Genomic DNA, 230,686 nt, shown 5'->3' with positions numbered 1-230,686 from the left:
TTAAACCAAACCCAATGTGTTTCCCTTCTAAAGACATAATAATCCTCCTTATAATAAAGCACTTAATAAATAAAATAGTGATGATGCCACCACAGGGGTTCTTAGTCCGCTTGCAAAAGATCAGCTAACACATTTGCTAAGATTCTACCTGCTGTTTTCGGGGCAACGATTCCAGGTAAACCTGGTGCTAGCAAAGCTTTCATTCCCCTTTTCTCTGCATATCTAAAATCCGTTCCACCGGGTTTTGATGCTAAGTCAATAATGAGAGCATGAAGCGGCATTTCTGCTAATACTTTTGCTGTAATAATGAGATCTGGAACAGTGTTAATACATATATCAATTGTCGATACTTCATCGATTAACTTATCTGTATGAAATGGCTTTAAACCCATCTCTGTAATTCTCGCTAATTGATGAGACTCATTGGCCCCTACCGATACATCTGCTCCTAATGCATCAAATGTCCTAGCTACAGACATACCAACGCGACCTAGACCTAAAACAGCTATTTTAGCACTATGAATGGTAATATCCGTATGTTGAATGGCCATCATAATAGCCCCTTCAGCAGTTGGAATCGAATTATAAATTGCGATATCATCTCTACCCATCAACTGCACTAACTTTCGCTTTGCTTTTTTTACACAATCATTTAGGGTTTCGTTGGTTATTCCAGAATAGATCGTACAATGTTCTGGTGTTTGACGAACTATATCATGGGTTAATATGATTTTCTCATTTGAGAAGATTGTTTCTATTTCACCATCAGCGTTCATTCCGCTAACGGGGAGTAAGATCGCATCGACTGAACTCCATTTGACTTCATCCATGGCTTGTTTTGAAGCACCAATATAGCCATCATCTAATTGTTCAAAGCCTACTAATGATAGCTTTGCATCAAGTGTTGATAATTTCCTGATAATTTCAAGCTGTCTTGCGTCACCCCCGATGACGACTATCGCTTTTCCTGTTAACATCAGCGTCCCTACCCCTTTCCTAAAGTAGCTTTCGCCCCCAAACGTAGCCGTGGTTGCTTTGGAGGGAGTAACAATATCTGTTTCGATTCACGATAGCATATGTAAAAACCTATTAATAAGTGAATGAACCTCGGCCTCTTTTTGTAATTATTGAACGTAAACTAAACAAAAAAAACACATTGCCCAAGCAATGTGTTCTTCAGTCGTAGTAACCCATATCGATAATGATCATATCCTGACCGATTTTTTTTACCTGATTCCAATGTACGGTTACTTCCTTTTCTTTTTTCCCAAAACCAAACCACTTCATTGTAGGAATAATAAAAGCTTCTATTTCACCGGTTTCTTCATTAATTAATAGATCTGTTTGACCTAAAATCCCCATTCGTTCCCCTTTTTGATAATCAATGATTTCTTTATTGCTAATTTCACTTAAACGCATGTTCTCCCTCCGCTCTATTGTGATTATACGAGTAGTATATGACTGAGGAAGCCCAAAAAGACCAGCCTTGTAGTGGCTGATCTTTGTCCGGTTAAGATTTAAGTGAAGATGGTACTTCGCCAGTTGAGCTAATTAATGAAATAGCTGGATCGGTTGAGAGAATAGTATCTGCAAGACGATTAACATCTTCTAGGCTCACTTTATTAATTTCATTTATAATATCATCAAGTGTACGATGACGTTTTAACATCAATTCATTCTTACCATTTCTACTCATTCTTGAGTTTGTGCTTTCTAAACTTAACATCAAGCTACCTTTTAATTGCTCTTTGCCGTTATGCAGTTCCTTCTCACTCATCCCTTGCTCTCTAAGAGTAGTCGTTGTTTGATTTAAGGCCACAACTAGTTCATCTAATTGCTCTAGTGCAGTTCCTGCATACACGGTTAACATCCCACTATCTTGATAAGAGGAATGGTAGGAGAATACTGAGTAGCAAAGCCCTCTCTTTTCTCTTATTTCTTGGAAAAGACGACTACTCATGCTTCCACCAAGTAAATTATTTAACAAGATAAGAGAGTAAACATCTTCATGACCAATTGGAAGTCCTGGGTATGCTAAGCAAAGATGAGCTTGCTCTGCCTCTTTTTTTCTTGTAATCAGTTCAGAATGGAAGATAGGCGTAGATGCCTTATATTCAAAAGATGTTGGTTTGACAGCCGAAAAAATTTCTTTAATCGAATCCACTAATTCCTCTGTAATATTACCAGCGACAGAAATAACTACATGATCGCCTGTGTAATAACGATCCATATAAGAACGCAAAGCTTCTTCATCAAAAGTTTTCAACGTATCTTGCGTTCCTAGTATAGGATAACCTAGTGAATGATCACTATAGGCTGCCTTACTAAGTAGATCGTGCACGATATCATCTGGTGTATCATCTACCATTTTAATTTCTTCTAAAACGACATTTCTCTCTTTTATAAGTTCTCCCGCTTCAAACTTCGAGTTAAAAAACATGTCTGATAATACATCAACCGCAATCGGTGCGTGTTCATCTAGTACCTTTGCATAGTAACAAGTGTACTCTTTTGAAGTGAACGCATTTACTTGGCCACCAATTTTATCAAATTCTTCTGCAATGTCAGCTGCACTACGAGTATTTGTTCCTTTAAAGAACATATGCTCCAAGAAGTGTGAAATCCCATTTTCATGTTTATCTTCAAAACGGGAACCTGTGCCAATCCATACCCCAATTGAGACGGATCTTACGGTAGGAATCGTTTCTGCCATTATTCGCACACCATTATCTAGTTCAATCTTCTGTATCAATCTATATCCCCCTATATTCAGTCATCCAGGGTTACACCATTATGATGAACTCTTGATTCAGACATTAATTCTGATACCGTTCCGAGTTCTAGTCCTTTAGCTTTTATACCTTTAATCATGTCCTCAAGGCCGATAGCTGTTGGTTCTGTTGGATGCATCAATACCATTGCACCCGGATGAACTTTGCTTAAAACACGATTCACCATTTCCTCTGGTTGTGGACGTTTCCAGTCAACGGTATCTACAGACCATAAGATTGTCATCATTCCATGTACGGAAGCTTGATCTATAACTGTTTGTGAATAACTTCCACTAGGAGGGGCAAACCATTTTGGTGTAACATCTAGCGTTGCAAGTATGACATCATTCGTTTTTTTGAGTTCTTCATTCATTCTTTCCAAAGTTAATGATTTCATATCAGGGTGAGAATAAGCATGGTTCCCTATTTCATGACCTTGTTCTAAAATCATCGTTGCCATTGTTGGATTACTTTTCACCCATGAACCATCTAAAAAAAAGGTAGACTTTACTCCGTGTTCTTTCATTACTTTTAACATATCAGGAATATATTCATTTCCCCAAGCCACATTAACGAGTAAACTGACCATTGGCTTTTTTTCATTGCCTTTATAGATCGGCGATGGTGGCAAATCCTCTAAGTGAATAGTAGGTTTTATTTCCTCAAATACCAATCGTTGTTCCTCAAATGAGCCCAACTTCTTCATCTTATCATAGGAAGCATTCACGTCAACCATTAACCCATTGTAGCCCGGTACTGCCTTCCAGACTGGATCAATTCTAGCATCAATGGCTGCTTGTTCATAGCCTTCTTTTTTTGCGAGAATCTCTTCATGTAATGGATCTTGTTCCTTCATGACCATTTGAGACTCTTGTTTCAATTCATTTATGTATTGCAATGAGAACGGATTTTGTACAGCTCCAAATGAGATCACCAATAAACAGCAGCATACAAATAAAACGGATGCATGTTTCTTCATCCTCATCAATCCTCCTTCCTTCTAATGGCATCCTATGCAAAAGAAGGACGAGGTAGAACAGAGTTAGTCAACTCCTGCTCATATAAGAAGTAAACATAGTAAAAAAAAGAGACAAGAAATTCCTTGTCTCCTTCTTGTTATTTACCAGCTTGTTCTTGTTTTTCTTTTTCTTCTTTAAGAAGAACTTTACGAGATAAATTCACTCGACCTTGGTTATCAACTTCAGTTACACGAACTAATAGTTCATCACCAAGTTTAACAACATCCTCAACTTTGTTGATTCGTTCTTCAGCTAATTGAGAAATATGAACAAGACCGTCCTTACCTTTAAACAATTCAACAAACGCACCAAACTTCTCGATTCTCTTCACTTTACCAAGATACGTTTGGCCTACTTCTACTTCACGAACAATATCTTCAATGATCTTACGAGCTTGTTCGTTCATTTTGCTATCTACTGAAGAGATGTAAACTGTACCATCTTGTTCGATGTCAATTTTAACTCCAGTCTCTTCGATAATCTTGTTAATCATTTTACCACTTGGTCCAATAACATCGCGGATCTTATCCGGGTTAACATGCATTGTCATGATCTTAGGTGCATACTGAGATAACTCTGTGCGTGATTTAGCAATTGCAGATAACATATTATCTAAAATCACCATACGTCCTCGTTTAGCTTGCTCAAGAGCTTGCTCAAGTACATCACGATTAATACCAGAGATCTTAATATCCATTTGAAGAGCGGTTACGCCTTCTTTTGTACCCGCTACTTTAAAGTCCATATCACCTAATGCATCTTCCATGCCTTGAATATCTGTTAAAACGGTAAGATGTTCTTCGTGTTTTACAAGTCCCATCGCAATACCAGCTACCGGAGCTTTAATTGGTACCCCAGCATCCATCATCGCAAGTGTACTTGCACAAATACTAGCTTGAGAAGTTGAACCATTTGATTCAAGTACCTCAGATACAAGACGGATCGTGTATGGGAAGTCATTTTCATTTGGAATAATTGGCTCAAGCGCACGTTCACCTAAAGCACCATGTCCAATTTCACGACGACCTGGACCACGAATTGGGCCTGTTTCACCGACACTAAATTGAGGGAAGTTATAGTGATGCATGAAACGTTTTGATTCTTCAATACCTAGGCCATCAAGGATTTGAACATCTCCTAGAGCACCTAACGTACAAATACTAAGAGCTTGAGTTTGTCCACGTGTGAATAATCCAGAACCGTGCGTACGCGGTAACATATCGACTTGTGATGCTAGTGGACGAATTTCATCTACTCCACGACCATCAGGACGTACTTTTTCCACAGTAATTAATCTGCGAACTTCTTCTTTTACTACTTTTTGAAGAACTTCTTTAACGTCTCCGACTAAATCAGCATCTTCTTCTTCGAAACGTTCAAGGATTGGCTTCATGACTGCATCAATTGCTTCTTGACGCTCATGCTTTTCTTGAACTTGAACAGCTTTTTTCAAATCAGATTCAGCTAATTGACGAACTTTAGCTTCAAGGTCTGCATCAACCTGCTTTAGTTTAATTTCTTTCTTTTCTTTACCTACTGCCTTAGCGATCTCCTCTTGGAACTCTACTAAGCGTTTGATTTCATCATGACCGTACATGATCGCCTCAAGCATCGTTTCCTCAGGTACTTCATCCGCACCTGCTTCAACCATGTTGATTGCATCTTTTGTACCTGCAACAACTAAGTTAATATCACTATTATCTAGTTGTTCAGTTGTAGGGTTAATAATCAAATCGCCATTATTACGCCCTACCGTTACACCTGCAATGGGACCATCAAAAGGAATATCTGAGATCGAAAGTGCAATAGATGAACCGATCATTGCTGCCATTTCAGATGAACAGTCTTGATCAACACTCATCACGATGCTAATGACTTGAACTTCATTACGGAATCCATCGGGGAATAGTGGGCGGATTGGTCTATCAATGAGACGGCTCGCTAAGATTGCCTTTTCACTCGGACGACCTTCACGCTTAATAAAACCACCTGGGATCTTACCAGCTGCGTATAAACGCTCTTCGTAGTTAACTGTAAGTGGGAAGAAGCTTAAATTCTTAGGTTCTTTTGATGCTGTAACCGTAGATAATACAGCTGTATCGCCATATCGAACGAGTACTGCTCCGTTTGCTTGCTTTGCAAATTGACCTGTTTCTACCGTAAGTTCGCGGCCAGCCCAATCCATCGAAAAAACTTGTCTTTCTTGTTCCATATGCGTACTCCTCTCGTACACTAAAATTATTCAATCTTTTCTTATTATTACCGATTTATGTGAAAAATAAAATAGTCAATCAAGATCCTCTTTTTTAGCGCCTCTGTTTATGTATAATAGCTTAAACATGAGATGTAGGGAGAGATTTCCATCGCTTTTAGATGAAGAAAAAAGCGGGAAATCTCCCGCTTTCATCATGCTTATCGACGTAAGCCAAGCTTGTCAACAAGGTTACGGTAACGAGTAACATCGTTATTACGTAAGTACGTTAACAAGTTACGACGTTGACCTACCATTTTTAGAAGACCACGACGTGAATGGTGATCTTTCTTGTGAGTACGTAAGTGCCCGTTTAATGTGTTGATTTGCTCAGTAAGGATAGCTACTTGAACCTCTGGAGAACCAGTGTCAGTATCATGAGTTTTGAACTCAGCAATTAGCTCGTTCTTGCGCTCTTGTGTTAATGCCATCCTGTTCACCTCCCTTTAAATTATCTCCTATTCCCTAGCAAGCGTCGGTGAATCGTCCTGCCAAGAAACGGATGTGTACTTGAAGTACAACCATTACTATACAACGTTAAGACACATAATGCAAGAAACTTAGATGCTTTTTTCACCAAAATATTCAATTGCTTCTTCTTTGTCTTTTTGAATTTGTGTGATCAGTTCATCCACCTGATTAAACTTCTTCTCGGCACGAATTCTTCTCAGAAAAGAAACAGCAACATTACTGCCATAGATTGATTCATCGAAATCAAAAATATTTACTTCAATGGAAGGAGCGGTGGCACCTGAATGGAAAGTAGGCTTATACCCCACATTGCAAACGCCATTATACTCCTTGCCATTAACGAAAAAGCTTACGGCATATACGCCTGTTTTAGGGATTTTAACGTGATCCGTCGGTTCGACATTTGCTGTTGGAAAGCCGATCGTTCGTCCTCGTTTGTCACCGTCAATTACAGTACCATAAATCTGATAAGGTTCTCCTAAATAAGAAGAGATCTCATCTACTTTTCCTTCATCCAATAGCTCTCTTATTTTCGTAGAGCTGATTTTCACATCGTCTTGTTCTACTTTTTTCACCGTTGTTTGATCAAATTTATTTCTCGAATGGAAGGTAAGTGTTTCCATCGTCCCTTTTCCAAGCGAACCATATGTAAAATCAAATCCAGCTACCACATGTTTCACATCAAGAGCAATCATGTAGTCATCTACAAATTGCTGTGGTGTTAACGAAGCAAATTCCTTGGTAAATGTAATGACATATAATGTATCCACTCCTAATGCTTCTATCTTCTTTTCTTTCAAAGGGAGTGGGGTTAAATAGCGCATAGGCTCTGTTTGCTTTCGCAATACTTCTTTAGGGTGTGGATGAAATGTCATAACCGCTACTTCTAATCCACGCTTACCTGCTTCTATACAAGCTGTTTTTATTACCTTTTGATGGCCGATATGAACCCCATCAAAATAACCAAGCGCAAGTACAGTCGGGCGTTTTTTCAGTGTATTCGCTTCAATTGGGTGATGCAAATAAATCGTATCCATCAAGATTCCCCTTTTTCTGCTTAACTTATATGGGCTAACTCGTAGTCCAGATCATTTTTTCTGGTTTAATAAGACCAGGTTTTGTCGGGTGCTTTTGATAAATCGCTAAGCATTCCCCTTGTTCATTATAAACGGTAAAGCGCAATTCATCTAATCCTTTTTCTTCAGGTAAGACCGAACCATATTTTATGAGTTGCTCGACCGTGTGGTCAACGATTAGTTTCGGTAGGTGCTGAACCGCTTCATCCAGAGGCCGCAACTTATCCACTCTTGCATCAATTGACTCTAACGCCTCTAATTCTTCTAACGTCGTACACATTTCAGTTGTGTAAGGGCCTGACGCTGTTCGTTTCAAGGCAGACATATGAGCTGGAAAACCTAACGTTTTACCCAGGTCAACGGCAAGCGTGCGAACGTATGTCCCTTTGCTACATATAACTTTAAATGGAAAAGAAAAGGTCTTCATACCCTCGTTATATGTTACATCACCGATTAAATCAAGTTCAAAGATGGTCACTTGTCTTTTAGGTCGTTCTACCGTTTGATTTTTCCGGGCATACTCATATAACTTTTTGCCATTTACTTTAACAGCCGAATACATAGGTGGAACTTGCGTGATTTCCCCTTTAAAAGAAGACAATAACGCGAGGATTTCGTCTTTAGACCACGGATTGTTTACTTCCATACGCTCGACAATCTCTCCGCTTTTATCTTCGGTGGTAGTTGAATACCCTATCGTCGCTTCGCCAATATATGTTTTTGTGTAATCAGACATATATTGAGCAACTTTTGTGGCACGTCCAATACAGATCGGTAACACACCCACGACATCTGGATCTAATGTACCAGTATGACCTACCTTTTTCGTTTGGAATAAACGCCGGATCTTTATCACACAATCATGTGATGTCATACCAGCTGGCTTTAAGAGTGGCAAAATACCTTCAAGCTGTTTCATACAGACACCTCTAATTCATTCAGCATTTCCTTTATACGTGCTGAAAAAGGATAGAAAGCAAGTGCTCCCTATCCTCTTACAAGCATTATTCATAAACGCTGAACACTATTTATTTAAATCTTTTAATAATGTTTCAATACGATTACCATACTCAATCGATTCATCAAATTCAAAGGTTAATTCAGGTGTTTTACGTAAACGAATTCGTTTACCAATCTCTGAACGGATAAAACCTTTCGCTTTTGAAAGTCCACTTAGAGTAGCTTCCTTTTGTTCATCACTGCCAAGAACAGTAATAAACACAGTTGCTTGCTGCAGATCACCCGTTACATCTACACCAGTAATCGTGACAAAGCTAATACGAGGATCTTTCAATTCTCGCATAATAATATCACTTAACTCTTTTTTCATTTGTTCGCCAACACGATTTGCTCGAACGTTACTCATAGTTGTTCACCTCTGTTTATACGATTATAACCACTCATATGTTGTGACCGTCCGTTCAGCTTCTGACTCTGTATCAATAAACTTGATCGCACGCTCGAGTTCCCTCTCACAGATGACTCTCTCGTTTGATACAGTGACAATCGTAAGCTCGGCGCGTTGCCACACATCTTGAAAGTTTGTTTCTGCTACTGCTAGATTAAAACGTTGCTTCAGCCTTGTTACTAGGCTTTTTAGAACAGAACGCTTCTCTTTAAGTGAATGGGCATCATAAATTAGAAGCTCACAACGGACCGAACCGATGATCATTTACGTTCAATTTCCTCCATCACATACGCTTCAATAACATCGCCTTCTTTGATGTCATTAAACTTTTCAAGAGTAATACCACATTCATAACCTGCAGCAACTTCTTTTGCATCATCTTTGAAACGTTTCAATGCGTTAATAGCACCTTCATAAATAACAATACCATCACGGATTAAACGAACAGTAGAGTCTCTTGAGACTTTCCCTTCCGTTACATAAGCACCGGCAATTGTACCAACTTTAGATACTTTAAACGTCGTACGGATCTCAACTTGACCAATCACTTTTTCTTCAAATTCAGGATCAAGCATCCCTTTCATAGCCGATTCAATCTCATCAATCGCGTTATAAATAACACGATGTAAGCGAATATCTACTTTTTCAACTTCAGCAGTACGTTTTGCTCCATTATCAGGACGAACGTTAAATCCAATAACAATAGCATTTGAAGCTGAAGCAAGAATGATATCCGATTCTGTGATCGCCCCTACTCCGGTATGGATGATGTTAACTTTTACGCCTGCAACATCGATTTTCTCAAGAGAGCCTCTCATTGCTTCAACTGCACCTTGAACATCAGCTTTAATGATGATGTTGATATCTTTTACTTCCCCTTGCTGAATTTGATTAAATAAATCATCAAGACTTACTCTAGAACTATCAGCACGGTTCTCTTCACGTTGGCGACTCGTACGAGCTTCACCGATATGACGAGCTGTTTTCTCATCTGCGAATACTTGGAACTGATCCCCAGCTTGAGGCACTTCATTTAGACCAGTAATCTCTACTGGAGCTGAAGGACCTACTTCTTTCACACGACGACCAAGATCATTGACCATTGCACGAACACGACCGAATGCGTGCCCTACAACAATTGGATCACCAATTTTCAATGTCCCATTCTGTACTAGTAGTGTCGCTACAGCACCGCGTCCTTTATCAAGCTCAGCTTCTACAACTGTACCACGAGCCATACGATCAGGATTTGCTTTTAATTCAGCTACTTCAGAAACAAGAAGAATCATTTCTAATAATTCATCAATACCCTGGCCATTTAATGCTGAAACATTAACAAAGATTGTGTCTCCACCCCAAGCTTCAGGGACAAGTTCGTACTCGGTTAACTCTTGCATAACACGGTCTGGGTTAGCAGCTTCTTTATCCATTTTATTCACTGCCACAATGATTGGTACTCCAGCAGCTTTTGCATGGCTAATCGCTTCTTTTGTTTGAGGCATAACACCGTCATCTGCTGCCACAACTAGGATTGTAATATCCGTCACTTGAGCTCCACGTGCACGCATCGTTGTAAAGGCTGCGTGACCAGGTGTATCAAGGAACGTAATAGGTTTTCCATTCGTTTCGATTTGATATGCACCAATATGTTGTGTAATTCCGCCAGCTTCTCCAGCTGTCACTTTCGTATTACGGATTGAATCAAGCAATGTTGTTTTACCATGGTCAACGTGACCCATAATTGTAACAACAGGAGGACGTTCTCTTAAGTCTTCCTCTTTTTCTTCCTCTACATAACTATCAAGGTCGATTTTATCAACAACAATTTCTTCTTCTACTTCCACACCATAATCAGTTGCAATAAGCTCAATAGTATCTTTATCAAGTTCTTGGTTAATAGTAGCCATTACACCAAGAGCCATAAGCTTTTTGATCAGTTCAGAAGGTTCTTTATGAAGCTTTTTCGCTAGTTCAGCAACTGTTAATGATTCAATAAATGTAATTTTCTCTGGAAGCGGCTTTGGCTTAGGCGGCTCTTGACGAGGTTTTTCATTACGTTTATTTTGTTGCTTCCCACGATTTTGTTGGAAATTCGGCTTATTGCCTTTTCTCTTGTTATTGTTATTGTTGTTGTTATTATTCATATGATTAGTAGCCTTCCCTTGTTGCTTTTGAGCCGTATTATTCGGCTTGTCTTTTTTCACTTCATTTTGCTTAGGAGCTGGTTTTCCTTCTAACTTAGCAATAACCGAATCATCAATGTAAGACATATGGTTCGATACCGATACATCCATTGTTTTTAATTTCTCAATGACATCTTTACTCGGAACGTTTTTCTCTTTTGCGTATTCATATATTCTCATTTTGCTCATATACGTACCTCCACATTTATTGGTCCAATAATGAGGTCATCTTCTTTGCGAACCCAGGATCTTTTATCCCAACTACCACTCGTTCTGCCTTACCAATTGCAGCTCCAAGTGTAGCTCGATCGCTGACAATTCGAACAGGAACGGAATAATAGCCACATTTGTCCAATATCTTTTTCTTTGTCTGTTCTGCTGCATCATTCGATAAAAGTACCAACCGTACAGATTGATGACGAACATCTTTAATGACGAGCTCTTCCCCAGTGACCAATTGTCTAGCACGTGCAGCAAGACCAAGTAAAGAGACCCATTTAGGTTGTTGGTAGCTCATTTACTTTTGCCCCCGCTGACGTTGTGCTTCTAATTGATCATATTGCTCTTCGGTAAGTTTCACTTGCAAATGTCTTGATAGACTATCTTTCTTTTTCGCTTCTTTAAAGCATTCTTCACTATTGCTAATGTAAGCACCGCGTCCGTTCTTTTTACCTGTAAGATCTAATACAACTTCTCCTTCAGGTGTGCGGACAATTCGCACTAATTCGTGCTTTGGCTTCATTTCTTGAGTAATGATGCACTTTCTGAGAGGAACTTTACGCTGTTTCATGGCCCCGTCTCCTTCTTACTCTTCGTTATGATCTTCTACATCAGGTACAAACGTTTCTTCTAGAGGAGCAAGGTCCTCATCATTTAAAAGACCTAATTCCTTCGCTTCTGACTCACTTTTAATATCAATTTTCCACCCTGTTAACTTCGCTGCTAAACGTGCATTTTGACCACGTTTACCGATTGCTAACGATAACTGGTAATCAGGCACAATAACTTGTGTCATTTTGTCTTCTTCGTTTACATTTACTTTCACAACTTTTGATGGACTAAGAGCATTTGCCACATACTCCACAGGATCTTCTGACCAGCGAACAATATCAATTTTTTCACCTTTTAGCTCATCAACAATCGTTTGAACGCGTTGGCCACGAGGTCCTACACAAGAACCAACAGGGTCCACCTCAGGATTTTCAGCGTGTACAGCAATCTTAGAACGATCACCAGCTTCACGTGATACTGATTTAATTTCTACTGTTCCATCATAAATCTCTGGAACTTCTAATTCAAAAAGGCGCTTAAGCAGGCCTGGGTGAGTACGTGAAATTAAAATTTGAGGACCTTTCGTTGTTTTCTCAACTTTCGTAATAAACGCTTTAATGCGATCGTTATGCTTATATGTTTCGTTTGGCATTTGCTCGTTAAGCGGTAATAGTGCCTCTACTTTACCTAAATCAACGTAGATAAAGCGGTGATCTTGACGTTGCACAATCCCCGTCATAATATCCTCTTCACGATCAATGAAGTCTGAGTAGATAATTCCACGTTCTGCTTCACGTACTCGCTGAGTTACGACTTGTTTAGCCGTTTGAGCGGCGATACGGCCGAAATCTTTAGGTGTTACTTCAATTTCAACAATATCATCCACTTCATAGTTCGGGTTGATTCCTTTTGCTTCTTCTAGAGAAATTTCAAGGCGAGCATCAAATACCTCTTCTACAATCGTCTTGCGTGCAAATACGCGAATGCTTCCATTATCGCGATTCACATCAACTCGTACATTTTGCGCTTGGCTAAAATTACGCTTGTACCCTGAGATTAAAGCGGCCTCGATTGCCTCAATAATCACATCTTTACTAATACCTTTTTCTTTCTCTAGTGTCGTTAACGCATCCATAAATTCACTATTCATGAACGTAACATCCCCCTTTCAACTTCCACAAAAAAATATGCTCATATTCAATTAAAAAATAATCGCTAAACGTGCACTTGCTACTTTATCGTACGGAATCTCATAAGATTTCTTACGTGTTTTGATTTTGACTTCAATCGTAATCGTTTCGCCATCAAACTCTTGAAGCATTCCTTCAAATGCTTTCTCACCATCAACTGGCTCATACGTTGTCACGAAAACATTCTTGCCAATGGCCTTTTCGATATCGCGAGCTTTCTTTAACGGTCTTTCAGCCCCAGGTGAGGAGACTTCAAGGAAGTAAGCTTGAGGAATCGGATCCACTTCATCAAGTTTCTCACTCAATTGTTCACTTACTTTCCCGCAATCTTCAAGGTCTACACCTGTATCTGAATCGATAAAGACTCTTAAAAACCAATTAGGCCCTTCCTTTTTAAATTCAACATCAACTAGCTCTAAGTTTAGCCCGTCCAATAGAGGTGTCGCTAACTCAGCTATGATGTCAGTTACTTTCGTACTCATCAATACCCTCCTTGATCTCTTTCCATCTATAAAAAGACGTATTATGCCATCCATACCCTTACATTAAATAGGTCTAAACGAAAACGAAAGAGTGGGTTTCCCCACTCTTTTTAGGTTCCGTATTCTAAGTATTACCATAACAAGGATATCATACTCTCTTGCTATTTGCAACTTGCCACCGCCCTTAAGAAGGCGTCAGAGCACGCTTTACCGGCTTTCACTAAAATAGTGAGAGCTGATTTGAATCAGGCATACCCTCTAGACATCCATGTTCATCTAGATGCTCTAACACGGTTTTTGTCAGGCGAGCTTTCTGCTGCAAATCTTCCTTCGAGAGGAATTCTACATCTTTTCTCGCTTTCACAATATTCAACGCAGCATTTGTTCCGACCCCTGTCATCGCATTAAATGGTGGTAATAAACTCATTCCATCGACGATAAACTCGGTAGCACTTGATTCATAAAGATCCACTTTCTTAAAGGAGAAGCCACGTTCACACATTTCAAGGGCTAACTCAAGGACCGTTAGTACAGCCTTCTCTTTTGGTGCGGCATCTAATCCTTTTGCATTAATCTCCTCGATTTTCGCTTTAATCGCTGTTGAACCTTTGATCATCGTATCAAGATCAAAATCATCTGCTCGAACGGTAAAATAAGAAGCGTAATAAAGGATTGGATGATGGACCTTGAAGTAAGCAATGCGTACAGCCATTAACACATATGCAGCGGCGTGAGCTTTTGGGAACATGTATTTAATCTTCGTACACGAGCCAATATACCAATCAGGTACATCATGTTTTTTCATTTCTTCAACCCATTCTGGCTGAAGCCCTTTTCCTTTACGTACAAACTCCATGATCTTAAAGGCAAGTGATGGTTCTAAGCCCTTATAAATCAAATAAACCATAATATCATCACGACAACCAATAACATCTTTTAACTCGCATGTGCCGTTATAAATTAATTCGTTAGCATTATTCAGCCAAACATCTGTACCATGTGAAAGTCCAGAGATCTGTACTAATTCAGAGAAGGTACTTGGTTTTGTTTCTTCAAGCATTTGACGTACGAAGCGTGTCCCAAATTCAGGGATGCCTAATGTCCCTGTTTTACACATGATTTGATCTTCGGTCACACCAAGTACATCAGGTCCACTAAAGATCTTCATTACTTCAGTATCATCGGTTGGAATCGTCTTAGGGTCGATCCCTGATAAATCTTGAAGCATTCGAATAACGGTTGGATCATCATGACCTAAGATATCTAATTTCAATAAGTTATCATGAATCGAATGGAAGTCAAAGTGTGTCGTTTTCCATTCAGCCGTCTTATCATCAGCAGGAAACTGGATCGGTGTAAAATCATAAATGTCCATGTAATCTGGTACAACGATGATCCCACCGGGGTGCTGTCCGCTTGTTCGTTTTACTCCTGTACAACCTGATACTAAACGATCAATTTCTGCGCCGCGCATATGCAAGTCATGATCTCCTTGATAACCTTTGACGTACCCATATGCCGTCTTTTCAGCTACTGTACCAATTGTCCCTGCACGATACACATATTCCTCACCAAATAACTCTTTCGTGTAATGGTGAGCACGCGGTTGATATTCACCAGAGAAGTTTAAGTCAATATCAGGTACTTTATCTCCTTTAAAGCCAAGGAACGTTTCAAATGGTATATCTTGTCCATCCTTCACGTACGCTGTACCGCATTCAGGACAGTCTTTATCGGGAAGGTCAAAGCCAGATCCTACTGAACCATCGTTGAAAAAATAGGAGTGCTGACAATTTGGACACACATAGTGTGGTGGAAGTGGATTCACTTCTGTAATTTCCGTCATTGTGGCGACGAATGAAGAACCTACTGAACCCCGCGATCCAACTAAGTAGCCATCAATTAGTGATTTTTTAACGAGTTTTTGAGAGATCAAATAAATAACCGCAAAACCATGCCCAATAATACTTTTCAATTCTTTTTCTATCCGAGCTTCAACAATCTCCGGTAGCTCCTCACCATAAATACTTCTAGCCATTGAATAACTCATTTCACGGATTTCATCATCTGCGCCTTCAATTTTAGGAGTATATAATTGATCTGGAATCGGATGCAGTTCTTCAATTAAATCAGCTACTTTATGGGTATTATCAACCACAACTGCTTTTGCACGCTCATCACCTAAGAAACGAAACGCATCCATCATTTCATCAGTCGTTTTAAAATGAACAGGCGGAAGTGTTTGCTTGTTAAGTGGATTCGCACCACCTTGAGAAGCAATTAAGATTTTACGGTAGATTGCATCTTCCTTTGTTAAATAATGCGCATTTCCAGTTGCTACGACCGGCTTATCTAGCTTCTCACCTAATTCAACAATGTTCGTGATAATTTCTATTAATGATTCATCATTTTTAACTAACTCTTTTTCAATTAAGTGCATATAATTATCTAGTGGTTGGATCTCTAAATAGTCATAGAACTTTGCAATTTCCTCCACTTCTTCTGGAGATTTTTGCATCATCCCTTCAAATACTTCACCTTTGTCACAAGCCGTTCCGATCAAAATTCCTTTACGATGCTTTTGCAATTGTGATCGTGGAATACGTGGCGTGCGGAAGAAATAATCAACATGAGACATGGATACGAGCTTATAGAGATTTTTCAAGCCTTCTTGAGTTTGAGCTAAAAGAATACAATGCGATGGTCGCTGTCTCGTAAAGTTTCCTTGGCCCATATGATCATTTAATTGATCGTGATGCGTGACTTCACGTTCATTCGCATCCCTTACCATTTTCCACAGTAGATAACCCGTAGCCTCCGCATCATAAATCGCTCTATGATGACTGACTAACTCGATGTCAAACTTTTTACAAAGTGTATTTAAACGATGGTTTTTGAGCTCAGGATATAAAAAGCGCCCTAATTCTAATGTATCAATTACAGGATTAGTCGCATCACCCAACCCTATCTTTTGGTAACCCACGTTTAAGAAACCCATATCGAAGCTTGCATTGTGTGCGACAAGAGTGGCATCCCCAACAAATGCGTGGAAATCTTTTAATACATCTCCGATTTCCGGTTGGCCTTTTACCATGTCATCTGTGATGCCGGTAAGCTCAATGATGGTATTGGTTAGCGGTTCATGTGGATCAGCAAATGATTCAAATCGGTCGATAATTTCTCCATTTTTAATCTTAACAGCTGCAAGTTCAATAATCGTATTGTAAACAGCTGAAAGACCTGTTGTCTCCACATCAAACACGACATACTCTTCATTCATTAATTCACGATTAGCTTCGTTATAAGCGATAGGCACACCGTCATCAACAAGATTTGCTTCTACACCATATAAGATCTTAATGCCGTGTTTTTTTCCTGCCCCATATGCTTCAGGAAAGGATTGAACGACGCCGTGATCGGTAATCGCAATTGCCGGGTGACCCCACTTAGCTGCTTGTTCAACATATTTACCGGCAGAGGTCATCCCGTCCATTTGACTCATCGAAGTATGCAAATGAAGCTCAATTCGCTTTTCTTCTTCGTTTGCATGATCAGCTCGTTCTGCTGGCTTTATTTGATTAAAATCATTCGCAATCATCACTAAGTCGCGCACAAATGTATCATTTTGAACGCCACCTCTCACTTTCATCCACATTCCTTTTTTAACAGCTTGTAAAATCGGAACATCTTCTTTATCACGTGAGAAAATTTTAACCATAATTGAATCGGTATAATCTGTGATTTTGAACGTTAACAGTGTTCTCCCACTTCTAAGTTCTCTTGTTTCCGCATCAAACACGTAACCTTGAACCGTAATACGGCGCTCTTCATCAACAATTCCTTCAAGTGGAACCGGATCATCTTTAATTGGATACCCGAGAACAACATCACGGCCTTCAAGCTCATCACTCTTCTGTTCCATCTTCTTTTTCTCTAAAATAGCTTCAACAACTTTAGAGTGATCTTCTTGCTCTCTTTGCTCCACAAATTTCTGGAATTCTTGTTTAGACTCTTTAATCATCGGTTCACATGGAATTGTAGGAAGACTTAAAGAAACGAGACTCTCTCTAAGAGGTTCATGTAATTTACGCTTCAACGCAACTGCTTCTGTTTCATTACGGACATCGATCTCTAATCTCTTCCCATCAAACCTAGGAATTTGATTGGACAATAAGGAGCGAAGCCCATCTGACACTGAATGAAGTCGGGTAACGATTAAAGGCCAATAGCCTTGCCAGTCCTCTTTACTCGGTGTACATGAATCATAATAAAAGGTGAACCCTACTGTTGCGATATGAGCAAATGTTTCTTTCAGTTTTTGATCAAACAGTTCAAAAAGATGAGCAGGTACTAGAACTGGTAATTCAATATGAAAATGCCATGTCCGTTTCTCTTTAATGATCGTTAGTTTGCGAATTTTACCGTCTTTAAAGGGGCCATTTATCACTTCATCCGGAAATTGAAGTTGCGAAAGGAGTAGTTGAAATCGCTCTTTTCTTAGTTGTTCGTCTTGGGACATCTTTTTTCTCCCTCCTTCTAAAACAATATATAGTCACATAAAAGAGAAGGTACCTCTAATTGAGATACCTATCATTAAACCTATTAATTTGAAAGTTTCTCTTGCTCCGTGCGAATGGTATCAATAAGGTCAGCCACAGCTACTTCAATAACCTCACCCGTTTTACGGATTTTCACTTCAACCATACCTTCAGCTGCACGTTTTCCTACAGATACTCGAATTGGCAAGCCGATTAAATCAGAATCTTTAAACTTCACACCAGCACGTTCAGGACGATCATCATATAACACATCAAATCCTGCTTGCTTTAATTGAGTATAAAGCTCTTCAGATAGCTCACTTTGTTCTGCATTTTTACTATTTAACGTTAATAGGTGCAAATCATATGGAGCAACGGAAACAGGCCATACAATTCCATTTTCATCATGATGCTGCTCAATAATTGCCGCCACTGTACGAGATACTCCCACTCCATAACATCCCATGATCAGTGGTTGAGTCTTACCATTTTCATCTAAGATAGTCGCATTCATTGCCTCTGAATAGACAGTTCCTAATTTGAAAACTTGTCCAACTTCAATGCCTTGAGCAAAACGAATCGTACCTTTACCGTCCGGAGAGGCATCTCCTTCTTGGATGAAGCGCAAGTCAGCATATTGGTCAACCTTGAAGTCACGATCAACATTGACACCTGTGAAATGTTGATCTGCTTCATTAGCACCACTTATTCCATTTATGATCGCCGAAACAGCATGATCAGCAATAACTTTTAAGCCTTCTACACCAACTGGTCCAATGTTCCCAACTGGAGCAGATAACACTTCCTCAACTTCATGTGCTTCAGCGAAACGGATGGAGGTAACTGATAGTTCATGCTTTAACTTAATATCATTTAACTCGTGGTCACCTCTAAGTAAAACAAGGGTCCAATCTTCATCAATCTTTACAAGTAATGTTTTGATAATTTGATCTTTTGCCACGTTAAGAGCATTCGAAACTTCTTCAATTGTTTTAGCAGAACCAGTGTCAACTTTAGTACATTCGACTAGTTCTACATTTTGTTTCTCGTATTGAACGTTAACAGCAGCCATTTCAATATTCGCTGCATAATCAGACTCATCAGAGTATGCAATCGTGTCTTCGCCGACATCAGCAAGTGCCATAAACTCATGCGTATCCTTCCCGCCAATCGCACCTGAGTCAGCAATAACCGGACGGAACGTTAAACCAACACGTGTGAAGATACGTGAGTAAGCATCATACATTTCCTTATATGCTTCATCTAAGCTCTCTGGAGTTGCATGAAAGGAATAGGCATCCTTCATGATAAATTCACGGCCGCGTAATAAACCAAATCTCGGACGGCGCTCATCACGGAATTTTGTTTGAATCTGATAAAGGTTTACAGGCAGCTTTTTATATGAATTAATGCTATCACGAAGAATACTTGTAATGACTTCCTCATGAGTCGGCCCAAGAGCAAAGTCCCTTTGATGACGATCTTTAAGACGCATCAATTCTCCACCCATTTTATCCCATCTGCCAGTCTCTTGCCATAATTCAGCTGGGTGCATAGTTGGCATAGTTAATTCTTGAGCTCCTGCTTCATCCATTTCTTCACGTACAATTGATTCCACTTTATGAAGAACTCGTTTTGCTAGTGGTAAATAGGAATACACTCCTGCAGCAATTTGGCGAATCATTCCTGCACGAAGCATTAGTTGGTGACTAACGATATCAGCATCTGCTGGTACATCACGTAATGTTGGTACTAATAGTGAACGTTGTCTCATTTTCAAAACCCTTTCTTCTATCAACTATGCAATTTACCAATAAAACCGTCTACATAAACAAACGGTTAATATCATTCCATGTTACGAAAATAACTAGTAAGAACAACAGAGCAAAACCTACTAAATGAACCATTCCCTCTTTTTGAGGATCAATTGGCTTCCCTCGAAGTCCTTCAAGTCCGATAAAGACAAGACGTCCTCCGTCCATCGCTGGAATCGGTAAAAGATTAATAATTCCTAAGTTTACGCTTAAAGCCGCAGCCCATTGCATTAAGACGAAAATTCCTAAAGCTGCAGCTTCTCCTGTATAATTATAAATCCCAACAGGACCTGCTACATAATCAAGTGAGAACTGGCCTGTAATTAAAAGACCAAGCACTTCAAAAATCATTGTCATAAATAAATACGTTTGTGTTACACCAAAGGCTAGCGAACCTAGCACCGAAAATTCTCGGGGCTGTGTCACTCCAATAAACCCTTCTGCATCGCCCATTTGACCAACTCGCTCAGCAGGTGTAACAGCAATTGACTCAGGCGCACCGTTACGCACAACCGAGAAGGTGATCTCTTCATTCGGGTTTTGTTGAATAATGGAAGTCATTTCTTCCCACGTATCAACTGGGGTATTCTCAATGCTAGTGACTTGGTCACCTTCTAGTAATCCTGCATTTTCGGCTGCCCCATTTTCCATAATTTCGCCAATCTCAGCACGATCGACGGGAATCCCTTGCATAAGCGCTAAAGCGGCTAATAAAACAAAGGCAAGTACAAAATTCATCATCGGACCGGCAAAAATAGCTAGAGCACGTTGACCGACTGTCTTTGAACCAAATTGACGATTCCAAGGTGCGATTTGAGTTGGTAATTCGTCTTTAACCATCACAGCTTTATCGTTTACTTTATAGCGCATCAATTCTTCATCATCATAAGCTTGAATATACAATTCATGTTCTAAGTCAATTTTCTCAACTTGTACGACTTTCGCTTCTGGATGCTTAGACTTATTGTTAATAATAATTTGAGTTACTTCTTGCTTTTGATTGAAAACTAAACCGATTTCATAACCTGGCTTTATTTCAACCATCTCTGGGTCTTCACCAGCCATACGAACAAATCCACCTAAAGGTAACATTCGGATCGTATATACTGTTTCATTTCGTTTAAATGAAAATAATTTAGGACCAAAACCTATCGCAAACTCGCGACATAAAATGCCTGCTCGCTTTGCAAAATATAAATGCCCCCACTCATGAATAAAAACAAGTAGGCCAAACACAATTATAAACGAGACCAATGTATTCAAATGACTAACCTCCACTTTTTTTATTAACGTAACGAGTGGATAAACATTCTCGTCTCACGATCTACTTCTTTAATGTCTTCAAGCGTTGGTTGGTTAATTTTATCATGACGCTCTAATGCTTGTTCAATAAAATGTTCTATTTCTAAAAACGATATTTTCCCATCTAAAAATGCGGCAACAGCCTCTTCATTTGCCGCATTTAATACCGTCGGCAACGTACCACCCATTCGTCCAGCTTCATAGGCAAACGCCATACACCGGTATCTCTCAAAATCAAGTTTAGAGAAATTCAATGAGCCTATTTCCCAGAGGTTTAATCGCTCACTATTTGTAGCAGGCAAACGATTGGGATACGTTAATGCATACTGAATAGGTACCTTCATATCCGGAGTCCCTAATTGAGCAATCACACTGCGATCGACAAATTCTACCATCGAATGGATAATACTTTCTTTGTGAAGAACGACATCGATATCATCATAAGGAACATTAAATAGCCAATGCGCTTCAATCACTTCGAGTCCTTTGTTCATCATCGTGGCTGAATCAATCGTAATCTTGGCTCCCATCGACCAATTTGGATGATTGAGTGCTTCATCAACTGTTACATCACGAAGCTCATCTCTTGTACGATCTCTAAAACTCCCACCAGATGCAGTTAAAATCAAACGATCTACCTCAGCCAGGCTCTCTCCATTCAATGCTTGAAAGATAGCTGAATGTTCGCTATCTACCGGTAAGAGAGAGACATTATGTTTCTTTGCAGCTTCAGTGACAATATGTCCAGCAGTTACTAAAGTCTCTTTGTTTGCAATCGCAATGGTTTTACCTGCTTCAATCGCTTGAAGGGTTGGAGCAAGTCCTACACTCCCAATCACAGCATTTACTAAAACTTCAGCACCTGTATGAGCTGCAACTTCAATTAATCCCTCTTCACCAGAAACAACTTTTACTCCTACTGGGACTTCGTTACGAAGTTTTATCGCATCCTCTTCTTCTGTAACAGATACAAGAGAAGGTTTGAAAGCGTGAATTTGCTTAAGAGCCAGTTCAATGTTTCGTCCCACTGACATAGCTTCTAGAACAAATTGATCAGAATGGTGTTCAATTACATCTAGTGTTTGTGTTCCAATCGAGCCAGTTGCGCCTAATAAACTAATCTTTTTCAACATACTCACCTACTATCTAAAATATCACCATTCTTTTTATTATGTATGTGGATAGGCTCTCTCTATATGAGTTGTAGCAAATGCAAGATTGGCATCACATAAATCAAGCTATCAAAACGATCCAAAATCCCCCCATGACCAGGAAGAACATTTCCAGAGTCCTTAACGGCATAATGTCTCTTTAATGCTGATTCAACTAAATCTCCTAGTTGGCCGAAAGTAGATGCTATCAACATAATGAATAGTGCTGTTATATAATTTGGGAAAATAGGAACGATCATATAAAAGATGGAACCAACAATCAGTGCAGCAACGATTCCACCGATAGAGCCTTCAATCGTTTTTTTCGGACTAATATCAGGCCATAGTTTGTGCTTCCCAAATGCTCTCCCCGCAAAATAGGCGCCAGAATCGGTTGTCCAAATTAAAAATAAAACAAAAAAGACTAAATACATTCCTACGTCTGCAATATCACGAGTTACAATCAAAAAGTGAAAACCAAACCCTACATAAACTGATGATAAGATGACAAAGCCAACCTCGTCAAATGTAAACGAGTTTTTCGTTAAAACTGTAAACATAAGTAATACAAGTATGACAAAAATAAACGTCTCAACCTTTGTATATGTGATGGGAATAACTTGGTCAAACCAAGAGGTAGGCACTAGCAAAAGCCACATGGACCCTAGACTTACTATTCCCATAAGAGATAAAGGTGCAATTTTTTTCATTTTTAAAAGTTCAATCATTGCCACAGAGGCGACGATAGAAATGAAGATCGAAAAAAACCAACCTCCGAGAATGACCATGCTAATAAATACAATCGCACCGATCACGCCCGTAATTATTCTTTGCTTCATTTAAATATGCCTCCTTTAAACTCCTCCAAAACGCCTTGCTCTTTTTTGATAAACAGTAATGGCTTCCACAAAGTGCTCTTCATTAAAATCAGGCCATAACACATCGGTAAACCAAAATTCACTATAAGCTAATTGCCAAAGCATAAAATTACTCAATCTAATTTCACCACTTGTCCGAATCAACAAGTCAGGATCCTTCAGCTCAGCTGTCATTAAATGCGACCCAATAACATCCGCATCTATTTCATCCGAAGACATTTCACCTTTTTCAACTTGCTTGGCAATTTCTTTCATTGCTTCTACCATCTCAAAACGACTACCATAATTCAATGCAAAATTTAAAACCAATCCTGTATTATCCTTCGTTTCATGAACAGCTTTTGTGACAGCATTCAAGGTATGTTCAGGAAGATGGTCAAGACTTCCCATTAAACGCACCTTCACATTTTCTTCCATTAACTTAGGTAGCTCCATACCTAAAAAACGCTCTGGTAGTTTCATTAAGTAATCAACTTCCGTTTTAGGTCGCTTCCAGTTCTCTGTTGAAAATGCGTATAATGTTAAGACTTCTACACCTAGTTCATTTGCTTTACTGACAATCTTATTAACCACTTTCATACCTTCATGATGACCAGCGATTCGAGGTAAGCCTTTCTGCTTAGCCCATCGTCCATTCCCATCCATAATAATTGCTACATGTGCTGGAACTGTATTCGGGTCAAGGTCGATTATAGATTCTGTTTTTGTTGGTGTAAGATTAGACTTCCATTTTGAAAATTTCTCCAGCATTTTAATGCCCTCCATCTAAGTTGAAGCAGGTTAGGCTCTTATCAGCATATCCTAATGTAAGCTAGCTCATAACAGTACTAATAAGAACGTGTAAAAAACCCCCTATAAAATAAGAGGGTCTCATACATCTTACATTTTACCTTGAAACTGCTTAGACTTCCATGATTTCTTTTTCTTTCTTCTCAGCCACAGCGTCAATGTCTGCAATATTCTTATCCGTTAACTTTTGTACTTCATCTGTATAACGGCGTAATTCATCTTCAGTCATTTCTCCGTCTTTTTGCAATTTCTTTAAATCGTCATTAGCATCACGACGAACGTTACGAACAGCTACTTTCGCTTCTTCGCCTGATTTTTTAACTAATTTCGTAAGATCGCGACGACGCTCTTCTGTTAGAGGTGGAATCGCAATACGAATAACTGACCCATCATTAGATGGTGTTAATCCTAAATCTGCTTTTTGAATCGCACGTTCAATATCATTCATTGACGTCTTATCAAAAGGTTGGATCATTAAGAGACGTGCTTCTGGAACTGTGATCGTTGCTAATTGATTTAAAGGTGTTTCTGCACCATAATACTCAACAGTGATACGATCTAAGATAGCAGGGTTGGCACGACCGGCACGTAGCTTAGCTAACTCACGGTTTAATGATTCGATGGCTTTTTTCATACGCTCTGTTGCATCTTGAATAATTTCTGTTGACATTAAGAGTTCCCCCTAACAATCGTTCCAATATTTTCACCAAGAACAGCTTTTTTAATATTTCCTTCTTCCATAATCGAGAAAACAACTAGTGGAATATCGTTATCCATGCATAAAGATGACGCTGTTGTGTCCATGACTGCTAAACCTTCTTTTAGGACATCCATAAACGAAAGGGTTGAATATTTCTTTGCATTTTCATCTACTGATGGATCTGCACTGTATACACCGTCTACTTTATTTTTCGCCATAAGAATGACTTCTGCCTCAATCTCAGCAGCTCGAAGAGCAGCTGTTGTGTCGGTTGAGAAGTAAGGGTTACCTGTTCCTGCAGCAAAGATGACTACACGCTTCTTTTCTAGATGACGAATCGCTTTACGGCGAATATATGGTTCAGCAACTTGTCTCATCTCAATTGAAGTTTGAACACGCGTTTCTACTCCAATGTCCTCTAAGCTATCTTGAAGGGCTAAAGAATTCATGACTGTTGCAAGCATACCCATGTAATCAGCTGTAGCACGATCCATTCCTTTTGCACTTCCAGCCATTCCACGCCAAATGTTTCCGCCACCTACAACAACGGCTACTTCAACATCTAACTCGATGATTTCTTTTACTTGTTTAGCGACCGATTGAATGACTACAGGATCAATCCCATACCCTAATTCCCCAGCTAATGCTTCTCCACTAAGCTTTAATACCACTCGGTTAAATTTTTGCATGACAACCTCCATCAACACAAGACGTGTAGACTTTTCTTTTCAATCTAGTGATCCTCTAAGTAGGGTAACACGCAAATGATGTTACCTTGAAAAAAGGGACACATTGTGCCCCTCTTCAGCTTGATTACTTTTTAACTTGAGACATAACTTCTTCTGCGAAGTTATCTTCACGCTTCTCCATGCCTTCTCCAACTTCATAACGGATGAATGACTTAACAGAAGCACCTTTGTTTTTAACGTATTTTCCAACTTTTTGATCGCCATCTTTAACGAAAGGTTGGTCAAGTAGACATACTTGCTCGAAATATTTGCTTAGGCGGCCTTCAACCATTTTTTCAACGATATTTTCTGGCTTACCTTCGTTTAATGCTTGTTGCTTTAATACTTCGCGCTCACGCTCAACTTCTTCTTGTGCAACTTCATCACGAGATACGTAAGTTGGGTTGATTGCAGCTACGTGCATAGCGATATCTTTTGCAAGCTCAGCATCTGTAGAGTTTTCTACTACTGAAAGAACACCAATACGTCCTCCCATGTGTAGGTACTCACCAAATACGTCAGCATCTGTTTTTTCAACTAGCTCAAAGCGACGTAGAGAAATTTTCTCTCCGATTTTAGCGATAGATGAGTTGATGAATTCATGAACCGTTTCACCTTCACCTTTGAATGGTTGACCCATAGCTTCTTCAACTGAAGCTGGAGTTTGCGTTAATACGTGTTCAGCTAAATCTTGAACAAGCTTTTGGAAGTTTTCGTTTTTCGCAACGAAATCTGTTTCAGAGTTTACTTCAACGATTACAGCTTTGTTACCTTGTGCTTTAACAACAGTAAGACCTTCTGCTGCTACACGGTCTGCTTTCTTTGCAGCTTTAGCAATACCCTTCTCGCGAAGAAGATCAATAGCTTTTTCCATATCTCCCTCTACTTCTGTTAAAGCTTTCTTACAATCCATCATACCTGCGCCTGTTTTTTCACGTAATTCTTTAACCATGCTAGCTGTTACTGCCATGTTAAAACGCCTCCTTAAGTTGTCAGTATGTCACACATGCCAACAGAACAAACGTATATAGCTTGTCCTTATGTATGTCATGTTCATATTTCGTAAAAAAAAGTGGCAAAGGGTCATCCCCTTCACCACCCTTTTTGATCAAATGAAATTAAGCAGTAGTTGTTTCTTCAGCAACTACTTCTTCTTCCTCACCTGAAGTAGCTTCGATCACTGCATCCGCCATTTTACCAGTAAGAAGTTTTACTGCACGAATAGCATCATCATTACCAGGGATTACGTAGTCAATTTCATCTGGATCACAGTTCGTATCTACAATTGCAACGATCGGAATGTTCAACTTGTGAGCTTCCGCGATTGCAATGCGCTCTTTGCGTGGGTCGATAACGAATAGTGCATCTGGAACTCCTTGCATGTCTTTAATACCGCCTAAGAACTTCTCAAGACGATCCATTTCTTTCTTAAGAAGAATGACTTCTTTCTTAGGAAGAACATCGAACGTACCGTCTTCTTGCATCTTCTCTAGATTCTTAAGACGAGTAATACGTTTTTGGATTGTTTCAAAGTTAGTAAGAGTACCACCTAACCAACGTTGGTTGATGAAGTACATGCCACAACGCTCAGCTTCTTCTTTCACTGAATCTTGAGCTTGTTTTTTTGTACCAACGAAAAGGATTTTTCCTCCGTCAGCTGCTAAGTCACGTACAAAGTTGTACGCTTGCTCAACTTTTTTCACTGTCTTTTGAAGATCAATGATATAAATTCCGTTACGTTCTGTGAAGATGTAGCGATCCATTTTTGGGTTCCAACGACGAGTCTGGTGACCGAAGTGTACCCCAGCTTCTAATAATTGTTTCATGGAGATAACTGCCACATCAAACACCTCCTTCAATTTGGTTTTTTTGTCCTCCGCTCTCATCATGTTCAAACGAGACTGACGAATAGTCAGCACCCACGTTCAAATTAGAGGCGTGTGTAATTAACACCGTGGATTAATATACCACATCACACATACTGTTGCAAGTTATTCAGGTCGTTTAACGATAAAATTTTAAAATTAATTCCACTTCTCCCTTTCCTATGTTTAACTGCTTCGCTATTTGCTCTTCATTCATCCCTCTTTTGGCCAACATTAGCACATTTGCAGTATCAGATTGCTCAAAAATCGTAGCAGGGTCTTCTTCATTTATATCAGGGGGGCTATAATCGTTATATTTCTGTTCTTCTTGTTCTTCTTGTTCTTCTTGTTCTTCTTGTTCTTCTTGTTCATCCTGTTCTGTTAACTGAAAGGGTCTAGTAGATAGAGATGGTTCTGCTTGCCTATTTTGAGGAGCTTCAGCCCGAACACTCTTTGTTTTTTGTTCAGATGTATGTGGCTCTTTTTTTAATTGCTTGATTTCTTTTAATAGACGCTCGTTCTCTTCTTTCATCTCAACCGTATAAGCAAACAGCATATCTTCAATTTCCTGTTTTACTTTTTCACCACGTTCACGGTCAAATGAATCGGTGACACTTACTTTCTTTGCTAGAGTCAGCATCAAAAGGATTGTTACACCATGTAAAATGAAGCTAAAAATTAATAAATAGATCGTCATTGCTCTATATGTCCTCTCCACCTCACCCAGAAAAGTCAATAAATTGTCCTTTGTATGGATGAGACTCCCTTTGCTCTGTTCCATCGTCCTCTTTATCACGTTCTTTTTTTCTTTGATTATGATGATTGCTTGGATTCTTTTTTTGATCTTGAAGTGTAGACTTTTCACTTTCATTCGTTTTTACAACTTGTCTACGTTTTTGTCTAATGTCTTGATCAAGCTGCTGACCGATGATATCCTGTGAGACTTGGCCTCGCTGCTGCATTTGCTCCTGTAGCTTACCAGACTTTTGAGATTGAGGAAACGAACCTTGAACTTCAATTGGTCTAATACTCATCCAACTCAACTCCTTAGAGGCTTGAAATGGTGATCTCACTATCTATTAAGGTAACTTTTGCATATTGATGCTTACTAACAAGCTTTCGTCGGTATTTGCCAAAGTGAATAAACACATTGGGATAGAAAGAATCTTTGGCACTTATTGATCCCCCCTCAAGCGGACCGCCTAGCTTTTCCAAGGATTCGAGAATGTCATTGGATTCATCCAATAGCTCCTTAGCCGTTCTATAAGAATGTTGAATTCGCAACACCATGATCTTCTCTTTTCCAACTAATGATTGTTTCTTCTGTTTTTCTATGTAAACTTTTAATAACTTTCCTAATTTCGTTAAATCATCTTGTGCTTTTCGTTTAGTTGACTCTGCATCTTTTTGCTTTTTAAGAAGTTGTTCATTAGCACCAACATATAGAGACGTTTTTGTTTGCATATCATTACCAATTGTTCTAGCATGAACCCCTTCACCTGCAGATAAAACCCCTCCTACAATATTCCCTTTGCCCCGTGTGCAAATGATCGTTTTCTCCGCTGTACATGTACTATGTAAGATCGCCTGTGCCACTTCGATCGTCCCACCAACTTCTACATTTCCTTCGTTGATAAAGGTTGTTTGGAGATCCCCCTTGGCTTTTAGAAAACTTTTATGCTGGCCCACAATGCCTGCACCTACAAATATAGAGCCACCCGCTGTAAGATAAGCTCCTTCAACTGTGCCTCTAACTCGAATGTCCCCATCCGCTTCGACGATAAACCCAGTAGGAACATTACCATTTATGACGACATTCCCAACAAATGAAATATTCCCTGTCTTCATACTCAGGTCACCTTTAACTTCATAGATCGGATGAACATGAATACGTTTATTCTCTATACTTACCTGACCGTCAATAAGAGAGTAAATCGATTGTTCATCTTCACTCACCCTCGTATTTTTCCCTGCTCTTAACGTGAAGTCTTTCCCAGGTTTTGCAGGGATCTCCTCACCGAGAACGTTTTTTCCATTTTGTCCAGAAGTAGCAGCAATCTTTTGCCCTACTTTATCTCCCTCTCGTACCGATTCAATGTCTAGAACATCCTTTAAATTCACTTTCATTTTCCCATCATCTGCTACTTTTTCCTTCTCAAATAAAACAGGCAGTAAGTAAGCTGCTGCTCCTTGCTTTTTGGGAAGACCTTGAGCAATTAAAAGTGGCGAATCAAGATAGACTCCATTTGAAAGAGAGTGAAGGGTTTCTTCAATCATTCCAAAAACGATTCCATGCTCATGAACCCACTCTTTTACTTGACCTATATCAATCGTTTCATCCTGATTTGTTTTTGCATGTTGAACCACTGTAGCTTCCATCTTATTACTTGAAATGGTTATCTGGTAATATTGATTAAGATCGATCACAACATCAACCCTTTTTCACAATTTTATAGGGGTATCTTTTTAAGTTGATCTCTAGCATACCATTGCCTATAAAACCGTTATTTGATAAGCTGCTTCATTCTAAATAGTGCTTTGGAATGGATTTGCGAAATACGAGATGTTGATAAATTAAGTACATGCCCTATTTCAGTTAACGTTAACTCATCGAAATAAAACAAGCTAATAACAAGTTGTTCTTTCTCTGTTAATTTCGATATCACTTTCCCTAGTTCCTCTTTTGTAACCTCGCTAAGAAGATGCTCTTCAGGTGTTTTTGACTGTTTGTCGATAATGGTAGCAGCAAATGACTCATTGCGATCTGAATCACTAGAGCGATCATCAATTGAAAGCAAATTGGATAGAAAATGTTCATTTGTTATTTGGTAAACTTCCTGTTCAGACATGTCTAGTTCACGCCCTACTTCTTCCGCTGTTACATTACGACCGTACTCTTGTTCTAGGCGTTGAATACAAGCTTCTACTCTTTTAATCTTCTCTCGCATCGAACGAGGCAGCCAATCCTCTTTACGTAACCCATCAATAATAGCTCCGCGAACTCGAAAAGACGCATAAGTATCAAATTTCAAATCTCTATCAGCATTGAATTTCTCTAGAGCATCGTATAAGCCGAGCATACCATGGCTGATTAAGTCATCTTTTGAAACATTCTTTGGGAGTCCTACTGAAATTCGTTGTACATGATAGTTCACAATCGGCATGTATAAACGAATTAATTCATCACAAGCATGAGGATCGCGACTTTTTAACCACTTATCCCAAATTTTCTGATTTTCATTTGTTGTTACACTTGCCATACTTGTCCCTCCTATCATTTTCTTTAAATCACAGCAGTTCCCTGATTAACCGTTCGTATATGTAACATTTTTGTTAATGGATCAAACTCAATTGTTCGACCACTTTTCCCACCCACATCTTCTGCAAGAATGGGAATCTTTGATTGTTTAAGGGCCAATTTCACTGCCTCTACGTTCCTTGGACCAATTCTCATCACGTCACTGCCACTTTGAAAGGTAAACATTTGTGCACCACCAGCAATTTTAGCTTTTAACGAAAAAGCACGTCCACCTTGGCCGAGTAGCTGCTTGATCAATTCTTTAATCGCGGAATCAGCATATTTAGCAATATTTAATGTTGCTTGCTTCGATTGACTTGAATCTGGCAGCATAACGTGAGCCATTCCAGATACATTGGTCAACTCATCATAAATGACTACACCAACACATGAACCAAGCCCAGATGTCCTTATTGTATCGGGAGGGGTGGCTACCTTTAAATCGGCCATGCCAACTTTAATCACTTCACTCATTCACGTCCACCCCTAATGATTTAAAGATAACTTGAAACGAATCGGGATCAGGCAACAAAAAGAAATGCCCAGCAGTCTGCTCCTGTGTTTGACCAACTTCTGAAATATGTGTATCAATAACCAAGGCATGATCTCCTGCAGCAGAAAGAGAAACGAGTCCATAATTCAAAATAGCACCTACCATATCTATACTTAAGCCAGGTACAGTTGGTTGAAGATTAAGGTTGGTGAAATCTGCTAACGAAGAAAGATAGGACCCAGCGAGGATATTCCCAACTTCCTGTAGAGCTGAAAGACCAATTTGATCAAAAGGAGGTTTGCGCAATTGAAAATCATCATTGCCTGTTAAAGATTGAATCAACTTTTCTGCTTGCTGTACTTCAGATAGATAAAACATGCTTCCTGGGGCATCGCCTTCAATTCGTAAAAAGATGGCTACAACCTCTGTATCTGCGCCCCCAATCTGCTCAGGCAACTCTTGCAATGAAACAACCCTGACATTTGGCACGTTCATATCAATTTTACGTTTTAACAATGTCGATAATGAAGTAGCCGCATGACCAGCCCCTATATTACCTATTTCTTTTAATATATCTAAATGAAATGAGTTTAATTGATTTAAGTCCTTCAAAAGAATCTCCCCTTTCACCCTCTACACCTGACGCATGATATGATCACTTATCTGATCAAGGTCTATGACCTCATCAATCAATTTTGCTTCAATCGCTGCTTTTGGCATTCCAAAAACGATGGAGGTATTCATTGATTCAGCTATTGCAAAACAATTACCACTCTCTTTTAGTGATTTCAAGCCTACTTTTCCATCTGACCCCATCCCGGTCATGATCACGGCAATTTTCTTCAGGTCAACATAGGTTGCTAAAGATTCAAAAAGAACATCTACAGAAGGCCTGTGTCCTCTTCTTGCCTCTTCTTGATTCAACTGAATGGAATAAGATTGACCCACTTTTTTTATAATCATATGAAAACCACCAGGTGCTATATAAGCGACACCACTGCGTAGAAGATCACCATCTGCAGCTTCTTTCACTTCGATATCGGCTAAGGTATTTAAGCGATTCGCTAAGGATTGAGTGAAACCTTTAGGCATATGTTGAACAATCACAATAGGGGCGTCTATGTCTTTTGGTAGACGTGTCACTACTTCTTTTAACGCTTTAGGTCCTCCTGTTGAAGTTCCGATGGCAATGATTTTCTTTTGTCTGTTATTACTTTCCTTTCTCTCCTCACGTACGATCTTCCGAGGACGATGCGTGGTTTTTATTTCTTGATTAATATTTGCTTTATAAGCGAGCTTCACTTTTTTCACGATCTCTTTTTCAATGATGTGAAGATCAAGTGAAATAGCCCCCGATGTCTTAGCTACAAAATCAACCGCTCCGTACTCCATTGCAAGAAGCGTTTGTTCTGCTCCTTCTTTTGTTAGACTACTAATCATAACCACAGGAACTGGTGCTTCCTTCATCAATTCCTTTAATGTATCTAACCCATCCATAATAGGCATCTCAACATCTAACGTAATCACATCTGGCTTTAATGTTTGACGCTTTATAAGAGCTTCTTGGCCATTTCTAGCGGTACCCACTACTTGCATATTCACATCTTTATCGATCATGTCACTGATGACTTTCCGCATGAAAGCAGAATCGTCAACAACTAGAACATTGATTAACTGTGCCATATGATCTTCACCCCTACTATTCATATGGAGTTCACTTCCTACCTTTTCACCAATCGACTTCTTATTGATCTTATAAAACTACTAAATGATATAGTTGGTTGATTACTCGACTCACCAAGATAATGATTAACAAGTGACTTCATCGCCACAGACACCTCTGAGCGGGGGGCAAATAAGACGAAAGGGGTTTGCGCTTTTACTGCCCGACTCACGGTACGATCATCAGGCAAGGAACCAAGTAATTGAATCTCTTTGTCCAAAAATTGTTTCGTAACCCTCATAAAATTAGTAGCTGTTTGGTCGCCTTCTCGTGTCGTTTCTGCTCGATTGACGATCATAGATAGTTGCTTGTCCTCATCTTCTAAATGAATGTATTTCACCATTGCATAGGCATCTGTTATTGCAGTCGGCTCTGGTGTGGTTATTACTAATATCTCGTGGGCAGCGAGAATAAATTTAATGGTTTCTTTTGTAGCCCCTGCACCCATATCCAAAAAGACATAGTCAAATTCATGTTCCAACGCACCTAATTGTGTAAAAAAACGCTCCATTTGCTCAGAATCTAGCTCTACAAATTCAGATAAGCCAGAACCACCTGCTAAATAAGAAATCTCTTTAGGCCCTTTTTCGACGATATCCCAAATCGTTAATTGGTTTTTTAACATATCGATAATATGATGGCTAGCGGTAACACCCATTAAGATATCAAGGTTTCCCATCCCCATATCCATATCGATAATCGCCACTTTTTCACCTGTATCTCTAAGCGTTAGAGCAAAATTTAGGCAAACATTTGATTTCCCTACTCCACCTTTACCACTTACAACTGCAATGACCTTTGCTGATCCTTGATGATGTGGGTTCACAATCCGTCGCAAACTTTCTGCTTGGTCATTCATCATGATCACCTGTAAATAAAGGTTCAACAAGTTGGTGAATCGTCGCTTCTGACATATCATCAGGTACGTTTTGGCCGTTTGTGATGTAGGCTACTCCTAATCCATATTCAAGCGGAACATTTATAAAGGCCCCGTATGAGGATGTCTCATCGCGTTTTGTGAAGATAACTTGTTTAATCGGAATCAGGCTAAATTGAGAAATGATCTTTTTCATATCTTCATATTTAGAGGTAAGAGCTAAAACGAGTATCGTTTCCGCCTCTTCATTAAAATCCATTACTTTCGATAATTCTTCTACATATAATTTATTTCTAAAATTACGTCCTGCAGAATCAACTAAAATCACATCATAGTGTTGATACTGTTCTTTCGCTTTCTTAAAATCTTCAACGGAGTATGCGACTTCAATCGGGATATTTAATATTTTTGCATACGTTTTTAATTGATCCACAGCCGCTATACGATACGTATCTGTCGTAATGAGCACCACTTTTTTCTGTTGCTTTAGGACGCACTCTGCTGCTATTTTCGCAATGGTTGTGGTCTTCCCAACACCGGTTGGACCAACAATATTGATGACTTTCTTCTCAAACGTCAATCCTTTAACAGGAACAGTGGAAAGCTCACTAAGTAAAAACTCAGAAGCTTCAGCTTCAAGGTTTACTGAGGTCCTATTTTCATCCACTTTGTTGTACCAGTCTTTCAGAAGATTTTTTAAAAGTTCAAGACGAATGGACTCGCTCACTCCATGAGCTTTCAGTCGATCTTCTATCTTTTGAAAAGGGGCTGGATATTGTTGTTCTACTTGATTAGACGTTGAATGGATCCCTTTGACAAGTCGTTTTAGCTCTTCTACTTCTTTCATTAAACGTTGATCTGCTCCATGCGTTTGAGTGATCGAAGGATTTCTATTTCCAACTGGCTTTATTTGAGGCTTTTCCTTTGTTAGCGGTTTGGAGTCAGGTACAGGATCAACAGCCGCTACAACCTCAATTTTCTTTGTGGTAAAAAAGCCAAGAAACCCTCCCGATTCCACTTCTTTAGAACTCAAAATAACAGCTTCATCCCCAAGTTCCACGCGAATTTGTTTCATTGCTTCATGCATTGTGTTTGCTGTATATTTTTTTACTTTCATTCTACATTCACCACTCCAACACTTTGTACTTCAACATTTGCCTCTAGCTCGTTGTACGAAAGAACAGGAACATGAGGAAGGTAACGTTCAAGTAGCTGGCGTACATACATTCTTACTGCAGGTGAACAAAGGATAACTGGCACTTGCCCCATTTGCGATAGTCGATCTGTTTCTCCTGCCGCTGACTCTAATACGCGCTGAGATTCATTCGGGTCCATCGAAAGGAAGTTTCCATGTTCTGTTTGTTGAACGCCATCTGCAATCTTCTTTTCCACACTGCCACTTATTGTAATGACATAAAGTGGTTCCCCTGGTGATGTAAACTGCTTCGAAATTTGACGTGACAAGGATTGTCTAACGTATTCCGTTACTAGGTCCATATCTTTTGTCATTTGCCCATAATCAGCTAATGTTTCAAAAATGATCGGCAAGTTTCGAATCGAGATGTTCTCTTTTAATAAATTTGTCAACACCTTCTGCACTTCTCCAGTTGAAAGAGTATTGGGGGTGACTTCTTCAACGAGCGCAGGGTATGTTTCTTGTAAATGCTCAACCAATTGTTTGGTTTCTTGTCGTCCCAGTAATTCATGAGCATGTCGTTTGATTACTTCAGTTAAATGAGTCGACACAACCGATGGAGGGTCAACGACAGTGTAGCCTGAAAGCTCTGCTTGCTCTTTCATTTCTTCGCCAATCCAAAGGGCAGGAAGGCCAAAAGCAGGCTCAACTGTTTCCACTCCAATAATAGACTCATCTTCGACTCCTGGACTCATCGCCATGTAATGATCTAGTAAAAGGTCACCCTTCGCTACTTCATTACCCTTAATTTTTATTGTATATTCGTTTGGTTGTAGTTGAATATTATCACGAATACGAATGACCGGAACGATCATACCAAGCTCTAGAGCCATCTGCCGTCGAATCATTACGACTCGATCAAGTAAATCTCCTCCCTGGTTTGCATCTGCTAATGGAATTAACCCGTAGCCAAATTCAAATTCAATCGGATCAATTTGCAAGAGGGAAACGACACTTTCAGGTGATTTCATATCATCTTTTTCTTCTACAACTTCTTCAGTTTCGTCTCGTTCTAATGTCTGTTTTTCAACCCTCTTCAGCTGAAAAGCTCCAAATGCTAGCAGTGCTGCTACAGAGAATGTTACAAACTTATCAATCGGTGTGGCGACTCCTAATAAGAAAATCGTCGCCGCCGCTACATAGAGCATATTAGGGAAGGCTAATAATTGTTTATTTAGATCTTGACTTAAATTGCCATCTGAGGCAGCTCTCGTAACAATAATTCCTGTTGCGGTTGAGATTAATAGGGCAGGGATTTGACTGACCAAACCATCTCCTACTGTAAGAAGTGTATAGGTAGTAGCAGCAGTACCTAGATCCATTCCCATTTGCATCATCCCGATAACGAGGCCAAAGATCATATTAATAATAACGATAACAATACCTGCGATCGCATCCCCTTTAACGAACTTACTCGCACCGTCCATTGCACCATAGAAATCCGCTTCTTTTTCAATTCGTTCACGACGGCCTTTCGCTTCAGCATCAGAAATCATGCCGGCATTCAAATCGGCATCAATACTCATTTGTTTACCAGGCATCGCATCCAGGGTAAATCTCGCTCCTACCTCTGACACACGTTCTGCCCCTTTGGTAATGACGACAAATTGAATAATGATTAAGATTAAAAAGACGACAAAACCAACGAGCGCATTTCCTCCTACTACGTAATTCCCAAAAGTGTCAATGACATTACCAGCCTCAGCATTTCCGAGAATTGATCTAGTCGTCGACACATTTAACCCTAACCGAAACAGCGTTACAAGTAATAACAACGTCGGAAAGATAGAAAATTGCAGAGCATCATTCGTACTCATTGCCACTAGAATGATAATGAGCGCAAGAGAGATATTAATTACAATTAAAAAGTCCAGTATTCCTGGTGGTAATGGAATTATGAGCATAATGACGATTAAAATAACGCCCAGTAATACCGATAAGTCTCTTGCTTTCACAGAACTTCTCTCCTAACCTTTTCACAAAAAATTATGTCACTTGTTTATTTTTCAATCGGTAGACATACGCAAGCACTTCAGCTACTGCTTTAAACATATCCTCAGGTACTTGATCGCCTATTTCTGCTTGACTATATAGTGCACGAGCTAACGGTTTATTCTCTACCATGACAACATCGTGGTCACTTGCTAATTTTTTGATTTTTTGTGCGACGTAGTCAACACCTTTGGCGACAATAATGGGGGCATCTGATTTTGACTCATCATATTTTAAAACGATTGCATAGTGTGTTGGGTTTGTAATGACAACATCCGCATTTGGCACTTCCTGCATCATGCGCTGCATCGCCATTTCCATTTGTTTTTGCTTACGTTTTGATTTGATTTTGGGGTCACCTTCCATATTTTTATGCTCATCTTTTACGTCTTTTTTAGACATTTTGATTTGCTTTTCCTGATCATAACGTTGATATAAATAATCAGGAATCGATAAAAATAATAACAGAACAGCGACTGAGACACCCATTAATGCTGTAAGTTGTGCGATCACATAAAAACCATCTGCAACAGACTTCTGTGAGAGCATGAATACATCTTCTAAATTAAACCAAAGAATCAAAAAAACAACGATACCAGCAAATGCGATCTTCAATAGTGATTTAAGCAACTCTACAATTGCTCTCACTGAAAAGATTCGTTTAAATCCTTTAATAGGATCAATTTTACTCAATTTCATCTGTAATGGATCCGTGGTGAAAAGTGGACCTACTTGAACATAACTTGCAAAAACACCTGCAACCATAGCGACAAGCATGATCGGAAGAAGCACAACTGCAGCTTCCATAATAATTTCATAAAACATCAACTCGAAGCTTCTAGGTGTAACATTCATTAAGAGATACGTTTGGAAAACATGTTTAAGTAAATCTAGCAAGGTTGAACCTACAATGGCCCCGCCAAAAAACCATAAAAACAAGAATACGAGCAGTAAGATGACAGCTGTGTTCACATCATTACTCTTTGCTACTTGACCTTTTTTTCTTGAATCCTGTCTTTTTTTAGGCGTTGCTTTTTCTGTTTTTTCATCTGCAAAAAACTGCAACTTCACTTGAAGAAAGGCCATTATGCTCCTCCTAGTAGTTGTAGCAAGGTTCGCATTGCTAAAATCATTTGATCAAATAAACGTTGAACGACCATAATGAAAACCGACATATAAATGATTAACAAAGGTAGTGCAACTAAAATTTTTAACGGCATTCCGACAACAAAAACATTCATTTGCGGTACAGCTCGTGACACCATCCCAAGTGCAACATCAACTAAAAATAGAGAACCGACAATCGGAAAGGCCATTTGAAAAGCGATGATAAACATCGCATTAAACGTCGTTGCGATATAATGGACGATGTTTTCTTGTCCAAACGGTAAAAAAACTTGATCCATTGGCACGAACTGATAGCTATAAAAGATTCCATCAAGTAGCAAATGATGTCCGTTTACTGCAAGTAAAAATAGTAAGGCAAATGTATATAAATACCCACCCATTAAAGGTGATTGAGCTCCTGTTTGAGGATCAACAACGTTAGCGATCATAAACCCCATATTAAAATCAATAAAGCCCCCTGCTACTTGCACAGCATATAATAAAATCATCGCGATTAAACCCACACTCAAACCTACTAGTAATTCTTTAATGACGAGAAAAAAGAAAGTCGTATCAATTAACACCTCAGGAGTCTCTAGGGTGAATATCATGATCCAACTTAGCATAAGAGCTAGTCCGATCTTATGTGTCGTTGGAATCGAGCGGTGCCCATAAATCGGTAATACGGAAAAAAAAGCGAGCACACGTACAAATATTAATAAAAAAGCAGGTAGTAGATTCACAAACTCAATCATTACCCAATGTACCGGTGTAAATTACTAAAGATTTGGTAGGCGAAATTTGTTACCTGCGAGAGCATCCATGGACCAAAAATAACGAGAGAAGCTAATACTCCAACTATTTTTGGTATAAACGCTAACGTTTGTTCTTGGATTTGAGTGGTAGCTTGAAAAATACTAACAAGCAAGCCAAGACCTAAGGCAACTAATAGAAGTGGGCCAGCTACAAGTAACACAGTCCAAATCCCATTTTCAGCCATACTGATGACAAATTCAGAACTCATACGCACACATCCCTAACTGAAGCTAAGCAGTAATGATTGGACAATTAAATACCAACCATCTACAAGCACAAACAACAAAATTTTAAATGGTAGGGCGATCATAACCGGTGGTAACATCATCATCCCCATAGACATTAAGACACTTGCTACAATCATATCAATTACAAGAAAAGGTACGAAAATTAAAAAGCCAATTTGAAAGGCTGTTTTCAATTCACTAATAGCAAAAGCAGGTATTAGTGCTGTTAGAGGAATGTCATCAAGTGACTGAGGCCTCTCCATTCCTGCATACCCCATAAAAAGAGCCAAATCTTTCTCTCTCGTATGCTTAGCCATAAATTCCTTCATCGGAATAGCCGCTTGTTCTAACGCTTCTTCTTGTGTCAATTCACCGTCTAAAAATGGCGTTAGAGCTTGTTCGTTCACTTCTGCAAATATCGGCGCCATGATAAAAAAAGTGAGGAACAAAGCCAGACCAATTAACACTTGGTTCGGAGGCATCGATTGAGTCGCTAAGCCTTGTCTTACGAATGAGAGAACAATCACAATCCGTGTAAAGCTGGTCATTAAGATTAGAATACTTGGTGCCAATGATAAAACTGTTAACACCAGTAATAATTGAATCGTTGTTGCAACATTAGCAGGCTCATTTGACAAGAAATCAACATCTAATCCAGGGATTTGAGTAACGGCAGGCATTATTAATTGGTCAACCATCATTTATCTCTCTCCCTAACTTCATCTTGGATTTGTTTTTGTGATGTTGAAACCTCTTTTAGCTGTTTCCCTAGCAACGCTTTGAATGCTTCTTCATTCTCATTCGCTTTAGAAGAAGATTTTTCATTTCGGTTGAGTAATCCATTCATTTTCCCGAGAAGGCTTGATAATGGTTGGTCGATTTGCTCAAATTGTTTTTCTTGAAGCTCAATAAAGCGTTCGATCTCACGTGGATCATCAAGTTCCTTTAACAGTTGAATAGAATCGCCTACTCCAACGACTAGAAGACGATCTCCTACTTTAACTAACTGTACTGAACGGTTGGCCCCGAGCGGCACACCGCCCATATTTTGCATTAATTTTGTCGATTGGTATGACTGTGAACGCTTATTGACAAAACGTAGGAGCATATAAATAAGAAATACGACAAAAGCAAGAGCTGACATCATTTGAATAAACATAAGAAACGGATTTTGATCGGTCATTGGAACGGCAAGTTCTTCTTCAGTATTCGGTGACTCTACTAAATCGGTCGTTTCTTCTTCCAGAACCGTTTGTTCATTTTCTGGACTCTGTTCGCCTTCTTCAATCGCCTCACTTACGGTGCGATTTTCTCCTTCACCCTCAGCACTGATTTGATTACTCCAACCAAAAACAAAGAAAAAGCTTAACATAAGAGCCGCCACTACAGGCTTGCACATATATGGTGACACCCCACTAACTTTACTTAACACTTTAGCCAAGCGTTTTCTTAATCGCTTCAAGAACACGATCAGCTTGAAATGGTTTGACAATAAAATCTTTAGCTCCTGCTTGGATCGCATCAATCACCATTGCTTGTTGCCCCATCGCAGAACACATAATCACTTTTGCGTTTGGATCGATTTTTTTTATTTCTTTTAGAGAAGTAATACCATCCATTTCTGGCATCGTAATATCCATTGTTACAAGATCAGGTGAGAGCTCTTCGTACTTTTCAACAGCTTGAGCTCCGTCGTTAGCTTCTCCTACTACATCAAATCCATTTTTTGATAAAATATCTTTAATCATCATGCGCATAAACGCTGCATCATCTACTATTAATACTTTGTGTCCCATTTGGGTCCCTCTTCTCTCCAATTTATTTCAGATTACGAATTCGATCTTCTTGACTAACAATATCCGTTACACGGACACCGAAGTTCTCCTCAATTACAACCACTTCACCTTTGGCAATGAGCTTTTGGTTTACAAGGATATCGACCGGTTCACCAGCAAGCTTATCTAGCTCAATAATGGACCCTTGACCTAATTCAAGAATTTCTTTAATCGATCTTTTCGTTCGACCTAACTCGACTGTTACTTGCAAAGGAATGTCTAGCAACATATTTAAATTATTTGATTCATGATTTGATAAAGGTGCTGGTTCAAAGTTTGAGAATGCAGCTGGCTGAACATCACTCTGACGTCCATTAACACTATGCACACCTGAACCTATATGTTGCTGCTCCCTTGAATGTGAACTTGCTTGAGTGGGCTCAGGGTAACTTGATTGAGTCATACGTTCTTCTTGTGGTGACTCCATATGTCTTGTTTCTGCTTGTGTTGACGGTGCTTGTGGCATTTCTATTTCTGGAAAGCTTTCATCTACTGATAGCTCTTCATCCATTGGGTTCATTAAGTCATTCACTAGCCCTTTTGCAAAAGTAACCGTAACAAGTTGCATAATGTTTGAGTCGATCAGTTCTCCGACTTTTAAGCGGAATGAGATTTTCACTAAAATTTTATCGCCTGGAACATTTGATGTGCCTACATTATGTTTTAAATCCATCAGGTCAATTCCTGGTGGTGAAATATCTACACGTTTGTTGAAAACCGTTGACATGGACGTAGAAGCAGAACCCATCATTTGATTCATTGCTTCTTGAACAGCACTGACATGCATATCCGAGAGTTCGCTTGCTGGATTGATTCCATCACCACCAAGCATCAGATCAGCAATAATGGCTGCATCGCCCGTTTTGATGACTAGCAAATTCATCCCTTCAAAGCCCTCAGTATATTCAACATGAACCGCTACATGAGGTTGTGGAAACTCTGACTCTAGTTTTTCACTTTCGATTAAAGAGAGTGTAGGCGTTGTAATTTCAACCTTTTGATTTAATAAAGTAGATAGCGCGGTAGCTGCACTCCCAAATGAAATGTTCCCGATCTCTCCTAGGGCATCCTGTTCGATATCTGTTAAGTAATCTCCAATAATCAAATTAGAGGATGACGAAGCTTGTTGTTCCTTTGTTTCGTCTACTTGATCATCTTCATTACCAATGCCTTTAAGTAGTTCATTTATTTCGTCTTGGGAAAGCATGTCATCATTCATCATCATCTGCCTCCTCAATTACATCCGTTACTTGAACGGCCATTTTATTTTTCATCTTTCCTGGTTGAGCGTGGAACTTCTTTTCTCCTCCGACCGTTACAAGGAGTGGTTCGTTTATTAATTGATTTAGTTCAATGACATCACCAACACCTAAGTTTAAGAACTCATGGATTGTTATTTCAGAACGCCCAAGTTCAGATTGAAGCAGCAGTGGTGCTTTTTTGATCTTCGCTTCAATCGCTTCTTTTTCACCCGGTTGATGCTGTTTTTTCTTTTCTTGCATCCAGTAATGAACGGAAAGCTTAGGTAATACATCTTCTAAGACCACATGCGGTAGACAAATATTAATCATCCCTGATGTTTCCGCTATTGTGGTCGATAGTGAAATCACAACAACCGTTTCATTAGGGGAAACCATTTGCAGAAATTGCGGATTAACTTCAATTTCTTCCATCACGGGATCCATTTCGACCACAGTGCTCCATGCTTCTTGAAAACTATCTAATGTGCGTTGAAACAGCTGAGACATGATACGTGTCTCAATCTCTGTTAAATTTTCAACCTTATTAATGCTTACACCTTTTCCTCCAAGCAATCGATCGAGCATGGCATACGCAATATTAGGGTTTACTTCCATTAAAAGACGACCTTCTAATGGATACGGTTCAAACACATTTAAAATCGTCATCTTTGGTATCGAACGAATAAATTCCTCATAAGGAAGTTGATCAACCGATGCTACTGAAATTTGAACAAACGTCCGAAGCTGAGCTGAGAAGTAGGTCGTTAACAATCGTGCAAAATTTTCATGTATACGAGATAAACTACGAACTTGATCCTTTGAGAAGCGTAGTGCTCGCTTGAAATCGTACACTTTTATTTTCTTTTCAGTTTCTTCTTTCTTGAGTTCATCAGCATCCATTTCTCCAGTAGAAAGTGCCGATAACAGAGCATCTATCTCACCTTGTGATAAAATGTCAGCCAAGAGCCTCACCTCTCAATCTATCTACACAACGTTATAAACAACCATCAACTATTGAATAACCCAACTAGTTGTATAAACCTGAACAACAGATCCATCTTGCAATAGTTGATTAATTTGATCGCGTATTTCTATTTCTAATTCCTCAATCCCAACTGAACCCGAGAGCTCAGGAGATTTTTTACCTGATAAAGTGCGTAAAATAATATTTTCGACTTGAAAATCTCGCTTTTCGATTTCTTTTAATACTTCTTTACTATCAACATGAATATGAAATTGCGTACGGACGAAATCATTTGATAGGAGATTGGTTGTAATTTCATCAGTCACATAAGATTGGGCAATAATCTCATCAATCGTTGGCTCAACACTCGCTTCAGGCTGCTTCGTAAAATGATTGAATAGAACAAGAGTAATGACTCCGACTAATGTTAGTGCAATAAGAATGATAAGCATGATGTTTACGAGCTTATTTTTAAACAAATCAAGAGCCCTCCAAATCTGTGTGAGATGCCATAAGACCAATTTCTTTGTAACACTGATTAATACGTTTAAACACGTCTTCAAGCTCATCTTGAACGACGATTTTCTTTCCATTAACTAGTGTAATCGTCGTATCCGGAAAAGCTCCTACCTGCTCAATCAATAAGGCATTAAGCATGAATGGTTGCCCATTTAAGCGAATTAATTTAATCATAAGAATATGGATGGGCTATATGGTTAACCATAGCCCAAACCTCCTCTACTTATAAGATGATAGAAATAAATCTAGTTTTCATTTGAAAGGTTCCTATTAACGCTTCAAATTAACAAGTTCTTGTAATATTTCATCTGACGTTGTGATAATACGAGTATTCGCCTGGAACCCTCGCTGGGCTACGATCATTTCAGTAAATTCCTCTGATAAATCAACGTTAGACATTTCAAGCGTACCAGCAACAAGGGTTCCTGTACCACCATTACCTGGCGATTCAGCTGCAGGGATTCCAGAGTTAGTTGATTGTAAGTATAAGTTTTCTCCTGCTTTTGTTAAGCCTTCTGGATTGGCGAAGTTAGATAGTTGAATCGTTCCAGCCGTTTCTAAGTCTCCAGTTGCATTAATGAAACTTACGATCCCATCTGCCCCTACACTAAAGCTCTGAGCTGCAGGCGGAATATTGATATTACCAGCTGCACCTTGTAAGTACAAACCATCTGAATTGACAATATCGCCCTCTTGATCCAAATAAAAATTCCCTGCCCGTGTGTAATAGTTGATTGGTCCATCTGCTACCGTAAAGAAGCCATCACCTGAAATCCCTAAGTCTAGGGCGCGGTTCGTATTTTGTAAGCTTCCTTGGGTGTGAATGGTATCGACACTCGCAAGTTGTGAACCTAATCCTATTTGTCTTGCATTGACACCCCCACGGTCAGCACCTGGGCCTGTAGCACCAGCAATTTGTTGGCTCACCATATCTTTAAATGTTGCACGACCCTTTTTAAAGCCGAATGTGTTTACGTTTGAAATGTTGTTCCCGATCACATCTAACTTTGTTTGAAAGTTTCTCATTCCTGAAATTCCTGAGTACATTGAACGTAACATGTATGTCACTCCTTTTAGTGTATGCTGCTTCTATCATTCGGCAGCGACAGCCTCCCAGTAGGGTCCAGCCTTTTAGTCCATCAAAATCGTTCCGTTAATATTTGTGAATATCTGAGCCTTTGCTTCATTACGATCCAATACGGTTATAACCGTATTGTTTTTAGCACTTACGACGAGTGTCGCGTTATCTGTTATGACTAAAGAATCCGTGATCCCTTTTTGTTTTGCTTCTGCTACTTTTTCTGAAATCGCCTTCCACTTTGTCGAATCAATTTCAATTCCTCTTTTATCCATTCTCTCTGTGGCATGTTTACTTACTTTTAAAGAGTTTGGTAGATGTAATTGATTATTCAATACCGTTTGGAAAGATGTTTCAGTTGCTTGCCTTTTTGGTATTTCTTTATTGGGAAAAGGTTTCGGAAGGGAATGGATAGGTTGAATTTGAAACCCTCTATTCATTTACACACACCCTTTACTTACTAGTTTCACTTTCCTCTTCACTTGGTTTATTCGTACCGTTCGTTTGAACGCCACTTACTTGAGTAAGCTGTTCATGGTGAATCCAACGATTATTGTCTAGTAAAATTCGGATCGTCCCGTCAAATTCTACTTTGACTGATTGAACTTTATTATCGCTGTATTGAAGCTCTGTTCGATAATCATCCACATCGACTTCCTGAACCCATTTCACTTCTTTTCCAATTAATTCACTAAATTGAACAAGGCTTTGACTTGTTTGAGTATCGACAAATTTTTGAATCGTCGTGTTCATATTCGTCATTTGCTCAAGGGATGAGAATTGGGCCATTTGTGCAATAAATTCACGATCATCCATAGGATTAGATGGATCTTGGTTTTGAAGTTGAGTGATTAATAGTTTCAGGAAATCATCTTTACCAAGTCCACTTTGACCAGTTGTAGACGTTGGTTTCGGCTTATTTTGAAGAAAGTAACTTTCGTTAATCGTAGTCATACTCATCACCTACACTTTTTCGTTAATCGTTAATTCTTCCAAAAATACTTGAAAAGAATCGTTCTCATCTTCTGATTCGGTTTCATTTTTTTCTCGGTCGTCTCTTGTTTGATCTTTATTGGATTGTTGATCGTCCTTGACACTTGTTTGGTGCTGATTAACAACTTCAACCCTTTCAACATTTAATTGTTGATTGATAAATGCTTGACGGAGATGTTGCAGCTGAGACTCCACGAGTTCTTTTGCAGTTGCTGAACTTGTTAATAGTCTTGCCACTAACACTCCTTCAATTTGCGTTAACTGGATATCAAGCCTTCCTAAATGGGCAGGGAAGAGCTTCACAGAAAAATGATTCATTCCCGCTTCATTGGCTTTAAATACTCCTCGTTGCATTAATTGTTGAAATTGCTTTAACAGTTGTTCTTGTTGCACTTCTCTTGGGAGCTGTTCTCCAATATGAATGACTGCTTGCTGAGTTCTTGTCATCATTTGCCCTGCATCAAGCCCAAATTGTGGCAACATCAACCCTTGATTTGGTTGCTTGTTTACTCCTGACCGTATGAAAGAAGAGGTGGTGTCCTCTTTTTCATTCATTAGCTTTTGTAGAGCATTTATAAATAATGGTTCGTTAGTTGAATCTTGTTTTACAGGCAGATTCATACCACGCAAAGTCCCTTTGGAAATTTGCGTCATTTCCTCTACTAATCGTTGTAATTGCCCAACGATCCTTTCAATCTTTAGATCCATTCTATCCATTTGCTGATCAATTCTAAGCATTGGGAAAAGTTGAACCAATACGTTGTTTACTTCTTTTGAAAGGATGGGAGATGATCGTAGAACTGCTTCATTCTCGATTATTTGACTAATGATGAGACCAGCCACAATTAATTGTTCATCCGACCAACCTGGCATATCCTCAATCAGCGTTTCATTAATATGAACCGCCATTTCTAAAGATTCATTAAGGTTCAACCATTCAGCAAGTTCTTCTTGCCAACTCTCTGGCAGAAACGAAAGTAATGTCTGTATCGTTTCATCCCGTAGCAATTCATCTTGATCGATTTCAATGTCTTGCTCTACTAGTGACTGAAGCCAATTCATTACATCGAATGACGGGGTTTCAGGTTCGGTCATCAGCATCGCATCTGGTGCAAACTGACTTCCTAATAGTTGTGCGAACTGCCCTGAGTCCGGTAGCCCTGCTCCGACCTTCATTGATGAATGGGATGCCGCGGTTGATGGAGGGGTAAGCATAGCCATTACTGTGTTCACTTCTTAACCTCCTTTCACTCTTATTGATTCGTCAAACGACTCATCAATTCTGCTGCCCTCGAAGCTTCCATTTTCGCTAAGATTGCAGCTCTTGAATCAGTCGATAGTTGTGAGAGATGAAGAAGAGCTTCTTCGGTTTGTAACTCAGATAAGATAGCTGCTGCATTTTTAGCTGACATAGCCTCATATGTTTTGGCTATCTCTGTTAGCTCCTTGGTAGCTCTATTAGACATTTCTTGCTCAACAAGCAGCTTTTGCTCTAACTCTAATTTCTCTGTCTCAAGCTCTCTTACTCGTTCATTACGTTCAGCCAACTGTTGCTCTAGCGAGGAAATTTCATTTTGCTGCTCTTCACTCGCTTCAATCTGGTTTGTAACCAACTCTACTTCTAATTCTTCTTCTTGTTCTTTAAATAAACTAGATACATAAGGTATAGATGAGCTTACTTGTTTGGCCTGTCCCCATACATCAAACCCAATGATATTTAGGATGACACTAAAAAAAATGATCCCAAAAATGACTGGTATAAAGATGACAAGAACAAACATTTGAAATGCACTTGTCGTTTTTTCTTTTTTGCTCATGTTCTTTCACCTAATTTCAACGCTTTTGAAAAAGTTGAATGGCAATGTCATCCATTTGTTCGTTTTCAAGACGAGTTTGCTCTTGTTTGTACTGTTCAAATTTAACTTGCTTTAATTTTTCATATTTTTTGAATTCGATTGAATGCTTCACCATATCTTGTTGCTTTATAGTCATCCGTTCTCTTGCTCGCTGTGTCGTTCGTTGCTGTTCATGAATCGCTTGCTGCATACGAAGTAATTGGGATTGGCTTGATTGAAGCTCATAAATCGAAATGCCTTTCGCTACTTTTTGCCTACCTGCTTCTTCAAGATTTTCCTTCTTTTTCAGTAAGTCATAAAGCTCTGTAGCGACACGTTCAAATTGATCCATTGCTTCTGTGTATTGATTTTGGCTTGTTTGACGTTCCTGTTCCTTTAGATTCATCACTTTTTGTAGGGTAAAATCAAAAGACATCTATACACACCTCACCCGAATTGTTTCATTAACAAATTTGTAGATTCATCGATTGTCATCATTTCATTTGTCGCTTGAGTAAGAAAGGAGATAATCATAGGGTAAGCTGCTATTGCTTCATCAATTTCTTTAGAAGATCCTCGCTTATAAGCACCAATGTTTATTAAGTCTTCTGCTTCTTCATATGTAACTAATAACTTCCTTACTCGATCAGCTGCTTGTCTATGTTTATCATCAGCTAAATCAGGCATAAGCCGACTTACACTTTTCAATACATTAATAGCAGGGAATTGTCCTTTATTAGCGAGACGGCGATCAAGCACTAAGTGACCATCAAGTATCCCTCGCACCGCATCAGCAATTGGTTCATTCATATCGTCCCCATCAACTAACACGGTATAAAAAGCCGTTACACTTCCTTTAGCATCCGTACCAGAGCGTTCTAAGAGCTTTGGTAACATCGCAAATACAGATGGTGTATACCCTTTTGTAGTAGGAGGTTCTCCAATAGCCAGCCCTACCTCCCGCTGCGCCATCGCAAAACGAGTCACCGAATCCATCATTAAATTGACATCAAATCCTTGATTCCTAAAATACTCCGCGATGGCTGTAGCAGTCATCGCACCTTTAATTCTCATTAAAGCTGGTTGATCAGAGGTTGCTACTACTAAAATGGTGCGCTTTAAGCCCTCTTCTCCTAAATCTCTTTCAATAAAATCTTTCACTTCACGTCCACGCTCACCAATTAAGGCTATGACATTTATATCTGCAGAGGAATGTTTCGCAAGCATTGCAAGTAAGGTACTCTTCCCTACCCCACTCCCTGCGAAAATACCAACACGCTGACCTTTTCCGACTGTAAACAAACTATCGATTGCTCTGACTCCTAGATTCATCTTCTCTTCAATACGAGGTCTTTTTAATGGATTAGGAGGTTGGTTGTCCGTTGGAAAGGAGGTCAACCCTCGTGGTAAGGCGCTCTCATCTAAGAGTTGACCGCAACCATCCACTACTTTTCCTATCAAACCGGTTCCTACTTTAATCTGAAGAGGCTTCCCGGTTGCTTCCACTAAACTTCCAGGAGAAATTTCAGCTACACCATTTAGGGGCATTAACAAAACATGCTCATCTCTAAAGCCAACAACCTCTGCCCGTACTTTTGTTTTTTGGTTCTTCCCAACGAGGATATAACAAAGATCACCAATTGATGCAATCGGACCAACCGATTCAATCATCAAGCCAACAACACGGACTACTTTTCCATACCATTTATAAGGAGAAATAGTGTGGACTGATTTAATCAGTGACTTGGCTTTCATGTCCTACCTCCTCAATTCTTAAGAGCAGTTGTTGTTTTAGTTCATTAAGCTGATGGTCAATTGTTGCATCGATTCGTCCAAATTTCGTTTCAATTATACAGCCATTTTCCGAAAGCCCGTGATCTGCATAAATGTACAGCTCTTCTGTATGAGTAACTAAACTCTTTAACTCTTCTTTTTGCTGTCTAGTTCTCTCATACCAGGAAGGATGAACGTAAATTTTCACTTCTTCATGCTCTTGAACTTGTTTGATCACTTGTTGAACTAATCGATTCCATGTAGTCGCTTCTTCCTTTAATTGGGTGCCGATCATTCGATGGCATAATTCTACAGCTAACTCAACGATGACTGGTTCAGCTCGCTCAATGATTTTGTAGTATTCATCTTTCGCACTCATAATCACACTATTTGCTTCTTCAATAACGGAAGCGTACTCTTTGAATCCATCACTTTTACCATTTACTAAACCTTCTTGGTATCCTTGCTCTTGCATTTCTTGATAAGCTAGTTGTTGCTGATTATGCGCCTCTACTTGATCGAGCTCTAGTTGATCATACATCTTCTTAATTGCGGCTTTCGCTTCACTTATAAGTTGGTTTGCTTGTTCTTCACTTTCTTTTAGACGTTGAGCGATCGCTTCTTCTGTATCCGATTGATTCATTGGGATAACTTGCTGTTCTTCCCCACGAACTTCATTTCCTATTAAAGGTTGAAACGTTTCATGTTGAAACAACTTTTTAATCGTGATTTTTTTAGCTTCTTTATCAGAAGAAGGGAAATGACTTGATTTGATGACTCTAGACAATGACATCATCTCCTCCGCCACGTGCAATGACGATCTCCCCTGCTTCCTCTAGGCGCCTTATGACAGCCACGATTCTCGTTTGAGCTTCTTCCACATCACGTAATCGAACAGGCCCCATAAATTCCATCTCATCTTTAAATGCTTCAGCCATTCGTTGAGACATATTTCCAAATACAATCTCTTTGACCTCATCACTCGCCACTTTAAGAGATAATTGCAGGTCTTCATTTTCAACATCGCGGATGACTCTTTGAATCGAACGATTATCTAATGTCACGATATCCTCAAATACAAACATTCTCTTTTTAATCTCTTCTGCTAATTCAGGGTCTTGAATCTCAAGGGCGTCTAGGATCGTTCGCTCCGTTGAGCGATCTACGCTGTTTAAGACATCTACCACTGCCTCAATTCCGCCTGCTTCGGTGTAATCTTGTGTCATAGTAGATGATAGCTTTTGCTCTAAGATCGATTCTACTTCATTTATTATCTCAGGCGAGGTACTATCCATTAAAGCAATTCTTTTTGCTACATCAGCTTGCACTTCTTGTGGTAGCTCTGAGAGGATTTGTCCTGCCTGAACAGAATCTAAATAACTTAAAATTAAGGCAATCGTCTGAGGATGTTCATTTTGAATAAAATTTAAAATTTGAGATGGATCTGATTTTCTAGCAAAATCAAATGGACGTACTTGCAAGGTAGAAGTCAAACGATTAATGATATCCATCGCATTTGCTTCTCCAAGTGCTTTTTCTAAAATACTTTTCGCATATCCAATTCCACCCTGAGCAATATAATCTTGAGCTAAAACTAATGAATGAAATTGCTCTAATATATCTTCTTTCATTTCGCTATCCACTTTACGAACATTCGCAATTTCAAGCGTTAATTGTTCAATTTCCTCCTCAGACAAATGCTTATACACTTGTGCAGATACATCTGGCCCAAGTGAGATCAGGAGGATTGCTGCTTTTTGCTTACCTGTTAACCCTTTTTTAGTTGACTGTGCCAAAAGTCTTCCCTCCTAATCCTCAGATAACCATGTACGAAGAAGTTTTGAAAATTCATCTGGTTTTTCTTTTGCCATTTTCTCTAATTGTTTGCGTTTTGTTGCCTTCTCGCTCATATCCTCATTAGGAAGGTCTGGTACGACGGCCGCTGTTTGTTCGATCACGTACTCTTCTTCCTCTGCTTCACGTTTTCGCTTCTTAGCTAATAAAACGAGTAATAATAGAATGATAACGACTAAAATTCCTGCAGCAACGTACATCCATACAGGTATGATCGTTTGTGTTTGCTCACCGATTTCGGCTTTTCCTTCAAATGGTTGGGACGAGACAAAAATCTTTTCATTAATTCCTGCTTCTGTTAGCTCATCCGCATATATACCTGAAATACTCGTACGTACAACCGTTCCTAGAATTTGTTGGATATCATCTAATTTCTCTTGTGGTAAGACGTCCATTCCTTCTGGAGGTTCTACCATTACCTGAATTCCTAAGTCTCTGATTTTATATGGGCTTTCTACGATGTCTCGATTAATTCGATTTACTTCGTTGTTAATTCGATCTTCTGTTCGTTCATATTCTGAATCACCTTGACCGACAGCACCAGGGAAGTTAGGAATGCCTTCGCCAGTACCTTCTACCCCGCCTGGAGGTGTGCCTTCACCGGTGTACGTTTCGGTGATTCGTTCAATACTAACTGCAATACCTTCAATGTTTTCAGTATCAACAGGCTCTACCAATGTTTCTTGTCGATTTTCTTGAGTGAAATCAATATCAGTCGTAACTGACACTAACACCTTATCTTGACCAACGACGGTACCTAGCATTCTTTGTAAATTTCTTGTTAGATCTCTCTCAATTTCACGTTGGATCGACCTTTGCTGTTCAAATGCTGATAGCGTCGTTGTTTGATTCCCATCATTATCGTAAAAATAATCCTCAAACATTTGGTTCATTATGACGATATTTTCAATAGGAAGGTTTGGAACACTTTTTGATACTAAGTGATAAAGTGCCTTCACTTGGTTTTGATCTAGTTGGTATCCAGGCGCTAAATCAACAATAACAGAGGCAGTTGCAGCCTCTTGAGTTGTATTTAGCCACACACTTTCCTCTGGTAAGGTAATCATGACATTAGCATGATTTACACCATTGATATTACGGATCAAATCCGCTAGTTCGGTTTGCATCAAACCTCTTTCCATAACAGAAAATTCATTATCCGTCATGCCAAAGCCCATTTGATCTTGGAAGAAACTATAATCAATACTTCCACTTCTAGGTATACCTTCTGCTGCTAAGTCTACTTTAAGACTATCTACTTGAGCTTCAGGAACTAAAATAGTCGTTCCGTTGTCTGAAATTTCAGCAGGAATCCCTCTAGCATCTAACGTTTCTTTAATTTGCCCAGTTTCTTGTAGGGTTAAATTACTGTAAAGAGGGACGTTATTCGTTCTATTCCCTAAAAATAAGATAAAAACAAGTAATAGAGCAGCGGCGACTAGCGAGATTAAGATGATATTCTTCTGCTTGCTCGTACGACCACTCCAATATTCTGTTACTTTCTGCTTATAAAGTACAAATTTCTCGTTCATGCGCCCTCCTACAACCTACAAAGCCAATTACTTCATGCACAATTATGTTCTTAAAACAATTAGACTTGCATTCTCATAATTTCTTGATAAGATTCAATCACTTTATTTCGAACTTCCACCGTAGCTTGTAATGCTACAGACGCTTTTTGCCCCGTAATCATTACATCATGTAAATTAGTAATTTCCCCTCGCGCTAATTGCTCTGTTTTTAAAGCAGAAACGTTTTGAAGTTCATTTACATTATGAACAGCTTCTGTTAAAGCTTTTTTAAATGTTGCTCCAGCTTGTGCAGGGGTATGGTTCATTTGACTGACTAGCCCTAGTTGATTTTGTAGCATAAAAGGAGATGACACCCTGTTAATATCCATCTAATATCCCCACCTATCTTCCTATTTCAAGTGCTTTCATCAGCATATTCTTCGTAGCGTTTAAAGTCGTGACATTTGCCTCATACGATCTTGTCGCAGTCGTCAAGTCAACCATTTCACGTAAAGGGTCTACATTTGGTAATTCCACATATCCTTCTACGTTTGCATCTGGATGACTAGGATCGTAGACAAGCTTGAAAGGATTTTGATCCTCTACAATTGCTGATGCCTTCACGCCAGATCCAATCTCTCCTTTTTGCCCCATAGCTGTATGTAAATAGGAAGAGAAAGGTGTTTTCTGATTTGGTTCAACAACGACCATTTTTCTTCTATAAGGTACCCACTCTCCATTGACTTGCTGGGCACGAGTTGTTTCAGCATTTGCCATATTAGATGAAATCACGTCCATTCGGAGACGTTGCGTTGTTAATGCAGAGGAACTCGTATTAAAACCACCAAAAATCGTCAAAATTAGTTACCTCCTCTAATAACCGTTTGTAAACTTTGAAATCTTCCATTCATCCGATCAATTAATGCATTGTAATAAATTTGATTTTTTGCTAATTCGGCCATTTCTAAGTCAATATCGACATTGTTCCCATTATGGTTATATGTAGTGTTTTGATTCACTTGTACAGCAGGTCCTGGTCTATTAGAACTAAAGTCGACGTGTTTACTATTTGTTTTCGTTGCCTGTAACTGATTTCCAATAACTTCATTTAATGTATGTTTAAAACTAACCGTTTTAGCTTGGTAATTAGGTGTTCCAGCATTTGCTACATTTTGAGAAATCGCATGCTGACGCATTTTGGAACCATCCAAACCTCTTTCTAAAACGTTAAAGGTTGAGTTAGAAAATAAATTCAATCTCGTCCCACCTTTCGACATAATTCCTTGTATTTCAATTAAATTCTTTCTATACAAACAATTTTATACATATTTTCACACAAAACTCACTACGAAAATTGTAATCAATATGTCCCAAAAAGTCTAATGAAGATTGTGAGGATTTTAGATTAGATAATAAAGAACTACCATTTTTAACATACTTTAGTCACAAATACACCGGAGTATATCTTATTATAAATTCATTAATAATTTTTTCAACCTAATTATTTTACAATATTTTACCATATAAATGAGAGTTTCCTCTTATAGGTACATATACTCACAAAAAAAAGACCACTTAAAAGTGGTCTTTTTTAGACTATACATTAATTTATTACTTTGTTTTGATCTTCTCAAGTTCCATTAAGAATTTATCGTTTAAGACTTTGATATACGTACCTTTCATACCAAGAGAACGAGACTCGATTACCCCTGCACTTTCTAATTTACGAAGTGCATTTACAATGACTGAACGAGTAATTCCTACACGGTCGGCAATTTTACTAGCTACAAGTAATCCTTCTTTGCCATCAAGTTCTTGGAAGATATGCTCAACTGCTTCTAATTCACTGTATGATAGTGAACTAATCGCCATTTGAACAACCGCTTTACTACGTGCCTCTTCTTCAATTTCTTGTGTTTTTTCATGTAGGATTTCCATTCCTACTACAGTTGCACCGTATTCAGCTAAAATCAGATCATCATCGCTAAATGAATCATTTAAACGAGCAAGTACTAATGTACCTAAGCGTTGGCCTCCACCTAATATCGGCACAATCGTCGTTAATCCATGTTGGAACAAATCTTTGTTCTCTACAGGAAATGCTGTGTACTCACTATTAATATCTAAGTTTGGAGACGTATCTTCTACTTTCGATAAACCACCTGTATACTCTTCAGGGAACTGGCGATCTTCTAACATTTTTTTCATACGCTCATTTTCAATCTCTTGTTTAATAGCAAATCCTAGTAGCTTACCTCGACGGCTTACTACGAATATATTTGCACTGATTGCATCACGTAATGTTTCAGCCATATCCTTAAAGTTTACGTGTTGTCCTCCAGATTTTTGTAACATTTCATTGATTTTTCTTGTTCTTGATAATAAATTCATATCAAATCTCCTCCTAGGAATCCTATAAAATATACTGGCTTAAGTCGCGATTTTTCGCAATTGTTGCTAATTTTTCTTCAACGTATTCAGGTGTAATCACTATTTCTTCTAGCGTAATATCCGCTGCTTCATATGATAGATCTTCTAACAGTTTCTCAAGCATGGTATGAAGTCTTCTTGCACCAATGTTTTCAGTATCTTGATTGACCTCGGTAGCAATTGTCGCAATCTTACGAACAGCATCGTCAGTAAATGTAACTTTTATACCTTCTGTTTGTAAAAGAGCTGAATATTGTTTTAATAACGCATTATCAGGCTCTACTAAGATCCTCACAAAATCATCTACTGTTAAGTTCTTAAGCTCTACACGAATCGGAAAACGTCCTTGTAATTCTGGGATTAAATCAGATGGCTTTGCAATATGAAAGGCACCTGCACCTATGAAAAGGATATGGTCTGTTTTAACCGCTCCATATTTTGTTACAATGGTTGAGCCTTCCACAATCGGTAAAATATCTCTTTGAACGCCTTCTCTTGAAACATCAGCAGATTGTCCTGAAGATTTACCTGCTACTTTATCAATCTCATCAATAAAGATAATACCTAATTGTTCAGCACGCTCTACTGCAAGTTGTGTCACCTCATCCATGTCGATGAGCTTTTGAGCTTCTTCTTCAGCTAGAGTACCTCTTGCATCACTTACAGCCATTTTACGCTTCTTACGCTTTTTAGGGATCATACCTCCAAGCATATCTTGCATGTTCATGCCCATTTGTTCCATACCCGCACCTTGAAACATATCCATGAAATTTTGAGTTTGTTCTTCCACTTCAATGGTGACCATACGATCTTCTAATTCACCTAAAGCAAGTTGATGAGCAACTCTTCTTCTTTGTTCCTTGATACCCTCTTCTTCAGTAGTTGAATCATCTGTAGGCTGCTGACTTCCAGGCTGATTTCCAAAAATCATTTCGAAAGGATTCTTATAGGATGAGCTTTGTTTCTTTTTAGAAGGAGCTAACAATTCCACTAAACGTTCATTCGCTTGTTCAAGTGCTTGTTCCCTTACACCTTCCATTTTCTCTTCCTTGACGATCCGTACACTCGATTCAACCAAATCACGTACCATCGATTCAACATCACGTCCAACATATCCAACTTCTGTAAACTTTGTCGCTTCAACTTTTATAAAAGGGGCACCTACAAGCTTAGCAAGACGACGAGCGATTTCCGTCTTACCGACGCCAGTTGGTCCAATCATTAGGATGTTTTTAGGTGTTACTTCATCTTTTAACTTGTCTTCAAGTAAGCTACGGCGATACCGATTCCGAAGAGCGATCGCAACTGATTTTTTCGCTCCCTCTTGACCAACAATATATTGATTTAGGCGTCCAACGATCTCTTTTGGTGTTAGGTTGGCTTTATTTTTCAACGCAATCACTCTCCATTTATCGTTTCTATCAAGTCTTTAGAGAAGTTCTTCGACGACTAGATTTAAATTTGTATACACACAAATTTCACCAGCTGTTTCTAGAGCTGCTGTTGCAATCTCTTTGGCAGACAAGGTAGGCGCATGCTTTTTCAATGCACGTCCGGCAGATAAGGCGTAATTCCCACCAGAACCAATCGCTAAAATGCCATCATCTGGTTCAATCACTTCACCAGTACCTGAAACTAAAAGAACATGATCGCGATTCATCACGATAAGCATGGCTTCTAAGCGTCGTAATACTTTATCACTCCGCCACTCTTTAGCAAGCTCTACTGCCGCTCGTTGTAAATTGCCGTTGTACTCCTCTAGCTTACTTTCAAACTTTTCAAAGAGAGTAAATGCATCTGCAACTGACCCAGCAAACCCTGCTAAAACTTTCCCTTGATAAATTCTACGTACTTTCTTAGCTGTATGTTTCATTACTACCGCATTTCCAAACGTAACTTGCCCATCTCCTGCCATCGCACATTGACCATTATGTTGTACAGCAAATATCGTTGTTGCATGAAAAGTTGTATTCGCATCCATTAATAGACCTCCTCATCACGATTGTTAAGCACGGGGGTGATGATTTTTATATACATCACGCAATCTCTCTTTCGTTACATGCGTGTAAATTTGTGTCGTTGATAGATTTTCATGTCCAAGTAATTCCTGAACTACACGTAGATCAGCACCATTATTTAAAAGATGTGTCGCAAATGAATGTCTTAGATCATGCGGACGTACATGTTGATGAAGAGAAGCTTCTTTCACTCGTTTCGATAAAATGGTGCGTATACTTCTCTCCGATAAAGGACCTCCACGATAATTCAGAAAAAGCCGTTTAGTCTCACCATTCCCCTTTTTCAGTATATTTACTCGCGCATCATCAATATATTCTTTTAATGCATCTACAGCAAACGAACCGATAGGAATATAACGTTCTTTTCTTCCCTTACCTGTTACAAACACGGTGCCAATATGAAAATCGATGTCTTCTACTTCTAGATGACTACATTCACTAACACGCATTCCTGTGGCATAAAGGAGTTCTAGTAGGGCACGGTCCCGTTTATCTAGAGGCTTCTCACCTTGAAACGCATCAAATAATTGAAGCATTTCTTCTTCATACAGAAAAGTAGGTAACCTTCCCGCTTTTTTAGGAAGATACGTCTCTGCAAACACATTAGTCGTTAAGATTTCTTCTCTCATTAGATAGTGAAAAAGACTACGCATGGACGAAATTTTTCTAGAAACCGAATTCCTCGCATACGCTAACTCATGTAAATAAGTTAAATATGAGCGCACAAAAAGATATGTCACCTCAGTCAATGAAAAGCATTCGTGCTTCTTCATGAAATGACAGAAATCATCTATATCACGTTGATAACTTTTAACGGTATGTACAGAATAATTTTTCTCAACCTGTAAAAAACGAATAAATTCTTTGATCCATTGTTCATCTTTTGACTGATTCACCTGAATCACCTCACAGAGCTACTAAATTCTAACACGATTTAGTAGCTCCCGCAATAATATTTACATTTTTTTCACAAAATTCTGAATTGACCCTAAAGCTCGTGAAGCTAGTTGTTCATAACGTTCCTTTTTGTTTTTGATTCGCACTTCTAATGGTGGTAGTAAACCAAAGTTCGCATTCATCGGTTGGAAGTTTTTTGGATTCGCAGTCGTAATGTAATTAGCCATGCTACCGAGAATCGTTTCCTCTGGGAAAGTGATTAACTCTTCATTTTTCACAAGCTTGGCTGCATTAATTCCTGCAATTAAACCAGCTGCTGCAGATTCAACATATCCTTCAACCCCCGTGATTTGACCAGCAAAAAAGAGATCATCGCGGTCTTTATACTGATAGGTTGGCTTAAGTAAGTTTGGAGAATTGATGAATGTGTTACGATGCATAACACCATAACGAACAATTTCTGCATTCTCTAAACCAGGGATTAACTTTAATACTTCCTTTTGAGGGCCCCACTTTAAATGAGTTTGGAAACCAACAATGTTATAGAGAGTACCGGATTGATTATCTTGACGAAGTTGGACAACTGCATATGGACGCTTGCCAGTTTCAGGATGTTCTAGTCCTACTGGCTTCATCGGTCCAAACAACATCGTCTTCTTTCCACGCTTAGCCATTACTTCAATTGGCATACACCCTTCAAAGAAAACTTCCTTTTCAAATTCTTTTAAAGGTACTGTTTCAGCAGTAATTAACGCCTCGTAAAAACGATCAAATTCCTCTTCAGTCATTGGGCAATTTAAGTAAGCCGCTTCACCTTTATCATAACGAGATTTCAAGTAAACTTTGTCACGATCAATTGAATCCGTTTCAATGATTGGTGCTGCTGCATCATAGAAATATAAATATTCCTCACCAGTTAAAGATTGAAGTTCTTTTGATAATCCTTCAGAAGTTAATGGACCTGTCGCAATAATCGTTGGGCCTTCTGGAATTTCCGAAATTTCTTCATTGAAAACAGTCACATTAGGGTGGTTTTTCACTCGATCTGTTACATGTTGAGCAAACTCATGGCGGTCTACGGCAAGCGCGCCTCCTGCAGGCACGGATGAATCATCGGCAGAACCAATAATAACCGAATCAAGCTTTCTCATTTCCTCTTTAAGCACACCAACTGCATTTGTTAATCCATTTGAACGAAGCGAATTACTACAAACGAGTTCTGCAAATTTATCTGTATGATGAGCAGGTGTTTGTCTAACCGGTCTCATCTCATATAAATGAACCTTTATATCACGTTTTGCTAGTTGCCATGCAGCTTCGCTTCCGGCTAATCCAGCACCAATAACATTTACATGCTGTTGTTCCATACTAAACGCCTCCACTCAATTAAAATCATTCAAAAAGGTCTGAACGGTGACTATGGCAAGAACAAGATCATCATACGGAGATCATCTTGTTGTTTTCTTGCACATTAGCGGTTCAGACCCTTGGTTTTCTCTCGTTCAATCATTATACACACTAGATTGTCTCAACTAACCATCTTTTCAGTGGTGATCGATCACCACTTATTCGCTTGAATCCTAATACATCATAATACTTTTTTCGTCAAGATTCAACAATTTAATCTGTTAATTTGTTTCTTCTTTGTAATCACAAGAAGAACATTGTACATTGACACCCTTTTTCGTCTTCTTCTCAACAAGCATACTTGAGCATTTTGGACAAGGACGTGCAATGGGTTTATCCCATGAAATAAACTCGCATTCAGGATAGCGATCACATCCGAAGAACGTACGGCGCTTCTTGCTTTTACGTTCGACGATGTTTCCTTCATTACAAGTCGGACATTTAACACCAATATCTTTTACAATTGCTTTTGTATTTCGGCATTCTGGGAAGTTTGAGCAGGCCATGAACTTTCCATAACGCCCCATTTTATAGACCATTTCATGTCCACATTTTTCACAATCTTCTCCAGCTGGTTCGTCTTTTATTTCGACTTCTTTCATTTCTTCTTCTGCTACTTTGAGACGTTTTTCAAATCCTTGATAGAAATCATCAATGATATGTACCCATTGATGGTTTCCTTCTTCAATTGAGTCTAAATCCGTTTCCATTTTCGCTGTAAATTCTACATCTAAGATCTCAGGGAAGAATTCTACAATTAGCTCTAACACAATCTCACCAAGTTCTGTTGGAACAAAGCGCTTTTCTTCTAGAGCAACATATCCACGTTTTTGGATCGTATCAAGTGTAGGTGCATAAGTAGATGGTCTTCCTATTCCAAGCTCTTCCATCGTTTTTACGAGCCTTGCCTCTGTGTATCTTGGAGGTGGTTGCGTAAAATGTTGATTCGGATCGATGTTTTCCTTTTTTACCGTTTGTCCTTCTTCAAGGTTTGGAAGGAGGCGATCTTCTTCTTTTTTTCCATCATCATTACCTTCAATATATACCTTCATAAAACCAGGGAACTTCACTTTAGAACCAGTTGCTCTAAACACTACCCCTGCGTTCTCTAAGTCTACTGACATCGTGTCCATTATGGCTGGGGCCATTTCACTTGCGACAAGACGTTCCCAAATCAAACGATAGAGTCGAAGTTGGTCACGAGATAGGTAACTCTTTAAGCTTTTAGGGTCTTTAAATACAGCAGTTGGGCGGATCGCTTCATGCGCATCTTGTGATTTTTTATCTTTTTTTACGGTACGTTGCCCGACTCTAATATAATCTTTACCAAATTGCTCTTCAATATATTTTCTTGTTTCTGTTTGGGCGGTTTCTGAAATGCGAGTTGAGTCTGTACGCATGTAGGTGATTAAACCGACTGTACCTTCTTTACCCAAATCGATTCCTTCATACAATTGTTGAGCAATCATCATCGTTTTCTTAGCTCTAAAGTTAAGTTTTCTAGCAGCCTCTTGTTGAAGAGAAGAAGTCGTAAAAGGTGTTACCGGATTTCGTTTACGTTCTTTCTTCTTAACTGAATTAACATCAAAAGATCTCCCTTTTAACTTCGCTAAAATGGCTTTTACTTCTTCTTCTGACTTCAATTCCTGTTTTTTTCCATCAACGCCATAAAACTTCGCATCAAACTGTTCATCTCCAAGCGAGAACTGTCCTTGGATCGTCCAATATTCTTCTGGAACAAATGCTTGAATTTCTTTTTCACGTTCAATAATCATCTTTACAGCGACAGATTGAACTCGTCCTGCGCTTAAGCCCTTTTTTACTTTTTTCCATAATAGAGGGCTAATGTTATAACCTACTAAACGATCAAGGATTCGTCTTGCTTGTTGGGCATCTACTAAATCCATATTGATTTTACGAGGTGTTTTAAAAGCATCTTTTATTGCTTGCTTTGTAATTTCATTAAATACAACCCGACAGTCTGACGTCTCATCGATATTCAGGCTATGCGCTAAGTGCCACGCAATGGCCTCTCCTTCACGATCGGGGTCAGCTGCGAGATAAATTCGTTTCACTTTTTTTGCAGCGGTCTTTAATTCTTTTAACACGGGACCTTTCCCGCGGATTGTAATATACTTTGGTTGAAAATCTTCCTCAACATCTACTCCCATTTGACTTTTTGGTAAGTCTCTGACATGTCCCATTGAAGCCTTTACAATGTATTTTTTGCCTAAATATTTACCAATGGTCTTTGCTTTGGCGGGAGATTCAACGATTACTAAATAATCGGCCATAACAAGCAGCTCCCTCTCTCGAAGTTAATTTAAAATCTTCCCTATTATTAAACAGACTTTTACCATTTGTCAAACAAGAGTTTTAAAAGACGGTGGCGATTTAAGCTTAAAATGACAAAAAACGCCCCTATTATATAGAAGAAACTCGGAAAAATAATGACGATTTTATGTCCATTCCTCAAGTATATCTTGAGCTGATATAGTTAGTTTTGCTCCTTGTTGAATTAACAAATTCGTGCCTTTAGACCATTCACAATCAAAAGGACCTGGTACAGCAAAAATATCACGGTTTTGGTCTAGAGCTTGATCTGCAGTAATGAGTGAACCGCTTCTTGTCTTTGCTTCAATGACCAGAACCCCTCTTGCCAAGCCACTAATAATACGATTTCTAGCTGGAAACGTCCATTTTTTTGGAGGGTGATGAGGAGGATATTCACTCAATACAAGCTGATGGCGACACATGTAGGAGTAGAGACCTTTATTAGAGGAAGGATAGGGAAAATCAAACCCAGAACCGAGAACGGCGATCGTTTGTCCTTTGTTTGAAATAGCTTGCTGGTGGGCACAAGCATCTATACCTACTGCTAGACCACTTATGATCGTGAATTGAGCTCTTACAAGCTCCTCAACCATACAAGCAACTGCTCTAACCCCTCTATTAGTAGGTGTTCTAGTGCCAACAATTGCGAGTTGCTTCGAACTCTTTAGTAATTCTAGATTGCCACGATAATAAATCACCCAAGGCGGATCATAAAGCTCTAACAGTTGTTTTGGATAGGACTCATCGAACTTCGTCATCACCATTACTTTATTAGATTGAAGCTGTTTCTCATATTCAACCGGATCACTATCATCTAAGTAGAATCGTAGTTTCTCAGCTTTCTCTTTTTTTATAGTTATTTGCTTCATTAGATGATTAGAAGAGGTTTCATAGATTTTCAGAAGTGTAGGGTCTTCTTGTTGAATATCACGTAATTGCTTCCAAGATAAATAGGTACTGCTATGAAGATGAATCAATCGTTGGCGGAATGTACTCAATGAATTTACACATCCTCTATATGGAGTTTTTGAACGAGGGATAATTAGAAGATAAGAAGAATGGGTATAAAAAAAGGCTCCCCAAAGAAGAGGAGCCTTCTGTCATTATTTTGCTACTTCGTGAGTTGTACACTTCTCAAGTAGGTCATTTTCTTTAAGAGCTTTAATTAATGTTTCACCCATAACAGATGGAGTTTCAGCAACACTTACTCCGCAGCTTTCAAGAGTTTTGATTTTTTCTGCAGCTGTTCCTTTACCACCTGAGATGATGGCGCCAGCATGTCCCATACGCTTTCCTGGAGGCGCAGTTTGTCCACCAATGAAGCCTACAACAGGCTTTTTCATGTTAGCTTTAATCCACTCAGCAGCTTCTTCTTCAGCTGTTCCGCCGATCTCACCAATCATGATTACTGCATATGTTTCAGGATCTTCATTGAATAATTCTAAAACATCGATGAAGTTTGTTCCATTAACAGGGTCTCCACCAATACCTACAGCAGAAGATTGACCAATACCAGCTGTTGAAAGCTGATGAACGGCTTCATATGTTAATGTACCAGAACGAGAAACGACTCCAACGTGACCTTTGTTGTGAATGTAACCAGGCATGATACCAATTTTACACTCTTCAGGCGTAATCACACCTGGGCAGTTAGGTCCGATTAAACGAGTTTTCTTACCTTCCATGTAACGTCTAACACTTACCATATCCATTACAGGAATGCCCTCAGTAATACAAATTGCTAGATCTAATTCAGCGTCTACCGCTTCCATGATCGCATCTGCAGCGAAAGCTGGTGGTACATAAATGACGGATGCATTAGCTCCTGTTGCTTTTACAGCATCTTCAACTGTATCAAATACAGGTACGCCCTCAACTTCTGTTCCGCCTTTACCAGGTGTTACACCACCAACGATTTGTGTACCGTATTCAATCGCTTGCTTAGTGTGGAATAGGCCAGTAGCGCCTGTAATCCCTTGTACGATTACTTTTGTATCTTTGTTAATAAGGATACTCATTCTTTTTGTCCCGCCTTTCTTTTTGAACAAACATTTTGTAGAACTTTATTGTAGAACATATTAGCCATATATTCCGTTTTGAATTTATTTTACTAAAGAAACGATTTTTTGTGCACCATCAGCCATAGAGTCCGCAGCTGTGATGTTCAGGCCAGATTCGTTAAGAATCTTCTTACCTAGGTCTACGTTTGTACCTTCAAGACGTACAACTAGTGGAATTTCAAGCCCTACTTCTTTAGTAGCTGCTACAACACCTTCTGCAATGATGTCACATTTCATGATACCACCAAAGATGTTAACGAAAATTCCTTTAACATTTTCATCTGATAAGATGATTTTGAATGCTTCAGTAACTTTCTCAGCAGTCGCACCACCACCAACATCAAGGAAGTTAGCTGGATCACCACTGTAATGCTTAATGATGTCCATTGTTGCCATAGCAAGTCCTGCACCATTAACCATACAACCGATGTTACCATCTAACGAGATGTAGCTTAGGTCATATTTAGAAGCTTCGATTTCTTTCTCATCTTCTTCTTCAAGATCACGGTAAGCAAGTACGTCTTTTTGACGATATAGAGCATTTGAATCAAAGTTTAACTTTGCATCAAGCGCCATTACTTTCCCGTCTCCTGTAGTAACAAGTGGATTGATCTCAGCAATCGAGCAATCCTTCTCAGAGAATGCTTTATATAGTCCCATCATGAACTTAACAGTTTGTCCGACAAGTTCTTTAGGAATATTAATGTTGAACGCAATACGGCGCGCTTGGAAGCCTTGAAGGCCAACAGCTGGGTCAATTACTTCTTTGAAGATTTTCTCAGGAGTTTCTTCTGCAACTTCCTCGATTTCAGTTCCGCCTTCTTCTGAAGCCATTAATACTACGCGATTTGTAGCACGATCAAGTACTAGACCTACATAGTATTCGTTTTTTATATCGCATCCTTCTTCGACAAGTAAGCGCTTAACTTCTTTACCTTCAGGACCTGTTTGGTGAGTAATAAGTGTCTTACCTAAAATCTCATCCGCATATGTACGAACTTCATCCATGTTCTTTGCAACTTTAACACCGCCAGCTTTACCACGGCCTCCTGCATGGATTTGAGCTTTAACAACACAAACGTCTGTGCCTAATTCTTTTGCAGCCTCAACTGCTTCTTCTACTGAGAATGCGACTTTCCCATTAGGGACCGCAACTCCGTATTGACGAAGGAGTTCTTTTCCTTGATACTCATGAATATTCATTCTCTCTCCAGCCTCCTATCAATTGCATGTAATTTACACGTCGTTCTTATTTTTCATGGATGAACGACAAATTCCTCTTTCATTTTAGCATTTTTTAAAATATTTTGGGAGTAAAAAGTGAAACCTCTTTCAAATTTCTTTTTATTCTCACTATATCGTCTCTTCATTTTAATAGGAAAAAATCGTCAAAACTCAACGGTAGCATACGCTTTCGCTTTATTCATTTACTATTTCCGCGAGTAAAAACAATTTATAAAAAAGCTAGCAATTCGAGATCGAATTGCTAGCTTTCGGTATCATTCCTCAGATTTAGCTTGTTTATTTGCATTTTTCAGCATCGACTTTGTCATATCTTTCGCTTTCGCGTCTTGCTCTTGAATCGAATGATGAACACCAAACTCTTGCGCGTACTCCTCTTTAAACTCATTCATAAATGAATCAACTTCAGGTACTGCTAATTTATTTTGTTTCATATGAGCTAACCTCCCACAAGATTTTCACCTTTTAAATAAGGTGTGTGGGATGTAGTATGCCCGATTAACAGACGATCTATCAGGTTTGATTTTTGTCTAAGCGATAAAGGAAAGCAAATACTTCGGCAACAACTTCATATAATTCTGGTGGGATCGATTGATGAATGTTAAGCTGCCCCAACAACTCTACAAGTGATGCATCTTCTTGAATAGGTATATTGTGACTCGTCGCTTTTTCAATTAATTCCTCCGCTATAAATCCCTTTCCTTTGGCAATGATTTCTGGCGAATGCTGTTTATTTGAATCATATCGAAGGGCTACTGCTTGTTTTTTTGCTTCATGATTCATATGCGAATATCAACTCCCCGGTAGTCCACTCGCTTATTATATACCTGTTCATTGGACGGTTTATGGCTAGGTTGCTCATAATCGGTGATTTTTTTCCATCCAAAAGCATTAAGCTTATAATCCTTTTGCTCAAGCGTTGCTTTCAAGCTCGGCAATAGTAACGAAATTAAACTCGTTGGCTTATCATACTCATTAAAAACATTTATAGAAATGACTCGATTTTGTATTTGCATATCTACAATCATTTCATTCAGATTCTCAAGCTCTAAATAAAAAAGAATACGGCAATGATTTGGGTCAAGTTGTCCATTTGATTGACGTCTACCTTCCCATTGCACCGTTAAATCCGTCTGAAAACTACCTAGTGCAAGGGGCAGTTGTAACAACACTTGATGGAGGGGGCCTTGTTGTTCTACTGCCATTAGCTGACTTCCTGTGATTCTCTGGACAGCTTCTCCAACTTTTTCTTTTAAGCCTTCAGGTAGCTCATTTTGCAGTTGCATCAAGATCCCCTTAAGCCGGTCGGTATGTATGAAGTCTGAACGATTGGGATTTTGTAGATGCTTGAACATCTCACTCTCATGGTCATATCCTAATAGTGATATGATTTGCTGCAACGAAGACAAAGGAGAGCGCATTCCTTCTATTTGCTTAGGCTGTACTGTTTGATTTAGCGTTGTTTGTAGTTGAATTCGTTCATCATTGGTTAGTTGTTGTGAAGAAATCTTTAAAAGTACACCCTCTAGATCAGCTGCTTTAAGCGATGGTTGAACTAATTGCAGCAATTGATTCAATTGGATACTGCCATCTTTTCCTGCAGGAATGGCTAAAGCGTTCATCATTCTCTCAAGGGCTACTTGAGGCTCCAATTGAGTGAGGGAATGGATAGTAGCTTGTGGGAGAAGCTGCTTAACTACTGGTTGGTTTTCTGGTGCAGTAGCCGCTTGATGGACCCTAGCTAAAAACGATTGCACGTCTTCATTCGGATTCATCACGCCCATTTTAACAAGCAAAGATGTAGCAGCTTGTCTCTCCCCTTCTGTTGAAGAAGATGGAATGAGTTGACTTAAAAGATGTTGAACCGGCGAACGTGATTCTTGCCATTGACTTTGATTAAAAAATGATTTAAGAGCAGATTGAAGTTGTTGAACGGTAGGCTCTAGCCGCTGTGCAGATTGCTCTGTTGCATGCATTAATTGCTGCAATTGTTGATGGAGCATCGGTTCCTTTTGGAAGGATAGAAGGGCATTTGCTGTATCTTTTGTTAAGGGTAATTTCTTTTGTATCATAGTCTGTACAACTTCAATCGCCTCTCGGTCGTATCGATTAAGAGAGGTTAATAGTTGGGCGGCATCCTTTAATACAGCTTTTGGCAGCGTCATTTGATTAGTTGATAAATGTAGCAAAAGGGCTTCCATCGCTTTTGATTGAGGTAGACCTAACTCTCGTATCATTTGTTGATTGACACCTGTACTCAACTCAGTCGATTGTTTCCCTGAGTTTTCAATGACTTTTAACCGAGGAACCCCACTCCCCTCTTGAACTTCAAACCAATATCGCCCACCAACCGTTAAAGACGCTTCAAGTCTTGCCGTCAGATGCATTCCATTAATGGAAAGTGAAGCCAAATGATTGGGGAAAAGCTTTGTAATTTTCCCTTGAAAAATATGCCCTGGTAAAAATGTGAGTGGTGAACGCGATGTCTGACTCAATTGGTTCGTTATTAGCTGACTGGTCGCCTTTATGTTCATCCCCTCACCCTCCCTGCTTTTTATTTTATACAGTCTGCTACTGGCTTAAATGATTTACGGTGTTCCTTCGTTATCCCTAATCGCTTCATCGCATCTAGATGTACAGGCGTTCCGTACCCTACATGGCGATCAAAGCCGTAGCCTGGGAATTCCCCTTCTAATGCTTCCATATAACGATCTCTAGCAACTTTAGCAAGTACTGAGCTAGCTGCAATCGTTAAACTCTTCTGATCTCCCTTTATTAAGGAAACTTGCGGGAGCTGATTTTCTAGTTTCATTGCATCAAGAAGTAAATAATCTGGTTTAATGTCCAATTGATCAATCGCTCGTTGCATCGCAAGCTTTGTAGCTTCGTATATATTCACCTTATCGATCTCATCAGCTGGAACAAACATAATTTCATGAGCAATCGCTTGGCTCTTAATTTCCTCAAAAAAGTACTCACGCTTTTCTTTAGATAATTTTTTTGAATCTGTTAATCCAGGTAGGTTAACAGATTGCGGTAAAATGACTGCCGCTGAAACTACTGGCCCTGCAAGTGGTCCTCTACCTACTTCATCAAGACCTGCTATATGTGTGTAGCCTTTTCCCCAACCCTCGCGCTCATATGTAAGCATTTCTTCGTGCATCATTGTAAGCTTTTCTTGCATCTCTTGTTGTTTACGGAATTTCAACAGAAGACGTTCTACCCCTTTACGGTCATCCTCTTGCAATTCAGTTAACCATTCTTCATTCACGTCTGTTTGACTAAATAGTTTTGTTTCAATTTCTTTTATAGCTAAACGTTTCATTCAAGTTGCTCCTATCCTTTGTTATATCGACTTCATTTCCATTCATTTTAACTTTTTTACGATTGAAATAGGGGAATAGTCACAAGAAAAGCCGCAGAAGACTTGTTCAAGTCTCCACGGCTTATTAAGCGTTAGGTGGTCGTTCGAGTGTGATCTGTCCAAGTGTACCTGAACGTAATTCTCTTAAAATGATTTCTGCGGCCTTATCATAATCAATATAACCGCCTGGAAGAAGGCATCCTCGCTTCTTGCCAATCGCATCAAATAGAGCAAGTCCATCCTCTGGTACCTCTTCAAGCTTATATCTCTCACTCACACGCTCTGGGTAATGCTCCTTTAAATAATTCAATACAAATAAGGCGATGTCTTGAAAATCTAGTAGCTCATCTTTTATAGCACCAGTCGCAGCAAGACGGTAGCCAATAATTTGGTCTTCAAATTTTGGCCACAAGATCCCTGGGGTGTCTAAAAGTTCAAGCTCATCATTTCCAACTTTAATCCATTGTTGTTTTTTCGTGACACCAGGACGATCGCCCACTTTAGCAATTTTCTTTGAAGCTAATCGATTGATTAATGTTGATTTACCGACGTTCGGTATACCAAGAATCATCCCTCGAATCGCCCTTGGCTTCATCCCTTTGGCTTTCCACTTTTCAAAGAGAGAAACAGCTAACTTACGAGCTGCACCAGAAATCTTCTCTGTCCCTTTTCCCGTTTGGGCATTAATTGCAAGAACAGTCGCTCCGTTCGCTTCAAAATACTTCGCCCACTCTTTCGTTGCATTAGGATCAGCTAAATCAGCCTTATTTAATAATACAAGCCGAGGCTTTTGTCCAACAATCTCATCCATCATTGGATTTCTTGATGAAAGTGGAAGTCTTGCATCCACTAATTCGATCACGACATCAATCAATTTTAGTTTTTCCGTTACTTCTCTTCTTGCCTTGGCCATATGACCAGGAAACCATTGTATTGCCACTGCCATCACCTACTCTACAAATCCTATATTTTCAAATGGCCAGAACACGAGATTTGCCTTGCCAATTACTTCGTCTTTATGAATCGCACCTATATCTCGTGAATCTAGACTGTTATGTCTATTATCCCCTAACACAAATAAATGATCATCTGGAACAATTTGTCCTCCTATTGCTTCGGACAGTTCAAAATTCCTTGTTACAAACTCTCCACCATACGCTTCTTTTAATTCATCAAGATACGGCTCTTCTACAACTTCACCATTTACAAGCAATTCATCATCACGATATTCGATATGATCACCTGGGAGCCCAATGATTCGTTTAATATAGTCTTTCCCACCTGGAGCGTGAAAAACAATAATATCAAATCGCTTCGGTTCTGAGATGACATAACCAATTTTATTGACAATCATTCGATCGCTATGTTCTAGTGTAGGCATCATTGATTGACCATCAACCACTATGGGAGCAAATAAAAAATAACGGATTGTAAATGCTACAACGATTGCTATAACGACAGCTTTCATCCACTCAAATGAATTCGACTTACTGCTTTCCATCTTTCTGCCCCCAATATATGTATCATTTCTCTATTTTAGCATAGGATTGAATACGGTGAATACTTTTTAAATTTAAAAGAAGGAGCTTAGCGAACTAAGCTCCTTCTCACATTTCTTATCGGATTTCTTTAATACGAGCCGCTTTACCACGTAATGCACGTAGATAGTAAAGTTTCGCACGACGTACTTTACCGCGACGCTTCACGTCAATCTTAGCGATTTTCGGTGAATGTAATGGGAATGTACGCTCAACACCTACACCATAAGACACTTTACGAACAGTGAAAGTTTCACTAACTCCAGTACCGCGACGCTTGATCACGACACCTTCGAATTTTTGAATACGCTCACGAGTACCCTCAACAACTTTAACGTCGATAACTAAAGTGTCACCAGGACGGAAAGCAGGAAGATCTGTACGTAATTGCTCATTTGTAATTTCACGAATAATGTTGTTCATCGTATAATTCCACTCCTTCCATACAGATGCTCTTATCAGAATTTCCTGCAGCGGAACATCGTAGTAACTGGCCTAAGCCACAAAGAATATAATACCATAAAGGATAGTAAGACACAAGTATAAATGCATAGAATCATACATTTTTTTAACCTACATTACTACTCTTTTTTTAATTTAGCTAACCAAGCCTCTTCTTCTCTTGTCAGTTCACGTAATTCTAGCAAATCAGGCCTTCGCTGAAGGGTTCTTCTTAGCGATTCTTTTTTACGCCAAGCATCAATATTAGCATGGTGACCAGATAGTAGAACGTCTGGTACAAGCATTCCTCTAAAATCAGCAGGCCTTGTATATTGTGGATGCTCTAATAAGCCTGTTGAAAACGAATCCGTAACAGCTGATTCCGCATTTCCTAACACATTAGGCAATAGACGCGTTACACTATCAGCAATAACCATTGCTCCAAGCTCCCCACCTGTCAATACGTAATCACCTAGCGAAACCTCATCTGTAACTAGATGTTCTCGCACACGCTCATCATACCCTTCATAATGACCACATAATAGAATAAGGTGCTCCTCACGAGCAAGCTCTTCTGCTTTTGTTTGCGTATACCTCTCCCCTTGAGGACAAAGCATAATGACGCGCGGCTGCTTTGAGTTACTTTTCTCCACACGTGCAAGAACCGCATCAAAAATCGGTTGTGGGCTCAGAACCATACCCGCCCCGCCACCATAAGGGTAGTCATCGACCTTTTTATGTTTATTCGTTGCGTACTGACGAAAATCTATCGCTTGAAATTCAACATGTCCTTCTTCAGCGGCTTTTTTTAAGATTGATGAACCAAAGACCCCTTCAAACATTTCAGGGAAAAGCGTTAAAACATCGATCTTCATTCCACTAAGCCTTCCATCAACTGTATGTAGATCGTACGAGCCTCTATATCAATTTCTTTTACAACGTCTTTAATATATGGAATTAATATATCTTTTCCACCAGATGAACGGCGAATGACCCACACATCATTTGCACCAGTCTCAATAATTTCTTTCACTTTACCTAATTCTTCATCCTGATCTGTGTAAACGGTACATCCGATAATCTCGTGGTAGTAGAATTCATTTTCTTCTAATTCACTTAATTGATCTTTTGTCACTAATAAAGTACTTCCTTTAAATGGTTCAACTTCATTAATGGAATGGTAGCCCTCAAAGGTCAATAGATCAAAGTTTTTATGAACTCTATGACTTGCTACTACAACAGGTGTGTTCTTTTTTGTATCGGGGTGCTCAATCCATAGTTCCGTACCTTTGGCATAGCGCTCTTCAGCAAAATCAGTTGTAGAGATTACACGGATTTCCCCACGCACGCCATGAGTATTAACAATCTTTCCGACTTTTAATAATTCCGTCATTTTTCATTCCTACTTTCTCGAATATCTTGAATGATTCCGTCTTTAAGTATAATCTCAATCGGTCGATTGACATCGACCCATTTATCTCCTACCGTCAATTCAACAATAGTCTCTACCGTTTCCCCATCCACTTCAATTCCCTCTGTAAGAAGGCCAAGTTGCTCGAGTTTAAAGGTAAGGGTATGAATCTGATCTTGCTTTTGCTTACATTCTTTCTTATATCGTTCACGAATCGTCTGTTCGTTATGTTTTAGTTTGGAATCTTTTAATGTTTTTTGCATATGGAAGGTCAATTGTGCTAATTCACGTTTTGATTGGTGTAAGTCGGATTCTAACTGCTCTCTTATTTCTAGACGCTTGGATTTAGTTAAGATGTGCTTCACTTGAGCGTTGCGTAGTAATTTTAGCATGAATTCCTGCTCCCTTACTTGAAGAGTTCATCCTTCACCTACCTAAAAAGTGATAGATAAACAAAAAAGGAGAGGTTGCCCTCACCCTTTTTGTTTCATGATGTTTAATCGACGATGTCTAATCTTACTCGCTTTTGCATTGGCACAGCCGCTGCGTAGACAAGCGAGCGCATTGCTTTTGCTGTCCGACCTTGCTTACCGATAACTTTCCCAACATCACTAGGATGAACGGATAGTTTCAAGCAAATCGTATCTCCATCTTGCTGCTCTGTTACACGAACTTCTTCGGGCTCATCAACAAGTGCTTTTGCAATGTGTTCAACTAAAGACTTCATCACATTCTCCTTTTTCTAGAAGAATTATTTTTGATTCTTAGCGTTGTGAAGCTTTTCCATTAACCCAGCTTTAGAGAATAGGTTACGAACTGTGTCAGAAGGTTTAGCACCTTTTAACATCCAGTCAACAGCCTTATCTTCTTTAAGATCAACTTTAGCTGGTTGAGTTAATGGGTTGTACGTTCCAATCTCTTCGATGAAACGACCATCACGCGGTGCGCGAGAATCTGCTACTACTACACGATAAAATGGGCTTTTCTTTGAACCCATACGTTTTAAACGAATTTTTACTGCCATTCGTTAGACACCTCCAAAAATAGTTAACACAATGGTATATAATATCATCAATTTTCTTAGATTTCAAGGGAATTTCCTTTACAGTCTAAAAAAAACGATTTCCTCTTTAGAACGGAAGCTTTAAGCCTCCAAGGCCTTTGCCTTTTTTCTTACCTTTACCTGATGTCATGTTCGTCATTTGCTTCATCATTTTCTTCATATCTTCAAACTGTTTCAGCAAACGATTGACATCTTGAATGGTCGTGCCACTGCCTTTTGCAATACGACGGCGACGACTTGCATTCATAAGACTTGGATCTTTCTTTTCTGCCTTCGTCATAGAGCGAACAATCGCTTCAACTCTGACAAGTTGTTTATCATCAACTTTAAGATCCTTTAGTCCTTTAGCTTTGTTCATACCCGGCATCATGTTGAGAATTTCATCAAGTGGACCCATGCTTTTCACTTGATCAAGCTGTTCAAGGAAGTCATCGAACGTAAAGTCCATTGTTCGCATTTTCTTCTCAAGCTCACGCGCTTTCTCTTCATCAACATTTGACTGAGCCTTTTCAATAAGGGTTAACATATCACCCATTCCAAGGATTCTTCCAGCCATACGATCAGGATAGAACGGTTCAAGCTGATCAATCTTCTCACCCATACCCGCAAATTTAATCGGGGTATTGGTAACAGCTTTAACTGATATAGCTGCACCACCACGTGTGTCACCATCTAACTTCGTTAACACAACACCGGTTACATCTAATTGCTCATTAAAGCTCTCAGCCACATTTACAGCATCTTGACCCGTCATAGCATCAACAACAAGTAAAATCTCATCAGGTTTTGCCATTTCTTTTACATCTCTAAGCTCACCCATCAATTCTTCATCAATATGAAGACGTCCGGCTGTATCAATCAACACATAATCATGATGATCTTCTTTTGCCTTAGCGATTGCTTGTTTGGCAATTTCAACGGGACTTACTTGGTCACCGAGTGAAAAAACAGGCATGTTCAATTGCTTTCCTAATGTTTCTAGTTGTTGAATGGCGGCTGGTCTATATATATCGGCTGCTACAAGCATCGGCTTTCGATTGTGCTTTTTGCGCAAGTGATTGGCAAGCTTTGCAGTAGTTGTTGTTTTACCAGCACCTTGCAAACCGACCATCATCACGACAGTTGGTGGCTTATTGGCAACAGCAATTTTGCTTTGCTCTCCACCCATTAAAGCTGTTAATTCTTCGTTAACTACTTTAATGACCTGTTGACCTGGGGTAAGACTTTTCATTACTTCTTGACCAAGTGCTTTTTCTTTCACACTGGCGATAAATTGCTTAACAACTTTAAAGTTAACATCCGCTTCTAAGAGGGCCAAACGAACTTCACGCATCATTTCTTTAACGTCTTGTTCACTTACCTTTCCTTTTCCGCGAATCTTTGTTAATGTATCTTGCAGTCGTTCAGCTAAACTTTCAAATGCCATGTTGTCGCCTCCTAGTCCAATTTCTCAAGAGATTGAATGTGGTCTATGATCTCTTCAGGAGTTGCGTCGCTTTGGATTCCTGCTCTCAAGTTGTTTAATATCTCTTGACGTTGTTCAAACTTCACGAGTAAAGACAACTTTACTTCATACTCCTCTAGCATCGCTTCCGTGCGCTTAATATTATCATAAACAGCTTGGCGACTAACTTCAAACTCTTCGGCAATTTCACCTAAAGAAAAATCATCAAGGTAATACAATGACATGTATTTTCGTTGTTTAGGTGTCAATAGTGACTGATAAAAGTCGAATAGATAATTCATTCGAAGTGTTTTGTCTAGCACACCGTTCAACTCCTTGTTAAGTGATTTCCCTTTACAAGATAACATCTTACAGGATAGGCATTTACGTGTCAAGTTTTTTTCTTAACAAAGTTAAATCACTATCCATTCACACATTGAAGCGAGTAACATTACTCATCATTTATGATTCAATCTGATCTTCTTGTTCTTCAAGAATATCCTTAAACAGACCATAGACAAATTGATCTGCTTGGAAAGGTTGAAGGTCATCTACTTTCTCTCCAAGACCAACAAACTTCACCGGTATATCTAGCTCGTGACGGATCGCAAGTACGATTCCCCCTTTTGCTGTGCCATCAAGCTTTGTTAAGACAATCCCTGAAACATCTGTGCTTTTTCCAAACGTTTTAGCTTGGCTCATTGCATTTTGACCCGTTGTAGCGTCTAGCACGAGTAGGACTTCATGAGGAGCTGAGGGTACTTCTCTCTCGATTACACGCTTCACTTTCTCAAGTTCGTTCATAAGATTCACTTTATTTTGTAAGCGGCCTGCAGTATCGCAAATTAATACGTCAACCTGTCTTGACTTAGCGGCTTTGAGGGCATCGTACATAACAGCAGCAGGATCCGAACCTTCTTGCTGCTTAATCACATCAACCCCAACACGTTCGCCCCATACTTCAAGCTGTTGAATGGCCCCAGCACGGAATGTGTCTCCTGCAGCTAGCATAACGGACTTACCATCTTGTTTTAAGTGATTGGCTAATTTTCCGATTGTCGTCGTTTTCCCTACCCCGTTCACACCTACTACTAAAATAACCGTTAAGCCATCTACTTGAATATTAAGCGTCGCATCATCCTCTTCTTTTTGAAGAAGTTCTGCTAATTTCTCAGAGATAACAGGTTGAATATCCTTTGTATCTTTGATGTTACGGAGTCTAACCTCATCTTTCAAGTCATCAATAAGCGTCATAACTGTGTTTACGCCAACATCTGCTCCAATTAATATATCTTCAAGTTCTTCGAAAAATTCCTCATCCACTTTGCGGTAACGATAGACAAGTTCATTCATTTTTGTCGCAAATGAATCACGTGTTTTCTCAAGACCTGTTTTAAACTTATCAGTTACATCTGTTGTTTGGGTCGTTAACTTTTCTTTTAGTTTCTTAAAAAAGCTCATAGCCTACCTCCTAGGTTTCCATTAATTGTTTCGTTTCTTCTAGTCTTACTGAAACAAGTCTAGATACTCCAGATTCTTGCATTGTAACACCATATAACACATCGGCTTCTTCCATTGTACCTTTTCGATGAGTAATCACAATAAATTGGGTGGAGTCACTAAAATCTTTTAAATAGTTGGCAAAGCGACTCACATTTGCTTCATCAAGCGCCGCTTCCACTTCATCTAACACACAGAACGGCACAGGACGAACTTTAAGGATCGCAAATAACAAAGCAATCGCCGTTAAAGCACGTTCCCCTCCCGAGAGAAGACCTAAGTGTTGTAACTTCTTCCCAGGTGGTCGGACCATGATTTCGACTCCAGTCTGCAGGAGGTCATCTGCATGCGTCAACACAAGATCCGCTTCTCCGCCTCCAAATAACTCTTTAAAGACACCTTTAAACTCTTTTTGAATCATAAGATAAGTCTCTTCGAAACGCTTAGTCATCTCAACGTCCATTTCAGTAATGACTTCATGTAACGTTGCTTTAGCTTCTGTAAGATCAGATTGTTGCTCCATCAAAAAGTCATAGCGCTCTCGAACACGCTCATATTCATCAATGGCACCAATGTTCACCGACCCAAGCTCTTCAATCGCTAGTTTAATCAACTTGACTTTCGTACGCGCTTGTTTGGATTCGATTGTTAAGGTAAAGGATGCACGAGCTGCTTCAAACGATAGTTCATATTCATTTCTCAAGTGGTTCAATCGACTATCTAATTCTACATCTAAGCGGTTTACTCGCACTTCAAGTTGACGACATTCATCAGCAATTAATCGATGTTCACCTTGCTGCATTTTAATGGTCGATTCAAGTTCGATATAAGCATCGTCTATTTCCACCCGCTCTTTTTTCAAATGAGTCAGCTTAGACGCGATGATTTCTTTGCGCTGTTTGTTGTGATCAATTCGACTTGATATTGTATCTTCTCCATCCGTACGGTCAGTCGCTTCAATCAGTAGAAGGTTCAATTGATCTTCTAAATCAACGATTTCAATATCTAGCTCTTTAAACCGATGTTCCACTTGTTCAGTTTGAACTTTTTGGGCAAGATAACGTTCATTTACGGCTGCATACTCAATTTTCGCTTGATTTAACTCGATTGCAATCGTCTCTTTTGAAAGCTGCTGTTCTTTTTGCCTTTGTTCAAGCTCTTTCACTTGATTTTCGAGCTCCACAACTTTCTTTTTCATTAACGCTTCATTATCAGAGAGTTCACGAAGGCGTTCATCCATCTTCTCAACCTCAGAAGTGAAACTAGATTGTTCACGGTCATAGCGGTTAAATCGATCTTCCATGCTATTTGCTTCAAGCTCAAGTTCTCTTAAGAAGCTCTTCGCATTTTGATAAGCCAACCTCGCCTCTTCCCCGGATGCCCGAAACTGCTCCATCTCTTCTTCTACGTTTGTCAACTCAACCTTCGTATTCTTCACTTCTTTTTCAAGAGAATAGGCTGTTTCTTTCAGCTTAGTAAGATTCTCGGTTAACTCTTCTAGCTCTCGCTTACGACCTAAGAGCGGCGTTTGCTTCTGCTTTATGCTCCCTCCGGTCATCGAACCACCAGGGTTGACGACATCCCCTTCAAGTGTAACGACACGGTATCTGTGATTAGCTAAACGTGCTAAAGCGTTAGCTCCTTCAAGATCGCGTGCGATAATCACTTGTCCAAGGAGTTGGGAGAAGAGTCGCTCATATTGTGAATCATAGGAAAGAAGATCTGAGGCCACACCTATAAAGCTTGATTGTTGTGATAAGGAGTGAAGCAAATGATCAGGTATTTGCCTTTCCTTCATAACAGGCAAAGGCATAAATGTTGCTCGCCCTAATCGGTTCTGCTTCAAAAAGGCAATGGCTCCTCTTGCATGTTGCTCACTTTGAACGACAATATGTTGAGAAGCTGCACCAAGCGCGATTTCTAAAGCCGTTTCATATTGCTTTGGCACCACCGTTAATTCTGCAACAGCACCGACGATTCCTTCAAGCTTATGATCTCTAGCTTTCAAGATTTCCTTTACACCATGAAAGAATCCGGAGAAATCTGCTTGCATTTCTTCTAGCACTTCTGCCCGAGATTGCATTTTTTGTAAAAGCTGATAGGCTTCATATAATTTTGCTTCTCTTTTTTGATAGCGTGCTTTTAGTTGTTCTAATTTCGTTTGAGAATTACGAAATTGTCCTACATTTTTCTCAAGCTCTGCTTCTTTCTCTAAAAAGATTTTGTGAGCTTCTTCTTGCTTTTTAGCCATTTGTTCTCTACTTGTTAGTAGATCTTCATTTTCTTCGACTAGTCTTGTTTGCTTAACCGATTGTTGACGCTTTTGTTCTAGTAGGTAATTGCGTTCATTTCGAATGGATGCTTGTTCATTTAATACTTCAATGTAATCGGACTTTAGACGGTCAAGCTCTTCTTCAACATTGACTTCAGTCAGTTTTAACTTTTTTTCATTCGTTTTAATTTGTTCGTTTAAAGCCTGAACGCCTGCTTTAGCTTGCTTTACTTTCACTTGCTTTTCTTGCAATTCTAATTCAAGTGTTTCTTTTTGCCCGCGAGCTCGTTGAATCGACTTTTCTAATTGCTCTTTATTTTGAGAAGCATTTTTCTTACGTTCTTTTAATACTTCTCTTTTTCCTTCATTCTTCTCAAGCTCTTCACTAACCTCAAGTAATTCTCCTTGAGCTTTGTTCAATTCTTCGTCTAATTGCTTTGAACGTGTGCGTAACGTCTGCAACTCATTTTCCATTTCAATGAGTTTATGATGTCTTTTTTCATGTTCTTTATGAAGACCTTGTAATTTGTCTTTTTCTTCATTCCATTCTTGGTTAAGCTCTTCAATTTCATGAACCATTAATGCAATTTCAACTTCTTTTAGTTCTTCTTTTTTCTCTAAGTAATCCCTTGCAATGGAGGCTTGAATTTGAAGAGGCTCTACTTGAGCTTTTAACTCATGCAAAATATCTTCTACCCGAATTAAATTCTCCTGTGTCTCGTTCAACCTTTTTTCAGCTTTAACTTTTCGCGTCTTATATTTAAGTACCCCTGCAGCCTCTTCAAAGATCACACGACGATCTTCTGCCTTACTACTTAAAATTTCCTCTACTTTTCCTTGACCGATAATGGAATAGGCTTCACGACCAAGTCCGGAATCTAAAAATAGATCGATGATGTCTTTTAGTCTGCATGATTGTTTATTAATTAAGTACTCACTCTCACCTGAACGGTACACTCGTCTTGTCACACTTACTTCACTATAATCAATCGAAAGATGCTGGTCTTCATTGTCTAGAATTAGCGATACTTCTGCATAATTAAGACGCTTACGTGAATCACTTCCGGCAAATATGATGTCCTCCATTTTTGACCCACGTAACGATTTTGCAGATTGTTCACCTAAGACCCATCGAACCGCATCTGAAATGTTACTTTTCCCACTCCCATTTGGGCCAACAACAGCTGTAACCCCTGGGACAAATTCAATATTCATCTGTTCTGCAAATGATTTAAATCCTACGACCTCTAGTCGTTTGAGGAACATAATCCTTCCCCCTAACCTAGTTTAACAACTTTCCTATTTTAACATAATAGCTACACGAATACATCCGTCGTTTCTTCTACAGCCTTAACCCTGCAGACAAACGATCAAACGTGGTGGGACAAATGTTCAGTCATGTGATACGATATAAATTGACTACTATTTCAGATGAGGTGTATGCATGGACTTATCAACGACTAGCCGTGATAATATTGAATTTATGATTGAAGAAATTAAGCGTAAATTACAAATAGTAAACGCAGGGGCCCTGAATGCAAAAAGTTTTGATACAGATCAATACGAAGACTTGCGAGATATTTATGAAATGATCATCAAAAAAGATTCCTTCTCTGTAAGTGAACTTGATGCGATTGTTTCAGAACTTGGTAAAATGAGAAAGCGATAAAATACAAAAAAACGTACCAACCCACTTAGGAGTTGGTACGTTTTTTGTTTACACATCAGACTTCTTACTTAATTTAACCAATGCTTGTTGCGCGGCATGTTGCTCCGCTTCTTTTTTAGACCGACCAGAGCCCACACCTAATGTCTGTTCATTCAGCTGGACTTCTGAAACGAATTCACGATTATGAGCAGGACCTATTTCTTGAACAATCACATATTGGATTTGACCAAGATTATCCCGTTGAATAAATTCTTGCAATTGACTTTTAAAATCCATCATATGAGAAAAAGCACCATCGTTAATTTTAGGATACATCGTTTGACTCAAAAATTTATAAACAGCTTCAATTCCTTGATCTAGATAAAGAGCTCCAATAAATGATTCAAATACGTCCGCTAGAAGTGCAGGTCGTGCACGACCACCTGTCATCTCTTCACCCTTGCCTAGCAAGACCAATTTGCCAAAATCAAGGTCTTCTGCAAAGCGAGCGAGTGATGGTTCACAAACGATTGAAGCACGGAGTTTCGTCATTTCTCCTTCACTCATGGAACTAAACTTTTTATACAGAAATTGGGAAACAGCCAGTTCAAGAACTGCGTCTCCTAAAAATTCAAGTCGCTCGTTATCCTGAAACGAGTAGATACGGTGCTCATTCACATAGGATGAATGAGTAAATGCTTGGATTAATAACTTACGGTTTTCAAAAGTCAAATCAATTGTTTCGAGTAATTCATCAAATTGTTTTTTTTGTTCTTCGGTCAATGTGAGGCGACGATTATGGCGCCTACGGTCATAATAATTTGATCTCGGTTTACGATGGTTCTTAGAAGATTGCGGCATGTTGACCTCCAACACTTTGAAAATTTGCTATTTATACAGGACTCCCCCTGCTTTTGTAAAGCAAGAGGCTGGGACAAAAGTATTTTAACTTATGGAAAATCGAACATTACTGATGCGGTCTATGTAGACCGCTCCTGAAATATACTTCGCTTTCCGCGGGAAGCTGGTGAGCCTCCTCGTGCTACGCACTGTTGGGTCTCACCTCTGCTTTTCATCCCGCAGGAGGTCTACGTATATTTCATCCGCTCATTTAGAGCTTCGTTCGTATCCTGAGTTAAACCTCTTAAATATGTCCCAGCCCCTCCTCACCACTTACTGACGGCTGTTTATGTAATCAACGACATCAGCAACAGTCGAAATTTTCTCTGCTTCTTCATCAGAAATTTCTAGATCAAACTCATCTTCAAGCTCCATTACAAGCTCAACAACATCTAATGAATCTGCCCCTAAATCATCTTTGAAAGAAGCTGCAGGTTTTACGTCTGCTTCCTCCACACCTAAACGATCAACAACGATCGCGGTTACACGTGATAATGTATCTGCCATGTACGTTCACCCCCTCTCAAGTAGTTGTTAAAAGCTAGATGAATTTTAACGGTAACATGTGGATATGTCAATACCGAAAAATCGTTCTCCCTTTACTGCATGACCATTCCACCATCGACATTTAATGTTTGACCAGTCATATACGCGGCATCGTCAGTCGCTAAGAAACGAACAACTGATGCAATATGTTCTGGTTTACCTAGTGAACCAAGTGGGATTTGTCCCAGCATCTGAGCTTTCATTTCATCCGTTAATTCATCTGTCATATCTGTTGTGATAAAGCCCGGAGCGACTGCGTTTACTAAAATGTTACGGTTAGCAAGCTCACGTGCCATCGTTTTCGTCAAACCAATGACACCCGCTTTAGCAGCAACGTAATTTGCTTGGCCTGCATTCCCAAGAATCCCTACAACAGATGCCACATTGATAATACGACCATAACGTTGCTTCATCATCTGACGCGTTACAGCTTTAGAACAATTAAATACACCTTTAAGGTTCGTATTAATGACTGCATCCCAGTCTTCTTCCTTCATTCTCATCAATAAGTTATCACGTGTGATTCCAGCGTTATTCACTAAAATATCAACACGACCAAAAGCCTCAACCGTCTCTTTGATCATAGCTTGTACACTTTCTGAATTGGCAACATCTGCTTGAATTGCTAGAGCATCTACCCCAAGTTCCTTACAAGAGGCCACAACTCCCTCTGCACGTTCGACACTACCTGCATAATTGACAACAACATGAGCGCCGTTACGAGCAAGCTCAAGCGCGATAGCCTTTCCAATTCCTCTTGAAGCACCGGTTACAACGGCAACTTTTCCTTGTAGCATCATTCTGTCACTCCTTCTAGTTTTTCAATCACCTTATGCAAGCTTTCACGATCATTTACCGCAAATGCTTGTGAGCGGCGATTTACTTTTTTCACTAGTCCAGTAAGCACATTTCCTGAACCAACTTCGATAAATGTATCGACACCTTGATCTAATAATGTACGAATTGTCTCTTCCCATCTCACTGGAGAATAGACTTGTTCTACTAATTTAGCTTTAATCTCATCGGCATTGGTTTGTTCTTTTGCCGCCACATTGGAAATGACTGGAATAGATGCATCTGAGATCGTAAGCTCATCAAGGATCGCAGCTAATTTATCCGCAGCTGGTTTCATTAAAGAGGAATGAAACGGTCCACTTACTTGAAGAGGAATAACACGTTTAGCTCCCTTTTCTTTAGCAAGCTCACTAGCAAGTGATACCCCCTCACTTGAACCTGAGATAACAATTTGCCCCGGACAATTCAAGTTTGCAAGTTCTGCAACATGTCCTTGTGATTGAACCTCCTTGCACACTTCCTCTAATGCTTCTACGGTCATGCCAAGTACCGCAGCCATTGCTCCTTCTCCAAATGGGACAGCTTCTTCCATGAACAACCCACGATTACGAACTGCATAAACTGCATCCTCAAAAGAAAGAGCGCGAGCAGCAACCAGTGCGCTATATTCGCCTAAACTATGTCCTGCGACATAATCAGGTGAGATGTTTGCTTCTTTTAATAACTCTAAAACGGCGACACTCATCGTAACAAGAGCTGGTTGAGTATGCTCAGTACGACGAAGTTTCTCTTCAGGGCCATTAGCCATGATTTCTGATAGTGAATACCCTAATCTCTTATCTGCACGTGTAAAAATCTCTTTACATGCAGCCTCTGTTTCTACTAAGTCTACTCCCATTCCTACCGCTTGTGAACCTTGACCTGGAAATAAAAAAGCAATTTTTCCCATTAGCTTCCTCCTGCTTCTACTTATTACGAGTGAACGTCTACTCTGATTTTAACTTTGACACTTCTCTTTCAATAATCACTGTTACTCGATGCTCGACCATTTCACGCGCTTGTCTAATCGCATGAAAGATAGCGACTTCATCAGATGAACCATGCGCTTTAATAACGGGCGCTTTTAAGCCATATAGGCCTGCACCACCATATTCAGAATAACTTAATTGGCTCTTAATATCTTTAAAGCTTGATTTAAGCATACCAGCTGCAAGTTTATTCTTAACAGATTTCGTTAATTCTTGTTTCAACAAAGAAAATAAAGTTCCTGCTGTTCCTTCAATCGTTTTTAAGACAAGATTCCCAGCAAACCCGTCACATACGACAACATCTGCTACACCGTTCATTAAATCACGAGCTTCAACATTACCTATAAAATTAAAACCGGCCGATTCGAGCATCGGAAAAGCTTCTTTCGTCAACTCATTTCCTTTTCCGGCCTCAGTGCCGACATTTAATAATCCAATTCGAGGCTTTGTAACCTTTTGAACTTTTTCCATATATGTATTACCTATAATTGCATACTGAAGCAATTGTTCAGGCTTGGCATCCATATTCGCTCCGACATCAAGTAACAAAAAGCCATTTCCATCAAGAGTAGGTAGCATTGGTGATAGGGCAGGACGATCGATACCTTTAATACGACCGACATGTAAAAGTCCAGCTGTCATTAACGCTCCAGTATTTCCAGCAGAAATACTTGCATCTGCACGACTTTCTCTTACTTCACGCACCGCCAAAACCATCGATGCCTCTTTTTTTCGTCTAACAGCTGTAGTAGGTTGGTCCGTGTCTTCAATCTTTTCAGTTGTATGTAAAACGGTAATGTTCGTATCGTTTTTAAGATAAGGAACAATTTTAGCTTCATCCCCTACGAGAGTTATCTCTACATCTGAGAAAGCTTTAACTGCTTGCTGCGCTGCCAATACTTGTGCTTTAGGGGCATTGTCTCCACCCATGGCATCAATCGCAATTTTCATTCTGCATTCTCCTTTTTACTTCGTTACTGGAACATCATTATTGCGATACATCACAAATTCACCCGAGAAGACGAGCTCTTGTTCAACAAAACTGTCGACCTCCACATGTGTGCGATCCAGTTCATTTGCAATGACTCGAGCTTTGGCTATCACTCTTTCTTCTGCTTTTACTTGTCTTGTAAACCGTATGGTTGCACTTTGGGTTAATGCTAATGGATCGTCAATAATGGCAACAGCAAGCGAATTCGCTTGTGCAAATAAATGATGGCCTCTTGCAATGCCTGAACGAGTAAAGACATGTTCTGATTGGATATCTAATATAGAGATCGCTCGCTCATCTAGTTGTAAGTCAACAATCTCCCCTATCACTTCATCAGGTTGTAATGCCCTCACATCATCTAGTTGCTGCTTAGCAACATCTTTAATTCTTTCTCGAAGTTCAGGGATTGCAAGTTCCATCCGATCAAGCCTAATCGTTTGGATACTTACAGAGAAACGCTTGGCAAGCTCTTCATCGGTCATAAAAGGATTACTCGCTAGCGTTTCTTGTAAAATTGATTGGCGTTCTTTTTTACGTCGTTTCATAAAAAGCACTACCACCCTTTACCTAGCTGCAACCACCACTTTTGATTCTACTTTCAAAAAAGAGAACGATGTGACGTTCGCAACCTCATTGGTTACTAATCTGATCATTTATATGACTAGGTACTAAGAGTAGTATATAATTGACGCTTTGCAATTTCAATAGTTAATCAAGCTTTTGACCATCAAAGACGCCCGATTGGTCTAAATATTTTCGGAAGTAGTAGAAGGAAGGCTCGTCCCAAAAGTTAGGTTGATTAACGATTTGGGCTGCATCTCCTCTCGCCACTTCAAGTGCTCGGTAATCATGAACGACATCTGCTACTTTAAAATCAGGGAGTCCACTTTGTTTGGCGCCAAAGAAATCACCAGGTCCACGGAGTTCGAGATCTCTTTCAGATAAGACGAAACCATCATTTGTTTCCGTCATAATTCTCATCCGCTCTTTCCCAACTTCTGATTTAGGGTCAGCCAACAAAATACAGTAGGATTGGGCCTCCCCACGCCCAACTCGACCTCTTAATTGGTGAAGTTGAGCAAGTCCAAACCTCTCGGCATCATAGATGACCATGACAGTCGCATTTGGAACATTTACACCGACCTCAACGACTGTTGTTGAAACCAATACTTGCGATTGATTTTGACTGAACGCTTCCATCACTTCATCTTTTTCACTTGAATGAAGCCTACCATGCATCAGCCCAACGGCAAACTTGCCTTGAAAATGCTGTTGCAGAATCATGTGTACATCAATTGCATTTTGTACATCAAGCTTTTCAGATTCCTCAATTAATGGGCAGATCACATAAGCTTGTCTTCCTGCTTTTAATTCTTTTTCAATAAAAGTGAGCACCCTTTCCAACATATCATGCTTTGCCCAGTAGGTCTCAATCACTTTTCGACCAGCTGGCATCTCATCAATGATAGATACATCCATATCACCAAATACAGAGATGGCTAACGTTCTAGGGATAGGAGTCGCTGTCATAAATAAAACATCCGGATGCTCTCCTTTATCACGGAGAACTCTACGCTGCTCTACCCCAAATCGGTGCTGTTCATCTGTGATCACTAACCCTAAATCGTTAAAAATGACATCATCTTGTATTAAAGCATGCGTACCTACAACAATATGGAGCTCACCAGCTTGCAGTCTTTCTAATCTTTCTCTTCTCTTCTTTCCTTTAACGGAACCAGAGAGCAACTCAACTTGAATATCGAATGGTTCAAGCAACGGTTTAAGGGAAGAGACATGTTGTTCGGCTAATATTTCTGTTGGAACCATAAGAGCTGCTTGTTTGCCTGCATTCACCACGCCATACATTGAAACGGCTGCTACTACTGTTTTCCCAGAACCAACATCCCCCTGAAGGAGACGATTCATTCGATAATCAGATTCAATGTCCTTTAAAATATCACCGATTACACGCTCTTGTGCACCTGTAAGTGGGAATGGCAACCTCTTTACAAATTGCGACACTTTGACACGATCAAGCTTTAATGCCTCTCCAACCGTTTGCTCACGATTTATTTTTCGATAGGCTTGCATTTTAAGTTGAAAGAATAAAAACTCCTCATACACCATTCTTCTTCTTGCATGCTTTGTCGCCTCGTCTTTAGATGGATAATGAAGGCGATAGATAGCCTCTTTTTTTGAAGGTAGCTTGTACTTTTCTAAAAATGATGGCGGAAGCGGTTCAGGAATGTCATCGGCAAATTGTTGCATCGCCTGGTAAATATATTTCTTCAATGATTTTGACGTTAATTTCCCAGAAACAGAATAGATCGGCACAACTGTTTGCTCTTTTTCTACTCGTCCAGGATGACATTCACTTCCGGCTATCGTCATCCGATGTTGATCCCACTTCCCAGTCACCGTCACCTCTTGACCTATTTGAAAATATTTCTTTAAAAAGGCACGATTAAAGAAAGTTACCGTAATCAAAATTTGATTGACAAGAAGTCGAACTGACAGGCGATTTTTCTTTTTCCCATAATAGCGTATAGATGGTTCACTTTGAACGATTCCAACGATGGTCACTCTTTCATCATGCGCAACATCTTGAAGATCCTTTAATTGATAATCTTCATAACGGAAAGGAAAATGCTCAATTAAGTCTCCAACCGTAAAAATGCGCATCCCTTCCATTTGTTTGGCTGTTTCATCACCAATTCCCTTCACTTCAGTCACTGGCAAATTCATTGCTTGGTTCATTTTTTATCAAGCGACACACCAAATATTTTTGCTTCTAACTCACGTCCTGTAGGTGTCGCCGCTAAACCTCCTTGTGCTGTTTCGCGTAGAGCCTCTGGCATTGTTTGGCCAATTTTATACATGGCATCAATCACTTCGTCACAAGGAATACGACTTGTAATACCTGCTAAGGCCATGTCTGCTGCAACAATCGCATTAGATGCCCCCATTGCATTACGCTTCACACAGGGCACTTCTACTAATCCTGCTACAGGATCACATACAAGACCGAGCATATTTTTCAGCGCAATCGCCATAGCTTCTGCTGATTGACTCGGTGTGCCTCCCGCAAGTTCCACTAAAGCTGCTGCAGCCATTCCTGTTGCAGAACCAACTTCCGCTTGGCACCCACCCGCCGCTCCTGAAATCGATGCATTATTAGCAACAACAAACCCAAAAGCACCTGCTACAAATAAATAACCAATCATCTCATCTTCTGTAGGGTTCAACTTATTTTTCAAACCAAATAACACACCAGGTACCACTCCAGCTGCACCGGCTGTCGGTGTAGCACAGATCGTACCCATCGCAGCATTGACTTCATTAGTAGCCACCGCTTTACTTACTGCATCAAGAAGGACATCACTCGAGAGGTAGTTTCCCTTTTTAATGTAGTCTTGTAACTTAACAGCATCTCCACCTGTTAATCCAGAAACCGATCGAACATTTTCAGAGATTCCTCTTTCCACAGCTGCTTCCATCACCTTAAGATTTTCTTTCATTTGATTGATGACCACTTCTTTTGACTTGCCACTCACTTCAACCTCTTGTCTAACCATCACTTCGGATAATGGAATCCCTTGCGATTCTGCTAACTCGACAAGCTCCGCTACATTACGAAACATCTTAATTCCTCCTTATATAGACACCTTAATCGTGAATTTTCGTTACTTTTTCGATATTCGGTAATGCTTCAAGCTCCTTTAGAATAGGGTCCTCAACATTTTGATCTACTTCAATCACCATGAGAGCTTCTTTCCCTTTTTCTTTTCTGGAGACTTCCATATGGCCAATATTAATTTCGTGCTTAGCTAAAACGTTCGAGACGCCAGCAATCACCCCGTAACGATCATTATGTACAACTAATATAGCAGGATGATTCCCTGATAACCTAAGTTCAAACCCGTTTAACTCGATGATTTCAATTTTACCCCCACCAATAGATATACCCACTAACTCGATTTTACTATCTTCTTTTGTTAGGACAACCTTTGCAGTGTTTGGGTGATCTGTTAGTGCTTCTTCTTCATGAAAGTGAATATCGATGCCTGTTTCCTTCGCTATTGTAAGCGCATTCGTAATCCGAGAGTCGAATGTATCAAAATCTAGAATTCCACCAACAATGGCCACATCCGTACCGTGTCCTCGATAGGTTTTAGCAAATGATCCATAAAAATAAATATCTGCACGGTCTGGCACTTCTGCAAATAACGTTCTCGCAACTCTTCCAATTCTCGCTGCACCAGCGGTGTGCGAACTAGAAGGTCCAATCATAATTGGCCCGATGATATCAAAAACAGTACGATACTTCATAGCTATTCCTCCTAAAGTCATCTTTTTTCATCAGTAGCACTCGACATGTTCTACTCGTTAAAAAGAAAAATATCCCTACCTAGCTATGGAGTAGGTAGGAATATCCTTATATGTTATTCGGCTTTGGTGACGGATAGGGCAACCGTCCCTGGACCGACATGCGCCCCAATAACTGCACCAATATCGGTGATCACTTCTGATGCTACATTGAATTCTTCACTCATTCGCGTCAGAATTTCTTTGGCAAGATCTTCATTCACGGCATGAGACACACCGATATGAACAAGGTATTGTCCGTATTGATCCTTTAGAGTTTCAATAATACGACTTAATGCTTTCTTTTGACCACGGACCTTTTCAAAAGGGTAGACTTCCCCTTCTTTCGTTAAACTAAGGATTGGCTTAATTTTAAGAAGAGAGCCAAGCATCGCTGAGGCCTTTCCAATGCGCCCGTTTTTCTGTAAAAATTCAAGGGTATCCACTAAGAAATACACAGTGGTATCATTTAATAATGATTCAAGACGAGCAAGACATTCTGCAGTTGACTTACCTTCTTGAGCCATTTTAGCAATTTCCACAACAATAATTCCAATCGCGTACGATGCACGCTTAGAATCAATCACATGTAATTGTTCTGCTTGATCAAATGACTGTTTTGCAATCATTGCTGCCTGATAGGTTCCACTCATTTTTGAGGATAAGTGGATGGAAATAATCGTTGTATCTTCCTCTGTTAAGATCTCACGATACAACTCTTCAAATTGATAAGGCGTCGGCTGTGAAGTTGAAGGGATACGATCTTCCTTTGTGATTTTTTCATAGAATTCTTTCGATGTTAAAGTCACACCATCCTGGTATACCTCATCTTCTGCAAAGATTACATTTAATGGGATAACCGTTATGTTTAATTCTTCGACTAATTCAGCTGGTATATCAGCGGTACTATCAGTTACGACTACTACTTTCGCCATATTATCCACTCCCTGCATGTCACACGTTATTCAACTGAGAAAATATACGAATAAAGTGGTTGATTCCCTAAATGGATATCCACTTCAACTTCAGGGTACTCACTTTCAATATACGCAACAAGCTCATCCGTCTGTTCGTTTGTTGCATCTTCACCTTGGAGGATGGTAATAATTTCACTATCCTCTTCAATCAAGGTTTGAAGTAGCTCTTTTGTAACCTCGACCATTTCGGAACCTGAGCTAACGATCTTTTTCTCAGCAATTCCCATGAAATCATCTTTTTTAATGTCAATTCCATCGATATTTGTATCACGAACTGCATATGTGACTTGTCCTGTTTTAACCAGTGACATGGCGTCTTTCATACCTTCAGCATTATCTTCTAGAGCTTGTGCTGGGTTAAATGATAGAAGAGCTGCCAGACCTTGTGGAACTGTCTTTGAAGGGACAACAACTGCATCCGCATCAACAACTTGCGCTGCTTGCTCTGCTGCCATAATGATATTCCCATTATTAGGTAGGATAATAACCTTTTCAGCATTTACTTCTTCAATCGCCTTTACGATATCCTCTGTACTTGGATTCATCGTTTGGCCACCTTGAATAACAGCACTTGCACCTAATCCTTTAAATAATTGAGCTATCCCATCACCCATAGAAACCGTTACAATCCCGTATTCACTTTTTTCTTTAGGTTTAGTAGCAGTAGCTTGTTCAGATCCATAAACAGCTTTCGTTTCATCTAATAGATGTGTGTGCTGTTCACGCATATTTTCAATCTTAATATTAATTAAGTTCCCGAAGCGTTGTGCTTTGGTTAGGATCGTCCCTGGTTCTTCAGCATGAATATGCACTTTTAGTAAATCTTCATCCGAAACAACTAAAAGGGAATCTCCGTGCTCACTTAATTCATGACGGAACGCTGTTTCATCAAATGGGTTATCAGACAACTTCTCGTCTTCAAATCGAACCATTACTTCTGTACAATATCCAAATTCGATATCTTCAGTAGACATGAGACTTTGTGCATTATGGTGCTCAATCTTCACAAGGTCCTCCATTAACGGTTCTTCTGGAAGAGAATCAGATAGCTCCTCTCCTTTTAAGACTGCTAGGAAGCCTTCATAAATATACACTAAGCCTTGTCCACCTGAATCAACCACCCCTACTTCTTTTAAAACAGGAAGTAGGTCTGGTGTTCTCTTTAAGGATTGTTTTGCCTCTTTTAGTACTTCATCCATTAACGCTATAACGTCTTTTTCATGTTTAGCCACTTTAACAGCATGTTTGGCAGCATCTTTTGCTACGGTTAAAATCGTACCCTCAACAGGCTTCATAACCGCTTTATAAGCTGTTTCCACACCATGTTCAAATGCTTTTGCTAAATCAAGTGCGTTAATCGATTCTTTTCCTTCTACGTCCTTTGAAAAGCCACGGAACAACTGAGACAATATCACCCCTGAGTTCCCACGTGCTCCCATAAGGAGACCTTTTGCAAAAGAGGCAGCGACCTTACCTGCATCATCACTAACTTGAGTTTTAACTTCCTTTACACCAGAGGTAATCGATAAATTCATATTCGTTCCCGTATCACCATCTGGAACTGGGAATACATTTAGTGAATCAACCACTTTAACATGCTTTGATAAATTAGCTGCCCCTTCGACAAACATGTGGGCAAGTTTTTTTCCTTCAATCAAATTTACTGACACAACAAGCTCCTCCTAACTACACCTTACGGATTCGTAACGCGGACGCCTTGAACAAAAATATTCACGGAGTCAACATCTAACCCTAACATTTGTTCTAGCTGATACTTTACTTTTGTTTGGACATTATAAGCAACTTCAGAGATCTTCGTACCATAGCTTACAATGATGTACATATCAATGTGGATGTCTTCATCAATCTCACGAATGACCACTCCACGACGAAAATTTTCTTTTCCTAACAAATCTGTTATTCCATCTTTAATTTGTTTTTGTGATGCCATTCCTACAATCCCGTAACAATCAACAGCTGCTCCACCAGCAATCGTTGCTACTACATCTTTAGAAACATCTACAACACCTAGTTGGGTTTTCATTTCAATTGACATGAATGATTCCTCCTTCTCGAATTCAAGACTTCGGCCATTATCGTCATTTTACTATACTCAAAGGGTTTTTTAAAGTTGTTTTAAAATCTGGGGCTCACTTGGGGTGTCAAGCAAGAATACTTGATAAACTTTCGTTGTAACTATTGCATTCATATAGGGGCTGTGCTACTATAGTCAAGTATGATTTCTGTGGTCATCGCTATTGTTATAAGGAGGTGCAGGTCATGGCTCGTAAATGTGCAATTACTGGAAAACAAGCAAAAAGCGGCAACAAGCGTTCACACGCATTGAATAAAACAAAACGCCGTTGGGGTGTAAACGTACAAAAGGTTCGTATTTTAGTAGATGGTAAGCCAAAGCGTGTATACGTTTCTACTCGCGCACTTAAATCTGGTAAAGTTGAACGCGTATAATTTACTTATTTGATAACAAAAGAGCACCGTAGCTACGGTGCTTTTTTGTCTTTACCCCTTTTTGAATGAGTTCAGCATGGCCCTTACAAATCCACCTAAAAATTTGGGCAGTTTGATCGTGTAGAATTTCATAGCTCCTCCTCCTCAACGTGAAAACCCATGAGATAATGATAAAGAAACTTAGCCAACGACCTATCGGGCGTGTAGCAAAGTTGCCTTCACCCTTCCATTACAAGACTTGCAGGATAATAGAGAAAGGATAAAAACAATACTCTTTTCTACTAGTATATTCACAAGCAACGAACTATTCCTATTTTTTCTTGGATGAAATAAGATAAGTCCAGTCCACCTTTCTAAAACCTTGTCTTTCTACCCTTATAATATGCACTTATTTACTAGATATGTCTGTTTGTCAGCTTACTCTAACTAACTAGCCACAATGCACAATATACTTATATGCTTCCTTCTGGATAATTGTTCGTACAATACTTGTCAAAACAAATAAAAACGTTAGTCGGTTGACTAACGTTCCTCTATATTATAAGCCTCGGATTTCGGCAATGGCTTTCGCACGATCTTCTTTGTTGTAAATCGCCGAACCAGCAACTAACACATTTGCTCCAGCATCAATACAAAGCTCGGCTGTTTCTGGGTTAACGCCACCATCTACTTCAATTTCAATATCAAACCCATGCTGCTTCACATAAGAAGATGCCTCCTCTATCTTAGGAAGCACAGAGTGAATAAAGGATTGACCGCCAAATCCTGGATTTACCGTCATAAATAAAATCATATCTAAGTCCTGTACAATCGGTTTGATCGCATCAAACGGAGTATGAGGATTAAGGACAACACCCGCTTTAACACCTTGCTCTTTAATTAAATGAATCGTACGGTGCAAGTGTGGACACGCTTCTACATGAACCGTAATAATATCAGCCCCAGCTTTAGCAAACGCTGGTATATATTGATCAGGATTTTCAATCATTAAGTGAACATCTAATGGCAAAGTTGTTATAGGGCGAATAGCATCTACTACTAGAGGGCCAATCGTAATATTAGGAACAAAATGTCCATCCATTACATCAACATGTATATAATCAGCTCCCCCTTCTTCTACTTCTTTAATATCCGCTCCAAGTGTAGCAAAATTAGCTGAAAGAATAGACGGTGCAATTTTAATCATTCGTTAATACCTCCGCTTTTGATTTTTAATTTCATCTAAGAATTGTAGGTAATTCTGATAGCGATGCTTATAAATTTCACCTTGCGTGAGAGCTTCTCTAATCGCACATTTTGGTTCTGAAGTATGTGTGCAACCTCTAAATTTACAATTTGAATGACGACTAGACATTTCAGGGAAATACAGCGATAAATCTTCTACTTCCATATCGACAAAGTCTAGCGAGCTAAAGCCAGGTGTATCCGCAATGAGTCCATTCCCAATCGGTATTAGTTCAACATGTCGAGTCGTATGCTTTCCTCGACCTAAATGGCTTGAGATTTGGTTTGTTTCAATCGCAAGTTCTGGTTTTAATACATTTAATAATGAAGACTTCCCAACTCCAGATTGTCCTGCAACCACCGTTATGTGTTTTGCAGTATAAGAAAGAATCTCATTCACTTTCGCTTCATCATCAACGGTTGTGAGTAAAACCGTATACCCAATTGCTTCATATTGCTTTTGATACACTTTCATTGATGCTAACTCATCATCGGTTAATAAGTCGGACTTTGAAATTACAATGATTGGTTCAATCTCATTCGCTTCGATATGAACAAGGAATTTATCAAGTAAGAACGTACTAAATTCAGGTTCTTTCGCTGAAAATACAAGTAGCGCTTGATCGACATTAGCAATCGGAGGACGGATCAACTCATTCTTTCTTTCAAGTACATCAAGAATGTATCCGTCTGTGCGATTTTCCGCTTCAAACTCCACCTTGTCTCCTACAAGCGGCTTAATTTTCCTTTTCCTGAAATTGCCCCGCCCTCTACATTGAAACAGTCCATCTTCATTTTGTACATAATAAAAACCACTTAAAGCTTTTACAATCATTCCAAAAGCCATGCAAAACCTCCTTAGATGTGCAGAGCAAAAGGGCTTAGCTTACTACTAAGCCCCCTCTATTAATCAATTGTATATTGTTTTGAACTATGAGCTTGATTTCCATTCACATAAACATCAAACGAACCTGGGTATTGTTCACTTACTTCAAGTGGGATTGAATACGTTTTTGGCTCTGAGATGGACTCTTCAATAAAGACTTGATCACTTCCCTCAGTAGTAGCATCTCGATAAACGATTCGAATGTCGTAACTGTTCCCAGCTTCTTGATCCTCAGCTGAAACATCAACAGGCTGATTCACTTCATATTGCTTTGTTACAGGCGAATCGTCTTGCGGCTCTGAATCTGGTTCTTCCGGTGTTGGTTCAGGCTCTGTGTCTGGTTCAGGCTCTGGTTCTGGTTCTGGTTCAGTTGGTTCCTCTTCTCTAGGTCCACTAGATATAATAATTTGGACGTCATCACCAGGTTGTACCATTGTAAACGGTCCCGGTGATTGACGAATAACTAGACCTTCAGCCACCGTGTCAGAATGTTCATTTTGGAAACGGCCATTTAATTCTACTTCATTTAGATATTCTCTGGCAGCTTCTTCACGCTCGCCCTCTAAATTTCGAAGTCTAATCTCAGATTGAACGGAGTATGTAAGGTACACCGTCGTCTCACCCGCTACCACACTTTCACCTGCATTAGGACGTTGCTCAGTGACGATTCCTGGAGATTGAGTCGAGTCAACTCGTTCTATCCGCTCGACTGTTAACCCTTGTTCATCAAGCAAACGTTCAGCACGGTCAATTGGCAAACCCGTTACATCATCAAGCTCAAAACTTTCTTCCCCTTCACTCACATATAAAATAACCCTAGATTGTTCTTTCACTTTTGAACCAGGTCGCTGGCTTTGACGTGCGACATGACCAGGCTCTATGCCCTCAGCTTCTATATCTTCTCGCTCAACAACTAAATTTAAACTGAGTAATTCTTCTTCTGCTTCTTCGTAAACCATCTCTACTACGTCAGGTACTTCCACTTCAGCTACATAAAAAAGATTTGGGAAGAGCACCAAAGCTGCAACAGAAGAACCTAAAAGTAAGAACAAGACGATTAAACCAATGATCCACCACTTCTTCTTTTTCTTCTTAGAGGGAGTCTCCTCTTTTATCGCTTCACCTTGAGATGAAACAGACTCTCCATTTGTAGGGACAATTGGAGCTGGTGGGATTGTTCGCTCTTCAGATCTTACTTCAATTGTTTTATCAACATCATCTTCATTCACTTGATCATCCTTGATAATAGGAATCGCCTTTGTCATATCCTCTTCAACATCATTAGCATAAAATACAGGCTCATTTATACGAGCAGGATCGAGCACCGTTTCGACGTCTTCTTCCATTTCATGAATAGAAGGATAACGCTTTTGAGGATCCTTTATTGTAGCCTTCCGAATAACATTCTCAATACTTTGAGGTAAGTCTGGAACAAGCGCCTTAGCAGATGGCACTTCATTTTGTAAATGTTTAATAGCAATGGAGACTGCAGTATCACCTTTAAACGGTAAAGTGCCTGTAACCATTTCAAACAGCACAATCCCTAACGAATAAATATCAGAGCGATACGTGATATGTCCCCCGCGAGCTTGCTCTGGTGATAAATAGTGAACAGAGCCCATGACGGAATTCGTGTGGGTGATCGTTGCGGAAGAAATAGCTCTAGCAATTCCGAAATCAGTCACCTTGGCTACACCATCACGACTGACTAAAATGTTGTGTGGTTTAATATCACGATGAATGATTTGATTGGCATGGGCGTGAGCAATCGCTGCCATCATTTGCTTTAATAGATCAAGTACTTGATCAACCTGAAGGGTACTTTGTTGTTGGATTAACTCTTTTAATGTTAAACCTTCAACATATTCCATCACAATATAGTAAGTATTTCCTTCTTCACCCACGTCAAAAATATTAACTACGTTTGGATGGTTAAGACTTGTAGCAGCTTGAGCTTCTCTACGAAAACGTTTAATAAATTGTTCATCTTCTGAAAATTGTGGTTGGAGAACTTTGACTGCAACATGGCGATCTAAAATGACATCTAATGCTTTATAAACATTTGCCATTCCTCCGCCACCGATCGTTTCAAGAATCTGATAACGACCCGCAATTCGATTACCTATCATTTCCCTCACCTAGCCTTATCCGCATCAACAGCATTAGGATATTCAACTATCGCAATTGAAATGTTATCTTCTCCGCCACGTTCGTTCGCCTTAGTAATAAACGTTTCTGCTCTTGTCTCAATTGGTTCATCCGCCTGTAGAATAGCTTCCATCTCATCTGTTTCCATTTTATTTGATAGACCATCAGAACAAAGCATGATGATCTGCTGCTCTTCTACTTGAAGAGTTTGCACGTCCACTTTGATAGCTCGTTCGGTGCCTAAAGCTCTAAGCAAAACATTTTTACGCGGATGATGTTCTGCTTCCTCTTCAGTAATTTGTCCAGTGTTCACTAATTCCTGTACCAAGGAATGATCGGAGGTTTTTAATTTAAATCCAAATTCATTTCCGATGTACACTCTGCTATCACCCACATGAGCAAGTGACACAAATTCCTCCGTACATAGAGCAGCTACAATCGTTGTACCCATCCCTTGACACTCTTTATGATTCATCGCGTGATCATAGAGGTATTCATTTAATCTTGTACATTGTTCTGTTAACCATTTTTCTGCTTCTTTAGCTGTCATAACAGCTTGTACCTTCGCCCATTCTTTTTCAAGAAATGAAACAGACATACTGCTTGCAACATCACCAGCTAAATGACCACCCATACCATCAGCTACGATTGCTAGGATTCCATATTCATTTGAAAAAACGCCTCCACTATCTTCATTGTGGGTACGAACTTTCCCTACATTTGTCTGGAACGTATAGTGCATCTTCTCCATCACCTCATCTCCCTTTAAAGCCTAACACGATTTGCCCAGTACTTTCATACGCTTAAAGTACTGATACATCTAGCGAAACACATACCCTTTTGTTTCGCTAGATGTAAGAAAAATCCTTTATAAGCAATGTAAATTACTGTTTGACCATACTAGAAATAAAGAACCCATCCGTTTTAAAGTCTTGAGGAAGAATGGTTACCATACCCTCTTTAAATCGTTTTGACTGTTGAACTTGAAGTGGTAATCTTTCTTTTAGCTGACCATCCATTTTAAACGTTGGCTGGTTGCTTAAAAATAAATCTACAGTCTGTTCATTCTCATCTTTATCCACAGTACACGTACTGTATACTAATGTACCACCTTTTTTTAATAGAGGGGCTATAGCATCCAAAATAGCTAGTTGAACTTTTTGAATCGCAGCTATATCTTCTTCTTTCTTTGCCCATTTAATATCCGGCTTACGTTTAATCACTCCAAAGCCTGAGCAAGGAGCGTCCACAAGAATACGATCAAAGCTTTCAGATTCATACTCTTCTTGAAGTTTTCTTGCATCTTGTGCAGTTGCTTCAATAATAGAGAGTCCAAGACGATTTGCTTGTCCCCGAATTAATTTCACCTTATGTTCATGTAAATCAAATGCGTAGATCGTACCTTCATTATTCATTTGTTCTGCTAGGTGAGTCGTCTTACCACCAGGAGCGGCACAAACATCCGCCACTCGTTCACCAGGTACTGAACCAAGAGCTCGTCCTACTAACATAGAACTTTCATCCTGAGCCGTAACATAGCCTTCCTTAAATACGTTTGTTTCAAAAAGCTGACCACTGACAATGATTATGGCATCTTCAGAAAGATCTCCTTCTTTTGCCTCAACCTCTTCTTTTTGGAGCATCGAGATCACTTGGGCTCTAGTTGCTCTTGTTTGATTTACTCGAACGGTTACAGCAGGGGAGACTAGGTTTTCTTCACACATTAAGCGAGTATCCTCTTCACCAAATTGGTCAACCCAACGTTTCACAAGCCATTCCGGATGACTCGTTTCAAGAGCAATACGTTTGACTGGATCCTTCAGATCCTTAATATCAGGTACACCTTCTCTTTGAATGCTTCGTAGCACACCATTTACCATCCCACTGATCCCTTGATGACCACGTTTTTTTGCAATGGTCACCGCTTCATGCACAATGGCACGATCTGGAATACGGTCAAGGTACACTAGTTGATAAACCGAAATTCGTAGCAACACTTTCACCCAGGCATCTAATTTATGCAACCCTTTTTTTACAAAAGGATGCAAAAAGTAATCGAGTGTATCACGACGTTGAATGGTGCCGTATACGAGCTCAGTTAATAGGCCGATATCACGACGATCTAATTTTGATTGCTTGATCGTTTGATTGAGCAAAAGGTTACTATACGCTTGATTTTTTTCAATTTGCATTAAGACATCTACTGCCACTTCACGGACATTTTTACTCATGTTCTTCTCCAAGTTTCATACCTACTTCTAAATGACTACCAGCACCACGTAAAAACTGTTCTGCCGTCATTCGTTTTTTTCCAGATGGTTGTAAATCGGTAATCGTTAAAGCCGTTTGATTTCCAGTTGAAACGACGAATGCATCACTTTCAAATGCTAGAATGGTACCCGGCTCATTTCGAGTCGAAACTGCTACTTTATTAGCCCACCAGATTTTTAAAGGTTTATTATCAAGAGTTGTAAAAGCAACAGGCCACGGATGCAAGCCACGAACTTGGTTGTACAGTTCTTCACCGCTCTTGGACCAGTCCATTTTTTCCATCTCACGACTAATATTTTTAGCAAATGTTACACCCGACTCATCTTGTACAACTGGTGTTAACTTTCCTTCGATTAACGGAGGGATCGTTTCACTTAATAGCTTAGCACCAGCTACACTTAATTTATCATGCACGGAGCCTACATGATCGTCTTCTAAAATAGGAACCTTCACTTGTGTCAAAATATCTCCCGCATCTAACTTTTCTACCATATACATAATCGTAATACCGGTTTCAGACTCCCCATCAATAATAGACTGATGAATAGGAGCTCCTCCTCGATACTTAGGAAGTAAGGAGGCATGAACATTAATACAACCATGTTTTGGCTTTTCTAAAATATCATTCGGTAGAATTTGACCATATGCAGCTGTGACGACTAAGTCTGGTTGATAGCTAAGGACACGCTCTACTTCTTCTTTGTTTCGAATGCGCTCTGGTTGTAAAACTGGAATTCCATGGCTTTCTGCCTCTACTTTTATAGGAGGAGGTGTCATGATGCGCTTTCTTCCAACAGGGCGATCAGGTTGGGTCACACATGCCACTACTTCATATCCTTCTGTTACTAATTGACGTAAAACCGGTACGGAAAAGTCCGGTGTTCCCATAAATACAATTTTCATTTACTGCTCCTGCCTTTCTCTGATCCGTTCATCTGTATCTCAATGTTTGATTACATAAATAAATAAGGCTGCAAATCGATCGAGATTTGCAATTGGCCTTGATTCATTTCTTTTAAATAATGTTGCTGAATTTCCCGCAACGTGCTAACGAGCTTAGGTTCATTTTTGTATTTTATCATGCATTGATAGCGATATCTATCTTTAATACGAGCAATAGGAGAGGCAACTGGACCTAATATAACCGTATCCTCAGCCAGCTCTCTTTTAAGAAATTGAGTGATTTTTTCAGTCACCCCAATGACTTTGGTTATTTCAGGATGGGAAACATTTAGTAACGTTAAATAATAGTAAGGAGGATAGCCCCCTTGCTTGCGCTGGCGCATCTCCATCTCAAAATAGGCTTCATAATCATGTGATTTTACTAATTCAATGCTGTAATGCTCGGGTGAATACGTTTGGATAATCACCTCACCAAGCAACTCATGACGCCCTGCTCTTCCACTAACTTGTTCCATGAGTTGAAACGTTCTCTCACTCGATCTAAAGTCAGGGATATGTAACATTGAATCTGCTGCTAATACACCTACTAGAGTGATTTTTGGGAAGTCCAATCCTTTAGCAATCATCTGAGTTCCAAGAAGGATGTCTGCTTGGCCATTTCCAAAAGAAGTGAGAAGCTTCTCATGTGCTCCTTTTTTTCGCGTTGTATCTACATCCATTCTGATCACTCTTGCCTCAGGTAGAACACGAGCTAACTCTTCTTCGACTTTTTGTGTACCCGTTCCAAAAAACCTAATATGCTCGCTACCACATGATTCACACGTCTGTGGCATCGCTTCTTCATGACCGCAATAATGACATTTTAATTGGTTATGACTTCTGTGGTAGGTTAAGGAAATATCACAGTGTTCACATGTAGCAACATACCCACAGTCACGGCACATCACGAAAGTTGAATACCCTCTTCGATTTAAAAATAGAACAGTCTGTTCGCCTCGCTCTAATCTCTCTTGCATACCCTCTAGTAAAACCGTAGAGAACATTGACCTATTTCCTAAGCGCAACTCTTCTCGCATATCGATGACATTCACACTAGGCATCGGACGATTATTGACACGCTCTGATAAAGGTAAGAGTGTGTACACACCTTTTTTGGCCCGTGCAAATGACTCTAACGCAGGTGTTGCACTTCCTAATATGACCGGACACTTATGATAACGTCCTCTATACATCGCAACATCTCGCGCATGATAACGAGGGTTTTCTTCTTGCTTATAGCTTGCTTCATGCTCTTCATCAATAATGATGAGACCGAGGTTTGTAAAAGGAGCAAAGATAGCCGATCTAGCTCCAACAACTACCTTTACTTCACCCCTATGAATCTTACGCCATTCATCATATTTTTCTCCCATTGATAAACCTGAATGAAGAACAGCTACCTTCGATCCAAAACGTCCCTTAAATCGATCCACCATCTGAGGGGTAAGGGCTATTTCTGGAACCAGAACAATTGCTTCTCCACCATTATCCAACGTTTTGGCTATGGACTGTAAGTAAATTTCCGTTTTCCCACTCCCTGTGACCCCATGAACTAAAAAGGCTTCATGCTTGTTGTCCTCAAGCGTTTGGAGAATAGGTGCAATCACCATTGCTTGCTTATCCGTTAATGGCAGTGGCTTTGTTTGCTTAAAATCTTTCCCCCCAGTCGGGTCACGATACACTTCTTGTTCGCCTTCAATAACTAAGCCGCTTTTAAATAATGGCGTTAGGGTAGCACGTGTTGTATTAAGCTTGCTTAATAGCTCCATTGTTTTGACTGGTTCCGATTGATCAAATAAAGAACGGAGGACATCTTGTTGTTTTTTTGCACGTGGTGATACATGTGCAAGGATTTCGTCAAGGGTCTGATCTGTAGGAACAAGCGAAAGTACTCTTTCTGTTTTTTTATTGCCCTTATCTTTTACTATATAGTGAAGATCTAGCTCTTCATGTTGAATTAATTTTTGAACAGACCTCACAAGGCTTGGATGCTCTTTGGTCAAAACGTCCCAACTTATACGATCCGATTTTCCAAAAAGGGCTTGAAGAGCCATGCCAAGTTTTCCACGATCTCCAGATATGACAACCTCTTTTTTTACTTTTGCACGAAGCGCAGCCGGTAACATTACGTGATAAGCAGACACTTTAAAACTAAGGGTTTCATCCGTTAGCCAATCTCCAAGATTGAGTAACTCTGGTGTTAAAACAGGTATCACATCTAGTATATCTATAACCTTCTTTAACTTTTGATGAGTTGAGGTCTCTGTCAGTTCAATCACAAAACCCTGTATCGTTCTTGGACCAAACGGAACAACGACCCGCATTCCTGGTTTGACCACATCTTCCCAATCTGTAGGTACCCGATAATCGAAGAGACGATCCGTTTGTTGTGAAGGTACATCAACAACCACTTTTGCAATCATTAAGGGGTATTCCTTTCTGTATAAGAAACAATTTCATCGATAATGCGTGAAGCGACTTCATCTTTTGATTGCTGATCATAACGCTTTGTCAGCCCATCTTTAGAGAGAATGGTTACAATATTCGTATCTCCCTTAAAGCCTGCACCTGGAGTTGTAATATTGTTGGCAACAATGAGGTCTAAATTCTTCTTTTCAAGTTTTTGCATTGCATAATCTTCTACATGTTCTGATTCAGCTGCAAATCCGACAAGAATTTGAGATGCCTTTCTCTCTCCAAGAGTATGTAAAATATCTTTTGTACGCTCCATTTCCACACCCCACTGGCCTGGCTGTTTTTTACGCTTCTGATCAAATGTTTCTTTAGGTCTGTAGTCAGCCACAGCTGCTGATTTAATCACGATATCAGCATTAGGATAGACCGACATCACAGCGTTAAACATTTCTTCAGCCGTTGTGACATGAACAACATCTACTCCGGTTGGTTCAGGTAGTTGTGTAGGTCCTGAAATTAACGTAACTGCAGCACCCGCTTGCTTAGCAGCACGAGCTACAGCGTATCCCATCTTCCCAGTCGAATGATTTGTAAAATACCGGACCGGATCAATTTTCTCTTGGGTCGGTCCAGCTGTAATGACGACCTTTTTTCCTTTTAATGGTTGCTTTGAACCAGTTACATCTTCTAAAAGAGCATGCTCAATAACCTCAAATAAAGATTCAGGCTCCGCCATTCGCCCTTTACCCGTCCATCCGCAGGCCAGATACCCAGACTCACCTTCTACAAACGAATAGCCATAGTCCTTAAGGGTTGCTATGTTTTTTTGTACAGCTGGGTGTTGATACATATTCACATTCATCGCCGGTGCAAGGTAAATATCTGCTTTCGTCGCTAGTAGTGTAGTCGTAACCATATCGTCTGCAATTCCGTTAGCTAATTTCCCAATCACATTTGCCGTAGCTGGGGCAACCATGACTAAATCAGCCCAATCTGCCAGATCAATGTGTGCAATTTTTGTTGGGTCTGGTTCGTGAAATGTCCAATCATACACAGGGTTTCTTGACAGGGCTTGAAAGGTTAATGGCGTGACAAATTCTTTTGCAGATTCAGACATCATCACCTTTACTTCAACACCTACTTGGACTAATTTGCTTGTTAATGTGCAAGCTTTATAAGCTGCAATCCCACCTGATACAGCTAATAGTACTTTTTTTCCTTTTAGCATCGTAACTCCTCACCCTTCACATTTGTCGATTATATTTTTCCAAGCGTCCGTTTCGTACTTTTAATCATTCATCTTGTATGTATCATACCTGCTTGTCTTAACGTAAACAAAGAGCCTGCCCCCTAAAAACAAAAATTGATCCTTCTTACAGAAATTCTGTGAGATCAACCTTTGGTTTGTTGAGAGTCAGACTCTTTCCCCTGATTTATAAACTAGTCTTTTTCAATTGGGTTGACACGCTCAAAGCGTAAGTGCTCTTCTAAAATCTCTTCTAGAGCCATCCCAACAGGCTTGTATGCTTTTGGACGCGTTACAAGTGGTCCACGCTTCGCATCGTCACGAATTTCTCTTGCACGTTTTGCCGAAACGGTAACAAGCGTGTATTTTGAATCTAACTTATCCATTAATGAATCAATCGATGGGTATAACATTAGTCTACCTCCACTAACTCTTTGTATTTTTCAATTAATCGTTCTCTTTTGCAATGTTCTGCGACAACGATGGATTTAATTCGCTCAACAGCAAGCTCAACCTGATCATTCTCAACAACATAATCATATTTTTTCATCATGTCGATTTCTTCTCTCGCTACCGTCATGCGCTTATTAATGACGTCTTCTGTTTCCGTACCACGCCCTACAATTCGCGCTCTAAGTTCAGCAAGACTTGGCGGCATAAGGAAGATAAATACACCCTCAGGGAACTTCTCACGAACTTTCAGCGCACCTTGCACTTCAATCTCTAAAATTATATCTTGTCCATTATCAAGTGTTTCTCTCACATAGTCAATAGGTGTACCATAGTAATTGCCTACATACTCTGCCCACTCTAGCAGTTGATCATGTTTAATCATCTCTTCAAAATCATCGCGAGTTTTGAAGAAGTAGTTAATGCCGTCTACTTCACCTGCGCGAGGCTGTCTCGTTGTAGCAGAAACAGAATATTGAATATCTGTATCTTCTTTACGTAATGCTCCACAGACAGTCCCTTTCCCCACACCTGCTGGACCTGATAATACAATTAATAAACCTTTTTCTTTCTTCATGGAAACCTCCTACACCACATAGATTGCACACTTTGTGGCTGCAACTTTCAATTAAAATGTACCTGATTAAAAATAAGGCATTCACAACATGTGTTATGCCTCTTCCGAACCTTCTTCCTTACTTGTCAATCGTTGAGCAACAGTCTCAGGCTGAACCGCGCTTAAGATGACATGGTCACTATCTGCAATAATTACGGCTCTTGTGCGGCGTCCGTAAGTTGCATCAATTAGCATATTACGATCGCGGGCATCTTGAATAATTCGCTTGATTGGTGCTGATTCTGGACTAACAATGGAAATAATTCGATTAGCTGATACGATATTTCCAAATCCAATGTTAATGAGTTTAATATTCATGCATGTTCCCCCATCTGTTAGGAGAGCCGACTACCACTCTCATCATTTTTATCCAAACTAACCTAACTATATACGAAAAGGCGTTCGATTTCTACGCTCTATTCAACATTTTGTACTTGTTCTTTAATCTTTTCTATGTAACTTTTCAATGAAACCACAAGTTGTCTTATTGTAGCATCATTTATTTTAGACCCAATTGTGTTCACTTCACGGTTCATCTCCTGAACAAGAAAATCCAACTTTCTCCCAATTGGGTAATCTTCCTGGTCGCAAATGTCGGTAAAATGAGCAATGTGAGATTGTAGGCGTACAAGCTCTTCATTAATATCTGCTTTTTCAGCATAAATGCATGCCTCTGTTATGATTCGGTCCATAATCGACTCATTCAAGTCCGCTAAGCTTTGAGCGATTCTATCTTGCATTTTTTGTTGAAGCAGACGGTTTAATTCAGGAGCTTTTGTTTCAATCTCTAAGATGATTTTTTTCATCTGATTCAATTGATTGAACAAATCAAGTTTTAATTGTTTTCCTTCCCTGCTTTTCATCTCTATTAATGAATCCACACAAGCTTCCACGGCTGACACGATCATTTTCTTTGCTTCTTCAAGATCCTCACGTTCTACTTCAACTCTTTTCACAAGTTGATCTTGCAAGATAAGTGTATTGATGTCCAATACCCCATCAATTTCTTGAGACGTGGACTTAAGTTCTTCAGCAATTCTCGTATACTCACTTAATAGGTCATAATCAATCACTAATCTCTGTTTAACTAGTTCACCTTTTTCTATATGAATGAAAAGGTCGATTTTACCCCGCTTAACCTTACTATGTAAACATGATTGTATGTCTTCTTCAAGAGAAAGAAACATTTGTGGTATGCGAGGGTTGCATTCAAAAAAGCGATGATTAACCGCTTTTGCTTCTACATTTATTGAAAAATGATTTTGTTTAAAGTTGCAACGTCCGTAGCCCGTCATACTTCGCATAATATCACATCCATGGCTCTATTCTAACGGACTTTATTCGTGGCAACAAGTAGAATCTCTTTAGATCACTGATTTTCATGTTGTTTAGAAAAATGAAACGAGTTCACGAATACGTGAACTCGTCTGCCTAATGAATCATTTCTTTTTAATCAATTGAAAGCCACCTAACGCGACTGTTGGAATAGAGGCCATCCCAAGGACTAATAGCCACTCTCTAATATCTAAGGCGACCGTATGGAAAACTGGCTGTAATGGTGGATAATACACAACCGCAATCATTAGTAAGATCGAGATCAATACCGCACCTACTAAGTATCGATTTTCAAATGGATTTCGGTGGTAAACAGAATATTCACTTCGGCAATCGAATACATGAATGAGTTGAGCCATAACTAACGTAACAAAGGCTACTGTTTGCGCCCTGATCAATTCAGCTGGGTGAGCTTGAAGTGTGAGCCAAAAGGCTGCTAAAGTAACAATCCCTATCATAAATCCACGGCTAATAATCTTCCAAGTCAGTCCCCTTGCAAACACACCTTCCTTTGGATTTCTCGGAGCCCTCTTCATCACATCCCCTTCTGCTTGGTCCATTCCAAGAGCCATAGCTGGAAGACCATCTGTCACCAAATTAATCCATAAGATTTGGATGGCAACAAGAGGTAAAGGCATACCTAGAATCATCGCAAATAACATTACGAGAATTTCTCCAACATTTGAAGCCATCATATAGCGAATGAACTTACGAATGTTTTCGTATATGTTTCGACCTTCTTTAATCGCCGATTTTATCGTAGCGAAGTTGTCATCACTTAAGATGAGCGAGGAGGCTTCTTTCGCTACATCCGTCCCGGTAATCCCCATCGCAATCCCGATATTTGCTGCTTTTATAGCCGGGGCATCATTAACCCCATCCCCTGTCATAGCCACAATGTGGCCTCTTGCTTGAAGAGCTTTGACTATTTTTAACTTATCTTCAGGTGATACACGTGCATAGACATCCACATCATCTACACAACCTTCTAGGTCTGCAACACTCATTTGCTTAAGGGTTTTTCCTTCAAGTACTTGACCGCCCTCTCGTAAAATCCCTAGTTGCCCTGCTATAGCCGAGGCTGTTAGACGATGATCTCCTGTAATCATAATGGTCTTAATTCCTGCCTGCCTACATTCTAGAATCGAATCTTTCACTTCAGGTCTTGGGGGGTCAATCATCCCTTCTAACCCTAAAAAGGTTAATTGTCTCTCTGCTTCGAATGACTGCTGGCATATTTCATTCGTTTTAAGAGGTCGATAGGCAACCGCAATGGTTCTTAAAGCTTGACTAGATAAGGTAGCAATCACTTTCTCCACTTCATCTTTTCGTTGTGATGTCAATGCCTCAGTCTGATTGTTATAGGCAATGGTAGTACATTGAGATAATATGACATCTGGTGCTCCTTTTGTGATGATAAAAGAACGGCCTTGTTTATCCCTTACAATAACGCTCATCATTTTTCTAGCTGAGTCGAATGGAAATTCAAGTAACCTAGTATATTGTTCTTTTAGACCAATTGTGCTGTAGCCTGCTTTCATTGCTGCAACGACTAAAGCTCCTTCAGTCGGATCACCATCTAAAACAAACTCTCTTCTTTCTTTTCGGAGCATCCCTTGTTTAATCGAACGCTCCATTAGCGTTGCATTGTTACATAAGGCTCCGTAACTTAACAATTGCTGCAAAGCTCGTTCACGTGCTGGACTTATCTCTACTCCATTTAGATGGAACGACCCACTTGGCTCATACCCAAGACCACTCACACTCCATGATTTCCCACCAGACCAAAGTTTCGTTACAGTCATTTTATTTTGGGTAAGGGTGCCTGTTTTATCTGAACAAATGACAGATGCACAACCTAATGTTTCAACAGCTGGTAACTTGCGTACAATCGCTTTTCGTTTGATCATTCTTTGAACACCTAGAGCTAATGCTACAGTCACAATAGCAGGAAGCCCTTCTGGAATCGCAGCTACAGCAAGAGAGACTCCTGATAAGAACATTGTATATACATCATGTCCTTGCCACACGCCAATCACAACAACCAGTGCTGTTAATAATAACGCGACCGCTATTAAAATTTTTCCTAACTGTTCAAGTTTATGCTGAAGAGGTGTCACCAATGTTTCGGTTGATTGGAGCAGATGAGCAATTTTCCCCATCTCAGTTTTCATCCCTGTGCTTACCACAACCCCAATCGCATTCCCTTGTGTGACCATCGTGCCCATAAATGCCATGTTCTCTTGATCTCCTAAAGTTGCATCCTTCGTATCAAGAGGAGATGCATGCTTTTGGACGGGAACCGATTCTCCAGTAAGGGATGATTCCTCTACACGCAATCCATTTGCTGAAGTTAAACGAATGTCTGCTCCGATTCGATCCCCGCTACTCAGTTTAACAACGTCACCTGGTACGACATGAGTAGAAAGAACTTTTTGCCATACACCATTTCTGTTTACCATCATTTGTGGAGAAGAAAGTTCTTTTAGGGCATCAAGTGACTTTTCAGCTTTACGCTCCTGAACAAAACCTAAAATTCCGTTTAGTAAAATAATAAACATAATGGTCACTGCATCGATGTACTCGCCTAAAAGTCCAGAAATAAGTGTTGCTGCTAGTAACACAAGAACCATAAAGTCTTTGAACTGGTTTAAAAACACAAAAAAAGCAGGTGTTTTTTTGCCATCATCGAGCTTATTTGCCCCATAAACGCGCAACCTCTTTTGTACTTCTTTTTCAGATAAGCCTGTCTCAATCTTTGTCTGAACTGACCTTTCGACTTCTTCTGTATTCATCTTTAACCACTGCATGCCGCCACCCCACAATTTGTCCTCTCATCTCCCTACTAAGAAAAACAACAATTCCTAATAGGTATTTATACAAGCCATCTTATTCAGTGAAGAGGAAAAACATGCTATACTAACGAAAGCAAATTGAACAACCCTACCTTAATCACTCAAAAAGAGGGAACATTGTTCTTAGAAGAGGTGAACGTACATGTCATTTGACGGCATCATGACTCGTGCCATTACACACGAGCTTTCTCATACCCTACACTCAGGTCGAATTTCAAAAATATATCAACCATTTAAAACAGAACTAGTCTTTACTATCCGGTCAAATGGAAAAAACCACCAATTACTCTTATCAGCTAATGCAAATTTTGCAAGAATTCATCTAACGAATGAAAAACACCCAAATCCTACTCAACCTCCAATGTTTTGTATGCTTCTTCGCAAACATCTCGAAGGAGGCATTATTGAGTCTATTGAACAAGTTGATATGGAGCGTATTATCGAGATTACGATTCGTAACAAGGATGAATTAGGAGATATTCAGACAAAAAAACTAATTGTTGAAATCATGGGACGTCATAGCAATATGATGATCGTTGATGCGAAAACTATGGTCATTTTAGATAGCATTAAACATGTTAGTATTGCTCAAAGTAGTTACAGAACGGTTCTACCAGGACAGTCATATAAAAGACCTCCCGAGCAAGAAAAGCAAAATCCGATCGAAGCAGATGAAGCAGGCATCTTACGTGAAATTGATTTTAATCAAGGTAAGTTAGATCGTCAGCTTGTAAACCGCTTTAGTGGACTCTCTCCGCTGATAGCAAAAGAAGTCATTCACCGATCAGGCATGTCTAATCGACAATCACTCCCAGATGCGTTTTTAAGTATTCTCTCGGATGTACGTAATCAGCAATATTACCCTCAAATGATTGAAGCAGATGGGCGAGAGTATTTTAGTGTCGTGAACTTGACTCATTTAAAAGGTGAAGTACGTAGCTTCCCTACCGTAAGTGAGATGCTTGATCGATTCTTTTACGGAAAAGCAGAGCGCGATCGAGTTAAACAACAAGCGTTTGATTTAGAGAAACTGCTCCGAAATGAGTATCAAAAGAGCAAAAAGAAAATCATTAAGCTTGAACGCACACTAACGGATGCTGATAAGGCGAAAGAGTATCAAAAAAAAGGGGAGCTTCTAACAGCTAACCTTCATCTTGTAAAACGTGGAGATCCAAAAGTAGAGGTGATCGATTATTACGATGAATCACAACCAACCCTTGAAATCTCCCTTGATCCTTTAAAGTCTCCATCAGATAATGCTCAAGCCTACTTTAAAAAATACAATAAAGCTAAGAAATCAGTAGCTGTTGTACGTGAACAAATTGAACGCACAAAAGAAGATATTCATTATTTAGACCAAGTCATTCAACAAACAGAAAGTGCTTCACCTAGGGATATTGAAGAGATTCGTGAAGAGTTGATCGAAGAAGGATACTTACGTCGCAGGCAAAAGCAATCCAAAAAGAAGCGCAAGGATGAGAAACCTCAGCTTGAGATCTATACTTCATCAACTGGATTATCCTTTTATGTAGGGAAAAACAATAAACAAAATGATTACTTAACGAATCGATTTGCTAGACAAGATGAAATTTGGCTTCACACAAAAGATATACCAGGCTCTCATGTGGTGATTCGCAGTACCGAGCCAGATGAAACAACCATTATCGAAGCAGCCACCGTTGCAGCATTTTTCAGTAAGGCCCGTCAATCAAGTTCTGTTCCTGTTGATTACACGAAAATCCGCCATGTCAAAAAACCTAATGGCTCAAAACCTGGTTTTGTCACCTATGATCAGCAAACAACCGTGTTTGTCACACCAGATGAAGATACGATTTTACGTTTAAGATCTAAAGAAACAACCTAAAGAAAAGCGGGGAATCATATGATTCCTCCGCTTTTTATTCTTGCTAGCAATCTATTATTCGTTTGTTATATGTGAATCCTCATACTAATTTGCATTTAACTTCGTTCAAAAGACATTCTAGGCAAGTGAGCCTTTTTACGCTATGATAAATAAGAAAAACAAGTTGGAGGAGGTTCTAATGAAGCATTTATTTAAAATCTCCTTATTCATGATTGTTGCACTACTCACCGTCTCAATTTATGGTGTTGATTCTCATCATTCTTCATATCTAGGTATGCCCAATGATAGTTTATTTGAATACGAGAAAGAGCCTCTTTTTCAAAGTGATACAAAGCTTAGCTTTCATTCTTTTCAGGCGAGCATTCTCTTAATCTATGGTCTTATTCACGTACTTTTATATTTTCGTCAACAACCTGTATGGTATATGATGAAAAGGTTTCTTTTTCTTAAAACCCGTTATTTCAGGTCTAATTATCTCATTTCTTCTTTCAACTATTGTCACTATTACGTTGACTAAAAGGAGGAATGAACATGATGTGGATTCGTTTTTTATTAGTTGGTCTACTATCGTTCTCTGCACTTGGAATTTTTACATTTCAAGGTGTAGAGGCTATTAATGCTTTTATTGAGCTAGCTAAAAAAGATTAAAATTAAAAAGCTCCCTTCTCTTTATAAAAGACGAGGGAGCTTTTTATCGTTATTTTGCTGCTAATGTAATCATCGCCAGGCCATTTAATACAGACTGATGCCTAACTTTTTTAGCTCCTAATTTCAGGAGTAAGTCTGTTAAAGTCTCTTCAGAATAGCGGTGGCGCCTGGTTGAAATATTAGACCATTTAACCAAAGTCTCTTTTTCAAACCCTGTTATATTATGTAGGTCTGCATATGCTGATGCTCGTTCCATATTCATTGTTTCACTTGGATTCAACATCACAATATGCCCTGTATCCTTTGTCACACGAAGCATTTCCTTGATTCCTTTTTCCGGTTCAGGTAATAAAAACATCACACAAGTAGATAAGACACAATCAAATTCCCCGTTTTGAAATGGTAACTCATATGCATCCCCTACTTTGAAAAGGGTTTTATTTGTTGCTTCCATACCTTCAAATAAATCTTTTGCAGCTGAGATCATTTCAGGTGATAAATCGACTCCTACTAAACGATTAGCTTCATTCAATCCCCTAGTTAACAACCTACCTGTGCCACATCCTACATCTAAAACGTCCTTTTCGAACCAAGATGTACTCATCTCTTTTAATTGATCGTGAACTTGACTTAACCACTGCGTACGTGCCATGCCATCAAAAAAAGAAACGAGTGAATCAAATTCTGCACCATCCATCTTCCTCATCATACTCCACCTTTTTTTAATCAGTCGTTTTGGGTTAACCAACTAGTCGAAGAAGGATCATTGCTCCATGCAACTAGCTTCTTTAACTCTTCTTCACTGATTGTACCACGGCCTTTAGCTACTTCAAGTAAAGTTGAATAAGATGTTAAAACAGATGCCTCTATATCGATTTCTTTAAAATGGTCTTCTGCTTTCTTTAATTCATAGGTGAATATAGCAGCAACCCCGATTACATCCGCACCTGCTTCTTTTAATGCTTCGGCTGCTTTAATAGCACTTCCACCTGTGGAAATCAAATCTTCTATAATGACCACTTTTTGTCCCGGAACTATTTTCCCTTCAATTTGGTTTTGTTTTCCGTGACCTTTTGCGCTTCCTCTTACATACACCATTGGCAGGTCTAATAATTCACTTACCCAAGCTGCATGAGGAATCCCTGCTGTAGCCGTTCCAGCAATGACTTCAACATCCGGGTACTTCTTATTAATTAATACTTCAAATTCACCTGCAATTAAACGACGAACGTTCGGATAGGATAATGTCATGCGGTTATCACAATAAATTGGTGATTTAATACCTGAACTCCATGTAAAAGGGTCATTTGGTGAAAGTGTAACGGCCTCAATATCTAGTAAGGATGCTGCGATTTGTTTATTCATTTTCCTTCCTCCCAATCCTTTTTCATTTGTTGATACATCTTGTAGGGATCACTTGCCCCAGTAATACTCCGTCCAACAACAATCCCCCAACTACCAAGCTCTCTGGCTTGTTTCGGTGTTACGACTCTCTTTTGATCTTCTACCGCATCACTCGTCTGACGAATGCCGGGAGTAACGGTTAAAAATTCAGGACCACAAACCTCATTAATAATAGGGACTTCAAGAGCAGAACTTACTACACCATCAAGCCCGCTTCTTTTTGCTAAGGAAGCATATTGGGTAACAACATGAGTTAAGTTTTTTTCAATTAATAGCTCTTCAGTCATCATTTGCTGATCTGTACTCGTCAATTGAGTCACTGCCAGCAACTTAGGACGTGACCCACCTGCTGGCGTACCTTTCTCAAGTCCTTCACGTGCCGATTCCATCATCTTCTGACCACCTGCAGCATGAACATTAACTAGATCGACTTCTAAACGACTTAGGACCGTCATGGCCTTCCCTACAGTATTAGGGATATCATGAAGCTTCAAATCAAGAAAGATTTGATGGCCATCTTGTTTTATTTGCTCAATAATTCTCGGACCTTCTTGATAATAAAGCTCCATTCCCACTTTCACGAATATTGAATCCTTTTTGAACGGCTCTAGTAATCTTTCTCTCGCCTCTTTTTGATGGACATCTAGAGCAATGATTAACGGACGCTGCATGGTTCTCTCCAACTCCCTCCAATAAGCTCTCTCACATCATTAATACCAAGTTCATCTAGTTTAGCTGGTAACTCTTCAATTAACCTTGGGCAGATATAAGGGTCTACAAAGTTGGCAGTCCCAATGGCTACTGCGCTAGCTCCGGCTAACATCATTTCAATAACATCTTCAACGGTTTGCACCCCACCCATTCCAATGATGGGGATGGAAACAACTTGGCTCACTTGATGAATCATTCGGATAGCTACAGGCTTTATCGCAGGACCGGATAACCCCCCTGCTCCGTTTGCTAAGATTGGTTTGCGCGTTTTTAAGTCAATTCGCATTCCGAGCAATGTGTTAATCATCGATAAACCATCAGCACCAGCAGCCTCGACTGCCTTTGCCATTGCGACAATATCAGAAACATTTGGTGAGAGTTTTACATATACAGGCTTTGTTGAAACCTGTTTCACAGCAGCTGTTAATTCAGCTGCCACTTCAGGAATGGTACCAAAGGCAATTCCTCCTTGCTTAACGTTAGGACAAGAGATATTTAACTCAAGAGCAGCTACATATGGACTACGAGAAAGCTTTTTGGCAACTTCGATGTAATCCTCCATTTTGGCCCCAGCTACGTTTGCAATAATAGGAACATCAAATTGACCTAGTCTAGGTAATTCTTGCTCAAGCACTCCGCTTAAGCCAGGATTTTGTAAGCCGATCGCATTTAACATGCCAGCTGTCGTTTCAGCGACACGAGGAGTTGGATTACCAAATCGTGCTTCTGAAGTAGTCGCCTTTATCATAATCGCTCCGAGTCGGTCTAAATCATAAAATTCAGCGTATTCTTTTCCAAAACCAAAGCAACCTGAAGCTGGCATAATAGGATTTTTCAATGAAAGACCTGGTAATTCAATGGATAATCGACTCATATGACAACCTCCCCTACCTTAAATACCGGACCATCAGTGCATACTTTACGGTAGCTTGTGCCCTCTGGGTCATCAGATGTGTGACAAACGCAAGCAAAACAAGCTCCGATTCCACAACCCATTCGTTCTTCAAGTGATAAATAGGCTCGTTGACCTTTGTACTTCTCATTTAAGACACGTAACATAGGAGAAGGACCACAGCTGTATAGGAGATCACACTCTAGCTTATAGGACTCGATTGCATTAGTAACAAACCCTTTTGTCCCATAAGTTCCATCAACAGTCGTCACATATGTTGGTCCAAGCTTTGAAAATTCTTCTTCGTAAAATACATCTTTTTTAGACTGGAAGCCAAGTACATGAATCACATTTACTCCACGTTCAACAAGCTGCTTTGATAAATAATATAATGGCGGAACTCCGATACCACCTCCGACAAGGAGAGCGGTTTCTCCTTGTCGGGCTTCCTCGACCGGAAATCCCACTCCAAGCGGACCAAGCACGTCGATTTCCTCTCCTGCTACCTTTTTAGAAAGACGAGTCGTGCCTTGACCTTCTACTCGGTAAATCATCTTGAATGTTTTTGAATTCAGGTTCACATCACCGATACTAAGTGGTCTTCTTAACAGAATGTCATCAAAATTCCCTACTTTTATATGCACAAACTGACCAGGGTTTGTCATTTGCAAGACTTGCTCTCCTTCACAGGTTAGTTCATAGATGCGATCCGCTACTAACTGTTGACTTGTGATTTTGAAGATTGCTTGTTTCTGCATTCATTACTCCCCCTTTAGGTGCTTCCATTTGTGGCATACTCTCTGATGTGAATGTGATTGATTCTAATACACTTAACAATGCATCCGCTGTATCGATTGACGTTAAGCAAACAACGCCATTCTCAACAGACTCACGACGAATTCTAAACCCATCACGTGCAGGTTGCTTTCCTCTAGTTAATGTATTGATAACAAACTGAGCTTGTCCTTGTCTGATCACATCAAGTAAGTGAGGCTTTTCTTCACCAATTTTATTCACAGTTGTTACAGGGATCCCGAGCTCTTTAATTTCCGCTGCAGTTCCAGCTGTAGCAAGAATGTCATAACCGATGCGGTGAAAACGCTCGACTAAACTTAAAGCTTCATCTTTATCCTTATCCGCAATTGTAAACAAAACCGAACCATGCGTCGGGATTTTCATACCAGATGCAATTAATCCTTTGTATAGAGCTTTCTCAAGCGTAACATCACGTCCCATTACTTCCCCTGTTGATTTCATTTCAGGTCCTAATGTAATGTCTACACGACGCAATTTAGCAAAGGAGAAGACCGGAACTTTAACCGATACAACCGTTGACTCTGGGTGATAGCCTGTTGCATAACCTAGTTCTGGAAGAGTTTTTCCTAACATTACTTTCGTTGCTAAGTTAGCCATCGATACTCCGGTAATTTTACTCAGAAATGGAACGGTACGACTTGAGCGCGGGTTAACTTCAAGTACATACACCTCATCTTTATGCCATACATATTGAATGTTTAGTAGACCAACAATCTTCAATCCTCTTGCAATCGCAATCGTACGATCAATGATCTTTTCCTTTAAATGCTCTGGTACGGTTTGAGGAGGATACACTGCAATCGAGTCACCTGAATGAACTCCTGCTCTCTCAATATGTTCCATCATTCCTGGAATGTAGACATTTTCGCCATCAGAAATGGCATCTACTTCAAGCTCTTTTCCTGTTAAATAGCGATCAATCAAGACTGGGTGCTTCGGATTAATTTTGACTGCATGCGTCATATAATGTAATAACTCTTCTTCCTTATATACGATCTCCATAGCCCGTCCCCCTAGAACATAAGAAGGTCTAACTAATACTGGGTAGCCAATAGAGTTCGCTATCTTTACTGCTTCATCCACTGATGTCGCAGTTTTCCCTAAAGGTTGTGGAATATCTAATGCAAGAAGTGTTTGTTCAAATTTATCACGATCTTCTGCTCGGTCCATATCTTCAAGAGACGTTCCAATGATCTTCACTCCACGAGCTGATAATTCATCTGCTAGATTGATTGCTGTCTGACCACCAAATTGTACAATCACACCTTCTGGTTGTTCGTGATTGACAACATGCATAACATCCTCTACCGTTAGCGGTTCAAAGTATAATTTATCCGATGTGCTAAAATCAGTTGAAACCGTTTCAGGGTTATTGTTCATGATGATTGCCTCATAGCCTGACTCTTTAATCGCCCAAACAGTATGAACAGTTGCATAATCAAACTCAATTCCTTGCCCAATTCGAATTGGACCAGAACCTAGCACTAATATGCTCTTTTTAGCTGTTCGTACTGACTCCATTTCCTCTTCATACGTTCCATAATAATACGGCGTAGCTGATTCAAATTCTGCAGCACATGTGTCTACCATTTTATAGACTGGTATGATGCTTTCATTCATACGAGTTTCATAGATTTCTCTTTCAGTTGTCTCCCATAGCTTTGCTATTTGAGAATCAGAAAAACCTCTCTCTTTTGCTTCAGTTAATACTTCTAGGTTGTTAGTATGTTCACTAAGGTTACGCTCGATTGCGACGATGCGGTTAAGCTTTTGAAGGAAGAATCGGTCAATATCAGTTAACTCATGCAACTCGTCAATCCCAACGCCTCTTCTTAACAGCTCTGTTAAAGCAAAAATTCGTTGGTCATCTGGTTTCGTAATTTTCACCTTTAATGCATCTGTATCTAATTCATTCACATCTCCATCATTTAAATGATCATATCCAGCTTCTAGAGAGCGAACAGCTTTAAGTAATGATTCTTCTAGATTACGACCAATCGCCATTACCTCTCCTGTTGCTTTCATTTGAGTGCCTAGCTTTCGATTAGCTGCTTCAAATTTATCAAAAGGCCAACGAGGAATTTTTGACACTACATAATCTAGGGCAGGTTCAAAGCTAGCATAGGTTGTTTTGGTGACTGGATTTTGGATCTCATCTAGAGCATAACCAACAGCAATTTTGGCAGCCATCTTCGCAATTGGGTAGCCTGTTGCTTTTGACGCTAATGCTGATGAACGGCTGACACGAGGATTCACCTCGATAATATAGTATTGGTCACTATCTGCATCAAGGGCAAACTGGACATTACATCCACCTTCAATTCCTAAGGCACGAATGATTTTCAATGATGAATTACGTAGCATTTGATAATCACGATCCGTTAATGTTTGACTAGGTGCAACAACGATCGAGTCGCCTGTATGAACACCTACCGGATCAAAGTTTTCCATATTACACACGACAATTGCTTGGTCGGACTTATCACGCATGACTTCATATTCAACTTCTTTGAACCCAGCAATGCTTTTTTCAATCAAGCATTGTGTAACGGGACTGTACTTTAAACCACTCGTTACAATTTCTTCTAATTCTTCGTCATTGTGGACAATTCCGCCCCCAGTTCCACCTAATGTATAAGCTGGACGAACGATCACTGGATAACCTATCTCATCAACAAAATGTTGGGCTTCTTTAAGCGTATGAACAATCTCACTATCAGGAACAGGCTCATTCAACTCCCTCATTAATGCGCGGAATTGCTCACGATCCTCAGCCTGTTTGATCGCTTTTAATTTGGTTCCGAGTAATTCGATGTTGTACGTGTCTAGAATGCCAGATTCATCAAGCTCCATCGCCATATTCAAACCTGTTTGACCCCCAAGTGTTGCAACAATTCCGCAAGGACGTTCTTGGCGAATAATTCGACTGACAAACTCAAGTGTAATTGGTTCAATATACACGCGATCTGCCATTGTCGTATCCGTCATTATCGTTGCTGGATTTGAATTAATGAGAATGACCTCATACCCTTCTTCTTTAAGAGCCTGACATGCTTGCGTTCCTGCATAATCAAATTCTGCAGCTTGACCGATGACAATTGGGCCTGACCCAATCACTAGAATTTTATTGATATCCGTACGTTTACCCATATTACTCTCTCCTCCCGGCATTTCCCTTAGTTATCTTTCGTTTACGTTGTTATACAGGTTGTTTTTCTGTTGCGACCATCTGCAAAAATGCATCAAATAAGTAACTGGCATCTTGTGGTCCTGGTGATGCCTCTGGATGATATTGCACGCTAAATGCAGGATAGTCTAAATGCTTTAACCCCTCCACTGTTCCGTCGTTGACTGCCTCATGTGTCATCACAAGTCTAGTGTTTGGTAAGCTATCTTTATCTACTGTAAATCCGTGGTTTTGAGCTGTAATATCAATCTTACCTGTCGCAATTTCTCTAACCGGATGGTTGGACCCACGGTGACCAAAACGCAACTTACTCGTCGTAGCTCCTGATGCTAAGGCTAATAATTGATGCCCTAAACAAATTCCGAAAATTGGCACCTTACCAAGTAAATCTTGTATCATCTGAATGGCTTGGGGAACATCTTCTGGATTTCCAGGGCCATTACTTAACAGAATTCCATCTGGTCTAAGTCTGAGGATTTCTTCTGCACTTGTATCATATGGAACAACGACAACATCACATTGTCTCTCAATTAAAGATTGCAAAATACCATGTTTCATCCCGAAATCGACTAGGACAATTCGTTCACCTTTTCCAGGTGCATGGTAAGCATCTCTCACTGAAACAGTTTCAACTTGATCATGTTGCCATCCACTATTTTTCAGCTCAGCTGCCATTTCAATCGGGTCTACTTCCATCGAACAAATGCGACCTCTTAATGTACCATGCTCACGTATGAGTCTTGTTAACTTTCTCGTATCAATGCCATGCAGTCCCGGTATTCCTCTTGCTTCTAAGAATGTATGAAGTGATTCTTCATTTTTCCAATGACTCGGTTCAAGTTCGATTTCTTTGACAATTAGTCCATGAATGGCGGGTGTAATCGATTCAAAGTCGTCTCGATTCATTCCGTAATTTCCGATTAAAGGATACGTAAGGGTAACAATTTGACCACAATAAGATGGATCGGATAAAATTTCTTGATAGCCCGTCATTCCTGTGTTAAATACGACTTCCCCTTTAAGTTCGGTGTCTGCCCCAAAGCCTTTTCCTACAAATACAGTTCCATCTTCTAAGATTAACTGTCTTTTCATTGTCCAACACGCTCCTTTTCCCACACAAGTTTTCCACCTACAAATGTCATGACCGGCCATCCAGTTGTTTCCCAACCTTTAAATGGTGTATTTTTACCTTTTGATGCAAAGGCTGTAGGATCAATCGATTCAACTAGATTTAAATCAATCACACATAAATCGGCTTCGTTTCCTTCTTTTAATTCACCTGTTTTAAGGTTGAATGTAGTTGCTGGCTTTACTGTTAACCAATCAATAAGTTGCTTAAGCGTGATGATGTTTTTTTGCACGAGATGGGTGTGCAGCAATGTAAAGGCAGTCTCTAGGCCGACAATCCCAAAAGGAGCAAGCTCGATCCCTTGTGCTTTTTCTTCAGCTGTATGTGGTGCATGATCGGTTGCAATAAAATCAATCGTACCATCAAGTAACCCTTCGATTAAAGCTTCTTGATCTTCTTTACTACGGAGAGGAGGATTCATTTTAAAGTTTGCATCGAGCCCTTCTATATCCTCTTCACATAAGAGCAAGTGATGTGGGGTAACTTCTGCTGTAACCCTAATGCCTGCACGCTTTGCATCACGAACGACACGTACGGATTCCTTCGTGCTTATATGGCAGACATGATAATGAACACCAGCTGCCTCAGCGAGCAATACGTCTCTGGCGATATGTACAGATTCACATACTGAAGGAATTCCATTCAATCCTTTTTCTTTTGAAAAGCGCCCTTCATGTACCGATCCATTTTGAATCAATGTATTTTCTTCACAATGGGCAACAATCGCCATGTCTAATGCTGCTGCTTTTCTCATCGCTTCTAGCATCATCGCAGCCGACTGAATTCCTACTCCATCATCAGTGAAAGCAAATGCTCCTGCTGCTTTTAATTCTTCAAAATTAGTTAATTCACGTCCGAGTAATCGAGTAGTAATTGCTGCATAAGGAAGAACGTTCACATGAGCTGTTTCTTCGATTCTTTCTTGCATCCAATTAAGCTGTTCCTTCGTATCAGGTGTCGGTCGTGTATTTGGCATAGCCGCTATTGTTGTAAATCCACCTCTTGCTGCAGCTTTTGTTCCTGTTTCAATCGTTTCTTTTTTCTCTCCACCCGGCTCACGTAGATGAACATGCACATCCACAAATCCTGGTGTAATTAATTTATCTGTCACATCTATTTCAATGTTGCTAGGGTTTTCAGATCGTTCATTGATCTGCTTTCCATTTTCAAATGAAATGTCCTTTTTTACTAACTCACCTTTATCTGATAGGATGTAGCCATTTTTTAATGTTGTAATCATGAATGATTCCCCCAATTATAGATTTTGTAGTGCGCGCTTTAAGATTGCCATGCGGATAAAGACTCCGTTTTCCATTTGTTTAAAAATCCGTGATCGTCTGCATTCAACTAATTCACTCGCGATTTCTACCCCTCGGTTCACGGGTGCAGGATGCATGATGATGGAATGCCTCTGCATGTTAGCTTCTCTTGCAATCGTCAAACCATGTTGCAAGTGATACAACTCGCCGGATGACATCGGACCACCCTCATGTCGTTCATTTTGTATTCTAAGTAGCATGATGACATCAGCACGCTCGACTGCGGTGTCCATTGAAACGTAAGGATACATATCAGAAAACCCTTCCATCCATTCCATCGGCCCAGAGATCAGCACCTTCGCACCTAAGCGAGTTAAGATTTCGGCATTTGATCGTGCTACTCGACTATGTCTGAGGTCGCCACAAATGACGACTCGAACACCTTTAAACGTTCCAAACTCTTGTTTGATTGTTAACAAATCAAGTAGAGATTGGCTCGGATGCTGGCCACATCCATCACCTGCATTGATGATAGGAATGGTTAATCGATCTTCTAATTCCTCATAATATTTACTTTTCGGATGACGGATCACTAGTGCTTTGGCACCGATTGATTCAAGTGTTTTTGCTGTATCATACAAGGTCTCACCTTTTTGGACACTAGATGTTTCACCATCAAAAGCAAGCACCTCTAACCCAAGTTTTCGTTCAGCTACTTCAAAACTCATCTTTGTACGAGTACTCGGTTCAAAAAACAAGTTAGCTACAAATGTTTGGTCAGCTGGCCTCCAGCTCGTTCCTTTTGAGAAAGCTTCTGCTTCATGCAAGATCCAATCAATTTCATTAAGTGATAGTTCCGACATTGTATGAAGCCCTTTACTTACCAATTTTTCGATACTCATCTGCATCCCCCTACGCCTCCTTGGTATAATAAGCCTTTTTTCAGAGAGAAAAACCCTGAGATGAGACATCTCAGGGTATAGGGAATTAGAGGAGACACCATACCATACTTGATATCTCTCCATTACACTATTCCTTTGAAGTCTCTCTGTACTTCTTTAAAGGGTCTATTTATTAAGCTACTTGTTCTTCTTTCTCTTCATCAGAGAATAAGTTCTTTTTGCTATAGCTTTCTTCTTTATTTGGGAGGACTTGGTGAAGAACAATCCCAATGATTGTTGCTAATGCCATTCCCGCAAGCTGAATGTCTTCTGATACTTGAATGAATGCTCCACCAATCCCGATCACTAAGATGACGGAAGATATGATTAAGTTTCGCTTACTGCCAAGGTTAATATTGTTATCGATTAACATTCTAAGACCAGATGATGCAATAACCCCGAACAAGAGGATTGATACACCACCCATGACTGCTGTTGGAATCGTGGAGATTAGTGCAGAAATTTTTCCGATGAAAGCAAATCCAATTGCTAGTGTTGCTGCACCACCGATAACGAATACACTAAATACTCGCGTGATTGCTAGCACCCCAATATTTTCACCGTAAGTTGTATTTGGCGGTCCTCCAATGAATGAAGCGATCATTGTTGCAACCCCATCCCCTAATATCGAACGGTGTAAACCTGGTTTTTTAATAAAATTCTTTCCGACCACTTTACTTAGTACCATTTGATCACCGATATGCTCAGCAATCGTTACTACTGCTATTGGCATCATGATTGCTGCTATTGCCCAAGACCATTGCGGTGTGTAGTTAATAAAGGGTACAAGAAGTTCAGGTGCCGCAATCCAAGCTGCTTCTCTTACTGGTGTGAAATCGACTAGACCTTGTGTGAAGGCGAACAAATAACCGCCGATGATTCCAAACATAATCGGGACAAGTCCGAAAAACCCTTTTAAAAACATCGATACGATAATGGTAATTCCTAATGTGACTAATGCTACAGTGAAATGCGTTGTACTATATACTTGCTCTTCCATCCCTGGAATGTACATCGCCATATCGATCGCAACTCCAGCAAGACCAAGACCGATGACGATAATAACAGGTCCTACAACGATTGGCGGAAGTAATTTCATAATCCAATTTACACCACTTGTTTTAATTAAAAGGGCAACTGCTCCATAGACAAGTCCGGCTAAGAAGCTACCAAGCATCGCTCCTTCAGGCCCTCCAAGAGAGGTTGCTGCTAGAATAGGAGCAATGAAGGCAAAGGATGAACCGAGATAAGCGGGCACTTGGCCTTTTGTAATGAGTAAATATGCAAGCGTCCCTAACCCACTTGAAAGGAGCGCAACTGATGGAGATAACCCCACCAAGAATGGTACAAGGATCGTCGCTCCGAACATTGCACATAAATGCTGTAAACTTAGTACGAACCATTTATCAAATCGTGGGATTTCTTTAATGCCAACTTCTGCTGTTTGTTTATTCATCATAATTCCTCCTTAGTTCTCTAAACAAAAAACCTCTTTGCGTATGACAAAGAGGTTTCACCTAACTGGTCTGATAAAAAGATCAGACTACTAGTAAGGAGCGACCCTCTTGTCAGCCTCGCAGGACTGGGTTAAAGAGGTATACATATGAGGTTTTTTGGATTCAATCTGTTCTTTCATTTGTTTCAATTCTTTGTTCAATCGTGACTTCATCAGTTGCATCCACTTCACTGAGCTTCGCAACGATTTTTTCACTTTTTGAGGTTGGAACATTTTTACCAACATAATCCGGTCGTATCGGCAATTCACGATGGCCTCGATCAATTAATACAGCTAATTGTATCTGTTCAGGTCGCCCTAGATCAATTAATGCATCTAGTGCCGCTCTTACCGTTCTGCCTGTATAAAGAACATCGTCCACCAAGATAACTTTACGATTCGTAATATCAATGGGAATATCGGTTCCTTGTAAGATTGGTTCGTCAGTGGAAGATTTGTGAGATAAATCATCTCGGTAAAGCGTAATGTCTACTTCGCCTACCTCCACCTTGACGCCTTCAATTTGCTCAATTCTCTCAGCAAGTCTTTCGGCTAAGTAGATGCCTCGTGTTTTGATTCCAACTAATACACAACGATCGACACCTTTATTTCGTTCAATAATTTCATGTGCAATTCGTGTAGTTGCACGGCGTACAGCTTGTTCGTCCAATATCACTCGACTCATCATTTCACCTTCTTGCTGTTCAATTATTACCCGTGTAAATATAGAAAACCTCTAACCAATTCGGCTAGAGGTAAACGTATAATGCACGCTTTAGCATAAGTGGATACACTGATCCTAAAGCACTTCCGTTTCCTTCTAAGCCTCACGGGACTTAAGTTAAAGGACTATTTGATTGACTTTATTATCGCAGACCATACGAGCTATGTCAATTACTTCTTTCGTAAGTAATGAAGTAATTCTTCCATATCTTCTGGTAATGGTGCTTCAAACTCAAGTTCCTCACCTGTTTTAGGATGAGTGAACCCTAACATTGCTGCATGCAATGCTTGACCTTCAATATCTAATGTTTTCTTTTTCGGACCATACTTTGGATCTCCAGCTAGAGGATAACCGATGTATTTCATATGTACACGAATTTGATGTGTACGACCAGTCTCTAATTCACATTGCACATACGTAAAATCTTTAAAGCATTCAAGGACTGTGAAATGAGTCACTGCATCGCGACTATTCTCTTCTGTAACCGTCATACTTTGACGATCTTTTTTATCGCGACCAATCGGAGCCTCAATTGTCCCATGTTGATGAGGAATAATGCCGTGCACAATGGCTTTATAGCGACGTTTTGTGGTTTTTGCTTTTAATTGATTGACCAATGATTCATGTGCATGATCATTTTTTGCGACCATAATAAGGCCTGAAGTATCTTTATCAATTCGATGAACAATACCAGGTCTAACAACACCATTAATTCCAGATAAGTCTTTACAATGATGTAAAAGAGCATTTACAAGGGTGCCTGTATAATGACCTGGAGCTGGGTGAACCACCATACCGCGAGGCTTGTTGATCACGATCACATCAGCATCTTCAAATACAACATCTAGTGGAATATCCTCTGCCACTACATCTAGTTCTTCTGGTTCAGGAATCGTTAAAGTAATCACATCATTCACTTGCACTTTATAGTTTGATTTACTTGATTTATCGTTTACGAGTACTTGGCCATCTTTAATCCATTGTTGAACTTGAGATCTTGACCACTCATCGTCTTGACTTGTTAAAAATTTATCAATACGATCATTTTTCACTTCTTCACTAACTGTCCACTGCATTTGTTCCATTAAGCTGTCTCCTTCTGTTTTCGCTCATCTTGAATCATTTTAATAAATAGTAACCCTACACCTACACAAAGTGCAGCATCTGCTACATTAAAAATCGCGAAATTATAACCGAAAATAAATGTATCTACAAAGTCAACAACTTCCCCGCGAAATATACGGTCGATAAAGTTACCGATGGCCCCACCTAAAATCAACGCCAAAGAGCTGCCAAAAAGCCAATCATGCTTAGCTTCTTTCTCCATGTAGTAAATAATACCAATAATGACTACCGTCGTAATAATATAAAAGAACCACATCTGTCCTTGGAGAATACCAAACGCTGCTCCTTGGTTACGATGAGACGTGATATAAAATACATTCTCAATCACTGGAATGCGTTCTCCAATTTCCATTGAAGTATCAACGATCCATTTTGTTAGTTGGTCAATTAAAATCACTATGAGGGCAATGATATAGTAAAACAATCTCGTTCCTCCGCTCTTGTTCACTTGTTTCCATACTTATGCATTGTAGCACAAAAAAAGGGGGATGTCCCCCCTACAATTCGTCCATATAGTGATCATAATGCACGTTACGCTGAAACTGGACCTGATCAGTACCTGTATAACCTTCTATTCCCGTTGATAAAAAACCTTCTAACTCTTCAACATACCCGATGAGCTCCTCCCCCTCATCTAAGGAGGCATCCTCATATACCATCGAGTTCTCGTTAAAACGTGCAACCGATTGGTATGCATCTTCTGCGTCAAATTCCGTTTCACTATCGTCATTATCATAATTGTAGCGGCCAAATGAATCAAGAACCTCTTCTTCAACCGGTCGATCATCGGCAATATGGCTTCTAGCTTCGGCAACAATCATTCTTGCCGTAGGGTTAGCGCTTAAACGCTCAGTAGGGATGGTTTGGCCTGTCTTTTCACAAATGCCATATGTTCCACTGTTTATTTTATTTAATGCCAGATTGACATCTGCCAATTCCTTTTCAATATGAGCATAAATGGCTGTATCTTTTTCCCGTTCGTATAAATCAGTCGCTGTATCAGCAGGGTGGTTATCATAATTCGATAATTCTCCTGTAGAAGCTGACAAGGCATGCTTGGTTTCTTCATGGGCATCCGAGTTTATTCTAGCTTCTAATTTTGCTTTCATGTCCTCTAATTGTCTCTTTTGTTTGCTCCATTTATTCATCAGTTTTCTCCCCCTTTTTGAGCTACAAAGTTCCATTTGAGCTCCTTATTAGCTTAACCAAGTAAGCACCAAAGAACGAATACAGCTTATGGGAAATTTGATAAACAAAAAAGAAAATCACCACTAGTTAAAGTGGTGATCTCCTCAAAATTAAGACTGGTAATATGTTTCAACCGTATCTGCACAAGATGTACAAAGTCCTGGATGAGTATGATTTGAACCAACCGTTGTTGAAACAACCCAACAACGTTCACATGTTTCACCTTCAGCTTTTTCTACAATAATCCGAAGATCATCAAAGTTCATTGCTTCCTCAGGCGCTTCACTTACTTCACCTTTCACTGATACAGCTGAAACGATAAATAACTTCTCAAGATTAGGTGTCGTCTCTAAAAGTTGTTTAACATCTCCCGTTGCATACAATGTAATAGCTGCGGTTAATGATTTACCAATTTTTTTGTCATTACGTGCTTGTTCTAATGCCTTTAAGACATCATCACGAACAGACATAAAATGTTGCCATTTCGCTTTTAAATTCTCAACATCACCAAATGATTCAACTTCTGGCATATCTGTTAATTGAACGCTTGTTTCTTTCACTGCAGGAATCTGCTCCCATACTTCGTCGGCCGTATGAGAAAGAATTGGTGACACAAGCTTTGTTAGAGCGAGTACACATTCATACATAACGGTTTGAATCGCACGGCGATCTGCATGGTCTGCATGTTCGATATACAATGTATCTTTAGCAAGATCCATATAGAATGAACTTAATTCAATTGTGCAGAAGTTATGAATCGTATGATACACATTTGAGAACTGATAGTTATCATAAGCTTCTTTCACTTTCTCAATCACTTCATTTAATTTTACAAGCATAAATAAATGAACATCGCCAAGATCTTCTTTATTTACACGATTAACAGCTGGATCAAAATCATGCAAGTTTCCTAATAAGAAACGGAATGTGTTCCGAATTTTACGGTATGATTCAGAAACTTGTTTTAAAATCTTATCAGACACACGTACATCTGATTGGTAATCAACTGACGCAACCCAAAGTCGAAGAATATCTGCACCTAATTGCTTCATTACATCGTTTGGCACGACTACATTCCCTACAGATTTACTCATCTTACGGCCTTGACCATCTAAAGCAAAACCGTGACTTAACACCCCTTTATAAGGAGCTTTACCTGTTACAGCGACACTTGTTGATAACGAAGAGTTGAACCAACCACGATATTGATCCGATCCTTCAAGATACAGATCAGCTGGACGTGCTAAATCAGATCGTTCTTCTAATACTGCCTGGTGCGAGGAACCTGAGTCAAACCACACATCCATAATATCCATCTCACGAGTGAATTCTCCATTAGGGCTATGTTCAGATGTAAATCCTTCAGGCAATAAGTCTTTTGTATCCCACTCGAACCAAATGTTTGAACCATGTTCACGGAACAATGCAGATACATAATTAATTGTTTCATCTGTAATAATTGGATCTCCATTTTCCTCATAAAATACAGGAATCGGCACACCCCATGCACGTTGTCTAGAAATACACCAATCGCCACGATCACGAACCATATTGTACAGACGTGTTTCTCCCCAAGTAGGAATCCACTCTACATCTTTGATTGCTTGTAATAATTCATTTCTGAAATTAGCAATAGAAGCAAACCACTGAGCAGTCGCACGATAAATAACTGGTTTTTTCGTTCTCCAATCATGCGCATAAGAATGTGTAATGAAAGTTAATTTCATCAAAGCTCCGACTTCATCCAGTTTTTCTGTGATCGGTTTATTCGCTTGATCATAAAACATTCCTTCAAATCCAGGCGCTTCCTCAGTCATGTTTCCTTTATCATCAACTGGGCAAAGAACATCTAGACCATACTTCTGTCCTACAATATAATCTTCTTCCCCATGTCCTGGAGCAGTATGGACACATCCTGTACCTGCATCTAATGTAACATGATCGCCGCACATGACGAGCGAGTCACGTCCATAAATAGGGTGCTCTGCAACCACATGTTCAAGTTGTGCTCCTTTAACGGTTTTTAGAACCTCAACTTGCTCCCACTCAAATTCAGCTTGAAGGGTTTCAAGCAGGCCAGCAGCAACCACGTACTTATGACCATTTGCTGCAACTACATTGTAATCAAGCTCAGGATGCACAGCAATCCCAAGGTTTGCTGGAATTGTCCATGGAGTTGTTGTCCAAATAATGATCTTCTCATCGCCTGCAAGAACATTTTTACCATCTTTCACACCAAAAGCTACATAAATAGAAGGTGAACGTTTATCATGGTATTCAATTTCAGCTTCCGCTAAAGCTGATTCAGAAGAAGGCGACCAGTAAACTGGCTTCTTCCCTTTGTAAATATAGCCTTTTTTCGCCATATCACCAAACACTTTAATTTGTTGTGCTTCATATTCTTTATCTAATGTTACATAAGGATTCCACCAATCACCACGAACACCAAGACGCATGAATTGTTCACGCTGGCGGCTAACTTGCTCACGTGCATATTTCTCACATAACTCGCGGAATGCTGCTACACTCATCTCTTTACGCTTGATTTTCCCATTCTTTGTAAGAGCAGTTTCAATCGGCAAACCATGTGTATCCCAGCCAGGAACATAAGGGGCATGAAAACCATTCATCGATTTATAGCGGACAATAAAGTCTTTAAGAACCTTATTTAGTGCATGCCCCATATGGATATCGCCATTAGCGTATGGCGGCCCATCATGTAATACAAATAGAGGACGGCCTTCTGTTCGTTTTTGAACCTCTGCATAAATATCTTGATCGCTCCATTTTTCTTGACGCTTCGGTTCATTGTTTGGTAAATTTCCGCGCATTGGAAATTCTGTTTTTGGCATCAATAATGTTTCTTTATAATCCATCATTCTTCCTCCTTCATTCTTTCTTACCAGAATGTCATCATTTAAGTAAGTGTATAGCATAAACAAAAAAATCCCCTCATCCCTAAGTAGGGACGAGAAGATTAACCCGTGGTACCACCCTAATGAAAAGAAAATCAGTGATTCTCTTTCCACTTCAGCACTCGTAACGTGAGTGAGTCGTTGCAGCCTACTAGATAGTCGTTCGGTGCAAAACTAAAGGGTGATGTTCAGCAGTGGACTCGTGTTCAGGCTCACACCATCCCTGAATCGCTTAACTAAGAACCAGTACCTACTATCCCTTATCATGGTCATATGCTATATAAGTAATCCTTATTATATGCTAGTTCTAACAGAACGTGCAAGGTAGTCTTTCATTTATGATTGGTTTTGTTCCAATTCATCCTCTTCACGTTCGACAAACTCATCCCAATCATCTGTATTTAACATTTCTAATTGGGCTTCAATTAGCATTTTGAAACGCATTTTATAGACAGAAGCTTGCTTTTTAAGTTCTTCCATTTCAATCATAATCTTACGTGATTTAGAAAGGGCATCATTTATAATGCGATCTGCATTTTTTTCTGCTTCCTTGACGATAAGCTGTGCTTCTTTTTGAGCGTTTCTTCTCACTTCTTCAGCCGTTTCCTGCGCAATAAGAATTGATTTGTTTAACGTTTCTTCAATGTTTTTAAAATGCTCCAATTTCTCATCTAGATCTGTAACACGTTCAAATAGTTCCTTTTTTTCACGCAAAATTGCTTCATAATCTTTTATGACTTGATCAAGGAATTCATTAACCTCATCCTCGTCATAGCCACGAAAGCCACGTGTAAATTCTTTGTTGTGAATATCTAATGGTGTTAAAGGCACAACTGCCACCCCCGATTTTAAACTTAGCTAATTTCGATCGATGTGATCATTGTCTCTCAGCTAGATCATTTCTCTTTTATTTCGACAAATAAAGAGGAAAACCTTTTAATTCCTTTAGGGAAATATTAGTAAATATCGTTCATTCTGAACTTTTCCCTTTACATTAACCGGCCATAACGCAGCCTGATTTTGTCTTTTTTTGTTCGACCTTCAAGCGAAACTATTTTACTTCGTCCGTGTCCACGGACTGATATGTAATCTCCGTCATTTACCAGGAAAGACACTTGATCGGTTACCCGCCAATTTACTTTCACTAGGCCTCTTTCAATGTATGGCTTCACTTTAGCACGAGATAGATGATATATTTCTGAGATAATGACATCAAGGCGAAGTGATGAGACTGTAGCAGTCTCATCTGTCCAATGATCAAGAGACTTCTTTAGATTACTAAAAGAGATAGGCTTTAATTGAACACTCGCCTTCCCTATCTTCATTACATTCAGTTCAACAAAGTCAGCAATTTCACTAGCTACTACTATTTGTACAAAATCATCCCCAACAACAATATCACCGAACTTTTCCCTTTTTAACCCTACATTCATTAGAGAACCTAATACATCAGAATGAGTAAGCGTAATGAATTTTGCCGGGTATTCAATTGAAAATAAGGTAAGTTCAAATTTAGAAGGTGCGATTTCTAAGTATGGCGGGCATAAGTAGGCACGCTTTCTTTCTGATGTAGGAGAACCACCAAAGAACTGATAGGCTACATCCTCATCATGTCCAATCACTATTTTTAAAATATCTTGCTCTCTTGGATCAAGAAAATCTGTTCGGCGTTCTTGATGCATCAAACCGACTTCTTCTTTCCATGACAACACTTGTTCAACAAAAGGTTTCTCTTCATCCCTAAAATGTTGAAAGATCGACATGTAAAAACTCCTTAACTAAAGATAGCAAGTACGCCTGTACTCGCTAAACGCAGTACAATTATTGCTACAATTGGCGACAAATCAATCATCCCAAGTGGTGGAATGAATTTTCTAAAAGGTTCTAAATATGGCTCTACAATGCTACCTAAAAATTGTCCAAACGAGGATTCACGTGCATTCGGGAACCACGATAAGAGAATGTAACCAATAATTAAAAATGAGTATATATACATTGCGTTATATAGCAATGCACCTATTGTTTGCACGAATCTTTCACCACCTTTACTTATACCTTAACGATCAAACTGTTCTTGCATCATTTCTGTAATCGTTCCTGAAACATCTACGTTATCTGGTGTACACAAAAAGATATTTTGACCAAGTTTTTGAATGTCTCCTCCAATAGCATACACTGTTCCACTCAAAAAATCGACTACTCGCTTTGCTTGATCATGAGAAACTCGCTGCAAATTAATGATGACCGCTTTACGGTTTTTTAAATGATCAGCAATCTCTTGAGCTTCATCATATGTACGAGGCTCAACTAAGATTACTTTTGCACCTTTTTGAACACTTTGCAAACTTACAACATTGGCTTGATTTGCTTGTTTGTCATTCCCTTTTTTTGATCGATGTGTTGGTTCGATTTCCTCATCCACACCCTCATGAACAACCTCTTCATATTCTTGCACGTCATCTTCTAATTCAAAAAAACGTTTAAACTTTTTTTTCATCCCCATCAACCGCCCCTCCTTTTTTTACTTCTCATTGCCCACTAATGCTGTACCAATTCGAACGAACGTAGCGCCTTCTTCAATCGCAATATGATAATCATTAGACATGCCCATCGACAACTCGGTACAAGGTGCATGTTTATATCCTTTTTCAGCAATACTCAACTGAAGTTGCTTTAACTTTTTAAATATCGGTCTCGTTTGTTCATTGTCTTCTACAAATGGAGCCATTGTCATTAACCCGATTACGTTTATAGAGGGATAGTTCGATAACTCTTCGATAAATGGCAATACCTCTTGTGGATGAAGTCCAGATTTTGATTCTTCTCCAGATACATTAACTTGAACAAAGCAATCTAATGTTTGTTTACCTTCTAATCGCTTGTCCACTTCTTTTGCAAGGGATAGACGATCAAGTGAATGTAAATACGTGATATGATCGATCACTTTCTTCACTTTTTTAGACTGTAGTGACCCTATAAAGTGCCAGGAAACGACATCACCAAGAGATTCTCGTTTTTCTTCTATTCCTTCTACTCGATTTTCACCGAGGTGATTAACGCCAGCATCAATTGCCTCTTGTGCTCGCTCTGTACTCACATATTTGGTTACAGCTACTATATGAACGGATTGAGAGTCTCGTCCTACACGCTCACATATGGAGGCAATTTCTGCTTGTATTTGATCAAAATTATCTTTAACTGTCACACTTATCCACCTTACCTTCTTCAGCTGTAAATCGAACTACATCAATCCGATAAAACTCATCATCCGCCCGGTTTTACCACCATCTGCACGGTACGAATACATTCTAGGATCATTGGCTGTGCAAATTGAAGAAATGAGTAGTTGTTCTCGTTTTAAACCTGCTGAAATGAGTAACTCCGCATTTAACAATCGTAAGTCGAGTTGATAGCGACCACGCTCATTTTCTGTGTAGATCTTCTTTTCTACAGCTTCTGGAAAAACCTTTAAGACGGACTCAATTGGAAGGTCATCAACTTCGTATGCATTTCCACTAATACAAGGAGCAATGGCAACTTGTATGTCCTCCAATGGAACTCCTTCACGGTCTTGCCATAAAGAAATCATTTTCGGGCCAATTAATTGTACTGTTCCCTTCCACCCGGCATGGGCTACACCAATAATTCCTTGGTTCTTTGCATAAAAGATGAGAGGCACACAATCAGCATACAAGCTCGTAAGTAAAATTCCACTTTCTTTTGTATAGAGGCCATCTGTAGCACTTATCGCATCTTGTAAGGAACGAGATCCTAACCCTTGATGCTCTTTTGTCACCTTTTTAATGGTTGCTTTGTGTACTTGTTCTGAGCCCACCCATTGATTTAATGGGAAAGAAAGAGCTTCCGCTATAAGCTCACGATTTTTTTGGACATCTTCATCAAGGTCATTTACATGAAAACCCACATTAAGTGAATCAAAAGGCGGCTGACTTACTCCGCCCTCTCTTGTTGTAAATCCGGCAACAAGGCTAGAGTTTTCTTTTTGCCAACAATCAATTGCTAAAAAAGTAGATTTTTGTTGGATAAATGGTTCTCCCATTATGGTCCTCCTCTATACTTGTTGCTAACAACATAGTTTGATTCTAGTTTACCATAATTCACCGCTTACAAGAAACGACTTTATTCTTTTTCATCGCCTTCTCGTTGTCGTTTGTTGACTATAATTTGGCATAGGTGGTCTAAGACTCTCCGGCACCTCCACCAAAATAACATCTGAACCAATTCGAATAATGTTTTTCCACGGAATAATTACTTCTTGTTCTTCTTTTCCAAATAAACCCATCATCTTCCCCGTTCCATTAATTACCATGGATTCTATTGCTCCTGTTGTTAAATTAATATCTAAGTCTGTTAAGTGACCTAACCTCTTGCCATTCTCCATGTTCACAATATCTTTAGCTTGCAAGTCTGATATTTTCATCATCATTTTTCACCTCTTTATCTCGTTTGCGTGCTATTACCCATTATATGTCTTGACTTCATTTATTTATGAACACGTATTTACAATAAAAAAAGATCCCAACGCAATTATGCGTCGGAACCTTTTTTCTCTAGCTTTGAGCATGTTTATTCATTTGCTGGATAGCAGCCTTTTCTAACCGAGAAACTTGTGCTTGTGAGATGCCAATTTCATCAGCTACTTCCATTTGTGTTTTCCCTTGGAAGAACCTCATATTTAATATCATTTTCTCTCGATCATTTAATCTGATCATTGCTTCTTTTAAAGCGATTTCTTCAACCCAGTTGACATCTTTATTACGCTCATCACTAATCTGATCCATAACAAAGATCGGATCTCCCCCATCATTATAAATAGGTTCAAACAGAGACACTGGATCTTGAATAGCATCAAGAGCAAAAACAACATCTTCCTTTGGCACATCTAATACTTTTGCAATTTCTTGTACAGTTGGTTCATTTTCTCTCTTCTTTTCAGCCATTAATTGATCTCGGACTTGCAAAGCTTTATAAGCAATATCTCGCAAGGACCTTGAAACTCTAATTGGGTTATTATCCCTCAAGTAACGTCTTATTTCTCCGATGATCATGGGTACAGCGTAAGTTGAAAATTTAACATTCTGACCTAAATCAAAGTTATCAATTGATTTCATTAAACCAATACATCCAACTTGAAATAAGTCATCGACGTATTCCCCGCGATTGTTGAAACGTTGAATGACGCTTAATACTAAACGCAAATTCCCATTTACTAACACTTCTCTTGCACTGTCATCACCACTTTGTAACTGAGTAAAAAGTTCGCGCATTTCGGTGTTTTTTAATACTGGAAGCTTTGATGTATCTACACCACAGATTTCAACTTTATTTCGTGTCAATTCTTTCCCTCCTAACGCGGGAGATGATGTCAAGTAAAGTATCTCCTTTGAAGGGAAAAATATGCACAAGCTAAAATCAGTCTTTTTTGACTATATTGTTCAGTCCTTGATACGTAACGAACGCTCCTTTAAAAATATTTTTTTAAACCATTTTATTAAATTCTTTTTGCAATCGTTTAATTATTCTCTTTTCTAATCTAGAAATATAGGATTGGGAGATCCCTAGCATATCAGCAACATCTTTTTGCGTTTTTTCTTCCTCACCTGCAAGTCCAAAACGCAACTCCATGATTTGCTTCTCTCGTTCATTCAATGTGTGAAGAGCTTTCACTAGTAATTTCCGATCGACTTTTTCTTCAATTCCTCTTGTAATAATATCTTCCTCTGTGCCTAATACATCGGAGAGCAATAATTCATTCCCATCCCAATCAATATTTAAAGGTTCATCAAACGAAACTTCTGAACGCGTTTTATTATTACGTCGCAAATACATGAGAATCTCATTTTCAATACAGCGAGAAGCATATGTGGCAAGCTTTATTTTCTTTTCAGGGTTAAACGTATTGACTGCTTTAATTAACCCGATTGTCCCGATACTAATTAAATCTTCTATATTGATGCCTGTATTTTCAAACTTCCTTGCTATATAAACGACTAGGCGTAAGTTTCTCTCGATTAACATCGAACGTACAGCCTTATCCCCAGATGGGAGCTTCTTAAGCAAGACGGCTTCCTCTTCTTTAGATAAAGGAGGAGGTAGAGCTTCACTTCCCCCAATATAATAAATTTCATCAGCCTTCATTCCAAGCTTGTGCATAATGCGATACCATATAAGTCTTAGTTTTAATTTCAACATTTACAATCTCCTCCTTTTAGATGTGGTTAGTTAGCAATGGGGGTACCTGGCGGACGTAATACTAGTATAGGGTGTATGATACTCCGATAAGAATCGTCAGGAGATAAGGCACGATCTTGAAGGCCTATTAAAACATGCTTTGTTTCATACACTTGTCCATCATGTTCCACCATCACGGACTCTGGCTTGATCGCTGTCAGAAAAGGTGTAGATTGTCCAATTACTTTGTAAGGAATGATTTTTGTGCGCTTAAGCCATTCATCTTGAATATCACTTTCGTTATCCCCGTAAACGTCTAAAGTGAGGATCTTAGAGATGGTCTCTTCTCCAAAAAACTCATATAAAGTAGAAGCTTCAATAATCATGACTGGGGCACGCGAAATCGGGTCATGAAGTTTATTACCACTATCAATAAGTCCACTCACTTTGATGATTTGACCATTTAAATAGATCGTGACTGTTGCTAGCTGATGATAATCAATTTTTTTGATTTCCATTGTCTCAATGCGATGTTTAGAAAAGAACCAAACAAGCGGGAAACCAATGACAACGAAAACCCAACTGATCCCACTTCCAAAACCAGCTGCAGCAGGAGAAGAAACAGCTTCGAGAAAATCAACTTCTGTTTTCCAGAAATAGTGGAGGGCAAACAGTCCACCACCAGTCATAAACGTCACAAAATAAAACATAAGCAGACTTTGAAAAAAATAACTCCATCTTTTAAAACCGAATGCGATTAATACAATAAAAATAGAATAGATTGCTTTCATCCAAGGTTGATAGAACCATCCACCGAGGGGAGTAAACATTAAAAAGACAATCATTGAAGCAAATAGAGCGCTAAGAATAAAGCGTAACTGAGTAAACCTTCTTTTTAAGGCAATAGCCGTCAGTGTGATTAACAAATAATCTATACACAGATTCAAAAACCATATTACGTCCAGATAAAGAGTCATCGCATCCCTTCTTACCAAGGTTTTGAAATAAGTATATAGTAAAGTCTATTAATTAGTCTGTCAGTTCATGACGAGAAAACCTATGTAATTTTAAGAGATTTTCACAGAAAATGTCTATTAAAAAGAGAAGGGGTTTTTTAAAAGTCGAATAATAAAAGCCTCAGCACAAATTGTGCTGAGGCTCTACATTATTATCTTGAACGATTACGACGATTACGTAAGAAGGTTGGGATATCAAGTGTATCCTCTTGTGGTTGTTGCGTTGGTTGGCTGAACCTAGATTCTTTCTGTGGCTCTTCTTGTTGTGGCTTGCTTTGCTGTTGTTGCTGTTGTTTCATTTGGTTTTGTGGAGTTTGACGCTGAGGTTTGTTTTCAGTGTCATCAAATCCAGTAGCAATAACAGTTACCACAATCTCATCTTTTAGATTCTCATTGATTACAGAACCAAAGATCATATTAACTTCAGCATCAGAAGCTGCAGAAACAATCTCAGCTGCCTCGTGAACTTCATAAAGGCTTAAGTTCGATCCGCCAGTAATATTCATTAATACGCCTTGTGCTCCATCTACAGAAGTTTCTAGCAATGGACTTGAAATGGCTTTTTTTGCAGCCTCTGAAGCACGGTTTTCACCTGTTGCAATACCAATACCCATTAAGGCTGATCCTTTATCAGTCATGATAGTCTTCACATCAGCAAAGTCTAAGTTAATTAAACCAGGTACTGCGATTAAATCGGAAATACCTTGTACACCTTGACGTAATACATTGTCCGCCTCACGAAATGCTTCAAGCATTGGTGTGTTTTTATCGACGATCTCAAGTAGACGGTCGTTTGGAATGACAATTAGTGTATCTACTTTTTCTTTTAATGCCCCAATTCCAGTAGCAGCTTGATTTTGACGCTTACGTCCTTCAAATGTAAAAGGACGAGTGACAACACCCACTGTTAATGCGCCAATTTCTTTTGCTACTTCTGCAATAACTGGCGCAGCACCTGTACCAGTTCCTCCACCCATTCCAGCAGTGATGAAGACCATGTCTGCTCCTTGAAGCACTTCTTCTAATTGTTCACGACTTTCTTCAGCAGCCTTTTTCCCGATTTCAGGATTAGCACCTGCTCCAAGTCCTCGTGTTAACTTTCCACCAAGCTGAAGTTTCGTTTCCGCTTTTGATAAATGTAGTGCTTGAGCATCTGTGTTTACAGCAATAAACTCTACACCTTGTAGTCCATTTTCAATCATTCGGTTAACGGCGTTACTACCTCCGCCACCTACTCCGATGACTTTTATTTGTGCTAATTGATCCATATCCATTTCAAATTCCAACATTTAAGGTCCCCCTAATCAGACTCGTTCACTATTATTCAAAGAACACTTTAAACCAATTCTTCACTTTTGATTTTGTCTTTGGTTTATCTTCTGTTCTTGTTTGTTCTTTTTCAGCTTTCTTACTGCGCTTATCTTGTTGCGGTTGCTCAGGTGCCTGATAATCAGCTACAGAAGCTGCAATTTCTTTCCCTTGAATCTTTACATTTTTGTACGCAAATTGGATAAGTCCAACACTTGTCGTGTATTGTGGTTCACGTACACCGATATAATCCGGTATTGCCACTCGGACATTGCCTTGCAGTAATTCCTTGGCCAATTCGAGCACACCAGGGATCATAACTGTTCCACCTGTTAACACATATCCACTTGGGAAATCGCGAAAGCCTAGTCGCATAATTTCTTTGTAAATTAATTCAAAGACTTCTTCCATACGTGGTTCGATAACATGTGCCAGATCATATTGGCTAAATTCATCCTTCTCTCCACTTCCGATCGCTGAGACGCTAAAGCGCTCTTCATTAGAAGCTTCATCAATAAAAGAGTGACCATATTTCACTTTAATACGCTCTGCTTCTTCAGTAGAGACCCTAAGACCAATGGCAATATCATTCGTAATATGGTCTCCACCAATTGGTAAAACCGACGTTGATTGAAGTGTACCTTGCTCAAATACAGATACAGTCGTTGAACCTCCACCAATATCAATTAAGCAAACCCCAAGATTTTTCTCATCTTTAGAAATAGCAACTGAACCAGATGCAAGTGGTTGAAGACAAATATCAGCGATTTGTAATCCAGCGCGCTCTACACATCGTAATAAGTTATGTAAGATGGTTTTTGATCCTGTAATAATGGTTCCTTCCATTTCAAGCCTAACACCAATCATGCCTCGTGGGTCATTGATTTCATCTAGGCCATCCACAACAAATTGTCTAGGGATCACATCAATAATCTCACGCTCTGGTGGGATAGAGACGACTTGGGCCGCATCAATTACTCGAGCAATATCTTCATCACCAATTTCTCTATCAGGGCTTGAAACAGCTACCACACCGTGACAAGGTTGAAGTTGAACATGGTTCCCATTGACCCCAACTACAACTTGTTTAATCGAGAGTCCAACCATCCTCTCCGCTTGTTCAACTGCTCTCTTAATCGAACGAACAGTTTCATCAATATCGACAATGGCTCCTTTTCTAATACCTTCAGACGGAGAATTACCTACTCCAATAATATTAATCGTACCGTTGGCCACTTCTCCTATGATTACTCGGACATTGGATGTACCGATGTCAAGACTTACATAGATTTCATTGTTGTTCAATCTGTGGCACCTCCTTATAAACTAATACCGTTTCAATGTTTCATAACTTACTACTTTAAAGTAACCGTTCGCGAAAAGTTGAATATAAAGAAGTATTCAACATCAAGCGCTGTTTTCCTTTTAAAAACGCTCATTTTCTTTTTTTTTCAGTCATTTTGAACTTCTTTTGATTATGAAGCTTGTCCTTCGCTTCTTTTAGCTTGCCACTTTGATAATAACATACGGCGAATGACAGCGATATTATTAAAAAGACGAACACCAAAAGCAAAGATTGCTGCTAAGTATAAGTCTACACCAAGATGAACCCCTAGAAAAGCCAAACCTGCAGCAAGTAAAATATTAAAGAAAAAGCCAGTGACAAATACATTTGAGTCAAAGGTCTCCTGCAGGTGCGCACGAATCCCGCCAAATAAAGTATCTAGTGCAGCCAAAACGGCAATAGATAAGTAACTTGAATACTCAGCAGGTACTCTAAATTCGGTCATTATACCTAATATAATTCCAAGAAGTAACCCTATTATTGGAAGCCACATAGATCGTTACCCCTCCTTCACTTCTTCCATATACCTTACACGAGGTGTTTGGTCGTATCCAGGTAAGATCAAGTCATCTACTTGCTCTACCGTTAAAAGAAAGCCATCAATCTCAAAATACTCTACAGACTCTGATACAACCATACGATTGTGCAACCGCTCTGGATCATCAGTTAACACTTTAACCTCAAGAGGAAGGGGAGGTAGCCTGCGATAATTTAGATGCGTAATGCCATTTACATCTCGAAATGCTGAGGTAGAAATTAATCTTTCATCAGCTACAGCAATACTGTCCGCTCCATTCACATTTAACTCATTAATTAAATAACGAAATCGTTCTGGTGTAGGGGTACGTCTCATATGGTTTGGCGAGAGTTCATCGTAAAAAGGTTCAATCGTCATGACCACTCCCGCACCTCTGACTTCGGTAAGTCCTGCCTCAGTGCGGAGGTCAGCAATTTGTTGATCTAGGACAACATCTATATTTTCATGATCCTCATCAAGTGTATGACCATACTGCGCAAGTAAGTCTTGCGCTTTTTTGATCTCAGAAGCTAGTTGTTGCTCCCTCTCTCTTTCTTGCTCAACCTCATTACGTAACTCTCTAATATCCCGAGTATCCCTAACCACAGGCTCCTGGGTTGTTTTAAATTGAATAGCTAGCATAAATCCAATCACAAAGGCAACAAAAGTAAATATCCACTTTCGATTCATTCTTTTGTCACCCACCCTCTGTTAAATAAGGGTCAAGTTCTATTAACCCTTGTTGCTGAATGCGCACACTTATACCATCATTTAATAACTGGTCTTTAACACCACCAATTAATGAAATGGCTTGTTCAAATTTTTCACCATCACCGATGGCCGTTACGACAAAAGGTGCATAGGATGTATGGCCATCAATAATAATTACAGGCCCTGCACATTGAATATAGGACTGGTGAGATAGGCGATGACCATTAATAGCAATGGCTTCAGCGCCTGCCACAAATAATTCATGCACGACTTTTTGAACATGGATTTCGTGGACAATATAGTCATTAGGGTTCGAACCTTCTGGCACATAAGAAGCATCTTCTAAAGAAACCTCTAAACCAGGTCCTTTTACCGGTACATTTCCTACCACTTTACGTAGACGGTCCAAATCCTCTAGTAAATTCGTTGTACGCAATTCTTGTTCAGCACTTTCTGAAGCTAATTGCTCTTCTAATAACCGAACCTCACTTTGGTACTCTCGTAATTCATCTTGCAATACTTGGTTTCTTTGTTGAATCGTTAATATTTGGTTACGAAGCTCATCCTCATGCCTCCACTGCCTTTCATAACCAGGTGTTAATTCAGCCTGTCTCTCATTTGTTATCTCATAGCTCAGTGCTAGAATAAAGCCAGTTACGAGCAGAACGAAGGATAAGATTGCATGTTTACCCTTCACCTTCAACTTCAATATCTTCTTCCTCCTCAAGATCAAAATCCTCAAAGTATGGGCTCATTTTCATATGAAGAATTCCTCTACGGATCGGATCAAGTTCACGGACAATGGATGGGTAAGGTCTCATTCGTTCTGAAAAATCTTTAATAGTAGAATGAACTTCCAATCCATCATTCATATGTATGATCACTTCGTCTGACTCCGTTTCAGTAGGAGCATAAAAGATTTCTGACATCCGCTCAATTAATTGCTCAGGAGTGCTCATTAACTCTCTTGAAAACTCTGTTAATGCTTCTCCTTGCTCCCAATCAATTAGTATAGGTGCATCCGATGGGAATTGATGTCTTGGTAATTCACTTAGAAATGTCCCGCTTTCTAATAGTGGATAATATTTACCATCAACATATAAATAACCAATTCTAGAATGCTCTTTAATAGTTAGAACCACTGTTGTTGGGAACTTTCTACTTAGCGATACATCCGCAACCTCCGAAAGTAGGAGAAGTTGATTACGAATGGCTTCTTCTTCAAGATTCCACATGCTTGTCCCCGTAGATAATTGAGAAGCTTCAATAACTTGTTCATCTTCTACTAAAAAATTACCCTCTACTTCGATAGATCGTATATGACTTAAAGGAGACTGAAAATAAACCATTAGCAACAATAACAAAAAGAAAAGTGATAAAAAAAACAGCAACCGACGATTTGCTCTTCTCTTACGTTGTTCTTTTAAAGTAGGTATCCGCTCATTTATCGTAACCACTTTTTCATTGCTCATCGCTGATCCCCCGATTATCGTCTCCGATACGATAGTATAATAATCCTCTTCTCCCCCTGAGTTTTTCAGAAGAAAAAGAGGAAGTAATGATTACATTTGTTTAATTATACCATAGTCATCAGAGAGATTCACTGCTGTTTAAGGGGTTTTCAGCTTTCTTCCAATCATTTCTACTTCTGTTTCCATATCAATGCCTTTTAACTTTTTAATCGTCTCTTTCGCATGCTTGATTAAATTAAGCACATCTTCTGCTTTCGCATCCTCAATGTTGACGATGAAATTAGCATGCATCTCAGATATTTGAGCACCACCGATCTGGTAACCCTTTAAGCCTGCTTCTTCAATAAGGGCTCCAGCATGGTTAGGCAGCGGGTTGCGAAACACACTCCCACATGTTGGATGACTCCATGGTTGTGTTTCACGACGATAGTCTTTATTTTTTTGCATATGTTTAACGATGTCTTCCTTTTCACCTTTTTGCAATTTGAATACTGCCTCTACACATATGCCTTCTTCACGTTGTAGTCGTGAGGTACGATAAGCAAATTCCATATCATCAGCGTCGATCCATTCTAGACGACCGTCTGGATACAAGACGCGCGTCTTCTTTAGAATCTTTGAGATATCTGCGCCATGTGCCCCTGCATTCATAAAGACCGCCCCACCGACTGAACCAGGAATTCCACCTGCGAATTCCAGTCCAGATAATCCTTGACGACTAATTACGGTAACTAACTTAATCAGTGGATAGCCGCCTCCAACCGTAATCTCATCATCATTAATTTCTAAATGGTCCAGACCACGACCTAATTTAATGACTACCCCTTCAATTCCCTCATCAGATACAAGGAGATTTGACCCGCGACCAATCGCTCTAAAAGGTACTTGTTCCTCATTTATAATAGCCATAGCTTTTATTAAGCCTTCTACACTACCTGGCTCAATTAAAACATCAGCTGGCCCGCCAATCTTCCAAGTAGTATGTTGACTTAGAGGTTCCCCAATTTTCACCGTACCGACCTCTGCATCTTTTAACTTCTGAATCACCTGTTCCATACCTACATCCCTCTCTTATCCATTCCAACAATCATTATTTATTTATTTCATCTTATGTGATGACCTAATTAGCGTGAAACATCCTTTAGCAATTGATATACATCACTTGCCGCAGTAGGTACACCCAATTTCAATGCTGCATCATGCATCTTTTCCCACGATTCTTTTTCACTAAACACAGAATCGATATCTTTTATTAATTGCTCCCCATTCATTTCACTTTCAAGTCGAACGATAGCAGCTCCGCCTTCTTCAAGTGAACGAGCATTTTTCTCTTGATGATTATTCGTTACATAAGGGCTTGGTATTAAAATACTTGGTAAGCCAAGAGCCGTTATTTCTGCTAATGTTGTTGCACCAGCACGTGCAACAACTAAGTCAACAGCACCTAATACATCAGGCATATTATGGATAAATGGTTTGACGATGACATTACTTGGGTTCCCTACTTCTTCTACTTTCTTTGAAACAGCCTCATAATGCACTGATCCGGTCACATAAATGACTTGATACGCACGATTTGCCACTTGATCAAGCACACTTAAGAAAGCGTCATTAATAGGTTTAGCTCCTCGACTCCCACCTACTATTAAAACCGTTTTCTTTGTTGAATCTAAACCAAGAGATGCCGCCCCAGCTTTTGCATCCACATTCATTACTTCAGTGGCACGCGGATTACCTGTAAAGACAACTTTACCTTTCGGAAAATAAGGAGCAGCAGCATCAAAACAAATAGCTACCTTGTTGACATATTTGCTTAGAAATTTATTTGTCAAACCTGGTACACTATTTTGTTCATGAATAACAGCAGGAATACCCATTTTTGCTGCAGCATAAACAACGGGCCCACATACATACCCGCCTGTTCCAACCACTACATCAGGTTTGAAATCCTTTAGCATCTTTTTGCTTTCTCTCGTACCTTTTAAAAAGCGTAGAACGGTTTTTACATTCTCCACAGAAATTTTCCGTCTGAAACCAGTAATATGTATCGTTTTAAACGGAATACCCTCTCTTGTTACTAGTTCATTTTCTAAGCCTTTTTTTGTACCGATGTATAAAATCTCTGCATCCGGATTTTGTTTTTTTATTTCTTTAATTAAGGACAAGGCTGGATAAATATGACCACCTGTTCCCCCACCGCTCACTACTACTCTCATAATGTACCTCCAACAATTGTTTCATATTGTTCATTTTATCACGAACAATGCTTGGATTATACCGCAATTCTGTGTGATTTTTTGTAGGAATCGCCTCAGACATAAGGTTTTCACAAAAAAATGGACCCTTCTTACAAGAAGAGTCACATCCTAGCATGCCTGCTAATATTTAATAACACCCCGATCGCTACAAGCATTAAAGTCAAAGAGGAGCCACCATAACTTAAGAATGGTAAAGTAATACCAGTTACCGGCATTAAACCTGTGACAACCCCAATATTAATCATGACTTGAATCGCGATCATTCCCATAATACCGACTGCTAAAAAGCTACCAAATAAATCCGGCGCTCCTAATGCAATTTTAATTCCTCTCCAAAGCATAATCCCGAATAGGAAAATAACAAATAGTCCTCCAATAAACCCTAATTCTTCTGCTAATATAGCAAAGATAAAGTCTGTTTGGGGTTCTGGTAAATAGAAATATTTTTGCCGACTTTCACCTAACCCCATGCCCATTAACCCACCAGGTCCTATTGCATAGAGTGATTGAATAATTTGAAATCCACTACCCAGAGGATCAGACCATGGATCCAGAAAAGAAGTGATCCTTTTGATTCGGTAAGGTGCTGAGGCAATCAATCCAACAAATCCTACTAACCCAATCATAGCCAAGCCAATAAAGTGACTAATTTTAGCTCCTGCAACAAAAATCATCGCTACACATGTCCCAACCATGACTGCTCCCGTGCCTAAGTCTGGCTGTAACATAATCATTCCAAACGCAAGCATCACAAGTGATAAGGAGGGGACAAGCCCTTTTTTAAAGGAGACAATTTTCTTTTGATTTTCCGATAAGTACTTTGCAAGAAAAGCAATCATCGCCATTTTCATAAACTCGGAAGGTTGAATGGAAAAAGCTCCGACTCCAAGCCAACTTCTCGCCCCACCTCGTACTAGACCAACACCAGGTATCAAAACAATGATCAATAGGATAAAACAGATGATCAACAATAGCTTAGCCCATGTTCTCCATGTCCAATAATCCACATTCATAATAAATAACATCGCTACAACACCGATACTAGCAAAAAAGAGTTGCCGTTTTGCAAAGAAAAAGGAGTCATCGAACCTATATGAGGCCCATGCTTCTGAGGCACTGTAAACCATTATCAAGCCTATGGCAAGTAGTGCTATGGTTGCTAATAACAAAACATAATCTGGTGCATGTCTTTGGTTTTGCAATAGGGACACCTCATTCAAAACAATTTTCCTTACGATATTCTCTCTTTACACCCTATGCACGAACAAAGAAAAACATGTCCTTATCAATAGACATGCCTAAAAAAAGCTACTATTCCAAAGCTGGAATAGTAGCTATCGTTTAGAGTTGAAGCGCCCTTACAGCAGTGACAAATTCATTCCCGCGCTCTTCAAATGTTTTATATTGATCCCAACTTGCACAGGCAGGTGATAATAAAACAACATCACCCTCATTTGAAAGTTGATAAGCTAGCTCAACCGCATCTTCAACACGATTTGCAAATTGAACTTCCCTAACATTTGATTGTTTAGCAGTCGCGGCTAACTTTTCTTTTGTTTCACCGAAGGCTACTAAAGCTTTCACATTAGATAGAGAAGAGGCTAATTCATCGAATTCATTCCCGCGATCTAGTCCACCAGCTAAAAGAATAACAGGTTGATCGAAAGCTTCAAGTGCTTTTTTTGCAGCAAGAATATTGGTTGCTTTCGAGTCATTGTAGAATAAACGATCTTTAATTTTTGTTACAAATTGCAAGCGATGTTCCACTCCGCTAAAGGTATGTAGGACTTCTTTAATCTGCTGTTTTGAAGCTCCCATAGACATAGCTGCACCAACAGCCGCAAGAATATTTTCCACATTATGAGCTCCAGGCAGGACAACATCCGCTAATTCTACAATTTCTTCCTTACCGAAATAAATCTTGTTATCTTTTACATACACACCTTCAAGTAATACTTGTTTCGTTGAAAAAGGAATCGTTTTAGCTTTAGTCGTTGAAGCAACCTTTGAAACAAGCTCATCATCAGCATTGTAAATAAATTGATCTTGCTCTGTTTGATTAGCTGTTATTTTGGCTTTCGCGCGAATGTATTCCTCTTTTGTACCATGATAATCTAAATGAGCGTCAAAAAGGTTTAACAATACACTTACTTTAGGGTGAAACGCTTCTGTACCTAGTAATTGAAAGCTAGAAGCTTCAAGTACCATCACATCTTCATTTGTCGCTTCTTTAACGACTTCACAAGAGACTGTTCCAATATTCCCAGCAATAAGGGGCGTTTTCGGGCTATTTTTAAGCATTTCAAATACTAACGTAGTAGTTGTTGTCTTCCCATTCGAGCCAGTAATAGCGATGATCTCCGCTTCACTTAAATGCGAAGTTAACTCAACCTCTGTTACAACTGAAATAGAACGAGCCATAGCCTCTTTAACTAGGTCATTGTGATATGGGATACCTGGGTTTTTTACGACAAGTTCTACTCCATCATCTAAAAGAGAGAGCGGATGATCCCCACACACCACTTTTAATCCTTTTGCTTCAAGCGCTCTTGCTTGTGCATTTTCTTCATACGGCAAGGCATCATTTACTACTACATTCGCACCAAGCTCGTGAAGCAGTAGTGCAGCAGCCTCACCACTTTTAGCTAAACCTAAAACGAGTATATTTTTACCTCTATACAATTCTTTATTTATCATTTACATCCACACCTCTAAGTAGATTCCAAGCACAGCTAAGATCATACCGACCATCCAAAACGTTACAACAACACGCCATTCAGACCAACCGGATAGTTCATAGTGATGGTGAAGAGGACTCATTTTAAACACACGCTTGCCTCTTGTTTTAAATGAAATAACCTGAATAATAACGGACAGGGTTTCAATAACAAATACCCCTCCAATTAATACAAGTAGTAACTCTTGTTTTGTCATAATGGCAATTGCCGCAATGGCTCCACCTAGAGCGAGCGATCCGGTATCTCCCATAAACACTTTAGCAGGGTGTGCATTAAAAACAAGGAAACCCAAAACAGCCCCAACAATCGCTGCACTAAATATCGCTACATCGATCAGATCTGCATACCAAGCAAGAATAGCAAAAGCACCAAATGCAATAGCTCCTGTTCCAGCTAACAAACCATCCAAACCATCCGTTAGATTAACTGCATTTGACGCCCCAACTAGCATAACAATTACGAGCGGTAAATATAGCCACCCTATATCGAGTGAAATGGTCGTTGCTGGAATTGTAATTACTGTGGAGATGCCTAATTGTAATAATCCCCAGTAAAACAGTCCTGCAATAATTAATTGACCGACAAGTTTCTGTTTAGAGGTTAATCCAAGGTTTCGCTTTTTAACAACCTTAATATAATCATCTAAAAAGCCAACCAGACCAAACCCTACAGTTACTAGTAATAAAAGTAAAATTTCTAAGCTAAACGATAAATATTGCAAGGAAATAAATATAGTTGTTGCTATAATCGATAAAACAATGACAATCCCGCCCATTGTTGGCGTCCCACTCTTTTTCTGATGAGATTCGGGACCTTCATCTCTAATACTTTGACCAAATTTCAATTTTCTTAAAAAAGGAATAAATAATGGTGATAAAATGACAGCAACTCCAAATGAGACAAGTAATGCAATCAGTAATACTCTTTCTAACATTGCTAATCATTCCCCCTTTCTTTGGTGTCTTGGTAAATCGTTATAACTTCCTCAAGTTTCATTCCTCTTGAAGCTTTAAATAAAACAACCGTTTCATTATCCACTAGTTCTTTTAAGTGATTAGCGGCTTCTTGCTTCGTCTCGATATGAGTTACTTTCTGAAAAGATTCATGTTTTCGCTCAAGAATAGCTTCATAGATCCACTTTGCTCGATCACCGAGTGTCATAATGTGGGTAATAGGTTCAGTAATCACATTAGCTACAGATTTATGGAGGGCTTCTTCATTGCTCCCAAGCTCAAACATATCACCTAGGACGAGAACACGTTTTTGGTAATTGGGAATCATTTTTATAGCCTCAATTGCAGCTATCATCGATGTCGGACTTGCATTATAGGCATCATTGACAATTAATTCTCCATGATTACCAGTAAGGCGTTCTAATCGCATAGAAGTAAGGGAAAGACTTGCTAAGCCTTTTTTAATTTGTTCTACCGATAGGCCAAAATTTTTAGCAACAGCTATACAATATGCTGCATTTTTGACATTATGTTTGCCTAACATTGATAAAGAATAGCTTTCGTTTCCAATTGCAAATTCATAGCCAGTTTCAGTGGCAGTGACATGATCAATTAAAAGATCGGCTTCCTTAAACCCTACTTTAACGATACAAGGGTCATTCCATGTTCGAAGTAAAGGCTCATCACTATCCACAAAAAGAGAACCTTTTGCTAAGAGGCCTTCTTTAATTTCCATCTTTGCTTTAGCAATTCCCGCTCTACTACCTAATTGCTCCATATGAGATTCACCTATGTTTGTGACAAGTGCCATATCAGGCTCGGCAATCATGCTAAGTCTTTCAATTTCTCCAAATCCGCTCATACCCATTTCTAAAATTAAATACTCACATGTACTTGGCATTCCTAAGATAGTTAATGGCAGCCCGATATGATTATTGAAATTTCCTTGTGTTTTATACGTTTCGCCTTTTACAGAAAGAATCGAAGCAAGGATATCTTTCGTCGTTGTTTTTCCGTTACTACCTGTAATTCCAATAACTTTAGGGTTAACTTTCTTCCGATAAGCACTAGCCATTTCTTGTAGAGCATAAAGAGTATCCTTAACCATAAACAATTGAAATTCACTCGGTAGCTCTTTCGGGAGAGGTTGTCCCTCTTCCCATAAAGCAGCGACGGCTCCATTTTGAATGGCCGTCAACACATAATCATGACCGTTAAATCGTTCCCCAATTAAAGGTACAAATAAAGCACCAGCTGTAATCGTTCTTGTATCAGTGGAGACGGCAGTAAAGCTCATTTCTTCTGTTACTAATCGTGTTTTTAATGTAATTGGTTTTAATAAGGATGATGTGAGCATTGTTACACCCTTTCTTCAATGGCTTGTTTCGCTACTTCTCGATCATCAAAATGGATCGTTTTAGATCCGATGATTTGATACGTTTCGTGCCCCTTACCAGCAATTACCAAAATGTCATTTTTCTGCGCTTGATTGACAGCTTGGTAGATAGCATCCTTTCGATCAAGACAAACAGAGAAATTCCGAGCTGCCAAACCTGTTACCATATCATCTAAAATTTGCTTCGGATCTTCTGAACGTGGATTATCTGATGTGAAAATGGCATGGTCTGCATACTTTGTGGCAATTTCCGCCATCACAGGGCGTTTAGTACGATCACGATCTCCCCCACATCCTACCACGACTGAAATATTCCCTTTGGCAAACTCTTTAACTGTGGTTAATACATTTTCTAAGCTATCAGAAGTGTGAGCATAATCTACAATTACTGTGTAATCTTGGCCTGCATCAACCGGTTCAAAGCGTCCAGCTACACCTTGTACACTTTCCAAACTTTCTTTAACTGTTTCAAGTGGAATACCAGATACAAGTGCGGCACTTGCTGCTGCTAATGCATTGTACACACTAAACATTCCGATTAACTTCATGTTAATTTCAATTTCCTCTTGAAAAGCAGATAACATAAATGTCGTCCCCTTAGAAGAAATTTGGATATCCTTCGCCATGACATCTGCATGATTCTTTATTCCATATGTAATTGCATCAACAGTTGTCATATTTAACAATTCATTTGTTGCTTGATCATCACAATTGAAGATTGCCACTTTATCATTACTATAACGATTACCTAATTGAGCAAACAACAGCCCTTTGGCATACATGTAAGCTTCCATTGTTTCATGATAGTTTAAATGATCAGGGGTTAAATTAGTAAATACCGCGACGTTAAAGTCACAACCTCTTACTCGACCAAGATGCAGCGCATGAGAAGACACTTCCATTAATGCCGTATCAACCCCTGCATCAACCATTTCTTTGAAACGCTTTTGTAAGGTGATCGATTCTGGCGTTGTGTTTTGAGTATTTAATTGTTGGTCGCCAATCTTCGTATACATCGTACCAATCAGACCAGTTTTCTTTTTGGCATCTCTCATCATTTGTTCAAGTATATGAGTCACAGTCGTTTTACCATTTGTTCCTGTTACACCAATGAGGTGAAGACTAGATGTAGGATCTTGGTAAAAAAGATTCGCCATACGAGCCATTGCTCGCTTTATATCACGCACAATAATTGTCGGTACATCTAATTGAGGTAGCACTCTCTCAGCCACTACTGCAACAGCTCCACTTTTAACCGCTTGGTGGGCATAATCATGACCATCTACTGTGTATCCTGGAATGCAGAAAAATAACGTCCCTTCTTGAACCTCTCTAGAATCCATTTCAATCTGAAGAATGTCTGGATTTCCTTCATTTTTGATTTCATACGTTCTTAATACATCTGTTAGTTGTTGAAGTTTCATTTTAAAACCCTCTCATTCATGTAACCATTTTCTATCATCGTTGCTCATATTCTCACTTTTTAATCAACCAAAGTACTAGTATACCGTGTTTATTTTCACTTTCAAGTCTTAAAAGAAGCCTCTTTTTCACTATTTATGAATAGAGGCTTCTCATTTGCTTCCTAAGGCACATAAACTCTATTTTAGTCGTAACCTATTTATTTGTCACCCATATAAAGACGGATTGTTGATCCCGTTGTTACTTTCACACCTGCAGAAGGTGATTGGGCAAGAACGTGCTCACCTTCCCCCGTTGCATCTACCTTCAATTCGTAATAAGCTTCATGAATTTCACGCTTCGTCCTGCCCACTAGATCGGGCACTTCAATCAAAGGTTCATCATTCCAGGCTAATTCCTTCTCTATTTGATCTTCTCTTGCTTCTACTCCCATAGCTCGTAAACTATCTCCAATAATATTTCCAACAATTGGAGCAGCAACAATCCCACCAAATTGCATGGTGTCTTTTGGATTATCTACTGCAACATAAACCACTATTTGCGGATCATCAGCTGGAGCAAAACCAATAAACGAGACTATATGATTATTTTCAAGGTATCTTCCATCTTTAGCTTTTTGAGCTGTTCCAGTTTTTCCACCAACTCGGTAACCATCTACAAATGCGCCTTTACCAGTACCTTGGGCAACTACACTTTCGAGTGCATGGCGAACTTTTTCAGATGTTTCTTTAGAAATCACTTGTCTTTTCATAATGGGTGTTTGGCTATCTACTACTTCATTTGTCAAAGGATCTACCCATTCTTTAGCTAAATAAGGTTGGTATAAATACCCTCCATTAATGGCAGCCGATACAGCCGTTACTTGTTGAAGAGGGGTAACTGCGACACCTTGACCAAAAGCAGTAGTTGCAAGCTCAAGAGGACCAACATTATCCCGGTTAAATAAGATCCCTTTTGCTTCACCTTGTAAATCAATACCCGTCTTTTGACCAAAGCCAAAATCATCGATATAGTTGAATAAGCGATCCTTCCCTAAACGTTCACCAAGAACGACAAATCCCGGGTTACAAGAGTTTTGTACCACTTCTAGAAATGTCTGGGACCCATGTCCTCCCTTTTTCCAACAACGTAATCTGTGTCCGGACACTTCAATAAATCCTGGATCATGAAATGTATCTTTCTCAAGGTCCACTTCTCCTTCTTCCAGAGCAGCAGCAAGCGTGATGATCTTGAAAGTTGATCCTGGCTCATATTGCATCCACACTGGCTTGTTTTGATTATAAATTTCAGGAGGAACCTCTCTGAAATTTTCAGGATCATAATGTGGACGGCTACTCATACCAAGTATTTCACCAGTATTTGGATTCATTGCAATAGCAATTGCTCCATCTGGATTGTATGTAGCTTCTGCAATATCTAAGTGGTTTTCCATGATGGTTTGCACCTTGCTATCTATCGTTAACCGAAGATCAAACCCGTTATTCGGAGCCGTGTATTCATCGGCTAGATTAGGCATTCTGTTTCCTTTTGCAGTCGAGAAGAAAGAAACATGTCCTTTTTCCCCTTTTAACTCTTCATCATAATATTGCTCAAGACCCGTTAATCCTTGATTATCAATTCCTGCAAATCCTAACACATGGGATAAATAACTCCCAAAGGGATAATGACGTTTACTATCTTCTGCAATATAGACGCCGGGGAGTCTTAATGCTCTTACTTCACTAGCTTTTTCTTTGTTCACTTTTCTCCCTTCAGGATTTAAGCGAACAATCGATTCTGATTTTGTTACAAGTTGATAAGCTTTTTGGACATCCATTTCTAAAACTGAAGCTAATTTTTCTGCCGTATCAGAAGGATCTTTCACTTGTCTAGGCACAACTAAAATAGAAGGGGCACTAACATTCGTTGCAAGAACCACATCATTGCGGTCTTTAATTTCACCACGTTTTGCTTCAAAAGGCACATCACGACTCCATGAATCTTCTGCTCGGTCTGTTAACCAATCTCCTAAGGCAAACTGAACATACCCTAGCCTTAAGGCAATCACACAAAAAACAGCCAGTCCTAAAAACAAAACCAAAACAAGCCGTTTTCTCACAGTAACATTAGAAACTCGCACCATATATACCTCCCGCCTCCAATTAGATCAAGTACGTCAATCAAGTGACGTAGGCTTGTTCTAACGTATGCTAGGTGAGAGATGATTAGAACATTGGTGCGAGCTCCGTTATTTATACTATTTATTGTTAAGGCTTATTCTCCAACTTGAACTTCTTCTTCCTCTTCACCCTCTAGTTCCTCATCTGTTTCTTCAAGGGCTTCTTCACCTTCTTCAACATCATCCATTTCATGTATTTCCTCTAAATTAGCTAATTCAAACACAATATTTTCACCAATTGAAATTTCCTTACCAGGTTCTATACTCTGACTGATAACAAATCCACTTCCAAAAATATTAGGTGTAATATCTGTTACTCTAGCTAGCTTCAATACATCTCTATTTGACCAACCCGTCACATCCGGCATTTCAAAGGTCTCACCTTCTGTGAATAAGAAGACTTTCTCCCCTTCCATAAGAGCTTGATCACCCTCTGGAGCTTGCTTTGTAATTTTAGAGCCATTCCCTAATACATACACTTCCAAGCCTTCGGATTCTAACTCTTCCTTAACATCATTTGTCTTTTCACCCTTAAATTCTCTTGTCACATAGCCATCCTCAGCTTCTTCAGTAATTTCTTCAAGAGTTGGCGTAATATTTAAGTATTGCAAACTTTGTTTCATAATTGTATTGAATATTTTTGCAGAAGGCTCTGAACCTGATTCAAATGATTGTAAGTTAGGACGCTCGACTGCTACATATACAACTAACTTAGGATCATCCTTTGGAGCCATACCTATGAACGAGAATATATTTTCGCCATGACCACGAATGTATCCCGGAGCATTTGGATTTGGGATTTGAGCCGTCCCCGTTTTTCCAGCTACATCAAACCCTTCAATATAATACGGTTTCCCTGTACCAACCGACGAGGTTACCACTTCTCCCATAATATCAAGCATCTGCTTTGAAGTGTCACTAGAGATTGGATTCCCTACTACTTCTGGTTCTTTTTGCTCGACTGTTTCATTCGTTTCTGAATCAACGATACGATCAATCACATACGGTTTCATCATTTCTCCATCATTAGCGATGGCTGTTGCCGCTTGAATCTGTTGAATTGGAGTAACCGCTGTACCTTGCCCAAATGCGGTTGCTGCAGCATCATATTGGTATTGATTTGCTATTAGACTTGTTGCTTCATTCGGTAGATCAATCCCAGTCGGCTGATCAAAGCCAAAACGATTGAGGTATTCATAAAGCTTTTCAGGACCTAATTGATCAAGGGCAATTTTGGTGAAGGCAACGTTTGAGGACCTTAACATTCCCTCGTTAAAAGAAATGGTCCCCCATCCCCGACCACCATTGTGATCACTTACCGTGTTTGGCCCTACATTCAATTGACCAGACATAAATGTATCTTCTCCGTTATAAACGCCCTCTTCTATCGCAGCTGCCATCGTGAAAATCTTCATCGTCGAGCCTGGCTCGTAATGATTCGATACAGCATAGTTCATATAATTAGAAATGTCTTGGTAACGGTTCGGGTTAAAACTCGGTCGATTACTCATCGCTAAGATTTCACCTGTTTTTGGATCTGCCACAATCGCGATCATTTTCTCAGGTTCATACTGCTCATCTACTTGAGTCATGACTTGCTCTAGTGCTGTTTGGATATTTGAATCTAACGTTAAATACACATCATGCCCGTTTTTAGGTGCGGTTACATGTCTTGTTGCGTTTGGAAGTGGCACCCCTCGGCGGTCACTTTGATATTGTACTAACCCATCTTCAGCTCTTAAATACTCATCTAAGCTTCTTTCTAAACCCATTCTAGCTGTTTCCATATTACTTTCTGTGTAACCAATCACATGTGAGGCATACGTTTGCTTCGGATAATAACGCCTTGGCTCTTCGCTAAACATAATTCCTTCCAAGTCTAGTGCTTTTATTTCTTCCATCTCAGCGTGTGTGAGATTTCTTGCTCCGGCACCTAACTCTACTTGGAACCGATCTTCGGTTGAGAGGATTCGTTCTAAATCCGCTTGTTCCATAGAAATATGTGGAGCCAACTTATTTGCAGTTTCTTTAGGGTCAACCACATGATTAGGGTAATCAGCACTTAAAATGGCAAACACATTATAAGAATTTAATTCTTCTGCAAGCGCGCTACCTCGCCGATCAAAAATTGTTCCTCGCTTGCCTTCAATCACTTGTTCTTTTGACCAGCGTTCTTCTCCCATTGTTGCAAGCTCTTGTCCTTTCACTTCTTTTGTCACTTGAATGTAAGTAAATCGTCCCATCAAGATCGCAAAAAGGACGAGAAAGCTCGCTAAGATGACGACGGCACGGACATTCGTTGCAGCACGTTTAATCTCCACGTTTCTCACTTCCTCTTAAATAAAAATAGACTTATAGATTGTACATCTAGGTACAGTTGTGAAAAAAAACTAGTTCAAAGAATGAACTAGTTTTGAACGACTTTCACTTTATTATCATCTAATGACATTCCAAGTTCACCAGTAGCAATATCTAGAATTCGATCAGGTGCACTCAGTTCTACAACTTGAAGGGAGAGCCCTTCATTTACTTGCGATTGTTGTGAAATTGTTCCTTGAAGCTGATGTACATCCTTATTTAAGGTATAAATCGATGCATAATTATGTAGCATTAGTCCAATCATCGCAAATGCAACAACCGTCATAGTAAGACCGATAATCTTTTCCCCTAAGGTAATTCTTGATCTATGACGCCTAACAACCTTTTTTGTTTTCACTTCCGTTTGTTGTTGGTGTTGAATTTGACGGGCAACCATACTCATTTTAAAAACCTCCTTATTATTGTTTTTCAGCAATTCGTAATTTAGCTGAACGGGCTCGGTTATTCGCAGTTAATTCTACATCTCCGGCTATAATGGGTTTTCTCGTAATCAATTTTAAATCAGGTTCGTACCCTTCAGGTATGACTGGTAAGCCCGGAGGCAGGTCAGGCCCTTTACTTTTTTCTCTAAATATTTCTTTACATAGACGATCTTCTAATGAATGAAAGGTAATCACACAAATTCGACCGTTTTGGTTCGTAATGGTGATGGCATCTTCTAACGCTTCCTCAAAAGCACCAAGTTCGTCATTAACGGCGATACGTATCGCTTGGAAGGTTCTCTTTGCGGGGTGTCCACCAGTTCTTCTTGCCGGAGCTGGAATCGCATCTTTAATGATTTCTACCAGCTCACTTGTTGTATCGATCGATTTCTTTTCCCTTGCCGCTTCAATTTTTCTAGCAATTTGCTTTGCAAATTTCTCTTCCCCATACCTAGAAATAATAGAAACGAGTCGATTAAATTCCCATTCATTTACCACTTGATGAGCTGTCAAGGATGCTGTTTGGTCCATTCTCATATCAAGAGCCGCATCTTGATGATAACTAAAGCCTCTTTCCGCTTCATCTAGCTGAGGGGAGCTTACACCTAGGTCAAACAATACACCATCTACTTTAGAGATGCCGTGTTTAGCAAGCTCTTCTCGCAGAAAACGAAAATTACTTCGAATTAAGGTGAACTTCCCTTCGTATTTAGATAAGACCTCTTTTGCATGAGCGAGAGCTGTATCATCTTGATCAAATGCATATAAATGACCCTCGTCACTTAATTGTTCTAGTATGAGTGACGAATGCCCAGCTCCTCCTAGAGTGCAGTCCACATAGATGCCATTTGGCTTAATCGCCAAACCTTTTACGGACTCTTCTTTTAATACCGTGATGTGGGTGAACATGTTATCACCATCTCTTTCCTATCCATATCGTGATGTAGTGTCTATAGATCAAAGTCAATTAAATTCTCAGCAATTTCACCAAATGAGTCTTCTGATTCCTCAAAGTACTCTTCCCACTTCGCCTTACTCCATACTTCTACTCGATTAGAAACCCCAATGATCACACACTCTTTTTCGAGTTCTGCATACTCGCGTAACGTTTGTGCAATATTTACTCTTCCCTGCTTGTCTAGTTCACATTCAGCAGCTCCAGAAAAGAAAAAACGAGTAAAAGCTCTAGCATCTTTTTTTGTAAAAGGGAGGGTTTTTAATTGTTCTTCAAGTCGTTTCCATTCATCTAGTGGGTACACAAATAGACACCGATCTAGTCCACGGGTTACAACAAAGGACGTACCTAGTGACTCTCGAAATTTTGCAGGCACAATCATTCTTCCTTTTTCATCGACGTTGTGGCGATACTCCCCCATGAACATCGTGCATCCATCTCCCCCCACTTACTACCCTTAAGTTACCACAACCCTCCACTTTGTACCACTATAAATTAAATTTCCTATAAACAAAAAAAATCCTGCCTATAGACAGGATTTTTCGTTCTCATTCTTTCGACGGTGTCTTCGAACAGTTTTTTACAACAAAATGAGTTTATGATGGGTGTTTAGTGACATTTTTTGTTCCATGATTCGGTCAATAGCATCACAACCTGCTAGGTTTAGTAAAACTATGGGATGAATCACGCGTTCTTGCGGTCGATTTAAGGGGGTTAACCAATTTTCTGCTTCGTCAAATTTTGATAGCGCCAATTGGTGTTTTCCTTCAATAGAATGAACCATTTTTTTCTTCATAAAATTTAGTTGCTCTAAAATGATCTCTTCATTCTTCTTTGATAACCGATAAAGTGTCTCATCGATCTTCTTGGAAAGTTGCTGTACAGAGAGATGAGCCTCTTTGAATGAAGTCGTAACATCTGCTACAACTTCATCAATAGGATGGTTTTCTACTTCCTTTAGCCATTTCTTCTTTAAGTCCCTCACCTCACCTGATAACAATTGATCATACGTATAATGATTTTCTTCAACCCACTTTTGCATGGAACGAGGAACAAACGTCATTTGCAGCCTTGGTGTTAAAGGGGGCATCGATGTATGAAATGCATGAAATACCGGCTTTAATGTTCCCCAATAAGCAAGTTCACCTGGTCCTGCAACAAATGAAAGGACTGGTAAGATAAATTCCTGCATCAATGGCCTTGTCACTACATTATTACTAAAACGTTCTGGATACTCTGAGACGAGATCTACTAGCTCCCGTTTCGTAAAACGTATCTCACTATTTTTTATATAAAAAGCACCATCTTTGTAGTCAAGCCTCTTTCGTTCATCGTTATATGTGTAGAATAAGTGTGCGTTTTCCTGATCAGTTGAAATGGGTTCGCCATATCCTAACTCACTAAAGGTCTGTTCACCTTTTTGCTGAGCTGATTGAAGATCCTCCACTCGATTCACCAACATCATAAAATAATCGGTTTCAATCGCTCTCAAACCGGGGTGATCAGAATCAAGTAAAATAAGCCCTTCTTCTTTAAAAAGCCAATTCATTACAAGTGAGAAGAAATTTACAAAAGTGCTCGATCGTTTAGCAAAATTCTTGATTGTCGCAATAAGATGTTCCGTGTGATTCGTTTCTGGTAAAGTCTTAAATACTTGATTGAGCCATGTATGTAACTTGTCTTTAGGTAAGGGAGTAGAAGATAAGGATTGATACGTATCAGTCATATCAATTCCTATCTTTTTCCACGTCTCATCCTTTTGGGTATATACAAACCTCACTTCTTCAAGGTCATGGTCCTCCCCCGCAATCCAAAAAACAGGAACGACGGGTACTTGAAGTTCACTTTCTTGTGATTTAGCAAGGAAGATGACACTCATTGCCTTATATACGGTATACAAGGGTCCTGTAAGTAAGCCAGCTTGCTGTCCTCCTACTACGACGACAGAGGTAGGATCTTTTAGCTTCTCAATATTTGACTCAACCGGATTTTTATATGGAAGATCCTTGTGGGTGATTTGTAGATGCTCTACTAACGCTTCTCGTGGAAACGATCGCTTCCGAAGCTCTTGTTTTCGTTTTTTAAATCGTTCTTTATCAGTTGCAGAGTAATCAAAACAGGCATGTAAATGAGGATGCCCATCTAAATAATCAGATAGAAATCTTGACTTCGCTGCAATGTCCATTTCCTTGACTTCCATTGAAAAGACATCCCTTCCTCTATGTAATCAACCTTAATAATAGCAAAGTCCGGCTCATCCACCAAATCATACGTCTTCTTACTTAGAGGCTGACGAATAATCTCGTGACAATACCATACCCACTTAGAATAAGATAGAGAAAGAAAAACATTAGAAAATTAAAACGCCAGATCCCTCTGAATAATTTTCGAACGTGAATATCTTTTGCCACCTTCCAATGAAGGATTGTAAACAGAAGCGCAACTAAGAAGAAAAGTGTTAACAAGAGCCAAAAGAAAGATTTTGACCAAATCTCTAGAATGATGTAATAGACAGCTGCAACGAAAAATAACACAGACACATCCGACGCCAAACGAATCGCTTTCGATTTTTTTTTCGTTATTTTGACGGTAACAATGTAAACAACATACCAACCAAGCAATGGCAATGTCACCACTGTCGCAACAATCCAAGCTAAAGCTGTACTCATGCTCCCCCTCCTCTCGTCTGAAATTCACGTCCTTTAATAGCATGATGTATAAATGAAATCGTTGGGTGAGGAATAGTTTCAATTAATGCTTTTTCTATTAAATAGCCGCTTATACTCTCAACCTCAGTCCTAACGCCCGTCTTTAAGTCTATACACATAGAAGAGTAGTTCTGAGCTGTTTTTTCACAAACTTCAGTTACTAACTTCCACATCTTTTCTTTGTCATTGCGACGTAATATAGTCATAGCTTCATTAAAGACAGCACCCATCAAATGATTGTAATAACGATTATGTATAAGGTCACCATTTTGAACTTGAAGTAAGGAGGTAAGAGGATTAATACAAACATTTACAATTAATTTTTCTTCCAACATTTTCATCCAGTTATCTTCTTTTACTATTGGAAAAAATAAGGGGTCATTAAGCTTTGTGAAGAAATCTAAATCGTATGTTCGATCGTTTACGGAGGCCCATCTGATTCTTCCTACACCAGTATGCTTCACTACAGTACTCGTTTCCTTCATTGCACCATGCTCAACTACACCTACAGCTACTTTGATTGAAGGGGGTATTGAATCCATTACAGACACATGACTCATTCCATTAGACAAAAAAAGAATGGAATTAAAATTCATCCCCTTTGCTCCAACCCTTTGCAAAATTCCTTCTATTTGATAAGACTTCACCGTTATAACCAAGCAGTCTATTGATTCCTGATGACATTCATCAAAAGAAATTGCTTTAATATTGAACTGGTCTTTAAATAGATCTCGTTTAAATACAATCCCTTTTTTATTGATTTCTTTGGCCTGCTCTCGAGTTCTGGAAATTAAAGTTACATCCTGACCTGCTCTATGCAAATAATAGGAAAGGAGTAGTCCAATTGCACCCGCTCCAATGATATGTACACTCATTAAAATCTCCTCTTTCACATTTCTTCTCAAATTGTACCATATTGCCCCATAATGCAGACAAGCTTTTATTTTTCAGAATACTTTTTCTTTTTAATTAAAGGGCAGAATTTTTAGTTTTTATAACGCTTACATTACATTTTGTAGTAAAATAAAAGAAGAACATCAATGAAGCTTTTCATAAGGAGGAAATGTATTATGACAAACTTTGAGGTTAAGCGCTTACTTGTTAATTATAAAACACTCGAGGAATTTAAAAACTTTCGGGAATTCGGAGCAGCTGAGTTGTCCATGAAAGGTGACTTAGAAGCAAATATTATCGAGAATGATAGCGAATCCCCTTTCTATGGTATTTATTTCGGAAAGAAACTAGTAGCTAGAATGAGCCTATACAGAATTGAAGGGAAATTCGATCGTTACTTCGAGCCTCAGCAAGATTATCTTGAATTATGGAAACTTGAAGTATTAGAGCCATACCGTGGAAAAGGATATGGATCTGCACTTGTTGATTTCGCTAAAAGTTTCAGACTTCCAATTAAGACTAATGCACGACAAGGTTCTAGTGACTTCTGGGAAAGAATGGGGTTTGAATCATCTACGTACCAGCCTAGTCGAGATCGTGGTGAAAGTCCATTTGTATGGTATCCACTTGGGGTTCAAGAGCAAGCAAGCCCTTCTCCTGGATTACCAACAATCGAAACGCCACAACAAATGTAAGCAAAAAAAGAAGCGATCATCTGATCGCTTCTTTTATTTTGTAGATTGAGCAACACTTTTAGTCGAATGATCGTAAACAGAGAATTGACGCGCCCGGTCCATGATACCAATTAACGCCTTATAATCTTCAGCAATAATCTTCTTTTCATTCTCTAGTTTTTCTACTCTTTTTACTAACATCTCATTCTCTTCTTCTAACCGTTTAATTTGGTTCGTATACTCTTGACTCTTATCTACCTTCGGATAGCCTGAAAGAAACTCAATGACCTTATCCATTGTCAAACTATCATTTGAATTTAACTCTGCTGCATGAGCAATTTCACCTTTAACGTCATCAACTACAGGTGCAAGAATATTTTCTTCGCTTTTTTCTTTTTTGACTTCTTTTGGAATGAAATCCCCTGTCAATGCTCTCCCTTTGGCACGCTGTTTTTTTGCTAAACCAATAGCAGATTCATATTTTTTTCGAATTGCTGAATTCCAACGAAATCCACACGCTGCACTAGTACGCGAAAGGCGGTCCCCTACCTCTTCAAAAGCAGCTAGTTGGGTACTTCCTTCTCTTATATGACGAAGCACAACTTCAGCCAAAATTAAATCTTCATCGGTACTCCACGCATCCTGACGAATAGTTGTCATCAAAAACCCTCCTTCACTTCCATTTGTTAATACGTATGCGGCTACTAGAGGAGATAGACTTTGTTCTAGTAAGAGATTATTTCCTTCTTACTTAAACTCTATTCATTGAATGCTTATTTATTATGTACGATTTAAAAAAGCGTCTACTGCTTGGTGGTGCTCATCTGTTTCCCATAGCTTTGCACATAGTGCTACTTCTTCCTTCATTCGTGTGGATAGATCATCACGAGAAACCTTATCGACAAAACGGTGTTTATACGCTGCTATAACTCCATTCTCTACTTTCAAATAAGGAGCCAACCATTCTCTCACACCTTCTATGAAAGGTTCTTTTAGTATGATCCCTTGCAAAAATCCGAGTGCTCTTGCCTCATCTGCTTTATAGACTCTACTCGTCATCAACATTTCCATGGCTACTGGTTGAGGTAGTCTTTCATATAGCATCGAAGCTCCTCCCCATCCCGTAGTAATTCCAAGGGACCCTTGAATAAAGCCAACTTTGACATGTGGAGCTGCGATACGTAAATCACAAGAAGTCGCTAATTCGCATCCTCCTCCTACAGCCGTTCCATTTAGAGCAGAAACCGTAAGCTTTGGAAAATAAAAGATCTCTTCTAAAACGTTTTGCATTTTACTTAGCATTCCTAGCGCTTGTTGTTCTGTTTTTAACTCATGAAAAACAGAAAGATCTCCTCCTGAGCAAAAAGCAGCGTTTCCTTCTCCAATTAAAACTACAGCTTTACTAGTGTTTATTTTTGCAAGATGAAGTGCTTCTAAAAGTTGATCCATTACATCTACATCTATTGCATTTCTTAATTTTTCTCGATTCAATACAATCCATGTGAGGTCTTTTTCTTCTATAAGCTTAACTTTTTTCAATTTAAACTCTCCCTTCAATTCAAGTCATTCGACAAAACCCTCTAAATCCCTTCAAATAAAAAAATAAGCAAGGAGCTTAGGGCTCCTTGCTTATACGATGTTATCACACGTCAATATTACTTGCTGATTACGTCTTGGCCTTTGTATGAGCCACACTCTTTACATACACGGTGAGCAAGTTTTAGTTCTCCACACTCAGGGCATTTAGTCATGCCAGGTACTGCTAGTTTGTAGTGAGTACGACGCTTATTCTTGCGAGTTTTAGAAGTTCTTCTAAAAGGTACTGCCATCATTCCCACCTCCTTATAGGATTTAAATGATTACTAGTTCAGTTCATATTTAAACGAAAGCTAGCTTGTATGAAATGAAGGTCCGAACAAATGCCGGTGCTTCGATTTTCTTATTTCTTGTCATCAAAAAACTTTGCTAGATCCGCAAGTCTTGGATCTATTCGTTTTTCTTGATCTTCTTCGGTAATAATTTCCCATCCATTACCAGACGGCGGCGCTTCAGGATTTACTTGATCTTCCGCATATACTTGAAGAGGAATCTCAAGCAAAATATATTCTTTAATCGCCGGAGTTAAATCTACTGTATCTCCTTCAATCACAATGGCCTCTTCTTTCTCTTCTTGCGAGATATGATAGGCATTTTCAGGGCGGAACTGCTCAGTCACTTGCAAATCAATAGGGAATAACACATCGACTAATGTTCGAGAACATGGCAATGTTAACTCACCTGTAATATGCATATGAAACGTTAAAAGTTGTCCTGAGTAAGTTAGTTCACCTTGAACTCGGATCGGAGAAACATTTCTCACTTCTGCATTTTGTTCTTTTAAATCTGATAGATCAATCGTTTCATCAAAAATAAAAGGTTTATGCTTAGCAATTTGTAGTTGTTGCAATGTCCATTTCATGATCAATCACCTCTTGGGCAACAAAAGTAATTATAGACTTACGCTATTTGTTTGTCAACCTTTTTTCTTTACACAGATTTGTCTATAATATAGGCAATAAACCTATAATACATACAAAAAGACTAAACGATTTCCTTTACCGTTTAATCTCTTGGCATAAAACTAATTGTAGCATGTTGTGATACTAGAGTAAAGGAAGGGATAAACACTTTGAAAAGAGGGATAAAATGAGGTCAGTTGGAGTTGTGGTTGAGTACAACCCTTTGCATAATGGTCATGCTTATCACTTACAAGAAGCAAGGAAAATAACTGAAGCAGATGTTGTGATAGCTGTGATGAGTGGTTGCTTCTTACAAAGAGGAGAACCAGCTCTCTTATCAAAATGGGAACGAGCAAAGATGGCTCTATTAGCAGGAGTTGATGTAGTCGTTGAACTACCATATGCTTATTCCACTCAAAAAGCTGAAGTATTTGCAGAAGGAGCCATTAAAGTCCTTTCTGCTTTAGGTGTAGATAATATCAACTTTGGAAGCGAAATGGGTGTAATCGATCCATTTTATGACTTAGTTAGCTTTATGAAAATGAATAAATCATCATGGGATGATCAGATTAAAGCAGAAATGGATACTGGAGTTAGTTATCCAAGAGCTGCAATGGAAGCCTTTAAACAGCTTAATCAACATGAATCGACTTTATCATTAAGTCAACCTAACAATATTCTTGGGTATCATTATGTAAAAGCCATATCTGATCTAAATGTACCAATGGATGCCTCAACAACCAAGCGAACAGTGGCTCAGTACCATGATATTTCAGTGACGACTCAATCTATTGCTAGCGCAACTAGCATTCGAAAAAATCTCTCTCAGCATGAGGGTCTACAATCTATTCATCATGTCGTACCCAAGACTAGCTATCAGATATTAGAAGAATACGTTAATGATTTTGGTACGTATCATACGTGGGAATTGTATTTCCCTTATTTACAGTATGAGATTTTAAGAAGTACTCCAGCTCAATTAAGGTCGATCTATGAGTGTGAAGAGGGTTTAGAATTCCGTTTGATCGAAACCATCATGCAAGCCTCCACCTTTCAAGAATGGATGACTTTGCTCAAAACGAAGCGCTATACGTGGACAAGACTTCAAAGACTTGCCACACATATTTTAACCAACACAACAAAAAAAGAAATGAGTGAAGTAACTTCAAATGACTTGGCTTACATTCGTCTCCTAGGAATGAATGAAACAGGCCAACAGTATTTAAATCGAGTAAAAAAAGACTTACCTTGTCCTCTAATTAGCCGACTTGCAAAAGCAGAAGGCACAATGGCTAAAATGGATGATCGAATTGCTAAGATATACTCGATTCCACTTGTAAAAAACAACCAACATTCTGTACTTAAAAGAGACTATACTATGTCTCCTATCATGAAAAAAAATAACAACAAAGAGGACTCCCGCTTATAAAGTGGAGCCCTCTTTGTTGATTGTTAAAGTGAATCTAAAAAAGCAATCGCTTCTTCAAAATTGTTAATCGGGATAATCTCCATTTCAGTTCCAATATCTTCGGCCGCTAACATGGCCTCCTCATAATTAGAGTTAGCGGCGCCCTCCTCAAATGGTGCAAGGAAATAAGCTGCTCCTGCACGGTCTGCAGCGACTACCTTTTGTCCTGCGCCACCGATACGACCAACTGTTCCATCTTCACGTATCGTTCCTGTACCTGCTACTAAGTTACCTTTTGTTAAATTACCCTCCGTCAATTGGTCATAGATTTCTAAAGAAAACATTAGTCCTGCTGAAGGACCTCCAATTTGACTTGTATCAATATGTACATCTGGGTCAAACGTTACTTCACGATCGGTAACAGGTGCCTGAATCCCAATGCCCACTCGGTCACTAGGAGCATTCATTTCTTCTGGAAATGATGAAAAACCTACCGTGACGATTGTTGTTTCTTCGTTTCTTTCGATCTCAAGTTTAACGGTCTCTCCTTTAGAATATCCTGCTAACAAATCGATTAACTCTTCTGCGGTGTTAATCGATACTCCATTTACAGCTTTTATCCTATCTCCTACCTCTAACACTTCATTAGCAGGCATTCCTTCAATTAATGTGGTTACTAACACACCAAAGTACTGATAACTTACTTGTTTATCGGCTTGCTCATAAGCAACAATTTTAGCTACTTCTTGAGAATCAGTCATCATCATCAATTGGCGATGTTGATAATCCTCATCTGTTTCATTTTCAAACCTAAGCTGACTCTCTGGGTGTAGAATTCGGTATGGGCTAAACTGGGCCCACGCATAAAAAAATAGATTCGCCTTCCCCATTCGAATGGTCGTTAACATAAAAGAACCGTCAGTCTCTTCATCTGCACCTTCTACTGTAATGACATCATCTAATACTAGAGCATCTCCAGGTTGTGAATAGTAATAAGGTAATTGAAAAAGATAAAGGCCGAGGATCACAATTAATAATATTGGCCATCTCCATTTAACCCATCTACTCTGGCTTTTTTGATTCATCATCTTGCCCCTTCCAATCGTTGATTATCTGCTTGATTTTGGGCATTTGTTCATACGTTGCTTCTTCCCCTCTTTCAATTAAGCGCTCTACATTTGAGAAGTCAAGCGAACTAGTATGTTTGACAATCGGTCTAATGATGACTGAACAATCCAACTCCACTGGCTTCATCATCTCTCGTGCCATAATGTCCATACTTTGCATAATGACATCATATACGGAATTAAAATCAAGCTCCTGCCTAAAGTAGGAAACGTCTACTGCAATTGTGATATCTGAGCCCATCCCTTTCACCACTGAAACCGGTACGCGATCGATGACACCGCCATCAACCAGCACCTTACCATCTCGTTTTTCCGGAACAAATATACCAGGAATGCCAATACTCGCTCTGACCGCTTCTGCTATTGGGCCCTCCGTCATGATTACGCGTTCCCCTTTTTTCAAATCTGTGGCAATTACGGACACAGGAACCTGTGTATCTTCAAGGTTTTTCGATTTAGCTAGCAATCGAATTAATTCTTTTATACGATTACCATTTACGAACCCTAGTTTAGGTACCGTAAAGTCCATATAGTATTTACGCCTAAACATTGTTGCTAACCTCTCCATTGATTCAGTTGATTGACCAATTCCATAAAGGCTTGCAACAAGTGAGCCCATACTACTTCCTGCTAATAAATCAATTGGAATCTTCTCTTTTTCCAATGCCTTTATGACGCCAATATGAGCAAAACCTCTTGCTCCTCCTGAACCAAGTGCAAGACCGATTTTAGGACGTGACTCTTCCATATATAATCCTCTCCTATCTTACGGCTTCCCCTGTTCAATTTCAATCATATGGTCTAAACCAAGCCTCTATACGTATATTTAATTATGGACAAGATTTCATATGATCCCTGTTGAATCATAATCTCACTTATAGTAAGCCCTTATGTGGATAATTAAAAGGAGGCTGCTCCCTCGATGTATTCTGCAAAAATTAAAACGGTCCTGCTAGCAACCGCAGCAATTTTTTTAGCAGGCTCACTCATGGTGTTTCCAAAAGAATCTCTTGAAGCCTCTATACGTGGAATGACAATGTGGTGGGATATCGTATTTCCATCTCTGCTTCCTTTTTTTATCGTTTCTGAACTGTTAATTGGTTTTGGTGTTGTTACGTTTATTGGTGCGATCTTAGAACCATTAATGCGTCCCTTGTTTCGTGTACCAGGTGTGGGTGGCTTTGTTTGGGCAATGGGACTTGCATCAGGAAATCCTGCAGGGGCGAAACTTACAGCTAGGCTAAGACAGGAAGGAAAAGTGTCTCAAATTGAAGCAGAACGTCTTGTCTCCTTTACCAATTCATCTAATCCCCTTTTTATATTCGGTGCAATTGCAGTTGGATTCTTCCATAATCCAGCTTTAGGAATCGTGCTAGCTTTAGCCCATTATTTAGGTAATATTTGTGTAGGACTTCTTTTTCGTTTTCACGGTCGCCAGGAAGAGGCGAGCGAAAAGACAAATAAAAGCAATAAATTATCGGTTAAAGAAGCTCTTCGCCTTCTCCACAAAGAACGCCTTAAAGATGGAAGACCCATCGGACAACTCCTTGGAGATGCTGTGCAATCGTCTGTCAAAACATTGTTAATGATTGGTGGCTTTATTATTTTATTTTCTGTCTTAAATCAATTACTTATCTTAATTGGAATTACTTCCATTCTTGCCGTCTTTATTTCCATTATACTAACTTTTTTCAAGTTACCAAGTGATTTGAGTATTCCTTTTATTTCAGGTATTTTTGAAATTACATTAGGGGCAAAAAAGACGAGCGAGAGTACCGAAACTGCTCTTTTAGATCAAATCATTATTACGAGCTTTTTTCTAGCATTTAGTGGCTTCTCTATCCAAGCACAGGTGGCTAGTATTTTAGCAGAGACTGATATTCGTTTTAAACCGTTTTTTGTTGCGCGGATTATTCATGGATTCTTCGCTGCATTCATTGCATTACTGTTATGGGAACCACTTTATGTAAACCAACAGAGTAGCCAAGAGGATTGGGGCGTTATTCCCGTCTTCTTATCGGAAAAAACAGCAGCCTTTCATCCTATATGGGAATTAATTGTCCAGTACGGTTCTATTTTTACGTTAGTCATGCTAGTGATGTATATTCTCTTAAGAACAAATCAAGCTCTCAAATAATATATAAGAGCCAAAGACCTGTGGTTAACATCCATCAGGTCTTTGGCTCTTATTTTTCGTTAAATTTCTTTTTTAACGCTTCGGCGACAATATCAGGAACGATATCTGAAACATCAGCTTCATATTTTGCCACTTCTTTTACAATGCTCGAGCTTAAGTAAGAATAATGATTATTAGTCATCATAAAAAATGTTTCGATCTCTGGACCTAATTTTTTATTTATAGAAGCTGCTTGCATTTCATACTCAAAATCCGACACAGCTCGTAAGCCACGAATAATTGTATTAGCTTTCTTGTCATTCATATAGTTAATTAGCAAGCCGTTAAAAGAATCAATGACAACATTATCAAGATGAGCCGTTACTTCTTTTAATAAATTTACTCGCTCTTCTACAGAGAACATCGGTTGCTTGTTACGATTATGTAGAACTGCGACAATAACTTGATCAAACACTTTAGCACCACGTGTAATAATATCTAAGTGACCATATGTAACAGGGTCAAAACTCCCTGGACACACTGCAATACTTGTCATACAAAACCCTCCTAATTAATCAATCTGTGCTTTTTTAAAAATTGAAATCGTCGTATCTCCATAGGTTTCTGAACGCACTTTTGTTAATTCATTAATTTCCTCCGGCAGCCGGACACTTGCATCATGCTCTGTCACAATCACCCCATCGCCTTCTAATAGGTTATGATCTGTCAATATGCTAATTTCCGCTGCTATCTTTTGTTTAGCGTAAGGAGGATCTAAAAAAATGAGTGAAAATGAAATGTCTCTTTTTAATAACGCTTTAATAGCTCGGTCAGCATCATTTCGATAGACTTCAGCTTGATCGCTTAAATCGCATTGACTTAAATTAGCTTTCACCGTACTTACAGCCTTACGATCCTGATCAACAAAGATCACTTTATCGACACCGCGACTTAATGCCTCAATTCCAAGTCCCCCACTTCCAGCATATAAATCTAGGGCTATTCCACCATCAAAATATGGACCAATTATATTAAATATGGACTCTTTTACCTTATCAGTCGTTGGTCTAGTTGATGAACCTGGTACCGCTTTTAACGGTAAGCCCTTTTTTTCACCTGATATGATTCTCATATATGATTCCACCTAACTTTCTTCATAACCATTCTTCATCATCCTACCACAATCACCTTTTTCAAGCACCTTAGATTCTTCTTATTCTTTTTTAAGTATTAGGTATAATGCTCAATTGATTTGTTCATAATGACAATTAGCGGCATTGATTCAATGTTGCGACAACCGCGGAGAAGGCTTACGTTTCCCCATAAGTACTTCCTCCGGTTTCTCCTCTCCCATAGCCTAGTGCATACTTTGTATGCTACCTGGCACCTCGTAAGAATTTCTTACGAGGCTTTTTTTTATCTCGACAGATGCTTAAGCTCATGCTACATTTTTTTAAGAGATATTTAAAGGAGAGAATGGAATGATTCAACGATTTATCGAACTTGGTGAAGGCTATTCAGATATTTATGAGTTAACAGAACTCATCCGAGTCAATAAACATCGGATCCATCGCTTAATACGATTTGACACAACGATTAACACAATAGAGAAAACCTCACTTGCTGTTGTCTTTGAGCCTGCTACACTAGGAAAGCTAATGCCTATTTATATTTGTCGAGAAGGCATTACCAACCCTGATATAACTCCAAATCAACGCTACGATTTGTTTCACACCGTGGCAGAAGAGCTCGAATTAGCCATTCATAGTTTATCCGTGAAGGATTCCAGTCAATTTGAGGAAAAGGATCTATATTATCAATATTTAATTGGGATCTTGCGTATGAATCGGTATATTCCCCACCTACAGTAAGTTAGGTTAATCAAAAAAGCTGCTCCCTTTTAATGAGGAGCAGCTTTTTTACGTTGTCTAAACTCTCTTACAAATAATCGCTCAGCAGGTGGTAATACTTTTAATTTTACAATCGCAACGTTGATCAAAAGTACGGCAGCACAGACTAGAAATAACCCGCGCACCCCTAAATTTGCAATAATCCATCCACCTATAATAGGTCCAATCATGGTTCCAAGGTACATGGCACTATTTGAAAAACCATACGTACGACTTTCCATTCCTTTTGGAGCGTGAAGACGAATAAGCGTATTAGCTGCAGGTAATAAACCTCCTAGACATAAACCGACCATAAAACGTAGGGCAATTAATTGCCATATGTCTACTACAAAAGCTTGAGGGATTGAAAACATGGCGACACCAAGCATCGAATAAATTAAAACATGATGGGCTCCTTTTTTGTCACTTAATTTACCAAGGATAGGAGCTGTGATCATATTTGCAAACCCCATCACCGAGATAGCCAAACCTGCGAAAAAAGCCACATTCTCTGCAGGGGTCAATTCCGTTACAAATAATGATAGTAATGGGTTAACCCCCATGATCGCTAACTGAATCAGAAAAATAACAACGTAGAGAGATAAGACTGGTCGTTGTTTAGTTACAACAGCAAAGTCCTCTCTTGTGCTCGTTTTCACTTGTTGTTTATCTGGAGTGAATTTCTCATCAACAAAAAATAACACCCCAAATGCTGCAATTAATATACATAATCCAGTCATAAAAAAGACCATTTGATAACTGAATGCTTGTGCTAACAACCCTCCAATCAAAGGCCCACAAATCGCTCCAGCAACTGTTCCTGATTGGAGGACTCCTAATGCATACCCTACCTTTTCTTTTGGTGTATTCGTCGAAATTAGACCAATTGAAGCCGGTATAAAACCAGAAATCACACCATTTAATAATCTAAGGATTAGTAAGGAAATCGGCCCTACTGCAAAGCCAGTTAAACTAATAACTATAGCCATCCCAAATCCCGAACGTAAGATCATCATTTTCCGACCATGACGATCTGCCATCCTTCCCCAAAAAGGTGAAAATAAAAAGGCAGTCAAAAAATTAGCCCCAAAAATAATTCCAGCCCACAGACTTAGCGTCTCTGGGTTTGTCACTCCTAATTCTTTTAGATATAAGGGAAGAAAGGGGATAATCATCGTCATTGCACTCATGACTATAAATTGACAGACCACTAAAATACGCAAATTGCGTTTCCAACCGTCCATACATATCACTTCCTCTTCTAGTACCTTTATTATATATTTCGACTTACGAAGAATTCAACCAGGATGAACTGGCCCTTTAGCATACAAAAGGATACCAACCCTATTTAAAACTCCAATACACTCCTCTTTTCTCCACATTTCAGTTTTTCTTCCCAAAACGTAAAAAAACCAGGCTTGCACCTGGTTAGATTCCCATTTTATAATCATATTCTTTTGCTTTATCTGGTTTTGCATTTTGATATTCTGTTTTTATAAATGGACGCATTGATGGTTGTACATCTCGCACATAGTGAAATCCATTCAATTTCTTCGTAATCTCTTCGACCTTTTCTTGGTCACAATAGAAAATGACATATTTCATTTTTTTAGAGACATATTGTACATTTCCAAAACGTCTCAGTTGCCTTGCAAACTTCAAAGAAGTTAGCCACACAGCTATTCCTTGACGGTTTCCATTCTCCATAATGTCGTTCTCCTTTTTTATCTTGTACCCTAAGTCTAGCATGCCCCCAGTAATTAGAGCAACTTCATACCGGAACTTTTTGTTAATTAATCATTCATTCTTTTGTACCTCTTATATAATGAGTGACAGTTGGAAGAATCATCAAAAATGAGATAAACTAATCAAAAGGATAAAGACGGGTACGTAGACAATTTCGATACATAAAAAGGTGGAACAATTATGGACCTTACTATTATTTGGGGAAAATTCATTTCGATCCTTGAAGAGGATTCTTATATTCTAGAAATAGAAAGAAAAGTTTATAGTGGCTTCCCTTTTCTCTATATTTCCACTTTCATAGAACAAGAAAAACTAGATGACATTTTATTTTTATCCGCAGCCAAAGTGATGAAAGGGAAACGTCTCCAGGCAGATATTTTGTTTGTTAGAAAACAAGACGGTGTATTTGTATATCGAATGCGTTTTTATGTACCGAATGAAAAGTTAGTTTGCTGCGGAAGAGGTTGCAGAGATTGTATTCGATTTCGCACAAAATAAAAAAAAGTGAGCGCGCATATTGCCGCTCACTTTTTTTAACCACAACTGCAACCTCCACCAGATCCGCAGCCTCCGCTGCAAGACATTTGATCAAAATAAGGATTTCCAGTAGGAACTTTGATCGTTTTTGAAATAGAGTGAGCAATGACTTCACTAACTTCATTTAAGAGCATTTCCAGCTCTTTTTCTGCTTTTTTAAAAGCAGCTACAGATTCATTTAAGTCTAGTTCACGCTTCACTTTACGGATCTCAGTTGAAACCGTATCATAATCAGGGTGATACCGCCCGAAACGTTGAACCTCTTCATGCTTTTCTTTCATTGCAGAAAAGCGTCTAATAAGATCTTGGGCAACAGAATCTCTCTCTAAACTTTTCTTTGCACCAATATAATGAATAAACACATCGGAATGTGTGATAGATTTTGCAAGTTCTTCTGATTGATCCATTAATTCAATGGTAGTCATTGTAAGAAGCATAATGACACCTCCTACCTGATAGTATATCATGACTTTCGAGGAAACACATCAATTCCGCGCTAGTGTATCTTCATAATGAAACTCCATTTCTGCCTGAGACACTTCCTTAACTAACGAAAATTCTTTTAGATCGCCCATTAATTTTATTAAGGCAAGGTCTTTTTGTTTAGCCTCAATCATCACATCCATCTTTCTTACAGATCCTTGAATCACTTGAACAAACCTTTCAAAACGATTGGCGTCAATATAATCTGCATGTGCTCGATCACTTGGTCCATCTTTCGGACTTGAAATATGCATCTTTACAGGTAGGGGACTATGTTTCCAGGTCTCAACCACTCTTGTCCATAATGTTTGTAGATCTTTTTCTTTATGATGTACATCAAAATGGTGCAAATCAAAAACGACCGGTATCCCCAATTTCTCTCCCAAATAAAGAGCGTCCTCAATCGCATAATTTTTATCATCATTTTCTAAAATAAGCATTTCTTGAAGAGCAATTGGAATATCTGCAAAATTGCTGACGAATTGTTCAAGTCCCCCTTCAACCCCTTGCTTTTTTCCTCCTATATGAAGAACGCAACGATGTTTCGGATCTATATTTAACCCTTTTAACAACTTATAGTGATAAAGCAATTGTTTAAGTGCGTGCTGAAACACTTCTTTTGATGACGAGTTTAAAACCACAAAGTGATCTGGGTGAAAATCGACTCTCATCTTATTTTTTGTTATTAGATTCCCTAGCTCTTCTAAGTATGGAGCTAACGCTCGTTCATACTTCCAGCCATCTGTCAGAGGATGGTTAACAAGGGGTACAAGCCGTGAAGACAATCGAAAGAAATGAATGCCTTCAGCCTTATTATGTTTAATCAGTCTCATACAGTTTTCCACATTTGAAATGGCAATTCTTTCGAGTTTTCTAATCGCTGCCTCTCGGTCAGCGAGCTCTGTAAATTGTTTCACCGTCATTGTTTGAGATGGCGATGCATGCTGAAGCTGTTGACTCATTGCGACATAGCCAAACCTGACTTTTAAGGGGTGGTGTGATTGGAGCATTGACAACCCCCTCCCTTCCGTCTATAATTTTTTCGACTACTACTACGTCCTTATAAAGAAAAGGTGGATTTCATTGAACTTCGTCACATTTAATCCTTTCCGTACAATCGGAATTCCAGGAATAAAATATGTTAAGCCTGAACATCTATTTGATGAACGCGAAAAAATAAATGAAGCAGACGTCTGTCTTTTTCCTGAGAACTGGCAAGTGAATGCGCTTGTTTATGGAATGAAAAAAAATATTTTTCCAAGCATCCAATCGATTCAACTTGGATTTAATAAAATAGAAGTGACCCGTGCCCTATGGAGTGTATGTCCTGAACATGTTCCATTTACACAAATACTTGGGCGGAGTGAAGAAAGTATTCAAAAAGTATTACGAGACTTTACATTTCCCTTTGTAGCAAAAGAAATTCGAAATTCAATGGGAAAAGGTGTTTTTTTGATTCACAATGAAGTTGAATTCAGGGACTATGCTGAAAATAACCCTACTTTATATGTACAAGAATACTTGGAGATCGATCGTGATTTGCGCGTGTGCTTTGTAGGAGATGAAGTGATTGCAAGTTATTGGCGAATAAATGAAAACAATAGTTTCCACAACAATGTGGCTCAAGGTGGAAAAATTTCATTTGAAGACATTCCAGAAGAAGCTGTTGAACTTGTTAGTAAAACAGCCCGCTCGTTAGGAATTGATCATGCTGGATTTGATCTTGTTTTTGCAAATGGTAAGATGTATTTCCTTGAATTCAATACACTCTTTGGTAATCAAGGATTTCATCAGCTTGGTATTTCGATTGAACAAAAAATTCATACCTACTTACAATCAAAATTTATGGGATCATAATGGTTACTGAATCCTCAACGCCGTACCTCGTTTTATCATTTTTTACCAATTCTGCGCGGACGGTATGTTCACCACTATCGAGACCTTCAATGACAAAGCTTTTAGTGAATAATGTTTCAATATGAACGTCGTCAATATAAAGTCGGTAGTGACCTTCACCTTCTTGGTGAGTTGCTCCGACTTTTTCTTCATTTAGAACAACCTGTTGAATTAGGCAATCCATGAACACATCTTGTCCTTTAATAGCATACGTCATTGAGATATCTGGTTCGTCTTTAGCCGCTACAACTTGAATAATCGTGGTACGATAAAGTGACTTCACTCTAATCTCCTCTTCTGCAAAAGCATTAGGTACGATTGCTATGAAGTTGATCAACATACTCATATTTATAATGAAAACGACATTATAAAAAATCTTTATCACGTCACTATCCCCCATCTACAAACTCTCTCTCCTACAGATTGTCACAATCGTTGCCAAAATATGTACTCTACTCTTTTCAAACCTAAAAAAGCACAAAGACGGCTTTGATTACTGAAGCGGCCCTTGTGCTTGCGCAACGGTTTGCTGACCCATCTTTAACATTTCAATCATCATCATCGCAAGTCCCAAATGATTTTGCATTTTTTCTACCCTTTGTGGAATCGTTTTCCCATAAAAGAAATTTGCTTCTTTTTCAAGTTCTGGTATAAGACCTGGATCTCTCCCCAGCTTTCTATACCAGATAGGGTTCTGCCTGATAAACTGCCTTAACTCTGGCCTTTCATTTAGGAGTTGCTGTATCTCCATTCTCACTCTCGATTCCCCTCCTATTAATCACGTCTGAATGAAAATGGATGATCTTGATTTGACCTGGTTTGAGGACTATTAGGCTGTTGGAACGTTTGCATTACATTTTGAACATTAGATAAAACAGAACTAAATTGCGCTAAATGATTTTGTAAGTCTTGCACATTAAAGCGTCTCATCATGTTCATCACTTGTCCGAGTGTATCTGTAGCTGTAGAATCTGCATTTTGTGCTGTATTAGCCCCTTCAGCTGTATGATTATCTGTAGCAGCATTAGTGTCGTTAGCACCATCTATTTGATACGCTCTCCATTGCTCATGCTCAGGTCCTAAAACAGACCACTCTTCAAAGAACTGTTGCAACGTTTTCTTATTTGATTTAATCTCCTCTACCATTTTTGGGTGCTGACGGACGAATTGTTTAAACTGTTCGACGGAAGGATGTATGCTTTGTTGTTGTGTCATTCCCATCCTCCTCCTTTTCTTTTTGCTTATTCTATTAACACTCTCTACCCTTCACTATCATCCTATCCACTTGCCCAGTCCAATGTGCATCTTTTTTCATTGCGAGAATGTTTTTCTTTTTGCTACAATATCCTTACGCTATTATTTAAAACTGGAGGCAACTGATGACCAAAATTTTAAAGAACCAACTAAACGATCACTTTCAAGAATTGCTTAACTCCTCTAACGAAGAAGAATTACAAGTATTATCTTCACTACTAAAAGCTTATGATGACAAGAAAAACAATAAGTATGCAACCTACTTATCGGCTTTAACGCAAATTAAAACCCGTTTTTTAGAAAATGGTGATTATGAAGTATTACTCCCCATCCAACCTCTCATCAATAACCCCTTAAAGATGGTACATGGAGGCATTACTGCTACTCTTCTTGATACAGCAATGGGCTCATTAATAAATCGAGTGTTGCCGGAAGAAAAAGCAGCGGTTACAGCTGAAATGAATGTGCACTATATTAAGCCCGGCATTGGAGAAATATTACGTTGTGTTGCCCATCTATCTCATCGAGGTAATAGCTTATGTGTAGCCGAAGCGAAGGTATATGATGATAACCAGAAATTAATCGCTATGGCTACAGGTACATTTGCCATTATTAATAGACCTCAGTCACAATAAAAAGACCGGGCGCTGGCCCGATCTTTTTTCATCCAAATGGTGTCATAAAATTTTGTGTATAAAAGTCTTTGTATACCCCGACTCCCAACTCCGTAAATTCAGTGTGTAGTACATTTACTCGGTGACCTTCACTATTTAGCCAACCTTCTGTAGCAGCTAGGCCATCCACATACTTAGCAGCAATATTTTCACCCGCTAATCGATATTTTACTTCTCCCCGATCAAAGCGATCTGATAATTCTCCATAATTGGGGGATGTATGTGAAAAATACTGTGAGGTTTCCATATCAAGGCTATGCAAATAGGCCACATCAGATACTTCTTCACTCCACTCAAGGGGCTCTAGTTCATGTCGATCCCTTAATACATTTGTAAAAAAGAAGATTTGTCTTTCTTGTCCTTCTTCAATCTCTCTCCACTCTTCTTCAGTATATTCTTCTACTTCTAAAAGAGATCCTCGATAGGAAATGGAATAAGGCCGTTGTTTAACTAATAATTCATCTGTTAAATATCGTATGCTTGAAAGCTCGTTTGTATGGACATCAAAATAAAGCTGAATCCATACATCATCTACTTTAACCAGTGGCCGCATTCGTACATCTTGCTCCGTTAATTGGAATTGATATTGATTACTATCAATCTGTAACTCTACTTGTCGACTGAAATCATATTGTTCATTCAGCGCTTCATAAGACTCACCTAGTATGGTTTCTCGATTATCAAGACTGGACCATGTTAGAAAAGTTGTGACTACCTCATCATCTTCTACACCAATAAGGGTGTAATACTGTGAATTTTCATATGCCCACCATTCATACCCAAACGAGGATGGATCCTTTCTTGTCGGCTCTCCATACTCCTGAACGATATCAGAAGTTTGCATTCCAATTAGAGAGTCGTCTAATGAAGGTTCAATCGTTTCTTCTTCGGCAGCTGGTTCGTCCACTTCTTCTTTCTCTTCTTCTACCCTCTCATCTGTCTCTTCTTCCGGAGATAAAATCAAATCTTCAGCAAGTTCAGTTATATCAATTTCATTAAAAACAATTTGATCTTCTTCATCCGAAAACCAGTTTTGAACACGATCTTGAAACATAAATTCAAATAGAGCAACACATAAAAATAAAGCTATTACCATTGCAATAAGAAGTTTTTTTAGCATTTAGCTTGTCTCCTCCATCCCCTTAATTCTACTAATTCTTAACCTTTCTCTCGTTTCCTCCTACTAAATATGTAAAGTTATGATTTGTCTTGCTTATGTCATTGTGAAATAAACTCTATATGTATCTTTTTCTCTATACCTTAAGCCTTTGTCCATAAAACATTCACCAATATCCGTTGCAACAAAAGTCTTTTCATACTATTATTAGGAGGGTACAGTAAAGACGTAGTTGAAATAAGGAGGGTTCTTGGTGAAATTTGAACAACTAAACATCGCAGATAAAGAAGTGAAATTTGAAACATTAAGACATGCAGCAGAATCGGTCGGATTGGTACATGCTGGACAATGGGACTATGAACGCGTAACCTTTGATTACAAAATTGTTAATCAAGGAGATACATACTATCTTCGAGTTCCTGCTTATGCAATTAAAGGTGACATTCCACACGATGACGCCATTGTTAAACTAATGACACCGATCTTAGGGAAGCATTACTACCCACACGGTGTTGAGTATGATGGGGAAACATTCCCTAAAACAATTATTGATAAGTGTACTAAGAAACTTGAATTACTTCAAACTAATTTAGATGTAAAATAATCTTAAAGCCAGGTGGGGAATTCCCACTTGGCTTTTTGTTTTCACTTATTCATCTGTCTAATGGTTACAATTCGCAAGGAATTATTTCCACTCTTCGTTAATTCAAAACGTACATCACGTTCTACTTCATGCGTATTACCCTGTTCAGTAATTTCCACTTTTTCGACCGCATCGACATACAATTCACCCTCTTCATCTTCATAGACAGCTTGCACTTCAAAAAGAAGCAGCTCTTTTTCATTGCCTTCACTATGTGAATCGGTAACATAACGCCTTAATGAATGATAGAAACTATTGTTCGTGATGAGATAGGGTTCTAACCCATTAAAATTCCCCGTCTGATATGCCTCTACCATTTTTTCTTTATACTCTCCTACAAAATGCTCTGCCTCTTCTGCACGATCATCCGTAATACGTGTAAGGTCAGCATCATTAGAACCACACCCTATTAATACAAGGATCATTATAAGCCAACTTAATGGCAGTCCCCACTGTTTGTTCATCTAAACCTCACCTTTGTCTTAAAATCATATTATTCATTATCTCACCCATTATATCACATGAAAATCCGTTGAATTTCCATTGGTCAGAAGGATTTGTGAACAAAGTAAAAGAATTAATTGCATATACTTGTTCATGTTTTCATGTTCATACTATAATAAAGATAAGCTTTTACGTAGTAGAGAGGGGTTTCAAATTGGCAGCTTTCTTCACTAGACGCACGACTTGGATTATCGTTTCAATACTTATTCTTTTAGTTGCTGCATATTTTATTTTACCAGTATCCCTTCCTTTGGTTGCCGCTCTTTTAACAGCACTCATCCTTACACCAGCTGTTAATGCATTACAACGGAAGACCAATATTAAACGAAATGTTGCAGTTATGCTTGTCTTCACTGTTTTCGTCGTTTTCATCGGATTAACCGGATACTACCTTGTAACCAAAGTTATTACTCAAGGTACACAAATTGTGGAGAATTCGCCACAATACATTAGTGATATCAACCGAGCTTGGTTAAACTTCCAACGTAATTTAGAAGAGAAATATGAAAACCTTCCTCCTGAGTTGGTCCAAGAAATTAATATCACAGTTACAAATACTTTAAGTGACCTTCGCTCAAATATAAGTGATCGCAACTTAATTCAAGACATTACTTCGTTGGTCTCGAGTATTCCAGGTTATCTTGTGACCTTTCTTGTTTATTTAATTGCATTGTTTTTATTCATGCTTGAGCTTCCTAGGTTACGAGAAAAGATTTATGGTTATTTCTCTGAGAGAACAAAAGAAAAAGTTAACTTTATGACGTCTAGGCTTTCATACGTTGTATGGGGATTTTTTAAAGCACAGTTTTTAGTAAGTATTATTATCTTTTTTGTAACGTTAGTTGGTCTATTATTTATCGCGCCAGAAGTAGCTCTGTTAATGGCCTTTATTATTTGGTTAATTGATTTTGTACCTATTATAGGCTCTATTGTGATCTTGGCACCTTGGGCGATTTTTCAATTAATAGTTGGAGATGTTAACACAGGTTCTAAGCTTCTTATTTTAGCCGCTGTGCTACTGATTATAAGACGTACAGTGGAACCTAAAGTAATGGGGCAACATATTGGTCTATCTCCACTAGCAACATTAATAGCTATGTATTTAGGCTTAATGCTCTTTGGAGTCATTGGTTTTATTATTGGACCGCTTCTTGTCATTGCCTTTACTTCTGCTAAAGAAGCCGGAATTATTAAATTCAATTTCAAGTTATAGTAAAAAGCATCATGCCATCAGGCATGATGCTTTTTTAATAATACGGTGAAATCATTAAATAAACGATAACTCCGGTTAAGCTAACATATAACCAAATAGGCATAGTCCAACGTGCTATTTTACGATGACGCTCATTTTCCATATTCCAAGCACGAGCCACAGATGTAAGCGCAAGCGGAACAATAATTGCTGCTAATACGATGTGGGTAATTAAAATAAAGTAATAAATTCCAGCCATTATTCCTGACCCACCATAAGGCGTTGAAGCCGATAGAAAGTGGTGCCCTACATATGTGACCAAAAATAGAGTAGTCGTAATAAACGCAGCGTAGATAAAACGGCGATGAACTTTAACGTTTTTCTTTAATATCGCAATTAAGGCCCCTACTAAAAATAAGAAGGTAAAGCTGTTAAAAATCGCATTCATCATTGGAAGGATCTTTACATCAAAAGCATTAAAATTATCATATCCAGGTAAGCCAGATAATAATATGACTAACCCATTAATAACAATTGTTACGATAATAATAAAGGGTTTATAATTTCTTTTCTTGAACGTAGGATTGTCTACTGCTTGTTGCTCATTCACCTCGGAAAACTCCTTTCCTTCAATCAATCTTTTCTTCTCTATTATACATGATTGTCCCTAACTTTTATCGAATCGGTTTGTCACAATCTCTTGAACAAAAAAGCCCTCATTCATAAGAATGAGGACTTTTGACAACTTAGTATTTAGTTACCCCTAACAATAGCATTAATGCTGCAATTGTCGGAACCGTAATGAAAATACCAGAGATCATAAACGCATTTGCCCAACCATGGTCTTTATCCTTCATGTGCATAAAGAATAATAATTGAAGAGAAAATTGAATCACGGCTAGAAGGAAGATAAATGGAACTGCAAATGAACGTGGAATTATATCCGATGCAACAGCCATAAATGACATCAATGTTAAGAAAATCATTAAGGCAAATACTACGATTTGCTTACGAATTTCCTTTTTAATCTGACGTCTCTCTTCGTCTGTCATCGCACTCTTATCAAATGATTGACTCAAATTATCTGCCATGTGATCAACCTCCTACTCCCATAAGATAGACAACTGTGAAGATGAATACCCACACAACGTCGATAAAATGCCAGTATAAACCAGCAACATAGAACTTAGGAGCATTAGTTAACGTGATACCACTCTTTCTGTAACGAATAAGAAGAACCATGATCCAACTTAAACCGAAGGCAACGTGGGCACCATGCAAACCAACAAGTGAATAGAATGCCGAGGCAAATGCACTTGTAGAGAACCCAAATTCATAATCAGTAACATAGTGATGGAATTCATAAATCTCAAATCCTAAGAATGCAAGACCTAATACAACTGTGATCCACATCCAAATCATCATTGCTTTGAAGTTATTTTTCTTCATCGCAAACATTGCCAATACACTTGTTAAACTACTTGTTAAAAGTAACATTGTCATGATAAACACTAGGTCTAGTGCAACGAGATCAGCTGAAGTAGGACCATCAGCTGTACCTCCACGAAGTCCTAAAAATGTACCAAAGAATGTTGCGAAAAGGATGGTTTCACCACCAAGGAAGAACCAGAAACCGAGAAATTTATTTTTCCCTTCAAGTGTAGCCCTCTCTGGATGAGAAGGAAGACCTTTTGACGTATCAACTGCACCTGCCATTTCTTAGTTCCCTCCTTTCTTTAATTCCGCTAAGTCAGCTTTTACTTGTTCAGCAGGAATGTGGTAACCATGGTCTTCTTTTACTGAACGTACGAACATACAACCGAATGTAATAACTAGACCACCAATAGCTACAATCCAAGGGTTGATCAGTGGGTTATCCATGTTAAGCATGATTAAACCAAACCCTGCAAAGAACAAGCCAATTGACATGATGAGAGGTAAGATTGAACCGTTAGGCATGTGAATGTCTGTAACAGGCTCAGCTGGCTTCATCGTGCCATCACCGTGAATTTTTTCATAGAACAATGGATCAAGAGAACGAACTTGCGGAGTTTGTGCAAAGTTATACTCAGGAACCGGAGTAGGAGTTGCCCACTCAAGAGTACGAGCATCCCATGGATCTGCAACAGTCACACGCTCACCCTTGTATGCAGAGTAAATCACGTTAATGACAAGTAAAATAACACCAGCAGACATGAAGAATGTACCGATCGTACTAATAAAGTTAAACGCATCAAGTCCTTGGTCGCCAAGGTATGTGTAAACACGACGTGGCATACCCATTAATCCTAATAAATGTTGAACGAAGAATGTTAAATGGAAACCAATGTAGAAAATCCAGAAGAATAATTTACCTAACGTTTCATTCAACATATGTCCAAACATTTTCGGATACCAATAGAATAGACCCGCAAATAACGAAAGTACGATACCACCTACAATAATGTAGTGGAAGTGAGCTACTACGAAGTACGTATCATGGTATAAGTAGTCCACAGGAGCCATCGCAAGCATTACCCCAGTTACCCCACCAAGTACGAAAGTCGGAACGAATGAAGAAGCAAATAACATCGCTGTGTTAAATGTAATCTTCCCGCCCCACATCGTAAATAGCCAGTTAAAGATTTTAATACCCGTCGGAACGGCAATGGTCATCGTTGCTACAGCAAAGATTGAGTTTGCAACAGGACCCATACCAACTGTAAACATATGGTGAGCCCAAACCATGAATCCTAAGAAAGCAATAATCATAGTCGCGAATACCATCGCTGTATAACCAAATAGACGCTTTCTTGAGAATGCAGGAATAACCTCAGAAATAATACCGAAAGCTGGTAACACTAAGATATATACCTCAGGGTGACCAAAAATCCAGAAAATATGTTGCCATAAAACAGCGTTACCACCCATGCTTGGAATGAAGTATTGAGCCTCAAACAAACGATCTAGCATTAATAATGCAAGACCTGCAGCAAGTGGTGTGAATGCGAAAAGAATTAATGTAGACGAAATAAATGATGTCCAAACGAATAATGGCAGGCGCATCATCGTCATACCTGGTGCACGCATATTAACGATTGTAACTAAGAAGTTAATCGCCGAAATAAGTGTACCAATACCTGAGACTTGTAAACCTAATACATAGAAGTCAAGTCCAAGTCCACCGTAATCACGGCTTGAAAGTGGTACATAAGCTGTCCAACCAGCATCTGGTCCGCCACCAAAGAACCAACTCAAACTTAGTAAAAGTCCACCAGAAAAGAAGATCCAGAAACCGAGCGCGTTGACAAACGGGAATGCAACGTCACGAGCACCGATTTGTAGTGGAATAACGTAGTTCATAAATGCAAACAATAATGGTGTGGCTGCTAAGAATAGCATAATCGTACCGTGCATCGTAATAAACTCATTAAATGTTTGACCACTTAAGAAGTTCATTTCAGGATACATCAGCTGAATACGCATAAATAGCGCCATTACACCAGCTTTGACAAAGAAAAGTGTCCCTGCGATCAAATACATAATCGCAATCTTTTTATGGTCAACGGTTGTTAACCAATCCCAGATGACACTTTTTTCTTGTTTCTGTGTAGCCAATGGGTTTACCTCCTTCTAAATCAAGTTCGCTAGTCTTATTCCATTACATTTAAAGAACGCAGATATGCAATAAGAGCTTCCATATCTTCATCACTCATATCAGGGAATGCAGGCATTTCATTACCTTGTTTAAGAGATTCAGGATCACGAATCCAAGCTTCTAGATTCTCGTCTGTATTCTCAAGGTATCCAGCAATTACTTCACGCTCACCAAAGTTGGTAAAAGTAGGACCTGCTGCAGTTCCAGCTCCACCTACTGCGTGACAGCCGATACAAGAATTTTCTTCAAACACTGCGCGACCTTGGTTTGCAAGCGTTTCAGTTGGTTCTTCAACCTCAGCTGTCATACCTTCAACCCAAGCATCGTATTCATCACGCTCAAGAGCGATCAGTTTAAAGTCCATCAAAGCATGTGAAGGACCACAAAGCTCAGCACATTTACCTTTGTAGACACCAGGCTCATCTGCTTCTAACCACATATGATTAGTAATACCAGGAACGGTATCAATCTTACCACCTAAAGCAGGTACCCAAAATGAGTGCAATACATCTTGTGCATGAAGTTCGAAGATTACTTTCTCTCCCACTGGAATATATACTTCTTGCCCAGCAGTAAAGCCTTCTTCTTCATAGTCAAATTGCCACCAGAATTGATGACCTGTTACCTTAATGTAAACAGTATCCTCGCCCACTTCTGGGTCTGGTTCATTATCTGCAAACATAAACGTACCAGTAATTGTTGGTACCGCTAAGATGATAAGCAGAATAATAGGAATAACTGTCCACGTAATTTCAAGTGCCGTATTCCCGTGAACCTGTTTAGGAATCTCGTCGTCACCAGGCTTGCGACGATATTTTGCAAGAATGATGAAAAAGATTGCAAATACGACAATACTCACAAGGGCCATGACAATTATTGAAAGAATCATATTATCATAAATCCATTGTGACTGAGGACCCTTAGGATCAAGAGCCGTTAGGTTTTCCTCCCCCAGACACCCTGTCAACAATAGGGTTAAAAATGAAAGAGGTAGAAAACGCGATGCTGTTTTCCAAAGTTTCATCTGACAATCCAACCTCACTTTCGTCAAGTAGTTATGACTACATAAAAATATTTATCATCAAAAATTCACCTCTAATTACTAGAAATGAACAATGACCATAAGAACAAAAAGAATCGTTAAGTAATTTAACGAATAAACAAACATTAGTCTTGCCCACTTAATATCGTCTTTCATCTTAAATCCAGCAATCCCAAGGGCAAGCCAACCTACCCCAAGTACAGCTGCAACGACAGTGTAGACAATCCCAAATGGATAGAGCATTAACGAAACTGGCAATAAGGCAGCAACATACACAACCATTTGTCTTTTCGTCATCTCAAACCCTGCCACAACTGGCAGCATCGGAATTCCAGCTGCTCGGTACTCTTCCACACGCTTCATTGCTAGTGCTAAGAAGTGTGGGGGTTGCCAGAAAAACATAATAAAGAATAGCAACCAAGCATACATATGAAGACTTCCATCAATTGCAGCCCACCCAATTAATGGCGGTACAGCTCCAGAAAAGCTTCCTACAATTGTATTTAATGTAGTTGTTCTCTTGGTCCACATAGTGTAGAGCACTACATAAATAAACAAACCAATTAAACCAATTACTGCTGCTGTTGGAGTTGTAAGCGCTAAAAAGATTATTCCTAAAGCAGCCTGCCCAAGTCCAACAAGTAATACATGTTTAGCAGTAAAGCGACCTGTTACAGTTGGCCTTTCTTTTGTTCGCTCCATGAGGTGATCAATGTCACGGTCAATGTAGTTGTTTAGTGTACATCCACCTGCCATAACTAAAGCAGCCCCTAGAAGCGCAAAAATCATTGTTCCAAGATGCGTGGTAAAGACTGCACCTGTATAAACAATTGCCAAGTAAATTCCGGCAAAGGTTGTAATTAAATTAGAAGTAACTATCCCCTGCTTTGCTAACACAAGATAATCTTTCCATGATTTTTGCTGAACGTCAGCAACTGATGAATCAGGACCAGCTTCGATTACATCTGTTGCATCGATGGCTGTATTTGACTTATTCATCAATTCTTCACCCCCTTTGTAGAATGAACCATTCGTACAGACATTTCTACAAAAATAAATTAGGCGTCATTATCACACCTAATATCTGTCACAATCACATTATATCTCAAAATCTTATTTGTTTCAGCAAAATCACGAGTTTCACATTTTCTTCACATTTGAAATTCGACATAAAATATTCACGGTGAGGAAATTGACTTTTATTTGCTTTATTTTTAAGATCAGATGAGACAAATGTTTTTTACTCTTGCTTACTCTAGCATAAAATCAGATAATTTTATAGAAGGAAAGGTGAATTTAGTGCACAAACGTTTGAAATTATACAGTGTGATTACTTCTATTGGGATACTAATTGTTCTCCTACAAGGTGCACTCGTTACAAAAACCGGGTCTGGTGAAGGATGCGGAGCAACTTGGCCCTTGTGTTTTGGTGAAGTTATTCCAACCAGCCCTGCAATTGAAACGATCATAGAATATAGTCACCGCATTGTCTCTGGTTTAGTAGGTGCCATGGTCATTATCCTTGCCATCTGGGCATGGAAACAGCTTAAACACATGAGAGAGGCGAAAACTCTTTCCATTGCAGCGGTCGTTCTTATTATCTTTCAGGGATTACTTGGAGCTGGTGCAGTTGTCTTTGGTCAATCAAAAGCCATCTTAGCGCTACATTTTGGTATTTCTGCTATGTCGCTGGCATCTGTGGTACTTTTAACCATTATTGCTTTTGAAGACGGACGTCAAAACCAAATAGCTCCTAAAGTTAGCAAAGGATTTAAATACTATGTATTTTTCGTCATTACTTATTGTTATGCCGTCATCTATTCAGGCGCCTATGTAAAACATTCAGAAGCGACATTAGCTTGCGCTGGTTTCCCTTTATGTAATGGTCAATTATTCCCCGGGTTATCAGGCCCGATAGGAGCACATTATTTCCATAGAGTGGTAGGAACGCTTCTTCTTATTACATTGCTTATTCTTATGATTTGGACGTTATCACGCTATCGTCATCACCGTATACTCGTGTGGACAAGCGTTTTAGCCTTTTTATTGGTAGTTGGTCAGTTTGTTAGTGGTATTTCAGTAGTATTTACTCAAAATGCTTTATCTGTCGGACTTATTCATGCGTTAATTATTTCTATATTGTTTTCAACGCTTTGCTATATGACGATGATTCTTACAAGACCTTCTAAATGAACAAAGAAAATGACAGCATAAATTGCTGTCATTTTTTAATTTCTTACCTTTTAATTTCGCTTTTATACATCTTTGCTCTCTTTAAATAGAGCTATCGCTTTTTTTCTTTGTACACTATGATCAATTGTAGGCTCTGGATAATGCTCCCCAATCACGCACTTGGACTGTTGTTGTTCTTCATTACTCATTTTCCAAGGTTCATGTATAAAATGCTCAGGGACACCTTTTAATTCCGGAATATATTTACGAATATAACTCCCGCTTTTATCAAATCTCTTTGATTGAGTGACAGGATTAAATACTCGAAAATAAGGTACTGCATCCGTTCCAACGGATGCAGCCCATTGCCACCCACCTATATTAGAAGAAGGATCATAGTCAATAAGCATTTCTTCAAAATAACGTTCCCCCAAACGCCAATCAAGTAAATAATCTTTAACGAGAAAAGACGCTGTAATCATTCGGAGACGATTGTGCATCCAACCTTCCACTTTTAATTGCCTCATACCTGCATCGACAATGGGATAGCCGGTCTTACCTTCTTTCCAAGCATTCAACCTTACTTCATCTTGACTCCATGGTATTTTGCGATAATCCGACAAGATTTCTTCTTCCTTACAATTCGGCTCATAAAAGTGAACCATTCTATAAAAATCTCTCCACGCTAACTCTTTAATATACGTTTCGGCACTATGTTCATGTTCATCTGCTTCTGCTTCTAATACTTGATTGTAGATCGAACGAACGGATAGTACCCCTGTTTTTAAGTAGGGTGATAGCCGACTTGTACCAGTCATAGTAGGATAATCCCTATGACTATTATACGTACTTAACCTTTCTTCTATAAAAGTTTGTAATCGTAAAATAGCCTGATCTTCTCCAATCGCCGACCACTTTCGTGGACATGTTTTAACTAGGTCGATGAACTTTTTTTCTGCCTTTTCATCTATTGGCTTACTTTTTAGAAAGTATGACCGTAGCATGTCTTCTTCTATTCGTTTTGGTACTCTTTTATTCTCACTAACCCACGCTTTATAATACGGTGTAAAAACTTTATAGGGGCTACCATCTTTCTTTAAGACTTGATCAGGCTCTGTTAAGTAGAAGTCTTCAAAATGATACATAGGAATGCTCTTTGCTAGCAGATACTCCGTAGCAATTTGATCACGAATTGCCCCTCTTCCGACTCGATCATTATTGACAAACAGTGCTTCAAGTTGTGGATGTGCTTGTATCATTGATTCAAGAGCATCCTCGATTGTTCCAGTCAGAATGTAGAGGTCTCCCCCCATCCTTTTAAGGCGATTTTTAAAATGTAAAACCGTTTGAAAAAAATAATCATGATGAGTAGGTTCAGTCGTTGCAGTTTCAGGGTCTAAATAAAAAAAAGCAATAATCTTACCATTTATCTCCTCAGCCATTTCAATAGCATGTACTAATGCTGTATGATCGTGCAACCTGAAATCCCTTCTAAACCATACCGCTACTTTTTTATCCATTATAACCACCTCTACATTCAACAAATAAACAACAAAACTTATACAAAAATGTTATAACAAGTGTGAATGTTATACAAGAAATAAGACACATCCCCTCATTAATTGAGTAGGCTGTGTCTTTTTATAGTTAGGCTAATTCAATTAATAAATCACCCGTTAGAATAGGGTCTCCATCATTAACATAGACCTCTTTTACTTCTCCGTCAAAGGATGCCTGAACGGTCGTTTCCATCTTCATTGCTTCCGTAATCATCAAATGATCACCTTTTTTGACTTTATCACCTTTTTGTACCAAGGTCTTTACGACAGTCCCTGGCATTGATGCTCCAATTTGATTAGGATTATCCTTGTCTACTTTAGGTCTAGATACTGCAGTTGAGGCTACATTCATATCTTTTATAATAACTTCACGAGGCTGGCCATTTAGCTCGAAGTAAACAATTCTTGTTCCGTCGTCTTGTGGCTTTGATAAGGAAATAAATTTCACAATCAATGTTTTTCCTTTTTCAATTTCCACTTCGATCTCTTCACCTAAGCGCATTCCATAAAAGAAGGTAAGCGTATCAAGTACTGATACATCTCCGAATTGATTTCTAAAGGCTTCGAACTCCGAGTAAACTTTCGGATATAAAGCATAGGAAAGCATATCATGACTAGTCACCTGACGCTCAAGTTGTTTAAATAGCTTTTCTTTAATCTCCTGGAAATCAACTGGTTCCATATGCTCGCTCGGTCTACCTTCAATAGGTGGGCGCCCTTTTAGGATAATCTTCTGAAGTTTTTCAGGGAACCCTTGGTAAGGTTGACCTAACTGTCCTTCAAATAACTCCACAACGGAATCTGGGAAGTCTAATGATTCACCACGATTATACACATCTTCTTCTGTTAACTCATTTTGAACCATGTATAATGCCATGTCACCAACCACCTTAGATGATGGTGTGACTTTTACAACATCGCCAAACATATCATTGACTGTTCGGTACATCTTTTTCACTTCATTCCAACGAGCTTCCAAACCAACTGCTTTTGCTTGTTGTTGCAGGTTGCTGTATTGCCCACCTGGCATTTCGTGCTCATATACTTCCGTATGTGGAGCATTCATACCACTTTCAAATCCAGAATAATATTTTCTCGTTCCTTCCCAGAACTCACCAAGTTGTTCAAGGGCATGGATATCAATATCAGGCTTTCGTTCAGAATGGCTCAATGCATAATATAAGCTGTTTGCGCTTGGTTGAGACGTTAGGCCTGCCATTGAACCTACAGCCACATCTACAATGTCCACACCAGCTTCAATAGCTTTAGCATACATCAACAATCCATTCCCACTCGTATCATGAGTATGGAGGTGAATCGGAATATCTACTGAATCTTTTAAAGTAGATATTAATTGATAAGCTGCTTCTGGTTTTAACAGCCCTGCCATATCTTTAATTCCTAGAATATGTGCACCTGCTTGCTCAAGCTCTTTAGCAAGGTTCTTATAATAGCCAAGATCATATTTAGATCTTGCTGGATCTAAAATATCTCCTGTGTAACAGATCGCTGCCTCTGCAATCTTATTATTGTTGCGAACAGAATCAATGGCAAGTCTCATACCTGGAACCCAGTTTAAACTATCAAAGATACGGAACACATCAATACCTGCGCTGCTAGACTTAGCAACAAATTCCTCGATTACGTTATCAGGGTAATTTTTGTATCCAACCGCATTTGAAGCTCGTAGCAACATTTGGAATAAAACATTTGGAGCTTGTTTACGCAGTGTTAATAATCGTTCCCATGGATCTTCATGTAGGAAGCGCATTGCAACATCAAACGTTGCCCCGCCCCACATTTCCATCGAAAATAAATTAGGAAGCATACGTGCAGTAGGCTCAGTGATTTGTTTTAAGTCATGAGTACGTACACGTGTTGCTAATAGAGATTGATGTGCATCACGGAAAGTCGTATCAGTGAGCAACACATTTTGTTGATCTTTTACCCATTTCGCTAATGCTTCTGGGCCTTCTCTATCTAAGATCTGCTTCGTTCCATCCGGAATAGGCTCCGTTAATTTAAGTTTAGGAACATGTGGTTTTTCTAGAATTGGTTTTTTCGTTTTTTCAAGTCCTGGATACCCATTAACAATGGTCTCACCGATAAATGAAAGCATTTTTGTACCACGGTCTTTGCGCTTTGGAAATACAAATAACTCTGGTGTTGTATCGATAAACGATGTATTGTATTCACCATTTAAGAAACGCGGATGTTGAACAACATTTTCTAAGAAGGCGATATTCGTTTTAATTCCACGGATACGGAATTCTCTTAAGTTTCGTAACATCTTAGCAGCTGCACTTTCAAATGATAATGCCCACGTTGAAACTTTAACCAATAACGAATCATAATATGGAGTAATGACCGCACCTTGGAATCCATTCCCTGCATCAAGTCGTACACCAAAGCCTCCGCCTGTACGATACGCATTGATTCTTCCCGTATCAGGCATAAAACCATTACTCGGATCTTCCGTCGTAACTCGAGACTGAATCGCATATCCATTACAGACAATTTTCTCTTGTTCAGGAATGCCTAATTTATCTCCATGTAGCTTTTCACCATCTGCGATAAAGAGTTGTGATTGAACAATGTCAATTCCTGTAACCATTTCAGTAATCGTATGCTCCACTTGAACTCGTGGATTTACTTCGATAAAGTAAAATTCTCCATTATCTGTAACTAGGAATTCCACCGTTCCTGCGTTCACATAATTAACTTTTTCCATCAACTGGACGGCCGCTTCACAAATTCGCTCTCTTAGCTCAAGATCAAGAGACACACTTGGCGCAATCTCAACTACCTTTTGATGACGACGTTGGACAGAGCAATCACGGTCGTATAAATGAACCGTTTGTCCATGCTTATCAGATAAAATTTGAACTTCAATATGTTTAGGGTTTTCGATGAACTTCTCTACATACACTTCATCATTACCAAAAGCCGATTTCGCTTCAGACTTTGCTCGCTCATAGGACTCTTTCATTTCAGCCTCTGAACGGACAATTCTCATCCCTCGACCGCCTCCACCTAAAGAGGCTTTAATAATAAAAGGATATCCATTTTCTTCACCAAATTTCGCAACCTCTTCCAAACTAGAAACCGGTCCATCGCTACCAGGAATGACTGGTAAATTTGCTTTAATAGCTTGCGTTCTAGCTTGGACTTTATCACCAAACATAATTAGGTGTTCTAGCTCTGGACCAATGAAAATGATCCCTTCCCCTTTACAGCGAGTTGCGAAATCAATATTTTCCGATAAAAAACCATAACCTGGATGGATTGCATCAACATCATGTAACTTAGCTACTTCAATAATGTTCTCTATATCTAAGTATGCATCAATAGGCTTTTTATCTTCGCCTACCAAATACGCTTCATCTGCTTTATATCTATGGTAAGCACCCGCGTCTTCTTTAGAATAAATGGCCACTGTACGAATATGTAATTCAGTGCACGCACGAAAGATTCGTATGGCAATTTCACCACGATTAGCAACTAGTACTTTTTTGATATTGGTCAATCCGTTCATATACTTCCTCCTCCACTCTACTTCTTTATCTTTTTTATATTTCGTTTTGCTTGTCTTCTAGTATAGTAAAAGCTTTATCTATTTTGCAAATAGTTTTTAGACAGTTTCGATTTATTGCGCAATAAAACGCTCTCAACTTTATGTATGTTTAGCATTTCTTCGTATAAAAATAAAAAAAGCCAAGCCCCTTTTGGATAGCTTGACCTTTTCTTATTTACGTAATGATGCTTCATGAAGAGCAGCTAGCTTTCTTTCAAGTTCATTAAGTAGTTGCTTTCCTTCATCTTCCCGAACAAGCTCAAGGCGAATGGCAAAGTCAATTTCTCTAGACAAACCAAACATCTGTGTATCTAAAACCTCTTCATAAAGAGGACACTGTGGCATCGTTAAATTTTCCATTTGCACTTCAATAAGCTGTTGGATTTTTTCCGCATCGGATTTTAGAAGGGCATACGCTCTTTCTTTATGTTCACTCACCATGTCTTGAGACACGCTGTCCCCTCCTTACATATTAATATCCTTGCATTAATAGTATCTTTTAAACCAAGAAAATGCAATGATTTTAAATCTCAATTAACAATTTAAGTGCAAATGATTTTCACTATCACTAGAAAATACTTAAATCATAATAACTAGATATCGCTTCGAGCAACTTCATTCCTGCCACACTATTGCCTTTTTCATCAAGAGCTGGACCATAAATACCTATCCCTATCTCATTAGGTACTGCTCCAACAATCCCTCCAGAAACTCCACTTTTAGCAGGGATCCCTACCCGAATGGCAAATTCACCAGAAGAATTATACATTCCACATGTCACCATAAATGTCTTAACAAGTCTCGCAATTTCAAAGGGAACAATCTCGACCCCTTCTTCATTTCTCCCTTTATTTGCAAGCACATAACCAATCCTTGCTAGATCATCGCAGTTTACTTCGATTGCACACTGTTTAGTATAAAAATCAAGTAGTTGATCAACATCTTCATTAATAATTCTGTACTGCTTCATAAAAAAAGCAAGTGAACGATTTAAGTGAGCAGTATTAAATTCGGATTGAGCAACCTCGCGATTATAAGTAACACTAGGCCTGCCACACATATCTCTGATCAGTTGAAGAAGCCTCTCTAACCTTTCGTCCGTCGACTCCCCTTCAATTAGATGACTAACTGCCAATGCTCCAGCATTAATCATCGGGTTAAGTGGTTTAGCGACAAGTGATTCTAGCTTTGCAATTGAATTATAAGGGTCCCCTGTTGGCTCCATACCCACCTTATCAAATACGATTTCTTCTCCATGATCCATTAATGCTAAAGCCAATGTTAAGACTTTTGAGATGCTTTGTAGGGTGAACATTTCAGAAGAATGTCCTGCAGAGAAACAAGTTGAATTTCCATCATAAATCGAAACAGCTAAAGTATCTTGATTGGCCTTCGCTAATGCAGGAATATAATCTGCCACTTTCCCATTTGCTGTGAATGGTTGTACTTCTTTTACAAGCTTTTCTAATTGTTCACCATATTGACAGACCACAGAACACCCTCCAATAGGTTATTTTCTATTATTATAACCAAATGTGACAAAAACATGGTAACGCTTTATACTTGAGAAGATGATCAGAAAAAGAATGGAGGATGTAAGAGATGGAGGAATTTGTGTTTTTTATTGAGGGGAAGGTTGATCACCCTTTAACGATTGATCCAAGCGTATGGATTTTTGATGAACGTAAAGTTGATCTAACTACATATTTTAGCGAAGAAAGAACGTTTGAAGATCAAGATGAAGCTTATACTAAGGCGATATCTGAACAGTGGGACAAAGAAATTATTGAAGGTTCAACACCTCCAAGACCGGATTCAAATGATAATAAAATTAACTACAATAAAAAAGAGTTAACAACCGGGTCCTTTGGGATGCCCCTGGCTCCGTTTATAAAAAATGTAAAACCGAAAGAAGAAGTAAGTGAGGTTATTATTGAACAATTAAATGGTGAAGAATTGACAATTACATATGAAGAAGCAGTGGAAATGATTGTAGGATTCTCGCAAGAAGGCAGACCCTTAAAAGAAACTGGACCTATTCACTTGTATTTTGGTGACGGCTCAAATCAAGCTTCTCCCATTACTCACGTAAAAAAATTAACGTTAAAATAAGGAACGATGACCTCGCTTATCTAAGAGGATAAACGAGGTCAATTCTTTTTCTTTATAAAAGGTCGGCTGCTAACTGAGCCAAACCAGATCTTTCCCCTTTAACAAGCTTCACATGCCCACTTACTGTTTGCTCCTTGAACTTTTCAACAACATAGGTCAATCCATTATTATACTCATCTAAATATGGATGATCAATTTGTTGTGGGTCACCCATTAACACAATTTTACTTCGTTCTCCAACTCGCGTTAAGATCGTTTTCACTTCATGCTTTGTTAAATTTTGCGCTTCATCAATAATAATAAATTGATCTGGTATACTTCTTCCTCTAATGTACGTTAATGCCTCAACTTGAATCGATCCCATCCCTGCTAAGATTTGATCAATCTCACCCGGCTTTTTCGTGTTGAATAGAAATTCTAAATTGTCATAGATCGGCTGCATCCATGGTCTTAACTTCTCTTCTTTTTCTCCAGGTAAATAACCTAAGTCCTTTCCAAGAGGTACCACGGGTCTAGCAACGACTAGTTTTTTAAATTTACCCATATCCTCAGTTTGCATTAAGCCAGCTGCAAGAGAGAGTAACGTTTTACCAGTCCCCGCTTTCCCAACCATCGTAATAAGGCTTATATCATCTCTTAAAAGAAGTTCAAACGCCATTTTTTGTTGAACATTCCGAGGCTTAATCCCCCATACTTGATCAGGATCACTTACAAATGGCTTTACCTTTTTTCCATCAGGTTCTACTTTACCAATAGCCGAACTTGAGCTACCAAGTGCATCTTTCATGATGATAAATTGATGAGGGTAAAAAGGATGCTTGGTCAATTCTGAGATCGCTAGCTCCCCTTGTGAATAAAAACGCTTCATTACATCTTGATCGACATATATTTCCACATACCCAGGGTACACTGAATCGAATTCAATTACTCGATCACTTAAAAAATCCTCCGCTGGTAACCCGAGTGCATCAGCTTTCACCCGAACAAGAGCATCTTTGCTTACCATAATGACTTGTTTTCCATTTTCCCGTTCGTGTTCTTCAAGCATTAAGTTAAGCGCTACAGCAATGATACGGTTGTCGTTCGACATTTCTGCAAAGGAATCTTTTAACCGTTGAAAAGAGCGATGATTCAACTCAACACGCAATTTCCCTCCTTCATCTAGTGGCACCCCCTCATGCAATTTCCCTTTTGTTCTCAACTTATCTATAAGTTTCGAGAAATGACGTGCATTCCTACCCACTTCATCCATGTATCTTTTTTTGGAATCAACTTCTTCTAAAACAACGGCTGGAATTACCACTTCATTTTCTTTAAAGGAGAAAATGGAGTGAGGGTCCTGTAGTAGTACGTTTGTATCTAAAACGTAGATTTTATTCAACATTCCGCCTCCTGACTCAAGTATCGTTGCGCTGCTTGTTACTAATTTATGCTCATTACCATGATAATGTACTCAATTTGTTTTACTCTTTCTCATTATCACTATATGTCTTAGTCCCAAAAGTTAGACGAGGAATCTAGAAGTGAATAAAGTTTTAAGAGAATGCAATTCATCAATTAAACAAAAAACGACTCACGCTAATGCGTAAGTCGTTTTCCTTTAAGATTCAAATGCTTTTAGGGCCTCCATTACTTGACGATCAAGCTTTGTAGCAGCATCGGCATCATATGTTTTATCATACTCTGGATTTTGAACAATTTTTGCCCCATAAAACATCACATCACGGACCTCTTCTACCTCTACTTCAATTAATGACAATTTCAACGGAACAGATTCTATCTTCTCTGCTGCAATAGTAGCTTTACCTGACACTGAATAAGTGGATCCATTCGCAATAATCGTCAAAACAACACCAGGCTCTTCTTTAATATTTGTAATGATACGAGACCGTTTATCGATTGCAAACCGAATCGCTTTAGTCGAAGGGGCATATACCCAAGAGATTGCATTAACATTAGGTGATTTCTTTTCAAAATCAACCGTCGCAAGCGTTACGTATCTTTCTTTTTGCAAAAGAGGTAATAGTTCAGTCGTTAATTCATGTTCTACTTGATTGGCCATCTTCATCCCCCCATTAGTTCAATTATACCTTATTAGTATACTATACCTACATTAAACCATTTTTAAAACTTTCTTTTTTTCACAGCTCCCTTTACAATGAAATAAGAATGATTATTATAGGATTGATAGAAACGGAGTGGTAGAGTCATGAGAGTGAAATGTGTACTCTGTGATAAAATTGACAAAATAGACGACCAACTCCCATTAGCGAAACGATTACGCAATCGACCCATCCATACGTATATGTGCAATGAATGTGATGAGCGAATTAGGGAACGGACGTTAGAGAGACAAGCTAGCGGCAATTTCACTTTAACGTATAAGACCGAAAAAGAAAGCGAGTGGTTATAAACCACTCGCTTTCCTGCTGTCTTATGCTTCTTTTTTCTCTTCACGGTGTCGGTATAACCGATAACGATATATACCTAGCACAAGTGCTGAAATGAGAAGAATAACAATAATCGGCGCACCAAAGGCAAATTCCATCAGCCATAAAACAAAGCAACCGATAATTAACATAATGTAGACAACTACCCTCTTTAAGATCGGTAGCTCTCTTGCAAAGCCAAGATTAAAAACCAATATAGCCAAAATAACGATGGCTAAATAGGCTAGTAGGCCATACCATGGATTCTCAGCAGTTGCTTGCATCAGCCAAGAATAGCCTTCTAAGTTCGCCTCTTGTAACTGTTGGTTGTCCAAGGATCTCCCAACCTTTCTTACCTATTATTGCTTAGCAGCTAGTTTATTACGTTTCTCATTACGTTCACGTTCAGTCTTAATTAAGATTTTTTTACGTAAACGGATTGATTCAGGTGTTAACTCACAATATTCATCCTCGTTCAAGTACTCAAGCGCTTCTTCAAGAGTCATAATACGAGGTCTCTTCATTGTAACAGTATTATCCTTATTAGCAGAACGAACGTTGGTTTGTTGTTTCATCTTCGTAATATTTACCACAAGGTCATTATCACGTGTATGTTCCCCAACAATCATGCCTTCGTAAATTTCAGTACCTGGCTCAACAAAGATTGTACCACGGTCTTCAACTTGCATAATACCATATTGACTCGCTTTTCCAGTCTCCATAGAAACAAGAACACCTTGACGACGTCCCCCAACTTGACCTGCAGCCATTGGTTGATAGCTATCAAATGAATGGTTGATGATACCATATCCACGAGTTTGAGAAAGGAATTCAGTTGTGTAACCAATTAATCCACGTGCAGGAACCATAAATTCTAGACGAACTTGTCCACTACCTGTGTTTGTCATATTGACCATTTCACCCTTACGCTCACCTAACGATTCCATTACAGCACCTGTATATTCTTCAGGAACATCAATTTGAACTCTTTCTACCGGCTCACATTTCACGCCATCAATATCACGGATAATAACTTCTGGTTTCGATACCTGAAGCTCATACCCTTCTCGACGCATGTTTTCAATTAGAATCGATAAGTGTAATTCCCCACGTCCGGAAACGACCCAAACATCAGGTGAACCTGTGTCTTCAACTCTTAAACTAACATCCGTTTCAAGCTCTGAACGAAGACGCTCTTCGATTTTTCTACTTGTCACAAATTTCCCTTCACGACCTGCAAATGGGCTGTTGTTAACAAGGAATGTCATTTGAAGAGTGGGCTCATCAATACGAAGGATCGGAAGAGCTTCTTGATGGTCAACAGGACAGACTGTTTCACCAACGTTAATTTCCTCCATACCTGAAACAGCAATCAAATCGCCCGCTTTTGCTTCTTCAATTTCCGTACGTTTTAAACCTAGGAAACCAAATAATTTCGTAACGCGGTATTGCTTAACAGAACCATCAATTTTCATTAGAGAAACCTGTTGGCCTACCTTAATCGTTCCACGGAAGACACGTCCAATACCAATACGACCTAAATAGTCATTGTAATCAAGCATTGTTACTTGGAATTGAAGAGGCTCCTCACTATTATCAATTGGAGCTGGAATTTCTTTGATAATTGTCTCTAATAAACATGTCATGTTATCATCTTGCTTTTCAGCGTTCATACTAGCTGTTCCATTTATTGCTGAAGCAAATACAACGGGGAAGTCTAATTGGTCTTCGTCTGCTCCAAGGTCAATAAATAAATCAACTACTTCGTCTACTACTTCATTCGGACGAGCAAAATCACGGTCAATTTTATTAACAACAACTACTGGCGTTAATTTTTGTTCAAGCGCTTTTTTTAATACGAAACGTGTTTGAGGCATACATCCTTCATATGCATCAACAACGAGTAGAACACCGTCTACCATTTTCATAATGCGCTCTACTTCACCACCAAAGTCAGCGTGACCTGGTGTATCCATAATATTAATTCGTTTATCTTCATAGTTAATTGCTGTATTTTTAGCAAGGATGGTAATTCCACGCTCTTTTTCTAATGCATTAGAGTCCATTGCTCTTTCTTCAACTTGCTCATTTTCACGGAATGTACCCGATTGTTTTAAAAGTTCGTCAACCAATGTTGTTTTACCGTGGTCAACGTGGGCGATGATTGCGATATTACGTATATCATTACGATGTGTCATTAAATTCTCTCCTTATTTGTTGATTAACTGTCTAAGTATAGCACAAATTGTCTTATAAAAGGCAACTGGATTCTAAAGGATGCTTTATCTTTAACGTATTTGTCACAATGTCAGGGTTTTTCTTTCTCTCATTTCACGTTACACTTATAGATAGTGATTCAATCTTAGGGGGATATGTATGAAAAAGGAGAATGTACTGTTTTTATTATTAGCAATTATTACTGTCATATGTATTATGAGTATCGGTGTAGCTGTTGCTGAGCGAAGTATTATTATTGCATTACTTTCTGTAGTCGGAATTGTTATTGCACTATTTTTAGGAATTTCTTTGCGTAAAAAAATAAATGAAGTCAGTGAATAATTGATAGATTAGTGAAATAAAACAAGCTTGAGAAGGAATGCTTCTCAAGCTTGTTTTTTTTATTAATATTCTTCTCCAATATAAATGGAGATAATTTCTTTATGTAAGTGCGGTTTTGATGCAAAAAGAGTACCTGAATCTGTTAATGATAACGGATCACCTTGAAAATTAGATGCGACACAGCCGACTTCATTTAATATGATCATTCCAGCAGCGTAATCCCATGGAGATAACTGAACGCTTAAATAGCCATCCAGACGATCCGAAGCGACATAAGCCATTTCTAGTGCAGCTGATCCATAAGAGCGGATACTTCTTACATCTCGAACCAATGCTTTAAGTGGGTTGCGATATGGATTCGTCTCCTCCACTACCCATCTTGCATTTAATCCAATAACGGATTCATGTAAGGGACGTTCTTTTACTGGTGGAAGTTCTGCCCCATTAAGAAAAGCACCCTTTCCTCTATGAGCATGAAATAATTCATCACGCATAACGTCATAAATTAAACCTATCATACCTACTTTGTTGTGATAAATCGCTACAGAGATTGCAAAATTTTGTTTTTGATGAATAAAATTCATCGTTCCATCAATCGGATCAATAATCCAAACCGTTCCATCTAAAGATGGTTCCTCATCCGAAATCCCCTCTTCACCTAAAAAATAGTGTTCAGGAAAAGCTTCTTGAATTTTTTCATAGAAAAAAGCTTCAATCGCCCGATCCACTTCTGTCACAAGGTCATCAGGGTTTGATTTAGATTCAATATCGATCGGGCCAGCCAATGTCTTTTTGATTTTATGACCTGCTTCATATACCCAATTTGTAGCAACTTTCTCAAGTTCTAACCAATCTACTGACATGATGCTGCCCCCTTTGACTTCACTACTTCTATTTAATCTACTTCCATTATGACACAACTTCTTATGAATGAAAACGGAGAAGCGTTTCTCAAACAGTAGTTGATTCTAATTTGGCAGAAATAGAAAAAGAAACGAAGATCACCTCCGTTTCTTTTCAATATGCATACTTTATTTAATTTAATATTTTTCTATTTTGGAGCTGTAAAAATTCTTTTCTTAAGGATTCAAGCTCTCTCTTAGCATCATTTATCTTAATCAAATCTTCTTTTAACATGGCATCATGTAGTGTCATTAGCTCATAATCAATCTCTAGCCTAAGGACTGGCATTCTCTTCTCTACATCCATACATTTAATCTCTTGAATTACTTGCTTCATTGCCCAACACCCCTTTTTGATTAGAGTTTAGCAGATAGGATAAGTTCGAAAGAGATCCCACTAAATTTACTGAAAATTTAGTTATTTGTATTATAGCATATGTTAAGACAAGATAAAATGCAACTAATGTTTTATTATTTTATGAATTTTCTTACTGCTCATTAGGGCTTGTCTTATGATTATCTATGTTTGTTATGGTAATATTAGAACACAAGAAACTCAGGAGGCTGAAAAAAATGACTGTTGAAGGTTTCACTCAAAAAGATTTTGACGTATTCAAAATAGAAGGCTTAGAACCGCGAATGGATGCTTTAAAGCAGCTTATACGCCCAAAATTTGAAGCCCTAGGTGAAGAACTCTCTCCAACCCTATCTTCTATAACAGGTGACGAAATATTTACTCATGTGGCTAAGCATGCAAGAAGAAAAGTGAACCCGCCCAATGATACATGGGTTGCATTTGCTGCAAATAAGCGTGGCTATAAAAAATTACCACATTTTCAAGTAGGATTATTTGAAACTCATTTATTTGTTTGGTTTGCTATGATTTATGAAGCACCTGCTAAAGGTGAGTTCGCTGAGAATTTATTAAAAAATCCAAAAAAATGGATGAAGGATTTACCTGAAGATTTTGTATGGTCGATTGATCATATGAAACCAGATGCCATTAAACAAAGTGGCCTTTCCGTGGAAGAGTTCACATCTATGCTCGAGAGATTACGTGATGTAAAAAAGGCCGAGTTGCTTTGCGGGATTCATATCGATCGAAATGATCCTATTTTAGAAGATGGAGAAGCTCTTGTTAAACGAATTGAGCAAACTTACCAATCTCTTCTTCCGCTTTATAAAGAAGCACAACATGCATCGGTTCCTTCTTAAAAAATAAAAGGCTGACCACTTCTTTAGACGGTCAGCCTTTTAATTCATTTCATTTTCACAATCGATTTTTCTTCTTGTTCTCTAGCTTGTTTAACCGTGTGATAACAAGATACATTTGCCTGCTGTTCAAATTCTTTAAACACTTGTTTCTCTTCACTTTTTGAAGGGACAATTTCTTTAAAGCGACGATACTTACTTAATATTTCCTCACGCCCTATACCCTTTTGATAGGCCTTTTCAATTGCTTGAAAAAATTCTACTACGTCAATCACTTCTTCTGTTGACCAATCTAGGGAGATCGGCATATTCATTTCCATATTATTTACCTTCTTTCTCTATCTCTCACTTTAGAAACATCATTTCCAGCGACTTCTGATTTGCATTCCTTCATTAATCATTCGATCCATTAATTCTTGCACAGACGGAACATCTTGAATACGGCCCATCACCTGTCCTGCCCATCCAAAACCTTCTTCTTCCTTACCATCATATATATAGGCTTTGTTGGCTTCACCACTAATATACGACTTTAGTGCTTCATATGTAGGAGTCTTTTGCTCAATTTCTAAAATTTTATCCGTCCATCTATTTCTTAGTGCTCTTGCAGGTGCTCCGATCGAGCGCTTAATCACTACTGTATCTTCTTCAGATGCATGAACAAGTTGGTCTTTATATAGGGAGCTTGCATGCACACATTCCTTCGTTGCGATAAACCTAGTCCCCATTTCAATTCCCTCTGCTCCAAGAGCCAATGCAGCCATCATACCACGACCGTCCCCGATCCCACCAGATGCAATCACAGGTATTTTAACAGCATCAACTACTTGAGGGATTAAGACCATCGTTCCTGTATCACTACGCCCCAAATGACCACCGCCTTCTTGCCCTACTACCATAACTGCATCTGCACCTAATTCTTCTGCCTTCTCCGCCTGTCTTCTAGCAGCCACGAGCACTAGTGTTTTTATCGAGGTTCCTTTTAACATGTTAAAAATTGGAGTGGGGTTCCCACCTGTCATTGATATGACTGGTACATCTTCATCAATCGCCACTTGCAGCATATGCTCGAACGGTCGACCATGTTGACCTATTGCAAAATTAACACCGAAGGGCTTAGACGTTTTCTTTCGAACGGCTTTTATTTCCTTTCTTAATGCGTCGGGAGATTCTAGTGACATCGCGGTAATCTGCCCTAGTCCGCCTGCTTCTGAAACCGCAGCTGCAAGTTCAGAATAAGCAAGATAAGCAAGTCCCCCTTGGATAATCGGATATTCAATTCCTAATAGTGCTGTTATTCTTGTTTCCCACATGTAAATTCCTCCTACGTTATTATTCAGACTAGATTGGAAACGCCTTCAATATTATAAAGAATAGTCTGACTTTTGTTTTTAATTTTACCATAGGTTCTAAAGAGTGACACCGAATAACCTAAAATGAAATTGATTAAAATTTGTTTCTATGCAGAATGGGCTTAGTTTTGGTATACTCAAATTTGTTTTAGAAAATGATAGGCACGATTAACATAAATGAGGTGAACCTGTTGTCACAACAAGAAAGAACACCCCTTTTTACTGGGGTGAAAAATCACGCAGAAAAAGACCCGATTCAGTTTCATATTCCCGGACATAAAAAAGGAACTGGAATGGACCCTGAATTCCGAGAGTTTATAGGAGAAAATGCTTTATCTATAGACCTTATTAATATAGCTCCACTGGATGATCTTCACCATCCACATGGGATCATAAAGGAAGCACAGCAACTTGCAGCTGAAGCATTCGGAGCAGACTATACATTTTTCTCAGTTCAAGGTACAAGCGGTGCGATTATGACCATGATTATGTCTGTATGTGGTCCTGGAGATAAGATTATCGTCCCAAGAAATGTTCATAAGTCGATTATGTCCGCGATTATATTCTCAGGAGCAACACCTATCTTCATTCATCCTGAAATTGATCCAGACTTAGGGATCTCTCATGGGATTACGACGGAGTCTGTTGAGAGAGCTCTTGAGGCCCACCCAGATGCAAAAGGACTTTTGGTTATAAACCCTACTTATTTTGGTGTATCAGCAAATTTAAAGAAAATTGTAGAAGTGGCTCATTCTTATTGTATTCCTGTTCTTGTTGATGAGGCTCACGGCGTTCATATCCACTTTCATGAGAAACTGCCATTATCAGCGATGCAAGCAGGTGCGGATATGGCTGCAACAAGTGTTCATAAACTCGGGGGTTCAATGACACAAAGCTCAATTTTAAATGTTAAAGAAGGCCTTGTTTCTTCTAAAAGAGTTCAATCAATCATTAGTATGCTGACAACAACATCTACTTCTTATTTATTATTAGCATCACTTGATGTAGCAAGAAAACGGTTAGCAACCGAAGGACGAACATTAATTGACCAAACCATTAAATTAGCTGAGCAAACACGAGCCAAGCTAAATGAAATTCCAGGAATCACATGTGTAGGAAATGAAATTCTAGGTACGAAAGCCACTTATGACATGGACCCAACGAAACTAATCATTTCTATAAAGGAACTTAGCCTCAACGGTTATGAAGTGGAAAATTGGTTACGTGAACATTATAACCTCGAAGTTGAGCTATCAGACTTATACAATATTCTCTGCATTGTCTCTTTGGGTGATACAGAAGAAAAAACGAAGGTTCTTGTTGAGGCATTGAATCAGCTATCAAAAACTCATCAGCGTGCGGAAACCCTTTCACCTAAAGCGGTGTATGTGCCAAATATTCCCACGTTAGCTTTATCACCAAGGGATGCTTTTTACGCTGAAACTGAGGTCATTCCCTTCTCCCAATCTGCAGGGAGAATTATTGCTGAATTTATAATGGTCTATCCACCAGGTATTCCTATCCTTATTCCTGGAGAGATCATTTCACAAGAAAATTTATCCTATATTGAAGAGAACCTTCAGGCTGGTTTACCTGTTCAAGGACCAGAGGATGAAACCTTTACAACATTCAGAGTGATAAAGGAACATCAGGCGATTAAATAAAAAACAAAAAAAGCATGCAGCTTATGACATGAGTACAGGCTGCATGCTTTTTCTATTATTTTTGCTTTTGAGTAGATTTACATTGAATACAGTTATGACCTTGAGCATAAAGTTTTGTAACCTTTTCACCTTCGAAATGTTCGATTGTCTTATTGCAGTTTTGGCAAATGATTGTACCCATTAGAGCATCCCCTTTATGCGTTTTTGTAAGCGGTTTATTTTCTATACACTTATAATAATATGTCACATTAGATTCGTCAACCATTAATTTGTATGTCACATTTATTTATTTACCCTTTTAATATGTCCTACATTTAAAACCTATATAAATAAGGAGTCTGCCTAAGGCAAACTCCCTATTTATAATATTTATAATTTGATTCGATAAAACGAGTTACTTCTTTAATAAAAACTAAGTCATCTTCTGAGATCTCATAGTTTGCAACAGGGATCTGAAAAGAAAGGACCCCAATTAGATGATGGCCATAATAAAAGGGAGCGATGATCAATTGCATCTCACCTTCCACTTTAAATACCATTCCCCCTCTAATAGCTGCAATACTATGAAGACCCTCTCCAAAGCTTATAATGACTTCTTCACAAGGTGATAAGCCAGCAAAAGCAACTTGGATGAAACGATCGACCTTCGTTTCATATAAACAAACAGAAAACTGGTTATTCATGTTACTTACAAGCTTATGTACAATACCATTGTAGAAATCTGTTAATGTTCTAGCATAGTCAGGTACAGAGCCTACTGCAAGTCGTAACTCATCTAGTAGTTGTGATTTATCAACCAAGCTCACGACCCCCTAAAAAATAATCATAAACCGATCAAAAAGTCAGTTTATGATTAATAGAATATCATATTATTCAATTAAATAGGGTGTAAGCTTCAGTCGACTCTTGTCGATTATTACTCCCAAATTCTTAAAAGTACTTCCCTCACTTCTTCTTGACTCAGAGGTTTCCAGAAAAGCTCACCATAAATCAACAAATCTTGGTGAAGATGAAGTTCTGATAGGTCTTGATTAACGGCTCCACTCGTACCGGAGTTACCTACATATCCGATAATGGTTTCAGCATTCACCCGATCTCCTACATTTAGATCTTCAGGAATATTATCTAGATGAGCAAAACGATTCATTACTCCATTAGGATACTGCACCCATACTTGTCTTCCTCTTAAACGGTCAAAAATGTACTCAGGTGTTTCTCCGTACTCAGCCGTTAATGCTAAGTCCTGATTTCTCACTTCTGGTGAAGGGTACTCCTCGTACTCTTGATCTGCTCGGACTACAATTCCCTCTCCCATAGCATAAATTGGCGTATCTGTATTTATGTTTCCACCAGAAGAAAAGTCATACCAATCAATTCCTTCATGAAAACCATTACGATAAGCTCGAGGTGCACCAGGAAGGTGAGTAGAGACCGTACTTACCTCAGCACCTGCAATCGGCTTCTCAAGAAAGTCTAAATAGGCTACCATCTGATCAGCATTCCACTCTTCAAAATTAAAAGCTTCAGGTGGTCCCCCTACTGCTTCTGTAGGACCAAACCAAGAAAAACTAGCTGCTTCTTCAGAAAATGTTAGAGGGGTATTCAAGCCTTCTTCAATGAAAGCAGTTGGTAAATAAACTTCATCTTCCTCATTCACGATTAGGTAAATACGATCGGTAGCTAGATATTCGCCATTTCTCTCTAAAACGGGAACTTCATCGATTAAATAAAAATGATCTTCATCTACAGTGATCTCTAGTGTCCGGTGCAATTCATCAAAACTGTAATCCCCACCTGTAATTTGTATCAAATCATCAACCTTAAACCTCGCACCATCTTCTTTAATTTCAATAGGAAGTTTCGCCACATCCTCTTCAAGTTGAGGACCCTCCAAATTATCTTGTGTGGGATCTTCTTCGGTTGTTTGCTGGCAACCTGATGTCATCATAACTGCTCCAACGAGGAACATACCTAAAATAAATCGTTTCACAATCCTTGCCTCTCAATCTTTATTTTAATATGTCTATCATTCTTCCCTTAATGACAAACAATAGACGTTCTTAAAGCATTAAAGGATTTATTCTAGCCCTTTAATCTCTTTAGGATCAATGATTCTATAGCCCTTTTCTTCTAGGCCATTGACAATTTCATCAAGAGCCTCCATTGTCCATTGTCGATCATGCATAAGTAGGTTAGCTCCCTCTGTTAAATAAGGAGTGTTGACCATAATTTCGGCCAATGCAGCAGCTTCCATATAATCAGCTTCCCAATCATACCCATACGTCCAGTTCATCAAGACCATGCCCTCGTCTTTTACTACCTGCTCAGAGTAATCCGTATTAGCACCAAATGGGGCTCTAAAAAACCGTGGTCGTTCACCAATTATGTCTTCTATCAAGTCATTTAATTGAACAATTTCTGCATATTGATCTTCTTCTGATAGATCTCTTAAATTTTTATGATTCATCGTATGATTCCCAATTTCAAAGCCCATTTCATAAATTTCTTTAAGCTGAGCTTGTCCCTCCTCACTATTTATAAAATGACCATTCACAAAAAAGATTGCTCCTGCTTCAAGGTCCTTGAGAATTTTCGCCATTTCGACACCATGCTTATCAGGGGCATCATCAATTGTAAGAAGAACGACATTCTTTTCTTCTTCACCTAAAGGTTCAACTTTCCAATTAGATTCATTAATTTTATACCCTTGATTAATTTGATCATCTACCTCTACTTGCTCATCAACTTCCTCTTGATCTGGTTCGACTTCTTCATTTGATTCAGAACCATCATTTGATTCATCATGTTCCGTAGTTTGATCAGCTTCACTATTCGCATCTTGTTCGTTCGTATCAACTGAATTATTGCATCCAGCCATAATTAAAGCCGCTATTAATATAACAGCAATTAGACTCATTATCCCCCTACTCATTTTCGAACACTCCCTCACTCATACTAGACCTTGTAAATCATATCAAACTTTTTCCTAAGTTGGTAGATGTGTATAACTTTTTTCAACATGATTCATACTAACGACTAATGATGTCTAGTTGTAAAAAGAGGGATTCCATGCGTAAAAGAGTCATAATCGGTAGGAGAGTAGTGAAAACTGGATTAGCTGTTTTTATTACAGCTCTCATTTGCCATTGGCTTGACCTACCTGCCACATTTGCTGTTATTACTGCAATTGTAACAACAGAACCAACAGCAGCAGATTCGCTTAAAAAAGGATTGGTTCGTCTACCTGCAGCATCAATCGGGGCCGTATTTGCTATAGTCCTTGATCTCTTATTGGGCCAATCAGCGCTAACTTACTCATTAGTCGCAATGATGACGATTATTGCTTGTTCAAAGTTAAAGTTGGATACAGGAACACTTGTTGCAACATTAACCGCTGTAGCTATGATCCCTGGAACAACCGACCATGTTGTTGTCGACTTTGTGACAAGAATGTCAGGTACTTCTACAGGCATCATAGTATCTACCTTGGTCAATTTTGTTATTCTGCCTCCGAAATTCGGACCTATACTTGTAGACAAAGTAGAAACTTTATTTGGGGAAACAGCTAAAACATTAGATTTAGCTGTACGTCACCTATTACATGAAGAGGATGAAGATCGTACACATTTTTATCGACAATTGCATACCCAACTAGCATCAACGTATCAATTAACCCAATTTCAATATGATGAATGGCGATATCGCAAATCCAATGAATTTGAGCGTCGGTCATTTGGATTTTTAAAAAAGAAACTTGATTATTTACATTTAGTCTTATTTCATATCGGTAAACTTTGTCACATTCGTTTAAATCATCATATCTCTAATGAAGAAAAAGAGAATATGATGCTGGCCGTTCATTCATTTAAACAAATTATTGAAGATCCTCTACATCAAATGGCTACAAATCATCACGTAATAATAGAAGATTTAAAACGAAAAAGGGGAATGAATTATACGAGCGAGGAGACACTGTCTTTAATCACCCATGAATTAATCTCTCTTCAAAAAGTAGCCGAAGAGTTAGCAAGCATTACAGCTGATGAGAGAATGTTCTCTATCCAAGAAAAGTCTTATCCAGATTATATCTTCAAACAGCCTTTTCAATATGAATAATGAAAAAATGTCAAAAAATATGTTTCGAATTAGCTAAATTAGGCTAAAGAATATAGTCTTCATGCAAATTAGCTCACATATGCATATCTGTTGTCATTTTTTATCGAACTATGTTAGGTTAGAGTTTGTGAATAAAGACACAAGCAAAAAAATGAATAGGAAAGGTGTTTTTTTTATGAAAAAGCTTACGCCTGTATTTATTATTTCTGTATCTATCGCTCTTGCATTTATTTTGTGGGGCGTATTTGCTGCGGAAAACTTAGAAACTGTGACTCAAAGTATCCAAGGGTTCATTACAAATGAATTAGGCTGGTTCTACCTACTTGCCGCAACTGGTTTCTTAATTTTTTCTCTCTATTTGATTTTTAGCCCCTACGGAAAAATCAAACTAGGTAAACCGGATGAAAAGCCTGAATACAATTATTTAACTTGGTTTTCCTTCTTGTTTACTGCTGGTATGGGGATTGGTTTAGTCTTTTGGGGCGTCTCAGAACCAATGTATCACTTCTTTGAACCTCCAAGTGCTCAACCAGGATCAAATGCCGCAGCTGGAGAAGCGATGCGTTATTCAATCTTTCACTGGGGCTTACACCCATGGGCAATTTATTCTGTGGTAGCACTCGCTTTAGCTTACTTTAAATTTAGAAAAGGTTCACCTGGGATTATGAGTGCTGTTTTTCACCCATTACTAGGAGATCGAGTGAACGGGAAAATTGGTACGATAATTAATGTAATTGTAGTATTTGCAACTATTTTTGGTGTGGCTACCTCTCTTGGATTTGGTGCTGCGCAAATCTCAGCTGGACTTGCTTACCTAGTCCCAGGAATCGGATCTTTGAGCGATGTCGTATTGCAGTTAATTGTCATATTAATTGTCACTGTTCTCTTTATGATTTCTGCTCAAACAGGAATTAATAAAGGGATTCGAATTTTGAGTAAGGCGAATGTTTACTTAGCCATTTTACTTATGTTATTTGTACTTTTCTTTGGACCGACCAGCTATATCATGGGTGTATTCACTCAAGGTGTCGGAAGTTATATTCAAAATTTAGTTGGAATGAGCTTTAGATTGGACGTTTATAACCCTGAAACAACGTGGGTTGAAGGATGGACAATCTTCTATTGGGCTTGGTGGATTTCGTGGGCACCATTTGTAGGTACTTTTATTGCCCGCGTATCACGTGGTCGTACCATTAGAGAATTTGTTATTGGTGTACTAGCTGTTCCTGCTACGTTTGGTGCTTTATGGTTTAGTGTATTTGGCGGAACAGGCATCTATATGCAGCGCGAAGGAATTGCAGATATCATGGGAACGATGACTGAATCAGGAATGGAAGTAGCATTATTTGCTGTTCTAGAACAATTTCCACTAGGCATCATTATGTCGATCTTGGCAGTCTTCCTTATTTCTTCATTCTTTATTACATCTGCAGACTCTGCAACTGTAGTGTTAGGCATGCAAACAACGAACGGAAGCTTAAATCCTCCTAACTCTGTAAAATTTGTTTGGGGACTTATTATTTCAGGGACGGCTGCAGTTTTACTTACATCTCCAGAAGGATTAGGAGCCTTACAAACAGCTGCCATCATTGCTGCATTGCCATTTACAGTGATCATGATCTTTATGATCGTTTCGTTAATGATGTCCTTGAAACAGGAGAAGCCAACACTTGCAAGTGAAAAGGAACGCATTAAATACGAACGATATGAGTTAAAGCAAGAAAGAGAAAAGTTAAAACAGGAAAAGCAACTTTTTAAAGAAGAGAAAGCAGAAACTAAAAAGAAAAAGAATTAATTAAGTAAGCTCTTGATAAATCAAGAGCTTACTTTTTTTTACTGAAATAAAATGGATATTGCTTTTAGGTTACATTTCTATTACTAAATGCCTAACTAGGTTTCAATCGTGATAAAATGAGGTAATTGCTTACAAGGGATAATACTTGCAAGGAAGTGAGATACCATGGAAAAGCTTTTTCTATCAATGTTGTTCGCTCCAATATTCATGTTATCGAATTGTGTCTCTTCTGCTCAATCAGATGATACCATTCCTCCCTCCTATACTGAGTCTACGATGATAACCATTTTATTTTCTGATGCGAAAGCCTTAGAAGAAGAACATAGCTATTATGACGCCTTATTAGAACTTCAGACCCAACATCCAGACAAAATCCCATCTTTTCAAGTAGTTGATGCTGAAGATAAAGATCGTATTAAACAATTTGAGATCGATACCTTCCCTACGATGCTCATTTTAACCGGAGAAGATATTCATTTACGGATGGAAGGGCCTCAAGCGAAGGATGATATTCTTACCAAACTAAATCATACATTTCAGATTCAAATGAACCATATTGATTTATAAAACAGAATTCAAAAAGGTGTGCATGACTGGTCATGCACACCTTTTCTTTAAACCATTGGAAAAGGTCCATATGGTCTTTGTTTAAAGTAATAAGCCTCTGCTTCTTCTTTCATTTCTTTCCAACTAGAAAACTGTGTTGACGACTGAATCAAAGGATTCCAAAATTCCTCTGCTCTCTCAAAATCTTTGATCGTTACTACTTTTTGTTGACTTACTTCCATCATTTCTTCCCATTCTTTAAAAGAAGTAAATTCTTTCATAAATTGATCAGAAAACAGGATTGGAAGTGGGATATGGCCTATTGAAGAAAAGGCATCCAACGTCCATTTTAATAGAGATCCAAATATCATTTCGTCACCTCATTAAGAATTAAGACGTTATTAGGAGTACCTTCGGATGTCCGATCAGTTACCTTGGTCTTACTATAAATCATATTAATCCGAGTTGTCAAATGTGAATTAAAAATAAATAAAAATAGGAGCCACTCTACTAACTAGAGCGACTCCTATTAAGAGGTTTATTATTTTACAATGTGAATTGGCGTACCGAGAGCAACCTCAGCAGCTTCCATTGTGATTTCGCCTAATGAAGGATGAGCATGGATTGTAAGAGCAATATCTTCTGCAGTCATACCAGTTTCAATTGCAAGTCCAAGTTCGGCAATCATATCAGAAGCATTAGGTCCCGCAATTTGTGCACCGATTACAAGGCCATCTTCTTTACGAGTGATAAGCTTCATGAAGCCATCTGTATCGTTAAGTGATAGAGCACGTCCGTTTGCAGCAAATGGGAACTTAGATGCTACTACATCATAACCCGCATCTTTAGCTTCTTTTTCGTTGTAACCAACTGTAGCAAGCTCTGGGTCAGAGAATACAACAGCAGGAATAGCTAGGTAATCAATTTCTGATTTTTCACCAGCAATGGCTTCAGCAGCAATTTTACCTTCGTAAGATGCTTTGTGGGCTAAAGCAGGACCTTCAATGATGTCACCAATTGCAAAAATGTTGCTTACATTTGTGCGACATTGCTTGTCCGTTTTAATTAATCCACGATCAGTCATTTCAACGCCGATTTGCTCTAGGCCAAGCTCTTCTGTGTTTGGCTTACGCCCTACTGTTACAAGAACGTAATCAGCTTCAAACACTTCTTCTTTTCCTTTAACTTCAGCTGTAACTTTCACGCCGTTATCAGTTTCTTCCACACCTTGAGCTAAAGCTTCTGTATGGAATTTTACGCCGTTCTTTTTAAGTTTACGTTCAACAAGTTTCCCCATTTGTTTTTCAAAACCAGGAAGAATTTGTTTTCCACCTTCAAGAACAACTACTTCTGTACCCATATTAGAATACGCACCAGTAAGTTCAATACCAATATATCCTCCACCAATGACAACCATCTTCTTAGGAACGTCTTTAAGAGCTAACGCACCTGTTGAGTTGATGACACGATCTGTGTACTTGAAGCTAGGAAGTTCAATTGGGCTTGACCCTGTTGCAATGATACAATTTTTAAAGTTATACGTTTGTGAGCTCTTTTCGTCCATGATTCGTACAGAATTTTCTGAAGCAAAGTATGCTTCTCCTTGTACAATCTCAACGTTATTTCCTTTTAGAAGGCCTTCTACCCCGCCAGTTAATTTCTTAACGACTGATCCTTTCCATTCTTGAACTTTGTCAAAGTTAATGGAAACACCTTCAGCTGTAATCCCCATGTCATCAGAATGTTTAGCATTATGATAACGGTGTCCTGCTGAGATTAGTGCTTTTGATGGTATACATCCAACATTTAAACAAACACCACCAAGTGTTCCTTTCTCAACAATCGTTACCTTTTGTCCAAGTTGGGCTGCACGGATTGCTGCAACGTATCCTCCTGGACCTGAACCAATGACAAGTGTGTCTACTTCATTTGCGAAATCTCCAACAACCATTCATTACCCCTCCATTAATAGTAATTGTGGATCATTTAACAGACGCTTAACGTGGTTTAGAGCATTCTGAGCTGTTACGCCATCAATTAAACGGTGGTCATAGCTTATAGATAGAGCCAATACAGGTGCAGCAACAATCTCACCATTTTTCACCACTGGCTTCTCCTCGATACGACCAATACCTAGAATAGCGACTTCTGGGTGATTGATAACTGGTGTGAACCATAGACCACGAGCTGAACCAACATTAGAAATTGTAGCTGATCCGCCCTTCATTTCTGCACCACTAAGTTTACCATCACGAGCTTTAACTGCCAACTCATTAATTTCATCGGCTAATGCGAAAATTGATTTACGATCTGCATCTTTAACAACTGGTACGAATAAACCGTGCTCTGTATCTGCAGCAATACCAATGTTAAAGTACTTTTTGTATACAATTTCGTCGTTTGCATCATCAATAGATGCATTTAATGCAGGGTATTTACGTAGAGCAGCTGTAAGAGCTTTTACCACATATGGTAAGTACGTAAGTTTTGTACCTTGTTCTGCAGCTGTTTCTTTATATTGCTTACGGTGAGCAACAAGTGCAGAAACTTCTACTTCATCCATGTGAGTTACGTGAGGAGCAGTGTGCTTAGAGTTAACCATTGCTTTTGCAATTGCTTTACGAACACCTTTGAAAGGTACACGCTCTTCCATTTCTCCAACAGGAATAGATGTTGGCTCTTGTGCTTTTGCTGCCGGTTGGTCTTCTTTCTTTTCAGATGTTGTATCTGCTTGTGTATCTTCTGTAGCAGCACCACCATTTAGGTGATTTTCAATATCTTCTTTTGTAATACGACCATTTTTACCAGTACCACTAACTTGCTTAATGTTAACACCTTTTTCACGAGCAAATTTACGAACTGAAGGCATTGCAATTACACGAGTATCATCATTATCGTCAGTCGCTTCATCTGATTTAGGAGCTTCTTCTTTTTTCTCTTCTTTAACAGGCTCTGGTGTTTCTTCTTTTGCTTCTTCTGCAGGAGCACTTTCTTCTTCAGCAGGGTTAGCATCACCAGCATCAATTGTTACTAGAACATCACCGACAATACTTACAGTTCCTTCTTCAACTTTAACCTCGAGAACTTTTCCGTCAACAGGAGAAGGAATTTCTACAACTGCTTTATCGTTTTGAACTTCTAGAAGAATATCATCTTCTTTTATTTCATCGCCTGGTTTCACAAACCATTTTACAATTTCACCTTCGTGAATTCCTTCACCAATATCAGGCAGTTTAAATTCATATGCCACTTTGAAGTTCCTCCTTTTTATAACCAATTAAATGGAAAATAAGTAAATGAGTGAAAAGGAAAGACATTTATCTTTCCTTCTCATCTATGCTTGTCTACTTTTAGAAATTTACAACTTTCTTAGCAGTTTCAATAATTTCTTGATAATCAGGTAACCAATCATCTTCAACTGCCGCAAATGGATAAACAGTATCAGGAGCAGCTACTCGTAGTACCGGAGCTTCTAAGCTAAGGATAGAACGCTCTGTAATTTCAGCTACAACATTTGCAGCAATTCCAGCTGCTTTTTGAGCTTCTTGTACAACAATCGCACGGTTCGTTTTCTCTACAGAAGCAATAATTGTTTCAATATCGAGTGGGCTAATCGTCATTAAGTCGATAACCTCTGCATCAATTCCTTCTTTTTCAAGCTCTTCAGCAGCTTTAAGAGAAGAATGAACCATAGCTCCGTAAGTAATAATTGAAACGTCTTTTCCTTCACGCTTCACATCAGCTTTTCCTAATTCAATTGTGTACTCTTCCTCAGGAACTTCTCCACGGAATGAACGATAAAGTTTCATGTGCTCTAAGTAAACAACTGGATCATTATCACGGATAGCAGAAATAAGTAATCCTTTTGCATCATATGGAGTTGAAGGGATAACGACTTTTAAACCAGGAGTTTGAGCCATTAATCCTTCTAAGCTATCAGCATGCATTTCAGGTGTTTTAACGCCTCCACCAAATGGTGAACGTACTGTAATAGGTGCGCTTTGCTTTCCTGCAGTACGGTAACGAAGACGGTTCATTTGGCCAGCGATTGAATCAAATACTTCAAATACAAAACCAAAGAATTGTACCTCCATTACAGGGCGGAAACCAGTCAGACCTAATCCGATTGCTAAACCACCAATACCAGACTCAGCAAGAGGTGTATCGAATACGCGCTCTTCTCCGAATTCTTTTTGTAAGCCTTCAGTCGCACGGAAAACACCACCGTTTTGACCGACGTCTTCTCCAAACACAAGAACATCTTCATTATTCTTAAGCTCATTACGCATTGCATCCGTAATTGCTTGGATCATTGTCATTTGTGCCATCGGTTACTTCGACTCCTTTGCTGTATACTCTTCCATTTGTTCACGAAGGTTTGCTGGTAACTCTTCAAACATGAAACCAATTAGATCAGTTACTTTTTGTTTTGGAGTGCTATCAGCTTTCTTCATTGCTTCTTTAATATCTTCTTTAGCTTTATCTACTACTTCATTTTCTTTCTCTTCAGACCATAGTTTTTTCGCTTCTAAGAACTTACGGAAGCGTACTAGTGGATCTTTCTTCGTCCACTCATCATCAAGATCAGAAGAACGGTAACGAGTAGGGTCATCACCAGCCATAGTATGTGGACCATAACGGTATGTCATCGTTTCAATTAAAGTTGGACCATCACCAGCTAATGCACGATCACGAGCTTGTTTCGTAGCAGCATAAACGGCAAGAACATCCATACCATCAACCTGAATTCCTTCAATACCAGCAGCAACTGCTTTTTGAGCAATCGTTTTTGCAGCTGATTGCTTTTCAACAGGTACTGAGATCGCAAAACGGTTATTTTGTACAATGAATACTGCAGGAGCATTATAAGCACCAGCAAAGTTCATACCTTCATAGAAGTCACCTTGTGATGCACCACCATCACCAGTGTACGTAATAGCGATATTTTCTTTCTTTTTACGTTTAAGACCTAATGCCACACCAGCTGTTTGAATGATTTGAGCACCGATGATGATTTGCGGAACCATGATGTTTAAGCCATCAGGAATCTCACCACCACCATAATGACCACGAGACCATAAAAATGCTTGATGTAATGGAAGACCGTGGAATACGAGTTGAGGAATATCACGGTAACCAGGTAAAATCCAATCTTCTTTATCTAAGGCGAATTGCGAACCAAGCATAGAAGCTTCTTGACCAGCTACAGGCGCATAGAAACCTAAACGACCTTGACGGTTCAATGAAATTGCACGCTGATCCCAAATACGAGTGTAAACCATACGCTTCATAATCTCTTGTAACTCTTCATCACTTAGTTCAGGCATAGCAGCTTCATTAACAACTTCGCCTTCTTCGTTTAAAATCTGAAACGTTTCAAATTGATTTTCAACTTGCTCTAACGTTTTTGTACTCATCTACCTTCACCTCTACCTTTCTTTTAGGAAATTCACACAATCGTGAATATAGTTCTTCACATCATATTTGTCTTGTTGAGTAAACTCTTCGGCAAAACTCTTCATTAGGATACCCATTCATAGAACTTACATAACCTTCTTTTAAATGAATGAAACGTTTTTCTTTGACGTGATTAGGGTATAGAAGTAGTTTATGTCGAAATATGTAACCAATCACGATTGTCGTAATGAATTAAAATCAAACGGACACATGTACTGTATCAGTCTAACTAAAAATAAATTAATACAATTTACCTTTCGAGAACAAGTCTACATCAACGATCATTATTCCGTCAATCCTTTTGTTTCATCGTTTTAATTGCATATTTTTTCACAATCATTTCGCCCCACTAAAAACAACTGTGTTATACAGCAATACAAACTTAACTAGTACAGTTATACCCTTATCCTGCACACCCTTAATCAGACAAGATCCACTCTATCTCCCCAGTCTAACTAAACAAAAAAAGCGAACTAGATGTTCACTCTTCATAGTGAACATCTAGTTCCGCTTCTTCGTAAAAACTTCTTTTTAATTTATTATAAGATTGTGTATGCTGATTGAATACTTCTTTCTTCTCATGAACAAGATCGTACTGTTGATTCACTTGATCAATTTGTTCTTGAAGACTATCCATTGTTAACTCTTCATCTTTTATGATTGTAAACAATTTACGATCTTCCTCAATTGCAGCTATGTAGTGATCATAAAGTTCACCGTAACTTGAGTAGCGAGCATTCATTTCTTCCTCAAGTTGATTAACAAGGTCTTGTAAGTCTTCGCGCTCTAAATCACTTATGGCCGATTGGATTTGATCAAATTCTTCTTTACTTTGTTCAACACTTTCTTTTTCAGATTCCATTAATTGTTCACGTTCGCTTACAGATTCTAATGCTTGATCAGAAAGATTCGAAAGTTCATCCATCTCCTCAGGTCCAAGAGCAATCATTTTTTCGTATAGCTGATACTCTTTTTCTTCAGCTTCTTGTAATGGTTGTTGTTGTGATACAAATGGTTCTTCAAGCTCTACGGCTTTCTCTAAATGTTGATAGATGGTTTCAGTTGCACTATTCCCGCAGCCAGAAAGCAAACCAATTGATACGATTAACGCTGTAACCTTCCATTTCATAAACAACATTTCCCCCTAACATTCTACACTTGTCCCTACCACAGTATATGAACCGACAAAAAATAACAAGTCCTAACTATTTTGGTTTTTAAAGCTATTTAAACTCTATGTCCAATAGATGAAGATATGTGCATGAATTAGATTTATTTTTATCTTTTTTTGAAAAATGGGCATTCATCCAACCACACATCTGGGTTCTGCATAATGTAGTTAGTGAGTCGCACCTGATGCGATGGCTTTTTAAAAAAAGGAGGAATTCTCATGTACGGATACGGATTTGGTGGCGGTCAAGGTTGTTATGATCCATGTGGTTACGGTTATGGTGCTCCAGTAGCAGGTTACGGTGTGGGCGGATGCGGTAAGGGCTTCGCGTTAATCGTAGTATTATTTATTTTATTGATTATCGTGGGCGCTTCTCGTTTCGGTCATCATGGCGGACACTGCTAAAAAGCAGGTAAAAAAGAGTAAGCCTCGTGCTTGCTCTTTTTTCTTTGAAAATAACTTGCTATTTTTATTCATTCTTCATAAAGTAAATAGTAGTTATAAAAGGAGTGATACATACATGCTTACAATGAAGGATGTTGTCCGTGAGGGTCATCCCGTATTAAGACAAGTAGCTAAAGAAGTGTCTTTACCTGCATCAAAGGAAGATGAAGAAACACTTCAAAAAATGCTTGATTTTGTTATAAATAGTCAAGACCCTGATATTTCAGAAGCGTATCAACTAAGACCGGGTGTCGGCATCGCAGCCCCACAAATTGGTATTGCAAAAAGAATGTTTGCTGTTCATGTGTATGATGACAACGATAACCTACATAGTATGGGATTATTTAACCCCAAAATCATCAGCCATTCCGTTGAGGAAACTCACCTTGAGAGTGGGGAAGGTTGCTTATCAGTAGACCGTGATATTCCTGGAATTGTTCCAAGATATGCTCGAATCACTGTGAAGGGTACCAATCTTGATGGAGATGATGTGACACTTCGCCTCCGTGGACTAGTTGCTATTGTATTCCAGCATGAAATGGACCATTTAAATGGGATTATGTTTTACGATCGTATCGAAGACTTCAAAGACCCATTGAAAAAACAATTACCTTAAAAGGAAGCCAATAGCGCTTCCTTTTTTTGTTTGTTATACGATCGTATCCTACATTTTAAAGAGCGAATTCCCTTTTAACACATGTTATAAATAGATCTTCCATCTTACATAAATCGCCATCAAAAAACTCATTCCAATTATTACCTCGGAAACCGGTAAAATATCCTACACATACTAAGCATATTACAATCCCTTAAGTTATTTATAAAAATGGATACTTAATCAAAGAAAGGAGTGGGTCTTATGTTAAAAAAGCTTCGTAAAAAGCTTCTGAAAGGCTGTCGTCAATTACTCCCTAAAAACCGACTACTTGAAGTATAACCTCTCTTTATTCTGACGAGAATGTATGCAGGTAACCAGGTAACCTACCCTGCCTTCTAATAAGTGTGAAGACAACGTAAAAACAATGAGAATATAACGTGGAAACTGTTTTCATTTTATTGCATGCGCGTTCTCAAAAAAGAAAAACATGAAAAAGAACTGCATTTGCTTTATAATGAAAATATAACCAACGTTAAGGAGAGGTTTTATTTATGATTTTCAAAGTATATTTCCAAAAGAATTTTCAGCAAGTACCTGTACGTGAACTAACAGAAAGTATTTTTGTCGAAGGTGAATCAGAATCCGATGTACGTAAAAAGTTAATAGCTAGAGAGTACAATATCGAATTCGTCACACCGGTCTCTGGGGCATATCTTGAATATGAAAAAAATAGTGAAGATTTTAAAGTGGAGTCTATCTAACCAATGAAACAAATGAAAAATAACCAAACAGCAGTTTTTGCATTAGGTGGCCTTGGCGAGATCGGAAAAAACACCTATGCAGTTCAGTTTCAAGATGAAATCATTCTAATTGATGCCGGAATTAAGTTTCCAGAGGACGAACTTCTTGGTATTGATTATGTTATTCCTGATTATTCATTTTTAGTAAAAAATGAAGACAAAATCAAAGGTTTATTTATCACACATGGTCATGAAGATCACATCGGTGGTATCCCTTATTTATTACGTGCTGTAAATGTACCTATTTATGGTGGAAAACTTGCTCTAGGTCTTTTAAAAGGGAAACTTGAAGAACATGGATTGCTACGTAAAGCTAAACTTCATGAAATTCATGAAGACCAAGTAGTCAAGTTTACCAAAACATCAGTAACCTTCTTTAGAACAACCCACAGCATTCCAGATTCTTATGGAATCGTTGTTAAAACACCGCCAGGTAATGTTGTTCACACCGGTGATTTCAAATTTGACTTCACACCAGTTGGTGAACCAGCCAACCTAACTAAAATGGCAAAAATCGGTGAAGAAGGCGTACTTTGTTTATTATCAGATAGCACAAATAGTGAAATTCCAGACTTTACGATGTCTGAACGAAAAGTCGGAGAAAGTATTGATTCGATCTTCAGAAAAGTCGAAGGTCGTGTGATATTTGCCACTTTCGCCTCAAATATTCATCGTCTTCAACAAGTGGTAGAAGCTTCAGTTGAGCATGGACGTAAGGTTGCCGTTTTTGGACGGAGCATGGAAAACGCTCTAAATATCGGCCAAGAGTTAGGCTATATCAATGCGCCTAAGAATACGTTCATTGACCACTCTCAATTAAATAAATTGCCTGATAACCAGGTGACAATCTTATGTACAGGCTCACAAGGTGAACCAATGGCTGCCTTATCTAGAATTGCTTTTGGTACACACCGTCAGATTCAAATCATTCCTGGGGATACAGTCGTTTTCTCATCATCGCCTATTCCAGGGAATACATTGAGTGTAAGTAAAACAATTAACCAACTTTATCGTGCTGGAGCAAACGTGATTCACGGTTCATTAAGTGATATCCATACTTCAGGACATGGTGGTCAGGAAGAACAAAAGTTAATGCTTCGTCTGATGAAACCTCAATACTTTATGCCAATCCACGGTGAATATCGTATGTTGAAAATGCATATTAAATTAGCTAAAGATTGTGGTGTAGATGAGAAGAATAGTTTCATTATGGATAATGGAGACGTACTAGCCATTCACCCAAATGAAGCAGGTATCGTCGGTAAAATCCCATCAGGTTCTGTGTATGTTGATGGAAATGGCATTGGTGATATTGGAAATATTGTCTTAAGAGATCGACGCATTCTTTCAGAAGAAGGGTTAGTGGTTATTGTTGTTAGTCTTGATATGAAAGAATTCAAAGTAACTGCTGGACCAGATATCATCTCAAGAGGGTTTGTCTACATGCGTGAATCAAGTGACTTAATTCATGAAGCTCAAAAACTTTTAAGCAAACACCTAGATGATGTTATGGAAAGAAAAACATCACAATGGTCTGAAATTAAAAATGAGATGACCGACTTACTTGGTCCTTTCTTATATGAACGTACTAAACGTAAGCCGATGATTTTACCAATTATTATGGAAGTATAATAAAAAGCGGATGCCACTTAGGTATCCGCTTTTTTGTTATTCATCGAACATTTCATGCTCAAACCGTTTAATATCCTCATCTGCACCTATTACAATTAAAATGTCCTCTTCTTTAATTAGTTGAGTGGCCTGTGGTGAGACAATTATTTCTCTCCCACGTTTTATAGCCATTACATTGCAACCAAATTTCGCTCTTACATCTAGTTTCATTAATGTTTTACCACTCATCTTTGTACTAGCTATGATTTCAATAATGCTGTGTTTATCAGACAGTTCCAAGTAGTCTAGAACATTTTTTGATAGTAAATGATGAGCAAGACGAACACCCATATCCCTCTCAGGATGAACGATGCGTTCTGCACCAATTTTAGTGAGTACTTTTTCGTGATAATCATTTTGCGCTTTCACTGTTATATGTTCTACTCCTAGTTCATCAAGAATAAGTGTTGTTAATATACTGGCTTGAATATTGTCCCCAATAGCAATAATAACATGTTCAAAATTACGGATTCCTAGATGCTTTAATGCTTGCTCATCAGTAGCATCTGCAACAACGGCATGAGTGACGAGATCTCTGTACTTATTCACTCGTGCTTCATCTTGGTCAATGGCTAAGACTTCCATTCCTTGCTCTATTAACGCACAACATACACTCCCTCCAAATCGACCAAGCCCAATGACAGCAAACTGCCTTTTCATGTTTCACCCCCACTGCATTTGCTCCATTTTATGCAGTAGCTTTCTTTTTAACCCACCTATATCGTCATCGATTAATATTTACTCATAAAAAAAAGAACCCCGTTTAAAAAAGAGGTTCTAAAAAAACAATTATTCTTTAATGCCTAATACTCGATTTACACGTTTTGTTAGCATTTTCATGCCACCGCCGCCTGCTTGAAAATGACGTAATTGACCTTCTGCATCAAAAACATAATAAGCCGGGACATATTCATTTTCAAAAGCATCCGTTAATTTGTGATCACTATCAACAAAAATCGGTTGTGTAATTTCATGTTCATCTGCTACTTTTTTTATTTCATCAAGATCAAGATCTTTTTCAGAACGAGGCATATGAACAGCTACTATGTTTAACTGATCTTTATACTGGTCGCGGAATTCATTTACATTCGGCATAGCTTCTTTACATAACCCGCAGCTTATTGACCAGAAATGAATTAATGTAGGCTTGTCCCCTACAAGATCTTCTTTTTTAAGCTCCCCATTAAACCACGAGGTTGCTCCATCTAATTCAGGCATTTGTGAACGTAATTTAAGTGCCATTTGTATTCCTCCTAGTTTTCGAGTATAAAAAAGGTCTAACATTGCTGCTAGACCTCTTCGCTCATCTTAATACGATGATTATACAGATAGTGTTTCTTGACCTGGCTTCCAGTTTGCTGGGCAAAGGCCACCAGTTTGTAGCGCTTGAAGAACACGTAGTGTCTCTTCAACGTCACGACCAATGTTGTTGTGGTTTACAACAGAATACATTAGCTCGCCTTCTGGGCTTATGATAAATAGACCACGAAGAGCAATTCCTTCTTCTTCGATCAGAACACCATACTCACGTGAAACAACGTGGTTTGTGTCAGCAGCTAAAGGATATTTTAATTCACCTAGACCATTTTCATCACGAGAAGTGTTGATCCAAGCTTTGTGAGTGTGAACAGTATCAGTAGAAACCCCAATGATTTCTGCATCTAGATCTTCAAACTCATCATAACGATCACTTAAAGAAGTGATTTCTGTAGGGCAAACGAAAGTGAAGTCCATTGGATAGAAATAAAGAACTGTCCACTTATCATTTTTCATGTTTTCTTCAAGACTTACCTTAGCAAATTCTTTGTTAGGCAATACAGCATCCATTTCAAATCTTGGTGCTTGTTTTGCAACCATACGCTTATCTGACATATGTACATACCTCCTAAAATATTTAACCTTACTACGTTGTCCATTATAAAAGAAGCACTATTTTTAGTCAATATTAAATGATAATCACTGTAAACAAACTCTCACAATTCGGCTCCCTTACTACTATTCCCACAAGTCATTAAACTAAACATCTACATTCTCAATCATACTCTTTTTTTATGAAAATGACGAATAGTATGCTCATCAAAAGATGGTTTTGGTTTGTGATTTATGAATACTTATGCTACGATTTTTACCGTGCCTCCATTAAACAGGTGTTTTTATTTGTCTAATAAAGGTTAAAACTAGGTTTAGAAAACTGAATTTTTGGGAGTTGGTAGACGTGGATCAGTTGACTGCTTACCTTACGCAAGGAGCTTTTTTAACTGTTGTATTGCTAGTTTTAGGTCAGCTTTTTTTAGCTTTTATTGCATTCTTAATTGTACGTTCAATTGGAAAGAGAGTGATCTCTACAGGGTTTGACCGAATGCAAACTCAGCGCAATATGTCCCTTGGAAGAGTAAAAACGCTTGAAAAATTAAGCTTAAATATCTTTTCTTATGTACTTATTTTTGTCCTAGTAACAATTATTGCAGGTATCTTTGAACTTCCAATTGGAGGATTAATAGCTGGTGCGGGGGTCATTGGTCTAGCAATTGGATTTGGCGCTCAAGGCCTTGTAAGTGATGTTGTAACAGGCTTCTTCTTACTTTTGGAAAAGCAAATTGATGTAGATGATTATGTAACCGCAGCAGGAATTGATGGTATAGTTGAAGAAGTTGGACTACGTACGACTCAAATTCGTGGTTTTGATGGCACTCTTCATTTTGTACCTAACAGAGAAATCAGTAGCGTAAGCAATCATTCTAGAGGAAATATGCGAGCTTTAATTGATATGAGTATCTCTTATGATGATAATATTGATGATGCTATCGCAGTGATGCAAAATGTTTGTGACAAGATAGCTTTAGAAGATGAAACAATTATAGAGGGGCCGAACGTTATTGGAGTTCAAGGGCTCGGAGATTCTGATGTCGTTATTCGTATCATTGCAAAAACCGAGAATATGATGCAATGGGCAGTGGAGCGTAAGTTAAGAAAAGAATTAAAAGAAGCACTCGATGCCAACGATATCGAAATCCCATACCCTCACCAAGTTTATATCGAAAAGAAATAAATGACTAAAAGGAAGACGTATGTTTACGTCTTCCTTTTTAATTTGCATGATTGAATCGTTCACCCAACACCCTTTTGGATTTCTTTCATACGTTTATAGTATCCGTATTTACGTAAGGAGGGAGATCATGGATAAGGCGCAACGCGATTTAATTGATATTATGGTTAGAAATGTGTTAAGAAAACACAAAGCCGGTATAACGTTGAATACATTAGACAAGAATGAAAAAGAAGAAATTAAAAACATCATTCAAAACATTCAATCTGAGGTTGAACAATTTTTAAATAAGAAAAAAAGCTAACTTATCCAAAAACCATTCTCCATGACGAGAGTGGTTTTTTTGTGCTCCTTCTTCAGTCGATTAGTCCAAGCCACTCCAGTTATTTTACATATGCTGAACTATAAAATGAAAGGAGGAAACAAGGATGAAAAAAATATATGTGTACAACAATGAAGCACAAGCATCAAGACCTAATAGGTGGTCAGCTCTAGATACAGCATCTAATCACCCTCTGTGTCATTCTAATAACAATAATGATACACAGAGTGCTGAACAGGAAAATAAAACGCTTCAACTATCTGAAGAGTATATCATCATTAAAGACTCTTGTGATGTGAATGTGACTTCAACTGATACGAAAGCAGCACTTTCCTTACAAGCTTCACTTCAAGCAGCCATTGCGATTGTTATCAGCATTTCAATTGCAGATGCAAATACAGCAGAGATGGTGACACAAGACTTATTACAAACAGCCAAGCTGAAACAATTATCTTATCAGAAAACAGTCATTGAGAATAGTCGCAATGTCGATGTAACGACAACAGATACCCAAGTTACAGCGAATATTCAAATTCTCTTACAGTTATTAATTACTTTATTTGTCAATCTAGATCTTGGTTAATACTGTATTGTATGCAGGAACCTACCCATTTGCCTTTATAGATTTCTAGGCATTTGAAGGTTTAAAAAAACCTGAAACCGTTGCGGTTTCAGGTCCTTACATACTTATTGTTGCCGATTTAATTTTTGTTCAACCTGCTGACAGACATCTTGTGCTGTCATTCCAGATGCGTTAATGACAGAACCATCTATTGCAGCGTTTTGCAATCCCATCATATTTTGGTCTTGTCCTGTTATGACACAGCAGTCACAACCTTGAGAGTCCTGCTCATTTCTTAATTGAACAATATCATAGCCTTTTGCTTGAAGTTCTTGTTGTACATCTGTTAATGATTGTTCGACACCAATTTTCGGCATCACCAACACCTCCGTAGGAATGTTAAATTGTTACCTCCTTATCCTAACCAAGATTCCCCAAAGTATGTATAGACTTCTAAATACCATCCAAAAAAAGACCCATTATAGGGTCTAGAGTTTACTTAGAATCAATGAAATTAATAAGGTGAGTAACAGCAAACGGGATAGCTCCTTCATCAGGCTCTAATCTCGCATCATGCAAACCGTATTCACAACTAACACCTAACCAAAACATAAAACCTGGAATTTGTTCGAGAAAATAACCAAAATCTTCACCAGTCATTGCTTCAGGGCTTGCAACAAATGTAGCATTTGACTGTCTTTTCGTAAATTCGATGAAATGATTCGTCGTTATTTCTTCATTATATACCTGACAGTAATTAGCTCCATAATCAATAGTAGCTGAACACATAAACCCTACTTCCACACCTTGCACAAGTTGTTCAATTCTTGATTTAATAATGCTCATCGTTTCAATTGATTTTGTGCGTATTGTTCCTTCTATCGTTGCTTCTTCTGCAATAATATTCTGTTTCGTTCCACCTTTTATAACCCCTATTGTAACTACCCCGGCATCAAGTGGATTGACGTTTCTAGCTACTATGCTTTGAAGTTGAGTGACGAGGTGACTTGCGGCAACGACCATATCATTTGCATGATGCGGATAAGCAGCATGTCCCCCCTTCCCCTTCAATGTTATAAATAGTTCTGATGTATTGGCAAAAAGCATTCCTGTTTTTGTGGAAATCGTTCCAACAGGGTACTCTGGAGCAATATGCAAAGCCATAATTTCGTCTGGCCACCATTCACGAAATTCTTCAGAACGAAGCATTGGTTCTGCCCCACCAGGACCTTCTTCAGCAGGTTGAAAAATGAAAAGTAAATGATTCTCCGGCTGGTTTTCTGCATAATGACTAAGTACACCTAATGCAATGGTCATATGAAAATCATGACCACATGCATGCATAAACCCTTCGTGTGTTGATTGGAAGTCCTTATAATTGGTTTTCTCTTTAATAGGAAGGCCGTCAATATCAGCTCGGTATGCTAGAACGTTTTTTGGGTTGCTTCCGGCTACTTTAACTAATAGTCCAGTCTTCCATTTTTTCACTTCTAAAAAGTCTTGAGATAACGTTTGTATGACATTCAGTAAATACGTTTGGGTCTTGATTTCATTAAAACCTATTTCAGGAATTTGGTGTAAGTCCCTTCGAATGGTTATAAGTTGATCAACATTCACCTATTACTCCCCCTTTTCACTTAAATGGAAAAAGAGCTTTGCTCAACTAGAGCAAAGCTACTTCTTCACTGTTATAAATTAATCGTTTAAACGACGAAGTTCTTGCTTAATCTCAGTTTTACCTTTTGTTTTTTCGTCGATTTCTTTAATAACTCGTGCAGGTGTTCCTGCAACAACAGTGTTTGAAGGTACATCTTCCGTAACGATCGCACCAGCTGCTACTACAGCCCCTTTACCAACTGTTACTCCTTCAAGAATGACACAGTTTGCACCAATCACGACATCGTCTTCAACTACTACTGGCTGAGCAGAAGGCGGTTCAATAACTCCTGCTAATACAGAACCTGCTCCTACGTGACAGTTCTTACCTACTGTAGCTCGTCCACCAAGTACAACGTTCATATCGATCATCGTTCCTTCACCAATAACTGAACCGATGTTGATGCTTGCACCCATCATGATAACTGCATTATCACCAATTTCTACTTGATCACGAATAATTGCACCTGGCTCAATACGAGCTTTAATGTTTTTCATATCAAGTAATGGAATAGCAGAGTTACGACGATCATTCTCTACAACAAAATCTTCAATCTTTGCTTCATTCTCTTTAAGAGCTGGCTCAATTTCTTCCCACTCTCCGAATAAAACACCTGTATTACCTGTTAGAAATGATTTTGTATTTGCACCAAAATCGACTCCTTCTAAATCACCTTTAATATGTACTTTTACTGGTGTTTTCTTTTGACTGTTTGAAATAAATTGAATAATTTCATTCGCATCCATCATCTTCATTAAAAAAACCTCCTACATTGTTATAAAACACTTCTTCATTATGATAAAGAAACCAGTGAGAAAATGCAATGATGTTGCATAGAATGTTCACTATTCTTGCTAAATGACTTCCTGCGTAATCTCTATTTATCCGAGTATGATGAGCAAAGCGGTAATTGTAATCACACTACCAATCGTTGTCATTAACGTAATACTTGAAACCAACCTCGGTTCTGATTGAAATTGAACAGCATACATCACAATAGTGGCAGCTGAAGGCATAGCAGCCGAAACGATTAGTACTTTAGCTAATAACGGATCGACCGGTAAGAATAGCAGGATACCAAAGGCTAATAAGGGAGAAATAAATAAACGTGTTACAAAACCAAAGGATAAGTTTGGCCAGTCAAAATCTCCCCATTTAATCAAAGCTAATTGCATACCTAAGATCAACATCACTGTAGGAACCGTCGCTTCTGCTATCATGTCTATTGTTAACATGAAGGGGTTTGGAATGTCTATTGCAAACACATTAAATAAGAGTGCTAAGGTCACTGCATACGTGGCAGGCATACTTAGCACTGCTTTCTTAGCAATCTTCATACCATTTTTCCCTTTAGCTGCATAATAGACACCAAAGAAATTCATGATAATGGCTTGTAACACCATAAACGAGACCGAATAAGCAAACCCTGCTTCCCCATAGGCAAACAAAATGATAGGAGCACCGTAATTACCTGAATTCATAAAAGCCGTTGCTAGTATCAATCCACTTTCTTGTGAGGTGGAAAGCTGTTTAACTTTCGCATAAACCTTATTAATGAAAATTAAACCGAACAATAACACCAAGGAAAACGTAATCATGTAAACATATTGTAAGTTAAGCTCAGACGTATAAAATGTTCGAAACACTAAACATGGTGTCATAACATAAATAGCTACAGTGGAGATCGGTTTAATATCTACCTTTTTCCACTTTTGAATTAAGAAGCCTAGAACAAAGACAAGTAATACGGGTAACATTACATGAAAGAATATAGTCATATGAACGCCTTCTTTTTAAAGATTTGAAAAGGAAACACTGAAAAGAGGCTAGTTTACTAACCTCTTTTCCATTCATTGTTATTGCTTAAATTGTAAAAGCCATAATGATAGTTCTGGGATGAATACAATCAGTAGCAACGTTGCTAGCATCGCAACAAAAAATGGAATAATTGCTTTTGAGAGTGTTTCAATTGATAAGCCGGATATCCCTGAGCCAACAAATAAATTAACTCCAAGAGGTGGTGTAATGAAGCCAATCGCTAAATTCACTACCATAATAATACCAAAGTGAATAGGGTCATAACCTAGATTAACTGCAATTGGTAACAAAATAGGCGTTAAAATTATAATAGCAGCGAGCGTATCCATAAAACAACCAACTATTAATAGTAATACAGTGATTAATAGAATAAGAACTATCGGATTTTCAGAAATAGCAAGCATCGCTTCAGCCACTTGATTAGGTATTTGCTCAATAGTAAGTAAGCGCCCAAATGCTGTAGCAGAACCGACGATAATTAGCACGGTCGATGTAGTTAGAGCAGCATCTGCAAAAACGCGAGGTAAATCTTTTATTTTTAATTCTCTATATAATAAAAGTCCTGCAATCAATCCATAGACAACTGCAATAACTGCCGCCTCAGTCGGAGTGAATATGCCCCCATAGATCCCTCCAAGTATAATTACCGGTATTAAGAGTGCCCACTTAGCTTCCCAAGCAGAACGTAAAATATTTTTTAAAGATGTCTTTTCAGGACTACCTACATATCCTTTTTTCTTAGAGTGGAAATAAGCGTAAATCATTAATCCCATTCCAACTAGAACTCCCGGAATAATCCCAGCAATAAACATATCTCCTATGGATGCACTTCCAACTACACCATAGATCACCATTGGAATACTCGGAGGAATAATAACGCCTAATGACCCGGCAGCAGCTACAAGTGCTGTTGCAAACTTCTTATCATACCCTTGGCGTACCATTGCAGGGATCATAATTCCTCCAATAGCAGCAACCGTAGCAGGTCCAGAACCCGATATAGCTGCAAAGAACATACAGGTAATGATCGTCGCTATGGCAAATCCACCTGTTTTATTTCCAACGATAGAGTTTGCAAATAAAAAGAGACGATTTGAGATTCCACCTTTCCCCATAATCTCTCCAGCCAGAATAAAGAAAGGAACGGCCATTAGAGGAAATGAGTCAACTGACGTGATAAGACCTTGTACTAAAAATTCTACAGGAATAGACCCTGAGTATAATATGGTTACTAGAGTTGCAAGTCCTAGAGCAATCCCTATTGGCACACTCAAGAAGAGAAAGAGAGCAAAGCTTGCAAATAACACGATAGCAGTCATTTAAATGTCATCCTTTCTCTTCATAGTACGAATGCCTTCTTCATTTAACCTCTGCTCAACAATTAATTCTTGTTCGGTTTTCACTTCAAATGACTCATCTCCAAACAACGTCTTACCTTGTTTAATTAATTGTTGAATCAAACGAATAGCGGTTAAACCCATTCCAATTGGTGTAGCCATATAAACCAGTCCCATAGGAATATGCAAGGCAGGAGATGTTTGACCAAAAGCAAGCAAACGTTGCGCAATATCATATCCATAAATAATGACAAAGATAGCAAACGATAAGAATAATAAATTGGCAAACATGGCTAACGCTATTTTTGCCTTTCCTTTTAAAAGTAGGAGTACTACATCAACCTTAATATGACGTTGTTTTTTCACTCCATAGCTGATCCCTAGATACACCAACCAAATAAAGCAATATCTTGCTAACTCCTCTGACCAAGATAAGGAAGACTCCATTACGTGACGCATAAATACTTGAGCTGCAATTACTGCAACCATTACAACAGAAAAGCCAATTAATAAAACTTCTTCTATATGCTCATCTATCCACTTAAGTAGCTTCATCCCATTACTCCCCTTTTTCTTCTATCTAATTAATCTCTTCTATTTATTAAGAAGTACAAAACTAATTATGTCTATATGCATATTCACTTTTGTGCTTCTTTTTTGATTTTTTTGAAAAGAAGGACTCAAACCTGTTAGGCCAAGTCCTTCAATTTTACTTTTTTTACTGTGCAGCTTCAATTGCAGAATAAACCTTCTCTACAACTTCAGTGCCAATGTTTTCAGCATATTTATCTATGACAGGTTGAACAGTTTCAACCATTTTTTGACGCTCGTCTTCACTAATTTCTGTATACGTCATACCTTCTTCTTGAAGATTTGCTAGATAAGTCTCATTTGCTTCACGATTCAATTCGCGTTGGTAAGCACCTGCCTCAAGTGCTGCTTCACTAACAATCTCTTGCTCTTCTTCTGTTAATGAATCAAAAAATGACTTACTCATCATAAACACAAATGGGCTGTAAATATGGTTTGTGTTCGATACATGCTGTTGTACTTCATAATAGCCTTCTAGATAAATGGTAGCGAAGGGGTTTTCTTGACCATCTACAGTTCCTTGTTGCATAGCTGTAAATAGTTCAGTAAATGCCATAGGAGTCGGATTTGCACCAAGTGCACGGAATGCTTCTAAATGAAGGTCATTTTCCATTGTACGAATAGTCAACCCTTGAAAATCCTCTTGTGTTGCAACAGGTTGTTTACTGTTCGTTAAGTTGCGGAATCCATTTTCCCAATATGCAAGACCCATTAAGTTTTGGTCTTCTAATTTATCTAAGAAACTTTGACCTACTTCTCCATCAAGAACTTCGTCTGCCACTTCACTGTTCGGAAATAAAAAAGGGAAATCAAATACAGAAAATTCTGATACGAAATTAGCAATTGGAGCTGTAGATGGAACGGTAACTTCTTGTGTGCCTAATTGTAGCGCTTCCATCATGGAGCGATCATCGCCTAATTGACCACTGTGATAGGTTTCAACTACGATCGATCCATCTGTTCTCTCTTCCACTAACTCTGCAAATTTCTCAAGACCTTTATATTGAGGATGCTCGTTATTTAATCCGATACCTGCACGAATTGTTTTTGAATCAGTCTGCTCAGTAGCAACCTCCTCTCCGTTTGAAGCGCTTCCATTTCCTTGAGTAGAGTCACTTCCTCCACATGCTGCTAAAAACAAAGCCAATGATCCAATAAAAAATGATGACATTACCTTTTTCATTCTATTGCTCTCCCTTCAAAACCCTTTTTTATTATTAAGAGGGTTTTCCCTCTACATTCCTGTTTAATTTTTTGCTTTTACAACTTCGTGACCACCAAATTCATTTCTAAGAGCTGCGACTACTTTACCGTTAAATGTATCTGTTTCTTGTGAACGGTAACGCATCATTAGTGACAAAGCAATCACAGGTGCTGCCGTTTGAAGATCAAGGG

At 39.0% G+C, this 230,686-nt stretch carries 240 protein-coding genes and 1 other annotated feature (2 of these 241 only partly in view); of the genes, 28 read left to right on the top strand and 212 right to left on the bottom strand.

What is annotated here, in order from left to right:
• The 84 genes from RYX56_RS14030 to smc all read right to left on the bottom strand — a co-directional run.
• A protein-coding gene (locus RYX56_RS14030; protein ID WP_317122661.1) for a dipicolinate synthase subunit B crosses the window boundary here: on the bottom strand, positions 1-37 show its 5' end (the start). The gene continues 557 nt to the left of window position 1, outside the view; the window shows 37 of its 594 coding nt (coding positions 1-37); it begins with the start codon at positions 35-37; its stop codon lies off the left edge, out of view.
• Between the two features lie 64 nt (positions 38-101).
• On the bottom strand, positions 102-977 hold the full coding sequence (gene dpaA / locus RYX56_RS14025) for a dipicolinic acid synthetase subunit A (protein WP_317122660.1): 876 nt from the start codon (positions 975-977) through the stop codon (positions 102-104).
• 199 nt (positions 978-1,176) lie between these two features.
• Positions 1,177-1,419: a YlmC/YmxH family sporulation protein gene (locus tag RYX56_RS14020; RefSeq protein ID WP_317122659.1), complete on the bottom strand. Its 243-nt coding sequence runs from the start codon at positions 1,417-1,419 to the stop codon at positions 1,177-1,179.
• 91 nt (positions 1,420-1,510) lie between these two features.
• Complete coding sequence (locus RYX56_RS14015) at positions 1,511-2,752, bottom strand: M16 family metallopeptidase (RefSeq protein ID WP_439108494.1); 1,242 nt, start codon at positions 2,750-2,752, stop codon at positions 1,511-1,513.
• 17 nt (positions 2,753-2,769) lie between these two features.
• Positions 2,770-3,750 carry a polysaccharide deacetylase family protein gene (locus RYX56_RS14010; protein ID WP_317122658.1) on the bottom strand — a complete coding sequence of 327 codons (981 nt, stop codon included), beginning with the start codon at positions 3,748-3,750 and terminating at the stop codon, positions 2,770-2,772.
• A 137-nt stretch (positions 3,751-3,887) separates the two neighbouring features.
• Entirely contained in the window at positions 3,888-6,002 is a 2,115-nt protein-coding gene (gene pnp / locus RYX56_RS14005) for a polyribonucleotide nucleotidyltransferase (RefSeq protein ID WP_317122657.1), read from the bottom strand.
• A 200-nt stretch (positions 6,003-6,202) separates the two neighbouring features.
• Positions 6,203-6,472: a 30S ribosomal protein S15 gene (rpsO, locus tag RYX56_RS14000; RefSeq protein WP_317122656.1), complete on the bottom strand. Its 270-nt coding sequence runs from the start codon at positions 6,470-6,472 to the stop codon at positions 6,203-6,205.
• A 129-nt stretch (positions 6,473-6,601) separates the two neighbouring features.
• Positions 6,602-7,549, bottom strand: a complete 948-nt coding sequence (ribF, locus tag RYX56_RS13995; protein WP_317122655.1) for a bifunctional riboflavin kinase/FAD synthetase — start codon at positions 7,547-7,549, stop codon at positions 6,602-6,604.
• Between the two features lie 34 nt (positions 7,550-7,583).
• Complete coding sequence (truB, locus tag RYX56_RS13990) at positions 7,584-8,507, bottom strand: tRNA pseudouridine(55) synthase TruB (protein WP_317122654.1); 924 nt, start codon at positions 8,505-8,507, stop codon at positions 7,584-7,586.
• 105 nt (positions 8,508-8,612) lie between these two features.
• Positions 8,613-8,954, bottom strand: a complete 342-nt coding sequence (gene rbfA / locus RYX56_RS13985; protein ID WP_317122653.1) for a 30S ribosome-binding factor RbfA — start codon at positions 8,952-8,954, stop codon at positions 8,613-8,615.
• A 24-nt stretch (positions 8,955-8,978) separates the two neighbouring features.
• Entirely contained in the window at positions 8,979-9,260 is a 282-nt protein-coding gene (locus RYX56_RS13980; protein ID WP_317122652.1) for a DUF503 domain-containing protein, read from the bottom strand.
• Complete coding sequence (infB, locus tag RYX56_RS13975; protein WP_317122651.1) at positions 9,257-11,368, bottom strand: translation initiation factor IF-2; 2,112 nt, start codon at positions 11,366-11,368, stop codon at positions 9,257-9,259. The genes RYX56_RS13980 and infB overlap by 4 nt, the downstream gene beginning before the upstream one ends.
• Positions 11,369-11,384: 16 nt before the next feature.
• On the bottom strand, positions 11,385-11,696 hold the full coding sequence (locus tag RYX56_RS13970; protein WP_317122650.1) for a YlxQ family RNA-binding protein: 312 nt from the start codon (positions 11,694-11,696) through the stop codon (positions 11,385-11,387).
• Complete coding sequence (rnpM, locus tag RYX56_RS13965) at positions 11,697-11,969, bottom strand: RNase P modulator RnpM (RefSeq protein ID WP_317122649.1); 273 nt, start codon at positions 11,967-11,969, stop codon at positions 11,697-11,699.
• A gap of 15 nt (positions 11,970-11,984) precedes the next feature.
• A complete protein-coding gene (gene nusA / locus RYX56_RS13960; protein ID WP_317122648.1) occupies positions 11,985-13,100 on the bottom strand; it encodes a transcription termination factor NusA in 1,116 nt (371 codons plus the stop codon).
• Between the two features lie 51 nt (positions 13,101-13,151).
• Entirely contained in the window at positions 13,152-13,622 is a 471-nt protein-coding gene (rimP, locus tag RYX56_RS13955; RefSeq protein WP_317122647.1) for a ribosome maturation factor RimP, read from the bottom strand.
• 220 nt (positions 13,623-13,842) lie between these two features.
• A complete protein-coding gene (locus tag RYX56_RS13950) occupies positions 13,843-18,141 on the bottom strand; it encodes a PolC-type DNA polymerase III (RefSeq protein WP_317122646.1) in 4,299 nt (1,432 codons plus the stop codon).
• 83 nt (positions 18,142-18,224) lie between these two features.
• A complete protein-coding gene (locus RYX56_RS13945; protein ID WP_317122645.1) occupies positions 18,225-19,934 on the bottom strand; it encodes a proline--tRNA ligase in 1,710 nt (569 codons plus the stop codon).
• Positions 19,935-19,983: 49 nt separating this feature from the next.
• Entirely contained in the window at positions 19,984-21,237 is a 1,254-nt protein-coding gene (rseP, locus tag RYX56_RS13940; RefSeq protein WP_317122644.1) for an RIP metalloprotease RseP, read from the bottom strand.
• A gap of 23 nt (positions 21,238-21,260) precedes the next feature.
• A complete protein-coding gene (gene dxr, locus RYX56_RS13935) occupies positions 21,261-22,406 on the bottom strand; it encodes a 1-deoxy-D-xylulose-5-phosphate reductoisomerase (protein WP_317122844.1) in 1,146 nt (381 codons plus the stop codon).
• A gap of 62 nt (positions 22,407-22,468) precedes the next feature.
• On the bottom strand, positions 22,469-23,266 hold the full coding sequence (locus tag RYX56_RS13930; protein WP_317122643.1) for a phosphatidate cytidylyltransferase: 798 nt from the start codon (positions 23,264-23,266) through the stop codon (positions 22,469-22,471).
• A gap of 15 nt (positions 23,267-23,281) precedes the next feature.
• The gene (gene uppS, locus RYX56_RS13925; RefSeq protein ID WP_317122642.1) at positions 23,282-24,055 is read right to left on the bottom strand and encodes an undecaprenyl pyrophosphate synthase; all 774 of its coding nucleotides are present in this window, start codon (positions 24,053-24,055) and stop codon (positions 23,282-23,284) included.
• 151 nt (positions 24,056-24,206) lie between these two features.
• Positions 24,207-24,764: a ribosome recycling factor gene (gene frr / locus RYX56_RS13920; RefSeq protein WP_317122641.1), complete on the bottom strand. Its 558-nt coding sequence runs from the start codon at positions 24,762-24,764 to the stop codon at positions 24,207-24,209.
• Positions 24,764-25,483: a UMP kinase gene (gene pyrH / locus RYX56_RS13915; protein WP_317122640.1), complete on the bottom strand. Its 720-nt coding sequence runs from the start codon at positions 25,481-25,483 to the stop codon at positions 24,764-24,766. The genes frr and pyrH overlap by 1 nt, the downstream gene beginning before the upstream one ends.
• 124 nt (positions 25,484-25,607) lie before the next feature.
• Positions 25,608-26,492, bottom strand: a complete 885-nt coding sequence (tsf, locus tag RYX56_RS13910) for a translation elongation factor Ts (protein ID WP_317122639.1) — start codon at positions 26,490-26,492, stop codon at positions 25,608-25,610.
• Between the two features lie 148 nt (positions 26,493-26,640).
• A complete protein-coding gene (gene rpsB, locus RYX56_RS13905) occupies positions 26,641-27,363 on the bottom strand; it encodes a 30S ribosomal protein S2 (RefSeq protein ID WP_317122638.1) in 723 nt (240 codons plus the stop codon).
• A gap of 163 nt (positions 27,364-27,526) precedes the next feature.
• Positions 27,527-28,084 (bottom strand): DUF6115 domain-containing protein, encoded by a 558-nt coding sequence (locus RYX56_RS13900; RefSeq protein WP_317122637.1) that lies wholly within the window; start codon positions 28,082-28,084, stop codon positions 27,527-27,529.
• 22 nt (positions 28,085-28,106) lie between these two features.
• Complete coding sequence (locus RYX56_RS13895; protein ID WP_317122636.1) at positions 28,107-28,421, bottom strand: hypothetical protein; 315 nt, start codon at positions 28,419-28,421, stop codon at positions 28,107-28,109.
• A 13-nt stretch (positions 28,422-28,434) separates the two neighbouring features.
• Positions 28,435-29,814 carry a flagellar assembly protein A gene (locus tag RYX56_RS13890; RefSeq protein ID WP_317122635.1) on the bottom strand — a complete coding sequence of 460 codons (1,380 nt, stop codon included), beginning with the start codon at positions 29,812-29,814 and terminating at the stop codon, positions 28,435-28,437.
• A gap of 77 nt (positions 29,815-29,891) precedes the next feature.
• Positions 29,892-30,647 (bottom strand): FliA/WhiG family RNA polymerase sigma factor, encoded by a 756-nt coding sequence (locus RYX56_RS13885; RefSeq protein WP_317122634.1) that lies wholly within the window; start codon positions 30,645-30,647, stop codon positions 29,892-29,894.
• A 23-nt stretch (positions 30,648-30,670) separates the two neighbouring features.
• Entirely contained in the window at positions 30,671-31,159 is a 489-nt protein-coding gene (locus RYX56_RS13880) for a chemotaxis protein CheD (protein ID WP_317122633.1), read from the bottom strand.
• Entirely contained in the window at positions 31,152-31,790 is a 639-nt protein-coding gene (locus RYX56_RS13875; RefSeq protein ID WP_317122632.1) for a chemotaxis protein CheC, read from the bottom strand. The genes RYX56_RS13880 and RYX56_RS13875 overlap by 8 nt, the downstream gene beginning before the upstream one ends.
• 21 nt (positions 31,791-31,811) lie before the next feature.
• The gene (locus RYX56_RS13870) at positions 31,812-32,861 is read right to left on the bottom strand and encodes a protein-glutamate methylesterase/protein-glutamine glutaminase (RefSeq protein ID WP_317122631.1); all 1,050 of its coding nucleotides are present in this window, start codon (positions 32,859-32,861) and stop codon (positions 31,812-31,814) included.
• A gap of 38 nt (positions 32,862-32,899) precedes the next feature.
• Positions 32,900-33,763: a MinD/ParA family protein gene (locus tag RYX56_RS13865; protein WP_317122630.1), complete on the bottom strand. Its 864-nt coding sequence runs from the start codon at positions 33,761-33,763 to the stop codon at positions 32,900-32,902.
• Entirely contained in the window at positions 33,753-34,895 is a 1,143-nt protein-coding gene (gene flhF, locus RYX56_RS13860) for a flagellar biosynthesis GTPase FlhF (RefSeq protein WP_317122629.1), read from the bottom strand. The genes RYX56_RS13865 and flhF overlap by 11 nt, the downstream gene beginning before the upstream one ends.
• On the bottom strand, positions 34,892-36,928 hold the full coding sequence (gene flhA, locus RYX56_RS13855) for a flagellar biosynthesis protein FlhA (RefSeq protein ID WP_317122628.1): 2,037 nt from the start codon (positions 36,926-36,928) through the stop codon (positions 34,892-34,894). Before flhA ends, flhF begins: the two co-directional genes overlap by 4 nt.
• Before the next feature lie 31 nt (positions 36,929-36,959).
• Positions 36,960-38,051 carry a flagellar biosynthesis protein FlhB gene (gene flhB, locus RYX56_RS13850; protein WP_317122627.1) on the bottom strand — a complete coding sequence of 364 codons (1,092 nt, stop codon included), beginning with the start codon at positions 38,049-38,051 and terminating at the stop codon, positions 36,960-36,962.
• The gene (gene fliR, locus RYX56_RS13845) at positions 38,051-38,827 is read right to left on the bottom strand and encodes a flagellar biosynthetic protein FliR (protein ID WP_317122626.1); all 777 of its coding nucleotides are present in this window, start codon (positions 38,825-38,827) and stop codon (positions 38,051-38,053) included. The genes flhB and fliR overlap by 1 nt, the downstream gene beginning before the upstream one ends.
• On the bottom strand, positions 38,827-39,096 hold the full coding sequence (fliQ, locus tag RYX56_RS13840; protein WP_317122625.1) for a flagellar biosynthesis protein FliQ: 270 nt from the start codon (positions 39,094-39,096) through the stop codon (positions 38,827-38,829). The genes fliR and fliQ overlap by 1 nt, the downstream gene beginning before the upstream one ends.
• A gap of 12 nt (positions 39,097-39,108) precedes the next feature.
• Positions 39,109-39,813, bottom strand: a complete 705-nt coding sequence (gene fliP / locus RYX56_RS13835) for a flagellar type III secretion system pore protein FliP (protein ID WP_317122843.1) — start codon at positions 39,811-39,813, stop codon at positions 39,109-39,111.
• Positions 39,813-40,607, bottom strand: a complete 795-nt coding sequence (gene fliO / locus RYX56_RS13830; RefSeq protein WP_317122624.1) for a flagellar biosynthetic protein FliO — start codon at positions 40,605-40,607, stop codon at positions 39,813-39,815. Before fliO ends, fliP begins: the two co-directional genes overlap by 1 nt.
• Positions 40,549-40,911 carry a response regulator gene (locus tag RYX56_RS13825; protein ID WP_317122623.1) on the bottom strand — a complete coding sequence of 121 codons (363 nt, stop codon included), beginning with the start codon at positions 40,909-40,911 and terminating at the stop codon, positions 40,549-40,551. Before RYX56_RS13825 ends, fliO begins: the two co-directional genes overlap by 59 nt.
• Before the next feature lie 22 nt (positions 40,912-40,933).
• Positions 40,934-42,172 carry a flagellar motor switch phosphatase FliY gene (gene fliY, locus RYX56_RS13820; RefSeq protein WP_439108499.1) on the bottom strand — a complete coding sequence of 413 codons (1,239 nt, stop codon included), beginning with the start codon at positions 42,170-42,172 and terminating at the stop codon, positions 40,934-40,936.
• On the bottom strand, positions 42,162-43,154 hold the full coding sequence (gene fliM, locus RYX56_RS13815) for a flagellar motor switch protein FliM (protein ID WP_317122621.1): 993 nt from the start codon (positions 43,152-43,154) through the stop codon (positions 42,162-42,164). Before fliM ends, fliY begins: the two co-directional genes overlap by 11 nt.
• A 48-nt stretch (positions 43,155-43,202) precedes the next feature.
• Positions 43,203-43,634, bottom strand: a complete 432-nt coding sequence (fliL, locus tag RYX56_RS13810) for a flagellar basal body-associated protein FliL (protein WP_317122620.1) — start codon at positions 43,632-43,634, stop codon at positions 43,203-43,205.
• Between the two features lies 1 nt (position 43,635).
• A complete protein-coding gene (locus RYX56_RS13805) occupies positions 43,636-43,848 on the bottom strand; it encodes a flagellar FlbD family protein (protein ID WP_317122619.1) in 213 nt (70 codons plus the stop codon).
• A gap of 96 nt (positions 43,849-43,944) precedes the next feature.
• Complete coding sequence (gene flgG / locus RYX56_RS13800; RefSeq protein ID WP_317122618.1) at positions 43,945-44,733, bottom strand: flagellar basal body rod protein FlgG; 789 nt, start codon at positions 44,731-44,733, stop codon at positions 43,945-43,947.
• A gap of 72 nt (positions 44,734-44,805) precedes the next feature.
• Entirely contained in the window at positions 44,806-45,192 is a 387-nt protein-coding gene (locus RYX56_RS13795; RefSeq protein ID WP_317122617.1) for a TIGR02530 family flagellar biosynthesis protein, read from the bottom strand.
• A 13-nt stretch (positions 45,193-45,205) separates the two neighbouring features.
• Entirely contained in the window at positions 45,206-45,706 is a 501-nt protein-coding gene (flgD, locus tag RYX56_RS13790; protein WP_317122616.1) for a flagellar hook assembly protein FlgD, read from the bottom strand.
• Between the two features lie 9 nt (positions 45,707-45,715).
• Positions 45,716-46,978, bottom strand: coding sequence for a flagellar hook-length control protein FliK (locus RYX56_RS13785; RefSeq protein ID WP_317122615.1), 1,263 nt, complete (start codon positions 46,976-46,978; stop codon positions 45,716-45,718).
• A 20-nt stretch (positions 46,979-46,998) separates the two neighbouring features.
• Positions 46,999-47,562, bottom strand: coding sequence for a MotE family protein (locus RYX56_RS13780; RefSeq protein WP_317122614.1), 564 nt, complete (start codon positions 47,560-47,562; stop codon positions 46,999-47,001).
• A 16-nt stretch (positions 47,563-47,578) separates the two neighbouring features.
• Positions 47,579-48,016, bottom strand: a complete 438-nt coding sequence (gene fliJ, locus RYX56_RS13775; protein ID WP_317122613.1) for a flagellar export protein FliJ — start codon at positions 48,014-48,016, stop codon at positions 47,579-47,581.
• A gap of 11 nt (positions 48,017-48,027) precedes the next feature.
• Positions 48,028-49,335, bottom strand: coding sequence for a flagellar protein export ATPase FliI (gene fliI / locus RYX56_RS13770; RefSeq protein WP_317122612.1), 1,308 nt, complete (start codon positions 49,333-49,335; stop codon positions 48,028-48,030).
• On the bottom strand, positions 49,313-50,140 hold the full coding sequence (fliH, locus tag RYX56_RS13765; protein WP_317122611.1) for a flagellar assembly protein FliH: 828 nt from the start codon (positions 50,138-50,140) through the stop codon (positions 49,313-49,315). The genes fliI and fliH overlap by 23 nt, the downstream gene beginning before the upstream one ends.
• Positions 50,133-51,149: a flagellar motor switch protein FliG gene (fliG, locus tag RYX56_RS13760; RefSeq protein ID WP_317122610.1), complete on the bottom strand. Its 1,017-nt coding sequence runs from the start codon at positions 51,147-51,149 to the stop codon at positions 50,133-50,135. The genes fliH and fliG overlap by 8 nt, the downstream gene beginning before the upstream one ends.
• 12 nt (positions 51,150-51,161) lie before the next feature.
• Positions 51,162-52,739 carry a flagellar basal-body MS-ring/collar protein FliF gene (gene fliF / locus RYX56_RS13755; RefSeq protein WP_317122609.1) on the bottom strand — a complete coding sequence of 526 codons (1,578 nt, stop codon included), beginning with the start codon at positions 52,737-52,739 and terminating at the stop codon, positions 51,162-51,164.
• 59 nt (positions 52,740-52,798) lie between these two features.
• Positions 52,799-53,107 (bottom strand): flagellar hook-basal body complex protein FliE, encoded by a 309-nt coding sequence (fliE, locus tag RYX56_RS13750; RefSeq protein WP_317122608.1) that lies wholly within the window; start codon positions 53,105-53,107, stop codon positions 52,799-52,801.
• Positions 53,108-53,120: 13 nt separating this feature from the next.
• Positions 53,121-53,570, bottom strand: a complete 450-nt coding sequence (gene flgC / locus RYX56_RS13745; protein ID WP_439108498.1) for a flagellar basal body rod protein FlgC — start codon at positions 53,568-53,570, stop codon at positions 53,121-53,123.
• A gap of 8 nt (positions 53,571-53,578) precedes the next feature.
• The gene (gene flgB / locus RYX56_RS13740) at positions 53,579-53,974 is read right to left on the bottom strand and encodes a flagellar basal body rod protein FlgB (RefSeq protein WP_317122842.1); all 396 of its coding nucleotides are present in this window, start codon (positions 53,972-53,974) and stop codon (positions 53,579-53,581) included.
• Between the two features lie 355 nt (positions 53,975-54,329).
• Positions 54,330-55,109 carry a GTP-sensing pleiotropic transcriptional regulator CodY gene (codY, locus tag RYX56_RS13735; protein ID WP_317122606.1) on the bottom strand — a complete coding sequence of 260 codons (780 nt, stop codon included), beginning with the start codon at positions 55,107-55,109 and terminating at the stop codon, positions 54,330-54,332.
• Between the two features lie 22 nt (positions 55,110-55,131).
• A complete protein-coding gene (hslU, locus tag RYX56_RS13730; protein ID WP_317122605.1) occupies positions 55,132-56,541 on the bottom strand; it encodes an ATP-dependent protease ATPase subunit HslU in 1,410 nt (469 codons plus the stop codon).
• Between the two features lie 36 nt (positions 56,542-56,577).
• Positions 56,578-57,129 carry an ATP-dependent protease subunit HslV gene (hslV, locus tag RYX56_RS13725; protein ID WP_317122604.1) on the bottom strand — a complete coding sequence of 184 codons (552 nt, stop codon included), beginning with the start codon at positions 57,127-57,129 and terminating at the stop codon, positions 56,578-56,580.
• Between the two features lie 24 nt (positions 57,130-57,153).
• Positions 57,154-58,062: a tyrosine recombinase XerC gene (gene xerC / locus RYX56_RS13720; protein ID WP_317122603.1), complete on the bottom strand. Its 909-nt coding sequence runs from the start codon at positions 58,060-58,062 to the stop codon at positions 57,154-57,156.
• Between the two features lie 60 nt (positions 58,063-58,122).
• Positions 58,123-59,430 carry an FADH(2)-oxidizing methylenetetrahydrofolate--tRNA-(uracil(54)-C(5))-methyltransferase TrmFO gene (trmFO, locus tag RYX56_RS13715; protein WP_317122602.1) on the bottom strand — a complete coding sequence of 436 codons (1,308 nt, stop codon included), beginning with the start codon at positions 59,428-59,430 and terminating at the stop codon, positions 58,123-58,125.
• A 261-nt stretch (positions 59,431-59,691) separates the two neighbouring features.
• A complete protein-coding gene (gene topA / locus RYX56_RS13710) occupies positions 59,692-61,764 on the bottom strand; it encodes a type I DNA topoisomerase (RefSeq protein WP_317122601.1) in 2,073 nt (690 codons plus the stop codon).
• Positions 61,765-61,929: 165 nt separating this feature from the next.
• Positions 61,930-62,802 (bottom strand): DNA-processing protein DprA, encoded by an 873-nt coding sequence (gene dprA, locus RYX56_RS13705; RefSeq protein ID WP_317122600.1) that lies wholly within the window; start codon positions 62,800-62,802, stop codon positions 61,930-61,932.
• A gap of 105 nt (positions 62,803-62,907) precedes the next feature.
• Positions 62,908-63,822: a succinate--CoA ligase subunit alpha gene (gene sucD, locus RYX56_RS13700; protein ID WP_317122599.1), complete on the bottom strand. Its 915-nt coding sequence runs from the start codon at positions 63,820-63,822 to the stop codon at positions 62,908-62,910.
• An 84-nt stretch (positions 63,823-63,906) separates the two neighbouring features.
• Complete coding sequence (sucC, locus tag RYX56_RS13695) at positions 63,907-65,067, bottom strand: ADP-forming succinate--CoA ligase subunit beta (protein ID WP_317122598.1); 1,161 nt, start codon at positions 65,065-65,067, stop codon at positions 63,907-63,909.
• Between the two features lie 296 nt (positions 65,068-65,363).
• Positions 65,364-65,540: a small, acid-soluble spore protein, alpha/beta type gene (locus RYX56_RS13690; RefSeq protein ID WP_317122597.1), complete on the bottom strand. Its 177-nt coding sequence runs from the start codon at positions 65,538-65,540 to the stop codon at positions 65,364-65,366.
• A 79-nt stretch (positions 65,541-65,619) separates the two neighbouring features.
• Positions 65,620-65,889: an EscU/YscU/HrcU family type III secretion system export apparatus switch protein gene (locus RYX56_RS13685; protein ID WP_317122596.1), complete on the bottom strand. Its 270-nt coding sequence runs from the start codon at positions 65,887-65,889 to the stop codon at positions 65,620-65,622.
• Entirely contained in the window at positions 65,886-67,640 is a 1,755-nt protein-coding gene (locus tag RYX56_RS13680; RefSeq protein WP_317122595.1) for a hypothetical protein, read from the bottom strand. The genes RYX56_RS13685 and RYX56_RS13680 overlap by 4 nt, the downstream gene beginning before the upstream one ends.
• 20 nt (positions 67,641-67,660) lie before the next feature.
• Positions 67,661-68,431, bottom strand: a complete 771-nt coding sequence (rnhB, locus tag RYX56_RS13675) for a ribonuclease HII (RefSeq protein ID WP_317122594.1) — start codon at positions 68,429-68,431, stop codon at positions 67,661-67,663.
• A gap of 124 nt (positions 68,432-68,555) precedes the next feature.
• Positions 68,556-69,410, bottom strand: coding sequence for a ribosome biogenesis GTPase YlqF (gene ylqF, locus RYX56_RS13670; RefSeq protein WP_317122593.1), 855 nt, complete (start codon positions 69,408-69,410; stop codon positions 68,556-68,558).
• A 9-nt stretch (positions 69,411-69,419) separates the two neighbouring features.
• Entirely contained in the window at positions 69,420-69,971 is a 552-nt protein-coding gene (gene lepB, locus RYX56_RS13665) for a signal peptidase I (RefSeq protein WP_317122592.1), read from the bottom strand.
• Positions 69,972-70,086: 115 nt separating this feature from the next.
• Entirely contained in the window at positions 70,087-70,431 is a 345-nt protein-coding gene (gene rplS, locus RYX56_RS13660; RefSeq protein ID WP_317122591.1) for a 50S ribosomal protein L19, read from the bottom strand.
• A gap of 158 nt (positions 70,432-70,589) precedes the next feature.
• Positions 70,590-71,324 carry a tRNA (guanosine(37)-N1)-methyltransferase TrmD gene (gene trmD, locus RYX56_RS13655; protein WP_317122590.1) on the bottom strand — a complete coding sequence of 245 codons (735 nt, stop codon included), beginning with the start codon at positions 71,322-71,324 and terminating at the stop codon, positions 70,590-70,592.
• Positions 71,321-71,842 (bottom strand): ribosome maturation factor RimM, encoded by a 522-nt coding sequence (gene rimM / locus RYX56_RS13650; RefSeq protein ID WP_317122589.1) that lies wholly within the window; start codon positions 71,840-71,842, stop codon positions 71,321-71,323. The genes trmD and rimM overlap by 4 nt, the downstream gene beginning before the upstream one ends.
• Positions 71,839-72,252: a YlqD family protein gene (locus RYX56_RS13645; RefSeq protein WP_317122588.1), complete on the bottom strand. Its 414-nt coding sequence runs from the start codon at positions 72,250-72,252 to the stop codon at positions 71,839-71,841. Before RYX56_RS13645 ends, rimM begins: the two co-directional genes overlap by 4 nt.
• A gap of 104 nt (positions 72,253-72,356) precedes the next feature.
• Positions 72,357-72,587: a KH domain-containing protein gene (locus RYX56_RS13640; protein WP_317122587.1), complete on the bottom strand. Its 231-nt coding sequence runs from the start codon at positions 72,585-72,587 to the stop codon at positions 72,357-72,359.
• 24 nt (positions 72,588-72,611) lie between these two features.
• Positions 72,612-72,884, bottom strand: coding sequence for a 30S ribosomal protein S16 (rpsP, locus tag RYX56_RS13635; protein ID WP_317122586.1), 273 nt, complete (start codon positions 72,882-72,884; stop codon positions 72,612-72,614).
• A 106-nt stretch (positions 72,885-72,990) separates the two neighbouring features.
• Complete coding sequence (gene ffh / locus RYX56_RS13630; RefSeq protein WP_317122585.1) at positions 72,991-74,349, bottom strand: signal recognition particle protein; 1,359 nt, start codon at positions 74,347-74,349, stop codon at positions 72,991-72,993.
• Positions 74,350-74,360: 11 nt separating this feature from the next.
• Positions 74,361-74,735 carry a putative DNA-binding protein gene (locus RYX56_RS13625; RefSeq protein WP_439108493.1) on the bottom strand — a complete coding sequence of 125 codons (375 nt, stop codon included), beginning with the start codon at positions 74,733-74,735 and terminating at the stop codon, positions 74,361-74,363.
• Positions 74,736-74,829: 94 nt separating this feature from the next.
• Positions 74,830-75,828, bottom strand: a complete 999-nt coding sequence (ftsY, locus tag RYX56_RS13620; protein ID WP_317122583.1) for a signal recognition particle-docking protein FtsY — start codon at positions 75,826-75,828, stop codon at positions 74,830-74,832.
• A gap of 10 nt (positions 75,829-75,838) precedes the next feature.
• Positions 75,839-79,405, bottom strand: coding sequence for a chromosome segregation protein SMC (gene smc, locus RYX56_RS13615; RefSeq protein WP_317122582.1), 3,567 nt, complete (start codon positions 79,403-79,405; stop codon positions 75,839-75,841).
• 178 nt (positions 79,406-79,583) lie between these two features.
• Here smc and RYX56_RS13610 point away from each other — a divergent pair, with 178 nt between their 5' ends.
• Positions 79,584-79,808, top strand: a complete 225-nt coding sequence (locus RYX56_RS13610) for a DUF1128 domain-containing protein (protein ID WP_047973554.1) — start codon at positions 79,584-79,586, stop codon at positions 79,806-79,808.
• A gap of 48 nt (positions 79,809-79,856) precedes the next feature.
• Here RYX56_RS13610 and rnc read toward each other — a convergent pair whose 3' ends face one another.
• The 12 genes from rnc to RYX56_RS13550 form a co-directional block, all read right to left on the bottom strand.
• Positions 79,857-80,648 (bottom strand): ribonuclease III, encoded by a 792-nt coding sequence (rnc, locus tag RYX56_RS13605; protein ID WP_317122581.1) that lies wholly within the window; start codon positions 80,646-80,648, stop codon positions 79,857-79,859.
• 312 nt (positions 80,649-80,960) lie between these two features.
• Positions 80,961-81,194, bottom strand: coding sequence for an acyl carrier protein (gene acpP, locus RYX56_RS13600; RefSeq protein ID WP_047973553.1), 234 nt, complete (start codon positions 81,192-81,194; stop codon positions 80,961-80,963).
• 92 nt (positions 81,195-81,286) lie between these two features.
• Positions 81,287-82,030: a 3-oxoacyl-[acyl-carrier-protein] reductase gene (gene fabG / locus RYX56_RS13595; protein WP_317122841.1), complete on the bottom strand. Its 744-nt coding sequence runs from the start codon at positions 82,028-82,030 to the stop codon at positions 81,287-81,289.
• Positions 82,030-82,977 (bottom strand): ACP S-malonyltransferase, encoded by a 948-nt coding sequence (gene fabD, locus RYX56_RS13590; RefSeq protein WP_317122580.1) that lies wholly within the window; start codon positions 82,975-82,977, stop codon positions 82,030-82,032. The genes fabG and fabD overlap by 1 nt, the downstream gene beginning before the upstream one ends.
• Before the next feature lie 37 nt (positions 82,978-83,014).
• A complete protein-coding gene (gene plsX, locus RYX56_RS13585) occupies positions 83,015-84,007 on the bottom strand; it encodes a phosphate acyltransferase PlsX (protein WP_317122579.1) in 993 nt (330 codons plus the stop codon).
• A gap of 15 nt (positions 84,008-84,022) precedes the next feature.
• Complete coding sequence (gene fapR / locus RYX56_RS13580) at positions 84,023-84,592, bottom strand: transcription factor FapR (RefSeq protein WP_317122578.1); 570 nt, start codon at positions 84,590-84,592, stop codon at positions 84,023-84,025.
• A 163-nt stretch (positions 84,593-84,755) separates the two neighbouring features.
• Positions 84,756-86,804 (bottom strand): ATP-dependent DNA helicase RecG, encoded by a 2,049-nt coding sequence (gene recG / locus RYX56_RS13575; protein ID WP_317122577.1) that lies wholly within the window; start codon positions 86,802-86,804, stop codon positions 84,756-84,758.
• Positions 86,801-87,688 carry an L-serine ammonia-lyase, iron-sulfur-dependent, subunit alpha gene (gene sdaAA / locus RYX56_RS13570; protein WP_317122576.1) on the bottom strand — a complete coding sequence of 296 codons (888 nt, stop codon included), beginning with the start codon at positions 87,686-87,688 and terminating at the stop codon, positions 86,801-86,803. Before sdaAA ends, recG begins: the two co-directional genes overlap by 4 nt.
• Positions 87,689-87,713: 25 nt before the next feature.
• A complete protein-coding gene (sdaAB, locus tag RYX56_RS13565; protein WP_317122575.1) occupies positions 87,714-88,376 on the bottom strand; it encodes an L-serine ammonia-lyase, iron-sulfur-dependent subunit beta in 663 nt (220 codons plus the stop codon).
• Between the two features lie 113 nt (positions 88,377-88,489).
• Positions 88,490-89,347, bottom strand: coding sequence for a DegV family protein (locus RYX56_RS13560; protein ID WP_317122574.1), 858 nt, complete (start codon positions 89,345-89,347; stop codon positions 88,490-88,492).
• 26 nt (positions 89,348-89,373) lie between these two features.
• Positions 89,374-91,059: a DAK2 domain-containing protein gene (locus RYX56_RS13555; RefSeq protein ID WP_317122573.1), complete on the bottom strand. Its 1,686-nt coding sequence runs from the start codon at positions 91,057-91,059 to the stop codon at positions 89,374-89,376.
• 23 nt (positions 91,060-91,082) lie between these two features.
• On the bottom strand, positions 91,083-91,445 hold the full coding sequence (locus tag RYX56_RS13550) for an Asp23/Gls24 family envelope stress response protein (protein WP_317122572.1): 363 nt from the start codon (positions 91,443-91,445) through the stop codon (positions 91,083-91,085).
• Between the two features lie 224 nt (positions 91,446-91,669).
• On the opposite strand from RYX56_RS13550, the gene rpmB reads away from it, so the two are divergent.
• Positions 91,670-91,858, top strand: a complete 189-nt coding sequence (gene rpmB, locus RYX56_RS13545) for a 50S ribosomal protein L28 (protein ID WP_012959433.1) — start codon at positions 91,670-91,672, stop codon at positions 91,856-91,858.
• Positions 91,859-91,909: 51 nt separating this feature from the next.
• Here the strand turns inward: rpmB and spoVM are convergent, their stop codons facing one another.
• From spoVM to RYX56_RS13475, 14 genes are all read right to left on the bottom strand, one after another.
• Positions 91,910-91,990 (bottom strand): stage V sporulation protein SpoVM, encoded by an 81-nt coding sequence (spoVM, locus tag RYX56_RS13540; RefSeq protein WP_022628207.1) that lies wholly within the window; start codon positions 91,988-91,990, stop codon positions 91,910-91,912.
• Positions 91,991-92,396: 406 nt separating this feature from the next.
• Positions 92,397-93,044 carry a ribulose-phosphate 3-epimerase gene (gene rpe / locus RYX56_RS13535; protein ID WP_317122571.1) on the bottom strand — a complete coding sequence of 216 codons (648 nt, stop codon included), beginning with the start codon at positions 93,042-93,044 and terminating at the stop codon, positions 92,397-92,399.
• Between the two features lie 3 nt (positions 93,045-93,047).
• A complete protein-coding gene (rsgA, locus tag RYX56_RS13530; protein ID WP_317122570.1) occupies positions 93,048-93,929 on the bottom strand; it encodes a ribosome small subunit-dependent GTPase A in 882 nt (293 codons plus the stop codon).
• A gap of 59 nt (positions 93,930-93,988) precedes the next feature.
• Positions 93,989-96,097, bottom strand: a complete 2,109-nt coding sequence (gene pknB / locus RYX56_RS13525) for a Stk1 family PASTA domain-containing Ser/Thr kinase (protein ID WP_317122569.1) — start codon at positions 96,095-96,097, stop codon at positions 93,989-93,991.
• Between the two features lie 5 nt (positions 96,098-96,102).
• Entirely contained in the window at positions 96,103-96,867 is a 765-nt protein-coding gene (locus RYX56_RS13520; protein ID WP_439108492.1) for a Stp1/IreP family PP2C-type Ser/Thr phosphatase, read from the bottom strand.
• Positions 96,868-97,000: 133 nt separating this feature from the next.
• A complete protein-coding gene (gene rsmB / locus RYX56_RS13515) occupies positions 97,001-98,347 on the bottom strand; it encodes a 16S rRNA (cytosine(967)-C(5))-methyltransferase RsmB (protein WP_317122568.1) in 1,347 nt (448 codons plus the stop codon).
• Positions 98,340-99,290 (bottom strand): methionyl-tRNA formyltransferase, encoded by a 951-nt coding sequence (gene fmt / locus RYX56_RS13510; protein ID WP_317122567.1) that lies wholly within the window; start codon positions 99,288-99,290, stop codon positions 98,340-98,342. The genes rsmB and fmt overlap by 8 nt, the downstream gene beginning before the upstream one ends.
• A 50-nt stretch (positions 99,291-99,340) precedes the next feature.
• Entirely contained in the window at positions 99,341-101,752 is a 2,412-nt protein-coding gene (gene priA, locus RYX56_RS13505; RefSeq protein WP_317122566.1) for a primosomal protein N', read from the bottom strand.
• The gene (coaBC, locus tag RYX56_RS13500) at positions 101,752-102,972 is read right to left on the bottom strand and encodes a bifunctional phosphopantothenoylcysteine decarboxylase/phosphopantothenate--cysteine ligase CoaBC (RefSeq protein WP_317122565.1); all 1,221 of its coding nucleotides are present in this window, start codon (positions 102,970-102,972) and stop codon (positions 101,752-101,754) included. The genes priA and coaBC overlap by 1 nt, the downstream gene beginning before the upstream one ends.
• Before the next feature lie 212 nt (positions 102,973-103,184).
• Complete coding sequence (gene rpoZ / locus RYX56_RS13495; RefSeq protein ID WP_317122564.1) at positions 103,185-103,403, bottom strand: DNA-directed RNA polymerase subunit omega; 219 nt, start codon at positions 103,401-103,403, stop codon at positions 103,185-103,187.
• Positions 103,403-104,017, bottom strand: a complete 615-nt coding sequence (gene gmk / locus RYX56_RS13490) for a guanylate kinase (RefSeq protein WP_317122563.1) — start codon at positions 104,015-104,017, stop codon at positions 103,403-103,405. The genes rpoZ and gmk overlap by 1 nt, the downstream gene beginning before the upstream one ends.
• Positions 104,018-104,110: 93 nt before the next feature.
• Positions 104,111-104,374 carry an extracellular matrix/biofilm regulator RemA gene (gene remA / locus RYX56_RS13485; protein WP_317122562.1) on the bottom strand — a complete coding sequence of 88 codons (264 nt, stop codon included), beginning with the start codon at positions 104,372-104,374 and terminating at the stop codon, positions 104,111-104,113.
• A gap of 98 nt (positions 104,375-104,472) precedes the next feature.
• Positions 104,473-105,360, bottom strand: a complete 888-nt coding sequence (locus RYX56_RS13480; protein WP_317122561.1) for a YicC/YloC family endoribonuclease — start codon at positions 105,358-105,360, stop codon at positions 104,473-104,475.
• A gap of 135 nt (positions 105,361-105,495) precedes the next feature.
• The gene (locus RYX56_RS13475) at positions 105,496-108,201 is read right to left on the bottom strand and encodes a calcium-translocating P-type ATPase, SERCA-type (protein WP_317122560.1); all 2,706 of its coding nucleotides are present in this window, start codon (positions 108,199-108,201) and stop codon (positions 105,496-105,498) included.
• Between the two features lie 187 nt (positions 108,202-108,388).
• Here RYX56_RS13475 and RYX56_RS13470 point away from each other — a divergent pair, with 187 nt between their 5' ends.
• Entirely contained in the window at positions 108,389-110,110 is a 1,722-nt protein-coding gene (locus RYX56_RS13470; protein ID WP_317122559.1) for an Rqc2 family fibronectin-binding protein, read from the top strand.
• Between the two features lie 697 nt (positions 110,111-110,807).
• Here RYX56_RS13470 and RYX56_RS13465 read toward each other — a convergent pair.
• The 46 genes from RYX56_RS13465 to RYX56_RS13240 all read right to left on the bottom strand — a co-directional run bounded on the left by RYX56_RS13465 (position 110,808) and on the right by RYX56_RS13240 (position 159,369).
• Positions 110,808-111,467, bottom strand: coding sequence for a class I SAM-dependent methyltransferase (locus RYX56_RS13465; RefSeq protein WP_317122558.1), 660 nt, complete (start codon positions 111,465-111,467; stop codon positions 110,808-110,810).
• A gap of 17 nt (positions 111,468-111,484) precedes the next feature.
• Complete coding sequence (gene pyrE / locus RYX56_RS13460; protein ID WP_317122557.1) at positions 111,485-112,123, bottom strand: orotate phosphoribosyltransferase; 639 nt, start codon at positions 112,121-112,123, stop codon at positions 111,485-111,487.
• Positions 112,120-112,833 (bottom strand): orotidine-5'-phosphate decarboxylase, encoded by a 714-nt coding sequence (gene pyrF / locus RYX56_RS13455; RefSeq protein ID WP_317122556.1) that lies wholly within the window; start codon positions 112,831-112,833, stop codon positions 112,120-112,122. The genes pyrE and pyrF overlap by 4 nt, the downstream gene beginning before the upstream one ends.
• Entirely contained in the window at positions 112,818-113,747 is a 930-nt protein-coding gene (locus tag RYX56_RS13450) for a dihydroorotate dehydrogenase (RefSeq protein ID WP_317122555.1), read from the bottom strand. Before RYX56_RS13450 ends, pyrF begins: the two co-directional genes overlap by 16 nt.
• The gene (locus RYX56_RS13445) at positions 113,744-114,523 is read right to left on the bottom strand and encodes a dihydroorotate dehydrogenase electron transfer subunit (protein ID WP_317122554.1); all 780 of its coding nucleotides are present in this window, start codon (positions 114,521-114,523) and stop codon (positions 113,744-113,746) included. The genes RYX56_RS13450 and RYX56_RS13445 overlap by 4 nt, the downstream gene beginning before the upstream one ends.
• The gene (carB, locus tag RYX56_RS13440) at positions 114,462-117,731 is read right to left on the bottom strand and encodes a carbamoyl-phosphate synthase large subunit (RefSeq protein WP_317122553.1); all 3,270 of its coding nucleotides are present in this window, start codon (positions 117,729-117,731) and stop codon (positions 114,462-114,464) included. The genes RYX56_RS13445 and carB overlap by 62 nt, the downstream gene beginning before the upstream one ends.
• A 49-nt stretch (positions 117,732-117,780) precedes the next feature.
• A complete protein-coding gene (locus RYX56_RS13435) occupies positions 117,781-118,860 on the bottom strand; it encodes a carbamoyl phosphate synthase small subunit (protein WP_317122552.1) in 1,080 nt (359 codons plus the stop codon).
• Positions 118,857-120,137 carry a dihydroorotase gene (gene pyrC, locus RYX56_RS13430; protein ID WP_317122551.1) on the bottom strand — a complete coding sequence of 427 codons (1,281 nt, stop codon included), beginning with the start codon at positions 120,135-120,137 and terminating at the stop codon, positions 118,857-118,859. The genes RYX56_RS13435 and pyrC overlap by 4 nt, the downstream gene beginning before the upstream one ends.
• A gap of 15 nt (positions 120,138-120,152) precedes the next feature.
• Complete coding sequence (locus RYX56_RS13425; RefSeq protein ID WP_317122550.1) at positions 120,153-121,064, bottom strand: aspartate carbamoyltransferase catalytic subunit; 912 nt, start codon at positions 121,062-121,064, stop codon at positions 120,153-120,155.
• A 166-nt stretch (positions 121,065-121,230) separates the two neighbouring features.
• Positions 121,231-122,553 (bottom strand): solute carrier family 23 protein, encoded by a 1,323-nt coding sequence (locus tag RYX56_RS13420; RefSeq protein WP_317122839.1) that lies wholly within the window; start codon positions 122,551-122,553, stop codon positions 121,231-121,233.
• Between the two features lie 163 nt (positions 122,554-122,716).
• The gene (gene pyrR / locus RYX56_RS13415) at positions 122,717-123,301 is read right to left on the bottom strand and encodes a bifunctional pyr operon transcriptional regulator/uracil phosphoribosyltransferase PyrR (protein ID WP_317122838.1); all 585 of its coding nucleotides are present in this window, start codon (positions 123,299-123,301) and stop codon (positions 122,717-122,719) included.
• Between the two features lie 185 nt (positions 123,302-123,486).
• A complete protein-coding gene (locus RYX56_RS13410; RefSeq protein ID WP_317122549.1) occupies positions 123,487-124,401 on the bottom strand; it encodes an RluA family pseudouridine synthase in 915 nt (304 codons plus the stop codon).
• A complete protein-coding gene (gene lspA, locus RYX56_RS13405) occupies positions 124,401-124,865 on the bottom strand; it encodes a signal peptidase II (RefSeq protein ID WP_317122548.1) in 465 nt (154 codons plus the stop codon). The genes RYX56_RS13410 and lspA overlap by 1 nt, the downstream gene beginning before the upstream one ends.
• A 73-nt stretch (positions 124,866-124,938) precedes the next feature.
• The gene (locus RYX56_RS13400) at positions 124,939-125,589 is read right to left on the bottom strand and encodes a TraR/DksA C4-type zinc finger protein (RefSeq protein ID WP_317122547.1); all 651 of its coding nucleotides are present in this window, start codon (positions 125,587-125,589) and stop codon (positions 124,939-124,941) included.
• A 150-nt stretch (positions 125,590-125,739) separates the two neighbouring features.
• Positions 125,740-128,505: an isoleucine--tRNA ligase gene (ileS, locus tag RYX56_RS13395; RefSeq protein ID WP_317122837.1), complete on the bottom strand. Its 2,766-nt coding sequence runs from the start codon at positions 128,503-128,505 to the stop codon at positions 125,740-125,742.
• Positions 128,506-128,590: 85 nt separating this feature from the next.
• Positions 128,591-128,820 (bottom strand) — a binding site (T-box leader).
• Between the two features lie 60 nt (positions 128,821-128,880).
• The gene (locus tag RYX56_RS13390; RefSeq protein WP_317122546.1) at positions 128,881-129,375 is read right to left on the bottom strand and encodes a DivIVA domain-containing protein; all 495 of its coding nucleotides are present in this window, start codon (positions 129,373-129,375) and stop codon (positions 128,881-128,883) included.
• A gap of 158 nt (positions 129,376-129,533) precedes the next feature.
• The gene (locus RYX56_RS13385; protein WP_317122545.1) at positions 129,534-130,307 is read right to left on the bottom strand and encodes a YlmH family RNA-binding protein; all 774 of its coding nucleotides are present in this window, start codon (positions 130,305-130,307) and stop codon (positions 129,534-129,536) included.
• An 11-nt stretch (positions 130,308-130,318) separates the two neighbouring features.
• The gene (locus tag RYX56_RS13380; RefSeq protein WP_317122544.1) at positions 130,319-130,573 is read right to left on the bottom strand and encodes a YggT family protein; all 255 of its coding nucleotides are present in this window, start codon (positions 130,571-130,573) and stop codon (positions 130,319-130,321) included.
• Between the two features lie 27 nt (positions 130,574-130,600).
• Positions 130,601-131,047: a cell division protein SepF gene (locus tag RYX56_RS13375; protein ID WP_317122543.1), complete on the bottom strand. Its 447-nt coding sequence runs from the start codon at positions 131,045-131,047 to the stop codon at positions 130,601-130,603.
• A gap of 18 nt (positions 131,048-131,065) precedes the next feature.
• Positions 131,066-131,749 (bottom strand): YggS family pyridoxal phosphate-dependent enzyme, encoded by a 684-nt coding sequence (locus RYX56_RS13370; RefSeq protein ID WP_317122542.1) that lies wholly within the window; start codon positions 131,747-131,749, stop codon positions 131,066-131,068.
• Between the two features lie 36 nt (positions 131,750-131,785).
• The gene (gene pgeF / locus RYX56_RS13365) at positions 131,786-132,604 is read right to left on the bottom strand and encodes a peptidoglycan editing factor PgeF (protein ID WP_317122541.1); all 819 of its coding nucleotides are present in this window, start codon (positions 132,602-132,604) and stop codon (positions 131,786-131,788) included.
• 90 nt (positions 132,605-132,694) lie between these two features.
• Positions 132,695-132,988, bottom strand: a complete 294-nt coding sequence (locus RYX56_RS13360; protein WP_317122836.1) for a YlmC/YmxH family sporulation protein — start codon at positions 132,986-132,988, stop codon at positions 132,695-132,697.
• Between the two features lie 127 nt (positions 132,989-133,115).
• Positions 133,116-133,934, bottom strand: coding sequence for an RNA polymerase sporulation sigma factor SigG (gene sigG / locus RYX56_RS13355; RefSeq protein ID WP_317122540.1), 819 nt, complete (start codon positions 133,932-133,934; stop codon positions 133,116-133,118).
• Between the two features lie 109 nt (positions 133,935-134,043).
• On the bottom strand, positions 134,044-134,757 hold the full coding sequence (gene sigE, locus RYX56_RS13350) for an RNA polymerase sporulation sigma factor SigE (RefSeq protein WP_317122539.1): 714 nt from the start codon (positions 134,755-134,757) through the stop codon (positions 134,044-134,046).
• A 26-nt stretch (positions 134,758-134,783) separates the two neighbouring features.
• Positions 134,784-135,713 (bottom strand): sigma-E processing peptidase SpoIIGA, encoded by a 930-nt coding sequence (gene spoIIGA, locus RYX56_RS13345; protein WP_317122538.1) that lies wholly within the window; start codon positions 135,711-135,713, stop codon positions 134,784-134,786.
• Between the two features lie 191 nt (positions 135,714-135,904).
• Complete coding sequence (ftsZ, locus tag RYX56_RS13340) at positions 135,905-137,041, bottom strand: cell division protein FtsZ (RefSeq protein ID WP_317122537.1); 1,137 nt, start codon at positions 137,039-137,041, stop codon at positions 135,905-135,907.
• Positions 137,042-137,072: 31 nt separating this feature from the next.
• Positions 137,073-138,365, bottom strand: coding sequence for a cell division protein FtsA (gene ftsA / locus RYX56_RS13335; protein ID WP_317122536.1), 1,293 nt, complete (start codon positions 138,363-138,365; stop codon positions 137,073-137,075).
• Between the two features lie 170 nt (positions 138,366-138,535).
• Positions 138,536-138,898, bottom strand: coding sequence for a small basic family protein (locus RYX56_RS13330; protein WP_317122535.1), 363 nt, complete (start codon positions 138,896-138,898; stop codon positions 138,536-138,538).
• Between the two features lie 6 nt (positions 138,899-138,904).
• A complete protein-coding gene (locus tag RYX56_RS13325; RefSeq protein WP_317122534.1) occupies positions 138,905-139,612 on the bottom strand; it encodes a DUF881 domain-containing protein in 708 nt (235 codons plus the stop codon).
• Positions 139,613-139,619: 7 nt separating this feature from the next.
• Entirely contained in the window at positions 139,620-140,336 is a 717-nt protein-coding gene (locus RYX56_RS13320) for a DUF881 domain-containing protein (protein WP_317122835.1), read from the bottom strand.
• Positions 140,320-141,105 (bottom strand): cell division protein FtsQ/DivIB, encoded by a 786-nt coding sequence (locus tag RYX56_RS13315; protein ID WP_317122533.1) that lies wholly within the window; start codon positions 141,103-141,105, stop codon positions 140,320-140,322. The genes RYX56_RS13320 and RYX56_RS13315 overlap by 17 nt, the downstream gene beginning before the upstream one ends.
• A gap of 138 nt (positions 141,106-141,243) precedes the next feature.
• The gene (murB, locus tag RYX56_RS13310) at positions 141,244-142,161 is read right to left on the bottom strand and encodes a UDP-N-acetylmuramate dehydrogenase (RefSeq protein WP_317122532.1); all 918 of its coding nucleotides are present in this window, start codon (positions 142,159-142,161) and stop codon (positions 141,244-141,246) included.
• Positions 142,162-142,229: 68 nt separating this feature from the next.
• Positions 142,230-143,321 carry an undecaprenyldiphospho-muramoylpentapeptide beta-N-acetylglucosaminyltransferase gene (murG, locus tag RYX56_RS13305; RefSeq protein WP_317122531.1) on the bottom strand — a complete coding sequence of 364 codons (1,092 nt, stop codon included), beginning with the start codon at positions 143,319-143,321 and terminating at the stop codon, positions 142,230-142,232.
• A gap of 143 nt (positions 143,322-143,464) precedes the next feature.
• Entirely contained in the window at positions 143,465-144,565 is a 1,101-nt protein-coding gene (gene spoVE, locus RYX56_RS13300; RefSeq protein WP_317122530.1) for a stage V sporulation protein E, read from the bottom strand.
• Positions 144,566-144,704: 139 nt separating this feature from the next.
• A complete protein-coding gene (gene murD, locus RYX56_RS13295; RefSeq protein ID WP_317122529.1) occupies positions 144,705-146,060 on the bottom strand; it encodes a UDP-N-acetylmuramoyl-L-alanine--D-glutamate ligase in 1,356 nt (451 codons plus the stop codon).
• Positions 146,061-147,035, bottom strand: a complete 975-nt coding sequence (gene mraY, locus RYX56_RS13290) for a phospho-N-acetylmuramoyl-pentapeptide-transferase (RefSeq protein ID WP_317122528.1) — start codon at positions 147,033-147,035, stop codon at positions 146,061-146,063.
• A gap of 2 nt (positions 147,036-147,037) precedes the next feature.
• A complete protein-coding gene (locus RYX56_RS13285; protein ID WP_317122527.1) occupies positions 147,038-148,411 on the bottom strand; it encodes a UDP-N-acetylmuramoyl-tripeptide--D-alanyl-D-alanine ligase in 1,374 nt (457 codons plus the stop codon).
• Positions 148,412-148,413: 2 nt separating this feature from the next.
• Complete coding sequence (locus RYX56_RS13280) at positions 148,414-149,874, bottom strand: UDP-N-acetylmuramoyl-L-alanyl-D-glutamate--2,6-diaminopimelate ligase (protein WP_317122526.1); 1,461 nt, start codon at positions 149,872-149,874, stop codon at positions 148,414-148,416.
• Positions 149,875-150,071: 197 nt separating this feature from the next.
• On the bottom strand, positions 150,072-151,991 hold the full coding sequence (locus RYX56_RS13275; RefSeq protein ID WP_317122834.1) for a stage V sporulation protein D: 1,920 nt from the start codon (positions 151,989-151,991) through the stop codon (positions 150,072-150,074).
• Between the two features lie 134 nt (positions 151,992-152,125).
• A complete protein-coding gene (locus RYX56_RS13270) occupies positions 152,126-154,351 on the bottom strand; it encodes a penicillin-binding protein (protein WP_317122525.1) in 2,226 nt (741 codons plus the stop codon).
• Between the two features lie 86 nt (positions 154,352-154,437).
• Complete coding sequence (gene ftsL / locus RYX56_RS13265; RefSeq protein WP_047973727.1) at positions 154,438-154,791, bottom strand: cell division protein FtsL; 354 nt, start codon at positions 154,789-154,791, stop codon at positions 154,438-154,440.
• A 16-nt stretch (positions 154,792-154,807) separates the two neighbouring features.
• Positions 154,808-155,740 (bottom strand): 16S rRNA (cytosine(1402)-N(4))-methyltransferase RsmH, encoded by a 933-nt coding sequence (gene rsmH, locus RYX56_RS13260; RefSeq protein ID WP_317122524.1) that lies wholly within the window; start codon positions 155,738-155,740, stop codon positions 154,808-154,810.
• 41 nt (positions 155,741-155,781) lie between these two features.
• Complete coding sequence (gene mraZ / locus RYX56_RS13255; RefSeq protein ID WP_047973725.1) at positions 155,782-156,213, bottom strand: division/cell wall cluster transcriptional repressor MraZ; 432 nt, start codon at positions 156,211-156,213, stop codon at positions 155,782-155,784.
• Between the two features lie 153 nt (positions 156,214-156,366).
• On the bottom strand, positions 156,367-157,986 hold the full coding sequence (gene bshC / locus RYX56_RS13250) for a bacillithiol biosynthesis cysteine-adding enzyme BshC (protein WP_317122523.1): 1,620 nt from the start codon (positions 157,984-157,986) through the stop codon (positions 156,367-156,369).
• Between the two features lie 82 nt (positions 157,987-158,068).
• Positions 158,069-158,455, bottom strand: coding sequence for a DUF3397 domain-containing protein (locus RYX56_RS13245; RefSeq protein WP_317122522.1), 387 nt, complete (start codon positions 158,453-158,455; stop codon positions 158,069-158,071).
• Positions 158,452-159,369, bottom strand: coding sequence for a 2-dehydropantoate 2-reductase (locus tag RYX56_RS13240; RefSeq protein WP_317122521.1), 918 nt, complete (start codon positions 159,367-159,369; stop codon positions 158,452-158,454). Before RYX56_RS13240 ends, RYX56_RS13245 begins: the two co-directional genes overlap by 4 nt.
• Positions 159,370-159,564: 195 nt before the next feature.
• Here RYX56_RS13240 and RYX56_RS13235 point away from each other — a divergent pair, with 195 nt between their 5' ends.
• Positions 159,565-160,083, top strand: a complete 519-nt coding sequence (locus tag RYX56_RS13235) for an N-acetyltransferase (protein ID WP_317122520.1) — start codon at positions 159,565-159,567, stop codon at positions 160,081-160,083.
• Positions 160,084-160,116: 33 nt separating this feature from the next.
• Here the strand turns inward: RYX56_RS13235 and RYX56_RS13230 are convergent, their stop codons facing one another.
• The 4 genes from RYX56_RS13230 to RYX56_RS13215 form a co-directional block, all read right to left on the bottom strand.
• Entirely contained in the window at positions 160,117-160,722 is a 606-nt protein-coding gene (locus RYX56_RS13230; protein WP_317122519.1) for an RsfA family transcriptional regulator, read from the bottom strand.
• 120 nt (positions 160,723-160,842) lie between these two features.
• Positions 160,843-161,601, bottom strand: a complete 759-nt coding sequence (locus RYX56_RS13225) for an enoyl-CoA hydratase/isomerase family protein (RefSeq protein ID WP_317122518.1) — start codon at positions 161,599-161,601, stop codon at positions 160,843-160,845.
• A gap of 116 nt (positions 161,602-161,717) precedes the next feature.
• Entirely contained in the window at positions 161,718-161,891 is a 174-nt protein-coding gene (rpmF, locus tag RYX56_RS13220) for a 50S ribosomal protein L32 (protein WP_012959505.1), read from the bottom strand.
• A 110-nt stretch (positions 161,892-162,001) separates the two neighbouring features.
• Positions 162,002-162,520 (bottom strand): YceD family protein, encoded by a 519-nt coding sequence (locus tag RYX56_RS13215; protein WP_317122517.1) that lies wholly within the window; start codon positions 162,518-162,520, stop codon positions 162,002-162,004.
• 227 nt (positions 162,521-162,747) lie between these two features.
• Here RYX56_RS13215 and RYX56_RS13210 point away from each other — a divergent pair, with 227 nt between their 5' ends.
• Positions 162,748-163,989 (top strand): nucleotidyltransferase, encoded by a 1,242-nt coding sequence (locus RYX56_RS13210; protein WP_317122516.1) that lies wholly within the window; start codon positions 162,748-162,750, stop codon positions 163,987-163,989.
• A gap of 23 nt (positions 163,990-164,012) precedes the next feature.
• Here RYX56_RS13210 and RYX56_RS13205 read toward each other — a convergent pair whose 3' ends face one another.
• Both RYX56_RS13205 and RYX56_RS13200 read right to left on the bottom strand, forming a co-directional pair.
• On the bottom strand, positions 164,013-165,056 hold the full coding sequence (locus RYX56_RS13205; RefSeq protein ID WP_317122515.1) for a SepM family pheromone-processing serine protease: 1,044 nt from the start codon (positions 165,054-165,056) through the stop codon (positions 164,013-164,015).
• Positions 165,031-165,843 carry a patatin-like phospholipase family protein gene (locus RYX56_RS13200; protein ID WP_317122514.1) on the bottom strand — a complete coding sequence of 271 codons (813 nt, stop codon included), beginning with the start codon at positions 165,841-165,843 and terminating at the stop codon, positions 165,031-165,033. The genes RYX56_RS13205 and RYX56_RS13200 overlap by 26 nt, the downstream gene beginning before the upstream one ends.
• Before the next feature lie 174 nt (positions 165,844-166,017).
• On the opposite strand from RYX56_RS13200, the gene spoVV reads away from it, so the two are divergent.
• Complete coding sequence (gene spoVV / locus RYX56_RS13195) at positions 166,018-167,232, top strand: dipicolinic acid transporter SpoVV (RefSeq protein WP_317122513.1); 1,215 nt, start codon at positions 166,018-166,020, stop codon at positions 167,230-167,232.
• Between the two features lie 49 nt (positions 167,233-167,281).
• On the opposite strand, the gene coaD is transcribed toward spoVV, so the two are convergent.
• Positions 167,282-167,767, bottom strand: coding sequence for a pantetheine-phosphate adenylyltransferase (coaD, locus tag RYX56_RS13190; protein WP_317122512.1), 486 nt, complete (start codon positions 167,765-167,767; stop codon positions 167,282-167,284).
• A gap of 15 nt (positions 167,768-167,782) precedes the next feature.
• The gene (gene rsmD, locus RYX56_RS13185; protein ID WP_317122511.1) at positions 167,783-168,343 is read right to left on the bottom strand and encodes a 16S rRNA (guanine(966)-N(2))-methyltransferase RsmD; all 561 of its coding nucleotides are present in this window, start codon (positions 168,341-168,343) and stop codon (positions 167,783-167,785) included.
• Positions 168,344-168,692: 349 nt separating this feature from the next.
• Here rsmD and RYX56_RS13180 point away from each other — a divergent pair, with 349 nt between their 5' ends.
• A complete protein-coding gene (locus RYX56_RS13180; protein ID WP_317122510.1) occupies positions 168,693-169,082 on the top strand; it encodes a DUF7147 family protein in 390 nt (129 codons plus the stop codon).
• 29 nt (positions 169,083-169,111) lie between these two features.
• Here the strand turns inward: RYX56_RS13180 and RYX56_RS13175 are convergent, their stop codons facing one another.
• Both RYX56_RS13175 and RYX56_RS13170 read right to left on the bottom strand, forming a co-directional pair.
• Positions 169,112-170,344: an MFS transporter gene (locus RYX56_RS13175; RefSeq protein ID WP_317122509.1), complete on the bottom strand. Its 1,233-nt coding sequence runs from the start codon at positions 170,342-170,344 to the stop codon at positions 169,112-169,114.
• A gap of 184 nt (positions 170,345-170,528) precedes the next feature.
• Positions 170,529-170,807 carry a YlbG family protein gene (locus RYX56_RS13170; protein WP_317122508.1) on the bottom strand — a complete coding sequence of 93 codons (279 nt, stop codon included), beginning with the start codon at positions 170,805-170,807 and terminating at the stop codon, positions 170,529-170,531.
• A gap of 219 nt (positions 170,808-171,026) precedes the next feature.
• On the opposite strand from RYX56_RS13170, the gene RYX56_RS13165 reads away from it, so the two are divergent.
• The gene (locus RYX56_RS13165) at positions 171,027-171,344 is read left to right on the top strand and encodes a hypothetical protein (RefSeq protein WP_317122507.1); all 318 of its coding nucleotides are present in this window, start codon (positions 171,027-171,029) and stop codon (positions 171,342-171,344) included.
• A gap of 35 nt (positions 171,345-171,379) precedes the next feature.
• Here RYX56_RS13165 and RYX56_RS13160 read toward each other — a convergent pair whose 3' ends face one another.
• Both RYX56_RS13160 and uvsE read right to left on the bottom strand, forming a co-directional pair.
• The gene (locus RYX56_RS13160; RefSeq protein WP_317122506.1) at positions 171,380-171,820 is read right to left on the bottom strand and encodes a YlbF/YmcA family competence regulator; all 441 of its coding nucleotides are present in this window, start codon (positions 171,818-171,820) and stop codon (positions 171,380-171,382) included.
• 48 nt (positions 171,821-171,868) lie between these two features.
• A complete protein-coding gene (uvsE, locus tag RYX56_RS13155; RefSeq protein WP_317122505.1) occupies positions 171,869-172,876 on the bottom strand; it encodes a UV DNA damage repair endonuclease UvsE in 1,008 nt (335 codons plus the stop codon).
• Between the two features lie 73 nt (positions 172,877-172,949).
• Here uvsE and RYX56_RS13150 point away from each other — a divergent pair, with 73 nt between their 5' ends.
• Positions 172,950-173,723 carry an ATP-grasp domain-containing protein gene (locus tag RYX56_RS13150; protein WP_317122504.1) on the top strand — a complete coding sequence of 258 codons (774 nt, stop codon included), beginning with the start codon at positions 172,950-172,952 and terminating at the stop codon, positions 173,721-173,723.
• Here the strand turns inward: RYX56_RS13150 and RYX56_RS13145 are convergent.
• The 3 genes from RYX56_RS13145 to RYX56_RS13135 all read right to left on the bottom strand — a co-directional run bounded on the left by RYX56_RS13145 (position 173,710) and on the right by RYX56_RS13135 (position 174,977).
• Entirely contained in the window at positions 173,710-174,147 is a 438-nt protein-coding gene (locus tag RYX56_RS13145; protein WP_317122503.1) for a hypothetical protein, read from the bottom strand. The genes RYX56_RS13150 and RYX56_RS13145 overlap by 14 nt on opposite strands.
• Before the next feature lie 108 nt (positions 174,148-174,255).
• Positions 174,256-174,513: a YlbE-like family protein gene (locus tag RYX56_RS13140; protein WP_317122833.1), complete on the bottom strand. Its 258-nt coding sequence runs from the start codon at positions 174,511-174,513 to the stop codon at positions 174,256-174,258.
• A gap of 23 nt (positions 174,514-174,536) precedes the next feature.
• Positions 174,537-174,977 carry a YlbD family protein gene (locus tag RYX56_RS13135; protein ID WP_317122502.1) on the bottom strand — a complete coding sequence of 147 codons (441 nt, stop codon included), beginning with the start codon at positions 174,975-174,977 and terminating at the stop codon, positions 174,537-174,539.
• 164 nt (positions 174,978-175,141) lie between these two features.
• On the opposite strand from RYX56_RS13135, the gene RYX56_RS13130 reads away from it, so the two are divergent.
• Positions 175,142-175,651 carry a PaaI family thioesterase gene (locus tag RYX56_RS13130; protein WP_317122501.1) on the top strand — a complete coding sequence of 170 codons (510 nt, stop codon included), beginning with the start codon at positions 175,142-175,144 and terminating at the stop codon, positions 175,649-175,651.
• 28 nt (positions 175,652-175,679) lie between these two features.
• Here the strand turns inward: RYX56_RS13130 and RYX56_RS13125 are convergent, their stop codons facing one another.
• Entirely contained in the window at positions 175,680-176,810 is a 1,131-nt protein-coding gene (locus tag RYX56_RS13125) for a CAP domain-containing protein (protein WP_317122500.1), read from the bottom strand.
• Between the two features lie 250 nt (positions 176,811-177,060).
• Here RYX56_RS13125 and RYX56_RS13120 point away from each other — a divergent pair, with 250 nt between their 5' ends.
• A complete protein-coding gene (locus tag RYX56_RS13120; protein WP_317122499.1) occupies positions 177,061-177,411 on the top strand; it encodes a YugN family protein in 351 nt (116 codons plus the stop codon).
• Positions 177,412-177,452: 41 nt separating this feature from the next.
• Here RYX56_RS13120 and RYX56_RS13115 read toward each other — a convergent pair whose 3' ends face one another.
• A complete protein-coding gene (locus RYX56_RS13115) occupies positions 177,453-177,914 on the bottom strand; it encodes a TcaA NTF2-like domain-containing protein (protein ID WP_317122498.1) in 462 nt (153 codons plus the stop codon).
• 194 nt (positions 177,915-178,108) lie between these two features.
• Between RYX56_RS13115 and ytvI the strand changes: the two genes are divergently transcribed.
• The gene (gene ytvI / locus RYX56_RS13110) at positions 178,109-179,167 is read left to right on the top strand and encodes a sporulation integral membrane protein YtvI (RefSeq protein WP_317122497.1); all 1,059 of its coding nucleotides are present in this window, start codon (positions 178,109-178,111) and stop codon (positions 179,165-179,167) included.
• Positions 179,168-179,201: 34 nt separating this feature from the next.
• Here ytvI and RYX56_RS13105 read toward each other — a convergent pair whose 3' ends face one another.
• The 6 genes from RYX56_RS13105 to cyoE form a co-directional block, all read right to left on the bottom strand.
• Positions 179,202-179,756, bottom strand: coding sequence for a DUF420 domain-containing protein (locus RYX56_RS13105; RefSeq protein ID WP_317122496.1), 555 nt, complete (start codon positions 179,754-179,756; stop codon positions 179,202-179,204).
• A 136-nt stretch (positions 179,757-179,892) separates the two neighbouring features.
• Complete coding sequence (locus tag RYX56_RS13100) at positions 179,893-180,237, bottom strand: cytochrome C oxidase subunit IV family protein (protein ID WP_317122495.1); 345 nt, start codon at positions 180,235-180,237, stop codon at positions 179,893-179,895.
• Positions 180,238-180,241: 4 nt separating this feature from the next.
• Positions 180,242-180,862, bottom strand: coding sequence for a cytochrome (ubi)quinol oxidase subunit III (locus tag RYX56_RS13095; RefSeq protein WP_317122494.1), 621 nt, complete (start codon positions 180,860-180,862; stop codon positions 180,242-180,244).
• 3 nt (positions 180,863-180,865) lie between these two features.
• A complete protein-coding gene (ctaD, locus tag RYX56_RS13090; protein ID WP_317122493.1) occupies positions 180,866-182,743 on the bottom strand; it encodes a cytochrome c oxidase subunit I in 1,878 nt (625 codons plus the stop codon).
• A 35-nt stretch (positions 182,744-182,778) separates the two neighbouring features.
• Positions 182,779-183,807: a cytochrome c oxidase subunit II gene (gene coxB, locus RYX56_RS13085; protein WP_317122492.1), complete on the bottom strand. Its 1,029-nt coding sequence runs from the start codon at positions 183,805-183,807 to the stop codon at positions 182,779-182,781.
• Between the two features lie 78 nt (positions 183,808-183,885).
• Positions 183,886-184,824: a heme o synthase gene (gene cyoE / locus RYX56_RS13080; protein WP_317122491.1), complete on the bottom strand. Its 939-nt coding sequence runs from the start codon at positions 184,822-184,824 to the stop codon at positions 183,886-183,888.
• Positions 184,825-185,124: 300 nt separating this feature from the next.
• On the opposite strand from cyoE, the gene RYX56_RS13075 reads away from it, so the two are divergent.
• The gene (locus RYX56_RS13075; RefSeq protein ID WP_317122832.1) at positions 185,125-186,018 is read left to right on the top strand and encodes a COX15/CtaA family protein; all 894 of its coding nucleotides are present in this window, start codon (positions 185,125-185,127) and stop codon (positions 186,016-186,018) included.
• A gap of 62 nt (positions 186,019-186,080) precedes the next feature.
• Here RYX56_RS13075 and RYX56_RS13070 read toward each other — a convergent pair whose 3' ends face one another.
• From RYX56_RS13070 to glsA, 4 genes are all read right to left on the bottom strand, one after another.
• Positions 186,081-187,517, bottom strand: a complete 1,437-nt coding sequence (locus RYX56_RS13070) for a cryptochrome/photolyase family protein (RefSeq protein ID WP_317122490.1) — start codon at positions 187,515-187,517, stop codon at positions 186,081-186,083.
• A gap of 127 nt (positions 187,518-187,644) precedes the next feature.
• The gene (pyc, locus tag RYX56_RS13065) at positions 187,645-191,091 is read right to left on the bottom strand and encodes a pyruvate carboxylase (protein WP_317122489.1); all 3,447 of its coding nucleotides are present in this window, start codon (positions 191,089-191,091) and stop codon (positions 187,645-187,647) included.
• A 210-nt stretch (positions 191,092-191,301) separates the two neighbouring features.
• The gene (locus RYX56_RS13060; RefSeq protein WP_439108496.1) at positions 191,302-191,571 is read right to left on the bottom strand and encodes an Fpa/YlaN family protein; all 270 of its coding nucleotides are present in this window, start codon (positions 191,569-191,571) and stop codon (positions 191,302-191,304) included.
• 127 nt (positions 191,572-191,698) lie between these two features.
• On the bottom strand, positions 191,699-192,622 hold the full coding sequence (gene glsA / locus RYX56_RS13055) for a glutaminase A (protein WP_317122487.1): 924 nt from the start codon (positions 192,620-192,622) through the stop codon (positions 191,699-191,701).
• 110 nt (positions 192,623-192,732) lie between these two features.
• On the opposite strand from glsA, the gene RYX56_RS13050 reads away from it, so the two are divergent.
• Positions 192,733-193,242 (top strand): peptidyl-prolyl cis-trans isomerase, encoded by a 510-nt coding sequence (locus tag RYX56_RS13050; RefSeq protein ID WP_317122486.1) that lies wholly within the window; start codon positions 192,733-192,735, stop codon positions 193,240-193,242.
• Between the two features lie 52 nt (positions 193,243-193,294).
• Here the strand turns inward: RYX56_RS13050 and RYX56_RS13045 are convergent, their stop codons facing one another.
• Together RYX56_RS13045 and RYX56_RS13040 are read right to left on the bottom strand one after the other, a co-directional pair.
• Entirely contained in the window at positions 193,295-194,623 is a 1,329-nt protein-coding gene (locus tag RYX56_RS13045; protein ID WP_317122831.1) for a PhoH family protein, read from the bottom strand.
• 219 nt (positions 194,624-194,842) lie between these two features.
• Positions 194,843-195,304: a pyridoxamine 5'-phosphate oxidase family protein gene (locus RYX56_RS13040; RefSeq protein WP_317122485.1), complete on the bottom strand. Its 462-nt coding sequence runs from the start codon at positions 195,302-195,304 to the stop codon at positions 194,843-194,845.
• A 147-nt stretch (positions 195,305-195,451) separates the two neighbouring features.
• On the opposite strand from RYX56_RS13040, the gene RYX56_RS13035 reads away from it, so the two are divergent.
• On the top strand, positions 195,452-195,655 hold the full coding sequence (locus RYX56_RS13035) for a YlaI family protein (RefSeq protein WP_012959545.1): 204 nt from the start codon (positions 195,452-195,454) through the stop codon (positions 195,653-195,655).
• 21 nt (positions 195,656-195,676) lie between these two features.
• Here RYX56_RS13035 and RYX56_RS13030 read toward each other — a convergent pair whose 3' ends face one another.
• Positions 195,677-196,006 carry a YlaH-like family protein gene (locus RYX56_RS13030; RefSeq protein ID WP_317122484.1) on the bottom strand — a complete coding sequence of 110 codons (330 nt, stop codon included), beginning with the start codon at positions 196,004-196,006 and terminating at the stop codon, positions 195,677-195,679.
• 24 nt (positions 196,007-196,030) lie between these two features.
• On the bottom strand, positions 196,031-197,869 hold the full coding sequence (typA, locus tag RYX56_RS13025; RefSeq protein ID WP_317122483.1) for a translational GTPase TypA: 1,839 nt from the start codon (positions 197,867-197,869) through the stop codon (positions 196,031-196,033).
• Positions 197,870-198,047: 178 nt separating this feature from the next.
• Between typA and RYX56_RS13020 the strand changes: the two genes are divergently transcribed.
• Positions 198,048-198,230, top strand: a complete 183-nt coding sequence (locus RYX56_RS13020) for a DUF5325 family protein (RefSeq protein ID WP_317122482.1) — start codon at positions 198,048-198,050, stop codon at positions 198,228-198,230.
• A gap of 62 nt (positions 198,231-198,292) precedes the next feature.
• Here the strand turns inward: RYX56_RS13020 and RYX56_RS13015 are convergent, their stop codons facing one another.
• Together RYX56_RS13015 and RYX56_RS13010 are read right to left on the bottom strand one after the other, a co-directional pair.
• Positions 198,293-199,093, bottom strand: coding sequence for an inositol monophosphatase family protein (locus tag RYX56_RS13015; RefSeq protein ID WP_317122481.1), 801 nt, complete (start codon positions 199,091-199,093; stop codon positions 198,293-198,295).
• A gap of 172 nt (positions 199,094-199,265) precedes the next feature.
• Positions 199,266-199,469: a YkzI domain-containing protein gene (locus tag RYX56_RS13010; RefSeq protein ID WP_317122480.1), complete on the bottom strand. Its 204-nt coding sequence runs from the start codon at positions 199,467-199,469 to the stop codon at positions 199,266-199,268.
• Between the two features lie 236 nt (positions 199,470-199,705).
• Between RYX56_RS13010 and RYX56_RS13005 the strand changes: the two genes are divergently transcribed.
• Positions 199,706-200,347, top strand: coding sequence for a YktB family protein (locus tag RYX56_RS13005; RefSeq protein ID WP_317122479.1), 642 nt, complete (start codon positions 199,706-199,708; stop codon positions 200,345-200,347).
• 44 nt (positions 200,348-200,391) lie between these two features.
• Here RYX56_RS13005 and RYX56_RS13000 read toward each other — a convergent pair whose 3' ends face one another.
• Together RYX56_RS13000 and RYX56_RS12995 are read right to left on the bottom strand one after the other, a co-directional pair.
• Positions 200,392-200,664, bottom strand: a complete 273-nt coding sequence (locus RYX56_RS13000; protein WP_317122478.1) for a UPF0223 family protein — start codon at positions 200,662-200,664, stop codon at positions 200,392-200,394.
• Positions 200,665-200,703: 39 nt separating this feature from the next.
• Positions 200,704-201,657, bottom strand: coding sequence for an NAD(P)H-dependent flavin oxidoreductase (locus RYX56_RS12995; protein WP_317122477.1), 954 nt, complete (start codon positions 201,655-201,657; stop codon positions 200,704-200,706).
• Between the two features lie 230 nt (positions 201,658-201,887).
• Between RYX56_RS12995 and RYX56_RS12990 the strand changes: the two genes are divergently transcribed.
• On the top strand, positions 201,888-203,360 hold the full coding sequence (locus RYX56_RS12990; RefSeq protein ID WP_317122476.1) for an aminotransferase class I/II-fold pyridoxal phosphate-dependent enzyme: 1,473 nt from the start codon (positions 201,888-201,890) through the stop codon (positions 203,358-203,360).
• 55 nt (positions 203,361-203,415) lie between these two features.
• Here RYX56_RS12990 and RYX56_RS12985 read toward each other — a convergent pair whose 3' ends face one another.
• From RYX56_RS12985 to RYX56_RS12970, 4 genes are all read right to left on the bottom strand, one after another.
• Entirely contained in the window at positions 203,416-203,541 is a 126-nt protein-coding gene (locus RYX56_RS12985; RefSeq protein WP_317122475.1) for a GapA-binding peptide SR1P, read from the bottom strand.
• A gap of 175 nt (positions 203,542-203,716) precedes the next feature.
• Positions 203,717-204,160 carry a hypothetical protein gene (locus RYX56_RS12980; RefSeq protein WP_317122474.1) on the bottom strand — a complete coding sequence of 148 codons (444 nt, stop codon included), beginning with the start codon at positions 204,158-204,160 and terminating at the stop codon, positions 203,717-203,719.
• A 116-nt stretch (positions 204,161-204,276) separates the two neighbouring features.
• A complete protein-coding gene (locus RYX56_RS12975) occupies positions 204,277-205,350 on the bottom strand; it encodes a M23 family metallopeptidase (protein ID WP_317122473.1) in 1,074 nt (357 codons plus the stop codon).
• A gap of 87 nt (positions 205,351-205,437) precedes the next feature.
• The gene (locus RYX56_RS12970; protein ID WP_317122472.1) at positions 205,438-206,292 is read right to left on the bottom strand and encodes a polysaccharide deacetylase family protein; all 855 of its coding nucleotides are present in this window, start codon (positions 206,290-206,292) and stop codon (positions 205,438-205,440) included.
• A 137-nt stretch (positions 206,293-206,429) separates the two neighbouring features.
• Between RYX56_RS12970 and RYX56_RS12965 the strand changes: the two genes are divergently transcribed.
• From RYX56_RS12965 to RYX56_RS12955, 3 genes are all read left to right on the top strand, one after another.
• Positions 206,430-207,476, top strand: coding sequence for an FUSC family protein (locus RYX56_RS12965; protein WP_317122471.1), 1,047 nt, complete (start codon positions 206,430-206,432; stop codon positions 207,474-207,476).
• Positions 207,477-207,651: 175 nt separating this feature from the next.
• Entirely contained in the window at positions 207,652-209,271 is a 1,620-nt protein-coding gene (locus RYX56_RS12960; protein WP_317122470.1) for a glycine betaine uptake BCCT transporter, read from the top strand.
• A 165-nt stretch (positions 209,272-209,436) separates the two neighbouring features.
• A complete protein-coding gene (locus RYX56_RS12955; RefSeq protein ID WP_317122469.1) occupies positions 209,437-209,838 on the top strand; it encodes an outer membrane protein assembly factor BamD in 402 nt (133 codons plus the stop codon).
• A gap of 47 nt (positions 209,839-209,885) precedes the next feature.
• Here RYX56_RS12955 and RYX56_RS12950 read toward each other — a convergent pair whose 3' ends face one another.
• The 6 genes from RYX56_RS12950 to RYX56_RS12925 form a co-directional block, all read right to left on the bottom strand.
• The gene (locus RYX56_RS12950; protein WP_317122468.1) at positions 209,886-210,188 is read right to left on the bottom strand and encodes a hypothetical protein; all 303 of its coding nucleotides are present in this window, start codon (positions 210,186-210,188) and stop codon (positions 209,886-209,888) included.
• Positions 210,189-210,358: 170 nt separating this feature from the next.
• Positions 210,359-211,768, bottom strand: a complete 1,410-nt coding sequence (lpdA, locus tag RYX56_RS12945) for a dihydrolipoyl dehydrogenase (RefSeq protein WP_317122467.1) — start codon at positions 211,766-211,768, stop codon at positions 210,359-210,361.
• 3 nt (positions 211,769-211,771) lie between these two features.
• Complete coding sequence (locus RYX56_RS12940) at positions 211,772-213,067, bottom strand: dihydrolipoamide acetyltransferase family protein (protein ID WP_317122466.1); 1,296 nt, start codon at positions 213,065-213,067, stop codon at positions 211,772-211,774.
• A gap of 100 nt (positions 213,068-213,167) precedes the next feature.
• Positions 213,168-214,145 carry an alpha-ketoacid dehydrogenase subunit beta gene (locus RYX56_RS12935; protein WP_317122465.1) on the bottom strand — a complete coding sequence of 326 codons (978 nt, stop codon included), beginning with the start codon at positions 214,143-214,145 and terminating at the stop codon, positions 213,168-213,170.
• A gap of 3 nt (positions 214,146-214,148) precedes the next feature.
• The gene (gene pdhA / locus RYX56_RS12930) at positions 214,149-215,234 is read right to left on the bottom strand and encodes a pyruvate dehydrogenase (acetyl-transferring) E1 component subunit alpha (protein ID WP_317122464.1); all 1,086 of its coding nucleotides are present in this window, start codon (positions 215,232-215,234) and stop codon (positions 214,149-214,151) included.
• A gap of 521 nt (positions 215,235-215,755) precedes the next feature.
• A complete protein-coding gene (locus tag RYX56_RS12925) occupies positions 215,756-216,403 on the bottom strand; it encodes a YkyA family protein (protein ID WP_317122463.1) in 648 nt (215 codons plus the stop codon).
• 261 nt (positions 216,404-216,664) lie between these two features.
• Between RYX56_RS12925 and RYX56_RS12920 the strand changes: the two genes are divergently transcribed.
• From RYX56_RS12920 to rnjA, 4 genes are all read left to right on the top strand, one after another.
• Positions 216,665-216,850: a YjcZ family sporulation protein gene (locus tag RYX56_RS12920; RefSeq protein WP_317122462.1), complete on the top strand. Its 186-nt coding sequence runs from the start codon at positions 216,665-216,667 to the stop codon at positions 216,848-216,850.
• Between the two features lie 115 nt (positions 216,851-216,965).
• Positions 216,966-217,505, top strand: coding sequence for a peptide deformylase (def, locus tag RYX56_RS12915; RefSeq protein WP_317122461.1), 540 nt, complete (start codon positions 216,966-216,968; stop codon positions 217,503-217,505).
• A gap of 533 nt (positions 217,506-218,038) precedes the next feature.
• A complete protein-coding gene (locus tag RYX56_RS12910) occupies positions 218,039-218,248 on the top strand; it encodes a DNA-dependent RNA polymerase subunit epsilon (RefSeq protein WP_317122460.1) in 210 nt (69 codons plus the stop codon).
• A gap of 3 nt (positions 218,249-218,251) precedes the next feature.
• Positions 218,252-219,919 (top strand): ribonuclease J1, encoded by a 1,668-nt coding sequence (gene rnjA / locus RYX56_RS12905; protein ID WP_317122459.1) that lies wholly within the window; start codon positions 218,252-218,254, stop codon positions 219,917-219,919.
• Positions 219,920-219,955: 36 nt separating this feature from the next.
• Here the strand turns inward: rnjA and RYX56_RS12900 are convergent, their stop codons facing one another.
• The 3 genes from RYX56_RS12900 to RYX56_RS12890 form a co-directional block, all read right to left on the bottom strand.
• Positions 219,956-220,618, bottom strand: a complete 663-nt coding sequence (locus RYX56_RS12900) for a potassium channel family protein (RefSeq protein ID WP_317122458.1) — start codon at positions 220,616-220,618, stop codon at positions 219,956-219,958.
• Positions 220,619-220,747: 129 nt separating this feature from the next.
• The gene (locus RYX56_RS12895; RefSeq protein ID WP_317122457.1) at positions 220,748-221,200 is read right to left on the bottom strand and encodes a redoxin domain-containing protein; all 453 of its coding nucleotides are present in this window, start codon (positions 221,198-221,200) and stop codon (positions 220,748-220,750) included.
• 78 nt (positions 221,201-221,278) lie between these two features.
• On the bottom strand, positions 221,279-221,830 hold the full coding sequence (locus RYX56_RS12890; protein WP_317122456.1) for a peroxiredoxin: 552 nt from the start codon (positions 221,828-221,830) through the stop codon (positions 221,279-221,281).
• Between the two features lie 343 nt (positions 221,831-222,173).
• Here RYX56_RS12890 and RYX56_RS12885 point away from each other — a divergent pair, with 343 nt between their 5' ends.
• The 3 genes from RYX56_RS12885 (at position 222,174) to RYX56_RS12875 (ending at position 223,909) form a co-directional block, all read left to right on the top strand.
• Positions 222,174-223,007: a mechanosensitive ion channel family protein gene (locus tag RYX56_RS12885; RefSeq protein ID WP_317122455.1), complete on the top strand. Its 834-nt coding sequence runs from the start codon at positions 222,174-222,176 to the stop codon at positions 223,005-223,007.
• 127 nt (positions 223,008-223,134) lie between these two features.
• Positions 223,135-223,308: a hypothetical protein gene (locus RYX56_RS12880; RefSeq protein WP_317122454.1), complete on the top strand. Its 174-nt coding sequence runs from the start codon at positions 223,135-223,137 to the stop codon at positions 223,306-223,308.
• A 124-nt stretch (positions 223,309-223,432) separates the two neighbouring features.
• Positions 223,433-223,909 (top strand): spore coat protein, encoded by a 477-nt coding sequence (locus RYX56_RS12875; RefSeq protein WP_317122453.1) that lies wholly within the window; start codon positions 223,433-223,435, stop codon positions 223,907-223,909.
• Positions 223,910-224,013: 104 nt separating this feature from the next.
• Here the strand turns inward: RYX56_RS12875 and RYX56_RS12870 are convergent, their stop codons facing one another.
• The 8 genes from RYX56_RS12870 to gnd form a co-directional block, all read right to left on the bottom strand.
• Entirely contained in the window at positions 224,014-224,265 is a 252-nt protein-coding gene (locus RYX56_RS12870) for a YkuS family protein (protein WP_317122452.1), read from the bottom strand.
• 118 nt (positions 224,266-224,383) lie between these two features.
• Entirely contained in the window at positions 224,384-225,505 is a 1,122-nt protein-coding gene (locus RYX56_RS12865) for an N-acetyldiaminopimelate deacetylase (protein WP_317122451.1), read from the bottom strand.
• A 78-nt stretch (positions 225,506-225,583) separates the two neighbouring features.
• Positions 225,584-226,300 carry a 2,3,4,5-tetrahydropyridine-2,6-dicarboxylate N-acetyltransferase gene (gene dapD, locus RYX56_RS12860; RefSeq protein WP_317122450.1) on the bottom strand — a complete coding sequence of 239 codons (717 nt, stop codon included), beginning with the start codon at positions 226,298-226,300 and terminating at the stop codon, positions 225,584-225,586.
• Positions 226,301-226,426: 126 nt separating this feature from the next.
• Entirely contained in the window at positions 226,427-227,323 is an 897-nt protein-coding gene (locus RYX56_RS12855) for an AEC family transporter (protein WP_317122449.1), read from the bottom strand.
• Positions 227,324-227,401: 78 nt separating this feature from the next.
• Positions 227,402-228,682: a TRAP transporter large permease gene (locus RYX56_RS12850; protein WP_317122448.1), complete on the bottom strand. Its 1,281-nt coding sequence runs from the start codon at positions 228,680-228,682 to the stop codon at positions 227,402-227,404.
• Entirely contained in the window at positions 228,683-229,255 is a 573-nt protein-coding gene (locus RYX56_RS12845; protein WP_317122447.1) for a TRAP transporter small permease, read from the bottom strand.
• A 163-nt stretch (positions 229,256-229,418) separates the two neighbouring features.
• The gene (locus tag RYX56_RS12840) at positions 229,419-230,474 is read right to left on the bottom strand and encodes a TRAP transporter substrate-binding protein (protein WP_317122446.1); all 1,056 of its coding nucleotides are present in this window, start codon (positions 230,472-230,474) and stop codon (positions 229,419-229,421) included.
• Between the two features lie 63 nt (positions 230,475-230,537).
• Positions 230,538-230,686, bottom strand: partial view of a phosphogluconate dehydrogenase (NAD(+)-dependent, decarboxylating) gene (gene gnd / locus RYX56_RS12835; protein WP_317122445.1) — the end only. Its footprint extends 754 nt past the window's final position; the window shows 149 of its 903 coding nt (coding positions 755-903); the start codon falls outside the window, past its right edge — the gene reads right to left on this strand; its stop codon occupies positions 230,538-230,540.

Source organism: Alkalihalophilus lindianensis (assembly GCF_032843265.1).
GTDB classification, from domain to species: Bacteria; Bacillota; Bacilli; order Bacillales; family Bacillaceae_D; genus Alkalihalophilus; species Alkalihalophilus lindianensis.
Note: the sequence above shows the minus strand (reverse complement) of the source record. Positions and strands in the feature narration are given on the sequence as shown.

Excerpts from the sequence above, each read along its gene's own strand:
- RYX56_RS13950 (WP_317122646.1), bottom strand. The coding sequence starts at position 18,141 with ATGTCCCAAGACGAACAACTAAGAAAAGAGCGATTTCAACTACTCCTT.
- RYX56_RS13420 (WP_317122839.1), bottom strand. The coding sequence starts at position 122,553 with ATGAATAAACAAACAGCAGAAGTTGGCATTAAAGAAATCCCACGATTT.
- RYX56_RS13680 (WP_317122595.1), bottom strand. The coding sequence starts at position 67,640 with ATGAACATAAAGGCGACCAGTCAGCTAATAACGAACCAATTGAGTCAG.
- RYX56_RS12970 (WP_317122472.1), bottom strand. The coding sequence starts at position 206,292 with ATGAGTAGGGGGATAATGAGTCTAATTGCTGTTATATTAATAGCGGCT.
- RYX56_RS13125 (WP_317122500.1), bottom strand. The coding sequence starts at position 176,810 with ATGCTAAAAAAACTTCTTATTGCAATGGTAATAGCTTTATTTTTATGT.
- RYX56_RS13280 (WP_317122526.1), bottom strand. The coding sequence starts at position 149,874 with ATGAAACTTCAACAACTAACAGATGTATTAAGAACGTATGAAATCAAA.
- RYX56_RS13235 (WP_317122520.1), top strand. The coding sequence starts at position 159,565 with ATGACAAACTTTGAGGTTAAGCGCTTACTTGTTAATTATAAAACACTC.
- rimP (WP_317122647.1), bottom strand. The coding sequence starts at position 13,622 with ATGAGTACGAAAGTAACTGACATCATAGCTGAGTTAGCGACACCTCTA.
- RYX56_RS13000 (WP_317122478.1), bottom strand. The coding sequence starts at position 200,664 with ATGGAAATGAATATGCCGATCTCCCTAGATTGGTCAACAGAAGAAGTG.
- RYX56_RS13470 (WP_317122559.1), top strand. The coding sequence starts at position 108,389 with ATGTCATTTGACGGCATCATGACTCGTGCCATTACACACGAGCTTTCT.
- ftsL (WP_047973727.1), bottom strand. The coding sequence starts at position 154,791 with ATGAGTATGGTTGCCCGTCAAATTCAACACCAACAACAAACGGAAGTG.
- spoVV (WP_317122513.1), top strand. The coding sequence starts at position 166,018 with ATGTATTCTGCAAAAATTAAAACGGTCCTGCTAGCAACCGCAGCAATT.
- RYX56_RS13375 (WP_317122543.1), bottom strand. The coding sequence starts at position 131,047 with ATGGGGATGAAAAAAAAGTTTAAACGTTTTTTTGAATTAGAAGATGAC.
- rimM (WP_317122589.1), bottom strand. The coding sequence starts at position 71,842 with ATGACGGAATTATTAAAAGTCGGAAAGATTGTTAATACTCATGGCGTG.
- RYX56_RS12850 (WP_317122448.1), bottom strand. The coding sequence starts at position 228,682 with ATGACTGCTATCGTGTTATTTGCAAGCTTTGCTCTCTTTCTCTTCTTG.
- rpsO (WP_317122656.1), bottom strand. The coding sequence starts at position 6,472 with ATGGCATTAACACAAGAGCGCAAGAACGAGCTAATTGCTGAGTTCAAA.
- RYX56_RS12950 (WP_317122468.1), bottom strand. The coding sequence starts at position 210,188 with ATGATATTTGGATCTCTATTAAAATGGACGTTGGATGCCTTTTCTTCA.
- rpmF (WP_012959505.1), bottom strand. The coding sequence starts at position 161,891 with ATGGCAGTACCTTTTAGAAGAACTTCTAAAACTCGCAAGAATAAGCGT.
- acpP (WP_047973553.1), bottom strand. The coding sequence starts at position 81,194 with ATGGCAGATACATTATCACGTGTAACCGCGATCGTTGTTGATCGTTTA.
- ffh (WP_317122585.1), bottom strand. The coding sequence starts at position 74,349 with ATGGCATTTGAAAGTTTAGCTGAACGACTGCAAGATACATTAACAAAG.
- RYX56_RS13945 (WP_317122645.1), bottom strand. The coding sequence starts at position 19,934 with ATGAGACAACGTTCACTATTAGTACCAACATTACGTGATGTACCAGCA.
- fliI (WP_317122612.1), bottom strand. The coding sequence starts at position 49,335 with ATGAAAGCCAAGTCACTGATTAAATCAGTCCACACTATTTCTCCTTAT.
- rsmB (WP_317122568.1), bottom strand. The coding sequence starts at position 98,347 with ATGAGTAAAAATGTCCGTGAAGTGGCAGTAGATGTCTTAATGCAAATT.
- RYX56_RS12995 (WP_317122477.1), bottom strand. The coding sequence starts at position 201,657 with ATGTGGGAAACAAGAATAACAGCACTATTAGGAATTGAATATCCGATT.
- dapD (WP_317122450.1), bottom strand. The coding sequence starts at position 226,300 with ATGAAGATGATGGATGCGAATGAAATTATTCAATTTATTTCAAACAGT.
- RYX56_RS13780 (WP_317122614.1), bottom strand. The coding sequence starts at position 47,562 with ATGAGCAAAAAAGAAAAAACGACAAGTGCATTTCAAATGTTTGTTCTT.
- hslV (WP_317122604.1), bottom strand. The coding sequence starts at position 57,129 with ATGGATGCGAATACAACTTTTCATGCAACAACGATATTTGCTGTACAA.
- RYX56_RS13175 (WP_317122509.1), bottom strand. The coding sequence starts at position 170,344 with ATGGACGGTTGGAAACGCAATTTGCGTATTTTAGTGGTCTGTCAATTT.
- sucC (WP_317122598.1), bottom strand. The coding sequence starts at position 65,067 with ATGAATATTCATGAGTATCAAGGAAAAGAACTCCTTCGTCAATACGGA.
- RYX56_RS13240 (WP_317122521.1), bottom strand. The coding sequence starts at position 159,369 with ATGAGTGTACATATCATTGGAGCGGGTGCAATTGGACTACTCCTTTCC.
- pknB (WP_317122569.1), bottom strand. The coding sequence starts at position 96,097 with ATGATAGGTAATCGAATTGCGGGTCGTTATCAGATTCTTGAAACGATC.
- fliE (WP_317122608.1), bottom strand. The coding sequence starts at position 53,107 with ATGGATATTAACAGGGTGTCATCTCCTTTTATGCTACAAAATCAACTA.
- RYX56_RS13160 (WP_317122506.1), bottom strand. The coding sequence starts at position 171,820 with ATGCTTCTTACAATGACTACCATTGAATTAATGGATCAATCAGAAGAA.
- RYX56_RS13010 (WP_317122480.1), bottom strand. The coding sequence starts at position 199,469 with ATGAAGCAAGTAATTCAAGAGATTAAATGTATGGATGTAGAGAAGAGA.
- lepB (WP_317122592.1), bottom strand. The coding sequence starts at position 69,971 with ATGGAAAGCAGTAAGTCGAATTCATTTGAGTGGATGAAAGCTGTCGTT.
- RYX56_RS13625 (WP_439108493.1), bottom strand. The coding sequence starts at position 74,735 with ATGTTATCTTGTAAAGGGAAATCACTTAACAAGGAGTTGAACGGTGTG.
- RYX56_RS13135 (WP_317122502.1), bottom strand. The coding sequence starts at position 174,977 with ATGACACAACAACAAAGCATACATCCTTCCGTCGAACAGTTTAAACAA.
- RYX56_RS13520 (WP_439108492.1), bottom strand. The coding sequence starts at position 96,867 with ATGGAGAAGATGCACTATACGTTCCAGACAAATGTAGGGAAAGTTCGT.
- fabG (WP_317122841.1), bottom strand. The coding sequence starts at position 82,030 with ATGCTACAAGGAAAAGTTGCCGTTGTAACCGGTGCTTCAAGAGGAATT.
- RYX56_RS12935 (WP_317122465.1), bottom strand. The coding sequence starts at position 214,145 with ATGGCACAAATGACAATGATCCAAGCAATTACGGATGCAATGCGTAAT.
- flgD (WP_317122616.1), bottom strand. The coding sequence starts at position 45,706 with ATGACTACGATTAACGAAAGTTACTTTCTTCAAAATAAGCCGAAACCA.
- ribF (WP_317122655.1), bottom strand. The coding sequence starts at position 7,549 with ATGGATACGATTTATTTGCATCACCCAATTGAAGCGAATACACTGAAA.
- RYX56_RS12985 (WP_317122475.1), bottom strand. The coding sequence starts at position 203,541 with ATGGGTACAATCATTTGCCAAAACTGCAATAAGACAATCGAACATTTC.
- flhB (WP_317122627.1), bottom strand. The coding sequence starts at position 38,051 with ATGGCCTTTCTTCAAGTGAAGTTGCAGTTTTTTGCAGATGAAAAAACA.
- codY (WP_317122606.1), bottom strand. The coding sequence starts at position 55,109 with ATGAATTTATTATCAAGAACAAGAAAAATCAATGAAATGTTACAAAAA.
- RYX56_RS13205 (WP_317122515.1), bottom strand. The coding sequence starts at position 165,056 with ATGATGAATCAAAAAAGCCAGAGTAGATGGGTTAAATGGAGATGGCCA.
- sdaAA (WP_317122576.1), bottom strand. The coding sequence starts at position 87,688 with ATGTTTCGTAATGTAGCGGAGCTTGTCGAGTTAGCAGAATCGCAAGGG.
- RYX56_RS13610 (WP_047973554.1), top strand. The coding sequence starts at position 79,584 with ATGGACTTATCAACGACTAGCCGTGATAATATTGAATTTATGATTGAA.
- RYX56_RS12925 (WP_317122463.1), bottom strand. The coding sequence starts at position 216,403 with ATGAAATGGAAGGTTACAGCGTTAATCGTATCAATTGGTTTGCTTTCT.
- pyrH (WP_317122640.1), bottom strand. The coding sequence starts at position 25,483 with ATGCAAAAATTTAACCGAGTGGTATTAAAGCTTAGTGGAGAAGCATTA.
- RYX56_RS12900 (WP_317122458.1), bottom strand. The coding sequence starts at position 220,618 with ATGAAAAGGCAGTTTGCTGTCATTGGGCTTGGTCGATTTGGAGGGAGT.
- RYX56_RS13060 (WP_439108496.1), bottom strand. The coding sequence starts at position 191,571 with ATGGTGAGTGAACATAAAGAAAGAGCGTATGCCCTTCTAAAATCCGAT.
- ftsY (WP_317122583.1), bottom strand. The coding sequence starts at position 75,828 with ATGAGCTTTTTTAAGAAACTAAAAGAAAAGTTAACGACCCAAACAACA.
- pyc (WP_317122489.1), bottom strand. The coding sequence starts at position 191,091 with ATGAACGGATTGACCAATATCAAAAAAGTACTAGTTGCTAATCGTGGT.
- pdhA (WP_317122464.1), bottom strand. The coding sequence starts at position 215,234 with ATGAGTACAAAAACGTTAGAGCAAGTTGAAAATCAATTTGAAACGTTT.
- uvsE (WP_317122505.1), bottom strand. The coding sequence starts at position 172,876 with ATGCTCCAATCACACCACCCCTTAAAAGTCAGGTTTGGCTATGTCGCA.
- coaBC (WP_317122565.1), bottom strand. The coding sequence starts at position 102,972 with ATGCTAAAAGGAAAAAAAGTACTATTAGCTGTATCAGGTGGGATTGCA.
- coaD (WP_317122512.1), bottom strand. The coding sequence starts at position 167,767 with ATGACAAGTATTGCAGTGTGTCCAGGGAGTTTTGACCCTGTTACATAT.
- plsX (WP_317122579.1), bottom strand. The coding sequence starts at position 84,007 with ATGAAAATTGCGATTGATGCCATGGGTGGAGACAATGCCCCTAAAGCA.
- pnp (WP_317122657.1), bottom strand. The coding sequence starts at position 6,002 with ATGGAACAAGAAAGACAAGTTTTTTCGATGGATTGGGCTGGCCGCGAA.
- pyrE (WP_317122557.1), bottom strand. The coding sequence starts at position 112,123 with ATGAATAAACAAATCGCAGCATCCTTACTAGATATTGAGGCCGTTACA.
- RYX56_RS13435 (WP_317122552.1), bottom strand. The coding sequence starts at position 118,860 with ATGAAAAGACAGTTAATCTTAGAAGATGGAACTGTATTTGTAGGAAAA.
- frr (WP_317122641.1), bottom strand. The coding sequence starts at position 24,764 with ATGTCAACAGAAATTATTCAAGATGCAACAGAGCGTATGAAAAAAGCC.
- RYX56_RS13425 (WP_317122550.1), bottom strand. The coding sequence starts at position 121,064 with ATGCAGATGAGTATCGAAAAATTGGTAAGTAAAGGGCTTCATACAATG.
- RYX56_RS13215 (WP_317122517.1), bottom strand. The coding sequence starts at position 162,520 with ATGAAATGGACATTGCAACAACTACAAATTGCTAAGCATAAACCTTTT.
- RYX56_RS13445 (WP_317122554.1), bottom strand. The coding sequence starts at position 114,523 with ATGCAGAAACAAGCAATCTTCAAAATCACAAGTCAACAGTTAGTAGCG.
- RYX56_RS13200 (WP_317122514.1), bottom strand. The coding sequence starts at position 165,843 with ATGGAAGAGTCACGTCCTAAAATCGGTCTTGCACTTGGTTCAGGAGGA.
- fliF (WP_317122609.1), bottom strand. The coding sequence starts at position 52,739 with ATGAACGAGAAATTTGTACTTTATAAGCAGAAAGTAACAGAATATTGG.
- flhF (WP_317122629.1), bottom strand. The coding sequence starts at position 34,895 with ATGAAAGTAAAAAAATATACAGCAAACACAATGCATGAAGCAATGAAA.
- RYX56_RS13330 (WP_317122535.1), bottom strand. The coding sequence starts at position 138,898 with ATGTGGCTTCCAATAATAGGGTTACTTCTTGGAATTATATTAGGTATA.
- ileS (WP_317122837.1), bottom strand. The coding sequence starts at position 128,505 with ATGGATTATAAAGAAACATTATTGATGCCAAAAACAGAATTTCCAATG.
- RYX56_RS13685 (WP_317122596.1), bottom strand. The coding sequence starts at position 65,889 with ATGAATCATGAAGCAAAAAAACAAGCAGTAGCCCTTCGATATGATTCA.
- RYX56_RS13020 (WP_317122482.1), top strand. The coding sequence starts at position 198,048 with ATGAAAAAGGAGAATGTACTGTTTTTATTATTAGCAATTATTACTGTC.
- RYX56_RS12955 (WP_317122469.1), top strand. The coding sequence starts at position 209,437 with ATGGAAAAGCTTTTTCTATCAATGTTGTTCGCTCCAATATTCATGTTA.
- RYX56_RS12875 (WP_317122453.1), top strand. The coding sequence starts at position 223,433 with ATGAAAAAAATATATGTGTACAACAATGAAGCACAAGCATCAAGACCT.
- RYX56_RS13410 (WP_317122549.1), bottom strand. The coding sequence starts at position 124,401 with ATGGAACAAATGCAGTGGACAGTTAGTGAAGAAGTGAAAAATGATCGT.
- fliJ (WP_317122613.1), bottom strand. The coding sequence starts at position 48,016 with ATGTCTTTTGATTTTACCCTACAAAAAGTGATGAATCTAAAGGAACAG.
- RYX56_RS12895 (WP_317122457.1), bottom strand. The coding sequence starts at position 221,200 with ATGGCACTTAAATTACGTTCACAAATGCCTGAATTAGATGGAGCAACC.
- sucD (WP_317122599.1), bottom strand. The coding sequence starts at position 63,822 with ATGAGTATCCTTATTAACAAAGATACAAAAGTAATCGTACAAGGGATT.
- RYX56_RS13885 (WP_317122634.1), bottom strand. The coding sequence starts at position 30,647 with ATGGCAAGTGTAACAACAAATGAAAATCAGAAAATTTGGGATAAGTGG.
- typA (WP_317122483.1), bottom strand. The coding sequence starts at position 197,869 with ATGACACATCGTAATGATATACGTAATATCGCAATCATCGCCCACGTT.
- RYX56_RS13895 (WP_317122636.1), bottom strand. The coding sequence starts at position 28,421 with ATGAGTATTAGACCAATTGAAGTTCAAGGTTCGTTTCCTCAATCTCAA.
- RYX56_RS13130 (WP_317122501.1), top strand. The coding sequence starts at position 175,142 with ATGACCAAAATTTTAAAGAACCAACTAAACGATCACTTTCAAGAATTG.
- recG (WP_317122577.1), bottom strand. The coding sequence starts at position 86,804 with ATGAACCAAGCAATGAATTTGCCAGTGACTGAAGTGAAGGGAATTGGT.
- RYX56_RS13970 (WP_317122650.1), bottom strand. The coding sequence starts at position 11,696 with ATGAGCTACCAACAACCTAAATGGGTCTCTTTACTTGGTCTTGCTGCA.
- rsmD (WP_317122511.1), bottom strand. The coding sequence starts at position 168,343 with ATGAGAATCATATCAGGTGAAAAAAAGGGCTTACCGTTAAAAGCGGTA.
- RYX56_RS12965 (WP_317122471.1), top strand. The coding sequence starts at position 206,430 with ATGCGTAAAAGAGTCATAATCGGTAGGAGAGTAGTGAAAACTGGATTA.
- bshC (WP_317122523.1), bottom strand. The coding sequence starts at position 157,986 with ATGGAAGTCAAGGAAATGGACATTGCAGCGAAGTCAAGATTTCTATCT.
- RYX56_RS12910 (WP_317122460.1), top strand. The coding sequence starts at position 218,039 with ATGATTTTCAAAGTATATTTCCAAAAGAATTTTCAGCAAGTACCTGTA.
- RYX56_RS13050 (WP_317122486.1), top strand. The coding sequence starts at position 192,733 with ATGGAGGAATTTGTGTTTTTTATTGAGGGGAAGGTTGATCACCCTTTA.
- ftsZ (WP_317122537.1), bottom strand. The coding sequence starts at position 137,041 with ATGTTGGAATTTGAAATGGATATGGATCAATTAGCACAAATAAAAGTC.
- RYX56_RS13865 (WP_317122630.1), bottom strand. The coding sequence starts at position 33,763 with ATGATGAATGACCAAGCAGAAAGTTTGCGACGGATTGTGAACCCACAT.
- RYX56_RS13825 (WP_317122623.1), bottom strand. The coding sequence starts at position 40,911 with ATGGGACACAAAGTATTAATAGTAGATGATGCAGCGTTTATGCGCATG.
- RYX56_RS13325 (WP_317122534.1), bottom strand. The coding sequence starts at position 139,612 with ATGAATCGAAAGTGGATATTTACTTTTGTTGCCTTTGTGATTGGATTT.
- uppS (WP_317122642.1), bottom strand. The coding sequence starts at position 24,055 with ATGCTGGAGAAATTTTCAAAATGGAAGTCTAATCTTACACCAACAAAA.
- pyrF (WP_317122556.1), bottom strand. The coding sequence starts at position 112,833 with ATGCAGCGTCCGTTAATCATTGCTCTAGATGTCCATCAAAAAGAGGCG.
- RYX56_RS13900 (WP_317122637.1), bottom strand. The coding sequence starts at position 28,084 with ATGACGATCTATTTATTAATTTTTAGCTTCATTTTACATGGTGTAACA.
- RYX56_RS12920 (WP_317122462.1), top strand. The coding sequence starts at position 216,665 with ATGTACGGATACGGATTTGGTGGCGGTCAAGGTTGTTATGATCCATGT.
- pyrC (WP_317122551.1), bottom strand. The coding sequence starts at position 120,137 with ATGATTACAACATTAAAAAATGGCTACATCCTATCAGATAAAGGTGAG.
- RYX56_RS14020 (WP_317122659.1), bottom strand. The coding sequence starts at position 1,419 with ATGCGTTTAAGTGAAATTAGCAATAAAGAAATCATTGATTATCAAAAA.
- carB (WP_317122553.1), bottom strand. The coding sequence starts at position 117,731 with ATGGGTAAACGTACGGATATCAATAAAATTCTAGTGATTGGGTCAGGC.
- RYX56_RS13230 (WP_317122519.1), bottom strand. The coding sequence starts at position 160,722 with ATGACAACTATTCGTCAGGATGCGTGGAGTACCGATGAAGATTTAATT.
- rpsP (WP_317122586.1), bottom strand. The coding sequence starts at position 72,884 with ATGGCAGTAAAAATTCGTTTAAAACGTATGGGTTCAAAGAAAAGCCCA.
- rnhB (WP_317122594.1), bottom strand. The coding sequence starts at position 68,431 with ATGAAACGTTTAGCTATAAAAGAAATTGAAACAAAACTATTTAGTCAA.
- trmFO (WP_317122602.1), bottom strand. The coding sequence starts at position 59,430 with ATGGAACAACAGCATGTAAATGTTATTGGTGCTGGATTAGCCGGAAGC.
- infB (WP_317122651.1), bottom strand. The coding sequence starts at position 11,368 with ATGAGCAAAATGAGAATATATGAATACGCAAAAGAGAAAAACGTTCCG.
- gmk (WP_317122563.1), bottom strand. The coding sequence starts at position 104,017 with ATGAAGAAAGAAAAAGGTTTATTAATTGTATTATCAGGTCCAGCAGGT.
- fabD (WP_317122580.1), bottom strand. The coding sequence starts at position 82,977 with ATGGGAAAAATTGCTTTTTTATTTCCAGGTCAAGGTTCACAAGCGGTA.
- RYX56_RS13400 (WP_317122547.1), bottom strand. The coding sequence starts at position 125,589 with ATGAATAAATGGAGCAAACAAAAGAGACAATTAGAGGACATGAAAGCA.
- coxB (WP_317122492.1), bottom strand. The coding sequence starts at position 183,807 with ATGAAACTTTGGAAAACAGCATCGCGTTTTCTACCTCTTTCATTTTTA.
- rpoZ (WP_317122564.1), bottom strand. The coding sequence starts at position 103,403 with ATGTTATACCCATCGATTGATTCATTAATGGATAAGTTAGATTCAAAA.
- RYX56_RS13315 (WP_317122533.1), bottom strand. The coding sequence starts at position 141,105 with ATGAGCAATGAAAAAGTGGTTACGATAAATGAGCGGATACCTACTTTA.
- RYX56_RS13245 (WP_317122522.1), bottom strand. The coding sequence starts at position 158,455 with ATGAGTACAGCTTTAGCTTGGATTGTTGCGACAGTGGTGACATTGCCA.
- murD (WP_317122529.1), bottom strand. The coding sequence starts at position 146,060 with ATGATAAATAAAGAATTGTATAGAGGTAAAAATATACTCGTTTTAGGT.
- rnjA (WP_317122459.1), top strand. The coding sequence starts at position 218,252 with ATGAAACAAATGAAAAATAACCAAACAGCAGTTTTTGCATTAGGTGGC.
- def (WP_317122461.1), top strand. The coding sequence starts at position 216,966 with ATGCTTACAATGAAGGATGTTGTCCGTGAGGGTCATCCCGTATTAAGA.
- RYX56_RS12845 (WP_317122447.1), bottom strand. The coding sequence starts at position 229,255 with ATGAAGCTACTTAAGTGGATAGATGAGCATATAGAAGAAGTTTTATTA.
- RYX56_RS12960 (WP_317122470.1), top strand. The coding sequence starts at position 207,652 with ATGAAAAAGCTTACGCCTGTATTTATTATTTCTGTATCTATCGCTCTT.
- RYX56_RS13100 (WP_317122495.1), bottom strand. The coding sequence starts at position 180,237 with ATGGCAGATAATTTGAGTCAATCATTTGATAAGAGTGCGATGACAGAC.
- RYX56_RS12880 (WP_317122454.1), top strand. The coding sequence starts at position 223,135 with ATGGATAAGGCGCAACGCGATTTAATTGATATTATGGTTAGAAATGTG.
- spoVM (WP_022628207.1), bottom strand. The coding sequence starts at position 91,990 with ATGAAATTCTACACGATCAAACTGCCCAAATTTTTAGGTGGATTTGTA.
- RYX56_RS14010 (WP_317122658.1), bottom strand. The coding sequence starts at position 3,750 with ATGAAGAAACATGCATCCGTTTTATTTGTATGCTGCTGTTTATTGGTG.
- fliP (WP_317122843.1), bottom strand. The coding sequence starts at position 39,813 with ATGGTTGACCAATTAATAATGCCTGCCGTTACTCAAATCCCTGGATTA.
- remA (WP_317122562.1), bottom strand. The coding sequence starts at position 104,374 with ATGAATATTAAACTCATTAACATTGGATTTGGAAATATCGTATCAGCT.
- RYX56_RS13180 (WP_317122510.1), top strand. The coding sequence starts at position 168,693 with ATGATTCAACGATTTATCGAACTTGGTGAAGGCTATTCAGATATTTAT.
- rsmH (WP_317122524.1), bottom strand. The coding sequence starts at position 155,740 with ATGTTCACCCACATCACGGTATTAAAAGAAGAGTCCGTAAAAGGTTTG.
- RYX56_RS12890 (WP_317122456.1), bottom strand. The coding sequence starts at position 221,830 with ATGTCAGATAAGCGTATGGTTGCAAAACAAGCACCAAGATTTGAAATG.
- fliQ (WP_317122625.1), bottom strand. The coding sequence starts at position 39,096 with ATGAGTTCTGAATTTGTCATCAGTATGGCTGAAAATGGGATTTGGACT.
- RYX56_RS13035 (WP_012959545.1), top strand. The coding sequence starts at position 195,452 with ATGAGAGTGAAATGTGTACTCTGTGATAAAATTGACAAAATAGACGAC.
- RYX56_RS13465 (WP_317122558.1), bottom strand. The coding sequence starts at position 111,467 with ATGATGAGGAAGATGGATGGTGCAGAATTTGATTCACTCGTTTCTTTT.
- RYX56_RS13450 (WP_317122555.1), bottom strand. The coding sequence starts at position 113,747 with ATGAGTCGATTATCCATTGAATTACCAGGTCTTTCATTGAAAAATCCT.
- RYX56_RS13140 (WP_317122833.1), bottom strand. The coding sequence starts at position 174,513 with ATGGAGATACAGCAACTCCTAAATGAAAGGCCAGAGTTAAGGCAGTTT.
- RYX56_RS13550 (WP_317122572.1), bottom strand. The coding sequence starts at position 91,445 with ATGTCAATTGAAATGAAAACCCAACTAGGTGTTGTAGATGTTTCTAAA.
- RYX56_RS13015 (WP_317122481.1), bottom strand. The coding sequence starts at position 199,093 with ATGTCAGTAGATTGGTTAGAACTTGAGAAAGTTGCTACAAATTGGGTA.
- RYX56_RS13385 (WP_317122545.1), bottom strand. The coding sequence starts at position 130,307 with ATGTCGATCTTTCAACATTTTAGGGATGAAGAGAAACCTTTTGTTGAA.
- RYX56_RS13560 (WP_317122574.1), bottom strand. The coding sequence starts at position 89,347 with ATGGCGAAAGTAGTAGTCGTAACTGATAGTACCGCTGATATACCAGCT.
- RYX56_RS13475 (WP_317122560.1), bottom strand. The coding sequence starts at position 108,201 with ATGCAGTGGTTAAAGATGAATACAGAAGAAGTCGAAAGGTCAGTTCAG.
- rsgA (WP_317122570.1), bottom strand. The coding sequence starts at position 93,929 with ATGGCTTTTGGAATGATTGTAAAAGCTTTAAGTGGTTTTTATTATGTA.
- RYX56_RS13210 (WP_317122516.1), top strand. The coding sequence starts at position 162,748 with ATGAGGTCAGTTGGAGTTGTGGTTGAGTACAACCCTTTGCATAATGGT.
- rplS (WP_317122591.1), bottom strand. The coding sequence starts at position 70,431 with ATGAACAACATTATTCGTGAAATTACAAATGAGCAATTACGTACAGAT.
- RYX56_RS12855 (WP_317122449.1), bottom strand. The coding sequence starts at position 227,323 with ATGACTATATTCTTTCATGTAATGTTACCCGTATTACTTGTCTTTGTT.
- smc (WP_317122582.1), bottom strand. The coding sequence starts at position 79,405 with ATGTTCCTCAAACGACTAGAGGTCGTAGGATTTAAATCATTTGCAGAA.
- RYX56_RS13095 (WP_317122494.1), bottom strand. The coding sequence starts at position 180,862 with ATGGCAGGTGCAGTTGATACGTCAAAAGGTCTTCCTTCTCATCCAGAG.
- RYX56_RS12840 (WP_317122446.1), bottom strand. The coding sequence starts at position 230,474 with ATGAAAAAGGTAATGTCATCATTTTTTATTGGATCATTGGCTTTGTTT.
- nusA (WP_317122648.1), bottom strand. The coding sequence starts at position 13,100 with ATGAATAGTGAATTTATGGATGCGTTAACGACACTAGAGAAAGAAAAA.
- murB (WP_317122532.1), bottom strand. The coding sequence starts at position 142,161 with ATGGAACAGGTGATTCAGAAGTTAAAAGATGCAGAGGTCGGTACGGTG.
- RYX56_RS13645 (WP_317122588.1), bottom strand. The coding sequence starts at position 72,252 with ATGCTAAAATTACTACGCAACGCTCAAGTGAAGCACATCTTAACTAAA.
- topA (WP_317122601.1), bottom strand. The coding sequence starts at position 61,764 with ATGGCCGATTATTTAGTAATCGTTGAATCTCCCGCCAAAGCAAAGACC.
- fliR (WP_317122626.1), bottom strand. The coding sequence starts at position 38,827 with ATGATTGAGTTTGTGAATCTACTACCTGCTTTTTTATTAATATTTGTA.
- RYX56_RS13980 (WP_317122652.1), bottom strand. The coding sequence starts at position 9,260 with ATGATCATCGGTTCGGTCCGTTGTGAGCTTCTAATTTATGATGCCCAT.
- RYX56_RS12870 (WP_317122452.1), bottom strand. The coding sequence starts at position 224,265 with ATGCCGAAAATTGGTGTCGAACAATCATTAACAGATGTACAACAAGAA.
- RYX56_RS13690 (WP_317122597.1), bottom strand. The coding sequence starts at position 65,540 with ATGAAACAAAATAAATTAGCAGTACCTGAAGTTGATTCATTTATGAAT.
- RYX56_RS13005 (WP_317122479.1), top strand. The coding sequence starts at position 199,706 with ATGACTGTTGAAGGTTTCACTCAAAAAGATTTTGACGTATTCAAAATA.
- RYX56_RS13480 (WP_317122561.1), bottom strand. The coding sequence starts at position 105,360 with ATGCGAAGTATGACGGGCTACGGACGTTGCAACTTTAAACAAAATCAT.
- fapR (WP_317122578.1), bottom strand. The coding sequence starts at position 84,592 with ATGAAACGACGTAAAAAAGAACGCCAATCAATTTTACAAGAAACGCTA.
- RYX56_RS13870 (WP_317122631.1), bottom strand. The coding sequence starts at position 32,861 with ATGGCACAGTTAATCAATGTTCTAGTTGTTGACGATTCTGCTTTCATG.
- pgeF (WP_317122541.1), bottom strand. The coding sequence starts at position 132,604 with ATGGGAGAACCATTTATCCAACAAAAATCTACTTTTTTAGCAATTGAT.
- sdaAB (WP_317122575.1), bottom strand. The coding sequence starts at position 88,376 with ATGAAGTATCGTACTGTTTTTGATATCATCGGGCCAATTATGATTGGA.
- RYX56_RS13640 (WP_317122587.1), bottom strand. The coding sequence starts at position 72,587 with ATGAAGTCTTTAGTTGAACACATTGCAAAAGCACTTGTTGATGAGCCC.
- cyoE (WP_317122491.1), bottom strand. The coding sequence starts at position 184,824 with ATGAATAAGTCAAATACAGCCATCGATGCAACAGATGTAATCGAAGCT.
- RYX56_RS13165 (WP_317122507.1), top strand. The coding sequence starts at position 171,027 with ATGGACCTTACTATTATTTGGGGAAAATTCATTTCGATCCTTGAAGAG.
- RYX56_RS13805 (WP_317122619.1), bottom strand. The coding sequence starts at position 43,848 with ATGATTAAATTAATTCGCTTAAATGGGCAACCATTCATGCTTAATGCC.
- rpe (WP_317122571.1), bottom strand. The coding sequence starts at position 93,044 with ATGATTAAAATTGCACCGTCTATTCTTTCAGCTAATTTTGCTACACTT.
- tsf (WP_317122639.1), bottom strand. The coding sequence starts at position 26,492 with ATGGCAGTAACAGCTAGCATGGTTAAAGAATTACGTGAAAAAACAGGC.
- RYX56_RS13360 (WP_317122836.1), bottom strand. The coding sequence starts at position 132,988 with ATGATGAAAATATCAGACTTGCAAGCTAAAGATATTGTGAACATGGAG.
- rbfA (WP_317122653.1), bottom strand. The coding sequence starts at position 8,954 with ATGAGTAACGTTCGAGCAAATCGTGTTGGCGAACAAATGAAAAAAGAG.
- rnc (WP_317122581.1), bottom strand. The coding sequence starts at position 80,648 with ATGCCGCAATCTTCTAAGAACCATCGTAAACCGAGATCAAATTATTAT.
- flgG (WP_317122618.1), bottom strand. The coding sequence starts at position 44,733 with ATGTTACGTTCAATGTACTCAGGAATTTCAGGAATGAGAAACTTTCAA.
- dpaA (WP_317122660.1), bottom strand. The coding sequence starts at position 977 with ATGTTAACAGGAAAAGCGATAGTCGTCATCGGGGGTGACGCAAGACAG.
- fliY (WP_439108499.1), bottom strand. The coding sequence starts at position 42,172 with ATGATGAATGATGACATGCTTTCCCAAGACGAAATAAATGAACTACTT.
- RYX56_RS13930 (WP_317122643.1), bottom strand. The coding sequence starts at position 23,266 with ATGAAGCAAAGAATAATTACGGGCGTGATCGGTGCGATTGTATTTATT.
- RYX56_RS13285 (WP_317122527.1), bottom strand. The coding sequence starts at position 148,411 with ATGCTCACATCATCCTTATTAAAACCAATTACATTAAAAACACGATTA.
- RYX56_RS13795 (WP_317122617.1), bottom strand. The coding sequence starts at position 45,192 with ATGAATAGAGGGTTTCAAATTCAACCTATCCATTCCCTTCCGAAACCT.
- rpmB (WP_012959433.1), top strand. The coding sequence starts at position 91,670 with ATGGCTCGTAAATGTGCAATTACTGGAAAACAAGCAAAAAGCGGCAAC.
- murG (WP_317122531.1), bottom strand. The coding sequence starts at position 143,321 with ATGAGAGTAGTAGTGAGCGGTGGGGGAACAGGTGGTCATATTTATCCA.
- RYX56_RS13880 (WP_317122633.1), bottom strand. The coding sequence starts at position 31,159 with ATGAGTGAAGTGATTAAAGTTGGCATGGCCGATTTAAAGGTAGCCACC.
- RYX56_RS13040 (WP_317122485.1), bottom strand. The coding sequence starts at position 195,304 with ATGGCCAATCAAGTAGAACATGAATTAACGACTGAACTATTACCTCTT.
- trmD (WP_317122590.1), bottom strand. The coding sequence starts at position 71,324 with ATGAAGATCGATGTTTTAACGCTTTTCCCTGAAATGTTTGAAGGGGTC.
- truB (WP_317122654.1), bottom strand. The coding sequence starts at position 8,507 with ATGAAACAGCTTGAAGGTATTTTGCCACTCTTAAAGCCAGCTGGTATG.
- mraZ (WP_047973725.1), bottom strand. The coding sequence starts at position 156,213 with ATGTTCATGGGGGAGTATCGCCACAACGTCGATGAAAAAGGAAGAATG.
- spoIIGA (WP_317122538.1), bottom strand. The coding sequence starts at position 135,713 with ATGACTCTTTATCTGGACGTAATATGGTTTTTGAATCTGTGTATAGAT.
- lpdA (WP_317122467.1), bottom strand. The coding sequence starts at position 211,768 with ATGGTTGTTGGAGATTTCGCAAATGAAGTAGACACACTTGTCATTGGT.
- RYX56_RS13170 (WP_317122508.1), bottom strand. The coding sequence starts at position 170,807 with ATGGAGAATGGAAACCGTCAAGGAATAGCTGTGTGGCTAACTTCTTTG.
- fmt (WP_317122567.1), bottom strand. The coding sequence starts at position 99,290 with ATGAAAATTGTATTTATGGGAACACCGGACTTTTCCGTACCGGTTTTA.
- sigE (WP_317122539.1), bottom strand. The coding sequence starts at position 134,757 with ATGTTGAAATTAAAACTAAGACTTATATGGTATCGCATTATGCACAAG.
- rnpM (WP_317122649.1), bottom strand. The coding sequence starts at position 11,969 with ATGAAACAGCGTAAAGTTCCTCTCAGAAAGTGCATCATTACTCAAGAA.
- priA (WP_317122566.1), bottom strand. The coding sequence starts at position 101,752 with ATGATTGCAAAAGTGGTTGTTGATGTACCTTCACAACAAACGGATCGT.
- RYX56_RS13070 (WP_317122490.1), bottom strand. The coding sequence starts at position 187,517 with ATGGATAAAAAAGTAGCGGTATGGTTTAGAAGGGATTTCAGGTTGCAC.
- RYX56_RS13115 (WP_317122498.1), bottom strand. The coding sequence starts at position 177,914 with ATGAACAAACAGTGGGGACTGCCATTAAGTTGGCTTATAATGATCCTT.
- mraY (WP_317122528.1), bottom strand. The coding sequence starts at position 147,035 with ATGTTAGAAAGAGTATTACTGATTGCATTACTTGTCTCATTTGGAGTT.